Raw genomic sequence first — 228,750 nt, 5'->3', positions numbered from 1 at the left:
CCGGCGTCGCCGCTGCCGGGCGACCGGGGTATGATGTCGCCAATCCAAAAATACCCATTGCCATGAGCAAGCGCGCAGCACAGAACAAGCAGGCATCCCCCGTCCAGAAAGGCAGCCGGGCCACCGGCCGGATCACCATCATCGACGTCGCGGCCGAGGCCGGCGTGAGCCCGATGACGGTGTCGCGCGCGCTGAAGACGCCGGCGCTGGTGCAGGAACAGTCGCGCGAACGCATCCTGGCCGCCATCGACAAGCTCGGCTACGTGCCCAACCACGCCGCCGCCACGCTGGCCTCGGCGCGCTCGCAGGTGATCGCGGTGCTGGTGCCGTCGCTGACCAACGCGGTGTTCATCGAAACGCTGTCCGGCATCCGCGATTATCTGGCGCAGGCCGGCTACCAGTTCCTCATCGGCGAGACCGGCTACGCGCGCGACAAGGAGGAGCAGCTGATCTCGACCTACCTGGCGCATGCGCCGGCCGGCTTCCTGCTCTCCAGCAGCGAGCAGCACGAGATCCTGCAGCGCCGTCCGGGCAGCCGCGCCATTCCGGCGGTGCGCATGTTCGACCTCGGGCGCGGCAATGCCGAGTTCTCGGTCGGCTTCTCGCAGACCAAGGCCGGCTACGCGGTGGCGCGCCACCTGGTCGAGCGCGGCTACAAGCGCCCCGCCTTCCTGGCCGCCCAGCTCGACCCGCGCATGATGAAACGCCGCGAGGGTTTCCGCAAAGGCTTGCAGGAAGCCGGCATCGATCCCGGCGTGGAAGTGCTGCTGCCGCTGCCGACCACGGTGGACATGGGCGCGCAACTGCTGCGCCGGGTGCTGGAGCTGCACCCGGACTGCGATTCGGTGTTCTGCTGCAACGACGACCTGGCCCTGGGCGCGCTGTTCGAATGCCAGCGCCAGGGCATCGCGGTGCCGGGCCGCATGGCCATCGCCGGCTTCAACGATCTCTCGTGGGCGGCCTGCGCCACGCCCTCCATCACCACCGTGGTCACGCCGCGCTACGACATCGGCTACAAGTCGGCCGAGCTGCTGATCCGCCAGTTGCGCGGCGAGGATATCCCGCGCGGCCGCCTCGACCTCGGCTTCGAGCTGGCGGTGCGCGAGAGCAGCTGAACAGCCGAGGCGGGGGCCTCCCTTCCCCGCATTCCTGGCTCCATCAAAAGTCGCGCGGCTGGCCCTGCCCGGCTCGCGCCGCAAGTGCTATCGTCCTCGCGCCGTGCTCGGCAGTGGAGCGGCGGCGCGGCTTGCCATAGAGCGCACGCGTGGACGAAAGCGGCGGCAATAATCCATGCGCTGTCGGACGATTCCTCTAGACAGGCGCGAGCCAGACTCTACAATCTTCAGGTGCCGTCTTCGGTCAGCCTCCTGCCATCGAGCACGGTGCAGCAATGCGGCATCGACGTACCCATAACAATCAACGATCCATAACAAGTCCAGACAATCAGGAGAATCCACATGCAGAAGTTCAATGGCCTTTGCAAGCCCGCCCTGGCGTTGCTGCCCCTGTGCGGCGCGCTGGCCTTCATGCCGGCCGTCGCCCAGACCGCGCCGCCGTCGGCGCCGGTGGTCAAGTACGACCTCACCTACGACATCATCAGCCCGGTCTATGCCAAGAACGGCATGGTCGCCAGCGAACAGGAGCTGGCCACCAAGGTGGGCGTCGACATCCTGAAGAAGGGCGGCAACGCGATCGACGCCGGCGTGGCGGTCGGCTTCGCGCTGGCGGTGGTGCTGCCCAACGCGGGCAACATCGGCGGCGGCGGCTTCATGATGATCCACGACGCCAAGACCGGCAAGAACGTGGCCCTGGACTTCCGCGAGATGGCGCCGCAGCGCGCCACCCGCAACATGTACCTGGACGACAAGGGCAACGTGGTGCCCGGCCGTTCGCTCTACACCCACCTGGCCGTGGGCGTGCCCGGCACGGTCGCCGGCCTGTCGCACGCGCTGGCCAAGTACGGCACGATGAAGCTGTCGCAGGTGATCCAGCCGGCCATCGAGCTGGCCGAGAAGGGTTACCCGGTCAGTCCCAGCCTGGCGCTGATCCTGGCCGCCGAGCGTGAGCACCTGGGCCAGTGGGACTCTTCCAAGGCCATCTTCTTCAAGGACGGCCGCCCGCTGCAGACCGGCGAGATGCTGGTGCAGAAGGACCTGGCCAAGTCGATGCGCCTGATCGCCAGGCAGGGGCCGAAGGCCTTCTATGACGGCGCCATCGCCAAGAAGATCGTGGCCGAAATGGACAAGCACGGCGGCCTGATCTCGGCCGACGACCTGAAGAACTACAAGGTGGTCGAGCGGGTGCCGGTGGCCGGCAACTATCGCGGCTATGAAGTGATGTCGATGCCGCCGCCGAGCTCGGGCGGGGTGCACATCATCCAGATGATGAACATCCTGGAACGCTATCCGCTGAAGCAGTACGGCGCCGACAGCGCGCAGACCATCCACCTGATGGCCGAGACCATGAAGCTGGCCTACGCCGATCGCTCCGAATACCTGGGCGACCCGGACTTCACCAAGGTGCCGGTCAAGGGCCTGACCTCGCGCGCCTATGCCGACGAACTGGCCAAGAAGATCAATCCGGACCGCGCCACGCCGTCCTCCGAGATCAAGCCGGGCCAGCCGCAGCCGTATGAAAGCGACCAGACCACCCACTTCTCGGTGGCCGACAGCCAGGGCAACCTGGTCGCCACCACCTACACGCTGAACCTGAACTTCGGCAGCGGCATCGTGGCCGCCGGCACCGGCATCACCTTGAACAACGAGATGGACGACTTCTCCGCCAAGCCGGGCGTGCCCAACGCGTTCGGCCTGGTGGGCGGCGACGCCAATGCGGTCGGCCCGTACAAGCGTCCTCTGTCGTCGATGTCGCCCACCTTCGTGCTCAAGGACGGCAAGCCCTTCCTGGTCACCGGCAGCCCGGGCGGCAGCCGCATCATCACCACCACGCTGCAGACCATCCTCAACGTGATCGACCACGACATGAACGTGGCCGAAGCCACCATCACGCCGCGCATCCACCACCAGTGGGCGCCGGACCAGTTGCGCGTAGAAAAGGGCCTGTCGGCCGACACCATCAAGATCCTGCAGGACAAGGGCCAGAAGGTCAGCGTCCAGCCTTCGATGGGTCGCACCCAGACCATCCAGATCAAGCAGGACGGTTTCTACGGCTTCTCGGACCCGCGCAATCCGGATGGCCGCACGACCGGGTTCTGATCGTCTTTCCCGATGTGCCGGCGGTTTTCGCCGCCGGAAAAGAAAATGCCGCGACGTTCATCACGTCGCGGCATTTTTTCTTTGGGGGATGCGCGTGCTTGTCTCTTCGCGGCCGGCTGCTCACAGGGAACGACGCTGGATACTGACCTGCGTCAGGACGACAAGGGGGAGAGAACTTGAAACCCTGGTTGTTTGATCCATCCCGACCCTGTCGTCCCGGCGAAGGCCGGGACCCAGCGTCGTACGTCGCACATCACCGGCAGCCCGACGACATCACCTGGACCTCATCCAACGTTATTCCAGCAGCCTTACTCCCGCGCCTCCTGCGCGCGCGGATAAACCTTCACCAGCACGATCTTCGGCCCCGACATGCGCTTGATCACCACGTCGAAGGCCGGGAACTCGATCTTCTGGCCTTCCTTGGGCAGGTCGCCCAGCTTTTCCATCACCAGGCCGCCCACGGAGTCGATGCTGTCGTCGTATTCGATGTCGATGCCCAGCATGTTTTCCAGCGTGACGATGGGCAGGCTGCCCTTGCCCAGCAGGGTGCCGTCGTCCTGGCGCGTCCATTCGCCGGTGTTGTGGCGGAACTCGTCGCGGATCTCGCCCACCAGCAGGCTCAACATGTTGTCCAGCGTGATGAAGCCGTCCGGCGGCTGGCCCTTCTTGCCGATGATGGCGAAGTGCGGCGAGCCGGTGCGGAAGCGCCGCAACAGGTCCAGCGCCGGCAGCATCGGCGAGAGATATTGCACCGGCCGCAGGTAGTCCTTGAGGTTGACGATGGCGCGGCCGTCCTGCTGCGCCAGGAACACGTCCTTCAGGTGCACCAGGCCCAGCACCTGCTGGCGCTCGGCGTCGTAGTAGGGATAACGCGAGAAGCGGTTGCGGTAGATGATGTCCAGGTTCTCGGCCAGCGTCTTGTCGTCGCCCAGGGCCACGATCTCGCTGGCCGGACGCATGATGTCGGCCACATCCAGTTCGGCGAAGTTCAGGCTCTGCGCCAGCACGTTCCATTCGTCGCGGGTGAACTTGCCGTTCTTGCCGCCGCTGTTGCCGGCGCGCAGGATCAGCTTGAGTTCGTCGGAGGAATAGTGCGCGTCATGGCCATGGCCGCCGCCCAGTCCGGCCGCGCGCAGCAGCCAGTTGGAGCTGGCGTTGAGCACCCAGATCAGCGGGTACATCATCCAGTAGAAGCCGTACAGCGGCATGGCGCACCACAGGCCCAGCTTTTCCGGACTGCGGATGGCCATGGACTTGGGCGCCAGCTCGCCGGCGACGATGTGCAGGAAGGAAATGACGAAGAAGGCGAACACGAAGGAGACGCCGTGGATCAGTTCCTGGTTGGTCACGCCGGCCAGCGAGAACAAGGGCTCGAGCACGCGCGCGAAGGCGGGCTCGCCGATCCAGCCCAGGCCCAGCGAGGCCAGGGTGATGCCCAATTGGCAGGCGGAGAGATAGGCATCCAGCTGGTTGTGGACCACGGCCAGGATGCGGCCGCGGACGCCTTGTGTTTTTGCGATGGCCCGGATGCGCGTCTGGCGCAATTTGACCAGGCTGAATTCTGCTGCAACGAAAAAACCGTTCAACGCGACCAGGAAAAAGGCCGCGACGATCAGTAACATGTTTTCCAACTAGGGTTCCTATAGGGCTTGTCGAGGGGCCCGGACACAATCCACCGGTCCGGACTCCGTAATTTACCATGCGCCGGAGCCGTAACCGGTTTCGTTATCACAAAGACAATTCCAGGCCGCCCCGCCCCGGCCTCAGAAACCTTCCAGCACCACCTTGCCGCGGGCGCGGCTGGTCTCGATCAGGGCGTGCGCGCGACGCAGGTTCGCGGCATTGATGCGGCCGAAGTTCTCGCCCACGGTGGTGCGCAGCACGCCCTGGTCGATCAGCGCCGAGACGCGTTGCAGCAGCTCGTGCTGGCGGATCATGTCGGGCGTCTCGAACATCGAGCGGGTGAACATCAGCTCCCAGTGCAGCGAGATGCTCTTGCGCTTCAGGGGCACTGCGTCCAGCGTGGCCGGGTCGTCGATCAGCGCCAGTTGGCCCTGCGGCGCCAGCGCCTCGACGATCTGGGCGTAGTGCTGGTCGGTGTGGGTCAGGCTGATGACGATGTCGACATTGGCATGGCCGATCTTCTGCAGCTGTTCGGCCAGCGGCTGGCTGTGGTCGATCACGTGGTGCGCGCCCAGCTCGCTGACCCATTGCCGGGTCTCCTGGCGCGAGGCGGTGCCGATCACGGTCAGGCGGGTCAGCTTGCGCGCCAGCTGGGTCAGCATCGAGCCCACGCCGCCGGCCGCGCCGATGATCAGCAGGCTCTTGCCCTCGCCGCCGTTCTCCGGCACGGCCACGCGGTCGAACAGCAACTCCCAGGCGGTGATCGCGGTCAGCGGGATGGCGGCGGCATCGGCATGGCCCAGGCTCTTGGGCTTGGCGCCGACGATGCGTTCGTCGACCAGGTGCAGCTCGCTGTTGGAGCCGGGGCGGGTGATCGAGCCGGCATAGAACACCTCGTCGCCGGCCTTGAACAGGCTGACCTCGGCGCCCACCGCGCGCACCACGCCGGAGGCATCCCAGCCCAGCACGCGCGGCTGCTTGACCGGGGAGCCGGCGCGGATCTTGGTATCGACCGGATTGACCGAGACCGCCTTGACCTCGACCAGCAGGTCGCGCGGGCCGGGCGTGGGCTGCGGCAGCTCGGTATCGCTCAGGGCGTTGGCGTCGGTGATGGGCAGGCCGTGCTGCGTGTAGACTATCGCTTTCATGGGATTTCCTTTTCCGAAGTTAAAGTGGACCTGGACGACGCTTGCCTTGCATGACAGCTCGCCCTTGCCATCGATATTAGGGAAGCGGCGGCCGCCCGAACAGCGGTCTTTTCAATCAAGACTTTCACTCCAGGTGTGAAAATGGTCCGCCTAGAAGACCTCCATCTCTTTCTCCGCTCGGCCGCGCTGGGCAGCTTCTCCCAGGCCGCGCGCGAGGCCGACCTGCTGCCCGGCCAGGTCAGCGCGGCGATCCAGCGGCTGGAGCGCGAACTCGACATCCGCCTGTTCGCCCGCTCCACCCGCAGCCTGCGCCTGACCGAGGAAGGCGAACGCTATCTGCCCTATGCCCAGGAGGCGCTGCAGACCCTGCGCGAGGGCCAGGAAGGCTTGCGCGGCGGCGACGCCGAACTGTCCGGCACGCTGCAGGTGGCCGCGCCCTCCGACCTCGGGCGCAACGTGCTGCTGCCGTGGATTTCGGAATTCCGCCGCGCCAATCCGCAGCTTGACCTGCGCCTGCTGGTCTCGGACCAGGTCACCGATGTCTTTCGCGACCCGGTCGACATCGCCATCCGCTACGGCCGCATGGACGACGCCAGCTTCATCGCCCTGCCGCTGGCGCCGGACAACCGCCGCGTGCTGGTGGCCGCGCCCGCCTACCTGGCGCGCCATGGCGCGCCGCGCACGGCCGACGAGCTCAAGCGTCACGACTGCCTGATCTACCAATTGCAGGGACGGGTCTACGACAAATGGATCTTCCCCGGCGAGGGCGGGCAGACGATACAGGTAGGCGGCCCGCTGGTCACCGACGATGGCGACGTGGTGCGGCGCTGGGCGGTGGCGGGCGAAGGCATCGCCTACAAGTCCTGGCTGGACGTGGGCGCCGACGTGCGCGCGCGGCGCTTGTCCATCGTGCTGCCGCAGCTGCGCGGCGAGGCGGCGCAGCTGCACATGGTGTGCCCGCACCGGCGCCAGTATTCACCGGCGGTGCGCCAGCTGCAGGCGCTGCTGGCGGCGCGCTGCGCGGCGCTCAATGAAGACCTGGAGCGCGAACTGCTGCAGGCGGGCGCCTGAAGCGAGACTTTGAGGCACAATGGCAGACAAGGCGCGCAGTTCTCCGACCCGCCAGTGAACCATTTCCGAGACAAGAATTCCGCCATGCCAATGCAACCAACCCAGGCTCCAGATTCCGGCAAGGGACTGCCGCAAATCATCCGCGATCAGTTGCGCAGCGAGATCCTCAGCGGCAGCATCGCCCCCGGCATCCAGCTGCGCCAGGACGCGCTGGCCGAGCGCTTTCGCACCAGCCGCTTGCCGGTGCGCGAAGCATTGCGCCAGCTCGAATCCGAAGGCCTGGTCACCTACCAGCGCAATCGCGGCGCGGTGGTGGCGGGCATGGACGTGCAGCAGCTGTGCGAACTGATGGACATCCGCATCGCGCTGGAATGCCACGCCGCCAAGATCGCGGTGCCCAACATGGTCCAGCGCGATTTCGCCTATCTGCAGGAGCTGCTGGACCTGTACGAAGCCTCCGATTCGGTGGCCGAGTGGGCCGAATACAATCGCCGCTTCCACCTGGCGCTGTGCGCGCCGGCCAACAACGCCAAGCTGCGCTTGCTGATCGAGGAGTTCTGCCTCAATACCGACCGCTACCTGCACGAGATGATGTCGCTGGCTACCGGCAAGGAAGGCCCGCAGGACGACCACCGGGAGATCCTGGCCGCCTGCCGCGCGCGTGACGCGGCCAGGGTGGCGAGCCTGCTGGAGCGTCACATCCTGGAGACCAAGAACAACCTGCTGGCCAACGACCGCATGAAGGCGGCAAGCGGGGCCGGCGAGGAACGCAGCGCGGCCTGAAGCTGCCTGGAGCGATACCTGAAACGCAAACAGCCGGCAGATGCCGGCTGTTTGCGTTGGAGCACAGGCTCAGGCCCGCCGCGTCTTTTCGAGCAGCTGCGCCTTCACCTCGCGCCACTCCTCATCGATGATGGAGAAGCGCACCGAGTTGCGCTTGCGGCCGTCGGGCATGATGCGCTCATGGCGCACGATGCCCTCCTGCCTGGCGCCGATGCGCAGGATCGCGGCGCGCGAGCGTTCATTGAGCACGTCGGTGGTGAACTGCACGCGCACGCAGGCCAGCTCCTCGAAGGCGTACTGCAGCAACAGGAGCTTGGCCTCGGTGTTGGCGCCGCTGCGCTGGGCCGACAGCGACAGCCAGGTATGGCCGATCTCCAGCTTGCGGTTGGCGCCGTCCATCTTCCAGTAGCGGGTGGTGCCGATGGGCCGGCCCGAGGCGAGCTCGACGATCAGGAAGGCCATCACCTTGCCGGCCGCGCGGCCTTCCAGCGCCGTGGCCAGGTATTGGTCGACGGTGCGTTCGCCCGGCACGACGGTGAGCGTCATGTTCCAGAGCTCGCCGTCGGCGGCGGCTTCCAGCAGGGCGCCGCGGTCGCCGGCGGCGAGCGGCCTGAGCTCGACCAGGCGGCCGGTCAGCACCGGCTGCGGCAAGTCGAATGCGGATGGGGAAGAAGAAGCGGACATGCGGCTTGTAGGGTCGATGATGGCGATGCGCCATCATGCCGCATCGCGCGCGCGGGCACCACAAACAGATGCGCGCGCCGCCGGGCGCAACAGCCTGCGTCCGGCGGCCCTGGCTCAGCGCGGCGGCAGCGCCTTGAGGAAGCTGTCCACCTGCTGCGCGTAGAACCTGGCCATGCCCGTGGTGCCGTGGCCGCGCGTCTCCGCGCTGGCGGGAATGAGCATCAACCGGGCATTCGGCAGGTCTTTCAGCACCGACTGCAGCAAACCGGTTTCAGGCGGGTTGCGCTCGTCGTCGGCGGAGTTGATCGCCAGCACCGGCACCTTGATCTTCGACACACCCGGCATGGCGTTGTAGTCGGCCGAGGATCCCCATTGATAGATGAAGTCATTGGCGTCGGCCGTCACCGGCGCGGCCAGGCGCTCGTCGACCAGCTTGTCGGCCTGGGCATGGGTGCCCGCCATCTGCTGGTAGGCCAGCGTGCCGCCGGTTGTGGCGAAGACGAACATGTTGTTGGCCAGGCGCAGCGAAGGCGGCTGCGCGGTGTAGTTGCCGTTGTTCCAGGCCGGATCCTGGCGGATCGATTCGACCAGCATGCGCCGCATCATCCAGTTGCGGCTGGACATTTCGGTCGGCTGCGAAGCCATCGGCACCAGGCCGTCGGCGAAGCCGGGATAAGTGCCGCCCCACAGCCAGGCCTGCATGCCGCCCATGGAGTTGCCGATGATCAGGCGCAATCGCGTGATGCCCAGCCCCTCGGTCAGCATGCGGTACTGCGCCAGCACCATGTCGGCGTAGTTGTACTGCGGGAAGGCGGCGCGCAGGCCGTCGGAGGGCTTGCTCGACTTGCCCACGCCGATGCCGTCGGGGATGACGATGAAGTATCTGGAGGCGTCCAGCGGCTGGCCGGGGCCGAACATCTGGCCGCCGAAGTCCTTCGAGAGCATGGCCTGCGCGGTCTGGTAGGTGCCGTGCAGCACCAGCACCGCCGGGTTGGCGCGATCGCCGATGGTGACGTAGTGCAGGCGCAGCTTGTCCAGCGACTGGCCGGTGTGGAACACGAAGCTCGGCGCCACCCAGTCGCCCTCGACCGGCGCGGGATGGTCGGCGGCCCGTGCCGGGGCGGCGCAGAGCAGGATGGCGACGGATGAGAGCAGCATGCCGGCGTTGCGCCGGAGACGGGAAATCAGGCTCATTGGAATCCTTCTTGTTGGCGTGACGGTGGATGGGAGGACGGCGGGCATCTATGTAACAACTGTAAGAGAACGTGTTACATCGGTAATTTTTCTCGAATTTTTTCTATTATCGCGGGTCTACGGAACAGCTGCAGGCGCCAGCCGCGCAGTCCCCCACGCCCAGGAACAAGATAAAACGACAGGAAGAACAATCATGAAAACACTGCACAAGATCACGGCCATCTCCCTCGCTGTATTCGTGCTGGCGGCCACCAGCGGCTGCAGCAACATGAGCCGGCGCGACAAGAACACCGCCGTCGGCGCCACCATCGGCGCGGTCGGCGGCGCCATCCTGACCGGCGGCAGCGGCATCGGCACGGCCGGCGGCGCGGCGGTGGGCGGCGTCATCGGACACCAGATCGGCCACTGATCCGCCGTCTTGCCGATGCCATCCACGGGCCGGCCGCGCAAGCGCCGGCCCGTTTGCATTGGCGCCGCCGACGGCGCCGGGCTTACACCGAACGCGTCAGGCCGCCATCGACCTTGATGTTCTGGCCGGTGATGTAGGCGCCTCCCTCGGAGGCGAGGAAGGCAATGGTCGCGGCCACCTCCTCGCTGGTGCCGTAGCGCTGCATCGGCACGCTGGCGCGGCGCTCCTCGCGCGCCGGCAGGCTGTCGATCCAGCCGGGCAGCACGTTGTTGATGCGGATGTTGTCGCGCGCGTAGTTGTCGGAAAAGATCTTGGTGAACGCGGCCAGGCCGGCGCGGAACACCGCCGAGGTCGGGAACATTTCGCTGGGCTCGAAGGCCCAGGCCGAGGAAATATTGATGATGGCGCCGCCGCCCTGCTGCTGCATCAGCGGCGTGACCAGCCGGGTCGGGCGGATCACGTTGAGCAGGTAGGTGTCCATGCCGCGATGCCAGTCGTCGTCGCTGATCTCCAGGATCGGCGCGCGCGGGCCGTGTCCGGCGCTGTTGACCAGCACATCGACGCGCCCCCATTTCTGCACGGCCAGGTCGACCAGCGCCTTGAGGTCGTCCGGCGACTGGTTCGAACCGGTCACGCCGATGCCGCCCAGCTCCTTGGCCAGCGCCTCCCCCTTCCCCGAGGACGACAGGATGGCGACGTGGAAGCCGTCGGCGGCGAGGCGGCGCGCGGCGGCCGCGCCCATGCCGCTGCCGGCGGCGGTGATCAGGGCAACTTTGGTCATGAGAACTCCTTGTCTTCTTGTTGAATGGGCAAAACCGCATTCTAAACAGATGCGCCTGTTCCGTCCCGGCAAGCCCGCGCCCTCCGCCCCGGGCCGCCAATCCTGAAATTTGTATTTGACAAAGCCTCCTCATCGCCGCATTCTGTATACAGAACACGATAATAACAACACAAGATCGCAAGACGCCCAAGGCATGCCGCCGACGGCAATCCAGCCATCAACAGAGGAGACACACCATGCAACTCAGCCCCCAGCAGCTCAAGGACTTCGACGAACTGGGCTACCTGTTCCTGCCCGAGTGCTTCAACGCCGACGAAATCGCGGTGCTGAAACAGGAGGCCGCCAAGGTCCTGGCGCAGCAGCGGCCGGAAATCTGGCGCGAGAAGAACGGCGCCCCGCGCACCGCCTTCGCCGCCCACACCTACAACGACGCCTGCAACATCCTGGCCTCGCATCCGCGCCTGGTCGAGCCGCTGCAGCAGCTGTTCGGCGAGGACGTCTACGTGCACCAGTTCAAGATCAACGCCAAGGCCGCCTTTACCGGCGAAGTCTGGCAATGGCACCAGGACTTCCCGACCTGGCAGGCCGACGACGGCATGCCCGAGGCGCGCGCGATGAACATCGCCGTGTTCCTCGACGAGGTGATGCCGATCAACGGCCCGCTGATGCTGGTGCCGCGTAGCCACAAGGCGGGCGCGCTCAAATCCGAGCACGACCTGGAGACCACCTCCTATCCGCTATGGACGCTGGACCAGCCCACGGTCACCGAGATGGTGGAGAAGAACGGCATCGCCACGCCTACCGGCCGCGCCGGCGGCGTGCTGATGTTCCATGCCAACCTGGTGCACGGCTCGGCCGGCAACATCACGCCCTACCCGCGCCGCATCGTCTACCTGACGCTCAACGCGGTCTCCAACGCGATCGCCAAGCCGACCCGCCCGGAGTTCATCGCGCACCGCGACTTCACCCCGGTCAAGCCCGCGGCCGACGACGCGCTGCTGCGCTACATCGGGCAGCAGGCCGCCTGAGAAGGCTTATACGGCGCTTGCCGCACGGCAGGCGAGATCGGCGAGACGGGCGCATGGCAAATTGTCATGCGCCCGTTGCATTTCCCGGGCATCATCGCGCCCATGCGCGCGCAATCAAGCGCCGGCCGAACCGACAAACGCCCATGGAAATCCTGCACAACATCAACCTCGACTCCCTGCTCGACACCGTCGTCAGCCTCACTGCCGCCTTCATCCTGGGCGGCGCCATCGGCCTGGAACGCCAGTACCGCCAGCGCACCGCCGGCCTGCGCACCAATGTGCTGGTGGCGCTGGGCTCGGCCGTGTTCGTCGACATGGCCAACCGCATGGGCGGCCACGAGGGCGCGGTGCACGTGGTGGCCTATGTGGTGTCGGGCGTGGGTTTCCTGGGCGCCGGCGTGATCATGCGGGAAGAAGGCAACGTGCGCGGCATCAACACCGCGGCCACCCTGTGGGGCTCGGCGGCGGTGGGCGCGGCGGCCGGCGCCGACCTGATCCTGGAGGCGATCGTGGCCACGCTGTTCGTGCTGGCGGCCAATACCCTGCTGCGCCCGGTGGTCAACACCATCAACCGCAAGCCGCTGGACGTGCCGTCGGTGGAAGTCACCAATACCCTGCACCTGGTCGTGGAGAGCGCGCACCAGAAACGCGTGCTGGCCAAGGTGACCGACATGCTGGAACAAAGCCGCTACCCGACCCACGGCCTGGAGGTGCGGCCCTTCGCGGAAGAGGAGGTGGAAATCGAGGCGACCCTGGCGGCCACCTCGGTCGACGGCGACGAGCTCGACGCGCTGGTCGGTCGCCTGCTGGCGCTGCCGGAGGTCAAGCAGGCGTTCTGGAGCCCCAGCACTACCGACTGAAGCGGGCCTGCCGGCAAGCGGAGTATGATGGCGGCTTCGCTTCCTTCCCGCCCACCCCTCGCCTACGCCTGCCGCCATGCATCTCATCGACTGGTCCGCCGTCCTCGCCGTGTTTTCCGTCTACATCACCGGCGTCATCATCCCCGGCCCCAATTTCGTGGCGGTGCTGCACAAGGCCGCCTCCTCCACGCGCCCGGAGGCGCTGGCGCTGGTGGCCGGGATCGTGGTGGTCAACCTGTTCTGGGCCACCTGCGCCATCCTCGGCGTGGGCATCGTGTTCTCCGCCTTCCCCTGGATGGCGCTGGCGGCCAAGGTGCTGGGCGCCGGCTACCTGCTGTGGTTCGGCACCCGCCTGATTGCCCGCGCGCAGCACAAGGCGCCCGGCGCGGCCGACGCCGGCGCCGCCAACGGCCTGCGGGCCTCCTTCGTGCAGGGCTTCCTGACCAATATCGTCAATCCCAAATCGATGGCCTTCTTTGCCGCCGTGTTCGCCTCGGCCGCGCCGGCGCATGTGTCGTGGCCGACCTTCGCGGCCATGCTGTGCGTGGTGCTGATGGTGGCCGGCAGCTGGTACAGCTTCCTGGCGCTGGTGATGTCGCACGGCGGCGTGGCCGCGCGCTACCGCAAGAGCGCGGCGCTGGTGGACCGGCTGTGCGGCGGCCTGATCGTGTTCCTGGGGATTCGCCAGCTGATGCGCTGAGCGGGAGGCGCATGTCGCTCCTTGTCAATGGAATGACCAGAACGCGCGGAGATCCACTCACCACCCCCTGTCGTTCCCGCGAAAGCAGGAACCCAGCGTCGTTGTGGGTACTTCACCTATTCCCCGTTCGGACTGAGTAGCCGCGTAGCGGCGTATCGAAGTCCAGCTCGGCTCTCGTGGGCTTCGGGCAGCTCAGGACAGGCCCTTCGACAGGCTCAGGACAGGCCCTTCGACAGGCTCAGGACAGGCTTCGATACGCCGTTTCACGGCTACTCAGCCCGAACGGAATCCAAGGAGCACATCGAAAGTCGCTGGGTCCCCGCTTTCGCGGGGACGACAGGAAGGAAAGAACTTATGTCGCAAGCGGGTTGAATCACCTCACACCCTGTCGTTCCTGCGAAAGCAGGAACCCAGCGTCGTTCTTGGCACTTCACCTATTCCCGTTCGGACTGAGTAGCCGCGTAGCGGCGTATCGAAGTCCAACGCGGCTCTCGTGGGCTTCGGGCAGCTCAGGACAGGCCCTTCGACAGGCTCAGGACAGGCTTCGATACGCCGTTTCACTGCTACTCAGCCCGAACGGAATCCAAGGAGCACATCGAAAGTCGCTGGGTCCCCGCTTTCGCGGGGACGACAGGTAGTGGAATGGCTCGAACGCACTCTGATCCACTCACCACCTCTCTCTGTCGTTCCTGCGAAAGCAGGAACCCAGCGACGTCAGCCAATGCCGAACCGGCGTTTCAGGGAATCACCGCGCGGCCAATCCATAGCAGCGCGCCGCCGTCCCGCCCCACAATTGCTCCTGCTCGGCCGCCGACAGCCGCGTCGCCGCCCAGTCCCGGACCACCGCCGCCACCTTGGCATAGGAAGCCGCCAGCAGGCACACCGGCCAGTCCGAGCCGAACATCAGGCGCCCGGGGCCGAAGGCGTCCAGCGCCGTGTCCAGGCACAGCGTGATGGTTTCGTAGTCCCTTTGCCGCAGGCCGCGCATCCAGTCGGCCTCGGTCACCAGTCCCGAGAGCTTGCATGCCACGTGCGGCAGCGCGCCCAGCGCTTCCAGCTCGGCCTTCCAGCTTGCATAGGCGGCCTCTCCCTTGCCGAACTCGGTCAGCGCCGGCTTGCCCAGGTGATCCAGCACCAGCCAGTGGCGGTCGTGCCGGGCGCAGAAGGCCTGCACCTCGGGCAACTGGCGCTGGTAGACCAGCACGTCGTAGACGTAGCGCTCGCCCTGCAGCCAGGCCACGCCCTCGTTGAAGGCCGGCTGCGCCAGGAAAGCGGCGACGTCGCGCTCGTCCTGCACCTGGTGGCGAAACCCCAGCAACTTGTCGCGGCCCCACTCGCCTACGCGCTCGGCCAGTTGCGGCGCAGCCAGGTCCTCCCACCCCACCACGCCGGCGATGCGCGCATCGTGCCGCGCCAGTTCCAGCAGGAATCCGGTCTCCTCGCGTCCGGCGCGCGCCTGCACCGCGATCGACGCGTCCAGCCCTTCCGCGCCGAGCATGGGATGCAGCTCGCACGGCAGGCGGTCCTGCGCCAGCAGCTCCATGCCGCGGCCTATCCAAGGGTAGTCTGCCGGGCGATAGCGCCAGAAATGCTGGTGGGAGTCGATGCGTTGCGGTTTCATGATCTGTCCTGCTTGCGGGTGAATGACGGGAGATGAAAAAAGAAGAGGCGCCGTCCCCTGGACGGCGCCGCTCATGCGTTCAGCGATGGAAAGACGCAGACGCCGCGCGCAGGCGGCGCCTCCGCTGCCGGCCTCTTTAGTCGTACAGGGCCGCGGCGACCTTGGGGTCGTCGATGTTGCTCTTGTCGTACCAGTAGTAGCCGGTGTCGATGATCTTCGGCAGCTTCTCGCCCTTGATCGCCTTGACCGCGGCTTCCACGGTCTTGTACCCGATGCCCACCGGGTTCTGGGTGATGGCGCCGGCCATGGTGCCGTCGCGGATCGCGTCCTTCTGCTGCTTGCCGGAGTCGTAGCCGATGACGACGATCTTGCGCTTCATTTCCTTCACGCCGTTGACCACGCCGATGGCCGAGCCTTCATTGGTGCCGAACATGCCCTTGATCTTGGGATAGGCCTGCAGGATGGACTTGGTGACCTCGGTCGACTTCAGGTGGTCGCCGCCGCCGTACTGCACGCTCACCACCTTGATCTTGGGATAGGCCGACTTGATGCGGTCGAGGAAGCCGTCGCGGCGGTCGATCGCCGTGCGGCTGGTCTGGTCGTGGGCGACCACGGCGACTTCGCCTTCCTTGCCGATCAGCTCGGCCATCTTGTCGGCCGCGACCGCCGCGGCGGCCTTGTTGTCGGTGGTGGCGGTGGTGGCCGGGATGTCGCTGTCAACGCCGGAGTCGAAGGCGATCACCGGGATCTTGGCGGCCTGGGCCTTCTTCAGCAGCGGCAGCGCGGCCTTGCTGTCGAGCGCGGCGAAGCCGATCGCCTGCGGCTTCTTGGCCAGGGCGGCCGACAGCATGTCGATCTGCTTGTCGATCATGGCTTCGGTTTCCGGGCCTTCGAAGCTGACCTTGACCTTGTAGTCCTTGGCCGCCTGCTCGGCGCCCGACTTCACGGCCTGCCAGAACTGGTGCTGGAAGCCCTTGGAAATCAGGGGGATATAGACCTCCTGCGCATGGGCGCCGGCGGCGCCGACTGCGAAGGCCACGCCCAGGGCGGCGGCGAGTAGCTTGTTCTTGAACACGTTGAGTCTCCTTTTGTTATCGATGATGGAGTGCCGGTCGCCCGGCGCGGGATGAAATCGTTGCGGCGTCAGGCGCGCCGGCGGCGGCGCAGGATGTCGAGGTAGACGGCCAGGATGATGATCACGCCGGTCACCACCGTCTGCCATTCCTGCGCCACCGACAGGATGCGCAGGCCGTTGACCAGCACGCTCATGATGAAGGCCCCGATGATGGTGCCCAGGATGGTGCCGGTACCGCCCGAAAGCGAGGTGCCGCCGATCACCACGGCGGCGATCGCGTCCAGCTCGTAGCCCTGGCCCAGCGCCGGCTGCGCCGAGTTCAGGCGCGAGGCGATGATCAGGCCGGCGATGCCGCAGATGGCGCCGGAGAAGGTGTACACCGCGACCTTCCAGAAATCGACCTTCACGCCCGACAGGCGCAGCGCCTCCTCGTTGCTGCCCAGCGCGAAGGTGTAGCGGCCGAACACGGTCTTGTTGAGGATCACCGAGGAGGCGATCGCCACCAGGAACAGGATCAGCACCGCGTTGGGAATCGGCAGCGCGGGAACCAGGTCGCCGATCAGCGAATCCTGGGCGATGGACGAGAAGCCCTCGGTGTCGTTGAAGTAGATCGGACGCGTGCCGGAGATCACCAGCGACAGGCCCTTCAACAGCATCATCATGCCCAGCGTGGCGATGAAGGGAGGCACCTTGAGCTTGGCGATCACCATGCCCGAGATCCAGCCCGACAGGGCGCCGAAGAACAGCGCGGCGGCGATGCCCAGCGGCAGCGGCATGCCCCAGTTGGTCAGCACCACGCCGGTCATGACGGCGCAGAAGGTCATCATGGTGCCCACCGAGAGGTCGATGCCGGAGGTGATGATGACGTAGGTGCAGGCGATCGCCAGCACGCCGTTGACCGCGGTGGACTGCAGGATGCTGACCAGATTGTCCACTTCCAGGAAGTTGGGCGAGGCGACGCTGAAGAACACCATCAGCAGCAGCAGGCTGGCAAAGGCCAGCAGCTTCTGGCGCGCGGCCGGGTTGAAGAACCGGGCCCGCAGGCCGGCGTTGGCGGAATTGTCTGGAGTGGCCATGGTGGCGGAGGTGAGCGGTTGGATTGGGTTAGCCATGATCGTCTGGATGCCTTTGATTTATTGAACGACAGCCGACTCGCGCTGGGTCGCGAGCTGCATGATCTTTTCCTGGGTGGCCTCGGCGGCGGAGAGCTCGCCGGTGATGCGCCCTTCGCACATCACCAGGATGCGGTGGCTCATGCGCAGCACCTCGGGCAACTCGGAGGAAATCATCACGATCGCCTTGCCTTGCGCGGCCAGGGCGTCGAGCAGCTTGTAGATCTCGCTCTTGGCGCCGACGTCGATGCCGCGCGTGGGCTCGTCGAAGAACAGGATGTCGCAGTCGCGCAGCAGCCACTTCGCGATCACGATCTTCTGCTGGTTGCCGCCTGACAGCAGGCGCGCCTGCTGCTCCACCGACGGCGTCTTGATCGCCAGCTGGCGCACGTAGCCCTGCGCGGTCGCGCGGATCGCGCGCTCGTTCATGAAGCCGCCGCGGGTGAAGCGCCCCATGCTGGACATGGCGATGTTGGCCTGCACGTCCATGCCGGTAGCCAGGCCGAAATGCTTGCGGTCTTCCGACAGGTAGCCGATGCCGTGGGCGACGGCGTCGGCCGGCGTCTTGATCACGGCGCGCCCGCCGTGGATGAAGATCTCGCCCGCCTCCAGCGGGTCGGCGCCGAAGATGGCGCGCGCCACCTCGGTGCGGCCCGCGCCCATCAGGCCGGCGAAGCCAAGGATCTCGCCGCGCCGCAGCTCAAAGCCGACGTTGCGGATCGTCCGCCCGCGCGCGAGGCCGCGCACCTGCAGCACCACTTCGTTGCCCGAGGTGTCGGGCGGGGTGCGCTGCTCGCCGTCGAGCTGGCGGCCGACCATCATGGAGATGATGGCGTCCATCGAGGTGCCCTGCATCGGCACGGTGGCGATGTACCTGCCGTCGCGCATCACGGTGACGCGGTCGGCGATCTGGCGCAGCTCGTCCATCTTGTGCGAGATGTAGACGATACCCACGCCCTGCGCCTGCAGGTCGCGGATGATGCGGAACAGTTCGGCGATCTCGGCATTGTTGAGCGCGGCGGTCGGCTCGTCCATGATCAGCACGCGCGAATCGAAGGACAGCGCCTTGGCGATCTCCACCATCTGCTGGCGCGCCACGGTCAGGTCGCCGACCGGCGTGCGCGGATCGAGATCCAGCCGCATGCGCTCGAAGATGGCGGCGGCCTGGCGGTTCAATTGCTCCTCGTCGAGAAACAGGCCGAAGGTCTTCTTCGGCTCGCGGCCGATGAAGATGTTCTGCGCGGCAGAGAGGTGGTTCATCAGGTTCAGCTCCTGATGGATGATGCCGATGCCCAGCGCCTGCGCGGCGCGCGGCTCGGATATCTCCACCGGCCGGCCGTCGAGCAGGATCTCGCCCTCGTCCTTCTGGTACACGCCGGAGAGGATCTTCATCAGCGTCGACTTGCCGGCGCCGTTCTCGCCCATCAGCGCGTGCACCTCGCCGGCGGCCAGGTCGAACTGGCAGTTGTCCAGCGCCAGCACGCCGGGGAAGCGCTTGCTGACGTTGCGTAGCGCGATCAGCGGCGGCCGGCCCGTGTTGTTTGTCTCTTGGTCTTGTTGCATGCTCACCTCGGATGCATTGCGGCGCTTCTGGGTCGCCGTCGGTTTGTTATTTCTTGTCTTTACGCCACGCACTCGAACTTCATGCGGTTCAAGCTCTATCTTCGTTGTCGTCCTGACGAAGGTCTGGACCCAGCGTCGTTCAACGGCCATCGAAACGCAACCAACGCCACTAGGTTCGGGCCTGCGCCGGAACGACACGGAAGAAGTGACTGAAGCCGACAACGCGTCAAACCACCTCTTCCGCGTCAGTGCATCACTCAGCCCTGCACGGAAAGATCAAAGATCTTGTCCATCGTCACCCACTTCTCCCCCGCCGGCGTCCATGGCGTCGGCGCCTGGAAGCGCCACATCAGTTCTTCCCACTCGCGCACCTTGGGATCGCTTTCCATGGCGGCGGCCATCGCGGCGGCGTCATACACCGCATCGTCGGTCTCCATCACCATCGCCATGCGCGTGCCCAGGCGGTAGATCTCCATGCCGCTCACGCCGTGGCGCTTGAGGTGCTGCGCGATCTCCGGCCAGATGCGGCGGTGGTGCTGTTCATACTGGGCGATCAGGGCGGGATCGTCTTTCAGGTCGAGTGCCAGCAGATGTCTCATGCTCAGCTCAGCGCGCGGTCGAGATGCGTATAGCCGCCATCGACGAAGATCCACTGCCCGGTGGTGTGCGAGGAACGCCCCGAGAGCAGGAACACGGCCATGCCGGCCATCTCCTCCGAGGTGGTGAAGCGCTTGCCCAGCGGGATCTTGCTGGTGATGGCGTCGAGCTTCTCCTGCGGGTTGTCGAAGGTGGCGATCCACTTCTCGTAGAGCGGCGTCATCACCTCGGCCGGGATCAGCGCATTCACGCGCACGCCGTCGTCAAGCAGCGCCGCCGCCCACTCGCGCGTCAGCGAAAGCTGCGCACCCTTGGAGGCGCAATAGCCGCTGGTGTTGCCCTGGCCGGTGACGGCGGTCTTGGATGAGACGTTGAGGATGGCGCCGCGCGTGGCCTTGAGGTGCGGCACGCAGTAGTGCGCCATCGTGTAGTAATGGATGAGGTTGCGCTCCAGCGAGCCGACGAAGGCATCGCGCCCGGCGTCCAGGCCGATGCTGTCGTTCACGCCGGCGTTGTTGACCAGGCCGTCCAGGCGACCGAAGCGCGCCACCGTCTCGGCCACGGCGGCGCCGCATCGGGCCTCGTCCTGCAGCTCCAACTGGAACAGCGCGGCGCGCGGCTGCAGCTGCAACAGCCGCGACCAGAACTGCGGCTCGGGCTCGCTGCGCGCGAACACCACCGGAATGGCGCCTTCGGCCGCCAGTTGCTGGGTGATTGCGCCGCCGATGCCGGAGGCGCCGCCGGTCACGATCACCACTTTGTCTTGCAGGTTCAAATCCACGTCTGTCTCCGTTGTCTTTTATGCTTTCAGGCTGCCGGGTGGATGCGTCTTGCCGCCTATCCCCGGAAGCGGTACTGCTCCAGCGACTCCGGCTTCATCTCGATGGAGAAGCCCGGCCGGCTGGGCGGCATGTAGGCCGCGTTCTTCACCACGCAGGGATCGACGAAATGCTCGTGCAGGTGATCCACGTATTCGGTCACGCGCCCTTCCTTGCTGCCGGAGATGCACACGTAGTCGATCATCGACAGGTGCTGCACGTATTCGCACAGGCCGACGCCGCCGGCATGCGGGCACACCACCAGCTTGTACTTGGCGGCCATCAGCATCACCGCCAGGATTTCATTGACGCCGCCCAGGCGGCAGGAGTCGATCTGCACCACGTCGATGGCGCCGCGCATGATGAACTGCTTGAACAGCACGCGGTTCTGGCACATTTCGCCGGTGGCGACCTTCACCTCGCCGATGCCCGCGCGGATCTTGCGATGGCCTTCGACGTCGTCCGGGCTGGTCGGTTCCTCGATGAACCAGGGCTTGGCGAAAGCGAGTTCGTTGACCCAGTCGATGGCCTGGTCGACTTCCCACACCTGGTTGGCGTCGATCATCAGCTGGCGCTGCGGCCCCAGTACTTCGCGCGCGATGGTGACGCGGCGCTTGTCGTCGGCGAGGTCGCGGCCGACCTTGAGCTTGACGTGGTTGAAGCCCTGGTCGATGGCTTCCTGGCACAGGCGGCGCAGCTTGGCGTCGTCGTAGCCCAGCCAGCCGGCCGAGGTGGTGTAGCAGGGGTAGCCTTCCTGCTGCAGGATGCGGATGCGCTCGGCCTTGCCCGCCTCCTTCTCGCGCAGCAGCGCCAGGGCCTCGTCGGGCGTGATGCAATCGGTGATGTAGCGGAAGTCGATGGCGCGCACCAGCTGTTCCGGCGACATGTCGGCCACCAGCTTCCACAGCGGCTTGCCTTCGGCCTTGGCCCACAGGTCCCAGGCGGCGTTGACCACGGCGCCGGTGGCCAGGTGGATCGCGCCCTTGTCCGGGCCGATCCAGCGCAGTTGACTGTCGGAGGTGACATGGCGCCAGAAGCGTCCCATGTCGGCGGCGATCCATTCCAGCTCCAGGCCGACCACCAGGTGCTCCATGGCCTTGATGGCGGCGCAGCAGATCTCGTTGCCGCGGCCGATGGTGAAGGTCAGGCCGTGGCCCTTGAGCTGGTCGTTGTCGGTATCGAGGATGACGTAGGCGGCGGAGTAATCCGGATCCGGATTCATCGCGTCCGAACCGTCCAGCGATTGCGAGGTGGGGAAGCGCACGTCGAGGACGCGCAGGGCAGTGATCTTGGTCATCGGTCAGTCGTTGTGGGTTGCTGGCGGCGGCTGGATTGTCTGCGGCATCGTATCTTGGCACCTTGAAACAACTCACAAATAAAATTTATTTTCATATGTGAGATCGACAGCTTACCCCTGATCGCCGGCCCTCTCTCACTCTGGACCGATGAAGTTTCCAGCGCGACCGATATCAATATCAAGATGCCTGAAGGACAACTTAATCCAATATAAGTAAAAAATACTTTTACAAATAAAATTCCGTGACTTATAAATTCTTCTAGAATCTGTCCCCACGACGACCCAACGACAACAGGCCACCATGCCAAGAACCAGAAAGATCACGCCGCCGGAATCGGGCGCCGTCCAGACCGCAGCCGACATCGACGACGACAGCGCGGCCGGCGGCAAGAACCGCTATGCCGCCCCGGCGCTGGACAAGGGCCTGGACATCCTGGAACTGCTCTCGCGCTCCGAACAGATGCTGACGCTCAACCAGATCTCCCGGCAGCTGGGCCGCAGCGTCAACGAAATCTTCCGCATGGTGGTGACGCTGGAGCAGCGCGGCTACCTTGCCGCCGACAACGACCACTATCGCCTTTCGCTCAAGCTGTTCGAGCTGGCCCACCACCACCAGCCGATCCGATCGCTGGTCAGCACCGCCCTGCCCCACATGCGCGAGCTGGCCAACCGCGCGGTGCAATCGACCCACCTGACGGTCTACGAGGCCGGCCGCGTGATCGTGGTGGCCCAGGTCGACAGCCCGGAGCGCTGGGCCTTCGGCCTCAAGGTCGGCGCGCTGGTGAGCCTGACCGACACCGCCTCCGGCCACGTGCTGCTGGCCTTCCGCGACCAGGCCGAACGCGCCCGCATGCTGGCCGACCACGTGCGCATGGACGGCGAGCAGGAGATCGAGGCGGCGCAGCTGATGCGCCAGATCGACGACACCAGGAAGCGCGGCCACTCGCGCATGGACAGCCGCCAGATCCGCGGCGTGATCAATCTTTCCTATCCGGTCATGGGCGCCAACAATCGCATGCTGGCGGCCCTCAACGTGCCCTATATCGAACGCATCGACAAGAAGGTCAATCCCAGCCTGGACGAAGTGCAAGGCATCGTCCAGGAGATCTCTGCGCGCTTGTCGCGGCTGATGGGCGACTCCAGTTTCGGCGCCTAGGCGCAGTCGGCCTCAACCGCCGAAACGCGCCTCAGGCATGCCGCGCACGCCGACCGCGGCGGCGAACAGCGCGCCGGCCATCGGATCGGCCACGCGCTGCTCCTGCGTCATGCCTTCGTGCGCGCTGGTGATGTACAAGGTGGAGAAGTCGGCGCCGCCGAAGGCCACGCAGCTGGGCTGTCCGGCCGGCACCTCGACGATGCGCTCGATGCTGCCGTCGGGCGCGAAGCGCACTACCCGCGCGCCGCCCCACTGCGCGTTCCAGACATGGCCCTCGGCATCCACCGTCGATCCGTCCGGGCTGCCCGGCTGGCCGGCCAGGTCGGCGAACACGCGCCGGTTGGCGACGCCGCCGTCCGGCAGGTTGTAGTCGACGCACATGATGCGCTTGTCCAGCGTGTCGCAGTGATACATCAGGCTGCCGTCGGGGCTGAAGCAGATGCTGTTGGAAATGGCCACGCCCGGCAGCGCCAGGCGCTCCAGGGTGAGATCGGTATTGAGCCGGTAGAAGCTGCCGATGGGCTCGCGCGCGGGATCCTCGTTGAGCGTGCCGAACACGAAACGGCCCTGGCGGTCGCAGCGGCCGTCGTTGAGGCGCGTGGTGGGCAGGTCGTCCTCGACGCGGCAGATCGGCGCGATGGCGCCGGTGGCCAGATTGAAAAAGGCCAGGCGCGACTCCAGGCCGATCAGCAGTTGATCGGCATCGGCGGTGAAGGCGTAGCAGCACAGCCGCTCCGGCATGCCCCAGCTGCGCGTGGCACCGCTTTGCGGGTGATGGTTCCACAGGCGCGAGGCCAGGATGTCGGTCCAGAACACCGACTGCGTGCGCTCGCACCACAACACACCCTCGCCCAATTCATGGCGGCCATCGACGACCAGTTGCGCTTTCATCAAGTGAATTCCCGTATTCTTTAATTAACAGTTACGTTATGCACAGCCGGAAAATGATCACACGGCAACCGCAAAACACGAACAAAAAAGAAAAAAGGGCGAGCTTGCGCCCGCCCTCAACTACATCAAGACCACCTCAGGAAGGATTTCACATCATTAGAACGAGTGGGCAACGCCCCAGTACGCGCCGGTCTGGTTGAAGCCCGAAGCGCCGGCGGTATTGCCGCCGTTTTCCAGCTGGTGCGAAGCGCCGGTGCCGTTACGCACGGTGCCCACGTCGAAGTACAGCAGGGTACGCTTCGACAGGAAGTAGTTGATGCCGGCCATGTACATGTTGGCCGTGCCGCCGCCGCCGGTCTTGCTACCGGTGTTGGCCACGCTGGCGTTGTTGGCATTCACGTGGAACACCGCGCCGACCAGCTGGAATTGCGGAGTGACATCATAGTTGGCGCCGATCCAGTAGTGGTTGGCGCGGGTCGGATCACCGGCGACAGCGTCAGGCGCGCGCAGGTTTTCATAACCGGCGAACAGCTTGAGCTTGTCGAACTTGTAGGTGCCGCCCAGGATCAGTTCCTTGGAGTGGCCCCAGATGTCGCTGTAGTTACCGTTGGCGTCGCGCACCACGTCATAGATCAAGCGCAGTTCCAGGCCGTTCTTCTGGTAGGCCAGCGAGATGCCGTCCTTGCGGCCATCGCTGGAACCGGCATTGGGCACGCCGCCGCTGAACGAACCCGGCTTCTCGCCCAGGCTGGTCTGCACGCCGACCGTGAAGCCGCCCATGTCCGGGCTGGCGTATTCGATCACGTTGCTGGCGCCCGGCCAGTTGCGGCCGTTGACCAGGCTGGCGGTGCCGATGGCTTGCTGGCCGGTCGGATCCAGGTACCAGACATCGTTGTTGATGAAGAGGTTCTTACCGAACTTGATGGAACCGGCGGTGGCCGAGGACAGACCGACGTAGGAACGACGATTGAACAGCGCGGTGCCGTTGCTGGTGTCGGAACCGTTGAAACCGCCCTTGGTCGAATTGAAACCGGATTCCAGCAGGAAGAAGGCATTGTTACCGCCGCCCAGGTCTTCCGTACCCTTGAAGCCGATCATGCTGGTGCCCCATTGGTTGTTCGCCGCGCTCCACTTGGTGCCTTGGCCATTGGGACCTGCGTTGGTCAGGACGTCGACGCCAGCGACCACACGACCGTAGATGGTCACGCTGCTTTGTGCGTGCGCTTGGGCGGAAAATGCACCCAGCAGCGCGAGCGCGCACAGGGTTTTTGCTCCAGTAAAGGATGGCTTCACTTGCTTCATGAATAGTCTCCGTGATATTGCCGTTTAAATTATTTTCGTCGGTGGGCTGGGCGGTGCAGCTTGCACTTTCGACCATCCGGAACCTGACGCGGCCCTGACGGTCTCCCAACTTTTTGTTCTGATGCTGCCCGACCTTCTCTTCTCTCATTCCCGGTTGCGTTCGTTTGAATTTATGCGAGCCCGGAATGTGGCTAGATACTAAGTATTCGGCACATGTCTTTCCAATGAATTCTTTAGCAAATCCGATATGCGATTTGATATCATCATTCGCGGCAAAAAATTCCAACTAAAAAATTTACAAAAGAACCTCGGAGACATATGAAGAACAGTGATCCCAACTGGTTCCTCCGGGCGCGATTGAAGACACGCCAACTCTTGCTGTTAATCGCCCTCGACGACACCCGCAACATCCACCGCGCCTCCAGCGAACTGAACATGACCCAGCCGGCTGCCTCCAAGCAGCTCAAGGACCTGGAAGACATGCTGGGCGTCTCGCTGTTCGAGCGCCTGCCGCGCGGCATGCGGCCCACCATCTACGGCGAGGCGATGATCCGCCACGCGCGCATGGCGCTGACGAGCTTGTCGAAAGCGCATGAAGACATCGTGGCGCTGAAGTCGGGCCTGTCGGGCCAGGTGGATGTGGGCGTGATCCTTTCGCCGGGCATGGCGCTGCTGCCGCCGGCGATCGCGCGGGTCAAGGAAAGCGCGCCGATGCTGCGCATCGGCGTGGAAGTGGAAAGCAGCAACATCCTGCTGTCGCGCTTGCTGCACGGCGAGCTGGACTTCATCATCGGCCGCATCCTCGATGACGAGGCGCGCAGCGGGCTGCACTACGACGAACTGGCCGACGAGCCGGTCTGCGCGGTGGCCCGCGTGGGACACCCGTTGCACGCGCGCACCGACCTCAAGCTGTCGGACATGGCCAATGAAGCATGGATCATGGCGCCCAAGGGCAGCATCCTGCGCGCGCGCTGCGACCAGATGTTCCGCGAGGAAGGGCTGGCGCCGCCATCCAATGTGGTCGACACCACCGCCATCCTGTTCATCACCAGCCTGTTGCAGCAGACCGACTTCCTGTACGCCATGCCCACCGAAGTGGCGCGCTACTACACGCAGGCGCGGCTGATGGACATCCTGCCCATCGAACTGCCCTGCCGCATGGCCGGCTTCGGCATCATCACGCGCCAGGACAACCTGCTCTCGCCCGGCGCCACGCTGCTGCTGCAGGCGATCCGCGAAGTGGCGAAGATGATCTACTGATCGTCGTGCGCCCTGCCTGCGGGCGCACGCGCTTCACCGCACCGGCACATTATGCTGCCGCCCCGCGGATCCGCGCCTCCGAGTTTTATTAAGAAATGTAAGGAAGCGTAAGCTTGCCGCACATGAGCAAAAAAAGCATACGGCGCGGCGCATACGGATCCCTGAAATATTATTTTTTCGGCAGCTGCTCATGAAAAAAAGAGTCGCCATTTGGCGACTCTTTTTTATTTGGGGCGATAAAAGCAGCCTGGGGCGACGCCATGGATATCGCTTTCGATATCCGCCGCGCCCGGGCTCATACCCAACCGGCGTCGACGATGAATTCCTGCGCGGTGCACATCGCACTGTCGTCGGCGGCCAGGAACAGCACCATGCGCGCCAGGTGCCACGGCAGCAGCTCGCCCTGCAGGCATTGGTTGCGGGCGATCGCCTGCTTGCCTTCCTCGTCCAGCCACAGCTTGATCTGGCGTTCGGTCATCACCCAGCCCGGCGTGACGGTATTGACGCGGATATTGTGCGCGCCGAGGTCGCGCGCCAGGCCGCGGGTCAGGCCCAGGGTCGATGCCTTGGCCGTGGTGTAGACCGGGAAGCCGCCGCTGGACTGGTGCCAGCTGATCGAGCTGAAGTTGATGATGGAGCCGCCGCCGCGGCGCTTCATGCCTTCCACCACCGACTGCACGGCGAAGAAGTACGGACGCTGGTTGATCGCGATGCGCTCGTTCCAGTAGTCCAGGGTCACGTCTTCCAGCTTGTGGCGCTCGTCATTGGCGGCGTTGTTGACCAGCACGTCGAAGTCGCCCAGCTCGCCCTGCAGCTCGGCGATGATCTTCTGGAAACCGGGAATGTCGCGCAGGTCGCAATGGCGGAACAGCGGCTTGGGATAGCCGGCCTCGGCCAGCTCGCGGCACAGCGCTTCGCTGGCGTCCCTGGCGATGTCGACGAATGCCACGTACGCGCCCTGCCGGGCAAACGACTCGACGATGGACGCGCCGATGCCGGTGCCGCCGCCGGTGATGAAGACGCGCTTGCCCTTGAGGCTGGGGAAGCTCGCCAACTGGTTGTTCTGCGGATTGCTGCTCATTTGTTCTCCTAGGACGCGCGCCTCACCGCGAGGCGCGCGCGTGTCGATTCTTGTTGGGTTGGATCAGTGCGAATGCTTGGGCACCGCGGCGCCGCGGCAACCGACCAGGAAGTCGAAGTCGCAGCCTTCGTCGGCCTGCAGCACGCGGTCCACGTACAGCGACTGGTAGCCGCCGGCCATCGCAGGCTTCTGCGCGGCCAGGGTCTTGGCGCGCTCTTCCAGGCGGCGCTTCATTTCCTCGTCGCTGATGTCCAGCTGCAACTTGCCGGCGTAAGCGTCGAGCTCGATGAAGTCGCCGTCCTGAACGATGCCCAGCGGACCGCCGGCGGCGGCTTCCGGCGCCACGTGCAGGATCACGGTGCCGTAGGCGGTGCCGCTCATGCGCGCGTCCGAGATGCGCACCATGTCCTTGACGCCGGTGGCCAGCACCTTGGGCGGCAGGCCCATGTTGCCGACCTCGGCCATGCCGGGGTAGCCCTTGGGACCGCAGTTCTTCATCACCAGCACGCAGCTGGCGTCGACATCCAGATCAGGATCGTTGATGCGTTCCTTGTAGTGCGAGAAGTCCTCGAACACCACGGCGCGGCCGCGGTGCTTCATCAGCTCGGGCGAGGCCGCTGAGGGCTTCAGCACCGCGCCGCGCGGCGCCAGGTTGCCGCGCAGGATGCACATGCCGCCGTCGTCGATCAGCGGGTTCTTCAGCGGGCGCACCACTTCGTCGTTATAGATCGGCGCGTCCTTGACGTTTTCCCACATGGTCTTGCCGTTGGCGGTCAGCGCGTCCGGGTGCGGCAACAGGTCGGCCTCGCCCAGGCGGCGCATCACCGCCGGCAGGCCGCCGGCGTAGTAGAACTCTTCCATCAGGTAGCGGCCCGAAGGCTGCAGGTCGACGATGGTCGGCGTGCCGCGGCCGACGCGGGTCCAGTCTTCCAGCTCCAGGTCCACGCCGATGCGGCCGGCGATGGCCTTCAGGTGGATCACGGCATTGGTGGAGCCGCCGATGGCGGCGTTGGTGCGGATGGCGTTTTCAAACGCCTTGCGGGTCAGGATCTTGGACAGCTTCAGGTCTTCCCACACCATGTCGACGATACGCATGCCGGACAAGTGCGCGAGAACATAACGGCGCGCATCGACTGCGGGAATGGCGGCATTGTGCGGCAGCGACACGCCCAGCGACTCGGCCATGCAGGCCATCGTCGAGGCGGTTCCCATGGTGTTGCAGGTGCCCGCCGAACGCGACATGCCGGCCTCGGCCGCCATGAAGTCGTGGATACTGATCTCGCCCGCCTTGACCTGCTCGGAGAGCTGCCACACCACGGTGCCCGAGCCGATGTCGCGGCCCTGGTGCTTGCCGTTGAGCATCGGGCCGCCGGTCACCACGATGGCCGGCACGTCCACGCTGGCCGCGCCCATCAGCAGCGCCGGCGTGGTCTTGTCGCAGCCGGTCAGCAGCACCACGCCGTCGATCGGGTTGCCGCGGATCGATTCCTCGACGTCCATGCTGGCCAGGTTGCGGGTAAGCATCGCGGTCGGGCGCAGGTTGGACTCGCCGTTGGAGAACACCGGGAACTCCACCGGGAAGCCGCCCGCCTCGATGATGCCGCGGCGCACGTGCTCGGCGATCTTGCGGAAGTGGGCGTTGCAAGGGGTCAGCTCGGACCAGGTGTTGCAGATGCCGATCACCGGCTTGCCCTGGAACTCGTGGTCGGGGATGCCCTGGTTCTTCATCCAGCTGCGGTACATGAAGCCGTTCTTGTCGGCGGTGCCGAACCAGCCGGCCGAACGCAACTGGCGGCTCTTGTCTTTCTTGTCGTTGCTCATCTCTAAGGTTTCCTGATCTTGAATGAAAAAGCGGGCATCGCTGCCCGCCCTTCCCGGTGCGTATTATTTGTTCTTGTTATAGACGTCGAAGCACACGGCCATCAGCAGCACGAAGCCCTTGATCATCTGCTGGTAGTCGATGCCGATGCCCATGATGGACATGCCGTTGTTCATCACGCCCATCACGAAGGCGCCGATGACCGCGCCCATCACCTTGCCCACGCCGCCGGAAGCCGAGGCGCCGCCGATGAAGCAGGCCGCGATCACGTCCAGCTCGAAGCCGAGGCCGGCCTTGGGGGTGGCGGTATTGAGGCGGGCCGCGAAGATCAGGCCGGCCAGCGCCGACAGCACGCCCATGTTGACGAAGGTGAAGAAGGACACGCGCTCGGTCTTGATTCCCGACAGCTTGGCCGCCTTCTCGTTGCCGCCCACGGCGTAGACGCGGCGGCCCAGCGTGGTGCGGTTGGTGATGAAGGTGTACAGCACCATCAGCGCGAACATGATGATGAGCACGTTGGGCATGCCGCGATAGGTCGCCATCAGGTAGCTGAAGGCGATGATGGCGGCGGCGAACAGGCCGTTCTTGAGCAGGAAGAACAGCTGCGGCTCATCTTCCATGCCATGCTTGGTCTGCTTGCGACGGGCGTGGATCTTGACCAGGATCAGCACCACGGAGGCGACCACGCCGACGACCAGCGAGGTGGTGCGGAACTGGGTGTTGTCGGTCAGCTCGGGAATGAAGCCCGAGGACAGCATCTGGAACGCCGGCGGGAACGGGCCCAGCGACTGGCCCTGCAGCAGCGCCAGCGCCATGCCCTTGAACACCAGCATGCCGGCCAGGGTGACGATGAAGGACGGGATCTTGAAATAGGCGATCCAATAACCCTGCGCCGCGCCGATGACCGCGCCGGCGATGATGCAGACCACCGAGGCGGTCACGAAGTCCCAGCCATAGTCCACCATCAGCACCGCCGCCAGCGCGCCGATCAGGCCCACCACGGAGCCCACCGAAAGGTCGATGTGGCCGGCCACGATCACCATCAGCATGCCCAGCGCCATGATGACGATGTAGCTGTTCTGCAGCACCAGGTTGGTCAGGTTCAGCGGACGCATCAGCGTGCCGTCGGTCATGATCTGGAAGAACGCCATGATCGCCACCAGCGACAGCAGCATGCCGTACTCGCGCATGTTGTTCTTCAGGAAGCCGCCATAGTCCTTCTTGTCAGCCGGTGCGCCTGCGGGCAGCGACTCTTTATTGCTCATGTTCATGGTCTCCATGTTGTACTCCTTAGATTCTCTTGTTGCGCATGATGGCGCGCATGATGCTTTCCTGGCTGGCTTCCTCGCGCGGGAACTGTCCCACGAACTGGCCTTCGTTCATCACGTAGATGCGGTCGCACATGCCCAGCAGTTCGGGCATTTCCGACGAGATCATGATGATGCACTTGCCCTCGGCCGCCAGCTTGCTGATGATGTTGTAGATCTCGAACTTGGCGCCGACGTCGATGCCGCGCGTAGGTTCGTCCAGGATCAGCACCTCAGGCTGCGAGAACAGCCACTTCGACAGCACCACCTTTTGCTGGTTGCCGCCGGACAGGTTGACCACCTTCTGCAGCACGCTGGAGCAGCGGATGCGCATCTGGCTCTTGAAGTCGGCCGCCACCTTGTATTCGCGCGCCTCGTCGATCACGGTGCGCTCGGAGACGCCGCCCAGGTTGGCCAGCGAGATGTTTTTCTTGATGTCTTCTTCCAGCACCAGGCCGTCGCCCTTGCGGTCTTCGGTGACGTAGGCGATGCCGTGCGCGATGGCCTTCTGGATGCTCGACAGGTCGACTTCCTTGCCGTGCAGGAAGGCCTGGCCGGTGATCTTCTTGCCGTAGGCGCGGCCGAAGATGCTCTTGGCCAGCTCGGTGCGGCCGGCGCCCATCAGGCCCGCGATGCCGACGATCTCGCCGGCGCGCACGCTCATGTTGACGTCCTTGATGGCCAGGCGGTCGGAATGCAGGGGATGGTGCACGCGCCAGTCGCGCACTTCGAAGATGATGTCGCCCAGTTGCGGCTCGCGCTGCGGATAGCGGTCGGCCATCTCGCGTCCGACCATGTGCTGGATGATGCGGTCTTCGCTGATCGGCTCGGCGCGGCAGTCGAAGGTGTCGACGGTGGAGCCGTCGCGCAGCACGGTGATCGAATCGGCGACTTTGGAGATTTCGTTCAACTTGTGCGAGATCAGGATCGAGGAAATGCCCTGGGTCTTCAGCTCCAGCAGCAGTTCCAGCAAGGCGTCGCTGTCGCTCTCGTTCAGGCTGGCGGTGGGTTCGTCCAGGATCAGCAGCTTGACTTCCTTGGACAGCGCCTTGGCGATCTCGATCAACTGCTGCTTGCCCACGCCCAGGTCGCCGACCTTGGTCAGCGGCGACTCTTTCAGGCCGACCTTGGCCAGCAGCTCCTTGGCGCGCGCGTAGGATTGCTCCCAGTCGATGACGCCGCCGCGGGCCTGCTCGTTGCCCAGGAACAGGTTTTCCATCACCGACAGCAGCGGCACCAGCGCCAGCTCCTGGTGGATGATGATGATGCCCAGGTGTTCGCTGTCGCGGATGTCCTTGAAGGAGCGCACGTCGCCCTTGTAGACGATGTCGCCGGAATAGGAACCGTGGGGATAGACGCCGGAAAGGACTTTCATCAGCGTGGATTTGCCGGCGCCGTTCTCGCCGACGATGGCGTGGATCTCGCCTTCGCGCACCGCCAGGTTGACGTTGTTCAACGCCTTCACACCCGGGAAACTCTTCTCGATGCTGCGCATTTCCAGAATGTTGCTCATGATGCGGACCTCTTGTTCTGCCGGCCATCCGTTCGTGGCGGGGCCGGGCTTTTTCGTCTCGTCTGCGTTGCTTGGACGCAAGCGCAGCTTCCTGAATGCAATAGTCCCGCACAGGTGCGGGACTATGCTGTTCTTATGATTGCTGGTCTTGCGGAAAATTCAGCGGGCGGCGCATGTTCAGCATGTTCAGTTTCCCGCGATACTGCCCGACAGGCCGCCCGCTCGTGCTTACTTGACCTGGGCTTCGGTGTAATAGCCGCTGTCGATCAGCACAGGCTTCCAGTTGCTCTTGTCGACGACGACCGGCTTCAACAGGAAGGAAGGCACGACCTTCACGCCGTTGTTGTAGGTCTTGGTGTCGTTGATCTGCGGCTGCTTGCCGCCCAGCACCGCGTCGACCATGCCCACGGTGACCTTCGCCAGTTCGCGGGTGTCCTTGAAGATGGTCGAATACTGCTCGCCGCGGATGATGGACTTCACCGACGGTACTTCAGCATCCTGGCCCGACACGAACGGGAACGGCTGCGACGCCGAACCGTAACCCACGCCGCGCAGCGACGACAGGATGCCGATCGACAGGCCGTCATACGGCGACAGCACCGCGTTCACCTTGGCGTTGGTGTAGTAGGCCGACAGCAGGTTGTCCATGCGGGCCTGGGCGGTTGCCGGATCCCAGCGCAGGGTCGCGACCTTGTCCATGCCCATCTGCTTGGAGCGCACCACCAGCTTGCCGCTGTCGATGTAGGGCTTCAGGACCGACATGGCGCCGTTGTAGAAGAAGAAGGCGTTGTTGTCATCCGAGGAGCCGCCGAACAGTTCGATGTTGAACGGACCCTTGCCGTCCTTCAGGCCCAGGGCCTTTTCCAGCGACTGCGCCTGCAGCACGCCGACCTGGAAGTTGTCGAAGGTGGCGTAGTAGTCGACGTTCTTGGAACCGCGGATCAGGCGGTCATAGGCGATGACCTTGACGCCCTTGTCGGCGGCTTTCTGCAGCACGTCGGTCAGGGTGGTGCCGTCGATGGCGGCGATCACCAGCACCTTGGCGCCCTTGGTCAGCATGTTCTCGATCTGGGACAGCTGGTTGGGGATGTCGTCTTCCGCGTATTGCAGGTCGGTGTTGTAGCCCTTCTCTTTCAGGACCTTCACCATGTTGTTGCCGTCGGCGATCCAGCGCGCCGAGGACTTGGTGGGCATCGCCACACCGACCAGCGACTTCGATTGCGCGCTGACCTGCGCGCTGACGGACATCAGGGTGACGCCCAAGCCGAGCGCCAGCCCGGTCAATACCGATTTGATCTTCATGCCGTATGTCTCCTGTTATGAATGGCGTGTTGTTGTTGTCGAAACAGCGCCACCGGGTTTTGTTGTGCAAGTGGTGCAAGTGACGCATTACGCAGTGGCACTGTTTTGCGGCCTCTACATTAATGACTTTACCAATACATTTCTAATGATTTTTTGAGCGTAATGGATATGCTTTTTAGTATGACTCCCTCTATGTAAAGTTATCTGAAGTTATCTATACAAACCTGCGTCAGGCCGCCACCGGAGCGGTTTTCGGAGGCACGGCCGATTTGCGTCGCGCGGCCCCCATCGAGATCACGCGTTGCGCCACGCAAAACACGAACAGCAGCGCGCCGATGAAGATCTTGGTCCACCACGAACTGAGCGTGCCGTCGAAGGCGATCAGGGTCTGGATCACCCCAAGGATGAGCACGCCGGTCAGCGTGCCGGCCACGTAGCCGTAGCCGCCGGTCAACAGCGTGCCGCCGATCACCACCGCGGCGATGGCGTCGAGCTCGGCGCCCTGCGCGTGCAGGCCGTAGCCGGAGAGCATGTAGAACGAGAACAGCACGCCACCCAGCGCCGCGCAAAATCCGCTGAAGGCGTAGATCAGCACCTTGGTGCGCCCCACCGGCAAGCCCATCAGCATGGCCGACTGCTCGTTGCCGCCGATGGCGTAGACTGCGCGCCCGAAGCGCGTGCAGTGCGCCAGCCAGATGGCCACGGCCAGCATCGCCACGGCGATCACCACGCTGGGCGAGATGAACAGCTCGCCGAACTCGATGCGGGTCTGCGACATGGCGGTAAACAGCGGATCGTCGATGGTGATGGAATTGATGCTGATCAGGTAGCACAAGCCGCGCGCCAGGAACATGCCGGCCAGCGTGACGATGAAGGCCTGCAGCTTGAAGTAATGGATCAGCGCCCCCATCGCCGCGCCAAAGGCGGCTCCCAGCGCCAGCACGACGGCGATCACCACGAACGGATTCCAGTGCCAGCTCTGCAGCATCCAGGCCGAGAGCATGGTGGTCAGCGCCAGCACCGAGCCCACCGAAAGGTCGATGCCGCCCGAGAGGATCACGAAGGTCATGCCGATGGCCACCACCAGCAGGAAGGAGTTGTCGATCAGCAGGTTCAGCATCACCTGCGGCGACAGGAAGCCGTCGTAGCCGGCGGCGCCGGCCAGCAGCATGATCGCCAGCAGCGCCACCGTGACCAGGGAAGTGAACCAGGGCGCGCCGGCGGCGCGGCGCAGGAAGGGAATCGCGTTCATGATTTGGCTGACTTGAAGATGCGGCGGAATTCCGGCGATTGCGACAGGCACACCAGGAACACGACGATGGACTTGACCACCATGTTCACCTCGGGCGGTACGCCCAGCGAGTAGATGGTGTAGGTCAGGGTCTGGATGATGAGCGCGCCGATCACGCTGCCCACCAGGCTGAACTTGCCGCCGGCCAGCGAGGTGCCGCCCAGCGTCACCGCCAGGATGGCGTCCAGCTCCAGCAGCAGGCCGGCGTTGTTGGCGTCGGCACTCTTGATGTTGGAGGCGATCATCAATCCTGCCAGCCCGGCGCAGGCGCTGCAGAACATGTAGACGAAGAAGATCAGCGCCGCGGTGCGGATGCCGGCCAGGCGCGAGGCCACCGGATTGATGCCGACCGATTGGATGAACAGCCCCAGCGCGGTCTTCTTCATCAGCAGCGCCAGCAGCACGAACATCGCCCCCGCTATATAGAGGGAGAACGGCAGGCCGAACAGGTAGCCGCCGCCGAGGAAGAAGAAGGGCTTGTAATAAACCGTGACGATCTGGCCGTCGGTCAGCAACTGCGCCAGCCCGCGGCCGGCCACCATCAGGATCAGGGTGGCGATGATGGGCTGCAGCCCGAGCCCCGCCACCAGCAGGCCGTTCCAGGCGCCGCACAACAGCGCCGCGCCCATGGCCGCGACCAGCGCCCACACCATCGGCACGTTGCTGACGTACTGCGACACGCCGTCGATCACCACCATCTTGCCGCCGATCAGGATCGCCGCCACCGCGCCGGAGATGGCCACTACCGCGCCGACCGAAATGTCGACGCCGCGCGTGGCGATCACCAGCGTCATGCCCAGCGCCGCCAGCATCAGCGGCGCGGCGCGGTTGACGATGTCGACCAGGGCGCCGTACAGGTGGCCGTCCTTGATCTCCAGCCGGAAGAAGCCCGGCACCAGGAAGAAATCGATCAGCAGCAACGCCGCCAGCGCGGCCAGCGGGCGCACCAGGGGATGGCGCATGAGCCAGGCCAGCGCGCCGGGAATGCCGCCGCCGGCGGTGTCGGATGTGTCGGGTATCAATTTGGAATCCATGGAAGCGCTCATGCGGCTTCTCCCGCGATCACCTGCAGCACCGACTGCTCGTCGAGCTCGCCGCGCCGGTACTCGCCGCCGGCCCGGCGGTCGCGCAGCACCAGCATGCGGTCGCTGCAGCGGATGACCTCCGGGATCTCGGAAGAAATGAAAAGAATGGCCATGCCCTTGCGGCACATCGCGATGACGAAATCCATGATCTCCTGCTTGGCGCGCACGTCGATGCCGCGCGTGGGTTCATCCAGGATCAGCATGCCGGGGTCGGTGGCCAGCCAGCGCGCCAGCAGCGCCTTTTGCTGGTTGCCGCCGGAGAGCGAGCCGATCGGGATTTCGAGGTCGGCGGTCTTGATGCCCAGCCACTTCACGTAGTCGGCCGCGATCTGGTTCTGGCGCTTCCTCGGCAGCACGCGGAACAGGCCCAGCCGGGCCTGCAGCGCCAGCACGATGTTCTCCCGCACCGACAGTTCCAGGATCGCGCCTTCTTTTTTGCGGTCTTCCGAACAGAAACCGATGCCGGCGGCGATGGCGTCGCGCGGGACGTTGAGCTTGACGCTCTTGCCGCCCACCAGCAGTTCGCCGCTGTCGGCGCGGTCGGCGCCGAACAGCAGGCGCGCCATCTCGGTACGGCCGGAGCCGAGCAGGCCGCACAGGCCGAACACCTCGCCGCGCCGCAACTCCAGGTCCTGCGGCGCCAGCATGCCCTTGCGGCCGAAACCGCGCGCCTGCAGGAACACCTCGCCGCGCCCGGCCTCGTCGGCCGACAGCTCCTGCGCCAGCGCCTCGGCGCCGGCCTCGACCTTGCGCTGGTCGACCGCGGTCACGCCGACCATCTTGTTGACCAGCTCCAGGCGCGACAGGTCGGCCACCAGGTATTCGCCCTCGCGCACGCCATTGCGCAGCACGGTGATGCGGTCCGATATCTCGTAGGTTTGCTCAAGGAAGTGGGTGACGAACAGGATCGCCATGCCCTGCTCGCGCAGCCGGCGCAGCACCTTGAACAGTTGCTGCACCTCGGCCTCGTCCAGGCTGGAGGTCGGCTCGTCGAGGATCAGCACCTTGGCCGACACCGACAGCGCGCGCGAGATCGCCACCATCTGCTGGATCGCCAGCGGATAGGACGACAGCTGCGCGCCGACGTCGATGTCGATCTGCAACTGCTGCAGCAGGCGGCGCGACTCGGCGTGCACCGTCTTCCAGTCGATGCGGCCGAAGCGGCGCGGATAGCGGCCGACGAAGATGTTCTCGGCCACGGAAAGATTGGGACAAAGATTGACTTCCTGGTAGACCGTGCTGATGCCCAGCGCCTGCGCCTGCAGGGTGGAGGCCGGCGCGATCTCGCGCCCGTCCAGCGCGATGCGCCCGCTGTCGGGCTCGTAGACGCCGGTCAACACCTTGATCAGGGTGGATTTGCCTGCGCCATTCTGGCCCATCAGGGTATGCACTTCCCCGGGATACAGACGCAAGCCGACATCGGCCAGCGCTTTCACGCCGGCGAACGCCTTATGGATACCGCTCAGTTCCAGCATGGGACGCGCCTGCGTCCCGACAGACATCGTCATCGACACTCCTGCAAGGAAACCAAATCGCTGTCGTCGTGGCGACAGCGTCGTTCAACGTGCGCCGCACGAACCAGCGCCCCGGCCGGGGCCGGGGCGCGCAGAGCCTGAAGCGGCGCAGCCTCGATCAGGCTGCGCCACTGACGCTCAATACTTGCGGTTCGGGAATTCCTTGGCCGCGACTTCGGCCGGGAACACGCCTTCCTCGGTAGTGATGCGCTTGGGCACTTCCTTGCCGGCCTTCACGTCCTTGGCGATCTGCATCAGCTGCGGGCCCAGCAGCGGGCTGCACTCGACGGTCACGTTGAGCTTGCCGGCCATCATGGCTTCGAAAGCGCCCTTCACGCCGTCGATCGAGATGACGATGATGTCCTTGCCCGGCTTCATGCCGGCTTCTTCGATCGCCTGGATGGCGCCGATGGCCATGTCGTCGTTGTGCGCGTAGAGCACGTTGATCTTCTTGCCGTCAGCCTTGAGGAAGGCTTCCATCACTTCCTTGCCCTTGGCGCGGGTGAAGTCGCCGGTCTGCGAACGGATGATCTTGAAGCGCGGATCGGTCTTGATGATTTCCTCGAAACCGGCCTTGCGGTCGATCGCCGGCGCCGAGCCGACGGTGCCTTGCAGCTCGACGATGTTGATGTCGCCGGCCGGCAGGGTCTTGGCCTTCTCCTGCAGCCAGCGTCCGGCGCGGCGGCCTTCTTCGACGAAGTCCGAACCGATGAAGGTCACGTACAGCGACTTGTCGGTCACGTTGACCGCGCGGTCGGTCAGGATCACCGGGATCTTGGCGGCCTTGGCTTCACGCAGTACGGTTTCCCAGCCCGATTCCACCACCGGCGAGAAGGCGATCACGTCGACCTTCTGGGCGATGAAGGAGCGGATCGCCTTGACCTGGTTCTCCTGCTTCTGCTGCGCGTCGGCGAACTTCAGGTTGACGCCGGCCTGCTTGGCCGCATCCTTGATCGACACCGTGTTGGCGGTGCGCCATTCGCTCTCGGCGCCGACCTGCGAGAAGCCAAGGGTCAGCGGCTTGTCGGCGGCGAACGCGGGCATGCCGGTGATGGCGCCGCCCAGGGTCATGCAGATGGCTGCGCCCAGAAGCGCTCTTCTCTTCGTTTTCATTGTTTGTCTCCATTGGCCGGAAATCGTCGATTTCCTTTGTTATGTGCAAGAAGTGCGTGCGCTGCGCCGGCCTTGCTTTGCTCTTGTTCGATGTTACGGCGCGTTGCAGTCTCAAATTGGGGGAAGCATCCATCCCTTCAATTCGCGCTCCATATTAGGAGAGCAAAAAATATGTATCCAATGAATTTTTCACGAATTTCGATATCGTTTCCCGCATCGATGAAAGCGTGCCGCGCGGGGCGCGGATGCGAGTGCGGCGCGCCGTTTTTCCCTCGGCCGCCGCTCACAATTTTGATATCGCTTGCGTTCTTTTTTTCATTATTCCGCACCCAACCCCGGTGATAGCATCGACCTGTTTTTTTTGAAGCGCATTGCGTAAGAAGACGTGAGTGCGACGTAACGTGAGCAATCCTCTCCCTCATGCGATGACCTTCCGCGAAGCCGGCACACAATGCCGTTTCCCGCGCGCTGCATCCCATAACAACATACGAGACACCATGCCCTCCCGAGCAACCGATGCCCTCCCCGCAGGCGCCCAGGCGCTGCCGGAAATACATACATTGCAATCCGGACGCCAGCGCCTGCGCGTGATGCCCAGCCTGGGCGGAAGTATCGCGGCCTGGGACTGGCAACGCGGCGACCAGTGGCTGCCGCTGTTCCGCCCGTGGGACGCGCGCGCCGCCGACCTCTACACCACCGCCTGCTTCCCGCTGCTGCCCTGGTCCAACCGCATCACCGAAGGCGGTTTCGAATTCGGCGGCAAGACCTACCCGGTGGCGGCCAACCGCGCCGGCGAGCCCTACCCGATCCACGGCGACAGCTGGCTGCAGGCCTGGAAGGTCTCCGCGCAGGCCGAAGACCGCATGACGCTGGAGCTGGAGTCGGCGCGCTTCGACGGCAATCCCTACGTCTACAGCGCGCGCCAGCTGCTCACGCTGCGCGAGAATTCGCTGGAGATCGAGCTGCGCGTGACCAATACCGGCGCCGAGGCGCTGCCCTTCGGCCTCGGCCTGCATCCCTACTTCCTGCATGACGCCAGGACGCGCCTGCAATTCCGCTCGCGCGGCGCGTGGATGTCGGGCGCCGATCCGATTCCCACCGGCTTCGCGCGCAAATTGCCGCTGAGCTGGGACTACAACCGCCCGGCGCCGCTGGAAGGCCCGCTGGTGGACAACTGCTTCGAAGGCTGGGACGGCCTGGCCATGATCGAGGATCCCACGCGCGGCCTGCGCCTGCAGATGCACACCACCGACCGCAGCGGCTATGCGCTGATGTACCGGCCGCCGGGCCTGGGCTACTTCTGCCTGGAACCGATCACCCATCCCATCGACGCCTTCCACATGCCCAACCGCCCGGGCCTGATCGACCTGGCGCCGGGCGAAGACATGGTGCTGCTGACCCGATTCTCCGTGTGCGAGACCTGAGCGCCGGCGGCAATACGACTTGAGACAATGAAGAAAGACACACATAACGACAGCGCTTCGTCCTGCGCACTGATCGCGCTGGACTGGGGCACATCCTCGTTGCGCTGCTACCGCTTCGGCGCGCAGGGCGAGGTGCTGGAACGACGCGCTCATCCCTGGGGCATCATGAACCTGCCGGTGGTGGAAGTCGGCGACGATCCCGAGGCGCCGTTCCGCCTGGCGCTGCACTCGGCCTGCGGCGACTGGATGGAAGCCGCGCCCGACGCTCCGCTGATCGCCGCCGGCATGGTCGGCAGCAAGCAGGGCTGGCGCGAGGCGCCCTACCTGACCGTACCGCTGGCGCCGGACCGTATCGGCCGCAAGCTCACGCAGGTGGACACCGGCGCCGGCCGCGCGCTGCACATCGTGCCGGGCTTGCTGCAAGTCTCGACGCTGCCCAACGTGATGCGTGGCGAGGAAACCCAGGTGGTCGGCGCGCTGCGCCAGTTCCATGACGACGAGCTGCTGATCGGCCTGCCCGGCACCCACTCGAAATGGGTGCGCGTGAGCCATGGCCGCCTGCAGCATTTCGACACCTTCATGACCGGCGAAGTCTACGGCGCGCTGTCCACGCACACCATCCTCGGTCGCACCATGCACAAGCCGGATGCGCCGGACGACGCCGCCTTCATCCGCGGCGCGCGCGTGGCGCAGACGCCCGAAGGCCTGGCCGGCGTGCTCTCCAACATCTTCAGCAGCCGCACGCTGGGCCTGACCGGCGAACTGGACGCCGCGGCGCAGCCCGACTATCTCTCCGGCCTGCTGATCGGCCACGAAATCGCCGCGCTCAAGGCCATGACCACCCTGCATCGCCAGCGCATCGTCCTGATCGGCGACGCCGGCCTGTGCCGCCGCTACCGGCTGGCGCTGGAGCTGTACGGCATGGGCCCGGTGAGCGAGGCCGAACAGGCCACCGAAGCCGGCCTCTGGTTGCTGGCGCGGCACGCAGGGCTGGTCGGCTGAGCCGGCGCCCCGACACATACTCAAGCAAGGAATCCATGAACAGCAATCCCAAACGATTCGCGGACGCCCTGTCCGCCACCGGCATGATCGCCATCCTGCGCGGCGTGCGCAACACCGAGGCCGAAGCTATCGGCGCGGCGCTCTACGAGAGCGGCTTTCGCATCATCGAAGTGCCGCTCAATTCGCCCGAACCGCTGGTGAGCATCGCCGCCCTGCGCCGCAGCCTGCCGGAGGACTGCATCGTCGGCGCCGGCACCGTGCTTAAGCCGGAGCAGGTGGAGCAGGTGAAGACCGCCGGCGGCGAGCTGATCGTCATGCCGCACAGCGACGGCGCGGTCATCCGCGCGGCGCGCGCGGCCGGCCTCTACAGCGCCCCGGGCGTGGCCACCGTGACCGAGGCCTTCGCCGCGCTGGACGCCGGCGCCGATGTGCTCAAGATGTTCCCGGCCGAGCAGCTCGGCCCGCAGGTGGTCAAGGCCTGGCGCGCGGTGGTGCCGCGCGAGATCGCGCTGCTGCCGGTGGGCGGCATCACGCCGCAAGGCATGGCGGTGTTCCGCGAAGCCGGCGCCTCCGGCTTCGGCCTGGGTTCGGCGCTCTATTCGCCGGGCCTGTCGGCGAACGAAGTGCGCCAGCGCGCGCAGGCCTTCGTCGCCGCCTGGAAGGCGCTGGGCTGAGGCAGCCCACGCGGATTATTTTTCAAGAACGAACAACCAACGGACCCGCAATGAAAATTACCAAGATCAGCACCTTCATCGTTCCACCGCGCTGGTGCTTCCTCAAGATCGAAACCGACGAAGGCGTGGTCGGCTGGGGCGAGCCCATCGTCGAAGGCCGCGCGCACAGCGTGGCGGCTGCGGTCGAGGAGCTGTCCGACTACCTGGTCGGCAAGGATCCGCGCAACATCGAAGACCACTGGACCATCCTCTACCGCGGCGGCTTCTATCGCGGCGGCGCCATCCACATGAGCGCGCTGGCCGGCATCGACCAGGCGCTGTGGGACATCAAGGGCAAGTCGCTGGGCGTGCCGGTGCACCAGCTGCTGGGCGGCGCGGTGCGCAACTCGATCCGCGTGTACTCCTGGATCGGCGGCGACCGCCCGGCCGACACCGCCGCGGCCGCCAAGAACGCCGTGGCGCGCGGCTTCACCGCGGTCAAGATGAACGGCACGGAAGAGCTGCAGTTCATCGACAGCTACGACAAGGTCGAGCTGACGCTGGCCAACGTGCAGGCGGTGCGCGAGGCGGTCGGCCCCAACGTCGGCATCGGCGTGGACTTCCACGGCCGCGTGCACAAGCCCATGGCCAAGGTGCTGATCAAGGAACTGGAGCCGTACAAGCTGATGTTCATCGAGGAGCCGGTGCTGTCGGAGAACTCCGAGGCCCTGAAGGAAATCGCCCACCTGACCTCGACCCCGATCGCGCTGGGCGAGCGCCTGTACTCGCGCTGGGACTTCAAGCGCATCCTCTCCGAAGGCTACGTGGACATCATCCAGCCCGACGTCTCGCACGCCGGCGGCATCACCGAGACGCGCAAGATCGCCGCCATGGCCGAGGCCTACGACGTGGCGCTGGCGCTGCACTGCCCGCTGGGGCCGATCGCGCTGGCCTCCTGCCTGCAGGTGGATGCCGGCAGCTACAACGCCTTCATCCAGGAGCAGAGCCTGGGCATCCACTACAACGAGAGCAACGACCTGCTGGACTACATCAAGGACAAGAACGTGTTCGCCTATGAAGACGGCTACGTGAAGATCCCGCAAGGTCCGGGCCTGGGCATCGAGATCAACGAAGAATACGTGAAGCAGCGCGCGGAAGTCGGCCATCGCTGGCGCAATCCGATCTGGCGCCACAAGGATGGCAGCTTCGCCGAATGGTGATGCGGCCGCGCCTGCCGCGCTAACGATAAGGAATCCTCAGCAGCAGCTCCTGCCCGGCACGTTCTTTACGGCCGGGCTTTTTTTATTGCCGCTGATATTGCCGTTCGGATTGCCAGCGATACGCGACGGACGCCGCTGGATCCCGGCCTGCGCCGGGACGACCCAGAGGTGGGAGCTTGAACCCAACGCTGCTCGAGCTCACTTACTACCTGTCGTCCCGGCGCAGGCCGGGACCCAGCGGCGTTGAACGGAGCCCGGGACAGGACACTCCACTCCCATCATTTTTAATTCATCGACCAAAAAGATCAGTCCGATCTGAATATTCCATTTAACGGATAGCCGAAAAGCTGGCAAAGTGGCAGCCTTTCGCATCTTTCGTCAGGAATTTCCATGAGCCAGGGCACCGATTGCAGCAGTGCGGCCGCCTCCGTCCGCACCGAATCGCCGCATGCCATGCGCCGCGCGACCTGGGCCACCATGGCCCAGTTCTTCGTCAATGGCGCCACCTTCGCCACCTGGGGCGTGCTGATCCCGTCGGTGAAGGAGCGCTTCGCGCTGTCCGACGCGGTGCTCTCGCTGGCCATGCTGGCCGTAGCCGGCGGCGCGCTGCTGACCATGGGCCGCTCGGGCCGCTGGATCGCCCAGGTCGGCAGCGCCCGCGGGCTGATGCTCTCGGGCATCCTGTACGCCTTCACGCTGCTGGCCATTCCGCTGGCGCCGCAGTTCTGGATGCTGGTCGGCCTGCTGCTGGTGTTCGGCTCGGCCATGGCGGCCTTCGACGTGGCCATGAGCGTGCAGGCGGCGCTGGTAGAGAACGGCCGCAGCAAACCCATCATGTCCACCCTGCATGCCATGTTCAGCATCGGCGGCATCGCCGGCTCGGCGCTGGGTGCGGCGCCGGGGCTCTCGCCGTTCGCGCATGCCTGCCTGGTCGGCGCCGGCACCCTGGGCGTAGCGCTGCTGGCGCGGCGCTTCATGCTGCCCGACGCCGCGCACGATGAGGACGCTGCGCAAACCGACGGCGGCGAGGCCGGCGCCAACGGCCGCCGCATGGTGCTGGTGCTGGGGGGGATCGCCTTCCTGGCGCTGGCCTGCGAAGGCGGGATGTACGACTGGGCCGCGGTGTACATGCGCGATGTGGCGCAGTCGCCGGCGGCGCTGGTGAGCTATAGCTATGCCGCGTTCTCCACCGGCATGGCGGCCGGGCGCCTGACCGGCGACCGCATCCGCGCGCGCATCGGCGGCGTGCGCACGCTCGGCTGGAGCGGCGCCGTGGGCGCGCTCGGCATCGCCCTGGCGGCGGCCTTGCCGCTGCCGGAAGCGACCATCGCCGGCCTGTTCCTGTCGGGGCTGGGCATCGCCAACCTGATGCCGATCTTCTTCCTGGCGGCAGCGCGCGTGCCGGGCATGCGCGCCGCCGAAAGCATCGCCGCCGTGGCGCGCTTCGCCTATGTCGGCATGCTGCTGGGGCCGGTGCTCATCGGCGGCGTGGCCGAGCACCTGAGCCTGCGCGCGAGCTTCTTCTGCGTGGCGCTGGTGATGGTCGGCATCGCCGCCTTCGGCGGCAGGTCGGTGCGCCGCTTCATCTGACCGGCGACGCCTATGCGGCCTTGCGCCGCTTGCCTTCGGCCTTGGCGCTCTCGCCCGCGTGGGCCTGCGCCATCAGCAATTCAAGAAACGCCGCCGGCGCCGCATCGAGCACGGCCGCGCCGCCGCGGCCGGCGGCCTTGTGCGTGACCACCAGTTCCCAGCACAGCTCGACCCCGCGCAAGTTCACGCAGGCCAGCTTGCCGCGCCGTCCCAGCACCACGTCGCGCGGCAGCAGCGCCACGCCCAGGCCGTGGCAGACCAAGTCGAGCAGGGTCTCCAGGTCGCTGACCTCGAACGCCAGCCGGCGCCGCAGGCCGGCCTCGGCAAAGCCGCGGTCGACCAGCATGCGCGTGCCGCGCCCCTGCTCGAAGTCGACGAACTCTTCAGCCGCCAGCTGCTCCAGCGTCACCGACCTGGCTCCGGCCAGCCTGTGCGAAGGCACGCAGGCCAGCACCAGGTCTTCGCAGGCGACAATCTGCGTCTGCAGCCCTTCGCCGCTTTCCTCGATGGGCAGGATGGCCAGGTCGAGCTGGCGCGAGGCGACCTTTTCGTTGAGCTCGCCGGCGGCGCCCTGGCATAGCCGCACCTCGACGCCGGGGTGGCGCCGATGGAAGCGCGCCAGCACCGCCGGCAAATCGATGAAGGACGGCAGGCTCTGCACCGTGCCGATGGCCAGCCGCCCGCGCCGCAGCGCGTTGACATCGGCGACGTCGGTGGCGCCCTGCTCCAGCACGCCCAAGGCGCGCCGCGCGCTTTCCAGGAAGGCCTCGCCGGCGGCGGTCAGCGCGACGTGGCGCGTGGTGCGCACGAACAGCGGCGCGCCCAGCTCATCTTCCAGCAGGCGGATTGAGCTCGACAGCGCGGACTGCACGATGTGGCAGCGCTGGGCGGCGCGCGTGAAGCTTTTTTCTTCCGCCACCGCGACGAATTGGCGCAATTGCCTCAGTTCCATGGAAGCCTCTATTTATCGTTGATGCAGATTGATCGGTACCGAATGATCAATTCTAACCACATACCGCATCCGACCGGGCCGCGTCATGGAACTATTGCGCGCGGCGCCGACCGTAGAGGCATGAGCGCAACCTTCCCGGAGCCGCAATGGAAATCATGACACGCAGACACTTCATGCACACCCTGCTGGGCGCCTGGTCGCTGGCGGCGCTGCCCGGCGCGGCCTCGGCCGCGGCCGCCTCCAGCGCGCCCGAACACTTCATCCTGGAACGCAACGGCTGGGTGCCCAACAACGAGCGGCTGCCGGTCTTGCACTATCGCAACGTGATCGCCGAAGGCGACGTCGCCGCGCGCATGGAGCAACTGTTCGCCTCCAACGGCTGGCCGGCGCAATGGCGCGACGGCATCTACGACTATCATCACTACCACTCCACGGCGCATGAAGTGCTCGGCTTCGCCGCCGGCCGGGCCAGCCTGATGCTGGGCGGACCGGACGGCCGCACGGTGGATGTGGCGCGCGGCGACGTCATCCTGCTGCCGGCCGGCACCGGCCACTGCCGGCTCTCGGCCAGCGCCGACTTCCTGGTGGTAGGCGCCTATCCGGCCGGCCAGAAGTGGGACGTCTGCACCTCGGCGCCGGATCCGGAGACGCTGCGGCGCATCCGCGCCCTGCCCTTCCCCGACAACGATCCGGTACGCGGATCGGAGCCGCCGCTGGCGCAATTGTGGCCGCGCAGTTGATCGGTCCGGCAAGCGCTGGCGGAATTTTCCCGACACGGCTACAATATACGAAACGTGTACGTTTCATATAAACCAGCAGAACAGGATCGCCATGGGAATCGTCAAGATTTCAGACCAGATGCACGACAACGTGCGCATCGCCGGCAGCGCCCTGAACCGCTCGATCAACGCGCAGGCGGAGCACTGGATGCTGCTGGGCATGCTCTCCGAGCTTCATCCCGAGATGAACCAGGCGGAGATTTCACGGCTATTGGTGCGCGACCAGCTCGCGCGCGAGCATGGGGGCGTGCTGTCGATACGCGAACTGATCGACGCCCGGCCGAATCCGGCAAGCAAGGAAAAAACCAGGGAAAAGGCCGCGCCCGGCGCGCGCCGCAAAACGGGGAAAGAATACGCATGAGAAAAGTAAAACTGCGCGGCGCGGCCGAGATCGCCCAGGCGCGCGCCGCCGGCCACCTGGCCGCCGAAGTGCTGCAAGTGGTGGCCGAGCACGTCAGGGCCGGCGTCACCACCGACGAGCTGGACCGCATCTGCCACGACCACATCGTCAAGGTGCAAAAGGCCAAGCCGGCCAACATCGGCTACCACGGTTTTCCCAAGACCATCTGCAGCTCGGTCAACGAAGTGATCTGCCATGGCATCCCCTCGGGCCAGGTGCTCAAGGACGGCGACATCGTCAACCTCGACGTAGCCGTGATCAAGGACGGCTGGTTCGGCGATTGCAGCCGCATGTACTACGTCGGCCAGCCCGCCGCAGCCGCCAAGAAGCTGGTCGAGACCACCTATGAGGCGATGTGCGCCGGCATCCTGGCGGTGCGCCCCGGCGCCACGCTGGGCGACGTCGGCCACGCGATCCAGTCGGTGGCGCATCGCGACGGCTTCACGGTGGTGCGCGAATACTGCGGCCACGGCATCGGCACCACCTACCACGACGAGCCGCAGGTGCTGCACTACGGCCAGCGCGGCGCCGGCCTGCCGTTGAAGGAAGGCATGATCTTCACCATCGAACCCATGCTCAACGCCGGCAAGCGCCACTCGCGCCAGCTCGACGACGGCTGGACCGTGGTCACCGCCGACGGCTCGCTGTCGGCGCAGTGGGAGCACATGGTGGTGGTGACGGCCGGCGGCTACGAGATCCTGACGCCGTGGCCGGAAGGATTCGGCGACTACCCGGCGATCGCGCAGCGCACCTGACAGGCGCCCTCGCGCCGGTCTTCGCTCACTGAAACGCCCGCATCCGCGGGCGTTTCTTCATTGCGGTCCAAGCGCATGCCGGACCATGGCATGGACTGCGGCAAAGCTAGCGGCGGGGCGCACCCATCGGCTTCAGGCGCAGCCCGCGCGGCAACCGGGTCCATGGCAAATCGGCGGGATCGGCAGTCATCGGCCCGGGCGCCTTGGCGACCAGCACCGCATGCGCGATGTGCTGGAAGTCGGCGCGGAAGTGCACCGAGCTCTTGTTGACAAGTATCTTCATCGCTTCGGGCGTGACGCCGGCGACGCGATAGAGATTGCGATCCAGCATCTGCGCCTTGCCGCTGCTGACGGCGACCAGCACGCCTTCGATGCGCAGCAGGGCCACCGGCCCGACATCGGCCATCATGCCGTTCATCATCGGGCCGTCGTAACGGCAGACGCCGTCGGACAGCTTCAGCACCTCGAAGCGCGCCCGCAAGGGTTCGTCGCCCGGCACGCCGGAGACGCCGCCCAGCGCAAGTTCCACGCTGTTGCCCTCGCCCGCGCTCCGGGCGGCAGCAACCGCAGCCGGATCCCAGATCAGTCCGATGGCGGCCTCGGAGGCGCCATTGCGCAACAGCGCCCGCAGCATCCCCATGGTGTTGGAGTCGCCTCCCGCGCCCGGATTGTCCTGCGTATCGGCGATGACGACGGGCGCATCCGCATCGCGCGCCAGGCGCATGGCTTCGCGCACGGCCTCATCGGGCGACAGGAACGGCACCTCCCACGCGGCCTCCTCGGCCAGCATCTTGTCGTACAGCGATTGCACCGCGGCCTGCGTGGCCGCCGCGTCTTCGCCATAGCCCCAGATGACCGGCCCGCACTCGGCGAAGTCGGCCGCCGGAAAGCCCGGGGCGAACGACAGCGAGGCGACGCCCGCGCCCTCCTCGGCGGCCAGGGCGGCATACATGCCCTTCGACGGTTCCAGCATGGTGCACATGCCGTTGATGGGAATCAGGAACGGCAGCCTGCGCGACACCCGGTGCAGGCGCGCGCCCGGCTCAAGCAAACCTCCCAGCAGCGCGGCCGCGCGCGCGCCGGTCTCGTCCATGTCGACGTGCGGATAGGTGCGGTAGGCGACCAGCGCGTCGGCGCTGTCGAGCATCAGTTGCGTGACGTTGGCATGCAGGTCGAGCGAGGCCACCAGCGGGATGCGCGCGCCGAGCACCTCGCGCAGCCGCGCCAGCAGCGTTCCTTCCCCGTCATCGGTATGTTCGGCCACCATGGCGCCGTGCAGGTCCAGATACACCGCATCGAAACCGCCCGCGCGCGCGGCGTCGACGATCTCGCCGGCGATGCGCTCGTAGGCGTCTTGCGTCACGTGCGCCGAAGGGCTGGCCCCGGCCCAGATCACGGGCTGCAGCTCCCAGCCGTTGGCCTCGGCCGCGCGGATGAATCCGCCGGCCGGGATATTGACCTCGCGCAGCGCCAGCACGTCGCCGCCGCGCACCATCGCCGGGAATCCCTCGCCGCGTTCGAAGTTGGCGTAGGCGGCCTTGGTGGGCGCGAAGGTATTGGTCTCGTGCTGGAAGCCAGCGAGCAGGATGCGTGTTGCCAATTCAGTCTCCGGTATGGGTAATCAGACGGTTGCCGCCCGCGATTGCGCCGAGGGCGTACGGTTGGCCAGCAGCGTGGCTGCGCCGGCGACCAGCAGCGCCACCATCACCAGCAAGCCGGCCTGCATGCTGCCGGTGGCGGTGCGCACCCAACCGATGATGGTGGGGCTGAGGAAGCCGCCGATCAGGCCGATCGTATTGATGAGCGCGATGCCGCCGGCGGCCGAGTCGCCCTTCAGGTATTGCGAGGGAATGGCCCAGAACACGGTGTAGGCGGACCACATCATGGCGGTGGCGATCGTCATGCACAGCAGCGACAGCGCCAGGTTGCCGCTGAACAGCGTGGCCGCCGCCAGCGCCAGCGCGCCGACCAACGCCGGCAAGGCGCTGTGCAGGCGACGCTCGCCGCGGCGGTCGGAACTGCGGCCGATGACGATCATCGCGATCGCGGCGGCGATGTAGGGAATCATCGAATACAGCCCGATCTGCATGGTGTCGGTCACGCCGTCGGCCTTGAGGATGGAAGGCAGCCAGAAGCTCACGGCGTAGATGCCGCAGATCATCGTGAAATAAGAAAAGGCCAGCAGGTAGACGCGCGGGTTCCTGGCCACCTGCGCAAAGGAATGATCGGCGGCGCCGGCCGTGTCGACGTCGGCGGCGATCATGCGCTTTTCTTCCGCGCTCAGCCACCTGGCGTCGGCCGGCCGGTCGGCCAGCACGCGCAGCGCCAGCACGCCCAGCAGCACACATGGCAAGCCTTCCACCAGGAACATCCACTGCCATCCTTCCAGCCCGTGCGCGCCCGACATCGCGGTCATCAGCCAGGTCGACAAGGGCGAGCCGAAGATGCCGCCGATCGGCCCGGCGAGCATGACCACCGCCATCACGCGCGCCATGCGCTTCTGGCCGTACCAGTATGTCAGGTAGAAGATCATGCCGGGAGCGAAACCGGCCTCGAACACGCCCAGCAGGAAGCGCAGCACATAGAAGGTGGTTTCATCGCGCACGAACATCATGCCCGCCGATGTCAGCCCCCAGAGCACCAGGATGCGGGCGATGGTTTTGCGCGCGCCGATGCGCGGCAGCAGAAGGTTGCTGGGAATCTCAAAGAGCACGTAGCCGAAGAAGAAGATGCCAGCGCCCAACCCGTACACGGCGTCGGAGAAGCCGAGATCGCCCTGCATCTGCAACTTGGCGAAGCCGATGTTGACGCGGTCCAGGTACGCAAAGGTGTAGCAGAGCAGCAAGAAGGGCAGCAGGCGCCAGTTCAGCTTGCGGTACAAGGCGCGGCGCGCCGCGCCGTCGGGCTCGTGCGGCGCATGCGGGGTTTCGGTGATGGGCATCGGTCTCACTCCTGTCGTTATGTGTTGGTATCGGTAGGACGTTCAGGCACTGGCATGCGCAGCGATCATCGGTCAGTACGCAAACACGAGCAAGAGCAACTTAAGTGTATTATCGTTGCCCTTTGGGTAACGCTCAGCGAGCGCGGGAGAACGCATGCGGGAACTGAACCAGCGCAGGCTGCGCTATTTCCAGGAAGTGCTGGCGCAAGGATCGATCCGCGGTGCGGCCGACAGCATCAACACCTCGGCATCGGTGATCACCCGCCAGATACGCCTGCTGGAAGAGGAGATCGGCACGCCGCTGTTCGACCGCCATGCGCGCGGCGTGCAGCCGACCGAGGCCGCGTCCTACCTGCTTGAATACTGGCGCGGCTGCCGCTCCCAGCAAGAGCTGTTCGAAGGCCGGCTGCAGGCCCTGCACGGCCTGCGGCACGGCCAGGTCCGCATCGTCACCAGCGAAGGCTACGTCGACAGCCTGATGGACGAGGTGCTGACCGATTTCTGCGCCCGCCATCCCGACCTGGATATCTCGGTCGACGTGCTGCCGGTCAACAACGTGTTGCAGGAGGTGGCGGAAAGCCGCGCCCATATCGGACTGGCCTACAATCCGCCGCCGCATGCCGATGTCCAATACGTCGCCACCTCGGCCCAGCCGGTCGAGCTTCTGGTGCGGCCCGGCCATCCTTTCGCCCTGCGCGGCGGCGCGGTCGACGTGCGCGAGCTGGGCCACTACCCGCTGGCGATCATGCCGCCGGCCTTCGGCCTGGGCCAGATCGTGCAGATGCTGACCTATGCGGAACACATACAGATACGGCCCACGCTCACGACCAATTCCCTCGGCGCCCTGCGCAGCTTCGTCAAGCGCAACGACGGCATGACCCTGATCAGCGCCTTCGCGGCCTATCGGGAGTTGCGCGCCAAAGAAGTGGTGACTCTGCCCATCAACCACCCGCTGTTCAAGGCCACCAAGGCGCGCCTGCTCACCAAGAGCGGCAGGACGCTGGGCGCGGCGGCGGAGACGCTGATCGCGCTGATCCGGCGCGACATGTCGATGTTCTCCGCCAGGAAGGCCGGCAAGAAACCGGCGGCGAAAAAAGGGGCTTGAACCGGCGGGGCCGCGACGGTGGTTTAAAGATAGGGCAACATTGCCTCAAGGGAAATTTTATTATTGACGCTCGCCGATGCCTGCAAGCGCGCATGTCCACCTTGAAAAATCCAACCTCCGTCCCTATACTTAGCACTCGCCAGGGGAGAGTGCTAACAGCCCGCCTTGGTGAAATCCCCCTTTTTCATGCGGTGAGGTTGGCTGCATTTGGAAGAAAAACCGTTGCAGGCATCGCCGCAATAACCGCTAACTTATTGAAATGTAAGGAGTTCTCATGAATCTTCGCCCTTTGCACGATCGCGTCATCGTCAAGCGCCTCGACCAGGAAACCAAGACCGCTTCCGGTATCGTTCTGCCTGATGCAGCGACCGAAAAGCCGGACCAAGGCGAAGTCCTGGCCGTCGGCAACGGCAAGATCCTGGAAGACGGCAAGGTCCGTCAGCTGGCCGTGAAGGTCGGCGACCGCGTTCTGTTCGGCAAGTATTCCGGCCAGGCCGTGAAGATCGATGGCCAGGAACTGCTGGTCATGCGCGAAGAAGACCTGTTCGCCGTCGTCGAGAAGTAATTCGGCGCGCGGCCTCTTCATATATAAGCGGCCGCCGGCAGCACGACACCACGCCGGCCAGCCCGGCGACACGAATTCAACCGAATTTCTGGAGAATCCAACATGGCAGCAAAGCAAGTTATTTTCGGCGATGAAGCACGCGCCAAGATCGTCAACGGCGTCAACATCCTGGCCAACGCAGTCAAGGTCACCCTGGGTCCCAAGGGCCGCAACGTGGTCCTGGAGCGCAGCTTCGGCGCCCCGACCGTGACCAAGGACGGCGTTTCCGTCGCCAAGGAAATCGAACTGAAGGACAAGCTGGAAAACATGGGCGCGCAGCTGGTCAAGGAAGTCGCTTCCAAGACCTCCGACAACGCCGGTGACGGCACCACCACCGCAACCGTGCTGGCCCAGGCCATCGTGCGCGAAGGCTTCAAGTACGTCGCCGCCGGTTTCAACCCGACCGACCTGAAGCGCGGTATCGACAAGGCCGTCGGCGCCATCGTCGGTGAAGTCAAGCTGCTGGCCAAGCCCACCACCACCTCCAAGGAAATCGCCCAGGTCGGCTCGATCTCGGCCAACTCCGACACCGACATCGGCGACATCATCGCCAAGGCAATGGAAAAGGTCGGCAAGGAAGGCGTGATCACCGTCGAAGACGGCAAGTCGCTGGAAAACGAACTGGAAATCGTCGAAGGTATGCAGTTCGACCGCGGCTACCTGTCGCCGTACTTCATCAACAACCAGGAAAAGCAGATCGTCGCCCTGGACAATCCGTTCATCCTGCTGTTCGACAAGAAGATCTCCAACATCCGCGACCTGCTGCCGGTGCTGGAACAAGTCGCCAAGGCCGGTCGTCCGCTGCTGATCGTGGCTGAAGACGTCGAAGGCGAAGCCCTGGCCACCCTGGTGGTGAACAACATCCGCGGCATCCTGAAGACCGCCGCCGTCAAGGCTCCTGGCTTCGGCGACCGCCGCAAGGCCATGCTGGAAGACATCGCCATCCTGACCGGCGGCCAAGTGATCGCCGAAGAAGTCGGCCTGACCCTGGAAAAGGCCGGCCTGGCTGAACTGGGCCAAGCCAAGCGCGTTGAAATCGGCAAGGAAAACACCACCATCATCGACGGCGCAGGCGAAGCCCTGGCGATCGAATCGCGCGTCAAGACCATCCGCGCGCAAATCGAAGAAGCCACCTCCGACTACGACCGCGAAAAGCTGCAAGAGCGCGTGGCCAAGCTGGCCGGCGGTGTTGCGCTGATCAAGGTTGGCGCTGCCACCGAAGTCGAAATGAAGGAAAAGAAGGCCCGCGTCGAAGACGCGCTGCACGCGACCCGCGCAGCCGTTGAAGAAGGCGTCGTGCCTGGCGGCGGCGTGGCCCTGCTGCGCGCCCGCGCCAACGTCAAGAACCTGAAGGGCGACAACCCCGACCAGGAAGCCGGCATCAAGATCGTGCTGCGCGCGATCGAAGAGCCGCTGCGCCAGATCGTCTTCAACGCCGGCGACGAGCCGTCGGTGGTGGTGAACAAGGTGCTGGAAGGTTCGGGCAACTTCGGCTACAACGCTTCCAACGGCACCTACGGCGACCTGGTGGAACTGGGCGTGCTGGATCCGGCCAAGGTGACCCGTTCGGCGCTGCAAAACGCCGCATCGGTGGCTGCGCTGATCCTGACCACCGACGCGCTGGTGGCGGAAGTGGCTGAAGACAAGCCGGCCGGCATGCCTGGCGGCATGGGTGGCATGGGCGGCATGGGCGGCATGGACGGCATGATGTAATTTGCCTCCGGCCGACGGCCATGGTTCGCCATGGCCGGCTCCCGATTGAGAAGCCCGCATCGGCGACGATGCGGGCTTTTTGTTTTTTTGTTCCTTGTGTTTTACTCCCTCGTTGCAGCCCGGGGCGCGGCCCTCGCAGTGGCCTTATCCCCGGCGCGACTCCAGCCATTCGAATACCGCCATTCCCGCCAGCATCGCCAGCACGAATCCGAGCGCCTTGCCCTCGCCCATGCCCAGCGCCACCAGCGCCGGCCCCGGGCAAAATCCCGCCATGCCCCAACCGATGCCGAACAGCGCGCTGCCCAGCAACAAGCGCGGTGTGATGCCGCTGGCGGCGGGCAACTGCATGGCCAGGCCCAGGAAAGACCGGCCGCGGCGACGCGCCAGCGCAAAGGCGATCGCGCCCACGCCGATGGCGCCGGCCATGACAAAGGCCAGCGAGGGATCCCATGCTCCGGCCAGGTCGAGAAAGCCCAGCACCTTGGCCGGATCGGCCATGCCCGACAACATCAGGCCCAAGCCGAACAGCAAGCCTGCGCCAAGGGAAACCAGCGATGCGCGCGCGCCCATGTCAGCCTCCCGGCAGGTGCCGCAGCACGAACACGGTGGCAAAGCCCGCCGCCATGAACGTCACGGTGGCGACGATGGAGCGCCGCGCGCCCCGCGAGATGCCGCACACGCCATGGCCGCTGGTGCAGCCGCCGGCGTAGCGAGTCCCCAGTCCCACCAGGAAACCGGCCGCGATCACCGCCGGCCAGCCGGCATCGATGCGCAATCCCATGCGCCAGTCGAAGGCGGAAGCGGCCAGCGGAGCCGCCACCAGCCCGAGGACGAAGGCGGCGCGCCAGGCCCGCTCTCCCGCCGCCGCGCGCAGCAGGCCGCCGACGATGCCGCTGATGCCGGCGATGCGGCCGTTGAACAGGATCAGCACTGCCGCGGCCAGGCCGATGGCGATGCCGCCGGCCAGCGCGGGCCAGGGGGTGAAATGGGTCCAGTCGATATGCATGGGAGGTTTCCTGTCCGGATGGGATCCTCATTATAGGAAGCCGCGCCGCGCGAAGGCAAAAACGCCCGCATCCGGGAAGGTATGCGGGCGTTGCGGGCCGCCCGGGAAGGCGCGGCCCGCGGGCGCTACAGGGGAAACATCACGCGCTGCGCACAGCGCTCATCCGATCAGAAGGTGTGGATGATGCCGGCGTTGACGGCATTCTGGTTGCCGTCCGAACCGGGGGCCTGGCCGTTGCTCACGCCCGGGCTGTAGGTGTCGGAAGCGCGCAGGTTGCGGTACACGGCGTACAGGCTGGTGCGCTTGGACAGGGCGTACTTGGCGCCCAGGTTCAGCTGCAGCAGGTGGCCGTTGGACGCGCCGACGAAGCTGGCCTTGGTGTACTGCACCGCGCCCAGCAGCGACAGGGCCGGGGTCAGGCCGTAGTTCACGCCGACGTCGAAGATGTCGTTCTTGTCGTTGTTCACGCCGCCCACCAGGTATTGGCCGGTAGCGTCAACCGCGTAGTTGGCTGCCGAAGCCGCGGAGAACGATGCGGCCGCGCCGCGGGTGGCCAGCGGCAGCTTCACGCGCGACCACGAGCCGTACAGCTTGGCCGGGCCGAACTGGTAGGAGCTGGCCAGGGTCCAGGTCTTCAGGCAAGTGTCGCCGGCCGAACCGGTGGCGTTGGTGCACGAAGTGGCATTGGTCGAGTTGACGTCGCTTGCGCCCGAGGTGCTGCCCTTCTTGGCCTGGAAGTAGGCCAGGCCGACATTGAACGGGCCGTTCGAGTAGGCGCCGCCGATGCCGAACGACTGGCCGGCGGTGTTGGCGCCGGCTTGCTCGCCGAAGCCGTAGATCAGGCTGCCGGTGAAGCCGCTGTAGTTGTTGGTGTTGTAGCGGATCGAGTTGTTCACGCGTTCGCCGTTGGTGCGGTCCAGGTCGCGGGCGTGGACCTGGCTGACCATGCCGCCGAAGTCGTTGACCGAGGTGAAGGCGGCGATGTCATCGGTGAAGTCCTTCTGGCGACCCAGCAGCACCGTGCCGAAGTTGCCCGACAGGCCGACGGTGGAGGTGCGGCCCCACAGCGTGCCGTTCTGGGCGGCGGCGCCGTTGTCCAGGTTGAAGCCGTTTTCCAGGTTGAACAGCGCCTTCATGCCGCCGCCCAGGTCTTCGCTGCCCTTGAAGCCGATGCGCGAACCCTTGATCGCACCGGAGTCGACGCCCATGCGGTTGCCGTTGCCGGTACCGGTGGTCGCCACCTTGCTGTTGTACGACAGGCTGGCATCGATGATGCCGTAGATGGTGACCGAGCTTTGCGCGTGGGCCACGCCGGCGAAGGCGCCGAGCATTGCCAGTGCCAAGAGGGACTTTTTCATGAGAAGAACTCCAAAGTTGTTGAATTTGCTATTTGATTGTTGGCAGTTCGCCCGCCTATGAGGCAATCGACACCACCCAAGCTTCCCGAAAGAAACATCAAGAAGACTTAATTTATTTAATCAAAATTTATTTCCACAAACAATTTATGTTTTTATTTTTTTCGATTATTGATTGTTTATGTCTCTTTATTACAACTTAAATCATCGACAGAACCAACATGAAAAAATGCCGGCTCGCGATTTTCCGCCTTGGCGCATTCTCAACATTGATGCATAAAAACTACACATTGTTGATTCAGCAGGCGTAAATCACGGCCGGCAAAAAGCCCGCGGCGCGCATGCGCCGCGGACGGACAAGCCTGTACAGGGACATCTCTCACATGAACACCCGGTCCCGAACCGTCCGCGCGATCAATCGCGGACAGCCGCCACAGGCCAGCCACTAGGAGCTGTTGCCGTTGCCGCTTGCGCGGCGCCGATCCTCAGTAATGGAAACGGCACTGATGCACGACGATGCGGTCGCGCAGGCGCTCGAACACCAGCCGGTGCTCGGAACTCAGGCGCACCGCACACAGGCCTTGCAGCCGCAACGGCAAGGCCGAGACTTGTTGCGGCGGCAGGCTGTCGCCGTCGCGCAGGCGGCGCAGCAGGCGAGCGATGCGGCGCGCCAGCTCGCCGTCCTGGCGGCGCCAGAAGGCGAAATCCTCCTGCGCCAGGGCAGTCATGAAGACTTTCATTCGACCTCCGGCTGCGACAGGAAATCGGCGCGCAGCTGCTGCAGGCTGCGCACCAGGCGGTCGGCGTTGACGTCGGTGGCGAACAGGTGGACCGCATCCTGCAGCGAGCGCCACACGGACTCGGTGACGATCACCAGGTTCTCGCCGCTGTCGCGGGTCACCACCACTTCGTCGATATCGGCCAGTTCAAGGATGTCGGGCAAGCGCTCGCCCAGTTGCTTGGCGTTGAAGGAGTACATGGATTCCTCTTGTTGTAGGCGAAGCCGGGCAGCGGCGCTGCGCGGCCTCCCTGGTGGGGAGCTTGCCGGCGGCGCCGGCGGGGGCATCAGTAACCCTGGTACAGGCCCTGCGGATCCGGGCGCTTCTGGTATTCGGCCAGCTCGGCCAGCACCTGCGCGCGCGACTTGGTGGAGACGAAGGCCGGCAGCTTGGGATACTCGCCGTCGGAAATGGACAGCGAGCCGTCGGCGCGAGCCTGCTTCAGCTCGTCGAGGACCTGGCTGCGACTCTTGCTGGAGACGAACGGCGGCAGCTTGGGGTACTCGCTGTCGGCGACGGTCATGGAGCCGTCGGCGCGGGCCTGCTTCAGTTCGTCGACCACCTGGGCGCGCGTCTTGCCATGGGCGGCGGGGGTCTGGGCGTAGGTTTCTGCGGTGACGGCGCTGCTGGCGGCGGCCAGCACGAGGGCGATGAGGAGATGGCGGGTGTTCATGGCGTTCTTTCTTACGGTACGGCGCAATGCAAATTTGGACTTGTCGACGCCCGGCTGCATTTGCATGGAAACGGCATGGGGCGCCGGTAGCGCCGGAACGACTGGTTGGCCGTCCGGGCTGCAGATGAACTTTAATCTTTACGAAATCACCGAAAAATAGCGCTCAGCGAAAGTTATCATTTCGAAAAAAGAAACAATAAGTTTATTGACGAGCTTGGCTCGCGTTCGCGCCGCCGACCCGGCGATACGGGGGCGCGCTGCGCAAAGTACGGGGCCGCCGGATCAAGAAAAGCCGGGGAGGAATGAGGGAGGACTAATTTTTCCCGTGTTGCGGGAAACCTGGCGAGGGCAGGAAGGGACCGATGGCCAACTCCGCAAAGCCGCGCCGCTGGCGGGTCTCAGCCGCATCATCAGACGCTTTGGTTATATGCATAGGTGAAAAATTGTTTTCCTCTTATAACCGCGCCGACTTAAAATAACGGCTTCTTATAAAAATATCGATGGCAGTGGAGACCTGCGCTTCGGCCCCGTTGGCGGCGTCTTGTCGATGCCAAGGACGGCGGTTCCGGAAAACGCGGGCACGCTGCCATTTCTATTCCCATCATGATCGAAATCCAAGCTGTCACCCAGCGCTTCGGCAATGTCGAGGCGGTGCGCAACGTCGAGCTGTCGATACGCAAAGGCGAAATCTTCGGCATCATCGGACGCAGCGGCGCCGGCAAGAGCACGCTGGTGCGCACCCTGAACCTGCTCAACCGCCCCACCTCGGGCCGTATCCTGCTGGACGGCGAAGACCTCACCTCGCTGTCGGCCGACCGCCTGCGCGAAGCGCGCCGCGGCATCGGCATGATCTTCCAGCACTTCAACCTGCTGTCCTCGCGCACCGTGTACGACAACATCGCGCTGCCGCTGGAGCTGGCCGGCAAGTCCAAGGCTGAGATCGCGCAGAAGGTCGAGCCGCTGCTGGAACTGGTGGGCCTGACCCAACTGCGCGACCGCCACCCGGCGCAGATTTCCGGTGGCCAGAAACAGCGCGTGGGCATCGCGCGCGCGCTGGCCAACGATCCCAAGGTGCTGCTCTCGGACGAAGCCACCTCGGCGCTGGACCCGGAAACCACCCGCTCGATCCTCGAATTGCTGCGCAAGATCAACAAGGACCTGGGACTGACCATCGTGCTGATCACGCACCAGATGGAAGTGATCAAGGACATCTGCGACCGCGTGGCCGTGATGGAAGCCGGCCAGGTGATCGAACAGGGCGAGGTGCTGGAGGTGTTCCGCCAGCCCAGGCATGAAGTCACCCGCGCGCTGATCGGCGACGTGATCGCCCACGAGCTGCCCAAGGGCGTGCTGGCGCGCCTGCGCGAGCGCCTGGCCAAGGCCGAAAGCGGCGCCGGCACCGACCACCTGTTCCGCTTCGCCTTCACCGGCTCGGGCGTGGACCAGCCGCACCTGTCGGAGGCGGTGCGCCGCTTCGACCTGGACTTCAACATCCTGCACGGCCAGATCGACGAGATCCAGGGCCAGGCTTTCGGTTCGCTGGCGATCCTCGCCAATGGCACCCAGGAGAACATCAACAATGCAATGGAATACCTGCGCTCGCAGGGCGTCGTCGTCGAGGAGCTGAACCATGTCATCTGAACTGATTGATCTGTTCGTCAGCTCCTTCGGCGAGACCCTGATGATGGTGGTGATCTCGGGCGTGGTCGGCTCGCTGCTCGGCATTCCGCTGGGCATCGCGCTGCACCTGACCGATCGCCAGGGCATCCTGCCCAACGTTGCCTTCAACCGCATTGCCGGCCTGCTGGTCAACGCGGTGCGCTCGACGCCCTTCATCATCCTGCTGGTGGCGGTGATCCCGATGACGCGCTTCTTCGTCGGCACCTCGATCGGCACCGCGGCCGCCATCGTGCCGCTGACCATCGCCGCCGCGCCCTTCATCGCGCGCCTGGTCGAGACCGCCCTGCGCGAAGTCGACCGCGGCCTGGTGGAAGCCGCCCAGGCCATGGGCGCGACCACCTGGCAAATCATTTACAAGGTATTGGTGCCCGAGGCATTTGCTGGTATCGTCGCCGGTCTCACGATCACGTTCGTCAGCCTGGTCGGCTATTCGGCCATGGCCGGCGCGATCGGCGGCGGCGGCCTGGGCGACCTGGGCATCCGTTACGGCTACCAGCGCTTCCTGCCGGAAGTCATGCTGGCCGTGGTGCTGATCCTGATCGTTTTCGTGCAGCTGGTGCAATCCCTGGGAGACCTGCTGGTGCGCAAGCTCAGCCACCGCTGAGCGCACGCACGACCGAAGCAAACCGCGGCTATCCGCCGCGACCATTACAAAGACAAAGACCGAAAGGAAAGTCATGAACCGTCGTCAGTTGATTCAATTCTTCGCAGGCCTGGGCGTTGCCGCCAGCCTGATTTCCTCTCCCGCGCACGCGGATGACCAGATCAAGATGGGCGTGACCGCCGGTCCGCACGCCGAGATCATGGAACAGGTCAAGAAGCTGCTGGAAAAAGACGGCGTGCAGATGAAGGTCATCGAGTTCACCGATTACATCCAGCCCAATGCCGCCCTCTCGGCCGGCGACCTGGACGCCAACTCCTACCAGCACCAGCCCTACCTGGACGCGCAGGTGAAGGACCGCGGCTACAAGTTCGTCAGCGTGGGCACCACCATCACCTTCCCGATGGGCATCTACTCGAAGAAGATCAAGTCGCTGGCCGACCTGAAGCAAGGCGCCCGCATCGGCGTGCCCAACGACCCGACCAACGGCGGCCGCGCGCTGCTGGTGCTGCAGGCCAAGGGCGTGATCAAGCTCAAGGCCGATGCCGGCCTGAAGGCGACCCCGCTGGACATCGTCGACAATCCGAAGAAGGTCAAGATCATCGAACTGGACGCCGCCCAACTGCCGCGTTCGCTGGATGACTTCGACGCCGCCGTGATCAACGGCAACTTCGCCGAATCCGCCGGCCTGTCGCCGACCAAGGACGCGATCGCCGTGGAAGCCTCCACCGGCCCCTACGCCAACGTGCTGGCCGTGCGCGCCGCCGACAAGGACAAGCCCTGGGTGGCCAAGCTGGTCAAGGCTTACCACAGCCCGGAAGTGAAAAAGTTCGTGCTGGAAAAGTACAAGGGCTCCGTGATCACCTCCTGGTAATCGCCGCCCGGCATCCGGCCCCGGCCGGATGCCAGATGCCCAGCGCATGAAAAACCCACCGCAAGGTGTAATGCCGTTCAGTTAAGCACTGAACGGCATTATTTTTTGCTTGTTGGAAGTGAAGCTCCGTTCGTCCTGGGTAGCCGCGTAGCGGCGTATCGAAGGGCAGCTTAGGGCGATGCTCTTGGCAAACAGGCTTCGATACGGTCTGTGGACCTATTCAGCCCGAACGGGCGCGCATAGGGAGCATCGCACGCTTAACTGAACGGCATTACACCGCAAGGTGGGCTTTTTTTCCGGCGCCGGCGATCAGTCGCGCCGCTGGCGATGGTCGGGCGCGTTGCGCCAGTCGTCATCCTCTTCGTCCTCGTCTTCCTCGGCCGGCAAGGCGTCCGGGTTGTCGGTGGACCGGTAGTTGGCCAGCAGCTCGGCGCGCGAGGCGGGCGTCTCCAGCGAGATGCGGCCCAGCGCTCCGCTGCGGTAGTCCTGCAGGAAGGTGTGCGAGGCCTTTTCGAAATCGTAGTCGCCGCCCTTCAGGCGGAAGCCTCGCTTGGCCGCCACGCCTTCGACCACCGCCACGCCGTCCATGCCTTCGGTGTTGAAGCCGTAGCGCGCCTTGAGCAATTGCGGATAGCGTTGCAGCAGCAGGTCGGCCAGGAAGGTCGCGACCTCTTCCTCGATCAGCGCATTGCTGCCCACCGCGTGGCTGGCGGCCAGCATCAGGCCGTCGCTGGGGTGCTCGATCTTGGGCCACAGCATGCCCGGAGTGTCTGTCAGCACCATGTTGTTGCCGAGATAGAGGCGCTGCTGGGTCTTGGTCACGGCAGGCTCGTCGCCCACGGCGGCCACGCGCTTTTTCAGCAGCGCGTTCATCAGGGTCGACTTGCCCACGTTGGGGATGCCCATGATCATGATGCGCAGCGGCTTCAAGGCGGTGCCGCGGTGCGGCGCCACCTGGATCGCCAGCTTGGGGATGCGCGCCACGTCGGACGGCTTCTTGCACGACAGCGCCACGGCGGTCACGCCCTTTTGCGCGTTGAAGTGCTCGATCCAGGCCTGGGTGGCCACCGGGTCGGCCATGTCGGTCTTGTTGAGGATCTTCAGGCAGGGGCGCTGGCGCGCGTTGCGCAGCTGTTCGATCATCGGATTGCAGCTGGCCTGCGGCAGGCGCGCGTCGACCACTTCGATCACCAGATCGACTTTTTCCATGGTCTCCGCCGCTTTGCGGCGGGCGGAGTTCATGTGGCCGGGGAACCATTGGATGGACATGCGGGATTCTTCTTTCTGATGCGTATTGCGTTGAACCCGCTATTTTAAGGCCCCGGCCCGACATTCCCTAAAAAAACAGCCTGCCGCGCGCGATGCGGGGCAGGCTGTTGGCGGTGGAACAACAGTCGGCTCAGGCGCCGCGCACCGCCAATTCCTTCCTGGCAACGCCGACGAAGCGCCACACCAGCCACAGCGCCAGCGCGTAGCCGGCCGCCATCATGCCGAAGGCCAGCGGGTTGCGCAGGCCCCAGCCGTCCGCCGTGTGCAGCACCGCGCCCATCACCGCCACGCCCACCAGCGCGCCGATCTGGCGATTGGCGTTCAGGGCGGCGGCGGCGCTGTTGGCGTGGACGCGGCCCGCCACCTGCATCACCACCGCGGTCATGGCCGGGATGGCGGTGCTGATGCCGAGGTTGGCGGCGGCGCACACCAGGGCCAGCATCCAGTACGGCGTCTCCGGCCGGAACGTGGTCGACAGCGCCGTAAACAACGCGCCCACCGACAAACCCAGCAGCAGCGGCACGCGCGGTCCCCAGTGCGCCGACATGCGGCCGGACATGATGTTGCCGAAGAAGATCACCACCATCATCGGCACCAGCTGCAGGCCGGTATGCAAGGCGTCGGCGCCGCGTCCCTGCTGCAGGAACAGCGCCAGGTAGAAGAAGTTGCCGTACACGCCGAAGTTGATCAGGAAGCCGATGCCGTTGGCGGCGGCGAACTGGGGCGTGGCAAACAGGGCCTTGGGCAGCAGCGGCGCGACGCCGCGCAACTCGTGGCGCACCAGGCCCGCGGCGGCGGCCAGCGCGAGCGCCGCGCCGGCGACGATGCGCGCCGAGCTCCATCCGTACACCGGCCCCTGGATCAGCACGAACGAGACCGCGGCCAGCATCACCACGCCAACCACATGGCTGAACAGGTTCAGCGCGCGTTCGTGGCGCGGCACCTGCGGGATCAGGCGACGCGCCATCCACAGGCCGATGACGCCCACCGGTATGTTGATCAGGAACACGCTGCGCCAGCCCAGCCAGTGGATCAGCACGCCGCCCACCAGAGGGCCGACCGCCGCCGCCACGCTGACGGTGGCCGACCACACGCCGAGCATGCGGGCGCGCACGCGGTCGTCCTCATACACGTGGGTCAGCAGGCTCAACGAGCTGGGCATGAAGAACGCCGCGCCCAGGCCCTGCAGCAGGCGCGCGGCGATCAGGAAGCCGCCGTTGGGCGCGGCCCCGCACAGCGCCGAGGCCAGCACGAACAGGAACAGCCCGAGCAGGTACAGCCGGCGGCCGCCGAAGCGGTCGGCCAGCGCGCCGCCCACCATCAGCATGGCGGCGAAGGTGAGCGTGTAGCCGTCGACGATCCAGACCAGCATCGACAGGGGCGCATCCAGGCTGGTGGAGATGTTGGAGAGGCCGACGTTGACCACGGTCACGTCCAGCATGGCCATGACGAAACCGATGGCCAGCGCCACCAGCGGCAGGATGCCGGCCGGCCTGGCCGCGCCGGCCGGGTGCGCGGCGCCGACGATGGGAGGGGTTGAACATTGTGCGGATGACATGATGGATACTTTCGGCAATGAAAAAACGCCTGGACCCCGGAAAGATCCGGAAGCAGGCGGCAACAGGAGCGATTGTAGGCTTCCGCCGCAATGCAATAAATAGGTATAAGATCGGCAGCCTGATGCAAATTTGCATTTTGCAACGAACACGGAGAACGGATCATGGACTGGGACAACGCCCGCATCTTCCTCGCCCTGCACCGCGCCGGCACCCTGCGCGGCGCGGCCGAGACGCTGGAGATCGACCAGGCTACCGTCGGCCGCCGGCTGGCGGCCCTGGAGAAATCGCTGGGCGCGCGGCTGTTCCTGCGCACGCCGTCCGGCTACGTGCCCACGCCGGCCGGCGAACTGGCAGCGAGCGCCGCCGGCCACATGGAGCAAGGCGCCGAACAACTGCAGCGGCAGATGCAGGGCATCGACGAGCGGCTGTGCGGGGTGGTGCGGGTGGCCGCCACCGATACCTCGGCGCGCCACTTCCTGGTGCCGGCGCTGCAGAGGCTGCGCGAGTCGCATCCCGGCATCCGCGTGGTGCTGTCCACCTCCACCCTGATCACCAACCTCACCAAGCGCGAGGCCGACATCGCCGTGCGCACGCTGCGCCCCGACAGCCCGGACCTGATCGCGCGCCATCTCAACCGCTTCCACACCGGCATCTACGCCTCGAAGGCCTACGTGAAAAAGCGCGGCCTGCCCGAACCCGGCACCGCCTTGAAGGGGCATGATGTGGTGGTCTACCAGCGCGCGGCGGCGCCGCAGATGGCCGATCAGCTGTGCGGCGAATCGGTCGCCAACGCGAATGTCGCCATGGAGCTCAGCTCCGGGCTGGTGATGATCGATTGCGTCCAGGCCGGCATGGGCCTGGGCGAACTGCCCACGCACGTGGGCGACAAGGCGCCCGGCCTGGTGCGCATCTGGCCGGAACGCTCAGCGCCTTACGACATGTGGCTGGTGCTGCACAGCGACCTGAACCGCACGGCGCGGGTGCGGGCGGTGGCCGATGCGATCATTGCGGCTTATGAGGCGCAGTGAGGAGACGCCGGAAACCCGCGAGGCCGAAGGCGCGACGAACGACACTGGGTTCCTGCTTTCGCAGGAACGACAAGTCCTCAGCATCTTGAGCATGAGGAGGCATTGAGCATTTCCTCGGCGTCGTCCCTGCGAACGCAGGGATCCAGCGTCGTTCAATGGACGTCGAGGCGCCGGCAAATGTCACAGAGCGCCGCCCCGCATCTACTCCAGATCCGCCAGCACCTTGAGGTGCGCCACCACGCTGCGCCCCAGCGCCGACAGGTTGTAGCCCCCTTCCAGGCAACTGACGATGCGGCCCTGCGCGTGCTCCCCGGCCACTTGCATGATCTGCCGCGTCATCCAGGCGTAGTCGGCTTCCACCAGGCCCATCTGCCCCATGTCGTCTTCGCGGTGGGCGTCGAAGCCGGCCGAGATGAAGATCATCTGCGGCCGGAACGCATGCAGCGCCGGCAGCCATTTCTCGGTCACCAGCTGGCGCACGGCGTTGCCGTCGGTGAAGGCCGGCACCGGCACGTTGACGATGTGCCCCTCGGTCGGCGCGTCGCCGGAGAACGGATAGAAGGGATGCTGGAAGAAGCTCACCATCAGCACGCGCGGATCGTGGGCGAAGGCGTCTTCGGTGCCGTTGCCGTGGTGCACGTCGAAGTCCACCACCGCCACCCGCTCCAGGCCATGGACCTCGATCGCATGACGCGCGGCGATGGCGACGTTATTGAACAGGCAAAAGCCCATCGCCTTGTCCGGCGTGGCGTGGTGCCCTGGCGGGCGCACCGAGCAAAAGGCATTGTCCAGCTCGCCGGCGATCACCGCGTCGGTCGCCGCCACCGCCGCGCCGGCCGCGCGCAGGGCGGCCTTCCAGCTGTGGCTGTTCAACAGGGTGTCGCCGTCGATGGAGTAGTAGGGTTCGCCCGACAGCGACAGCGCGTGGCTGTGTTCGCGGATGCGGTCGACGGCGGCCGCGCTGTGGATGCGTTCGAGGTCGGCCGGATCGGCCAGCGGCGCGTCGCGGCGATCCAGGAACTGGTCGATGCGGCTGGAGATGAGCTGGTCTTCGATCGCCTGCAGGCGGGTCGGCGTCTCGGGGTGCCAGTCGCCCATTTCGTGGCGCTGGCAGTCGGCGTGCGTATAGAAGGCGGTGGTCATTGTTGCTCTTATTGCAAACTGGCAAGCCTGCTGGCTGCCCGGGATGGTCTCGTGCGGCTAGTGTACATCCGCCGGGCGCGCCGCGGGAGCGCGCACCGGCATGGGGCGCGCGGGCCGATGCGGTATACTCGGCGGCTTGTCTTGCCACGAGCGACCCTAAGCTTCTCATGCCCATCACACTGTCCCGCCTGACTTCCCTGCCGTCCGCCCTGCTGCTCTGTTCCCTGTGCGCCCTGCCGCCGGTCCTGCATGCCGAAAGCACGCAGGCGGGCAAGCCGCAGTCCAAGAGCGCCAAGAGTGCGAAGAAGGACAAGAAGGCCGACAAGAAAGCAGAAAAGAAACCCCAGGCCAAGAAGAAGACGGCGCCGGAAGACCAGGGCGAGTTCGTCAACTTCAACGAGTGGAAGGAAGTGGCGCGCTTCATCGACGAGATGGTCGAGCGCAACGGCTTCGACCGCGCCAGGCTCAATGCCCTGTTCGCCCAGACGCGCTACCTCGACACCGCCATCCAGCTGATCAAGCCGGCGCCCAGCACCAAGCCCAAGAACTGGAGCGCCTATCGCGCACGCTTCATCGAGCCGACCCGCATCAACGCCGGCGTCGAGTTCTGGAACACCTACGGCGTGGCGCTGGCGCGCGCCGAGGCGCAATACGGCGTGCCGATGGAAATCATCGTCGGCATCATCGGCGTGGAAACCGTCTATGGCCGCAACACCGGCGGCTTCCGCGTGATGGATGCGATCACCACGCTGGCCTTCGACTATCCCAACACCCCCACGCGCGAGGCGCGCATGGCGTTCTTCCGCGGCGAGCTGGAAAATACCCTGCTGCTGGCGCGCGACGAGAACATCGACCCGATGTCGCTGCGCGGCTCCTACGCCGGCGCCATCGGCTGGGCCCAGTTCATGCCCGGCAGCATCCGCGAGTATGCGGTGGACTTCGACGGCGACGGCAAGATCGACCTGCGCAATTCGCCGGTGGACGCCATCGGCAGCGTGGCCCACTACCTCTCCGTGCATGGCTGGCAGCGCGGCGAACCGGTCGCCTTCCCGGCCACCGCCTCGGCCGACAACCGCCAATGGGAAGGCATGCTGAACCAGGGCCTGGAAGCCAAGTACACCCAGGAACAGTTGCAGGCGGCCGGCGTCACCGCGCCGGCGTTGCCGGCCGGCATGCGCTTCGGCCTGGTCGACCTGCAGAACGGCACCGGCCCGACCGAGTACTGGCTGGCCACCAATAACTTCTACGCCATCACGCATTACAATCGCAGCTACTTCTATGCGATGTCGGTGGCCGAACTGGGTCGCGCCGTGGCTGCTGCCCGCAATCGCCAGCCCTGATCAAACAACCGCCGCACCGGCCCCGGCCGGCGCATGAAATCCGCCACTTCCTGACGTAACGATGAAACGTATTGCTCCCCTGGCCTCCACGCTGATGCTGACGCTGGCCGGCACTTCCCTTGGCCTGTCCGGCGCGGCGCGCGCGGCCGAGAGCCGCGACGAATCCGGCGACAGCCTGCCCACGGTGAACGTCACCGCCAGCGGCGCCGGCAAGAGCGACGCGCACGCGCGCTCGGCATCGGTGGCCGGCTTCGACGACGCGCCGCTGCTCGATACGCCGGCCTCGGTGTCGGTGGTCACCCGCGCGCAGATGAGCGACCAGCAGTCGCGCCTGCTCTCGGACGTGGTCAAGAACGACGCCGCCATCGGCGAGAACTACGCGCCGGTCGGCTACTACGAGAACTTCAGCATCCGCGGCTTCGCGCTCGATCCGGCCAGCGCCTATCGCATCGACGGCCTGACCGCGGCCGGCGAGCAGACCATCGCGCTGGAGAACAAGGAGCGCGTGGAATTCCTGAAGGGCGCGGCCGGCCTGCAGGCCGGTGTGGTCGCCGCCGGCGGCATCGTGAACTATATCACCAAGCGCCCGGCCGACGTGCGCTCGGTCACGCTAGGCACCGACGCCAACGGTTCGCGCTACTTCGCCACCGACCTCGGCGCGCTGTTCGGCGAGCACAAGCAGTTCGGCCTGCGCATCAACGCCGCGCATGAAGACATCCATTCCTACGTGAACAACGGCGACGGCTGGCGCGACTTCGCCTCGGTCGCAGCGACCTGGGCCATCACGCCCAAGACGCTGCTGCAGTTCGACGCCGAGTACCAGAAAAAGGCACAGCGCTCGGTGGCCGGTTACCAGTTGCTGGGCGGGACCACCATTCCGTCGGGCGTCTCGCCCTCGACCATGCTCACACCGCAGCCCTGGTCGCAACCGGTGCGCGACATGTCGTTGAACTACCGCCTGCGCCTGGACACCGAATTCAACAGCGACTGGCGCGGCTACCTGCAAGCCGGCCGCAGCCGCGCGGTGATCGACGACAATCTCGCCTTCCCGTATGGCAGCGGCACCTTCGCCTCCACCTCCTTCGGCGCCAACGGCAACTTCGACGTCTACGACTATCGCGTGCCCGATGACGAGCGCCGCAACGATGAAGCGCAAGCCGTCGCCATCGGCAAGTTCGCAACAGGCGACATCAGGCATGAACTGAGCGTAGGCGCGGCGATGTCGCGCCGCATTATCGACAAACCCGCCGGCGTCAACGAGCTGGTCGGCGAAGGCAACATCTATACCGGCACTCCGGCGCTGCCGGCCTCCACCCTGGTGTCGGATCCGGCCTACCGCAATCTGGACAGCCGCCAGAAGGCGCTGTTCTTCAGTGACCGCCTGCAACTCTCCGAACGCTGGCAAGCCATCGCCGGCGGCCGCCAGGCCTGGTTGCACGAGGAGGCCTACAATGCCGACGGCAGCGCCAGCCGCATCACCGACCGCAACATCTTCCTGCCGCAAGTGGCGCTGATCTTCAAACCGCAAGCCAACCTGTCGATCTATGGCAGCTACGCCGAAACCTTGTCGCTGGGCAGCATCGCGCCGTTCTGGGTGAGTAATCCCAACGCCGTGCTGCCGCCCTCGGTGTCGCGCCAGCTTGAGGCCGGCGTCAAATACGACGTCACGCCCGACCTGAACCTGACGGCCGCGGTGTTCCGCATGCGCAAGGCCTATGAATACCAGCAACCCGATAACAGCACGGCCGGCTTCACCTACGTGCAGCAGGGCACGCAAACCAATACCGGTATCGAACTCGGCGCCAGCGGCAAGCTGGGCCCGCGCCTGCAGGTCGGCGCCAGCGTGGCGGTGACGCGCGCCCGCGCCAGCGGCACCGGCACCGCCGCCTACGACGACCAGCAGGCCGTGAACGTGCCGCGCCTGCGCAGCGCGGTCTACGCGGACTACGCCGTGCCCGGCGTGGACGGCCTGAACGTGATGGGCAGCTGGCTCTACAGCGCCGCCAAGCCGGTGACCCGCGACGGCAGCGTGAGCCTGCCGGCGGTGCACGTGTTCAATACCGGCCTGCGCTACAAGCTGCGCGTCGGCGGCCACGATACGACCTTGCGCCTGAACGTGGACAACGTCTTCGACAAGCGCTACTGGAAGGATGCCGGCCAGTACCTGGGCGACAGCTACATCCACCTGGGCGCGCCGCGTACCGCGCGCCTGTCGCTGCAATACGATTTCTGAGCCGGACATGGAAGCGGCCTCGCATCACCTCACGCGCGTCATCAGCCATGGCATGGGCACCGAGCCGGTGATCTCCGACTGGCCGGCGCTGACCTCGGCCGAGGTGGCGCGCGTGCTGCGCCACTATCCGCAAGCGGGCCAGCCGCAGCGCCTGGAGTGGCACAGCCCGCGCCCGTTCTCGGCGGCCTGCGTGATGCAGACCGACGCCGGCGAGATCGTCGTCAAGCGGCATCACGTGCGCGTGCGCGACATCGCCGCGCTGTCCGAGGAGCACGCCTTCGTCGCCCACCTGCATGCGCGCGGGCTGCCGGTCAGCACTGCGCTGCACACTGCAGACGGCGCCACCGCGCTGGCCGACGAGCATTGGACGTACGAGGTGTTCCGGCTGGCGCCGGGCATGGACCTGTATCGCGACGCGATGTCGTGGACGCCGTTTTCCAGCGGCGCCCACGCGCATTCCGCCGGCCGCATGCTGGCGCGCCTGCACCAGGCCTCGCAAGGCTTCGACGCGCCGGCGCGCGCGGCGCGGCCGCTGATCTCCAGCTTCACGATCTTTTCGCAGGAGGATCCGGTGCGGCCGCTGCAGGCCTATATCGAGCAGCGCCCGGCCATCGCCGACTACCTGGCCGAGCGGCCGTGGCGCGGCGAGGTGGCGCAGCACCTGCTGCCCTTCCATGCGCAGTTGAAGCCCTACCTCGATGAGATGATCCCGCTGTGGACCCACAATGACTGGCATGCCTCCAACCTGCTGTGGAGCGATGTCACGCCCCAGGCCGAGGCAGTGAGCGTGCTCGACTTCGGCCTGTGCGACCGCAGCTGCGCGCTGCACGACCTGGCCACCGCCGTCGAGCGCAACATCGTCGAATGGCTGTCCGTACCGCACCGCGCCGACCAGCTGATCCATCTGGACCTGCTCGACGCATTGCTGGACGGCTACGCCTCGCTGCTGCCGCTGTCGGCGCGCCAGCTGCGTGCGCTGGCGGCGCTGCTGCCGCTGGTGCATGCCGAGTTCGCGCTGGCCGAGCTGGATTACTTCCATGGCGTCACCCAGTCGCAGCAGAATGCGGCGCTGGCCTATGACACCTATTTCCTGGGACATGCCGCCTGGTTCAATACGCCGGAGGGACAGCGCTTGCTGGATCACCTGCGGCGGCGGGCTGATGGCGTGACGGCCTGAGCGATCCCGGCCCGGCTGACATCACCGTGCGGCGCACGCCGCTGGGTCCCTGCTTGCGCAGGGACGACAGGTAATTGGACAGCTTGAACCCGTGAAGGTATTGCCCGTCTCCCCACTGTCGTTCCTGCGCAAGCAGGAACCCAGCGTCGTTCAACTGAACTCCATCACACCGCTCAGGCGAAATCCTTGATCGTCTGCGGCTCGACCAGCACCATGTTTTCATTGGCGCCCAGCCACACCTGCCCGTCCTGGATCGTGCACTGCAGCTGCATGCTGCGCTGGGCCAGCGCGGCCAGGGCCTGGCTGGCTTCGGCCGGGATATTGATGACCTTGAGGTTCTTGGCGCGCTCGACGCGGCTGCCGGTCTGGTTCCACCAGATGTTGGACACGCTGCTGTAGCTGTACACCAGCACCCGCTCGGAGCGGCCGCAGGCCTTGAGGATGGCGCGGTCGTCGGGCTGGCCGACTTCGATCCAGAGATCCACCGCGCCGGTCAGGTCCTTCTGCCACAGGTCGGGCTCGTCCACGTCCGACAGGCCCTTGCCGAAGGCCAGCGCTTCGCTGGCGTTGAGGGCGAAGGCCAGCACGCGGATCATCATCCGCTCATCGGTCTCGGACGGATGGCGGGCGATGGTCAGCGCATGGTTTTCGTAGTAGTGCCGATCCATGTCGGAGATCTGCAGTTCGGCTTTGAAGATGGTGGATTTGAGCGCCATGGCGATAGTCGAGTGATTCTTTGGATGAGCGTGCGGCAGGCATGCCGCCGAAGGTTGGCAAGCATAGCCGATCTGCGCCGCGCCGTCGCGCCCGCCATGGCTGCCATGCGACAATGGCGCATGAGCACTGCACCCCTCCCTCGCAGCGACGACGAGGTCGTCGCCCTCACCCAGGCCTGGCTGGAACAGGCCGTGATCGGCCTGAACCTGTGTCCCTTCGCCAAGTCCGTTCACGTGAAGAAACAGATCCGCTACAAGGTCAGCCGCGGCCTGGAATGGGACGCGCTGGCCCAGGATCTGGAACAAGAACTGGCGCTGCTGTCGGCCAGCGCGCCCGAGGACATCGACACCACGCTGCTGATCGTACCGCTCGCATTGGACGATTTTCTCGAATACAACGATTTCCTGGACTGGGCCGATCGCATCCTGGCACGCATGGGCCTGCAAGGCGAGTTGCAGATCGCGAGCTTCCATCCGGCCTACCAGTTCGCCGACACCGAGCCCGACGATATCGAGAATTACAGCAATCGCTCGCCTTTCCCCATCCTCCATCTGTTGCGAGAAAGCAGCATCGACCGGGCGGTCGCCGCCTACCCCCAAGCGAGCGCAATTTTCGAGAAAAACATGGCTACCTTGCGGAAACTGGGCCTAACAGGCTGGAATGCCCTGCCATTTGTCGTGTCAGATAGACAAGCGTGACAAATTTCGAAAAAATCCTGTTAATATCTGTTACAAATTCGAAAATGAGTTTCTGCAACTATTGTGGAATAGAATTTTCTGACCCCATGAAAAATGTGCAATTATTTCTATATAGACATAGAATTAGTTCTATGCGCATAGAAATCCAAGTGCACCCGGTCAGAGAACTCGATACCGCTTTTTGAAGTCGTTCTTTGATAGGGCTAGTCGCTATCTTGCAGAAAAAAGGACACCGGCCTCAACGGGGTCGCCGCCTTGGTCTCAGATAGAGTTAGTCGCGTTTTGCAGTTTTACCAACAATTAATGCTTAGGCGCTCAGCCTTCACAAACATCTGCATAATGGAACGTCCCGATCATGACTACAACCACCGATATTGCTGAATCGAATTCGATTTCCGACCACGTCAACTACGATCCCAACCACCTGCTGGATGCGCTGATCGAGAAGTTGCACCTGAAGAATGACGCCGCCCTGTCGCGCGCGCTGGAAGTGGCGCCGCCGGTGATCAGCAAGATCCGTCACCGCCGCCTGCCGGTGGGCGCTTCGCTGCTGATCCGCATGCATGAGGTGAGTGAACTGTCGATCCGCGAACTGCGCGAACTGATGGGCGACCGCCGCGAGAAATTCCGCATCAGCGACAAGCAGTTCAAGCCGAAGCCAGCCGGCTCCGCACCTTCGCCGACATCCGGCAGCGCCGAATAAGCGCGCCGGAGCAGACATGAAAAACGGAGCCTCGGCTCCGTTTTTCATTTGTGCATTTGCTGTATCCGTCTTCACTGAGCGCCGCGCCCGGCATCCTGCCCGGCGCGGCGTTTTCCTTTGATCCCGACCTCAGGCCGGGAACACGCCGGTCGACAGGTAACGGTCGCCGCGATCGCACACCACGAACACGATGGTGGCGTTCTCCAGCTGGTGCGACAGGCGCACCGCCACCTCGCACGCGCCGGCGGCGGAAATGCCGCAGAACAGGCCTTCGGTCACGGCCAGCTTGCGCGCCATGTTCTCGGCCTCGGCCTGGCTGACCGACTCGGTCTGGTCCACGCGCGACTTGTCGAAGATCTTGGGCAGGTAGGCTTCCGGCCACTTGCGGATGCCGGGAATGGAAGAGCCTTCCTCCGGCTGCGCGCCGACGATCTGCACGCCGGGGTTCTGTTCCTTGAGGTACTGCGACACGCCCATGATGGTGCCGGTGGTGCCCATGGCGCTGACGAAGTGGGTGATGGCGCCCTTGGTGTCGCGCCAGATCTCGGGGCCGGTGGTCTCGTAGTGGGCCAGCGGATTGTCGGCGTTGGCGAACTGGTCGAGGATCAGGCCCTCGCCGTTCTTCTGCATCTGGTCGGCCAGGTCGCGCGCGTATTCCATGCCGCCGCTCTTGGGCGTGAGGATGATCTTCGCGCCATAGGCCGCCATGCTCTGGCGACGCTCTTCGGAGAGGTTCTCCGGCATCAGCAGCACCATCTTGTAGCCGCGCATGGCGGCCACCATCGCCAGCGCGATGCCGGTGTTGCCGCTGGTGGCTTCGATCAGGGTGTCGCCCGGCTTGATCTGGCCGCGCGCCTCGGCGCGGGTGATCATGGAGTAGGCCGCGCGGTCCTTCACGGAACCGGCCGGATTATTGCCCTCCAGCTTGCCCAGGATGATGTTGTTGCGGCGCTTGGCCTCGTCGCCGCCAATGCGCGGCAGCTGGATCAGCGGGGTATTGCCGATGGTCGATTCGATGGTCGGATAGGACATCTGTCTTGGCTTTCCTTGCGCGATCGTGCTGTGATCGTTCTTTGGTCGAAAGGCTCATTTTAATATGACTCTTTATCATGTGCTCCCGGCCCAACCTAACAAGATGCTTATATAGATATAGCCAATTCGTTTAAAGCCGGCGATGGCATACACTGGCGTCAAGCGCCCCCGATCACAACAAGAAACGCGCTTGCCCCGCACCCGTCCACGGAGACAGCATGCATACCCACGAGATCCAGAACCAGGTCGGCGACCTGAAGGACTACAACCTATTTTCCACCGACGCGGCCCTGACCGAAGGCGTGCAGCGCGAAGGCGCCGGCTGGCACGCCTGCTCGCTGGCCAGCCAGGGCGCCGAGCTGGGCAGCGCGGAGGTGATCGAGCTGGCCGCGCTGGCCAACCGCCATACGCCTGAACTGCGCACCCACGACCGCACCGGCCACCGCATCGACGTAGTCGACTTCCATCCCTCCTGGCACGCGCTGCTGGAGCTGCTGCGGCGCGCCGGGCTGCACGCCCTGCCCTGGATGCAGCCCGGCGACGGCGCGCACGCCGCGCGCGCGGCCGGCTACTTCATGCACGGCCAGATCGAGGCCGGCTCGCTGTGCCCGACCACCATGACCTTCGCCGCCATCCCCGTGCTGCGGCAGGAAGCGGCGCTGTTCGCGCAGCTGCAGACGCGCCTGTTCGCGCGCGAGCACGACGGCCGCGACCTGCCGATGCAGCAAAAGCGCTCGATCCTGATCGGCATGGGCATGACCGAGAAACAGGGCGGCTCCGACGTGCGCAGCAACGCCTCCATCGCCATGCCCATGGATCCGCAGGCCCAGGGGCGCGGCGCGCCCTACCTGCTATCGGGCCACAAGTGGTTCTTCTCGGCGCCGATGTGCGATGCCCACATGATGCTGGCGCGCACCGAGAACGGCCTGTCCTGCTTCTTCGTGCCGCGCTGGCTGCCCGACGGCGCGCGCAACCCGATCCTGATCCAACGGCTCAAGGACAAGCTGGGCAATCGCTCCAACGCCAGCAGCGAGGTCGAGTTCGACGAGGCCATGGGCATCATGGTCGGTGACGAGGGGCGCGGCATTCCCACCATCATCGAGATGGCCAACCACACCCGCCTGGACTGCGTGATCGGCAGCGCCGCGCTGATGCGCCAGGCGCTGGCGCAGGCCATCCACCATGCGCGCCGGCGCAGCGCCTTCGGCCGCCATCTCGCCGAGCAGCCGCTGATGCGCAATGTGCTGGCCGACCTGGCGCTGGAGAGCGAAGCCGCCACCATGCTGATGCTGCGCCTGGCGCATGCCTTCGATGCGCCGGACGATCCCTTGCAGCGCGCGTGGAAGCGCATCGTCACGCCTGCGGCCAAGTTCTGGGTCTGCAAGCGCGCGCTGGAATTCACCGGCGAGTGCATGGAAGTCTGGGGCGGCAACGGCTATGTCGAGACCGGGCCGATGGCGCGCCTGTACCGCGAGGCGCCGGTCAATTCGATCTGGGAAGGTTCGGGCAATGTGATGTGCCTGGATGTGCTGCGCGCCATCGAGCGCGAGGCGCAGGGTTTCGCCCTGCTGCTGGCGCAACTGGAACAGGCCGCGGCGAACCATGCGCTGCTGGCGTCGCGGGTGGTTGCGCTCAAGCAGATGCTGGCGGCGCCGCCCGAACAGCGCGAAGCGCTGGCGCGGCGTTTCGCGCAGCAACTGGTGCTGGCGCTGCAAGGCATGCTGATGCTGCGGCACGCGCCCGGCGCCAGCGCCGACGCCTTCCTCGCCGCGCGCGGCGAGGCCGAGGGCGGGCGCGTCTACGGCACGCTGGGAACGGCCAGCGCGGCGGCGCAGCAGGGCATCCTGCTGCGCGCCTGGCCGCTGCACTGAAGCGCGCCTACAGCTCCAGCACCAGACGCTCCCGCGCCGCCCAGGACACGCAGGTGCACATGCCCTGCGCGCGCATGGATGGCGTCAGGCAGACGTCGCGATGCAGCGGCTCGCCCTCCAGCACCTGCGCATAGCAGCTGCCGCATTCGCCGCGCCGGCACTCATAGGAGACAAACACATCCGCCGCGATCAGCGCCTCCAGGATCGACGTGCCGGGCGCCACTTCCACCGTCATCTGCGACAGCGTCAGCTCCACCGTCAACGGCGCGTCGCCCTGCCGAGCGCGCGCGCCGAAGCTCTCCACATGCAAGGCCTTGGCCGGCCAGCCCTGGCGCGCGGCGGCCTCGGCCAATGCCTGCAGCAGCGGCGCCGGGCCGCAGGCGTGGCAGACGTCCCCCTCGCCATAGGGGCCCAGCAGCCGGTCAAGGTCGGCACGCCCGGCCTCGGACGAGACGTGCCATGCCAGCGCCGCCGCCGGCAACAGCGCCAGCTCGTCTTGCAGCACGCGCCGCCCGGCGCTGCGCACCAGGTGGTGCAGCGTGAACGCGCGCCCTTGCGCCTGCGCCGCATGGGCCAGGGAAATCAAGGGTGTGATGCCGATCCCGCCGCCCACCAGCAAGGTGCGCGCCCCCTCTCCCGCGGGCGCCAGCGGGAAGCTGTCGAACGGCCCGTCCACCTCGACCTCGCCGCCGGCGGCGAACTCGTCGTGCAGGCTGCGCGAACCGCCGCGCCCGCCCTCCTCGCGCTGCACCGCGATGCGATAGGCCTGCGCCTGGCCGGGTGCGCCGACCAGCGAATAGTGGCGCTCATGGTCGCGGCCCTGCGCGTCGGCAAAGCGCAGCACGATGTGCGATCCCGCGCGCCATGGCGCGAGCGGCGCGTCGTCGGCGCGGCGCAGGTGGAATTCCTTCACGGCGGCGCCGTGCTCGACGATGCGGTCGATGACATGAAGCATGATGCGGTCCTCACAGGGAGACGGGTGGATTGAAGGGCGAGGCGTCCAGGTATTCCCATTCGAGCGGCTGCTGCGTGTCGCGCAGGATCCAGCGCTCCACCTTGAACTCCCAGTAGCGGCCGGTGCCGCCGGTCTGGTTGGCGGGATCTTCCTGGTCCCACAGCACCGAGGCGACGCCGGTCAGCTGGAGCACGCGGCCGCCGGCAAAATCGGGAATGCACAGGCCGGCGCGCGGATCGAGCGCGAAGTTGCCGAAGGTGTTGAACAGGCTGTTGCCGTTGAAATCCGGGATGCGCAGCGTGCTCTCGTCGAGCACCTGCACGAAGCCCGCGCCGCCGCCGCGGTGCGAGGCATCGGCGCCGTTCTGCGCGTGGCGGCTGGCGACGAAGATGGTATCGGCGCCGCGCACCAGCTGCGCCACGCTGCCGCGCAGGACGGCGCCGTGCGCCGCCTGGCGCGGCAGGCCCGGATCGCCCTGCACGCGCAACTGGCGGCGCTGGATGTAGCTCGGGCAGTTGGGATAGGCCTCGCGGATCGCCACGTCGACGCCGTCGGCATCGAAGCGGGTGACGCTGCCGTTGATGCGGTAGCGGCGCCGTGAGCCCAGTTCGATGAACAGCATGCCGAGGTCGGGGTTGCCGGCAATGTTGTCCCACAGGGGATCTTCCGGGTCGCGTTCCCATTGCGGCACGTGCATGGCGATCGATGTGCCGTCGCCGGCCTGCAGGAACCCGGGCTTGCCGAACACCAGCGACGCCCAGGGGCGACCGGCGCGGTCGACGCTGCCCAGCGCCACCATGAACTGCTTGGCGATGAAGGGACGCGCGCCGCCGATCACGGTGTCGCTGACCAGCGCGGCATTGCGGTCGGCGATGGCGGTCTCGCCCGCCTTGGCCTGCGCCGCGCGCTCGCCGGGGTGGAAGCTGTATTGCGTCTTCATGCTGTTCTCCTTGTCCATTGCCGCCCTTCAACAGGCGGCGGCTGCGTTTGCCGATGGATGGATTTTGCGAAATAATGCGGCCAACAAGAATAGGTGCCGTCAGCAAATCAGTATTTCGCGGGGAGGAACAATGGACCAGATCCACCTGATGAACGTCTTCACGGCGGTCGGGGAAGAAGAAAGCTTCGCAGCGGCGGCGCGCCGTCTCGACCTGTCGCCGGCGGCGGTGACGCGGGCGGTTTCCGCGCTGGAAGACAAGCTCGGCGTGAAGCTCCTGGTGCGCACCACGCGCAACGTGCGGCTGACCGAGGCCGGCCGCCGCTACCTGGACGACACCCGCAACATCCTGGCCAGCATCGACGAGGCCAACGAAGCCGCGGCCGGCATCAACTCGGCGCCGCGCGGCAATCTCACCGTGACCGCGCCGGTGCTGTTCGGCCGGCTGTTCGTCACGCCCAGCATCGTGCGCTTCCTGAAGGACTATCCCGAGGTGGAAGTGTCGGCGCTGTTCCTCGACCGCCTGGTCAACATGATGGACGAAGGCGTGGACGTGGCGGTGCGCATCGGCCACCTGCCCGATTCCAGCCTCAAGGCGCTGCGCGTGGGACAGGTGCGCCGCATCCTGTGCGCCTCGCCGCAATACCTGGCCGAGCACGGCACGCCTCAGCACCCGGCCGACCTGCTGCGCCACACCGTGATCGCCGCCAGCGGCGTGTCGCCGCGCATCGAATGGAAGTTCGGCGCGCCCGACGATCCCACCATGGTGCGCATGAAGCCGCGCCTGACGGTGACCAGCAACGACGCCGCGATCGAGGCCGCCGCCGCCGGCCTGGGCATCTGCCGGCTACTGTCCTACCAGGTGCCGCGTGAGCTGGACGACGGCCGCCTGCAAACCATCCTGCCGGACTATGAAGAGTCGCCGTGGCCGGTGCATGTGCTGCACCGCGAGAGCAAGTACGGCTCGTCCAAGGTGCGCATGTTCATCGACCTGCTGGTCGAACAGCTGCGCGCGCATCCCCACCTGAACTGAGCGGCATCATTACGCCGCGCGCAATGATCAATTGAGCCACGCATGATTTCCCTGTGCCGCACGGCTGCCTAGAATGCGCACCATCCGCTGAACGAACGGCGGATACGCACACCGGCAAACCACCCGAAACGCACACCCAAAGGAGAACCATCATGAAAGCAGCCATCATCATCCTGTCCGATCCCAAAGCCGGCGAAGAAGCGCTGGGCCGCATGTTCAACGGCCTGGCCGCAGCCTTCGACTTCAAGCAGAAGGGCACCGAAGTCGGCATCTACTTCCAGGGCACCGGCACCCGCTGGCCCGGCGCGCTGGCCGACGCCAAGCACCCCATCCATGCGCTGTTCAAGGCGGTCGAAGACAAGATCGTCGGCGTCTCCTGCGGCTGCGCCGACGTCTTCGGCGCCCGCGAGGAAGCGGAGCAGGCAGGCTTCGACCTGATCACCGACAACAGCGTGCCCGGTACCTCCGGCCTGCCCAGCATCGCCCAGATCGCGGCCGACGGTTATACCGTGTTCAGCTTCTGATGCTCATCCGCCGGCGCGCCGCGCGCCGGCCGCGCACTTGTCACGCCCTTGTCACGCCCTTGTCACGCCCATGTTGCGGCGGCAATCTTCCCGCCGCGACAATTGAAGAAACGCCAACGTCGCGCGTCCGCGACGCCGGCGCGCGAAATGCGCAAGAACTTTCGGGCCGCCGTTGACACCAATATCAAGTGAACTGAAAGTTACGTAAGTTCTTCAGCAACTTGACTCATCCGCAGTACCCGCCTGATCCATCCGCATCCCCGCCGAACCGTCAGGTTCGCCGGCATCTTTGTTCGCTTCTTTGTTTGCTCTTGCCAACGGAGGCTAGACCCCATGAAACTCACCGACCTCAGGATCGGTACCCGCCTCTATCTCGGATTCGGCATGGTGGCCGCGATCCTGGTGATCCTGGTATCGGTCGCGTATGCCAACTTCAACCGCCTGAGCACCGCCAACGAATGGAACACGCACACCTACGTGGTGCGCGGCGAGATCAAGAGCACGCTGGAAAGCCTGCTCAACATCGAGTCCGGGCAGCGCGGCTTCTCGCTCACCGGCGTCGACGCCTCGCTGGAGCCGCTCAACGCCGGCGTGCGCGCCTTCAAGGAACACCTCGACCGCGCGCGCGAACTGACCGCCGACAACCCGGCCCAGCAGGAACGGTTGCGCAAGCTGGACGAGGCCGAGCGGCGCTGGATGGCGGCCGCCATCGAACCGGCGCTGGCGATGCGGCGCGCGGTGCGCGAGGGCAGGTCCATGCTCCTTCGCCTGCGCACCCCGGCCTGGCGATGCTGCCGCGCGGCTGAGGCGCTTCACGAAAAAAAAGAGCCCGCATGATGCGGGCTCCTTTCCATCAGGACGCGAAGTCTTCAGTACCAGTTGTTCATGAAGAAGACGAAGCCGTCCACCAGATGGGACATGACGCCCTTGGCGCTGGCGACCTGGGAATGCAGCATGAAGACGGTGCCCAGCACGATTGCGGAAATACGCATGATGTCCTCCCTCTTGAAGTCTTGCGAGGCAAACCTGTTTCGCCTCGTTGGTTGACAAGATGCCATCTTGCGCCAGGCCGATCAAGACCGGTTTTGTCATTTTAGCCATTACCTGGGGTATCGAATCAAGCAAGGGCTTCGATACTTTCCGGCACGATCACCTACCCCGCCAGCGTTCCCTCCAGCAAGCGCTCGAACAGGTCCGCCCCGCCCATCTGCCCGCCCTTGAGCATGATCTCAAGGCCATCCAGGCCGGCTGCCTGCGCATGCGCGCGGCACAGCGCCACGCCGGGGGACAGATTGCCGAGATAGGACAGCCCCCAGATATCCAGCGCCTTCAATGCGTGGCTGGAAGTGTCGCCGCCGGCCACGCCCACGCGCGTCACCGGCGCCGCCTGCAGCACCCGCCGCAACAACTGTCCGCATGCCATGGCCAGGCGCTGCGCGGCGCCCGCGTCGGACAACAGCCGGCGCTCCCCTTCATGGGCGGCGCTGCAGGCCAGCACGTGGCGACCCGCGCGCAGGCCGTCGGCGATGCGCGCGACGATGGCGGCCAGGTAGCCTTCCTCCCCCGCGACCAGGCGCTGCGCGTCGAGCAGCAGCCTGTCGTAGGAATGCGCCGCGCCGACCTGCTGCGCGGTGACCGGCGAGAGGCTGCCGGCCAGCGCGAATACCGGACCGCGTGCAGGAGCGATAGTCATCTGCGGCGCGTTGCCTTCCTCCAGCCAGCCCTGCTCGCGCCACCAGGCGGCCAGCCCCTGCACGACGCTGCTGGCGCCGACGGCGAGCAGCTCTTGCCGGATGGCGCGGGTCCAGATCGCGCGGCCGATGGCGGCGAGGTCGGCCTCGCGGGCGACGTCAAGCAGCACGGCGTCGGGACGCGCCGCCAGCAGTTCCTCGATGTGCGCGTCAAATGCCTGCGCATCGCCATACAGCGGATAGTGCAGGCCGGCGACCTGCAGCCCTTGCCGGCCCAGGTGCAGGCGCAGGTCGGCCTCGTCCATCGGCGTGACCGGGTGGCGGCGCATGGTCGGATGGCGGTCGATGCGCACCACCTCGCCGCCGGCCTGCGCGGCGGCGTACAGGTGGCTGAACAGGCAGTAGCGGCGCAGGTTGGGCTGGCCGCCGACGATGGGCACGAAGGGATTGGGTATGCGCGCGCGCCAGATGCGCAGCGCGGCGCCGATGTTGCCCACCTGCGGCGCGCTGTCGAAGGTGGAGCAGATCTTGTAGTGCGTGACCGGCGCGCGCAGGCCCGAGAAAAATGCCGACACCGGCTCCAGCTCGACACGCAGTTGCTCCGGATCCATGGAGCGCGCGGCGCCGGCAATGCCCAGGCAATCGAGTTCGCCCGCCGCGCGCAGCTGCGCCGGTTCGGGGAGGCGCAGGAACAGCAGGCTGCGCAGGCCGGCCAGCGTGGCGGTGGCCAGGGTGTCGGTGGCGCCGGTGAAGTCGTCGCCATAGAAGGCGATCTTGGGGCGGCCGTCGAGGAATGCGGGCCTCACTGCATCGGCTCCTCGTTCCCGCTCATTTGAGCCGGGCGCCGTAGAAGCCGATGGCGCGTTGCAGCTCCGGCGCCTGCTTCGCGTACTCGTCCAGCGCGATGCCGGCGCGCGCCGCGTCCCAGGCCTGGCGCAGGCTGGCCACGCCGGCGCCGGCGCCGTCCGGATGCGCCAGGATGCCGCCGCCGGAGAGGAAGATCACGTCGCTGCTGTCGATGGCCTCGAAGGTGGGATGCACGGTGCCGGCCCACTGGCCGTTGGAAAACACCGGCATCACCGCGTCGCCGTCCGACATCGGCGCCAGGCAGGCGCGCGCGGACTGCACCACTTCGTCGTTGCATTCGGAAAACTTGCCGTTGAGCCCGTGCACGTGCAGGTGATCCACCCCGGCCAGCCGCCACAGCGCCTGGTAGGCCGGATAGGACATGCCCAGCAGCGGCTCGCGCGACATCATGCCGAAGCCGTTGCGGTGGCCGTGCAGCGCCAGCGGCGTGCTGCGGCGCAGGCTCTGGATGGCGGAATAGCCGCACCAGTTCAGGCTGGCCATGACGCAGCTGCCGCCTTCGCGTTCCACCAGCTCGGCGTGGCGGCGCATGCTGTCCAGGTCGTCGCTGATGTTGAAGGCGACCATGACGTTGCGCCCGCTCTTCTCGCGCCAGGCGCGCACGCGCCGCATCACCGAGCGCACCCGCTGCTCCAGCGGCGCATGCGAAGGATTGGCGCAGACCTCGTCGTCCTTGATGAAGTCGACGCCGGCTTCGCACAAGCGGCCCACCAACTCGCCGGTCTCTTCCGGCGACAGGCCGACGTTGGGCTTGATGATAGTCCCCAGCAGCGGCGCATCGGCCACGCCGGCCAGCTTGCGCGTGCCGGCGATGCCCTGCCGCGGCAGGTCGAAGCGGCGCCGGTACGAGGCCGGCAGCGTCAGGTCCAGCAGGCGCAGTCCGGTGACCTCGCCCAGGTCGTACAGGTTGCCGGCCACGGTGGCGGCCAGCGTGGGCAGGTTGGGCCCGACGTTCTCCACCGGGAAGGAGATGCGGATGCGCGCGCGGCGATAAGGGCCGGCCATGCCCTGGCGCTGTTGCCAGGCATTGGGCAGGCTGGGCCGGGCCACGCCCTCCAGTTCGTCGATTGCCTCCACTACGGCGCGGGCGCGCCGGCGCAACTGGTCGGTCTCGCCCTCGACCCGCACGAAGGTGCCGCAGGATTGCTCGCCGGCCATGACCTCGGCCACGGCGGCCGGGTCGAGCGGCGTCTCGATCAGGTAGTCGGCCGAGAAGCGGCTGCCGTCCATCGGCAATGTCGCGGGGCCCATCGTCACAGCTTGCTCAGGTCGGGGAAGGCGCGCACCGGATCGCTGCCGTCCCAGCCTTCGGACGACTCGCGGATGATGCGGAACACCCGGCCCTTGGGCCCGGCCACTTCGGACAGCTCGATCACCGTGCCGGGGTGGTATTCGGTCTCGAAGTAGACGAAGCGCCCGCGCTCGCCGACCTCGCCGCTCATGCCGACCTTCCAGCCGCGATCCAGCAGCAGCCGCAAGTCGCGGTCGAAGTGTTCGGTCCAGTAGGCCACGTGCTGCAGCCCGGTCTGGCCGTTCTTCATGAAGTCGCGATACATCGACGGCGTGTCGCCGCGCGCCTGGATCAGTTCGACCTGCACGCCGCCCGAATTGGCCAGCGCCACTGAGTTGTGGATCTCGTAGGGCTGGTCCTTGTAGCGGTAGTTCTTCAACGGCACCCGCTCCATGTAGTAGAACGGGCCCACGCCCAGCACCTCGGTCCAATACTTCATCGCGGCTTCGATGTCGGCCACGACGTAGCCCAGCTGTTTTATCTCTCCGAGAAAGCGGCTCATGTTTTTCCTTGTTGATGTGGTCAGGCCAGCTTTCCGGTGTATTTTTCCAGCAGCGCCCAGGCCTCGTCGCCGAACTTCTTGTGCCACTCGGCGTAGAAGCCGGCGCCGCGCAGCTTGGCGCGGAAGGCGGCGTTGTCGATCTCGTTGAACTGCAGGCCCTTGGCCTTCATGTCGGCCACCAGCGAGTCGTTGAGCGCCTTGACGTCGACCCGCTGCTTCAGGCCGGCCTCGTTGATGTTGCGCGCGACGATGTCCTGCAGTTCCTTGGGCATGCGCTCGAAGGACTTCTTGTTGCCCATGAACCAGAAGCCGCTCCAGACGTGGTTGGTCATGGAACAGAATTTCTGCACCTCGTAGAACTTGACGGTGGCGATCACCGCCAGCGGGTTTTCCTGGCCTTCGACGATCCTGGTCTGCAGCGCCGAGTACACCTCGGCGAAGTTGATGCTGGTGGGCGAGGCGTCGAAACCGCGGAACAGCGAAGTCGCCAGCGGGCTGGGCGGCACGCGCAGCTTCATGCCCTTGAAATCCTCGGGCCTGGCAATCGCGCGAGTGCTGGTGGTGACCTGGCGATAGCCGTTGTCCCAGCATTTCTCGAAGGCGAACAGCGCGGTCCTGGCGGCGATCTCGCGGCGCACGTAGGCGCCCAGCTCGCCGTCCATGGCGGCCCATACCTGGCTGTAGTCCTTGAAGGCGAAACCCACGCCGCTGATCTGGCCGGCCGACACCAGCGTGCCCAGCACTTCCGGCGAGATCGTGAAGAAGTCGATGGCGCCCGAGCGCACCTGCGAGAGCATGTCGGTGTCGGTGCCGAGCTGGCCGTTGGGATAGACCTGCAGCTCGACCCGGCCCTTGGATTCGGCGGCGATCTTCTGCGCCATCTCCTTGGCACGCACGTTCATCGGGTGCGACATGGGCAGGTTGTTGCCGTACTTCAGCGTGAACTCGGCCGCATGCGCCTGCGTGCCGTACAGGCACGCGGCTGCGGCGGCTGAAGCCAGCGTCGCCTTCTTCAGAAAGGCGCGCCGGCCGGAAAGTGTATCGCCTGGCATGTCCATCGTCGTCTCCCAATGATTGGTGTTGTGCGCGGCGGCCGCGGCGGGGCGCCGGGGCTGTATCCGCATGTTCTGATGATGCTTTCTGATTCGATTTGATTTAGACTTTTTCGGCGCCCGCATGCCGTCCTCGTCCAACCAACCTCGCCCGGTTGCTTCCAGCCTGAAGCAAGGCTGCAGAATATCGCCGCCGAATCCGCGCGGTCAAAGCCGCTTTTTGATGGTTTTTGATGTAATCAAACATACCTGGAACCAGGCCATGCCCGACCAGAAACGCAAGCCCTCTTCCCTCGCGAACGCACCCGCGCCAGCCGCCAGCCGCGCGCGTGTCACCGACATCGCGGCTGCTGCCGGCGTTTCCACCGCCACCGTCGATCGCGTGCTCAACGGGCGCCCCGGCGTGCGCGCGGCGACCCAGCAACTGGTGATCAAGGCCGCCGCCGCGCTGGGCTACCTGCCCGAGTCCGACCTGTACAAGGCCTTGCGCCCGCAGGCCATGCAACTGGCCTTCCTGCTGCCGCCGCGCAGCAACCGCTACATGCAAATGCTGGGCGACTACATCGGCTTCGCCGAAGAGCAGCTTGCGCCCTTCAACGTGCGCTGCAAGTGCCACCACATCGAGGGCTTCAATCCGCGCGTGCTGGCGCAGCGCCTGCTGCACTACGGCCGCCAGGCCGACGGCGTGGCCTTCATGGCGCTGGAGCATCCGCTGGTGCGCGAGGCGGTCAACACGCTGGCGGCCGAAGGCGTGCATGTGGTGACGCTGATCTCCGACCTCTCCAACTCGCTGCGCGCGGCCTACGTCGGCATGGACAACCGCGCCGCCGGCCGCACCGCCGGCATGCTGCTGGCGCGCTTCCTCGACCGCGAGGTGACCAATCCGGGAGCCGGGCGCACGCCGGGCAAGATCGCCATGATCGCCGGCAGCCTGAGCTATCGCGGCCATGAGGAAAGGGAGATGGGATTCCAGCACGTGCTGGAGGAGATGTGCCCGCAGGTCCAGGTGGTAGGCCTGCGCGAGGGGCATGACGATGCCGACGCCAACTACAAGCAGGCGCGCATCCTGCTGGAACAGTATCCGGACCTGGCCGGCATGTACAACATCGGCGGCGCCTCGGACGGCGTGGGCCGCGCCCTGAAGGAATGCGGTCGCGACCAGAAAGTGGTCTTCATCGGCCACGGCCTCACGCCCGACACGCGCGGCCTGCTGATCGACGGCACCATGGATGCGGTGCTGACCCAGCATCCGCAGAACATGATCATGAATTGCGTGCGCATCTTCGCCAACCTGCGCGAACGGCGCGATGCCCTCTCCGGCGTGGAAGCGGTGCGCATCAGCGTGATCCTGCGCGAGAACCTGCCCTGACGCGCGCGCCGCTCAACCCGGCAAGGGCGGCATCGACGGGCTGCGCTCGCCCCACAGCACGAACAGCTTGCCGCGACGCGGGCGCAGGCGGCGCTTGCGCAGGCTGGAATACACCAGCTCGGCCAGCGTGCGCTGCTCGGCATCGCTCATCCTGAGCGAGAAGCGATACATCTTCAGCAGCATCAACGCATTGTTCATGAAGGCCAGGTCAGTCGCCTCGGCGCGCGCCAGCGCCGCCATCTGCGCCGCCAGCGTCAGGCTGCGCGCGCCGTCGGCGGCAGCGCCCGGCAGGCGGGCCTCGCTCGTCTCCTGCAGGCCGATGCGGTACAGCGCGTAGCGGTAGCCGGGTTCCAGCTCGCTGTCGTCGCCGGCGCGCTCGTCGATGCCGACGCCGGCCAGGCCGGCCAGCAGCCGCTCCAGCGCCGAGAGGCGCACCGCATGGCCGATGGCGCCCTGCCCGCTCCAGCCACCGGCGGGATCCAGCAGCCACGCCAGGAAGCCGTGGTCGAGCCGGGTATCGCGCGCGGCGCGGCTGGCCAGGATGCGCTGCGCGGTGGCCATGTCGTCGGCATGCCGGCGGTAATCGGCTGGCGCGACGCCGGCGACCACGCCGCCCGCGCCCCGCTGCACGTCGCCGCCCGCATTGGCGCCGGCCATGCGCGCCTGGCGGTAGGCCGCCAGGTCGGCGGCCAGCGCGTCGACCTCTTCCGGCGCGATGCCGTTGGCCTGCGCATAAGCGTAGGCATCGGCCAGGTAGCGACGATCGCCGAAGGAGAGATAGTCGCGCGCGGGCGTGCCGGCGTTGCCGCTGCGGCGCGCCACCGGCGGCTCATCCTCGCGCCGGGAAATGCCGAAGACGCGCTGCAGCAGCACCAGGTAGGCGCCGTCCTGCACGCTGTGCGCCAGATTGGAAACCTGCACCAGGTCCGCCAGGTGCGGCGCCGCCGCCACCAGCTCGGCCAGCGACGGCGCGCGCGGCAGCACCAGGCCGCGGATCACCCCGCCGGCCAGCGCCAGCGGCCCGGAAGGCAGCGCCAGCGCCGCCATCATCTGCTGCAGGTCGGCCTGCTGCTGCGGCGGCAGCGGCGCCTGCGGCTGCAGGTTGTACAGCGCCAGGTATTGGCGCATCAGCTGCACATAGTTGTCCGGATAGGCGGTCTGCTCCAGCGGCGACAGCGTGGCGTAGAACACCAGCGCCGCCTCGATCACGGGACGCCAGTCGCCGCTGCCGAGCGCGCGCTGGAACACCGGCGCCCAGAAGCGCTGATCCTGTTCGGCGCGCTCATTGGCGGCGGCGTAGCGTTCGTTGGTGGTGTAGGCGCCGCTCTCGTCGTAGACGATGGCTGAGAGTTCGGCGCGCGACAGGCCGGAGAAAGGATTGGCCGCGCGCCCGTACAGCGATGCGGTGGCTTGCCGCGCCTGCGCCAGGCGCGCCGGGTCGTCCGATGGCGGCGCCTCGGCGTCGGCGCGCCGCACGGCATCGGCGCCGCGACGGGCGGCTACCAGGCGCGCCTCGATGGCGTACAGCGTGGCGCGGGTGATGGGCTGCGCGGTTGCGGCAGCATCGGCTTGCTTGGCTTGCGCCGCCGGCGCGGCCACATCCTCGGCAGCGGCGGCGGCAGATGCATCGGCGGCGGCGCTGTCGACGATGCCGGCCAGGGCGGCCAGCAGGCGGCCTTGCGAGGACAAGGTCAGCGTGACGCCTTCCTCAGGCGCGACTGCGGCGGCCGGTGCCGGCGCGCGGCCGGAGGCGTCGGCCCCGGCGTGGTTGGCCGGCGCCTGCGAGGTGAAAGGCGGCAAGGCATCGCGTGCCGCCACTGCGATTTCCGTTTCGATGGCCATGTTCACTCTCCATGTGTGGAGCTCTTATGGCTGATTACGGTTCGCGTGCGGCAATCTTTACAGCGGTAAAGCGGGCTGGCGCAAATTATTTGCGATTTCCCAAGCCTTTGTTTCCATTGGGAATTTTCGATCCGCAACGTATCGAAACAGCGCGTCTTGCGACACCGGAAAATCAGGCTGCAAGCTTGCGGCGATAACGCCTGACCATCAGCGACATCGAGAAGCAGATGACGAAATACACCGCGCCCGCCACGAACAGCAGCTCGATGATGCGGCCGTTGCGTTCGCCGATGCTGTAGGCGCGCCCGAAGAAATCTGCCAGCGCGCTGACGTACACCAGCGAGGTGTCCTGGAACAGCACGATGCCCTGCGTGAGCAGTAGCGGCACCATGTTGCGGAAAGCCTGCGGCAGCACGATCATGCCCATCGCCTGCGGATAGGTCAGGCCCAGCGCATAGGCGGCCGCCATCTGGCCGCGCGAGACGCTGTTGATGCCGGCGCGGATGATCTCGGCGTAATAGGCGGCCTCGAACAGGGCGAAGGCCACCAGCGCCGAGGTCATGCGCAGGTCGTTGGCCGGCGACAGGCCGAACACTTTCTGCAGCAGCTGCGGCACGATCAGGAAGAACCACAGCAGCACCATCACCAACGGGATGGAACGGAACAGGTTGACGTAGGCCGTCGCGAACCATTGCAACGGCCGCTGGCGCGACAGCCGCATCATCGCCAGCAAGGTGCCCCAGGCGATGCCGAAGACGATCGCCACCAGCGTGATCTTGAGCGAGACCAGCATGCCGTCGCCCAGCACCTTGAGCGCGGCCGGCGTGACGGCGCTGAAATCGAATTCATAAGCCATGGCGTCTCCTTACTTTCCCGCCAGGCCGGGCAGGCTGGTCTTGTGTTCCAGGAGGCGCATGCCGGCCATGACGCCGGCGTTGATCGCCATGTAGGCCAGCGTGACGGCGATGAAGGCCTCGTAGGGCTGGGCGGTATAGTCGACCAGCTGGCGTCCCTGCGCGGCCAGCTCCAGCAGGCCGATGGTGGAGGCCACGGCCGAATTCTTGAAGATGTTGAGGAACTCCGACGTCAGCGGCGGCAACACGATGCGCATGGACATCGGCAGCAGCACGAAGCGATAGGTCTGCGCCAGCGTCAGCCCCAGCGCCAGGCCGGCGCCCTTCTGGCCACGCGGCAGCGATTCGATGCCGGAACGCACCTGCTCGCAGACGCGGGCGGCGGTGAACATGCCCAGGCACAGCATGGCCATGACGAACTGCTGGATCATCGGTGGCATGGCCTTGACCGCGTCGCCCCAGGGCAGCAGTTCGGGCATCGCGAAATACCAGATGAAGATCTGCACCAGCAACGGCACGTTGCGGAACAATTCCACATAGCAGGCCGCAACGCCGGAAAGCAGCCGGCCGGGCAGCGTGCGCATGACGCCCAGAACGGTGCCCAGCGCCAGCGCGATGAGCCAGGCCGACGGCCCCAGCGCCAGCGTCACGCCCAGGCCAGACAACAGCCAGCCGAGATAGGTCTGGCCGGCGCCGGGCGCCTGCAGGAAGACCGACCAGTGCCATTGGTATCCCATGCTTCTCCTTTCGCGCCGGCGCCTTCAGCGCGGCGGCTCGGCGAAGGGCAGCGCGCCCTCGCCCTGTCCCTCGGCGCGCATGCCGAAGGTGTTCAAGGTCATCGCCACCAGGGCGTAGTAACCCAGCAGCCCCACCAGGTTGACCACCACCGGCAGGCCGAACAGCGCGCAAGCTTCGGCGTAGGTGGCGTCCGAGACGCGCTTGTCGCGATACAGCTCGCTGGCGAAGTTCCAGATCACGCGCTCGTCGTTCTCCCGGAACACCGGCGCCTCGCCCTTGCGGATGCGTTCGGCCGCATCGGCGGGCAAACCCGCATCGACGGCGATGGGCAAGTGGATGTGCCACTCCGCCTGCGACTGCCAGGCGGCGGCGGTGGCCAGGATCGCCAGCTCGGAGAGGCGCAACGGCAGGCCGGTCTCGTAGCGACAGAAGGCGCCCAGGCGCTGCGCCAGCTCGCCCAGCTGCGGGCTGTGGATCCAGGCCACGAAGGGACCGTTGAGGTTCTTGCGCGGCCCGGCCAGGATGGCGTCGAGCATGGCGGTCTGGTCGGGCGTCATCTGCTCGCGGGCAATCGCGGGCAGGCGGGACGGCTGGGTCATGGGGCGCTCCTGATGAAAGTGAAAACCGACAGTCTGCCTCAATCCATCGGCTTGTCGCTGGGCGCGGCGTACAGCCTGGACACCGTCTCCGACATCGGGAAGTTGAAGCTCACGTTCTTGGGCGGGATCGGGAAGGTGAACCACTTGGCGTAGATCTTCCTGATCTCGCCGCTCTTCATCAGGCCCGACAGCGTGTCGTCGACCAGCTGCTTGAACTGGGGATCGTCGCGCCTGACCATGAACGCATAGGGCTCGGCGCCGAAGGGATTGCCGGTCAACACCCAGTCGCCCGGCTTTTGCGCGGTGGTGCGCGCGCCGGCCAGCAGCACGTCGTCCATCACGTAGGCGGCCACGCGGCCCGATTGCAGGATCAGGAAGGCTTCGCCGTAGTCCTTCGCGCTCTGGATCTGCATGTTCATCTTGCGGTGCTCGTTCAGGTTGCGCAGCAGCTGTTCGGAGGTGGTGCCGGCGTTGGTCACCACGGCCTTGCCGGCGAGGTCGGGAAAGTCCTTGATGCCGCTGTCGCGACGCGTCAGGATGCGGCTGCTGGCGACGAAGAAATTGGTGGCGAAGGACACCTGCTGCCAGCGGTTCCTGAGGTTGCTGGTGACGCCGCATTCCAGGTCGATGGTGCCGTTCTGCAGCAGCGGCGTGCGGTTCTGTGAGGTCACCGGCACCATCCGCACCTCCAGCCTGGGCGCGCCCAGCTTGAGTTTCACCGCATCGATCACCTTGTTGCAGAGATCCTGCGAATAGCCGATCACTTGCTGGTTCTCGTCGTAGTAGGAGAACGGGATGGAGCTGGTGCGATGGCCGATGGCGATCAGGTTGGCGTCCTTGATCTTGCCCAGCGTCGCCCCCAGCGAGGCATCGGCGGCATGCGCCGGCAACGCCGCGCACAGGATGGACAGCATGGCGGCCGCGACGGCCGGGCGCTTGATTGCTTGCATCGTTTCACCCTCCCTTTGAAATTCGAATCAGGACACGGCGGCGGACACCGCCTCCGACAATCTTCCGACGATGTCGGAAACGTCTTGCTGCGTGGCGATGAACGGCGGCGCCAGCAGGATGTGGTCGCCGTTGCGGCCATCGATGGTGCCGCCCATCGGGTACACCAGCAGGCCGCGCTGCATGGCCTCGGCCTTCACCCGGGCATGCGTGCGCCGCGCCGGATCGAGCGGCGCCTTCGTGGCGCGGTCGGCCACCAGCTCGACGCCGACGAACAGGCCGCGACCGCGCACATCGCCCACGTTCGGATGGGCGTCGAAAACCCCATGCAATTCCACGCGCAACTGCTCGCCGCGCTGGTGGACCTGCTCCAGCAGGCGCTCTTCGCGCAGGGTATCGAGCACTGCCAGCGAGGCGGCGCAGGCGGTGGCGTGGCCGATATAGGTGTGGCCGTGCTGGAAGAAACCGGAGCCCTGCAGCACGGCGTCGTAGATGCGGTCGCTGCAGATCATGGCGCCGATGGGCTGGTAGCCCGCCCCCAGGCCCTTGGCGACGGCGACGATGTCGGGCTCGACGCCGTCTTCTTCGCAGGCGAACAGGTAGCCGGTTCGGCCCATGCCCGACATGACTTCGTCCAGGATCAGCAGCACGCCGTACTTGTCGCATACCGCGCGGATCCTGCGGAAATAGTCGGCCACCGGCGGCACCGCGCCGGCGGTGGCGCCGACCACCGTCTCGGCGACGAAAGCGGCGACTTGCTCCGCACCCAGCGAGAGGATCTTCTGCTCCAGCTCATCGGCCAGGCGCTGCGCGTATTGCGCGTCGCTCTCGCCTTCGGCGCGCTCGCGATAGGCATAGCAGGGCGACACATGATGCGCCTCGATCAGCAGCGGCATGAACATCTCGCGGCGCCACGCATTGCCGCCGATGGCCAGCGCGCCCAGGGTATTGCCGTGGTAGCTCTGGCGCCGCGCGATGAAGTACTTGCGCTGCGGCTGGCCGTTCTCGACGTGGTATTGGCGTGCCAGCTTGAGCGCGGCTTCCACCGCCTCCGAACCGCCTGACAGGAAGTAGACGTGATTCAGCTTGCCGGGAGCGGCCGCGGCCAGCGTCGCGGCCAGCCGCTCGGCGGGCTCTGTCGTGAAGAAAGAGGTATGGGCATAGGCCAGTTGCCCGACTTGCCGCCGGATCGCCTCGACCACCCGCGGATGGCCGTGCCCCAGGCAAGACACGGCGGCGCCGCCGGAAGCGTCGAGGTAGCGCCGGCCTTCGCTGTCGACCAGCGTCATGCCCTCCCCGCCGACGGCGACAGGCAGCTGGTTGCGTGGATTACGATGGAATACGTGCGTCATGCCTTGTCCTTTTTCCCCTGTCGCAACGATTGATTTCTTGCCGGAATCAACGTGCAACATTCGTTGCAAATTCAAATTGAATTGCAATATAAATGAACAAAATCGTTAACGCAACGTTTGTTGCTCTTTAAATTAATTTTGATTATTTTGGTGCAAATCAAGCATGCTTACGGTGCAAAAACACATGCCTCCGGCACACCGATGGCGCAGGCACGCAAACGACGACGGGCGCCGCAGCGCCCGTCGCCGGGAGAAACAAAGGGAAGAGGCTTAGCGGGCCACGTAGGCGCCGGTGCGATGCAAGGCGTCTTCAGCCAGTTCCAGCCGCTTGACGGCCTGGTCGTCGTCAATGGAAATGACCAGCTCGATCAGGCTTTCCGCCAGCGCGGTGGCGGCAGCCATGGAGGGGAAGAAGGACGGGCTCTCATGCGAAAAGAGCAGGCAGTGATCGGCCTTGAGCGCGATCGGCGCCACCGCGCTGTCGGTCAGCGCGATCAGTTTGGCGCCGGCGTCGGCAGCCGCCTCGGCTACCCGCACCGCCTCGGCGGAATACGGCGCGAAGCTGGTCACCACCACCACGTCCTGCGGCGCGAAGGCGCGCAGTTCGAGATCGAGCGATCCCTCGCTGCCGCGCACCAGCGAGACCGAGGTGCGGAACAGGCGATACAGGTAGTGCAGCAGGAAGGCGATCGAGAACGCCGCGCGGAATCCCGCGATGTGCACGTGGCGAGCCTTGGCCAGCGCGCGCGCGGCGGCCAGCATGCGGTCGGCGCTCTTGGGTTCGGAGGCGTCGAGGTTGGCGCGATGGGCGGTGAAGAGTTCTGCCACCAGCTTGTCGCTGTTGCTGCGGCGGACGATGCTCTTGGCCTTGAAGGCGTAGGCCTTGGGCTCCCCCGCCAGCCGCTCGACGAACAGGGCGCGCAGTTCGGCCCAGCCGGCGAATCCCAGGTACTGCGCCAGGCGCACGAAGGTCGACGGCTGCACCTGCGCCTTCTGCGACAGCGCGCGCATGGTGGAGACCGCGACCTCGCCCGGATTGTCGAGCAGGAAGGCGGCGCCGGCCTGGAACTGCGGGCGCATCTCGGTAAAGCGCGCGCGGATGGCGGCATCCAGTTCGCTGAAGGTTTGCGGCGGGCGGTCGGCGTTGCTCATTGCGGTCGGGCGATCAGGTAGGTGCGGTGAACATGCGGCCGATGGTAGCAAACAATTGCCGCGCTATCGCAACATTTGTTGCAATGCCGCCGGCTGTCGTTCCAGCCCGGCAAACCAGTGGAACGCCACGTATCGCGCCATGAAATGCGAGTCCACAGTCGATGAAAAACCACATCGCCGGTCCCTGTTTGCGAAAAAAAATCACGCTGTTTCCGCCCCCTGCGATCGGCCGCAATCGACCGCATGATGCCGACTACCCCAGTAAGCACGCTCGTTCTCTTTATCACTCTCGCGCGCAGCGGGAGCGAATTCTCCTGCGTTGCGAATATTGCCGCAGGGATTTCAGGATTTCTCCGATGCCCAGCGCCCGCCGCCGGCTCTACAGTCGTTTCAAAGGGGGAACCAAGATGAACAAGAAAGTCTTTGCAGTGACGGTAGTGGCAGCGGCGATGTTCAGCCAGATCAACTGGGGCAGCGCACTGCTGGCGGCGACTTCGGGAGCGCTCGCGATCTCGGTGACGGTTGCCGAAAAATGCCGCGTCGATTTTTCGGAGGGCAGCGCGGACTTCTTCCAGGTCTGTTCGGCCGCCGCCGGCGTGGCCAACGAACGTTCGCAGAATGTGCTGGGGTCGGCCATCGCGATCGATCCCGCCGCCGATCCCTACTTCCTTGATCGCGATCCGGACAATCCAACGCGCGGGGCCGCTGCCGCGCCGGGCAGCGCCGCCGCCGCCGGCGTCGCCATGGCGGCAGGGAACGCGCGGCGCGGCCCCAAGGTGGTGGTCATCAACTATTGAGGCGGGCGCGGTGGTGAGCCAGAGGCCGGGCCGTCAGGCCTTGCGCACCGCCACCCGCCGCTTTTCCTGGCGCTGCAGGTAGTGGTTGGGCGCGGTCTGCAGCGCCTTGCGGAACATGTTGGAAAACGCGCTCTGGCTCTTGTAGCCGAGCGCCTGCGCCACCGCCCCGACCGCCTCGCCATTGGCCAGGCGCACCAGCGCTTCGCTCAGGTGCACCTGCTGCACCCAGTGCCTGAATTGCAGGCCGGTCTCCTTCGGGAACAGGCGGATCACGGTGCGCACGCTGGCGCCGCCGACCCCGGCCCAGTCGGCCAATGAAAACTGCCGTCCCGGCTCGGCCAGGATGGCCTCGCAGATCGCTACCAGGCGACGGTCGCCCGGCCATGGAATCTCCACCGGGATGGCCGGCGCGCGCGAGAGCTCCGACATGATCAGTTCGGCCACGTGGCCGGCGCGGCTGTCGGGACGATATTCGTTGGACTCGGCCAGCAGCGCCAGGATGAGTTCGCGCAGCAGCACTGACACCTCCAGCAGCCGGCAGCGCTCACCGATGCCGCGCCCTTCCGTCTCGCCGATATACAAGGTGCGCATGCTGACCCTGCTCAGCATGTGGATCTCGTGCTCCACCATCGGCGGCACCCACAGCGCGCGCTGCGGCGGCACCAGCCACACGCCCTGCGGCGTGCGCACCTGCATCACGCCCTCCACCGCATACAGCAGTTGCCCGCGCCGGTGCGAGTGGGCGGTCAGCAGGTCGCGGTATTCCAGCTCGCGCGCGAAGGCCACCACCGCGCAGTCGGCGATCTGCAGGGCAGCCACCTCGCGGCTGGGGCTGACATGGCGAATCTTGGGAACTGGCATTTAATCGTCAATAAGTGTCATAAGCAGGAATAGATGCCAATGATACGCTTTGTCCGTCCCCACAACACGCCTCCACGCGCCATGACCAGCACGACCGACACCTCCACGCCCCAGGGCGGCGCCAGCGCCGCCTCGCCCGCCCAGCCGCTGGTGATGAGCATCATCCTGGCCTGCGGCGGCGCGCACCTGATCAACGACATGATCCAGGCGCTGCTGCCGTCAATCTATCCGATGCTCAAGTCCAACTACGGCTTGTCCTTCACCCAGGTCGGCCTGATCACGCTGACCTTCCAGGTCACGGCCTCGCTGCTGCAGCCCTGGATCGGCATGTACACCGACCGTCATCCCAAGCCCTGGTTGCTGCCCAGCGGCGCGGTGGCCACCCTGGTCGGCATCGTGCTGCTGGCCATGGCCGGCAGCTTCGCGGCCTTCCTGCTGGCGGCGGCGCTGATCGGCATCGGCTCCTCGACCTTCCACCCGGAAGCCTCGCGCATCGCGCGCATGGCCTCGGGCGGCCGCTTCGGCCTGGCGCAGTCGACCTTCCAGGTCGGCGGCAACGCCGGCTCGGCCTTCGGCCCGCTGCTGGCGGCGGCCATCGTGGTGCCCTACGGCCAGGGCAATGTCGCCTGGTTCGTGCTGCTGGCGGTGCTGGCGATCGTGGTGCTGTCGCGCGTGGCGGGCTGGTATCGCGCCCACCTGGCGGCGACCAGGGGCAAGGCCAAGGCGCGCGCCGCCCGGCAGTTGCCGGCCGCCACCGTGCGCCGCGCGCTGCTGGTGCTGGCGCTGCTGGTGTTCTCCAAGTACTTCTACATGGCCAGCTTCACCAGCTACTTCACGTTCTACCTGATCGACCGCTTCCATATGTCGGTGGCCGGCTCGCAGCTTTACCTGTTCCTGTTCCTGGGCGCGGTGGCGGTGGGCACCTTCGTCGGCGGCCCCATCGGCGACAAGATCGGCCGCAAGCTGGTGATCTGGATCTCGATCCTCGGCGCCGCGCCCTTCGCGCTGCTGCTGCCGCATGCCGACCTGTTCTGGACCGGCGTGCTGTCGGTGGTGATCGGGCTGGTGATCGCCTCGGCTTTCTCCGCCATCGTGGTGTATGCGCAGGAGCTGGTGCCGGGCAAGGTGGGCATGATCGCCGGCGTGTTCTTCGGCCTGATGTTCGGCTTCGGCGGCATCGGCGCGGCGCTGCTCGGCCACCTGGCCGACCTGTACGGCATCGCCTGGGTCTACGGCCTGTGCGCCTTCCTGCCGCTGGCCGGCCTGCTGACGGTGTTCCTGCCCGACTTGAAGGAAGCGCGCGCCTGATGCGGCAAGGCTAGGCGCACGCATGAAAAAAGGGCAGCCGCGGCTGCCCTTTTTGCTGCGTGCCGCGTTTCAGCGCGTATCGCTGAGGCGAAACTGACCGACGATGCCGGCCAGGCGGCTGGCCTGCTCCTGCAACGATTGCGCGCCGGCGGCGGCTTCCTCGACCAGCGCGGCGTTGCGCTGGGTGGCCTGGTCCATGTGCGCCACCGCGTCGTTGGTTTGCTTGATGCCCTGGCTTTGCTCGCGCGTGGCGGCGGAAATCTCGGCCACCACGTCGGTCACCCGGCGCACGCTGTCGACCACGCTGCGGATGGTGGCGCCGGCATCGGCTACGCTTTGTTCGCCGCCGCGCACCTGCTCCACCGAGTCCGAGATCAAGACCTTGATCTCCTTGGCAGCGGTGGCCGAACGCTGCGCCAGCGAACGCACCTCGGAGGCCACCACCGCGAACCCGCGCCCCTGCTCGCCGGCCCGCGCCGCTTCCACTGCCGCGTTCAGCGCGAGGATGTTGGTCTGGAAGGCGATGCCGTCGATCACGCTGATGATGTCGACGATCTTCTGCGACGAACCGTTGATGGCGCTCATGGTCTGCACCACCTGCTCCACCATGGCGCCGCCGCGGCCTGCGATCTCGGAGGCCGACTGCGACAGCTGGTCGGCTTGCATCGCGTTGTCGGCATTGTGGCGCACGCTGGAGGTGAGCTCCTCCATGGCCGCCGCGGTTTGTTCCAGCGAACTGGCCTGGGCCTCGGTGCGCTGGGACAGGTCCATGTTCCCGCTGGCGATGTCGCGCGAGGCGGAGTGGATGGTATGGCTGGCGTCGCGGATGTCGATCATCATGCCTTCGATCTTGTCGACAAAGCGGTTGAAGGCGGCGCCGATGCGCGCCAATTCGTCGCTGCCGCCGGCATCGAGGCGACGCGTCAGGTCGCCGTCACCGTCGGCGATTTCACCCAGCGCGCGCTGCACCAGGGACAGGCGGCGCAACACGCGCGAAACCAGGGCGCCCAGCGCCAGCGCCGCCAGCACGGTGACCAGCGCCGCCGTCACGGCCGAGGTCACCAGCATGGCGCCCAGCGGCGCGGTGGCGTCGGCCCGGTCCAGCGCGACCACCAGCATCCAGTCGGTGCCGGCGACCTTGGCGGAGAACAGCATCTTGTCATGACCCACCAGCCTTACATCCTGGTGGCCCTGCCCGCCGGCGTTGTCGGCCAGCGATTGCACGCTGAGGGCGGGATCGAGGTCGGCCAGGGGCTTGAGGCGCAGCTTCTCGTTGGGGTGGGCGAGCACGCGCCCGGCCGAATCGGCCAGGAAGGCGTAGCTGTTGGACGTGGGCTTGATCGCCATGACATTGTTGACCACGGTGTCCAGCAGCACGTCGGCGGCCGCCACCGCGCTCACCTGGCCGGCGCCGCCGACGGCTTCGGCGAAAGTCACCAGCAGCTTGCCGTTGCTGGCGCCGATGTAAGGCGCGGTCACCACCGGGCCGCCGGTCTTGGCGGCCAGCTGGTACCAGGGGCGCTTGGTCGGATCGTAATCGGCCGCGCGGGTACGCTCCTGGGAGAACACCGCGTGCTTGTCTTCATAACCGATGTAGGCCAGGTCGAAGCCGCCGGCCTGCTCGGCCGCCTTCACGAAGGGCAGCGGCTCGGGCAGCGCCGCTGCCTGCTTGATCGAGGCCACCACCATCTTCTTCGACGCGGCCCATTCGGCGATGGCGGCGGCGCGGCCCTGAGCCAGCTGCTCCATCTGGCTGTCCAGCGAAGACAGGGTGCGCGAGCGCGCAGTCATGAAATTGGCGACGACGATGGCCAGCATCGCCAGCACGACGATGCCTGAGCAGATGGCGATGAGGCGGTTACGCAGGGAGGAATTCATAGGTTTTCCACAGGAACTGGTCGCAGGCCGCCGGCTCCGACGACGGAGAACGGCCCTCGGACAGATCGGATTTGCACGGGACGCAGTGGTGCAGCCAGCGGACGCTGGCCCCGGCGAGGAGATTAAAGGGATTTTGTGACTGCAACGTTACCGACAGGCTTTGTCGCGCAAAGCGCGGCCGGCGAGTTTCATCATGACAACACCGTGGGGCTTGCGGAGAATTTTCCGGCGTTAAGTCTGGCTTAATTCTGGCGGTCTAAAGTCGTTGGCGATGGGGTCTCCTCTTTCCCCTTGTTCGCCGCGACGACATCCGGCGGACTCCTTTCGGCCCGCAGCCAATGCGGGCCGTTTTTTTGCCTGGACGCTAGCCGTTGCCCGGGTCTGTGCCGCGGTGCTTGGGCTGGCCCAGGCGCTGCGCGCGATAGATGCCGGTATGGCCGGAAAACAGGTAGGCCACCACGCAGGCCAGCGCGGCAAAGGGCCCGATGCCCGCGCCGAACAGCTCGACCGCCATGATGGTGGAGGCCAGCGGCGTATTGGCCGCGCCGGCAAACACCGCCACGAAGCCGAGCGCGGCCAGCAGCGGGAAAGGCAGGTGCAGCAGCGGCGCCAGCGCATTGCCCAGGGTGGCGCCGATGTAGAACAGCGGCGTCACCTCGCCGCCCTTGAAACCCGTGCCCAGCGAGGCCACCGTGAACGCGCCCTTGGCCAGGAAATCCCATGGCGCCAGCGGCTGCTGGAAGGACTGCACGATGACGTCGATGCCCAGGCCGACATAGCGCTGCGTGCCGCAGGCCCAGACCGCCAGCGCCACCGCCACGCCGCCGATGGCCGGGCGCAGCGGCGCGTAGGCCACGTGCTTCTTCATGAAGGCCGACAGGCCGTGCGCGCTGCGCGCAAAGGCCATGCCGGCCAGCCCGAAGATCGCCCCCGCGGCGATCACCGCCGCCGCGCTCCACAGCGCCACGGGCGCGGCGGCTGTCATGGCGTAGTGGGTGTGGTGCACGCCCCAGGCCAGGCCGACCTGGTCGGCCGCGATCGCCGCCACGAAGCAGGGAAAGATGGCGTCATAGCGCATGCGCCCGATGGCCAGCACTTCCAGCCCGAAGATGGCCCCGGCCATGGGCGTGCCGAACACCGAGGAGAAACCGGCGCTGATGCCGGCCATCAACAGGATGCGGCGATCCTCCGGACGCAGGCGGAACACGAGGGTCAGCTGGTCGGCCAGCGCGCCGCCCATCTGCACCGCGGTGCCTTCCCGTCCGACCGAGGCGCCGAACAGGTGCGACGCCACCGTGCCCAGCAATACCAGCGGCGCCATGCGCAGCGGCACCACCTTGGCCGGATCGTGGATCTCGTCGATCAACAGGTTGTTGCCGGCCTCGACCGACTTGCCGGCATGCAGGTAGATCCAGCCCACCGCGAAACCGGCGACCGGCAGCAGCCACAGCAGCCAGGGATGGGCCTCGCGCGTGCGGGTGGCGAGATCGAGCGAGAACAGGAAGAAGGCCGAGGCGCTGCCGGCCAGGAAGGCCACCAGCGAGGCGATCAGGCACCACTTGCCGACATAGGGCAACAGGCGCAGCGGTTCAGGAAGTTTGGATGCGTTCATGGTCGGGCGTTGGTGTGTGATACAACCTGGCCGGCAGGAACGGTGGCATGCTTAAGGCGCGCGCCTACAGTCCCCTCTTCCAGGGTCCGTAGGCATCATCAGCCCCGGCAGATGCCGGCGGCGGTTCAGGGAGGAATGCCATCTCCGGCTCGCATGGTAGCAAGTTTCAGGCGGCCGGACAATCGTCGCCCGACCAGATTATTCCGGGAACGGCCGGCGTTGTCGCGTTGTGACGCCGCGGCCGCGCCCGTTCCCATCCGGGCGGCCATGTGAGATCATTGGCGCGCGGCAACCCCTGGGGACAGCGCCGCGAATTTCCCGCCTTGCACGACAACACAGATATACCCTCCGGCTCGCACGGGGGAAGAAGCGCAGACATGCTGAAGAAAATAAAAGTGGAGGAACTGGTCCTCGGGATGTATTTCGCCGGCTTCGACGATGCCGCGTGGATGAACCATCCCTTCTGGAAGAACAAGTTCCTCATCAAGAATCCAAGCGAACTGAAACAGGCGCATGCCAGCGGCATCGCGCATTGCTGGATCGACACCGCCAAGGGCAAGGACGTCCAGCAGGCGCAGGAAGACGGCGAAGTCGCGGAAGAAGAGCCGCAAGCCGCGCCGCCCGAAGCCCCCATGCCGCAGCTGGACCCGGCCCTGATGGACGCCCAGGCCCTGCGCGAGAACGCCAAGAAGGCAACCCAGGCCATGTTCGCCGAGATCCGCATGGGCAAGGTGCTGGACATGGACCGCTGCGTTTCGGTGGTCGAGGAAATCGCCAGCTCGGTGATGCAAAGCCCGAATGCGCTCATGAGCGTGGTGCGCCTGAAGCTGGCCGACGAATACACCTACCTGCATTCGGTCGCCGTGTGCGCGCTGATGGTGGCGCTGGGCCGCACCCTGGGCATGGACGAGACCGCCTGCCGCGAGGCCGGCCTGGGCGGCTTCCTGCATGACATCGGCAAGGCCTTCATCCCGCACGAGATCCTGAACAAGCCCGGCAAGCTGACCGAGGAAGAATTCACCATCGTGCGCAAGCACCCGGAGCTGGGCTACAAGTATCTGAGCCAGGATCCCAACGTGCCCGACTACGCGCGCGACGTCTGCCTGCATCACCATGAAAAGATCGACGGCAACGGGTACCCGGAAGGCCAGCGCGGCGGCACCATTTCGCTGTATGCGCGCATGGCCGCGATCTGCGACGTGTACGACGCGCTCACCTCCGAGCGCCCCTACAAGCGCGGCTGGGATCCGGCCGAGGCGATCTCGGCCATGGCCTCCTGGACCGGCCACTTCGACCGCGCGATGTTCCTGGCCTTCGTCAAGACGCTGGGCATCTATCCGGTGGGCTCCATCGTCAAGCTGGAGTCGGGCCGCTCGGGCTTCGTGATCCGGCAGAACGCCAAGGACCTGACGCGCCCGGTGCTCAAGGTGTTCCGCTACAACGACAGCATGGAAGTCAGCGACACCGAGATCCTCGACCTGCTGGCCACGCCCGACGCCGACACCATCGTCGCCCGAGGCGGCGAGGAGTGGGCGCGCGTGAGCCACCTCGATTCGCTGCAGTTGCTCAGCACGCGCACGCCGTCCTGAACGCGCTGCGCACATGAAAAAGCCCGCCTGAGAGCGTAATGCCGCTCAGTTAAGCGCGCGATGCTCCCTATGCGCCCCGTTCGGGCTGAGTAGGTCCACGGGACCGTATCGAAGCCTGTTTGCCAAGGGCATCGCCCTAAGCGGCCCTTCGATACGCCGCTACTCAGGGCGAACGGAGCTTCACTTCCAACAACCAAAAAAATAATGCCGTTCAGTGCTTAACTGAACGGCATTCCCGCCTGAGGGCGGGCTTTTTTTCGCGCGTGCGGGCCTCAGCGGATACGGATCTCGACGAAACGGTTACGCGGTTCCGGCACGCCCTTCTTCTGGGGCACGCGCGGCTCGCGCGAGCCCTTGCCCACCACCTCGATGCTGAGCGGGGCGATCCTGGCGCGCACCAGCTCGCGCTCGACCAGGCGTGCCCGGCGCACCGACAATGTCTCGTTGACGGCGTCGCTGCCGATGTTGTCGGCGTGGCCCACCAGGATGAATTCGCCGGCCGGGAAGCCGCGGAACTCCTCGATCGCCTGGTCGAGCAGCTTGCGCGAATCCGGCGTCAGGCGGTCGCTGCCCAGCTCGAACAGCAGCTCATAGCTGCGCGGGCGCTGCGGCAGGTTACGCAGCAGCGGCGCGTAGCGCGCCTGCACCTCGGCCTCGGTCAGCGTCGTACCTTTGCCGGGCTTGCCGCCCTCGGTGTCGACCGCCGCATAGGGCGTGCTCAGGGCGGTCTCGCCGGACGCCGTCTTGACCACGATGCTGCTGGCCGAACCATCCGGCTGCGGCAGCAGCACGAAGCGCTCCCTGGGGCCGGCGCAGGCCGCCAGCGCCAGCACGGCCAGGCCTGCCAGGAAATAATGTCGGAGCTTATTCACCGGCCACCTCCACGATGAAGTCGGTGCCGCGGATGCCGATGGTGGCCGTCGGCGTGGCGATCTGCTGGCGCTCGGGAGCGCGCTTGCCGATCAAGCCGGAGACGTAGCGCAAGGTGCCCTTGGCCACGCGCACGGCGACGTTGCCCTCGCCCGAGCTTTCGTTGAACCTGAAGTCTTCCAGCACGAAGCTGGTCCTGGGACCGAGCGACATCAGCGTGTCGTCGCGCAGCGTGATGCCGACCGCGGCGTCGGCCCCGGTGAACACGCGGTCGCCTGCGTACAGCCTGCTGCCCACCTGGGCCGACAGCATCTGCTCCTGGCGCTGCACCTGCACGTCGCCGCTCACCACCTTGACGATGCCGGCCTGCGTCTTCTCGGCCGCCTGCGCGGTCTGCGCCATGGCGCCGCACGCTGGCGCCGACGCCAGCGCCAAGGCAAGCATGCCCTTGCCCGCCAGCGAACCCCTGCTCCGTTTCATCGGACTCCCTTTTTTCGTTATCGCTCCGGAGCACGATTATAGGCAGATTCCAGCGAGCAACTCATTGAGCCGCGGCAATATGACAGGCTATTTCGCGGCGGCGCAACGCATTCAGGCGTCGCCGGCGCGCACCTGCGCAATGGCGCGCTCCCAGCCTTGCATTTTCGACAAGGCATGGTCGCGGCTGATGGTGGGCAGGAAGGTGTGCTCCATCTTCCACTGCGCCGACAGCTCCGACAAGTCGCGATAGACCCCGGTCGCCAGCCCCGCCAGGTAAGCCGCGCCCAGCGCCGTGGTTTCCGTCACCTGCGGACGGATCACGGGGATGCCGAGCAGGTCGGCCTGGAACTGCAACAGGAGATTGTTGGCCGCGGCGCCGCCATCCACGCGCAATTCGGTGATGGGCGAGACGGCGTCGCGCACCATCGCTTCGAGCAGCGCGGTACTCTGGAACGCGATCGACTCCAGCGCCGCGCGCGCGATGTGCGCCACCGTGCTGCCGCGGCTCAGGCCGACGATGGCGCCCTTGGCCGAGGGATTCCAGTACGGCGCGCCCAGGCCGGTGAAGGACGGCACGAACACCACCCCGCCCGAGTCCTCGGCGGAAGCGGCCAGCGCCTCGACGTCGGTAGAGGTCTTGATGGCCTTGAGGCCATCGCGCAGCCACTGCACCACCGCGCCGCCGATGAAGACGCTGCCCTCCAGCGCATACTGCGGCGTCGGGCCGGCCTGGCAGGCGGCGGTGCTGATGAGGCCGTTGCGCGAGGTGGCGCATTGCTCCCCGGTGTGCAGCAGCATGAAGCAGCCGGTGCCGTAGGTGTTCTTAGCCATGCCGGGGCTGAAGCAGGCCTGGCCGAACAGCGCCGATTGCTGGTCGCCGGCGATGCCGGCGATCTTCACGGCCGCGCCCAGGTGCTGCGCGTCGACTTCGCCGTAGAGATGCGACGAAGCATGCACCTCGGGCAGCATCGAGCGCGGGATCTCCAGCCACGCCAGCAGCTCCTCGTCCCAGTTGCCGGTGTGGATGTTCCACAGCATGGTGCGCGAGGCGTTGGAGACGTCGGAGACGTGCAGGCGGCCGCCGGTCAGGTTCCAGATCAGCCAGGCGTCCACCGTGCCGAACAGCAGCTCGCCGCGCTGCGCGCGTTCGCGCAGGCCGGGGACGTTGTCGAGTATCCAGCGCAGCTTGGTGCCGGAGAAATACGGATCCAGCACCAGACCGGTCTTGGCCTGGATGGCCGGGCCCAGTCCGCGCTCGCGCAATTGCGCGCATACCGTCTCGGCGCGCCGGTCCTGCCACACCACGGCGTTGTACACCGGGCGGCCGCTGGCGCGCTCCCACACCACGGTGGTCTCGCGCTGGTTGGTGATGCCCAGCGCGGCCAGCTCGCCGGCCTTGATGCCGCTTTGCGCCAGCACCTGGCGCGCGGTCTGCAGCTGGCTGTTCCACAGGTCCAGCGGGTCGTGCTCAACCCAGCCCGGCTGCGGGAAGATCTGCGGGAATTCCTGCTGCGCGGCGGCCACGATGGCGCCGCTCTCGTCGAAGATGATGCTGCGCGAGCTGGAGGTTCCCTGGTCGAGGGCAAGCAGATAAGCCATGACATCCCTTACAAGAATTCAGTGCCGCGGCGTGCGAAAAGAGCATGCGCGCCGCGGCGGATCACATCGTCGTTCCAGCCTCCGGCCGGATAAAAAAGACGCCATTCCGGCCCTCGCCGGAATGACGTCCTGGCCTGCATGCAAAGATCCCGGGAGATCAGCGCACGCGGCCGTCCTTCCATGCCTGCAGCAGCTTGTCGTAGGCGATGGTCTCGCCCTTGGGTTTCTCGTTGGCCAGCTTGGTCCACGGCGCGCCCTTGTCCGACATCCAGCTGGCCGGATCCTTCTTCGGGTTCAGCTTGGGCGCGCACTGCTTCATGCCGGCGCGCTGCAGGCGCGCCATGATGCCGTCCATCTCGTCGGCCAGGTTGTCCATCGCGCCTTGCGGCGTCTTCTCGCCGGAGATCGCCGCCGAGATGTTCTTCCACCACAGCTGCGCCATCTTCGGATAGTCAGGCACGTTGTTGCCGGTCGGCGTCCATGCCACGCGCGCCGGGCTGCGGTAGAACTCGATCAGGCCGCCGTACTTGGCCGCGTTCTTGGTGAAGTATTCCGAACGGATGTCGGAATCGCGGATGAAGGTCACGCCCACGATGGACTTCTTCAGCGACACCGTCTTGGCGGTGGTGAACTGGGCATACAGCCAGGCTGCCGCCATCTGGTTGGGCGGGGTGCTCTTCAGGAAGGTCCACGAGCCGACGTCCTGGTAGCCGTTCTGCATGCCGTCCTTCCAGTACGGGCCGTGCGGGCCGGGCGCCATGCGCCACTTGGGCGAACCGTCGGTGTTGACCACCGGCAGGCCTTGCTTGGTCATGCCCGCGGTGAACGCGCTGTACCAGAAGATCTGCTGCGCGATGTGGCCTTGCGCGGGCACCGGGCCGGCTTCGGAGAAGGTCATGCCCAGCGCCTCGGGCGGCGCGTACTTCTTCATCCAGTCCAGGTACTTGGTCAGCGCATACACGGCCGCCGGCGAGTTGGTGGCGCCGCCGCGCGCCATCGAGGCGCCCACCGGGGTGCACTTGTCGTCGGCCACGCGGATGCCCCACTCGTCGACCGGCAGGCCGTTGGGCAGGCCCTTGTCGGCGGCGCCGGCCATCGACAGCCAGGCATCGGTGAAGCGCCAGCCCAGCGACGGATCCTTCTTGCCGTAGTCCATGTGGCCGTAGATCTTCTTGCCGTCCAGTTCCTTCACGTCGTTGGTGAAGAAGTCGGCAATGTCCTCATAGGCCGACCAGTTCTGCGGCACGCCCAGCTCATAGCCGTACTTGGCCTTGAACTTGTCCTGCAGGTCCTTGCGGGCGAACCAGTCGGCGCGGAACCAGTAAAGATTGGCGAACTGCTGGTCCGGCAGCTGGTACAGCTTGCCGTCCGGCGCGGTGGTGAAGCTGGTGCCGATGAAGTCCTTCAGGTCCAGGCCGGGGTTGGTAAATTCCTTGCCGGGGCCGGCCATGTAGTCGGTCAGCACCACGGTCTGGCCGTTGCGGTAGTGGGTGCCGATCAGGTCGGAGTCGTTGACCCAGCCGTCGTAGATCGACTTGCCCGATTGCAGCGAGGTTTGCATCTTCTCGACCACGTCGCCTTCCTGGATCACGTCGTGGATGACCTTGATGCCGGTGATTTCCTCGAAGGCCTTGGCCAGCGTCTTCGATTCATAGGCGTGGGTATCCAGGGTTTCGGAGACCACGTGGATCTCCTTGACGCCCTTGGCCTTGAGCTTGGCGGCGGTGTCGATGAACCATTGCATTTCGTCGACCTGCTGCTTGCGCGACAGGGTGCTGGGCTGGAACTCCGAATCGACCCACTTCTCGGCGGCCTTTGTGTCTGCCCAGGCGCTGCCGGCGATACCCGCCATCACCAACGCAGCCGAGAGCACTGTTAGTTTGAGTTTTTGCATCATGTCTCCTCGTCACCTTCCCCAAAATTGGCCGCGCCGGGTTGGGAAGGACATTCCCCGGGACGTCATTTCATTCCAGGTTTCCGCTGATCGCAAACCGGAAATCCAATCCGATGTCACATTCGAGATCAACCCTTGCGCATGACCAGCAGCAAGGCCGCCAAGCCGATCGCCGCGGCGTACCACTGGTCCAGGTCGGTCAGGCCGACCCAGGCCAGGTTGATGTAGGCCGCGCTGAGCAGGCCGATGAACAGGCGGTCGCCGCGGGTGGTGCGCATGGGCAGGAAGCCCTTGCGCTCGGTGGTGGGCGAGCGGATCTCCCACACCGTCATGCCCACCAGCATCAGGGCGACGCAGATGAAGAACACCGCCACCGGCAGCGTCCACGACATCCATGAAAATGCATTGGCCATGATCACACCCTCCCCATGGCGAAGCCCTTGGCGATGTGGTTGCGCACGAACCAGATCACCAATGCCCCGGGAACGATGGTCAGCACCCCGGCCGCGGCCAGGATGCCCCAGTCCATGCCGGCGGCCGAGGCGGTGCGCGTCATGATGGCGCTGATCGGCTTGGCGTTGACCGAGGTCAGCGTGCGCGCCAGCAGCAGCTCCACCCAGCTGAACATGAAGCAGAAGAAGGCCGTCACGCCCACGCCCGACTTGATCAGCGGCAGGAAGATGCGCACGAAGAAGCGCGGGAAGGAGAAGCCGTCGATGTAGGCGGTCTCGTCGATCTCGCGCGGCACGCCGGACATGAAGCCTTCCAGGATCCACACCGCCAGCGGCACGTTGAAGAGCATGTGCGCCAGCGCCACGGCGATGTGGGTATCGGACAGGCCGATGGTCGAGTACAGCTGGAAGAACGGCAGCAGGAACACCGCCGGCGGCGTCATGCGGTTGGTCAGCAGCCAGAAGAACATGTGCTTGTCGCCGAGGAAGCGGTAGCGCGAGAACGCATACGCCGCCGGCAACGCCACCAGCAGCGACATGACGGTGTTCATCGCCACGTAGATGATGGAATTGATGTAGCCCGAGTACCAGGACGGATCGGTGAAGATGACCTTGTAGTTGTCCAGCGTGGGCGCATTGGGCCAGAGCGTGAAGACCGACAGGGTCTCCTCGTTGGTCTTGAGCGAAGTGTTCAGCAGCCAGTACAGCGGGATCAGCGTGAAGGCCACGTATAGCGCCATCACCGCCAGCCGCGTCAGGCCGCCCTGCGAGTCTTTATTCATGATTGCCGCCTGTCGCGTTGCCGCCGTTGCCTGCGCTTTGCATCCAGTTGTAGAGCACGAAGGACAGCAGCAGGATGATGAGGAAATAGATCAGCGAGAATGCCGCCGCCGGACCGAGGTCGAACTGGCCGACCGCCTTCTGCGTCAGGTACTGGCTCAGGAAGGTGGTCGAATTGCCGGGGCCGCCGCCGGTCAGCACGAAGGGCTCGGTGTAGATCATGAAGCTGTCCATGAAGCGCAGCAGCACCGCGATCACCAGCACGCCGCGCATCTTGGGCAGCTGGATGTAGCGGAACACCGCCCAGCGGCTGGCGCCGTCGATCTGCGCCGCCTGGTAGTAGGCGTCCGGGATGGAGCGCAGGCCGGCGAAGGCCAGCAGCGCCACCAGCGGGGTCCAGTGCCAGACGTCCATGACCAGCACCGTGATCCAGGCGTCGCCCGGATTGGAGGCGTAGTTGTAGTTGGCGCCCAGCAGGTTGAGCACGTGGCCGCCCAGGCCGATGTCGGCGCGGCCGAAGATCTGCCAGATGGTGCCGACCACGTTCCATGGAATAAGCAGCGGCATGGCCAGGATCACCAGCGTGGCCGAGGATTTCCAGCCCTTGTGCGGCATCGCCAGCGCCAGCACGATGCCCAGCGGGATCTGAACCAGCAGCACGCAGAACGAGAACACCAGCTGGCGCAGCAGGGCCGAGTGCAGCTCGCCGTCGCGCATCACTTCCTTGAACCATTCGAGGCCGACGAACACGCTCTGCTCGGGGCTGATGATGTCCTGCACCGAGTAGTTGACCACGGTCATCAGCGGGATGATCGCGGAGAACGCCACCGTCAGGAACACCGGCAGGATGAAGAACCATGCCTTGTTGTTGATTGGCTTGTCCATGCTTTAGCGCCCTATTCTCTCGTCGTTGCTGAAATAGATCGTCTCCGGCTTGGCCAGGCGCAGCCACTGCTGTCCGGTCTCCACCTTCACCGCCGGCGCCACGCGCGCCTTGACGGTGATGCCGTCGAACTGCGCCGTCACCAGCTGGCTGGTGCCCAGGTGCTGCACCTGGATCACCTCGGCGCTGACGGCGCCGGCCGCGCCGGCCGCCGCCAGCTCGACGAACTCCGGCCGGATGCCCAGCTTCAGGTTGCCGCCGGCGTTCTTCAAGGCCTGCAGTTGCGCGGCCTCCAGCTGCACGCGCTGGCGCCCGAGCAGCACCGCGTCGCCCTCGATGCCGAGCGGGCAGAAATTCATGCCGGGGCTGCCGATGAAGTAGCCGACGAAGGTATGGTCGGGCCGCACGAACAGCGCCTCCGGCTTGCCCTGCTGCACCACCTTGCCTTCGGTCATGACCACCACCTCATCGGCGAAGGTCAGCGCCTCGACCTGGTCGTGGGTCACATAGATCAGCGTGAGCTTGAGCTGGTGGTGGATCTCCTTGAGCTTTTGCCGCAGCTCCCACTTCATGTGCGGATCGATCACCGTCAGCGGCTCGTCGAACAGGATGGCGGCGACGTCCTTGCGCACCAGGCCGCGGCCCAGCGAGATCTTCTGCTTGGCGTCGGCGGCCAGGCCGGCGGCGCGCTGCTTGAGGTCGCGCGTGAGCTCGAGCATCTCGGCGATCTCGTGCACGCGCGCCTGCACCTCGCGCTCGGGCACCTTGCGGTTGCGCAGCGGGAAGGCCAGGTTGTCGAACACGCTCATGGTGTCGTACAGCACCGGGAACTGGAACACCTGCGCGATGTTGCGCTCGCGCGTGGCCTTCTGCGTCATGTCCACGCCGTCGAACAGGACCTGCCCTTCGGACGGCTGCAGGAGGCCGGAGATGATGTTGAGCAGCGTCGACTTGCCGCAGCCGGAAGGCCCCAGCAAGGCATAGGCGCCGCCATCCTCCCACACCATGTTCATCGGCTGCAGCGCGTAGTCCTTCAGGTCTGCCGGCTTGCCGCCGTAGGCGTGACCGAGGTTTCGGAATTCAATGCGGGCCATGTCAGTGCGCCTCCGTCGGGGCGCTCAGCAGGCGGCCCTCTGTGTCGAACAAGAATACCTGCGCCGCGCCGATGCTGACCTTGACCGTGCTGCCGATCTCGAACTCGTGCACGCCGGGCAACTGCGCCACCAGCGGCACCTCGCCATGGCGCAGGTGCATGTAGGTTTCCGAACCGCTCAGCTCGGCCAGCGCCACGCGGCAGGCCAGGCTCACGCCGGGGCCGGCCAGCGGCTGCAGGCGCACGTCGTTGCAGCGGATGCCGACCTTGCAGCGCTGGCCCTCGGCCAGGCGCAGGCCGCGCCCCGCGATGTCGAGCACGCTGCCGTCGTCCATGCGCACGGCGGCCTCGCCGCCGGCGGCGATCGCGGTCGCCTCCAGCAGGTTCATCGGCGGATCGTTGAAGATCGCGGCGACTTCGGTCGATGCCGGCGCGTTGAACAGCTCCAGCGTCGGCGCGAACTGCAACAGGCGGCCTTCGTGCATCACCGCGGTGTACCCGCCCAGCAGCAGCGCTTCCTGCGGCTCGGTGGTGGCGTACACGACGGTGGTGCCGCCGCCGGTGAACAGCGAGATCAGTTCGCTGCGCAATTCCTCGCGCAGCTTGTAGTCGAGGTTCACCAGCGGCTCGTCCAGCAGCACCAGCGGCGCGCGCTTGATCAGCGCCCGCGCCAGCGCCGTACGCTGCTGCTGTCCGCCGGAGAGCTCGCCGGGCAGGCGTTGCAGCAGGTGCGCGATGTGCAGCTTCTCGGCGATCTCGGTCACGCGCTGGCGGATCTCCTGCTGCGGCTTCTTTTGCAGGCGCAAGGGCGAGGCGATGTTTTCAAACACCGACAGGCCAGGGTAGTTGATGAATTGCTGGTACACCATGGCGAGGTTGCGCTCGCGCACGCCGACGCCGGTGACATCCTGGCCATCGACCAGGATGCGGCCGCCGGTGGGTTTGTCGAGGCCGGCGATGATGCGCATCAGCGACGTCTTGCCGGCCTGGGTCGGGCCCAGCAAGACGTTGATGCCGCCCGCCGCCAGCGTCAGGTCAAGCGGGTACAGGTGCGTTTCGGCACCGACCGTCTTGGCCACTTGTTTCAGTTCCAGGGTCACGCTGTCTCCTTGCTGCTGTTTTATTCTGCTGCGTTGATCGCTTGCCGCTACGCCGACGGCGCCGATGCGCGTTGCTGCGCCAGCCATGCCTCCAGCCGCGCCACGTGCTGCGGCCCGCAGTACAGGCCGAGCTTGCTTCGGCGCCACAGGATGTCGTCCGCGCCGCGCGCCCATTCGACGCCGACCAGGTAGCGCGCCTCGGCCTCATGCAGGCCCGGCGCCAGCTCCTCGCCCAGCTCCGCCAGGCTGGCGGCGCTGCCGATCAGACGGTCGGCGCGCGCGCCGTAGTTGCGCGCGTAGCGCCTGGCCAGGTCCGCCGGCAACCAGGGATGGCGCCGGCAAAACTCCTGCAGGAAGCCGTCGAAGTCATAGCGGGCCACCAGCTTGCCCGGCTGCTGCAGGTCGCCGCCGGGCAGCGGCGCGCCGTCGGTCCAGGGCCGGTCCTGCACGCCCAGGCCTTCCGACAGCATGGCCAGCGCCTCCTCCGCCAGCTTGCGGTAGGTGGTGATCTTGCCGCCCCAGACGTTGAGCAGGGGCGCGCCGGCGGCGTCGCACTCGAGCAGGTAGTCGCGCGTGATGGCCGAGGCGTTCTCGGCGCTGTCGTCGAGCAGCGGACGCACGCCGGAATAAGTCCACACCACGTCGGCCGTGGAAATCTGGCGCGTGAAATAGCGGTTGGCCATCTCGCACAGGTAGGCCACTTCCTCGCTGCTGATCTCGACCCGGCCGGCGTCGCCGTGGTACTCGAGGTCGGTGGTGCCGATCAGCGTGAAGTCATCCTGGTAGGGAATCGCGAAGATGATGCGCTTGTCGGGATTCTGGAAAATATAAGCGTAGGGATGGTCGAACAGGCGCTTGACCACGATGTGGCTGCCCTTGATCAGGCGCAGGTTGTAACTCTTCTTCGCGCCCGGCACCGCGTCGGCGAAGCGCGCGGCCCATGGCCCGGCGGCGTTGACGATGGCGCGCGCCTGCACTTCCAGCACCTGCGTGCGGCCTTCATTTTCACTCTCCAGCACGGCATGCCAGCGGTCGCCGTCGCGGCGCGCGCTGACGCATTTGGTGCGCGTCATGATACGGGCGCCGCGCTCGTGCGCATCCAGCGCGTTGAGCGCGACCAGGCGCGCGTCGTCGACCCAGCCGTCGGAATACACGAAGCCCTTGCGGTAGCCGCCCTTGAGCGGCTTGCCGGCGGCATGTTCGCTCAGCTTCAGGCCGTGCGATGCGGGCAGTATCTCGCGCTTGGCGAGGTAGTCGTACATCAGCAGGCCGGCGCGGATCATCCAGGCCGGGCGCTGGCTGGCGTCGTGCGGCATGACGAAGCGCAGCGGCCAGATGATGTGCGGCGCCGCGCGCAGCAGCACTTCACGCTCCTGCAGCGCCTTGCGGACCAGTTTGAATTCGTAGTATTCGAGATAACGCAGGCCGCCGTGAATCAGCTTGGTGCTGGCCGACGAGGTGTGCTGCGCCAGGTCGTGCTGCTCGCACAGGATCACGCGCAGGCCGCGGCCTGCGGCGTCGCGTGCGATACCCGCGCCGTTGATGCCACCGCCGACCACCAATAGATCGTATTCGAGTGCCATTCGCGTTGTCTCCGGATTTATTCCTCGCTAATTCTCATGAATTGCGATTTTTTTCAGTACGATACGCGACAACACGAAAAATAATCAACAGTTATTTGTTGTTTTGAGTTCGTTTATGTTCTTAAATGTTCGTACTTGATAACTTCCCCGACCATGATGCTTAATCCACGGCAACAAACCCTGCTGGAGTGCGTGCGCAAGCACATCACCATTTCAGTGGAAGAGCTGGCGCAAAAGCTCAACGTGACGACGCAGACGGTGCGGCGCGACGTCAAATCCATGGTCGACGCCAAGCTGCTGGCGCGCTACCACGGCGGCGTCGGCCTGCTCTCCTCGACCGAGAACATCGCCTACCCGCAACGCCAGGTGATGAACGCCGACGCCAAGCGGCGCATCGGCAAGGCGGTCGCCGCGCGCGTGCCGGACGGTTGTTCGCTGATCCTCAACCTCGGCACCACCACCGAGGAAGTGGCCCAGGCCCTGCACCGGCACAAGAATATCCACGTCGTCACCAACAACCTCAACGTCGCCAACATGCTGGCCAGCAATGCGGAGTCGGAAGTGATCGTGGCCGGCGGCGTGGTGCGCGCGCGCGACCGCGGCATCGTCGGCGAGGCGACCATCGACTTCATCCGCCAGTTCAAGGTCGACATCGGCATCATCGGCATCTCCAGCATCGAGCTCGATGGCGTGCTGCGCGACTTCGACGCGCGCGAGGTCAAGGTGGCGCAGACCATCATCGAGCAGTCGCGGCAGGTCTGGCTGGTGGCCGACTCCAGCAAGTTCGGGCGCCAGGCGCTGGTGAAGATGGCGCATCTGTCGCAGGTCGACGCGCTGTTCACCGATGCCGCGCCGCCGCCGGAGCTGGCCAAGCTGCTGGCCGAAACCGACGTCGAGGTCGTGATCGCGAAATAAGCTTTCTTGCGTTCCCGACGCCGGCCGCCCGCGCCGGCGCTTTTATCTTCCCGATTCACGACGTGGATCAAACCCGCAGCAATCGCCGATTTACGTCCCCGCGCTCCGGGGAGGATAGTGCAATGGCGGGCAAGCGCGCACGCACCGTTGTACCTTCGCTTGCGCCTCCCGCGCATTTCCTTTGGATTCCCTCGGAGCGCATATGACGCAAACAATGAAAGCGGCCGTCGTCCGCGAATTCGGCAAACCCCTCAGCATTGAAGAAGTGCCCGTGCCAGTCCCCGGCCCGGGACAGGTCCTGGTCAAGTTCGAGGCCAGCGGCGTGTGCCATACCGACCTGCACGCGGCGCACGGCGACTGGCCGGTCAAGCCCAATCCCCCGTTCATCCCCGGCCATGAGGGCGTGGGCTACGTGGCCGCGCTGGGCGCCGGCGTGAAGCGCATCAAGGAAGGCGACCGCGTCGGCGTGCCCTGGCTGCACACCGCCTGCGGTTGCTGCCAGCCATGCCGCACCGGCTGGGAGACCTTGTGCGCCGACCAGCAAAATACCGGCTACTCGGTCAACGGCAGTTTCGCCCAATACGGACTGGCCGATCCCAACTACGTCGGCGTCCTGCCGGCCGCGCTGGAATTCGGCGCCGCCGCGCCGGTGCTGTGCGCGGGGGTGACGGTCTACAAGGGCCTGAAGGAAACCGAGGTCAGGCCCGGCGAGTGGGTGGTGATCTCCGGCATAGGCGGGCTGGGCCACATGGCGGTGCAGTACGCCAAGGCCATGGGCATGCACGTGGTGGCGGCCGATATCCACGAGGACAAGCTGGCGCTGGCCAGGAAGCTGGGCGCCGACATGGTGGTCGACGGCCGCAGCGCCAGCGCCGTGGCCGATGTCCAGCGCATCGTCGGCGGCGCGCACGGCGCGCTGGTGACGGCGGTCTCGCCCAAGGCCATGGAACAGGCCTTCGGCTTCCTGCGCGCGCGCGGCACCATGGCGCTGGTCGGCCTGCCGCCGGGCGACATCACGCTGCCGGTGTTCAATACGGTGTTGAAGCGCATCACCGTGCGCGGCTCCATCGTCGGCACGCGCCAGGACCTGGAAGAGTCGCTGGTGTTCGCAGCCGAAGGCAAGGTGGCGGCGCATTTCAGCTGGGACAAGCTGGATAACATCAACGCCATCTTCGAGCGCATGGAACAGGGCAAGATCGACGGACGCATCGTGCTCGACCTGAGCTGATCCATCCTGCCGCATCAAACAAAAAAGGGAGGCCAAGCCTCCCTTTTTTATCGTCGAACCGACATCCGTTTCTACCAGAATCCCAGCAGCTTCCACCACAGGCTGCCCACGGTGGCGAAGACCAGGAGCTCCACCACCGCCATGGAGAAACCGAGAAACCGAGGCCGATCACTTTGGCAAGGCATTGATATGAAAAAAACCTTTTGGTCGCATCGATTTTTTTTGATGAACGACCGCGCAGTATGCCATGCCATTACCTTATTTTTGCTTACGGCACCCAGGGCGAAATATTCACAGGAAAAATGCAAATGATAGCTACGGGCGCTGCATTTACAGTCTGAGAAACGGAATCTCCTCTGTGTATCCCAAAGCTACTGTGGCAATTAAAGATAGTGTTACTGATGAAAAATTCAAATGTGAAAGTCCTCATCAATGCCGGTGATGATCTTTAGGTTTCCTTGACCTACGCCGATGCCAGGCAACTTGTTTCTCAGCCTCGCAAGCAGCGCAATGACCTGCTAAATCCGACGCAATAGCTAACCCTGAAAGAAAATAAAAGTGAGCATGACCGTTGGCTCTCTCGCTTCATTATTAGCAAGGATATTCAGAAAACTTCCGTAGCGCCTAAGGACTGGCGATCATTGGTAATTGAACACGACTATGACCGAATCGATGCGCTTGCAAATCAATGAAGAGGAAATCGCCGTCAAGCGCTTTCCTGCGCGAACCTCCCAGCCGCGCTGGAGCGGCATCTATCTGCATGGCGCAGGCAACTCCAATAAGGAACGGGGTGACGCTATTTGCATGGAATTGGCCAACAGGGGCATACCGTCTGTGGCGTTCGATTTTTCGGGCTGGGGTGAAAGCACCAACCGCGCTCCCGGTTCGATAAAAAAAAGAATAGATGAAGCCACGACGATCATTGAACGACTCATCCTGCCTCAAGGACTGCCGCTGGTAGTCATGGCATTCAGCATGAGCGGGCAGGTGGCCATCGAGCTGCTGCGAGTGTTCGGCCATAAGATCCGATGCTTGGCACTGTTCAATCCGGCCATCTATGCCAAGCAAGCGATCAGCATACCCTATGGTCCTGAGTTCTCCGAGATCATCCGCCGCCCGCGAAGCTGGAGGAATGCCGACATCGTCTCAGCCTTTGACGGCTATCGGGGTATGACACTGCTATTCAGGTCAGAACTTGACGACGTAATTCCACCAGAAGTATTCAAGCTAATCGCACAAGCAGCGCCTGCTGATCGCATTTCCGAGCTGCTCGTTGAAGCCGCACCTCACCAGCTCGGACCATTCCTGAACTCCCACCCTGACGCTGTAGCTCGAGTGGCCGATGCGATCGTCAACTCGCTTGACACCCAAGAAAATGATTAGCGTTGAACAGAAGTCCCATGGCATGGCCATAAACGCTCTGGCCGCAATTCAGCTTGTCTCGTGGGGAACCTCCTACTATATCTTTGGACTGATTTTGGTTCCTGTCGAAACCGATCTTGGCCTCAATAGAGGCCCCACTGCTCTTGCATTCCCTGTGGCGCTATTGCTTGAAGGACTGTGCTCGATCATTGTCGGCCGATGGATCGCACGGAACCTGGGGATGTATGTGATGGTTGGAGGATCTCTACTAGCAGGCGCCGGATTGTGGATGCTCAGTCAAGCGAATTCATTGCTGCAGTTCCAAACCGCGTGGGCACTAATCGGTACGTCCTTTTCTTGTACGCTTTATACGCCTCTGTTCTCGTTGGTCACAATGGTTTTCCCAACGAGCTATCGACGCAAGATAACAGTCATCTCGCTTATCACCGGATTTTCGAGCACGTTGTTTCTTCCTCTCAGTGGTTGGCTGATAGCTGAAATGGGCTGGCGGAATTGCCTGCTCTTCTATGCGATGTTAAACGTCCTGATCTGCGCTCCTGGGCACTGGCTCGCACTGAGAGCAATCTATGGTGGAGCCGAATCGCCCATACAGATGGAATCGGTAAGCCAGGCAGCTAACATTCCGCTCATTGCAGTTGCGTACCGCAGACGTAGGATCTACCTCTCACTTGCTGTGTTCACGTCTGCAATCGGAGCGCTGTCTGCGACTGTGGCGGCGCATCTCGTCCCCATGCTGACGGAGAGAGGTATTTCCTCAGAAACAGCACTGTGGGCTCCTGCAGCCATTGGCGCCCTTCAGACTCTATCTAGAGTGCCTATTCTGATGATCGACATGGGCAAAAAAGTTCATCAGATCAATTTGATTTTAATTCTGATCTTTCCAGTGGCCGTGCTACTACTTCATATATCAGGCGTGAGCGCATCTCTGTTGATCATCTTCGTCTTCTTGTATGGAATCGCACATGGAGGCTGGACAATTGTCCGCGCCACCGCTGTCCCTCAATATCTTGGCCCGTGGGGGGCAGCTGCTATCAATGGATATATCGCATTTTGGAGCACTATAGGCCGGATCACATTGCCATTACTGGTGGCTGTCTTATGGAGTGTGGATCAAGGCTACTTTTATGGATACTGGCTCTTGCAGGCGGTGGCGATTCTGGGCTTTCTTGCCTATGCATCGGCACAAAGGACCTATTTCAAAAGCTAGGGTAAGCCGCCTGGTCTCCAGTCCAAAGATAGCTGACAGGTTTTACAGCAACATAGACGCCCGATGCACCGCATAGGGCGTTTCTTATTCCGGCCGTTCGTAGTTATAGATGCGAACCGATTGCTCCCCCATTTTTCCCGCCTGCGGCCGTCACCCTAATTCAGGACGGGTTACATCAAAAAAGGGAGGCCAGGCCTCCCTTTTTTATCGTCGAACCGACATCCGTTTCTACCAGAATCCCAGCAGCTTCCACCACAGGCTGCCCACGGTGGCGAAGACCAGGAGCTCCACCACCGCCATCGCCAGCCCCACGCCCCACCACTTGCCCATGGAAACGTAGCCGCTGCCGAAGATGATCGGCGAGGTGCCGGTAGCGTAGTGGGTCAGCGTCATCATGATCGCCGAGCCCGCCGTCATCATCAGCATGAACGGCATCACATAGTCTTGCGGCAGCAACTGCGCGCCCACCGTCAGGAAGGCCAGCAGCATCGCGCTGATGTGCGCCGTGGTGCTGGCGAAGAAATAGTGCGACAGCACGAACACCAACAGCAGCACCGCCGCCACCGAGAACCATCCCATCCCGCTGGCGATGATCGCGCCCTTCATGCCCTCCGAGAACCACGCGACCACGCCGGTCTTGTTCAGTTGCTCGGCCAGCATGACCAGCGCGCCGAACCATACCAGCGTATCCCAGGCGCTCTTTTCCGAGAGCACGTCATCCCAGTCGATGGTGCCGGTGATGATCAGCACGAACAGGCCCACGAAGGCCACCACGGTCGGATCCAGCATGAAGGCGGCGCCCAGCAGCATGGCTGGGACGTTGGCCCACAGCAGCAGCAACAGCGCGAACGTGCCCAGCATCACCTTCTCGCTGGCCGCCAGCGGCCCCATCTTCGACAGCTCGCCGCGCGCGTAGTCCACCGCGTTCGGCGTGGCCTTGAGTTCGGGCGGCGACAGCAGGTAGATCACCATCGGCATGAGCAGCAGGCACACCAGGCCCGGCAGCAGCATGCACAGGGCCCAGGTGGTCCACGATAGCTGCAGCGCGTTGCCGGTGGCCTTGGCGACGTAGTTCACCACCAGCGGATTGGGCGCGGTGGCGGTCAGGAACATGGCCGAGGTGATCGGATTGGCGTGGTAATTGACCAGCGCCAGATAGCTGCCCACCTTGCCCTGCGTGCCCTTGGCCGGATCGGAATCGAAAGCGTTGGCAATCGACTTCATGATCGGATGCACGATGCCGCCTCCGCGCGCGGTATTGCTGGGCGTGAACGGCGCCAGCACCAGCTCGCAGATGGCCAGGCCGTAGCCGATGCCGATGGTGCGCTTGCCCAGCAAGGCGATGAACATCAGGCCCACGCGCTTGCCCAGGCCGGTCTTCTTCAAGCCGCGCGAGATCAGGATCGCCACCACGATCAGCCAGATCAGGGGATTGGAAAAACTGGCCAGCGCGTCGGCGATGGCGCCCTTGGAGGAGTTCGACGTCACCTGCGACAGCGACACGATGACGATGGCCATCATCGCCATCACGCCGATGGGCATGACCTTGAGGATGATGGCCACGATGGTGGTCAGGAAGATCGCCACCAGGCTCCACGCCTTGGGCTCCAGCCCCTGCGGGCACGGCGCCAGCAGCAGCGCGATCAGCACCGCAGTGGTGATCAGCGCAGGCCCGAGGCGGAACGGCACCGCCCCATTGAAGTACTGAAAGCCTGCCTTGAGTTTTGCGAACATGGTGTCATCCCGGTGACGAGTCAATGGCTGATGCTGCGCACGGCATTGCCGCACGGCATCCCGGCGCCCAGTATAGTCAGCTTGTGACCGCAGGCCTATGACAGAGCGCGCAGGACTTGATCTGCGCCAGCAAATGGTGAATTTCCCCGGCGAGCCGGTGGAAATACGGAGGCTCCCGGGCCAGGAAGCCCGCAAGCCAGGGATAGGGACAAAAAAAACGGCCTGGCGCCAACTGGCGTCAGGCCATCTTCACTCATGCCACGGATCAGGTATTGAAACCGCCATCCACATCGAGCACGGCGCCCGTGATGTAGCGCCCGGTTTCCCCCGCCAGGTGCAGGACCATCGCCGCGATATCGTCCGGCTGGCCGTAGGAAGCAAGCGCCAGCGCCGCCCGCGTGGCAGGAGCGCGCGGACCGTCTTCCGGGTTCATATCGGTATTGACCGGCCCCGGCTGTATCAGGTTGACCGTGATGCCGCACTTGCCCAGGTCGCGCGCCACGCCCTTGGTCAGCCCCACCAGCGCCGCCTTGCTCGCCGCATACAAGCTCACCCCGGCCCGCCCCGGCCGCAGCGCCAGGCAGCTGCCGATGGAGATGATGCGGCCGCCGTCGGGCAAATGCTTCGACGCCTGCGCGATCGCCGCGAACACCGCGCGCACATTCACGGAGAACGTGCGGTCGTAGTCGTCGATGGACAATTCGTCGATCGGCGCGGTCAGGAAGTTGCCGGCATTGTTGACCAGGATATCCAGCCGCCCCAGCGTCGACACCGTGGTCTCGACAGCGGCCTGGACAAGCTGCGCATCCGACGCATCCGCCGCGATGATCTCCACCCGCCGCCCCAGCGCGCGGATCTGCTTGGACACGGCCAGCGCCTTGTCGCGCGAAGCGCCGTAGGTCAGCGCAACGTCCGCACCCTGCTGCGCCAGCCGATACGCGACGGCCGCGCCAATACCCCTGCTGCCGCCCGTTACCAAGGCGACCTTTCCGGTGAGTGAACCCACGATTTGACTCCTGAGAGGATGAGGAAGAACCAACTGCCCGCGTGGCGCCAGCGCCTGGATGCAAGCTGCGGATATATTAGGCAGCGCGTGCGCCTGCCCCAATGACTTGGATACTGATTGGCAAATAAATCGTGGAATGGGTAGATGTGCTTGGCAGGAATGGGAGATGAAGTCTCTTCGATATGGCGAACACGGCATCAACGCGTTATGCGTCGAGTCCAAAATTCATCGAATCCAGACAATTCAATGGAGTGCGGTTTTCAATCGGGTCATTGATATTTGACGATCCATTACCAAAAAAAGAAACAGAATGCCCTCGCTAAAAAATGGCTGGAATTGAGCCATTTAAGTCCGCTTTCGTCCTCACCTTACCAGCACTGAAAAAGCTACATTGTCGGGCACATTTGGAGATAACCATGCCCGATACCGCCCCTCCCAATCAAACCTCCCCGGACGAGGTGAAGCAACTGCGCCGCCTCGAACTGACTTCCCTTTTTGAGGCGACAACGCTCATTCTCTTGCTGGCAATCGCGGTTCCGCTAAAGCACTGGGGCGGCTGGCCGCTGGGTGTAGAAATCATGGGACCGATCCACGGGATCGCATTTTGCGCCTATCTCTGGATCATCATTCAGACAAGCTCCGCAACGGACTGGCGCGCTGGGGAAGTGCTCAGAATGATTGTGCTGGCCGTCTTGCCAGCCGGGGGATTTTTCAATGCGTCCCTGGTTTCCCGAAAAATCAACCTGCTGCGCCCGGCGACGCGACCATGAGCCTCGCCGCCTTCTATCCCTGGATCAAGGCAATGCACGTCGTCTCTGCCTTAGTCTTCTTTGGCGGTGTAGTGGCCGTATCTGCGTTTCTCTGGTCGGCACGGGGAAACAGCGCAGGCGTTTCCGGCATTGCAACGACACTCAGGCGTTGGGATCACGCGGTGACGACGCCAGCGATGATCCTGGTCTGGGCGTTTGGCCTGGGACTCGTTCTAACCGGCCACTGGTTCGACGCGCCATGGCTCAAGGCGAAACTCTTCCTTGTCATCGTTCTATCAGCCGCTCACGGCATCCAATCCGGGAGACTGCGACGGGTCGCCAACGGAGTCGCATCGACATCGTGGCCACTGCTCCCCATGATTTTCATCTCCCTCATGGGCATTGCAGTCCTGGCTGTCGTAAAGCCGTCTTGAAGATCATCTGACCTGTCTTCCGAAATCACTCACCGCGCGATCCTGCTTGAGGAACGCTGTCCTGCAATGCAGGCGCCCCGTTTATCACTATGTTCCGAACGTATCTGAAGTTAATCAAGCCCGGCATCGTCGCAGGAAATCTTGTCGCAGTCACAGGCGGATATTTCCTGGGATCCTCTGGAGATATCCGGTGGATCACGGGGATGCTGGTTGCGATAAGCGTGGCGCTTGTCATTTCTTCGGCATGTGCTGCCAACAACATCCTTGATCGAGATATCGATGCATTGATGGCGCGAACCCGGGACCGGCCGCTGGTGAAATCTGAAATATCGACTGTCGCAGCCAAAGCGATTGTTCTCTGCTTGGGCATTGGTGGCGTCGCCCTCCTCTACGCGGCGACAGGACAATACCTTCCCGCAGCATTGATTCTCGTCGGCTATGCCGTCTACGTAGGACTCTACACATCCCTTCTCAAACGTAAATCCGTTTACGGCACATTGGCAGGCAGCCTGTCGGGCGCCATACCGCCAGTAGTCGGCTATTGCTCCGCCAGTGGCCAGTTTGATGCGGCGGCAATCACCTTGCTGGTGATGTTCAGCTTGTGGCAGATGCCTCATTCCTATGCCATTGCAATATTTCGCGCCGCGGACTATCAAGCCGCCTCGATTCCGGTTTATCCCGCGATCAAAGGCTGGCCCGCCGCCAAGCGGCAAATGGCTGGGTATATCGCCGCATTTTCGGCGACTGTCCCCGTTCTCTCGCTGCTGGGCTATGCCGGCCCGATCTATCTGGTTCCTTCGCTCGCCATCGGACTGTATTGGTTGAGATTGGCTTTTCAGGGCTTTAGCGCGACCGATGAGGTTCAGTGGGCAAGAAAGATATTCATCTCCTCGATCGCTGTCATCGTGGTGCTGAATGTGGCGATGGCGCTGACCGCCTTAAGCATCCGATAATTGAGGCTCCGCGCCCCATCACCGCAATCGCAAGATCGCCGGCCTTCCCTCCGGTTCGCCGGAGGGAAGGCCGGCGGCGCGACTTACTGACGCGCCTCTTGACGCTGCGCGATGGAGGCCAAGCCATCATCTCCGTCCCGCGCCCATCCGCCGCCCAAAGCCCTTATCAAATTGACAGCCGCAATCGCTCGCGCCCCGGTAAGTTCGCTCACAAGCAACTGCGATTGCAGCACCTGACGCTGGACATCCATCACGTCGATCAAATTACTTTCACCTTCGCGGTAACGGGCTTGCGAGAGCTTTTCGGCGTTCTCCGACGCCTTCAAGGCGATCTGCTGCTCCCGGGTTTGCTCACCGAGCAAACGCAGCGTTGCGAGGCTATCCTCCACCTCACGAAACGCAACCAGTACCTGCTGTTGGTAATTGGCCGCCGCCTCGTCCAATTTCGCCTGGGCGCCCTCCAGATTGGCTTGCCGTCGGCCGCCATCAAAGATTGGAACAGTCAATGCCGTCCCCACGAGCGGCCCGAGCAAGAAAGTTCGGCTCGACCAATTGAACAAGTCTTTCAGCGTTGCCGACTCATAGCCGAGCGCTCCTGTCATGTCGATCGTTGGAAAATAGGCGGATTTGGCGACTCCGATGCGGGCGTTCGCCGCCGCGATCGCTCGCTCGGCGGCCGCGATATCGGGACGTCGCTCCAGCAATGATGAAGAAATCCCGGCCGGGATCTGGACAAGAACGGCGTCCAGAGGTGTATCGGGAAACGAAAAATCAGCGGGAATCTTGCCCAACAGGGTGGCGAGGCTGTGCTCCGCCATTGCCCGCTGGCGGGCAATCCCCACTGCGCCGGCGCGCGCCGAGGCAGCCTCGTTGCGCGCCCTGGACACGTCGAATTCATCAATTTCCCCTTCATTGAACCTATGCTCGACAAGACGCAAAGTGTCTTCCCGCAACATGACCGTCTGACGGTAGAGAACCGATTGCCTGTCCAACGCGCGAAGCCGGAAATAATGTTGCGCGACGTCGGCTTGCAAAGCCAGCTGGAGCGATCTGAACAGGGCATCGCTTTGTTCCTGGTCAGCCGCGGCAGCGTGGACATTTGCTGAAGCGCGCCCAAACAAGTCGAGCTCATACGAGGCAGTCGCCTGAGCGCGCCACAAGGTCTGAGGTTGGATTTCCGCATCATTGGGCAAAGACTGCGATGCGGGAGACACCCGTTGCCTGGTCGCCCCGGCGCCGGCAGCCAATGAAGGAAGTCGTTCCGCACTGGCAGCCTGCGTCAGCGCCCTGGATTGCAGGATACGTGCGGCGGCGGCTTTCAGGTTCTGATTGGCGTCCATGGCCTCCTGTTCCAGGGCATCCAATGCTGGGTCCGCAAAGACTTTCCACCATGCGCCCCGATGAGCGCTTTCAGCCGGCTCCGCAATCTTCCAATTGCCTGAAGCGTCCTTGTCCCGCGATGGCGGTAGCTCCTTGAACAGGGCATGAGCAGGTATTTCGGGTCTCACATAGACAGGCTCCATGGAGCAGGCAGCCAGGGTGGAAAGAAAAGGCAGTGCGATGAGCATGCGCTTAAGACCAGCAATCCCGCGCATCGAAGAGTGAAGCTGATGATTCATCACATCTCCTTTGCGTTGCTTGCAAACACAGGAACCTCATGCGTTGGCGGCGCATCTTTATTGGCCACATGGATTTTCCCGCCGGCCAAGGTTCTCAATACCACGTAGAACACCGGGGTCAGCATCAGCCCGAACAGCGTCACGCCCAGCATTCCGAAAAATACGGCGATACCCATCGCTTGCCGCATCTCAGCCCCTGCGCCGCTGGATACGACGAGCGGAACAACGCCCATGATGAAGGCCAGTGATGTCATCAGGATAGGCCTCAGACGCAGCCGGCTTGCCTCGATCGCAGCTTGAATCGGTGTGCGGCCGTCATGTTCGAGCTCACGGGCAAATTCGACGATCAGAATCGCATTCTTGGAAGCAAGGCCCACCAGCACCATCAATCCGATTTGCGTGAAGATATTATTGTCGCCGCCCGTCAGCCATACCCCTGCAAGCGCTGAGAGAATGCTCATCGGAACGATCAGAATCACCGCCAGAGGCAAGGTCAGGCTTTCATACAGGGCCGCGAGTGCAAGAAACACAAGCAACACGCTGATGGGAAAGATCCACAGGCCCGAATTGCCAGCCAGGATTTTCTGATAGGTCAGGTCGGTCCATTCGAACTTCACGCCTTTGGGCAGCACTTCCGCGGCGACCCGCTCCGCCGCTGCTTGAGCGGCATCTGAGGACACGCCCGGCGCTGGGCCCCCGTTGATATCTGCGGCGGTATAGCCGTTGTAGCGAACCACGGTAGTCGGTCCATAGGTCGGCGAGACCTTGACCACAGATGACAGCGGAACCATCTCTCCGCTTCTGTTGCGCGCCTTGAGCTGCAGGATACTATCGGCATCCTGCCGATAGGGGGCATCGGCCTGTGCGCGCACTTGATACACCCGTCCAAACCGATTGAAATCGTTGACGTAAAGTGAGCCGAGATAGACTTGCATCGTATTGAATACATCGGTCACCGACAGTCCCAATTGCTTGACCTTGACGCGATCGATATCGACATTGAGCTGTGGAACATTGATCTGATAATTGGAGAACACAGGGCCCAATTCCGGTGTTGCAGCAGCCTTTTTGATGAAGTCTTCCTTGGCCTTATTCAATGCGGCATATCCCACCGCGCCCTGGTCTTCCAATTGCATCTTGAAACCGCCCAGCGTCCCGATCCCCAGCACCGGCGGCGGGGGAAAAACGGCGATAAAGGCTCCTTTGATCGCGCTGAATTTCTTGTTCAGGGAGGCGGCTATCGCTGTCGCCGTAAGCGATTTATCGTCTCGTTCTTCAAATGGTTTCAAAGGAACAAAGACGATGCCGCTGCTCGAATTGTTGGTGAAGCCATTCACGGAGAGGCCTGGGAAGGCGACTGCATGGGCTGCGCCGGGTTCTTTCATGACGATTTCACTCATCTGGCGAATAATTTCATCGGTTCTGTCCAGCGAGGCGCCTTCCGGCAGTTTGGCGAAAGTGATGATGTATTCCTTGTCCTGCGCCGGGACGAATCCTCCTGGCACGACTTTTCCGATCAGTACGGTCAGTGCCAGCAGCACGGCATATATGCCCAGCATCATGCCCTTGTGCCTGATGACTCCTGCCACCCCGCCGGCGTAGCGTTCGGAGGCGCGATGGAAAATCCGGTTAAAGGCCTGGAAGAAAGCACCGAAGTAACGATTCATCATCCGCGTCAGCTGGTCCTCCGGAGCATCGTGGCCTCGCAACAGCAACGCCGATAGCGCGGGCGACAGCGTCAGCGAATTGATGGCGGAAATAACGGTGGAAATGGCGATGGTCATCGCAAACTGTTTATAGAATTGTCCCGTCAACCCCGTCATGAATGCCAGCGGCACAAAGACCGCGACCAGGGTCAGCGCAATTGCAATAATGGGACCACTGACTTCCTGCATTGCCCGATATGTCGCTTCTCTCGGACTCATGCCGTTCTCAATATTCCGCTCCACGTTTTCCACCACGACGATGGCGTCATCCACGACAATGCCGATTGCCAGCACCAGTCCGAAGAGCGAAAGCGCGTTGATCGAGAAGCCGAAAACATGCAGCAGCGAGAGTGTGCCGACGATCGATACCGGAACGGCAATGAGCGGGATGATCGACGTGCGCCAGGTTTGCAGGAACACAATAACGACAATGACCACCAGTGCAATGGCTTCCAGCAGCGTATGAATGACGGCACGGATGCTGGACCGGACAAATCGTGTCGGATCATAAGCAATCTGGAATTCCACGCCTTGGGGAAAATCCTTGCTCAACTCCCTCATCGCCGCATGGACATCCTCCGAAATCTGCAAGGAATTTGCCCCTGGCGCTTCATTGATCGATAGTGCAATGGCAGGCTTGTTGTCGAGCGTGGAACGCCTTCCGTATTCTGCGGCCGCAAGTTCGATTCGGGCCACATCAGCCAAATGCACGACAGCGCCGCCTTCTTCCGTCTTGACGATGATTTCCCCAAAATCCTTCTCGGTTTCCAGGCGGCCGCGCGCATTGATCGACAGTTCAAGGGGAACGCCCGGCGCGGACGGTGACGCCCCCACAGCGCCGGCGGCAACCTGGACATTCTGCTCACGGATTGCTGCAATCACCTCCGCTGCGGTCAAGTTCCGCTGCGCGACTTTCTGCGGATCCAGCCACACGCGCATTGCATAGTCGCCGCTCCCCCACAACTGGACGTCGCCGACCCCTTTGATGCGGGCCAACTTATCTCGAAGATTGATAAGAGCGTAGTTTCTGAGGTAAACGATGTCGTATCGATTGTTCGTCGAATAGAGGTGCATGAACAGCGTCACCGTGGGCGAACTCTTGATGGTCGTCACACCCAAACGCTGCACATCTTCTGGCAACCGCGGCAGCGCCTGATTCACACGGTTTTGAACCAGTTGCGTCGCCAGGTCGGGATTCATGCCGAGCTGGAATGTCACCGTCAGCGTCAGGTCGCCTTCGCTGTTGGCCTGGGATTGCATGTAGAGCATGTTCTCCACGCCATTGATCCGCTCCTCGAGCGGCGCCGCGACGGCTTCTGCGATCACCTTTGGATTGGCCCCTGGGTATTGGGCATGCACGATGACAGACGGAGGAACCACATCCGGGTATTCGGAAATGGGGAGCTTGAAGAGAGCGATCAGGCCTGCCAGCAGGATCAGGACGGAAAGGACACCGGCGAAGATGGGCCGGTCAATAAAGAATTTAGATATGTTCATGGGACTTTTCTAGGCGTTGTGGCGCGCGCATTCATGTTCTGGTTCAATCCGGTTTCTGATTGAGGAGCCAAGGCTCATCCGCCCTCAGGCCCGATCGTTCTTGCCCCGGCCGCCTGCTTTGGCGCCATCCGGCCTCGCGCCTTGTCTCCGGGCTTTACGCGCTGCATCCCGCTCACGACTATCCGTTCCCCGGCAGACAAGCCTTCCCGGATAACACGCTGGTCTCCGTGCAGGCTGCCCAGCCTGACTTCCCGGTATTCGATCTGGTCGTTCTTGTCGAGCACCAGGACAAACTTCTTGTCCTGATCGGTATTGATCGACTTTTCGTCGATCAGGAGCGCCTGGTGCGGAACGCTGCCGCCTACCCTGAATCGGCCGTATAGCCCCGGAACAAGGGCGCCATCATTGTTCTCGAAACGGGCGCGAACGCGGATGGTTCCGGAGGAGGTATTGAGATGATTGTCTACAGACTGGATCACACCTTCTCGCGAATACCTGTCCTCATTCGCGAGTCCCAATTCCACCGGCAGCTTTTGGCTATTCTTGACTTGCCCGATGTACTGCAGATAGGTTTGCTCATCGACGTCGAACTCGCCATAGATCGGCGTCTGGGACACGATGCTGGTCAGCGGCATGGCGCTTGCGCCGGCCGTCACGATATTGCCGACCGTGATTTCCGCGCGCGAAACCCGGCCGGCGACAGGCGCCGTCACCTTTGTGTAGTCCAGGTTGATTTGGGCGCTTTCCAGGCCCGCATGAGCGACCAGCAAGTTCGCGCTGGCTTCGCGCTCCGCGTTCTGCTTCTCGTCGTAGTCGCGCCTGGCGATCGCCTTTTCTCCAATGAGCCGTTGAGCTCGCTCCCAATCGCGGCGCGTATAGTCCACGCGTGATTGCGCCGCAGCCAGCAATCCCGCCGCGCGCGCGACTTCCGCCCGATAAGGACGCGGATCAATGACAAAGAGCACGTCGCCCTTCTTCACCCTGGCGCCATCGCGGATGTTCACCGAGACAATGGGCCCCGACACCATCGGCCGGATGTCGACCTTTTCCACGGCGGCAAGCCTGCCCGAGTAGCTTTGCCAATCCACGACGGTGCTTTCCTCGACAACGGCAACGTCGACTTCCGGAAGATTGCCGGCCGATGACGGCGCAGTCGCGTTGCTGCGGTTGGTACCAAGCAGCGCGCCGCCGGCAACGATAGAGACAGCCAGCGCCGCGGCGGCTATCTTTGGTTTTGATAGGGAGAACTTGGCCATGATTGGAGTATTGAATGCGTGGTCTTTGAAATGGGAAATCGGCTGCCAAGGACGCCTGCTGCGCAAGAAGCGTCAGGCATCGGCTTGAGAGCCTGCAAAAGAAAATGAGTGAGCTTGTGATGGATGAGATGGCATCGGAAATTCCATTGCTGAAGCAGCCGTCGAATTCTCGCCAACTGTTGGGGATGCACAAAGGACGTACTTCCCTCATTTCCCGCCGCGCATGGCGCGCCTGGGCGTCGCGTCGCCCCGACGCAAGTTAGGCGCACCTATTTACCAGGCGGCAATTATTTAGAATGACGGTTTTTGAGGGATACGCGACATTCTCGTCATTCCGTTTTGCTGCAATATGTATGTTTCGATTGCCTCGCTCTGGTGAAAGCCAGACACATTGCCGTGATGACTATCGCCACACCACAGGTATCGGCTGCAGGGCGGCACAGCGCTCTACGCGATATCGCATTCTTTGTTTTTCCGGGATTCCAGATCCAGGATCTGAGCGGCCCCTTGTCCGCCTTCGAGATCGCATCCAAAAGCGGCATCGGGGAGGTATATCGTTGCCATGTGGTATCCATTGAGGGAGGAATGGTCGCCAGCTCCTCGGGACTTGCGGTGGATACACAGCGCATACGCTCCGCGCCCTATCACACCGTTTTTGTCACGGGCGGTGAGGTGTCAATGGACCCATTTGATCTCCCCCGCGTACCCGAGCAGTTGTATGAAGCACTGGAGAGGGGGACGAGCCGGATAGCCAGTGTCTGCACCGGGGCGTTCATGCTCGCGCAAACGGGTCTTCTGGACGGCCGCAGCGCGACAACGCACTGGAAATACACGATGCGGCTGCAGCGCCAATTTCCCAGGATCAAAGTCGAAGGTGATCGCATCTACACCAGGGACAACCGGATCTGGACTTCCGCTGGCATTACGGCAGGAATCGATTTGACCTTGGCGATGATCCAGGAGGACTTGGGAAGCGATGTTGCGCAGTTCGTATCCAAGATGATGGTGGTCTACCATCGGCGTCCCGGCAATCAATCGCAGTTCTCGGCGATAGCCGATATGGAACCCGAATCGGACCGCATTCGCCATGTGCTCTCCTACATGCGGGAGCACTTGAACGAGACACTGACAACTGAACTCCTGGCCTCAGTCGCCTGCCTCAGCCCACGTCAATTTGGCAGATCATTTCTGGCAGAAACCGGTGAGACGCCCGCCAAAGCGGTGGAGCGTCTGCGCGTTGAGACGGCCAAGGCCAGGGTCGAAAGAAGCGCGGAGCCAATAGAAGCGATTGCCCGACATGTGGGCTTCATCGATCCAGAGCGGATGCGCCGCGCGTTTGTTCGCATATATGGCTATCCGCCTCAGAACGTTCGGCGCATGGCGCTGCAAGCCAGTGCGGCATCTGCATCCGAATAGAACATTCCAGCATCGGCGCTGAACCGAGGCCTGATAGGCATCGCGATCGGCCGCTTATCCTAAGCGTCAAATGAAAAAGGGACTCCGATTTCTCGGAATCCCTTTCAGATACTGGTGGCCCCCCCGTGAGTCGAACACGGCACCAACGGATTATGAGTCCGCTGCTCTAACCAAGCATGAGCTAGGGGGCCAAAAAATCAGCCGGCGATTTTAACATCGTCGCCGGCTGATCTTGACACCCTTTGAATCAATTCCCTTCCAGGAAGCTCTTCAGCTTGTCGGAGCGCGACGGGTGGCGCAGCTTGCGCAGCGCCTTGGCTTCGATCTGGCGGATGCGCTCGCGGGTGACGTCGAACTGCTTGCCGACTTCTTCCAGCGTGTGGTCGGTCGACATTTCGATGCCGAAGCGCATGCGCAGGACCTTCGCTTCGCGCGGGGTCAGCGAGTCAAGGATGTCCTTGACCACGCCGCGCATCGAAGCGTGCAACGCCGCGTCGGCCGGGGCCAGCGTGTTGTTGTCTTCGATGAAGTCGCCCAGGTGCGAATCGTCGTCGTCGCCGATCGGCGTTTCCATGGAGATCGGCTCCTTGGCGATCTTCATGATCTTGCGGATCTTGTCTTCCGGCATTTCCATCTTGATCGCCAGGGTCGCGGGATCCGGCTCGGCGCCGGTTTCCTGCAGGATCTGGCGCGAGATGCGGTTCATCTTGTTGATCGTTTCGATCATGTGCACCGGAATACGGATGGTGCGCGCCTGGTCGGCGATGGAGCGGGTGATGGCCTGGCGGATCCACCATGTCGCGTAGGTCGAGAACTTGTAGCCGCGACGGTATTCGAACTTGTCCACCGCCTTCATCAGGCCGATGTTGCCTTCCTGGATCAGGTCCAGGAACTGCAGACCGCGGTTGGTGTACTTCTTGGCGATCGAGATCACCAGGCGCAGGTTGGCCTCGGTCATTTCACGCTTGGCCATGCGCGCCTTCTTCTCGCCGGCGCCCATCTTCTTGTTGATGGCGCGCAGGTCTTGCAGCGGCAGCACGACGCGCGCTTGCAGGTCGATCAGCTTTTGCTGCAGCTCCTTGATGGCCGGCACGTTGCGGCTCAGCACGGTGCTGTAGTCGTGGTTGGCGGCGACTTCGCCGTCGACCCAGTCCAGGTTCACTTCATTGCCGGGGAAGACCTTGATGAAGTGCGAGCGCGGCATGTTGCACTTGTTGACGGCCACGTCCAGGATCTGGCGCTCGACGCTGCGCACTTCTTCCACCTGCGCGCGCAGGGTGTCGCACAGCTTCTCGACGACCTTGGCGGTGAAGCGGATGCCCAGCAGTTCATTGGAGATGATCTCCTGCGCCTTGACGTAGGGCTTGGAGTCGTAGCCTTCCTTCTCGAAGGCCTTGCGCATGTTCTCGAACTGGGTGGCGATGACGCCGAACTTGCCCAGCGCGTCGCGCTTCAGCTGTTCGAGCTGCTCGGCCGAGAAGCCGGCGGCGCCGGAACCGCTGTTCTCGCCTTCCTCTTCTTCTTCCTCGTCCTCTTCTTCTTCCTCGTCCTCGTCGGATTCGTCGGAATCGGAAGCGGCCTCGACCTGCTGTTCGGTTTCGTTGGGGTCGACCAGGCCGTCGACGATCTCGTCGACCTTGATCTCATCCTTGGCGATGCGGTCGGCCGCCACCAGGATCTCGGCGATCGTGGTCGGGCAGGCGGAGATGGCCTGGATCATGTCCTTCAGGCCGTCTTCGATGCGCTTGGCGATTTCGATTTCGCCTTCGCGGGTCAGCAGTTCGACCGAACCCATTTCGCGCATGTACATGCGCACCGGGTCGGTGGTACGGCCGAAGTCGGAATCGACGGTCGACAGCGCGGCTTCGGCCGCGGCTTCGGCGTCGTCGTCGCTGGCCACGTTGGCCACGTTGTCCGACAGCAGCAGGGTTTCGGCGTCAGGGGCGTGCTCGTAGACCGAGATGCCCATGTCGCTGAAGGTGCCGATGATGCCTTCGATCGCTTCCGGATCGACGATATTCTCGGGCAGGTGGTCGTTGATTTCGGAGAAGGTCAGGAAGCCGCGCTCCTTGCCCAGCTTGATCAGGGTCTTGAGCTTCTGGCGGCGGCGTTCGAGTTCTTCTTCGCTGGCTTCGGTGTCGGACGAGAAGGCGTCCTTCAGCAGGGCCTTTTCCTTGGCCTTGCGGTCCTTGGCCTTGGCCTTGTCGACGGCCTTCAGTTCGGCGCGCTCGACGGCGTTGAGAGCGGCGACTTCGTCGCTCTCCGGCTGGAATTCCTTGGGCTTGCGGCCGCGACGGCCGGGCACCTTGACCGACGGCAGCACATAGCCGGACGTGTCGATGGCTGCCAGGGCAGCGGCATCTGTGGTTTGGCTTACGCTCGACGACGCGGTTGAGCTGACGTCCTTGCCCTCGACGTTTTCAGCTTTGGTCGTCTTGGCGGTCTTGGTTTCTGGTTTCTTGGTGGTCACGGAAGTCTTCGATTTCACAGAAACCGCTTTTTCGGCGGCTTGAGGTAACTTTTTGGCTGGCGTTGCAGTCGCGCTGGGCGCTGCGGCGCGGGCCGGCTTGACGGGAGCCGCCTTGGCTACCGCATTCTTTGGCGTTGCCGCCGTCGCAGTCCTGGCCGCCGGTTTCACGGCCTTGGCCGCGGGTGCGGCCGGCTTGGCTGCGGGCTTGGCGACGACCGCCTTGGACGGCTTTGCGACAGCGGTGGATTTTACCGCCGTTGCAGCCTTCGTGCTGCTCGTGCTCTTTGCGGGCGCTGCTGGAGTTTTTGCGGGTTTCTTCATTGCATTTGCCATAGAATCAACTGCCAATTGAGATTTCACTCATTGCGCCAATCAAGTCATGCTAATGATGCAACTCCGGTACCGGTTACCCGGTAGACTCCGGCTGCACGCGCAACGTTCCTTTTTGCCTTTACGCCCTTCGATCGCGGATAGCGGGCAGTTTCGCCATTCCTTGTCCAGCCTGCGGTTGCGCCGCATGCCGGCATCGCAGACCCGGAGCAAAGATACTCATCCGAGCCTGGACGCTTGGGGCCGCCAGGTTGAAAATGCAAAGGCCATCCGGCGGAACTAAAGCCTTACAGTATAGCACAGATGGGGCTCTTTTCTTCCCGATCAAGCCGTGAACGACGCTGATCGGGTACGTAAATCACGGCAATTTGCATCGCCTTACCGTTCTTTCCGCCTTGCTTGCACATTCCCGGGAGCAAGACGCCTGCCGCATGAAATCGCGCCTTCCCTCCCGCCCTTGCTCTTGCCCTTCTTCCCACGGCGCCGTCCGGCGACGCCGCCTGGTTCAGCCCGCCACCGCGGCGGCACCCTGGCGCTTCAGGTCTTCCTTGGCCTGCATCAGCTCCCGGTAGCGGTTGCGCTCTTCCTCGCTGCGCAGGTTGGACGCCACCAGCGCCTGCATCTCTTCCTCGATCGCGCGGATCTTGCTCTGCCGTATGGCGCCGATCATCTCGGCGCGCACGGCGTCGAATTCGGACTCGGTCTCGGAGGCGATCTCGGCGATCATCGAATCGAACTCGGGGCCGGCCTCGCGCAGGTGCTCGACCAGGCTGGCGAAATTGGCGTGCTCGCCCATGCCCTGCGCCACGCCGACCAGGTGGCCCAGCATCTCGGCGCGATCGGGCGCGATGCTGGCCACTGCCTGCAGCGCCTCGTCGTCGAGCTCGACGGCCAGCTGCGGGTGCGCCACCAGGAGGCGCATGATCTGGCGCTCCAGGCCGGCCGGCGCGGTGCGCTTGGCCCGCGGCGGCGGCGCCTTGACGCGCGCCACCGGCTTTTCCAGTTCGAATAATGCTTCAATCTCGGCCGGGGTTGACTGCGTCGCCTGGGCCACGCTGCGCACGATCTGCAGCCGCAGCGCCGAGGCCGGCAAGGCCTGCAGCATGGGCTTGGCGGCAAACTGCGCGTGCGCGCGGCCTTCCGGCGTGCGCATGTCGTTCTCGCCGATGATCTCGCGCAGCAGGAACTGCGACAGCGGCAAGGCTTCGCGGATCTGCTCCTCGAAGGCCGGCGCGCCCATCTCGCGCACGTAGCTGTCGGGGTCGTGCTCCTTGGGCAGGAACAAGAACTTGATGGTCTTGTTGTCCGAGGCGTGCGGCAGGCAGGCCTCCAGCGCGCGGCGCGCGGCGCGCCGGCCGGCATTGTCGCCGTCGAAGCTGAAGATCACCTGGTCGGTCTGGCGCAGCAGCTTTTGCACGTGCACCGGGGTGCAGGCCGTGCCCAGCGTCGCCACCGCCTGCGGGAAGCCCAGCTGCGCCAGCGCCACCACGTCCATGTAGCCTTCGGTCACCAGCGCGTAGCCGGCCTCGCGGATCGCCTGGCGCGCCTCGAACAGGCCGTACAGTTCGCTGCCCTTCTGGAACAGCGGCGTTTCCGGTGAGTTCAGGTACTTGGGCTCGCCGCCATCCATCACGCGGCCGCCGAAGCCGATCACCTGACCCTTGGTATTGCGGATGGGGAACATCACGCGGCCGCGGAAGCGGTCGTAGCGCTTGCGGCGGCCGCCGCCGCTCTCTTCTTCGCTCTTGTCGATCACCAGGCCGGATTCGACCAGGGCCTCGTTTTCGTATTCGGGAAAGACCTGGCGCAGGCTGTCCCATTCGTCGGGCGAATAGCCCAATCCGAAACGCGCCGCGATCTCGCCGGTCAGGCCGCGCCCCTTAAGGTAGCCGATGGCCGGCTGGGCGCTGCGCAGCTGGGCCCGGTAAAAATCGTTGGCGCGCGACATGACGTCGGACAGCGCCATGCTCTTGGCCTGCTTTTCCTGGCGCTGCGCCAGGGGAATGTTGTCCTCGCGCTCCGGCACCACCATGCCCGCGCCCTGGGCCAGGTCCTTGACCGCATCCACGAAACCCATGCCCGAATACTCGATCAGGAAGCTGATCGCGGTGCCGTGCGCGCCGCAGCCGAAGCAGTGGTAGAACTGCTTGGTCGGGCTGACGGTGAAGCTGGGGGATTTCTCGTTGTGGAAGGGGCACAGGCCCATGAAATTGGCGCCGCCCTTCTTCAGTTGCACGAAGCGTCCCACCACGTCGACGATGTCGACGCGGTTCAGCAAGTCCTGGATGAACGACTGTGGGATCACCTTGGCGGAGCGCTCAGGCGCGAATCAGCATAAGGGTTGCGCTCAGGGCGCCAGCGCGGCCTTGACCAGCGCGGACACCGCCGTCATGTCGGCGCGGCCGGCCAGCTTGGGCTTGAGCACGCCCATCACCTTGCCCATGTCCTGCGGGCCGGCGGCGCCGGTGGCGGCCACGGCGGCCTGCACCTCGGCCTTGATCTCGCCTTCGGAGAGCGCGGCGGGCATGTAGGTTTCCAGCACCAGCAGCTCGGCCTTCTCGATGTCGGCCAGATCCTGGCGACCGCCGGCTTCGAACTGGGAGATGGAATCCTTGCGCTGCTTGACCATCTTGTCGATGATGGCCAGCACGTGCGCATCGGTCAGCTCGATGCGCTCATCGACTTCCTTCTGCTTCATCGCCGCCGTCAGCAAACGGATGGTGCCCAGCTTGCCCATTTCCTTGGCGCGCATGGCGGCCTTCATGTCTTCCGTGATTTGCTCTTTCAAACCCATTAGATGCTCCGAAGATGAGGTAGATGTGTCTTGTCGCTGCCGTTGCCGCAGCCGGGCGGCGGGCAAGGGCGCAAGGATACCGGTGATGCGCAGTGTTGCCGACCATTAAGATCGTAGACCATGGATGCGCTTATCGCCAGTGCCGCAGGCCGGATCGCGCCCCGTTGCATCCGATATGCGGCCGCCGCCCGGAAAAACCAGGCACGGGGCTGGGCCGGCGCAAAAACGATTTCGGCGAAAAATGCGAAAACCCGCTGCGGACCAACACCGGAGCGGGTTTGCACATCAGCCGCGCGAATGCGCGGCGAGGAATTCTTAGTACAGCTTTTTCGGCAGTTGCTGGCTGCGGATGCGCTTGTAGTGGCGCTTCACAGCGGCGGCCAGCTTGCGCTTGCGCTCAGCGGTCGGCTTTTCGTAAAACTCGCGTGCGCGCAGTTCGGTCAGCAGACCAGTCTTTTCAATGGTGCGCTTGAAGCGGCGCATTGCGACTTCGAACGGCTCGTTTTCTTTTACACGAATGGTGGTCATTTAATTCAAACCAAAAAGGTTAGGCTGGATTAGCAAAGAAAGCGATTCTAACAGACTGAAACCCCGATTGGAAGGCCAAACGTGGCATTTTTTCCACCTGAAGCCGAAAATCCGGATAAAAATCAATCGCTTAGCGAGGTCAAGCTGAGGCAGTCCATGAACTGCTGCGCCCATTCTTGTCAGGCCGACAATCCCGCCGCCATGCCCGAGGCCCAGGCCCACTGGAAATTGTAGCCGCCCAGCCAGCCGGTGACGTCGACCGCCTCGCCGATGAAGTGCAGGCCCGGCACCTTGTCGGCCATCATGCTCTGCTGCGACAGCTCGCGCGTATCCACGCCGCCCAGCGTCACTTCGGCTTTGCGGTAGCCCTCCGAGCCGCTGGGCAGGATCACCCAGCGGTTGAGCGAGTCGCCCAGCCGGCGCAGGGACTTGTCGGGCATGTCGGCCAAGCGAGCGCCGGCGTCGAAGCCGTTGACCTTAAGCCAGCCCTCGGCCAGGCGACCGGGCAGCCATTGCGCCAGCAGGTTGCCGAGATTCTTCTTCAGCGCGCCCTTGCCGGCGATCAGGGTTTCGGCCACGTCCAGCTCCGGCAGCAGGTTCAGGGTCAGCGGCGTGCTCAACTTCCAATAGCTGGAAATCTGCAGGATCGCCGGACCGGAGAGACCGCGATGGGTAAACAGCAGATCCTCCAGGAAATGGCCGCGCTCCTTCTTCTGCCCGGTTTCCACTTCCACCTGCAGCGCCAGGCCGGCCATCTCGGCGAACGGCTCCCAATGCCTGCCGTCGAAGGTCAGCGGCACCAGGCCGGGGCGCGTCTCTACCAGCTTGAGGTCGAACTGGCGCGCGATGCGGTAGGCGAAATCGGTGGCGCCGATCTTGGGGATGGACAAGCCGCCGGTGGCGATCACCACGCTGGAGGCGAGGATCTCGCCGGCGCCGGTGTCGATGCGAAACAGCTCGCCGCTCTTGCCTATCCCTTCCACGCTGCACGGCATGCGCCAGGCCACCTGCCCGGCGTCGCACTCGGCCTTGAGCATGGCGATGATGTCCTCGGCCGAATCGTCGCAGAACAGCTGGCCCTTGTGCTTCTCGTGGAAACCGATGCGATGGCGATTGACCAGCGCCAGGAAATCCTGCGGCGTGTAGCGCGACAGCGCACTGCGGCAGAAATGGGGATTTTGCGACAGGTAGTTCTGCGGGCCGGCGCCGATGTTGGTGAAGTTGCAGCGCCCGCCTCCCGAGATGCGGATCTTCTCGGCCAGCTTGCCGGCATGGTCGATCAGCACCACGCTGCGGCCGCGCTGGCCGGCCACCGCCGCGCACATCATGCCGGCTGCTCCCGCGCCGATCACGGCGACGTCGAATTGTTGCTGGTTGCTGCGCATGGATCCTCCGGCATGCATCTCGGATGCTGCCCGAGTTCGATTCGAAACCGTGATTGTCCGCGATCCGGCGCCCCAAAGACAAGGGGCCGGCATCTTGCGATGCTGGCCCCCTGCCCTCGTTCGCCTTGCCGTCCCTTGCGCTCTGCAATCGCCCGGGACGCCGCGGCTACTGGAAACGGCTCACTGGAAATACGGCGGCGGCGCCTCGCCCATCCACAGCTCCGACGACAGGCGCATCATGTCGTTGAGCGATCCGCGCTGCGCGAACATCTGGCGCAGCCAGCCGGCGTCGGACAGGCGATCATGCGCGATGCGGCGCAGGCGCTGCACGGTCTGCTGCTCGGCCTCGTTCTGCACGTAGGGCTCCAGCACCTGCAGCTGCTGCAGCAGGTGCTCGAAGATCGGCAGCTTGCGCGACTCCGAGGGCGTGGCGCCGTGCAGCGCCAGCATCCCGTTCAGGCCGAAGCGGCTGGCCTCGAAGCGGTTGTACTGGTAGAGCAGGTAGAAATCGTCGCCGACCACGAAGGGACGCTCGGTCAGCACCCAGCGCGCCAGCAGCTGCGCATAGGCGCCCAGGTGCGCGGCGTGCTCGATGGTCAGCGGGGTGTCGCAGACGCGGATCTCCACGGTGCCGTACTCCGGCTTGGGGCGGATGTCCCAGTAGAAGTCCTTCATGCTGGCGACGATGCCCATCTGGATCAGCTCGTCGTAATAAGTCTCGAACTCCGCCCAGCGGGTATGCACCGGCGCCGTGCCCGACAGCGGGAAGGCGCGCACCACGTTGCTGCGCGAGGAATCGAACTTGGTGTCGGCGCCCTGGTAGAACGGCGAGGCGGCCGACAGTGCGATGAAGTGCGGCACGTAGCGCGAGAAGGCGTGCGTCAGGTAGAGCGCATCGTCGCCGTTGGGCACGCCGATGTGGATGTGCTGGCCGAACACGGTGAAGGTCTTGGCCAGGTAACCGTACTTCTCGTGCAGGTAATGGAAGCGCTCGCTGGGCGTGATGCGCTGCTCGTTCCAGTGCTGGAACGGGTGCGCGCCGCCGCCGGAGACGTCGATGTTGAGGTAGCGCGCGCCGTTGTTGAGCGCGGCGCGCAAGCCCTTCAACTCCTCGATCAGGTCGTCCACGCGGGTGTGGATGCCGGAGTTGAGCTCGATCATGCCCTGCGTCATTTCCAGCTTGATCTGCTTTTGCAGATCGCGCGGCTCGATCCAGTTCAACAGGTCGACCGCGTCGCTGGCCAGGTTGTAGTTGCGGCGGTTGACCAGCTGCAGTTCCAGCTCGATGCCCATGGTGAAAGGCGTCGACGAGCTGAAGGGCAGGATGCCGGCGCTGGTCTGCAGGCCGGCCACATGCGCGCCGGGCGCGGCCTCGTGTTGAGGCTCTTGGATCAGTGTCTCGGTATTCATTCGCGTCCACTCTCTCCGGATTTGATCAGCGCAAACTGGGTCGCCACCGGTCCCATGAACTCCAGCACCACCATGGCGCCTGCCAGCAACGGCAGCACGTTGGCGGTGGTGTGCGGGTACAGCGACGACACCGTTTGCATCAGCCCCACCCCGACCTCGGTCATGGGCAGGGTTCCCAATGTCAGCAGTCCGGCCTGGCGCCAGTTCATGCGCGCAAAACGCGCGAACAGGAACACACCGATGCCCATGGCCAGGAAGCGCGCGGCCACCAGGATCAGCACCGAGAAGCCAAGCACGGTCAGGTCCGACAGGCGCATCGACGCGCCCACGGTGACGAACAGCATCACGATGAACAGCTCGTTGGCGACGCCGAATTCGAGCTCCATCAGGTCGAACTGGCGATCCAGGTTCTTCGACAGGATGGCGAAGATCAGCATGGTCAGCATCACCGGCAGGTGCAGCGCGTGCGCCACGCCGATGGCCAGCGCGATCACCGAGATCACCAGCACGAACTGCGAGCTGCCTTCGCGGCCCAGGAGGCGCGCCAGCGGCATCATCAGCCAATAAGTGAGGTAGGCCAGGATGGCCGAGCCGAACAGCGAATACAGGGTGTGCTGGATCAGCGTCGAGACCGGCGTGCCGGCCTCATGCGCGATCACCGGCAGCAGCGCGTAGGCGGCCAGCACGGCGACGAAGTTGTTGAGCGCCGTCATGGCAGCCAGCCGCCGCGTGACCTGGCCTTCGGCCTTGAGGTCGCGCAACACCACCAGCACCACGGCTGGCGCCGTGGCGATCGCCATCACGCCGCCCAGGAGCGCCATGACATTGTCGGATCCGAACCAGCTCAGGGCGATGCTGACGAAGGCAAAGCACAACACCGCCGACGTGCCCACGGTGATCAGCAGCCACTTCTCGCGGCGCAGCCAGCCGATGTCGACATAGCGCCCGAGCTGGTAGACCACCAGCGCCACGGCGATGTCGGCAAACACGTTGGTGACCTTGAGCACCTCGCCCGAAAGCAGGTTGAGGCCGCCGGCGCCAAGCACGAAGCCGACCAGCAGATAACCCGTGATGCGCGGCACCCAGGGCGACTTGGAAACGATGTAACCCGCGATCAGCCCGAACAGCAGCAGTCCGCCGAATACCAGCAGGGCATTCCATTGCAGCGTCTGTGCGAGGGTGAACGACGGAAGAGCCCACTCCATATCTCCTCCTGAACAAAGAATCGGATTGTTGAAACCGCGCGCCGCGGCGGACAAGCCGCTGCCTGCACTGCGCGGATCGCGTGAGCGCCGGTAAGCCGTTCGACATGTCGATGGATGCTTGCCCGATGATGGCGGTGCAGTCCGATGATGGCTGACCGATGATGCTGCTCGTCGCGATGATCTTTTTTATATTACAACGGAATAATTGCTTTCCTTGCTTTGGTGTTTTTCGATTTGGGAATTTATCCGCAGCGCATTGAGTCCGGGTTCAAGAGTTTTTGGTGCCTCAATGTTCAGTCAGCGCGCCGTCGGCGGTAATCAGTGCAGACCTGATTCGCTTGTCAGAAAAGACCGACAACAACGCCTCGCGATAGCGTTCCAGCTGCGCGGCGTAATCGGCGCGTTCGCTGTCGAGCAGGCGCCGCTTGTAGTCGAGGATCCAGGCCTCGTCGTCGAACATCACCACGCGGTCGCAACGCAGCACGCCGGACGGCGAGACGATCTCCATCTCGTTGCGCGCCCAGCGGTGCAGCGCGGGATTGAAGAAGCGCTCCAGCTCGGGCCGCTCCAGCACCCGGCGCGCCTGCGCGCGCACGGTCTGCGCCAGCTCCGCCGAAATGCCCAGCCAGCGCGCCAATGCCGGCGCCGCGGGCAGCCGCGGCGGCCATTGCGGCGTATGGGTCAGGCGCTCCAGCAAGGCATGCAGCGCCACGCCCTCGTCGATGGCCGCGCTGCCCGCATCGGCGGCCAGCGTGCCGTCCGCGGCGATCGCGATGGGCGCATCGTCGGCCGCTTCGCCCGCCATCCCGAACAGCGAGGGCGGCATCGGGCGCGGCTCGAACAGGGGCAGCGCGAAGGCCTGCTCCGGCGCCGCCGCGTCCGCACCTGCGACCGCCTCGGCATCGATCTCGCGCACCGGCGCATCGGCTGCGAACAGGCGCTGGTACCAGCTGCCCTCCTGCACGCCGCCCTCGCCGGCGCCGCGGGTGCCGGCCACGCCGGACACCAGCAGCAATTGCTTGGCGCGCGTGAGCGCAACGTACAGCAGGTTCCAGTCTTCCTGCTGGCGGAAGCGCTCCTCGGCGTCGAACAGGAAGGCGCGCGCCTGGCCGCGCTCGCTGCGGCGGCCGAAGGCGGAGAAATGCGTGGGCGCATCCTGGTCCTGCGGCCACTCGCACAGCACGCCGACGTTATCGTCCACCGAGTCGCTGTGGTTGGCGTCGAGGATCGCCACCACCGGCGCCTCCAGCCCCTTGGCGCTGTGCACGGTCAGGATGCGCACCGCATCGGCGGCGGCGTCCACGCTGGCCTCGTCGGGCGCGTCGCCGCCGGCGCTGCGCTGCAGGATGCGCAAGGCGTCGATGAATTTGGGCAGGCTGGGATAGCGGCCTGCATCCATGTTCAGCGACAGCTCGACGAAGGCGGCGATGTTGCCCAGCGCCTGGCTGCGCGTGAGCGGCGAGGCGTTCTGCGCGTAGCGCACCACCAGCTCGCCCTGGTGCAATATGCGGTCCAGCAGGTCGTGTACGGGCAGGTGCGGCGCGGCCTGCAGCCAGCGCTCCAGCAGCTGCACCGCGCGCACGATCGCAGCCGACGCCGCGCCTTCGCGCTGCATCGCCTGCATGCGCCACCACCAGTGGCCGGCGCCCTCTCCCTCGCGCCGCGCGATCTGGATCAGGTCATCGTCGGAGGCGCCGATGATCGGACTCTTCAATACATGCGCCAGCGCGCGGGTGTCGTTGGGGGTGATCAGGAAGGTCAGCAGCGCGATCAGGTCGGCGATCTCCAGCGACTCCAGCAGGCCGCCGCGCTTGTCGGAGACGAAGGGAATGCCGGCCGCGCGCAGCGCGCTCTCGTAGGCGGCCAGGTGGGTACGCTTCCTGACCAGCAGCATGACGTCGCTCCAGCGCATGGCGCGCGCGCCCCGGCCGTCGGCCACCTGCAGCTCGCGGCCGGCCTTGAGCAGCGCCTGGGCCAGCGCCTCGCCTTCCAGCCTGCGGCGCGCGTCTTCTTCCTCCGCGCGCGGCGTGGTCAGCGGGTTGCGCCAGGCTATCACCGGCTCCGACTCCGCCCCCGCCGCCTCTTGCGCTTCATCCTCCGGCTCGGGCTCGGCCACCTTGGCCAGCGGCAGCCGCCAGACTTCGCCGCCCTGCATGCCCAGCGTGGTCTGCGGTGCGAACAGCGCGTTGCCGCCCTTGACGAAGGAGCGGTTCAGCACCTCGACCACGGCGCTGGCGTTGCGGCGCGTCTGGTTGGCGCGCAGCACGGCCGCGCCCTGCGCGCGCAGCATGTCGCGCGCGGCCATGAACACGCGCGGCTCGGCGCGGCGGAAGCGGTAGATCGATTGCTTCGGGTCGCCCACCACGAACACCGTGGGCTGCGCGGCGTCGTCGCCGTAGGCGCGCAGCCAGGAGCGCACGATGCTCCACTGCAGCGGGTTGGTGTCCTGGAACTCGTCCAGCAGGATGTGCTTGTAGCGCGAGTCCAGGCGTGTTTGCAGGTAGGCGGCGCTGGCCTCGTCGTTCAACAGGCGGTAGGCCTGCCACTCGAGGTCGGCGAAGTCGAACACGCGCTGCTCGGATTTCACTTCCTGGTAGAAATCCAGGTAGGCGCGGCCGGCGCGAAACAGCGCGCGGTTCAGCTGCATCACCAGCTTTTCCTTGCTGCGCAGTTGCAGCCTCCTGAGCGCCTCGCCGACGGCGTTGAACTCCTCCTCGAAGCATTGCAGCGCCGCCTCTTCGCCGGCAGAGTCGAAATGCTTCTGCAGCGCGGCCAGCAGCGACTTGACCTTACCGTTCTTGCGCGCCTTGTCCTTGTCGTCGAAGAACTGCGCATGCAGCGCATCGAAGTTTTCCAGCGCGGCGCCGGCCGAGAGCGCGCTCTCGATCGCCATGGCGCGCGCCTTGTTGGCCGCGCCGCCCTGCCCCAGCAGCACCGCCAGCTGCGAGATGCGCCCGCACAGCGCGGGCTCGTCCCACAGCGAGAGCCGCGCGTCCAGGCGGGCGTCGTCGCCGCATAGTTTTTCCAGCCACAGCAGCGGCGTGGGCTGCTCGACGTCGTCGGCGTCGTCGCCGTCATCGCGGGTCGAAGCCCACCACTCCGCGCGCTTGTCGATGAAGGCATCGAGCAGGTTGCGCGCATTGAAGTCGCCGACCAGCTCATAGAGTTCCAGCAGCGCCGCCTTCGGCTTCTCCCCCTTGGGTGCGCGCAGGTGCTGCATGAAGCGCCGATAGGCTTCGTCCAGCAGCTCGCCGTTCTTCTCGGTCAGCGCATAGCCGTGCGGCACGCCGGCGGCCAGCGGCGCAATCTGCAGCAGGCGTGCGAACCAGCTGTGGAAGGTGTCGATCGCCAGGCTCTGCTCGGACGACAGGATGCGCTCGTACAAGCCGCGCGCGGCCGGCATCAGGCGTTCCAGATCGGGCTCGGCCACGCCGCGTTCGCGCAGCAGCGCCGCGGCGCCGTCGTCATCGGCCAGCGCCAGTTCATGCAGCAGCTCCATCAGGCGCTCGCGCATTTCCTGCGCCGCCTTGCGGGTGAAGGTGATCGCCAGCAGTTCGCTGGCCTGGGCGCCGGCCAGCAGCAGGCGCAGCATGCGTGCCACCAGCAGCCAGGTCTTGCCGCTGCCGGCGCAGGCTTCGACCACCACCGAGTGGCGCGGATCGCAGGCCGCGCGCGTAAACACCGCCGCCTCGACCGGCACGCCGTCGACCTCGTAGGCGGCGGGCTGGATCTTCTCGCTCACAGCCACGCTCCCTTGCGACACAGGCCGCGCATATCGCAGTACTGGCATACCGATTCGATGCCGTTGGCGGGCAAGGCCGCGCCCTGCGCCACGGCGTGCATGGTAGTGGAGATCTGTTGCTTGAGCATTTGTTGCCTGTGTGCGAAATCGGGGGCGGGGGCGTCGCCGGTCTTCCTGTCGGCGCCCAGCTCCAGCGCCACGTAGTGCGCGGCGTCGAGCCGGCCGTCGTCCAGCAGGCCATAGAAGGCCAGCTGGTGATCATCCTCGTCGCGGACCTTTTGTTTCAGGCTGGCCAGCGCGCGCGTCTTGTAGTCCAGCAGCGCGCGCTCGCCGGCGTCGTTGCGGTCGACGCGGTCGAGGCGGCCGTACAGTTCGATGGCGCCGCCGTCCCACGCCAGCATGTGCGAACCCGCCTCCTCCCCGAACTCGAAATGCCAGCCCTGCGCCTCGCGCTCATTGGCCCACAGCAGGTAGGCCGGCATCACCTTCTGCCAGCGCGCGTAGAACGCCAGCGCGGCGGGGTGCTGGTTCATCTCGCGATTGAACACCTCGGCCGAGATCGTCTCCAGCAGCGCGCGGCGCGCGGCCTGCGGCGTAGCCTGGTCGCGCGCATGCTCGTGGTAGCGCGTCAGGATCTCGTGCAGCCAGCTGCCGTAGTCGCGCTTCTCGGGCATGTCGGAGAGCTCGTCCATCACCGCCACGCGCAGCATGCGCTGGGCGAAGAACTGATACGGGCAGGCCAGGAAACTGCCGAAGGAGCTCGACGACAACCTCTCCGGCAGCAGCGTCGGCGCGGCCGGCGCCGGCATCGCCGAGGGCTGCGCCTGCAGCATCCTGGGCGGCGGCGGCAAGCGGATTTCGCGCAGCGGCGGCAAGCCGTCCTGCGCCAGCTTCAGCTCCAGGCGCTGCAGCCAGGGGCTGACCGGATTGGGCTCGCCGTCCTGCAGCGTCTGCCAGCACAGCACGACCTCGTCGTTCACGCACAGCAGTTCGGCCAGGTCGCGCAGTTGCTGGCGCTGGCGAGTGGCGCGCGTGGCCAGGCCCAGCTCGCGCCGCACGGCGTTGGAGAAGAACAGCGTCTCCTGCGGCGGCGATGGCAGGTGGGCGGCGTCGGCGCCGATCACCAGCACCGCGTCGAAGCGCCGCATGCGCGCACCGTTGAGCGGCAGCATGACGACGCGCCGGTCGCTGATGGGCGGCATATAGGAAGTGGCGTCCAGGCGCAGGTTGAGCAGCGCGCGCCATTCGGGGAAAGAGAATTCGTCCGCCAGTCCGCCGTCCTGCTCGGCGGCGATCTCATCGAGCAGCAGCAGGCATTGCGCGCCGGCGACGTCGGCCCGCAATGCCGCCTCCATGTCCAGCGCCGCGAACATCGCGCGCTCGGCGCGGCACCAGGCCGCCAGCGTCTTGCGCCCGGTGAATTGCGCGGCCTGACGGGCCAGCGCGGCAATCCAGCCGAGGTCGCCCGGGTCGGCGGCCTCGGCAAAGGCGTTCTGCAACGGGCCCCAGTCGCCGGCGATGTTGGCGCGGCGCAGGCGCGCCTCGATGCGCATCACGCGGTCGGCCTTGCCCTGGTCGCCGGCGAAGGCGAACGGCGACTTCAGCAAGTCCAGCAAGGCGCCGGTCTCGCCGCGCGAGGACACCAGCTCGTTCCAGGCCGCCAGCGCCGCGGCGGCGCGCGTGGTGGAGAGCTTCCAGCCGGTCTCGTCGGCCACCGCCACCTGGGCGCGCTCCAGCAGGGCGCGCAGGCGGCGCGCGGTGACGCGGTCCTGCGCCACCACGGCGATCTCGTCCTTGCCTTGCTGCAGCCAGCGCAACACCACCTGGGCGCCCTGCACGGCGGCGCTTTCCAGGTCTCCCGCCGGGCACAATGCCGGCAAGGCGGGAGGCGCCGCGACGTTCCCGGCGACGGTATCGGGCAAGGCCGGCGGCGGGCCTTCTTCGTCCAGCGCCAGCTCGTTCCAGGCGCCCAGGTAGAGCGGATGCAGGGGCGCCAGCGCCGCGCGGCTCCAGTCGAGCATCAGCACGCGCACCGGCTGGCGCTCGGCCCAGGCCGCCAGGAAGGCGGCGTCCAGCGGCTCAGGCGCGGTGGGGCTGATCCAGATCAGCGGCATGGCTGCGCACCCGGCCAGTTCCAGCATGGCCTCGAAACGCTGGGCAATGCGGTCGCTGGCGTCGAGCTGCCCCTTCCACACCTGCCACACCAGTTGCGCCTCGTCGGACAGCATGCCGTGCGCCGACGGCGCCAGCGGCTCCAGCAGTTGCGCCAGCGCCTGGCGCCAGCGCTCGCCGGGCTCGGCGCCGGTGCGGATCTCGGGCAGCAGCGCCATGGTCAGCTCGTCAGACAGCGTCAGGAGCGTATGCGCCAGCGGCAGCAGGTCGGCGTTGCGGCGCGCGGAAAACATTTTCTTGAGCCAGCCGTGCTCGCGCAACTGCGCGTACAGCTGCATCAGGCGCTCGCTCTCGGGCGGCGCAGGCTGCTCGCCCGGCGGTTGCATGGCCAATAGGCCGGAGGGCGTGTTGATGCGGGGCGCAAGATAAGGGCGGCGCAGCTCGCGCGTCAGCGCGGCCTTGAAGTTCTGCGCATGGGAAAAAGCCGGCACCAGCAGCTGGCAGCCGGAAAAATCGAGCGCGCCGCCGTCCTGCGCCGCCAGGGCGTCGCCCAGCGGCTGGCCCTCCCTGAGCAACAGCCGCACGGCCTGCTGCCAGAAATCGGGGGAAGGCGGGATCGGTACGGTCGCTAACGGCATGCGTTCTCTGGATATCGGATGCCGCTCGCAAGGCGCGGCGGCGATTGTATTTTTCTCTCGGCCCGACAGATTTTCTCAATCGCCACGGCCGGCAAACTGCAGGACATAGTATGCCAGCGGCGCGGCGCGCTCCGGGCTTTTTCCGGCGGCGCCTGCGCAAACCCGCCAGCAGCCTGCCCGCGCGGCGCGGACCGCCAGCTGAGGACGGCTGGCAACACCGTCCGGAGCGCGTCCACACTTTTGCCGAAAATCGGTTATGATTGCCTCCGTACCCCGCCGCTTACCCCTGTCGCGCTTCAAAAACAACTTGAATCGGCGCGCAACGACTCCACGTACATTCAGCAACTCCGGAAGCGTTGATGGCTAACGCCAGGCAAACGGTATTTATCCACGGCGCTAATTGACTACTTATACTCCCTCATACCGAGGATCTGCCATGAGCGAAAACATCAAACATATCTCTGACGCCTCCTTCGAAGCCGATGTGCTGAAGTCCGACAAACCCGTCCTGGTCGATTTCTGGGCCGAATGGTGCGGTCCCTGCAAGGCGATCGCCCCGATCCTGGAAGAAGTCGCCAAGGAATACGAAGGCAAGCTGCAGATCGCCAAGCTGGACGTGGACTCCAACCAGGCCATTCCGGCCAAGTTCGGCATCCGCGGCATCCCGACCCTGATCCTGTTCAAGAACGGCGCGGCCGCCGCGCAGAAAGTGGGCGCCCTGGCCAAGGGCCAGCTGACTTCGTTCATCGACAGCAACATCTGATAGTATTGGCATCCGACGGCGGCGCGCCCGCGCCGCCGTTCGCCTGAAACGCATCCGCTTCAGGCGCATTCTTAGACGCACACCACGCAACTCCCTCCCCCACCTTAATTTTTCCCGTCCTGGGACACTCATATGCACTTATCAGAACTAAAAGCGTTGCACGTCTCTGCATTGCTGGAAATGGCAATCAGCCTGGACATCGAGAACGCTGCGCGCCTGCGCAAACAGGAACTCATGTTTGCCATCCTGAAGAAGCGCGCAAAATCAGGAGAACAGATTTTCGGCGATGGCGCCCTCGAAGTGTTGCCTGACGGCTTCGGCTTCCTGCGCTCGCCCGACGCCAGCTACATGGCGTCCACCGACGACATTTATATTTCGCCTTCGCAGATCCGCCGCTTCAACCTGCACACCGGCGACTCCATCGAAGGCGAAGTGCGCACGCCCAAGGACGGCGAGCGCTATTTCGCCCTGGTCAAGGTCGACAAGGTCAACGGCGAACCGCCGGAGGCTTCCAAGCACCGCATCCTGTTCGAGAACCTCACCCCGCTGCACCCCAACAAGCTGCTGCAGCTGGAACGCGACATGCGCGGCGAGGAGAACATCACCGGCCGCATCATCGACCTGATCGCCCCGGTCGGACGCGGCCAGCGCGGCCTGCTGGTGGCGTCGCCCAAGTCCGGCAAGTCGGTGATGCTGCAGCACATCGCGCACGCCATCACCACCAACCATCCCGATACCGTGATGATCGTCCTGCTGATCGACGAACGTCCGGAAGAAGTGACCGAAATGCAGCGCTCGGTGCGCGGCGAGGTCGTGGCATCGACCTTCGACGAACCGGCCACGCGCCACGTGCAGGTCGCTGAAATGGTGCTGGAAAAGGCCAAGCGCCTGGTCGAAATGAAGAAGGACGTGGTGATCCTGCTGGACTCCATCACCCGCCTGGCGCGCGCCTACAACACCGTGATCCCGGCCTCCGGCAAGGTGCTGACCGGCGGTGTGGACGCCAACGCGCTGCAGCGCCCCAAGCGCTTCTTCGGCGCCGCCCGCAACGTGGAAGAAGGCGGCTCGCTGACCATCATCGCCACCGCGCTGATCGAAACCGGTTCGCGCATGGACGACGTGATCTACGAAGAATTCAAGGGCACCGGCAACATGGAAGTGCACCTGGAGCGCCGCCTGGCCGAGAAGCGCGTCTACCCGGCCATCAACCTCTCCAAGTCCGGCACCCGCCGCGAGGAACTGCTGATCAAGCCCGACCAGCTGCAAAAGATCTGGGTGCTGCGCAAGCTGATGTACGACATGGACGAGATCGAGGCGATGGAATTCATCCTCGACAAGATGAAGTCCACCAAGAACAACGCCGAGTTCTTCGACATGATGCGTCGGGGCAACTGATTACCCCCATGCAAGGCGAACAAAAAACGGCATGCGCAGCGCATGCCGTTTTTTTTCGCCCATACCCCGCCCATGCTTGCCTGGCCGACAACAAATGCGCGGCCGCGGCGCAAAAACCACGAAGGCCGCGCCCGGCGGCTGGCCAGCTTGACCCAAGCCCCTGATTTGACTGTATAATTTTGGACTTTTCCAAACCGGCAAGTGATCATCAATCGGGTCAAGAAGCAGTGCGACCGACGAAGTGGCGATTGGCTACCAAACTACGCAAAGGCAGAAAATGAAAGAAGGCATCCACCCCGAATACCGCGAAATCCTGTTCCACGACGTGTCGAACGATTTCAAGTTCATCACCCGCTCGACCATCGGCACCCGCGAAACCGGCGAATTCGAAGGCAAGCAATACCCGCTGGTGAAGATCGAAGTCTCGTCGGAATCGCACCCGTTCTACACCGGCAAGCACAAGATCGTCGACACCGCCGGCCGCGTTGAGAAGTTCCGCCAGAAGTTCGGTTCCGTCGGTTCGAAGACTGCAGTCTCGAAGGCGTAATCAGCGACTTCCCCAAAAAAGGCAGCTCCGGCTGCCTTTTTTGTTTGCCTGCGCGGGCAACGTCGGGGCGCCGCAACAGCACGGCGCGACGACACGCCGATGAGCCCGCCTGTCGCAGACAGACACAACTATTTACGGGGAATTGTTGCACAATGACGGCTGCGAAAAATTCTCCCGGCCGGCGCACTGCGACGCCGGGATGCCAGCATGACAGCAAGCGCGCCGCATGACCGTAGAGCGCATGCACGCCGCAACGATGCCCGCGACGCCGATGCGCCGGGCCCCAACCAATCAGCACGACAGAACAAGAGCAATAAGATCTTGATGAAGCCAGTCCGTCTTCCCGCAGCCGCGACCACCGCACTTCCGCGCATGGCGCTCCTGGCGCTCGCCCTTTTGTATATCCTGCCGGGCCTGATCGGCCGCGACCCGTGGAAGAACGAGGACGCCACCAGCTTCGGCATCATGTGGACCATGGCGCACGGGACGCTGGCCGACTGGCTCACGCCCAACGTCGCCGGCCTCGCGCTGCCGGCGGAAAGCCCGCTGGCCTACTGGTTCGGCGCCGTCTGCATCAGGCTCTTCGGCTGGCTGCTGGGCGATCCGCTGGCCGCGCGCGTGTCCACCGTGGGCTGCTTCCTGGTCGGCTCGCTGTCGATCTGGTACACCACCTACCTGCTGGGCCGCCGCCCCGAGGCGCAGCCCCTGAAGCTGGCCTTCGGCGGCCAGCCCGAACCCAAGGACTTCGGCCGCACGCTGGCCGACGGCGCCTTCCTGATCTATCTCGGTTTCCTGGGCCTGCTGCTGCACAGCCACGAGACCAGCCCCAAGACCCTGCAGATCGCGCTGGTGGCCTACGCCATGTACGGCGGCGCGCGCGTGTTCGACGCGCACAAGCTGCGCCACGCCTGCTGGCTCGGCCTGGCGCTGGGCATGCTGATCCTGACCTATGGCTGGCTGCTGCCGGCCGGCGCCATGATCGGCCTGCTGGTGCTGGCCGCGGTGCGCAAGGACGGCACCGCCGCCCGCTTGCTGGCCGGGGTGTCGCTGCCCATCGCGGTGCTGATCTGCGCGCTGTGGGTGGTCGCCATTCGCAACCTGTTGCCGCAGGAGGCGGCCGGCCAGTTCGACCTGTGGATGAGCTGGAACATCTACCAGCTGAACCGCCCCACGCTTTCCACGCTGGCCTTCCTGGGCAAGTACGGCGTTTGGTTCGCCTGGCCGGCCTGGCCGTTCGCCGGCTGGGCCCTGTACGCCTGGCGCCGCCAGCTGGCCTCGCTGCACATCGCGCTGCCGCTGGCCTTCTTCATTCCGCTGGTGCTGCTGGTGCTGATCAATGTGCACACCGAGGAAGGCATGCTGCTGCCGCTGCTGCCGGCGCTGGCGATCCTGGCCGCCTTCGGCTTGCCGACCATGAAGCGCGGCGCCATCAACGCGGTGGACTGGTTCTCGGTGATGACGCTGACCACCTCGGCCGCCTTCATCTGGATCGGCTGGATCGCCAAGGAAACCGGCTGGCCGGCGCAGATCGCGCGCAACGCCTACAAGCTGGCGCCGGGCTTCAAGCCGGGCTTCGAATGGATCTCGCTGGCCATCGCGGTGGCCGCAACGGTGGCCTGGATCGTCGTGGTCCACTGGCGCATCTCGCGCCGCCCATCGGTGCTGTGGCGCGCGGTGGTGCTGTCTTCGGGCGGCGTGATCCTGTGCTGGGTGTTGCTGATGACACTGTGGCTGCCCTGGGTCAACTACGGCAAGAGCTACGCCGGCGTGGCCCAGCAGATCGAGTCCAAACTGACCTCCGTCAAGCAGTGCGTGCAGAGCAACGTGGGCACCGCGCAGCGCGCTTCCTTCGCCTACTTCGGCAGCGTGCGCTTCGCCGACGAGCGCGACCAGAGCTGTGATTACCTGCTGCTGCAGGATGACATCAGCAACCAGGACGCCACCCTGATGCTGCGCCAGTACCCCGGCTCCTGGCGCATGGTATGGGAAGGCCGCCGCCCGTCCGACCGCGACGAGCGCTTCCGTCTCTATCGCCGCGTGGGCCAATGACGCCGGCCCGGCTTGCGGCAGTGCCAGCTTGAATCCCGATACCGCTCCCGTTTCTTCCCGCACCCACGTCCGGCGCATCGCGCGCCTGGCGTGGCCGCTGCTGGTCGGCCAGTTGGCGCTGATCGCCAACGGCGTGATAGATACCGTGATGGTGTCGCGCTTCTCGGCGCTGGACCTGGCCGCGCTGGCGCTGGGCGTGTCGATCTATGTGAGCGTGTTCGTCGGCCTGTCCGGCGTGCTGCAGGCGCTGCAGCCCACCATCGGCCAGCTGTTCGGCGCCGGCCGCCACGGCGAGATCGGCAACGAGGTCAAGCAAGGCCTTTGGCTGGCCGTGCTGCTGTCCATCTTCGGCTGCCTGCTGCTGGCGTTCTCGCCGTACTTCCTGTCGTTCGCCAAGGCCTCGCCGGAGCTGGTTGAAAAGGCCACGCTCTACCTGCGCATCGAGGCGCTGGCGCTGCCGGCGACGCTGGCCTTCCGCGTCTACGCCTCGCTCAATACGGCAATGGCGCGTCCCAAGATGGTGATGGCGATCCAGCTGTGCGGACTCTTGCTGAAGCTGCCCCTGAACGCGCTGCTGATCTTCGGCGGCCTCGGCCTGCCGGCGTTCGGCGGCCCCGGCTGCGCCATCGCCACCACGCTGATCGCCTGGCTGATGATGGCGGTGGCCTGGCTGCTGGTGGCCAAGCTGCCGGCCTACCGACCGCTGAAGCTGTTCGGCTCCGGCTTCGTGATGCCGTCCTGGAAAATCCTGCGCACGCTGCTGCGGCTGGGCATTCCGATCGGCCTGTCCTATTTCATCGAGGTCACCGCCTTTACGCTGATGGCGGTGTTCATCGCGCGCCTGGGCGCGGTGCCGGTGGCCGGGCACCAGATCACCGCCAACGTCGGCACGGTGCTCTACATGCTGCCGCTGTCGATAGCCAGCGCCACCAGCACGCTGGTGGCGCAAGCCATCGGCGCCAACGAGTGGAAGGCGGCCCGGAAGATCGGCTACGCCGGCATTCGCCTGTCGGTGACGCTGTCGGTGCTGATCGGCATCGTGGTGTGGTTCATGCGCGCGCACATCATCCGCGCCTACACGCCCGATCCGGTGATCGTCGGCGCGGCCTTGCCGCTGTTCCTCTACATCGCCTTCTACCAGCTGTTCGATTCGCTGCAGGTGACCACCGCCTTCGTGCTGCGCGCCTACAAGGTGGCGGTGGTGCCGACCGTGATCTACGCGGTGACGCTGTGGGGCGTGGGCCTGGGCGGCGGCTACCTGCTCGGTTTCGATGTGCTGGGCGTCACGCCCGCCTGGCTGCTGGGCGCCTCGGGGTTCTGGCTGGCCAACAGCGCCAGCCTGGGACTGGTGGGCGTGGGCCTGGTGGCCTACCTGCGCTTGGTCCAGCGCCGCGCGGGTGATCGCGGCGCGGCATCCTTCAAGGTCTGATCAGGGGCGCAGCAAGTCGGCGGCGAACAGGTCGTCGTTGCTCGCCGCCAGCAGATCCTGCATCTTGGCCGCCGCGGCCGGCCGGCCCAGCAGGAAGCCCTGCACCTGGTCGCAATGCAGCTTCTGCAACTCGCGCAGCTGCTCCTCCGTCTCCACCCCTTCGGCCACCACCTCCATCTGCAATGCATGCGCCAGCGCGATGATGGCTGCCACGATGGCGCGGCCGGAATGGTCGCCGCTGTCCAGGCGCGAGGTGAAGAAGCGGTCGATCTTGATCTGGCGGCAGTGGAATTGCGCCAGGTAGGCCAGGCTGGAATAGCCGGTGCCGAAGTCGTCGATGGCGATGTCGAAGCCCAGCGCCTGCAGGTCGCGGATGATGCGCGTGCTGCGCTCGACGTTCTTCATGGCGGCGGTCTCGGTGATCTCGAACATCAGCCGCTGCGGCGCGATGCCGGCATGGCCGACGATGCAGGTAATGCTCTCGACCAGGTCGCTGCGCATCTGCACCGGCGACAGGTTCAACGCCACCTTGACCGGATCGACGCCGCTCTCGTCCCAGCGGCGGATCTGCTCGCACACCGCGCGCAGCACCCAGTCGCCGATCTGGATGATCTGTCCCGAGCGCTCGGCGATGGGAATGAACTCGGCCGGCGACATCTCGCCCAGCTCCGGATGGGTCCAGCGCAGCAGCGCCTCGACCCCGGTCAGCTCCTTGCTGCCGCCGCGATACTTGGGCTGGAAATGCATCGAGAACTGCTCCTGCTCGATGGCCTGCTGCAAGGCCTGGCGCACCTGCAGGTGGCGCATCGCGCTGGCGTGCATGGCCGGCTCGAAGAAGCGATAGGTATTGCGCCCGCTCTGCTTGGCCTCGTACATCGCGGCATCGGCGTTCTTCATCAGCGCGTCGACCGAATCGCCGCTGTTGGGATAAACCGCGATGCCGATGCTGGAAGTCACGCGCAGCGTCGCATCCTCGACCTGGAAATCATGCCGCAGCGCGGCCAGGATGTTCTCGGAGAGCTGCTCCACCACTTCCGGCGAAGGCAGGTTGCCCATCACCACCACGAACTCGTCGCCGCCGATGCGCGCCACCATGTCTTCGCCGCGGATGCAGCCGCGAATGCGATGGGCCACCGCCACCAGCAGGCCGTCGCCCACCGCGTGGCCGAGCGAATCGTTGATGCCCTTGAAGCCGTCGAGATCCATGAACAGCACCGCGAACGGCTTGCCGTTGCGGCGCGCAACCTGGATGGCGTGCTGGATGCGGTCCGACAGCAGCGCGCGGTTGGGCAAGCCGGTCAGCACGTCGTGGGTGGCGAAATGCAGCAGCTTGTCGTTGGTGCGGCCGACGATCTTCTTGAGCACGCGGTTGCGCTGCGCGCCGCTGACCACCAGCGCCAGCGCCATGGCCAGGAAGGCGCCGAACACGATGCCGTTGACCAGGTGCTCGCGCGTGACGCTGTGCAGCGCGTGGCTCTGCGCATCGGGCATGATGGCCACCGCGCGCAGGCCCGTGCAGGCGCTGGCCACCAAGGCCGCGCCCACCATCAACGCGGCCAGCACGCGGCGCGTCTGCTGCGAATTGAACGAACCGCCCCCGCCCTTGCGGTTGTTGGTGACCGAGAACAGGGCGACGGCAAACACCGCCGTCAGCTCGGTGGCCAGCACCGCCAGCGCCAGCAGGAATTTCTGGTACATCAGTTCCGGCGCAAGCAGCATCGCCTTGAGCGCCATGTGGAAGGCGGCGTTGACGGCGGCGCCGATGGCCAGCCCGCCCACCAGCAAGCGCATGGTGTGCGGCCGCCGCAATCCCGACAGGTGCATCAGGTAGAAGGCGCTGCCCACCGTCAGCATCAATGCCAGGATCGCCAGGCGCACATCGAAGCCGACCGCGGTCGGCAGACGCAACGCGGCCACGCACAGGAAGATCGCGGCCCAAATGCCCAGGCCGAACACGCCCGCGCCCAGCGCCAGCCACCCCCTGCGATATTGCGCTTCCTGCGTGGCGATCCGTTCGGACACCTCGAGTGCGGCATAGGCGGACAGGCTGGCCACCAGCAGCGCGAACGCCAGCAGCAGGAAATTATAGGAAACGGACATGGTGTGCGGCGTCTTAGGCAATTCTCGGCACGGCGCGCGGGCGATCGCTGGCAGCCCACTGCGGCACGGCTCTTGCTCGATATCGCGGCCATTTCGCGTCCACACGGCGCCGCCGCGCGAACGCGGTGGGGCGACATGGGAAAGCGTCAGTCGATCCCCCGTCGCATGCCGACGGGTCGCCGCGTTCCATCCGGGCCGGCGCGCGTCGCTCCGGCGCGCGCGGCATGTGCGCAAGCGCCGGAAGCCCTTGCCGCCCCCGGAAAATCCCAAAAAAGTTACGTAACTAAAACTGTACTTCAGAGGTGCTGCCGACTACTTTGATTATTCGACTTGTTTCATCAAGCTGGGATATTGCAGAAAGGAAAATCCGGCTGTCCCGTTGCCGGACAGGCTTTGCCGCTCACTCCCCACTGAATGAGAACAAAGCCGGGTGATGCTGCGCCGCTATGCGGCGCCCTTGCGGCGGCGATCATTCTAGCCGCTTTGCGCTTTTGCCGCCGTCCGCGCGGTGCGGGCGGCGTGTCTCGCGGCTGATACGAATATTAAAAAAACAATAATAACAATATGGCAATTTTTTGAAACTGGATTATAAATACGTTAAGGCTCGCGCATTCGAAAGTCGCAGCATCGCGCCACCCTCCATCGTGTCCGCGTAGCGCCGCGCTACGTACATCAGGTGGCCTGATGACCTGACATCTTCGCATGCGTTCCGAGCTTCGGGAAGTGCTTTCCGCATCGACAGCCACCGCACCGGAGACCAGGCATGACGCTTTTCCATCTCCCGCCAAACACGCTTGGCCACGGCCCCCAACCAACTTATCGGGGCCGCCGACGACGCCGAGCCACGCCAATTTCAAGCCGGTGATTATAAATCACGTTTTCGGCGTAACTCATCCCGGAGCCAAACGTACCCCGGAAAGCTCGACGTCAAAGTACCTTCGAATCATGGAAACCGCCAATCAAAAATTCGCCAAGCGCTTGCGCGCTTCGATGGAAAAAGCCGGATACGAACCCAAGCCCGCCGTCCTGGAAAGGGAATTCAATTTGCGTTATTGGGGCAAGCCGATGACGCTGCATGGCGTGCGTCGCTGGCTGCTCGGAGAATCGATGCCGAAACAGGACAAGCTGGAGACGCTGGCCGAATGGCTCATCGTCACCCCCCAGCACCTGCGCTTCGGCGAAGAGATCGGCAAGCGCATCGACAAGCGCAAAGCCCGCTGGGAAGAGGCTATCGGCTACCGCGAGCGCGAAGCCTTCGAGGCCTTCATCAACCTACCGGCGCCGCAGCGCAAGATCGTCAAGGAGGTGATCTTCGCGTTCTCGCAGATAGCGGCTCCCGCCCCGGAGAAAGGGGCGACGTCGGTGAAATCGGGAACCCGGCGTCGCACCAGAAGTTGACCCTGCGGTCTCCCGACGACGCCCCAACGCCCCTCCGAATTCAGATCCCGCCCTCACAGGGATCCTTCAAATTTCCCCCTCCCGCCTCGCCGCACCGCCGGCATTTCTTTTTTCTTTTTTGGCCAGCGCACTGTCGTGCCTTTATGTCGCGCGCGTCAGATTCCCAACAGGCAGGAACGCTTGTGGCAAATCATCCACGCTGCCTGATCGCGGCGGCGACGTCGGCGCAGTGCTCCACTTGCTCGGCAATGGACTCCGGCACCGGCCTCCTGCCGTCCAGCACCTCGGCGATCCAGGCGGCGGTGGTGGCGGCGTCGCGCCCTTCCGGCAGGTCGGGCAACTCCTCGGCCACGCTTTGCTTTTCCACCAGCACGGTCTTCACGCCGCGGCTGAACCAGTCGATGCGCTGCGCCCGGCGCGCATTGGCGACCGTCTCGCCTTCGGTGCCGCGCATCAGGAAGGCGTCGCCGCGCTCATGCGGCGCTGCCTGGCCGAAGTAGGCGCTCAGCATTTCCAGGTATTCGGGATGGGTGTATGACGTCAGGCGCAGGGCCGGCGCGGCGAAGGGCTGCATGATCTTCACCAGCGTATGGGTGGAGTTGCGCACGCCCAGCGTGGCGCGCATCCCCAGCAGCCGGGCAATCTTCGGCGAGAGCGCCTGGATCGGGATGAAGGCCGGCTGCCCGGCCGCCATCAGCGCCTGCGCCTGCGCCGCCGACGCGGCATGGGCGATGCCCAGGGCGCTGAAGATCTCGGCGCTGGTGACCCGCTGCGGGTCGTGCGTGACGCCATGCATCAGCACCGGCACGCCGCGGCGCACCAGCAGCATGCACAGCAGCGGCGTCAGGTTGGCCATCTTGCGCGAGCCGTTGTAGCTGGGCAGCACCACCGGCGCATAGCCGCAGTCGGGCGCGACCACTGGCGTGAAGGAAGCCTCGGCCGCCTCCAGGAAACCGCCGATCTCCTCCACCGCCTCGCCCTTGATGCGCATGGCCAGCAGGATCGCGCCCAACTCCAGGTCGGACACGCGGCCGTCGAGCATGGCGGCGTACATCAGGCGGGCGTCGTCGCGCGAGAGGCTGCGCGCGCCGTCCTTGCCGCGGCCGATTTCCTTGATGAAGCGGGCGGCGGCGAAGGCCGGGGAAGCAGGCTCCACGGCCTGATCGGGGGGAGCGGTGAGCGGTTCGTTTTGCATGGCCGAAGGGTACACCAAAATCGCGCAAAGGCGCATGCCGTCGGGCTTTCCATTACAATAACGCGTTTCATCAGGTTCATCCTGGGCGGCCCGCCACTTGCGTTGGCCGCATGCCATCCCATATTCCATCCATGATTGTTCTCGGCGTCGAATCCTCCTGTGACGAAACCGGCCTCGCTCTGTACGACACCGAGCGCGGCCTCCTGGCGCACGCCCTGCATTCGCAGATCGCCATGCACCAGGAATACGGCGGCGTGGTGCCCGAGCTGGCCTCGCGCGACCACATCCGCCGCGCCATTCCGCTGCTCAGGCAAACGCTGGCCGACGCCGGCGCCGCGCCGCACGAGATCGACGCCATCGCCTACACCCAGGGCCCCGGGCTGGCCGGCGCGCTGCTGGTGGGCGCTTCGGTCGCCTGCGGCCTCGCCCTGGCGCTGGACAAGCCGGTGCTGGGCATCCACCACCTGGAAGGCCACCTGCTGTCGCCGCTGCTGGCCAGCAAGCCGCCGCAGTTCCCCTTCATCGCGCTGCTGGTCTCGGGCGGCCACACCCAACTGATGCGGGTCGACGGCGTGGGCCGGTACACGCTGCTGGGCGAGACCCTGGACGACGCCGCCGGCGAAGCCTTCGACAAGTCGGCCAAGCTGCTCGGCCTGGGCTACCCGGGCGGCCCGGCGATCTCGCGCATGGCAGAGTTCGGCGATCCCGCCGCCTACCAGCTGCCGCGGCCGATGCTGCATTCCAAGAACCTCGACTTCAGCTTCTCGGGCCTGAAGACGGCGGTGTTGACCGTGGTCAAGCGGCAGACCGGCAACATCTGCGAACAAGACAAGGCCAACATCGCGCGCGGCTTCGTCGACGCCATCGTCGACGTGCTGGTGGCCAAATGCATGGCGGCGCTGAAGGAAACCAAACTGAAGCGCCTGGTGATCGCCGGCGGCGTCGGCGCCAACGCGCAGCTGCGCGCGGCGCTCAACGCGGCCGCCGCCAAGCGGCGCTATGAAGTGTTCTACCCCGAACTGCAGTTCTGCACCGACAACGGCGCCATGATCGCCTTCGCCGGCGCCATGCGGCTGCGCCAGCAGCCGGATGCGGCAAAAAAGGAGTACGGCTTCGGCGTGCGGCCGCGCTGGCCGCTGGATGAGCTGCGCCCGCCCCAGGCCGCCTGATCCGCCGGCGCCAGCAAAAAGGGCCGCATGACGTCTGTCATGCGGCCCTTTTCGTTATCCGGTGCGGCGCCTACTTCGCGCCCTTCTTCTTGTCGCCGATGCGGCTTTCCTTGCCCGCCAGCAGGTTACCGATGTTCTTGCGATGGCGATAGATCAGCAGCGCGCTCATGGCCACCACCGCCAGCAGGATGCCGTCGGTGGTGCCGAACAGCAGGCCGTAGTAGAACGGCGCGAACAGCGCCGCCACCAGCGCCGCCAGCGACGAGTAGCGGAAGGCGTAGGCGATCACCAGCCAGGTGGCCAGCGTGGCCAGGCCCAGCCAGACGTTGAGCGCCAGCAGGATGCCCAGCGCGGTGGCCACGCCCTTGCCGCCGACGAAGCGGAAGAACACCGGCCACAGGTGGCCGAGGAACACCGCCAGCGTCACCAGCGCCATGCCGGTGTCGTCCACGCCGAACTGCGGGCCGTACTTCTGCGCCAGCCACACCGCCAGCCAGCCCTTGAAGCCGTCGCCGACCAGGGTCAGCGCGGCCGCCTTCTTGTTGCCGCTGCGCAGGACATTGGTGGCGCCCGGGTTCTTGGAGCCGTAGGTGCGCGGATCGGCCAGGCCGAACAGCTTGGAGACGACCACCGCGAAGGACAGCGAACCGATCAGGTAGGCGGCGATGGCGAAGAGGATGTTGTACATGGATGAAGGTCTTTCTATCTCTGTTGGCTTTTTATCGTGACGGCGTCAGCTTTGTTCTTGCAATGCGCACTGCACCGCCTTGGCGGGCAGCACCCGCATTATCGCCGCCGGATCGATGCCGACCAGGAAACCGCGGCGTCCGCCGTTGATGTAGATCTTGCCGAGTTCAAGGATGCTCGACTCCACGTAGACCGGCATGGCCTTGCGGGTGCCGAAGGGCGAGGTGCCGCCGATCAGGAAACCGGAATGGCGATTGGCCACCTCCGGCTTGCAGGGCTCGATCGACTTGCAGCCGATCTGGCGCGCCAGGTTCTTGGTGGAGACCTTGCAGTCGCCGTGCATCAGCACCAGCAGCGGCTTGGCGGCCTCGTCCTGCATCACCAGCGTCTTGACCACGGCGTGTTCTTCCACGCCCAGCTCGCGCGAGGACACCGAGGTGCCGCCGTGCTCCTCGTAGTCGTAGGGATGCTCGGTGAAGGCCACGCCGTTCTTGCGCAGGAACTGGGTCGCGGGGGTTTCGGAAATGTGTTCTTTCTTGGCGCTCATGGCATTCGTTCTGGTCCCGGCGCCGTCCGTCCAGCATGGTGGACGCCGCCATGGGCGCACATTATGCCGCAAGTACGCAGGCTTGCGAGCGCGCGGTGCAGCAACCGCCGCGCGGTGGGCCCGGTTCAGCCGCGCGGATGATGTTGCGCATGCAATTGTTTGAGGCGCTCGCGCGCCACGTGGGTATAGATCTGGGTGGTGGAAATGTCGGCGTGGCCCAGCAGCAGCTGCACCACCCGCAGGTCGGCGCCATGGTTGAGCAGGTGGGTGGCGAAGGCGTGCCGCAGCGTGTGCGGCGACAGGCGAGCGGTGACGCCGGCCAGCTGCGCGTATTTCTTGACCAGGGTCCAGAACATCTGGCGCGTCATGGGGCCGCCGCGCGCGGTGACGAACAGCGCGTCGTCGAGCTGCCCCTGCAGGATCTGGCCCCGGCCTTCGGCCAGGTAACGCGCGATCCAGGCGCCGGCCTCTTCGCCGAAGGGCACCAGGCGCGTCTTGCTGCCCTTGCCGGTGACCCGCAGCACGCCTTCGTTCATGCCGACCTCGATGCTCTTCAACAGCACCAGCTCGGACACCCGCAAGCCGCTGGCGTACATCAGCTCGATCATTGCGCGGTCGCGCAGGCCCAAGGGCGTCGACACGTCGGGCGCCGCCAGCAGCGCCTCGACCTGCCCTTCTGACAAGGTCTTGGGGAAGCGCTCGGGCTGCTTGGCCGAACGCAGCTTGAGGCAGGGGTCGGCGGCCACGCGATGCTGGCGCAGGGCCAGCTGGAAGAAGCGCTTCAACACCGCCAGCCGGCGATTGGAGGAGCTGGCCTTGGTGTCGGCGTGGCGCGCGGCGAAGTAGGCGTTGAGGTCGTCCGCCTGGGTCGCGTACAGCATCTTGGCGCGCTCATGGTGCAGCCAGTGGGCGTACAGCGTCATGTCGCGGCGGTAGGCTTCCAGCGTGTTCTTGGACAGGCCGTCCTCCAGCCACAGGCTGTCGCAGAATTCGTCGATGGCTTCGCGGCTTTCCGGCGGCGCCTCGATCTTCGGAGTGGTGCGTCCCATGCGTTCAGTAGCCTTGCACGCCTTCGTGCCTGAGCAGCCAGCGCTTGACGTCGAGATAGATGCCGTCGGCGGCGTCGTGGTGCGAGAAGCCGCCCAGGCCGCCGGCGGCGGTCACCCGATGGCATGGGCTGGCCAGCGCGAACCAGTTGGCGCCGCAGGCCTGGCCGACCGCGCGCGGGGCCGACTTGATGCGGCGCGCGATGTCGCCGTAGGTCAGCACCTGGCCGCTGGGGATCTCGGCGATCGCCGCCCATACCCGCTTCTGGAACTCGCTGCCGACATCGGCCAGCGGCAGCTTGAAGCGGAATTGCGGATCCTTCATGTAGCGCCCGATCTGCTTGACCGCCCTGGCCGCTACGGCGTCGGCAGCGTCCTTTTCGGCGTAGTGCTTCGGCAGGTAGACCATCTCCACGATTTGGCCGGCACGGGTGCGGATGCCCATGCCGCCGAAGGGCACGTGCACCACGGCGGAGAAAATGTCGGCCAGCTGGGAGGGAGGCGTGGGAGCTTGTGTCTTCATGTCGGCGGCTTGAGATCGATCCACGCTATTCTAAGCAATTCCGGGCATCGCTTGATACCATCCGCACTGGCAAAAAACCTCATGGAGACCGAGATGCATCAAGCTCCCCTGCATACCGAACCCGACCACCTCGTCGTGACCGCCGCATCGCTGCAGGCCGGCATGGATTGGGTCGAAGAAAAACTGGGCGTCTCCATGGCGCCGCGCATCGGCGGCGAGCACGTTCGCCTGGGCACGCACAACGCGCTGATGTCGCTGGGCCCCGGCTTTTATCTTGAAGTCATCGCGATCGATCCGGCCGCGCCCGCGCCCGGTCGCGCGCGCTGGTTCGGCCTGGACCGGCTGGCGCCCGGCGCGCCGCCGCGGCTGGCGCATTGGGTGGCCCGCAGCGGCGACATCCATGCTGCCGCACAGGCCGCCACGATCAAACCCGGGGTAATCGAAGAGATGAGCCGGGGCGCCTTGCATTGGCTGATCACCATCGCCGCCGACGGCGCGCTGCAATGCGAGGGCGCGCTGCCCTCGCTGATCCAGTGGCAGACCGAACCGCACCCGGCATCGGCCCTGCCCGAGCTGGGCTGCCGGCTGGAGCGGCTGGAACTGGATCATCCGCGCGCGCCGGAGATAGCCGAGACGCTGCAAGCCATCGGCCTGCGCGACCGGCGCATCGCCTTGCGCACCGCCCCCGCGCCGCGCCTGGCTGCCGCGATCGTGACGCCGCATGGGCTGCGCAGGCTGGACTGAGACGCAAAACCGGCGCGCAAAAAGAAAAAGGCGCATCAGCGATGCGCCTTCAAAACTCCTTATGCATTCCCGGCTGTTTAAACAGCTCAATCGAATGCACGTCTCCTCAGTTTCCTCGGTATAGATACCGTTTGTTATGCACCACCCACTTTGTATTCGGTGAGCCCGGGGCCGCCGGTCCGATGCGTCGGAAAGGCTGGCCGCAAGGCGCGTACATCAACAACTCAAACATCCTCAAAGACTGCCGTATTCGATCTGCTGGGGCCGGCAGGTGTTGCTTGCCGTTTCAGCGAAGCCCGCACTTTAGCAGCACTCGCCGCGCTTTCAAAGCACTTTTTTGAGGCAAAACCAACATGCTTTTTGGCAACTTGACTGACATCCCACCAAGGCGGGAACGCCGCCCGCGGCGTCCCCGATTTGTCATACAAATTTCAGCTCACTCTCAGTTGAACACCAGGTTCGGCAGCCACAGCGACAACGTCGGCCAATAGGTCACCAGCATCAGGAAACCGAGCATGGTCAACAGCCACGGCATGACCGCGATGGTCAGCTCGGTGATGCCCATCTTGGTAATGCCCGAGGCCACATACAGGTTCAGGCCGACCGGCGGATGGCACATGCCGACTTCCATGTTCACCACGATCAGGATACCGAAGTGCACCGGATCGATGCCCAGCTTCACCGCGACCGGAAAAAGGATGGGCGCCATGATCAGCACGATCGAAGACGGCTCCATCACGTTGCCGGCCAACAGCAGCAAGACGTTGACCACCAGCAGGAAGGTGATCGGTCCGAGTCCGGAATCGGTGATCCACGCCGCCATGGTTTGCGGAATATTTTCGCTGGTCACCAGGAAGGAGAACAGCACCGCGTTGGTGATGATGTAGAGCAGCATGGCCGACATCGAGGCCGAGTCCAGCAAGACCTTGGGCACCTGCTTGAGGCTCAGGTCCTTGTAGACGAACACCGCGATGAAGAAGGCGTATACCGCCGCCATCGCCGCCGCCTCAGTGGGAGTGAAGACGCCGGTGTAGATGCCGCCCATGACGATCACGATCAGGAACAAGCCCCAGCCGCTCTTGCGGAAAGCCGCGAAGCGCTCGCCCCAGGTCGCCTTGCGCAGGCGCGGGTAGTTGTTCTTGCGCGCCAGGTACCAGGTAGTCAGGCCCAACAGGAACGCCAGCAGCAACCCCGGCACCACGCCGGCCATAAACAGCTTGCCCACCGAGGTATTGGTCGAAACCGAGTACATCACCATCACGATGGACGGCGGGATCAGGATGCCCAGCGCGCCCGAAGTGGTGATCACGCCAGCGCCGAAACGATTCGGATAACCCTGCTTGACCATCGCCGGCAGAATGATGGAACCGATCGCCACCACGGTAGCGGGCGACGAGCCGGAGACTGCCGCGAACAGCGCGCAGGCCAGCACGCCGGCCAGCGCCAGGCCGCCGTGCCAGTGTCCCACCATCGACGTGGCGAAGTTGATCATGCGCCGCGCCACCCCCCCGTGGGTCAGGAAGTTGCCGGCCAGGATGAAGAACGGGATCGCCATGATCTCGAACTTCTCGATGCCCGTGAACAGCTTCAGCGCCACCGACTGGATCGGTACGTCGGTCATGGTGAAGAGGAAGGTCAACACTGTCAGGCCGAGCGAGATCGAGATCGGCATCCCGGTCAGCATCAGCGCAAACAGCAGTACGAAAATGATGGCTGCGTTCATGCTTTTCCTCCGCTGATTTCTTCGTCCAGACCTTCCACGTGGGCATGGTCATGCTTGGGCAATTCGCCGGTCTTGTGGAAATTCCACGCGACCTGGAGGAAGCGGAAGCACATCAGGTAGGAACCCAGCGGCACGGCCAGGTAGACAATCCACATCGGCACTTCCATCACCTCGGAGGTGCTGTCGTGCTGGGAGATGTCGTAGACGAACTCGGCGCCGAAGGTGCCGACCAGGCCGGTGAAGAAGGCGCCGGCCAGCAGGCCGAAGATCACGAACTTGTTGCGCCAGGGCGTGTCGAGACGATTGATCAATACGTCGACGCCGACGTGGATGCCGGTGCGCACGCCATAGGCAGCGCCGAACTTGGCCATCCATACGAACATGTAGATGCACAGCTCTTGGGCCCAGCTCATGTTGATCTGGATCAGTTGGTCCTGCAGCCAGGGAATGTCGAGGCCGGATGCATAGCGGTGCACCACGGCAAGAAAGATGATGAAGGTGGCGGCCGCCATGAGAAACGCGATCAGCCACTCTTCCAGATGGTCGAGGAACTTCATTGGGTCTCCTTGCGCAATCAGGCCTCCGCATGTCATGCGGAGGCCTGTGCGCCGGTTCTTGATTTGTTCGAGTTGTTGAATGCGCCCGATGTTGCCGCGGGCGCCCGGCTAAGCTGGTGCTGGCTTACTTCTGGCCCAGCGCCGCAGCTTCCTTGTTGACGGCCGCGATCAGCTCCTTGCCGATACGGCTTTCCATCTGCTTCTGTACCGGCAACAACGCCTTGCGCCACTCGGCCTTCTCGGCGTCGGTCAGACGATAGATGGTGGTCTTGCCGGCTTTCTCGACGGCGGCCAGGGCGGCATCGTTCTCCTGCTGGGCGATGGCGTTGGCGTACTTGGTGGCGTCCTTCATCGCGCCTTCGAGCTGGCCGCGGATGTCGGCCGGCAGGCCGTCCCAGAACTTCTTGTTGACGATCACCGCATAGCCCAGGTAGCCATGGTCGGAAATGGTGAGGTGCTTCTGCACCTCATGCATCTTCTGCGTGTAGAGGTTGGACGGCGGATTCTCGGTGCCGTCCACCACGCCGGTCTGCAGCGCCTGGTAGACCTCGGAGAAGGCCAGCACCTGCGGGTTGGCGCCCAGCGCGCGCATCTGCGCATCGAGCACCTTGGAGGACTGGATACGCATCTTCAGGCCGCGGAAATCGGCCGGATGGTGCAGCGGCTTGTTGGCCGACATATCCTTGAAACCGTTATCCCAGTATGCCAGGCCCGTGATGCCCTTGGGCTCCAGCTTCTTGAAGAGATCCTTGCCGATCGGGCCTTCGGTCACGCGGTACAGCACGTCCTTGGTCGGGAAGATGTAAGGCAGGTCGAAGACCTCGAACTCCTTCACGCCCAACGGGCCGAACTTGGCCAGCGAGGGCGCCAGCATCTGCACCGCGCCCAGCTGCAAGGCTTCCAGTTCTTCCTTGTCCTTGTATAGCGTGCTGTTCGGATAGACCTCGATCTTCACGCGGCCCTTGGTGGCCTTCTCGGCCAGTTCCTTGAAACGCTCGGCGCCCTTGCCCTTGGGCGTGTCGTTGGCCACCACGTGGCTGAACTTGATGATGATCGGTTGTTGCGCGAAGGCGCCGGTGCTGACGACGACGGCGGCCGCGGACAGCGCGAGCAGCAGTGACTTGAGTTTCATTTGTGTCCCCTTTGAGGTTTTAGGAATTGGTTTTATTTATTATGTTTGGCGCGGGGCCAGGAATGGCCTGCGAATTTTGAACAGCGCACCCAAACGGGGCAACTGTGGATAACCACAATGCGGCCATCCCGGCCGCGCGCGTGCTGCGGCGCACGAAGCGGGCCGCGCTGGCGCAAGGCCCGCGCGGCGGCTACACTGGCGGCGTCATGAAGCCGCCTTCGCCCGCCTCCACTTCCGCCCAGCCCACGCCGGCCTCGCTGCTGCTCGCGCCCAGCCGCAAGACCACCATGCGCTGGCTGATCCCGTTCCTGCTGGTGTTCCTGTTCATGGCCACGCTGATCTGGCTGCCGCGCCAGGCGCAGCAGATGGAGGCCAGCGAACGGCTGGAACAGTTGATCGCCGACTCGCTGTGGGTGGAGCAGGCGATCCGCTTCCAGTTGAGCCGCGACGACGAGAGCATGCGCATCATCGGCCGCGAGATCATCAACGGCCACCTGCGATTGGATCATTTCCGCAGCCGCCTCAATGCCCTGCTGCGCAACAACCGCGAGTTCTATCGCGTGACCTGGTTCGACGCCGACGGCAAGCCGGTGGCCTCGACCGACGATTTCCCGATCACCCGCGCCGACCTCTCCGAACCCTCGCGCATGACCGGCGACCGCGCCCATCAGTTACGCCGGCCGCTGTACAGCCCGCCGGCGGTGCCGCCGGGCATCGCCGAGCCGGCGCTGATGGATTACCACGTGCCGCTGTTTCGCGACAATCACTACATCGGCAGCCTGGTGGCCAGCTACGCGGTGGCGCGCATCCTCAACGAAATGGTGCCCTGGTGGTTCGCCCAGGACAACGAGATCTCGCTCACCGATACCGACGACAACGTGATCGCGCGCCGCACCGCCGGCGGCCCCGGCCTGAACGTCTATACCCATCGGCGCGAGCTGGAGCTGCCCGGCCTGACGCTGGTGCTGCATACCAACAGCACCAAGAGCGCGCCCAAGCTGCTGCCCAACTTGCTGGTGGGTTCGGTGATGGTGCTGTCGCTGGGCCTGCTGTGGAGCCTGTGGGCGCTGTGGCGCGACATCAACCGCCGCACCAAGGCCGAGGGCGCGCTGCTCAACGAAGCCTCGTTCCGCGCAGCAATGGAGAACTCGCTGGTCACCGGCATGCGCGCGCGCGACCTGGAGGGCCGCATCACCTATGTCAACCCGGCCTTCTGCAAGATGGTCGGCATCCCGGCCGAGGACATGGTGGGCAAGATCCCGCCCATGCCCTACTGGGCGCCGGAAGCCATGGACGAATACCAGGAGCGCTTCTCCAACGTGCTGGCGGGACGCGCCACGCCGCAGTACGAGACCATCTTCCAGCGCAGCGACGGCGAGCGCTTCCCGGTGCTGATCTTCGAATCGCCGCTGGTGGACCAGAACGGCAAGCAAACCGGCTGGATGGGCTCCATCCTCGACATCTCCGAGCGCAAGCGCGCCGAAGACCTGAACCGCACGCAGGAGGAAAAGCTGCAGGCCAGCGCCCGCCTGGCCAGCATGGGCGAGATCGCCTCCACGCTGGCGCATGAGCTGAACCAGCCGCTGGCGGCGATCTCCAGCTTCACTACCGGCGCGCTGAACATGATGCAGCAGGGGAACGCCGATCCCAAGGCGCTGCAGCCTGCGCTGGAAAAGATCCACACCCAGGCCCAGCGCGCCGGCCACGTGATCCGCAGCGTGCACCAGTTCGTCAAGAAGCGCGAACCGGCGCGCCAGCGGCTGCAGGTGCGCCAGCTGATCGATAACATCACGCCGCTGGTGGAACTGCAGGCGCAGCAATTCTTCGTGGTGCTGCAGATCCATGTGCCGTCCAACCTGCCGCCCGTGCTGGGCGACCAGGTGCTGCTGGAGCAGGTGATCCTGAACTTGACCCGCAACGGCATCCAGGCCATGGCGGCGGTGCCGTCGGCGCGCCGCATCCTGCGCATCACGGCCGAGATCGACCGCGGCGCGGGCAGCACGGAGTCGGTGGTGGTGTCGGTGATCGACCAGGGCCACGGCATTGCCGAAGATGTCGCCGCGCGCCTGTTCTCGCCGTTCTTCTCGACCAAGGCCGAGGGCATGGGCATGGGCCTGAACATCTGCCGCACCACGATCGAATTCCACGGCGGCACGCTGACGTACACCAACAACCCGGCTGGCGGTACAATCTTCCGGTTTTCGCTGCCCGCGCAAGGCGGGACCTACTAAAAACCATCAGGAAGAGACTGGCGCCGACGCCCCCGCGCGCGGCGCCGCATACCGATGCTGCACATAGTCGACGACGAAGAGATCATCCGCGATTCGCTGGCCTGGCTGGCGCGCTCGCGCAATATCGCGGCAGCCGCCTACGACAGCGGCCAGGCGCTGCTGGCGGCGCTGGAGCCGGCCGCCGGCTTCGACGCCGACGGCGAGTGCATCCTGCTGGATGTGCGCATGCCGGGCCTGTCGGGCGTGGCCATGTTCAACGAACTCAAGTCCAAGGGACTGCTGCGGCGCCGTCCGGTGATCTTCCTCACCGGCCACGGCGACGTGCCGATGGCGGTCGATATGCTCAAGAACGGCGCCTTCGATTTCTTCGAGAAGCCCTTCAACGACAACCAACTGATGGACCGCGTGCTGCAGGCGCTGGAGAGTTCGCGCGCCTCGGGCGCCGAGGATGCCGTGCAAACCCGCCTGGCCGCGCTCTCGGCGCGCGAGCGCGAGGTGCTGGACCTGATCCTGGCCGGCAAGATGAACAAGGTGATCGCCGACGAGCTGGGCATCAGCATGCGCACCGTGGAAGTCCACCGCGCCCATATCTTCGACAAGATGAACGTCAAGACCGCGGTCGAGCTGGCGCGCCTGCTGAAGTAACGGCCGGCCCGCGCATGGACATCGTCAACCTCCTGCTGCCAGACTTCAGCCTGATCGCGCTGGGCGTGCTGGCCTATCGCCTGGCGCGCTGGGGCGACGCCTTCTGGGCCGGCCTGGAGAAGCTGGTCTACTTCCTGCTGTTCCCGGCCCTGCTGTTCTACTCCACCGCGCGCCTGCAGCTCGACTTCGCCGCCACCGGCGACCTGCTGCAGACCGGCATGCTGGCCCTGCTGCTGGGCATCGCCCTGACCTGGCTGGGCAAGCCCTTCATCCGCGCCACGCCGATGACCTACGAGTCCGGCATGCAGACCGCCTACCGCTTCAACTCCTACATCGCGCTGGCGCTGGCCACACGCATGGCCGGCGAGGAAGGAGCGGGCCTGATGGCGATCCTGCTGGGCTTCGGGGTGCCGCTGTGCAATGTGGCCGCGGTGCACGCGCTGGCGCCGAAGAACGGCAGCCTGCTGCGCGAGCTGGCCAAGAACCCGCTGCTGCTGGCCACCGGCTCCGGACTGGCGTTCTCGGTGGCCGGCCTGCACCTGCCCGAGGTGGCCGGCGTGGTGCTGTCGCGCCTGGGCGGCGCCTCGATTGCGCTGGGCCTGCTGACAGTGGGCGCCGGACTGCGGCTGGCGGGCTTGAAGGAGAGCAAACTGATGGTGGCCTGGCTGGTGGCGATCAAACTGGTGGCGGTGCCGGCGGCCGCTTACCTGATCGGCCGCCACCTGCAGCTGCCGCCGCTGCAGCTGCGCATCGTGGTGCTGTTCTGCTGCCTGCCCACGGCCTCGAGCAGCTACATCCTGGCCGCGCGCATGGGCGGCAACGGGCCGTTCACGGCCTTCCTGATTTCCTTCGGCACGCTGGTGTCGGCCGCGACCATTCCCTTCTGGCTGGCGCTGGTGCACTAGCGCCAGCCGTCTTGCTGCCCGCTACTTGGCCGGCGTCACCACGATCCGGCGCTCAGTGGCCTTCTCGATGGCCGCGCGCGAATACAGCAGCGGGAAGTACTCTCCCTGCAGCCACTTGTCGGCCAGGTCGCGGTAGTGCGGGCTGTCCGGATTGCCCGACTGCCCCGGCGAGTTCACCGCCCGCGAATTGTCCCAGTTGCCCACGTCCACCACCACCCGGAACGAGGGACCGTTGGTCTGCTGGAAGTCGCTCACGCGATAGGTCGACTGGTTGGGCGAGTAGGCGCCGCCGTGCTTGGGCAAGGGTCCGACGTTGAGCTTCTTGCGCGTGGCCTCATCCACCACGCCGGCGAAGGGGTGCGCCATCAGGTTGTGATGCAGCTTGCCCCATTGCCATTGCGCCGCGTCCGCGCCCTGCAGCCTGACCATCTCGGCATAGGCTTGCCCGAGGCTGGAGAGCAGCACCTGGTCGCGCCTGGCGCGGGCCTCGGCATCGGTGGCGCCGAAGGCCGGGACCGGGCTTTCCAGGGTATTGAGCAGCACCGCGGTGTCGGGCGCGGGCATGGCGTCGGCGGCGGCCCTGGACAGCACCGCATACTTGAACGCCTTCCCCAGATGGCGCGACAGCCATACTTCGTAGAGCGCCGGCTGCGGCGCGTCGCTGCGCTCCACATAATCCCAGTTGCCGATGATCTGCAGCGCGGCCCGGGTATCGGCGTCGTCCGAGGACAGCGGCTTCAGCAGCGCCGCCAGCCGGCGTGCGGGAATGGCCAGGTCGTCGTTCTGCAGTTTCATGGAATCCTGCAGCGAGACCTTGGACAAGCCGCCCAGCACTTCGCTGATGCGGCTGAAGCGCGAGTTGTTGGTCCACTCGAAGCCGAGCTTGCGCTCCTGGTAGGGGTAGTCCGCCGGGATGTTCATCTGGTTGGCCGAGGCGAACCAGCCTTGCTTGGGGTTGTAGGTCGAGGGCAGCTGGTCGCCGCGCCAGAAGCCGGCCCATTCGTAGCGGCCGTCGCCGGGCACCGGCAGCAGGCCGTCCCAGTTGGGGCGCTTGGGCGCCAGGCCGCCGGGCACCCAGCCGATGTTGCCCTTCACGTCGGCGTAGACCTGGTTCTCGGTGGGCGCGCCCCAGTTCAGCATCGAATGCTTGAAGCTCTTGAAGTCGCGCGCGCGCATGTAGTCGATGCTGCCGAAGTAAGGCGACATGCCCGGCTCCAGCCAGCCCGATCGCACGGCGTAGGCGCGGTTCTTCTCGCGATCCACATAGATCACCGGGCCGTGGCGCGTGAACGTCAGGTCGGCCACCGCCGGCGCGCCGTTCTTCACGCGCACCGGTTCGTGCAACACGCGCATCGCCTCCCACCGGCCCTGGTATCTGTATTCATTGGGATTGGCGGGATTGAGCTCGTAGACGTACAGGTCTTCCTGGTCGATGTTGAAGATGGTCAGGCCGAAGGCGATGGTGCCGTTGTGGCCAATCGATACGCCCGGCAAGGCCGGCTCGCCGGCGCCGATCACGTCCAGCCCCGGCGCGCTGATGTGGGCGATGTAGCGCAGCGAGGGCGCCGAGTAGGCGCGGTGCGGGTCGTTGGCCATGATGGCGCGGCCGGTGGCCGATTTCGATGGCGCCACCACCCAGTTGTTGCTGCCTTCCATGGTTTCTTCCAGGTTGACGGACGGCTCTGCGCGCACCAGGCGGCCGTCGGCGGCGGCCGGGTCGCCCGCCGATGCGTTGAGGCTTTCCCTGGTCAGCTTGACGTCCTGCGTGGCCAGCGAAAATACTTTCAGCAGGTCCTTGGGCAGGCAGGGATCCAGCCCCTCGGGCATCTGCGCGCTCCACTTGGGGGTCAAGCCGAAGCGCACCTCGTCGGACTTCAGGTCGGCCGCGCAGGTCACCTTGGCGCGCGCCACTTCGCTCAGCAGGTTGCGCGTGAGGCCGTGGCTGCGGATGCGCACCACGTCCTCGGCCGACCACCTGGCCGGCAGGTAGCCCAGCTGGCGGAATTCCCAGGGAAGCTGCTCCTGGTGCAGCGAGACGTAATCGATGTAGGCGTTGATGCCCTCAATGAAAGCCTGCGCCACCTGCTCGGAACCGCGGCCGTAGGCATCCCATTCGCGCCGCATGTCGCCGCGATAGAGGAACAGGCGGGTGGCCTTGTCCTGCGCCACGTAGGCCGGGCCGAACACTTCCGACAGCTGGCCCAGCCCGCGGCGACGCCACAGGTCGATCTGGAACAGCCGGTCGCGCGCGGCGTTGAAGCCCTGCATGAAGAAGGCGTCGCGCTGGTTGGCGGCGAAGATATGCGGCACGCCCCAGCGGTCGACCAGGATCTCGGCGCGCTGTCGCAGGCCGGGGATGGAAATGGTCTCGTTGGCGGCAGTGGGCGGAAGCTTGAAGGCCTGCGCGTCGCGGGCCTGGGACGCGGGGATCAGGGCGAGGTGGATGGAACAGCCCAGCGCGGCGGCGATCATGCCCGCCCGGTGTTTCAATATTGGCATCGGTGGTCTCCATGGTTGTTTTTATGGGAGACCTACTTTACTCCATGCTTCTCCAGCGCCCAAGCCACGTGTTCGCGCACCAGCGCCGACGGATGAGCCTGGCGCGCGCGCAATGCCGCGACCATGCCGGCGTCGCCGCGATGCGCCGGCGACTGCGCGGCATTGCCCAGGCCGACGGCCAGGTTGCGCAGCCAGCGCTCGTGGCCGATGCGGCGGATCGCGCTGCCTTCGGTGTTCTTCAGGAATTCTTCCTCGCTCCAGGCGAACAGCCCGACCAGGCCGGCTGCGTCGAGCCCATGGCGCACGTCGAAGTCGGGCAGGCTGGCGCGCTGCGCGAACTTGTTCCAGGGACAATAGAGCTGGCAATCGTCGCAGCCATAGATGCGGTTGCCGATCAGCCCGCGCAGCTCCTCGGGAATGCTGCCCTTGAGTTCGATGGTGAGGTAGGAGATGCAGCGCCGCGCATCCAGCTCGTAGGGCGCGACGATGGCCTGGGTCGGGCAGACGTCAATGCAGGCGCTGCACTGGCCGCAGTGCGGCGTGACCGGCTCGTCCACCGGTAGCGGCAGGTCGGTCAGCATCTCGCCCAGGAAGAACATCGAGCCGGCGTCGCGATGCAGCAGCAGCGTATGCTTGCCGCGCCAGCCGAGGCCGGCCTTCTCCGCCAGCGCCACCTCCATCACCGGGGCCGAGTCGGTGAAGACGCGATAGCCGAACGCGCCGATCTCGCCTTCGATGCGGCTGGCCAGCTGCTGCAGGCGCGCGCGCAGCACCTTGTGATAGTCGCGGCCGCGGGCGTAGATCGAGACCTGGGCCGCGGCCGGGTCGGCGCTGCGCGCCTCTTCGCGCTCGCGCCAGTCGGCGTCCTGCCCGTCATTGGGCGCGGGCACGTAGGGCATGCGCACGCTGACCACGCGCACCGTGCCCGGCACCAGTTCGGCCGGGCGCGCGCGCTTCATGCCGTGGCTTGCCATATAATCCATCTCGCCGTGGTAGCCCTTGTCCAGCCAGGCCTGGAAACCGGCCTCGCGATGCGACAGGTCGACGTCGGCAATGCGCACCTCGGCGAAGCCCAGGTCTTTTCCCCAGGCTTTGATGGCGGCGGCGAGTGCGGCAAGGTCGACGGAAGCGGTCATGAACCAGAAAACGGAATCGGAAATCAAGTAGTGAACATGCAGCGCCTCCACCTCCATCTGCCCGACGAGGCAGCCACCGCCAAGCTGGGCGCCGACCTGGCCCGGGTGCTGGCGCCGGGGCTCGCGGTCTACCTGCACGGCGACCTGGGCGCCGGCAAGACCGCGCTCACGCGCGCCCTGCTGCATGCGGCCGGCCACCAGGGCCGGGTCAAGAGCCCGACCTATACGCTGGCCGAACCCTATGAAGTGGAAATCGCAGAGCGCATGGTAACAGTCATCCACTTCGACCTGTATCGGATGGCCAGTCCCGAGGAGTTCCTTGACGCCGGATTCCGAGAACATTTCAACGAAAACACCATCTGCATCGTCGAATGGCCCGAAAAGGGCGACACGGTGTTGCCGCCGCCGGACATTCACGTCAGCCTGATGCTTGCGCAGCACGGCCGTGATGTAGAATTACGTGCGTTGTCTGACAAGGGTCATCAATGCCTCGCTCGACTGAAATTCGCTCCGAACCTGTAAAGTCCAAAAGCCGCCGCACCATCCTCAAAGCAGGCGGCGCCCTCTTCGTCTCCGTCGTCACTCCCCTGCCCGCCCTGGCCTCGCAGATCCTGGCCGTGCGCGTGTGGCCGTCCGACGATTACACCCGCGTCACGCTGGAGAACGACAGCGACCTCAAGGTCACCCACTTCGTGGTGAAGGACCCTGAACGCCTGGTGGTGGATATTGAAGGCATCGACTTGAACAGCACCCTGAAGGACCTGGTCGCCAAGATCCAGCCCAACGATCCCTACATCAAGCAGGTGCGCGTGGGCCAGAACCGGCCGAGCGTGGTGCGCCTGGTGTTCGACCTGAAGGACGAGATCAAGCCGCAGGTGTTCACGCTGGCGCCGGTGGGCGAATACAAATACCGCTTCGTGATCGACCTCTACCCGACCAATCCGCCGGACCCGATCGCCGCCCTGATCCAGAAGGGCGACTGGATGAAGGAGGCGCCCAAGGATCCGGCGCAGGCGCAAGCCCAGCCGCCGCAGCAGCCGGCCAAGCCCGATCCGGCGCCGCTGGCGGAAAGGCCGCAGCCCGAGGACAAGCTCGACAAGAATCCCAAGGTGGCCCAGGACGAGCCGCGCCTGCAGTTGACGCGCATGATCACCATTGCGCTCGACCCCGGCCACGGCGGCGAGGATCCCGGCGCCACCGGCGCGCGCGGCAACCGCGAGAAGGACGTGGTGCTGTCCATCGCCAAGCGCCTCAAGCGCAAGATCGAGCAATACCCCAACATGCGCGTGATGCTCACGCGCGACGCCGATTTCTTCGTGCCGCTGGGCCAGCGCGTGGTCAAGGCGCGCAAGGTGCAGGCCGACCTGTTCGTCTCGATCCACGCCGACGCCTTCGTGCAGCCGACCGCGCGCGGCTCGTCGGTGTTCGCCTTGTCCGAGAAGGGCGCCAGCTCGACCGCGGCGCGCTGGCTGGCCAACAAGGAGAACTCCGCCGACCTGATCGGCGGCGTCAACATCAAGACCCACGACCGCCAGTTGGCCAGCGTGCTGCTGGACCTGTCGACCACGGCGCAGATCAACGACAGCCTGCGCGTGGGCAATGCGGTGCTCAAGGAAATCGGCGGCATCAACAAGCTGCACAAGGGTGCGGTGGAGCAGGCCGGCTTCGCCGTGCTGAAGGCGCCGGACATCCCCAGCATCCTGATCGAAACGGCCTTCATCTCCAACCCGGAAGAAGAAGCCAAGCTGACCGACGAGCGCTACCAGGACCAGATGGCCGACGCCATCCTCACCGGCATCCGCAAGTACTTCGCCAAGAATCCGCCGCTGGCCAAGAACAAGCTGACCTGAAGCCCGCGCCGCAAACAGGAAGCCCCGGCACTGCATCGCAGGCCGGGGCTTCTTGTTTTACGCTCCCTGCTGCAGGGAGCTCAGGCGTTGCTGACCTTGCGCTTTCCGCGCAGCTTGCGCCAGATCTGCCAGGCCGCGCCCAGCACGATGGGAATGATGGCGCCGATGATGCCGACGATGACCAGGCAGTTCAGGTTTTGCTGGACCACCGGAATATTGCCGAAAAGATACCCCAGCACCACCAGGCCGACCACCCAGAGGAAGGCGCCCAGCACGTTGAACAGCTGGAACTTGGCGAAGGTCATGGCCGACACGCCCGCGATGAACGGGGCGAAGGTGCGCACGATGGGAGTGAAGCGGGCAATCACGATGGTCTTGCCGCCGTGTTTCTCGTAGAAGGCGTGGGTCTTCTTCAGGGCGTCGGGATTGAGCCAGCGATAGTTGTGCGTGTACACCCGGTGGCCCACCAGCGCGCCGATCCAGTAATTGAGCGTGTTGCCGCCGACCGCGGCCACCACCAGCAAGGCCATCAGGACCCAGATGTTCATGGCGCCGGTGGCGCAGAAGGTTCCAGCGATGAACAGCAGCGAGTCGCCCGGCAGGAACGGCAGCACCACCAGGCCGGTCTCGCAGAACACAATCAGGAACAGCACCGCATAGATCAGGGTGCCGTACTGCTCGATCAGGACCCCGAGGTATTTGTCCACGTGCACCAGCACGTCCAGCAACTGCAGATAATCCATAAGCCCCATCGTCTATCAAACATGCCGGCGGCGTCCCGCGCCGCGCTATCGCGTATTGCTCTGGCGGCAACACTGCAAATGACGAGTGGCGATCTCATCCCGACAGGTGATCATACACCATAGCCCCGCGGGCTTTCGGACTACATTGGATTGGATCGCATCCGTCCGTTTTGCCCAACACACCAGGTGTACAACTGTAAATTGCCGGGAGACACTTCAGAACGCAAGCCAGTCATCCGATAACAGGCTTTGCGCGCGCCAGTGCTGCGCGTTGGCAGTCACCAATAACAGTGAGGGGAACCAGGTGAACATCAGTCTGAAAAATACGAAGATCGGCATCCGGCTGGCAGGAGGCTTTGCCGTCATGGTGGTGTTGCTGGTGTGCATCGGCGCGCTGAGCTTGTCGCGCATGGCCGAGCTCAACAATCGGATGGACGGCGTCACCAACGGCTACTACCCCAAGACGGTCCTGGCCAACGACGTCATCCTGCAGGAAAACCTGATCCTGCGCGCCACCCGCAACCTGCTGCTGATGAGCGACCAGGCCCAGCTCAAGCAACAGGAAGCCGCCATCGCCACCTCGATCAGGAAGATCGGCGAAGACATGCAGGCGCTGGACAAGACCATCGCCAGCGCCCACGGCCGCGAGATGTTCAACCAGATCCAGCAGGCGCGCACCGCCTACATCGCCAGCAGCGACAAGCTGACCCAACTGCTCAAGGACGGCAAGCGCGAGGAGGCCATCGTCGTCATGTACGAACCGGCCAACCAGAACCTGCGCCAGAGCTACTTGGACAAGGTTGGCGAGCTGGTGCGCTACCAGGACCAGCTCATGCGCGAAGCCTCCGAAGCGGTGCGCGCGCAATACGAGCAGGCGCGCAACCTGACCCTGGGCCTCGTGGCGCTGGCGATCCTGTTCGCCGTCGCCGTGGCCTGGCAGCTCACCCGCAGCATCACGCGGCCGCTCAATCACGCGGTGCGCCTGGCGCGCACCGTGGCCGAGGGCGACCTCACCAGCCGCATCGAGGTCGACAGCAGCGACGAAACCGGCCAGCTGCTCTCGGCGCTGCAGACCATGAACGGCAACCTGCAGAAGATCGTGACCCAGGTGCGCCAGGCCACCGACACCATCAATACCGCCTCCGGCGAGATCGCCACCGGCAACCTCGACCTCTCCTCGCGCACCGAGGAGCAGGCCAGCTCGCTGGAAGAAACCGCCTCGGCCATGGAAGAGCTGACCTCGACCGTGAAGCAGAACGCCGACAACGCGCGCCAGGCCAACCAGCTGGCCGCCTCGGCCTCCAGCGTCGCGCAGCAGGGCGGCAGCGTGGTGGGCGAAGTGGTGCAAACCATGGCCTCGATCAACGAGTCGTCCAGGAAGATCGTCGACATCATCAGCGTGATCGATGGCATCGCCTTCCAGACCAACATCCTGGCCTTGAACGCCGCCGTGGAAGCGGCGCGCGCCGGCGAGCAAGGCCGCGGCTTCGCGGTGGTGGCCTCGGAAGTGCGCACGCTGGCGCAACGCAGCGCCACGGCTGCCAAGGAGATCAAGGAACTGATCGCGGACTCGGTGGAGACGGTGGGCAACGGCAGCAAGCTGGTCGAGCAGGCCGGCGTCACCATGAGCGAAGTGGTGACCAGCGTGCAGCGCGTCACCGACGTGGTGGCCGAGATCTCCTCGGCCAGCCAGGAGCAGAGCACCGGCATCGAGCAGGTCAACCACGCCATCTCGCAGATGGACCAGACCACCCAGCAAAATGCCGCGCTGGTCGAGCAGGCCGCTGCTGCGGCCCAGGCATTGCAGGAACAGGCGATCCGCCTGACCGAAGTGGTCGGCGTGTTCAAGCTCGATACGGCGCAAGCCGCGGCGCCGCGCCGCGCGCCGCCCGCAGCTGCGGCGCAGCCCCCGGCCAAGGCGCCCTCGCCGCCGCCAGCCGCCGCCAGGCTGGCCGTTGCGGCGTTGCCTGCGAGAAAAGCTGCGCCCGCCGCGCCCGTCAAGCCGGCCCACGACGATGCCGGCGACTGGGAGCAATTCTGAACACCGCCGCGCTTGTGCGTCCTAGCTGCGCAAGCGCGGCAAATTAGATATGATCAAGCAAGGCGGCGCCCGGGCAAGCAGGCGCCGTTACCGCAGACCAGGGGGGAGCCTGCAATGCAGAGCAATGAGCCGTTCATCGGGGAACTGGGCCACAAACGACTGCCGAGCGACGAAAGGGACGCCTTGCTGGCAGCCTTGTCGCGCTCGATGGCCATGCTGGAATTCGCCGCCGACGGCACCCTGCTGGCGGCCAACGACAATTTCCTGCGCCTGCTCGGCTACAGCCGCGAGGAGCTGGTGGGCGAGCACCACAGCATGCTGTGCGACCCGACCTACGTTTCCACCGAACACTACCAGCAGTTCTGGGAGCACCTGCGCCGGGGCGAGGTGATTTCCGGCACCCTGCAGCGCCTGCGCGCCGATGGCACCACGCTGTGGCTGGAAGCCATCTGCAGCCCCATCCTCGACGGCGACGGCCAGTTGCTGAAGGTCATCTCGGTGGCCGCCGACATCACCGCCCATATCGACGATTCGCGCAACAGCCACAGCGTGCTCAATGCGCTGAACCGCTCGCTGGGAGTGGTCGAGCTGTCGGCCGAAGGCATCATCCTCTCGGCCAACAGCAACTACCTCAAGACCATGGAATACCTGGCCGACGAGCTGGTCGGCAAGCCGCACCGCGTGCTGTGCGACGACGCCTACGCCAACAGCGAGGAATACGCGCTGTTCTGGCGCGACGTCTGCCACGGGCGCTTCTTCTCCGGCCGCTTCCAGCGCCGCGCCCGCAACGGGCGCACGGTCTGGTGGGAGGCCACCTATTCGCCGGTGCTCGATGCCCACGGCAAGCCGGAGCGCATCATCTGCATCGGCAACGACGCCACCTACCGCGTCACGCGGGAGGTCAGCGACCGCGAGCACCTGCACCTGCTCTCGCTGGGGATCAACGAGACCGACAACGCCGTCATCATCACCGACGACCGCAACCGCATCGTGTTCCACAACATCGGCTTCACCCGCATGCTGGGATTCCAGGCGCAGCAGGTGATCGGAAAGAAGCCGCACGAGCTGTTCGCCGCCCATCCCAACTTCGTCAAGTCGATCGAGCGCTGCCACGACGAGCTGCTGCAGGGGCGCAGCTTCCACACCGAGGAGCTGATCCACAACATGCACGACCAGCCGCTGTGGATGTCGGCGGTGGTCAATCCCATCCTGGATGCATCCGGCAAGCTGGTCAACGCGGTGTGCGTGATGACCGACATCACCAACACCAAGGTGCATGAAGTGCTGCAATACCGCGTGCTCAACGCCATGGCGCGCGACTCCTCGCTGACCGAGCAAATGAACCTGCTGTGCGAGGAGGTCGAGCGCGTCGCGCCCGAGGTGGTGGCCTCCATCCTGCGCGTGGACGAGCAGGGCCGGCTGCACACCCTGGCCGGCCCGAGCCTGCCGGAGGCCTACAACCGCGCGCTGGACGGCACCCAGATCGGCTTGGCGGTGGGCGCCTGCGGCGCCGCTGCCTTTAGCGGAGAACCGGTAGTGAGCACCGACATCGCCACCGATCCGCGCTGGGTCGATTACCGCCAGCTGGCGCTGCCGCACGGCCTGCGCTCGTGCTGGTCGACCCCGATCAAGTCGTCCGACGGCAAGGTGATCGGCACCTTCGCCTTCTATTACCGCGACGTGCGCAATCCGAGCGCCTTCCATCACCTGCTGGTGGACGCCGGCCTGCACCTGTGCGCCCTGGCCATCGAACGCGAAGCCTCGCGCGCGCGCATCCACCAGCTGGCCTTCTACGATTCGCTGACCGGCCTGCCCAACCGCAGCCTGCTGCTGGTCCAGGCCGGCCAGGCGATCGCCGCCGCCGAGCGCAGCCGCAGCACGGTGGCGGTGATGTTCATCGATCTCGACCGCTTCAAGCAGGTCAACGACTCGCTGGGCCACCAGGCCGGCGACGAGCTGCTCCGCACCGTGGCCACCCGGCTGCAATCGCAGGCGCGGCGCTCCGACATCGTCGGCCGCCTGTCAGGCGACGAGTTCGTGGTGGTGCTCACGCAGTACGACGACAATCACCTCAACGAAGTGGTCAAGCGCATCCAGGACCGGCTGGCCCAGCCGGTGCATATCAGCGGCACGCCGATCAATCCGTCGGCCAGCATCGGCGTGGCGCTGTTCCCGGACAACGGCAACGACATCGAGACCCTGCTGCATCGCGCCGACATCGCCATGTACCAGGCCAAGGCGGTCAATCGCGGCCGCTTCAGCTTCTTCAGCGACGAGATGAACAGCATGGCGCAGGAGCGCCTGGCGCTGGAAGGCGCGCTGCGCGACGCGCTGCGCGGCGGCGACTTCGAGCTGCATTACCAGCCGCAGGTCCACCTCAAGGACCATTGCCTGCACGGCGTGGAAGCGCTGGCGCGCTGGCCCCATCCGCAACTGGGCAACATCTCCCCGGGCCGCTTCATCCCGATCGCGGAGGAATGCGGCCTGATCGGCGAGCTCGGCCGCTGGGCGCTGGAGGAGGCCTGCTTCCAGCTGTCGGACTGGCGCCGGCGCGGCATCCGGGTGCCGTCGATCTCGGTCAACCTCTCGGCCACCAATTTCCACGACCTGGACTTGCCGCACTTCGTCACCGAACTGCTGGAGCGCTACTCGCTCTCGCCCACCGACCTCACCATCGAGATCACCGAGACCGTGCTGATGGACACCAATCCCAGCACCAGCCAGACCATCGCCGCCGTGCACGCGCTGGGCGTGCCGCTGGCCATGGACGACTTCGGCACCGGCTACTCCAGCCTGGGCTACCTGCGCAAGCTGCCGGTGGGCGAACTCAAGCTGGACCAAAGCTTCGTGCGAGACATGGCCAAGGACGAGACCGTGAGCGCGCTCACCAATGCCGTCATCCGCATCGGCGAAAGCCTGAAACTGACCGTGGTGGCCGAGGGAGTGGAAGAAGTCGAGCAGTACGAACTGCTGATGCAGCAGGGCTGCGAGGTCGGCCAGGGCTACTACTTCTCGCGGCCGATGTCGGCCGACAACCTGGAAAACTGGATCCGCGATTTCGCGGCCGGCAAGGGCAACCTGGCCAAGCGCTGACATTGGCCGCAGCCGGCGCCCGTGGGTGGCCGTGCGGGGCTGGCCGCAGCCGCCCGCAGGCACAAACTCACCAATACTTCGCCATTCATGTCAGGATGCAATGACAAAAGATTACTTTCCGTACAGAAAAACAACAGCTCCAAAAATGTTGGCGCAAACATAGGAAAAATTTGAAACAGATCAAAGACCTGTCGCGATAAACTTCTGCCTTCCTCCGTAAATCCAGAGATGTAAACGTAACCGCCGGGATCCACAGCCCGGCCGCACCAACGTTTCAGCGGCCCGCCATGTCCGGGCCGGCAGCTATCCGCAAGCGCAGTAACGGCGCCCGTCCCGGGCCGCCCAGGTTGCACCGGTTGCGATCGGCCGGACATCTCGATCGGTATTTGCAGATTCCTCGTTTGGCTTTTTTCTGAAGAACAAGAACAGTTATGGCTACTGATATGTCCGCTTTGGCGCCCCGCGCTTCCCTGCTCAACCGATCGGTCGGTGCAAAACTGACCGCGTTCACCGTTGCCCTGGTGGGCGCCGTGTTCGTGATCGCACTGATGCTGATCACCTATTCCGCCTCGCGCATGGTGGAGCGGCGCTCGGTGGAGCAGATGAGCAACGAGGCGCGCAGCGTGGTGCACATGGTCGAGATGTTCGACCATTCGGTCAACAGCCAGGTGGATCGCTTCTCCACCATGTTCGGCAACGAGTTCCCGGGCAAATTCACGCTCGACGAGGGACGCACCATCCAGATCGGCGACCGCGCCACGCCGGCGCTGCAAAACGACGGCCGCGACCTGAACCTCGACTTCACCATCCCCGATCGCTTCACCGCCGAGACGGCGGTGACCGCCACCATCTTCGCCAAGACCGGCGACGACTTCGTGCGCGTGTCGACCTCGCTGAAGAAGGAAAACGGCGAGCGCGCCATCGGCACCCTGCTCGACCGCGCCCACCCAGGCTACGCCGCGCTGAAGGCCGACAAGCCCTACAGCGGACTTGCAACGCTGTTCGGCAAGCAATACATCACCAAGTACGTGCCCATGAAGAACGCCGCCGGCCAGATCATCGGCGCGCTGTACGTGGGCATCGACATCTCGCCCGACGTCAAGGCGCTCAAGGACAAGATCAAGGCCCTGAAGATCGGCGACACCGGTTTCTTCTACGTGCTCAACGGCAAGCAAGGCAAGGACCTCGGCGTGATGATCGCCGGCGCGCCGCGCGAAGGAAAGGAAGAAGGCGCCAGCTTGCTGGACCTGAAGGACGCCTCCGGCGACGGCTACATCAAGGCCATGCTGGACCAGAAGGAAGGCTCGCTGCACTACACCGCCGCCGACGGCCGCAAGAAGATCATCGCCTTCACCCGCTATCCAGGCTGGAACTGGCTGATCGCCGGCGAGACCTATGTCGACGAGATCACGCGCGAAGTCAGCAGCATGCGCAATGTCTATATCGGCTTCGGCCTGCTGTTCCTGGCGATCCTGGGCGCGCTGCTGGCGGTGCTGGTCAGCCGCATGGTGTCGCGCCCACTGGACGCGGTGTGCGACGCCGCCGATCGCATCGCCGGCGGCGACCTGACCACCCGGTTGCATGTCACCCGCCACGACGAGATCGGCCGCCTGATGGGCGCCTTCAACGGCATCAGCGAAGGCCTGTCGGAAGTGGTCTCCACCGTGCGCGCCGGCACCGAGGAAATCAACACCGCCGCCAGCGAGATCGCGGCCGGCAACCTCAACCTTTCCGCGCGCACCGAGCAGCAAGCCGGCGCATTGGAAGAAACCGCCTCGGCCATGGAAGAACTGACCTCGACCGTGAAGCAGAACGCCGCCAACGCCATGCAGGCCGACGAGCTCTCCAGCTCGGCCTCCGGCGTGGCCAGCCAGGGCGGCGAAGTGGTCGGCCGGGTGGTGCAGACCATGGACGCCATCAATGCCTCCTCGCAGCGCATCGTCGACATCATCAGCGTGATCGACGGCATCGCCTTCCAGACCAACATCCTGGCCTTGAACGCCGCAGTCGAGGCCGCGCGCGCCGGCGAACAGGGCCGCGGCTTCGCCGTGGTGGCCACCGAGGTGCGTACGCTGGCCCAGCGCAGCGCCAGCGCCGCCAAGGAAATCAAGGAGCTGATCGACGCCTCGGTGCAGACCGTGGGCGCCGGCGGCCAGCTGGTGAGCCAGGCCGGCACCACCATGGGCGACGTGGTGGACAGCGTGCAGCGCGTCTCCACGGTGATCAGCGAGATCACCACCGCCAGCCGCGAGCAAAGCGAAGGCATCGACCAGATCAACCGCGCCATCGCCCAGATGGACGAGACCACCCAGCAGAACGCGGCGCTGGTGGAGCAGGCCGCGGCCGCGGCGCAATCGCTGCAGCAACAGGCCGAGCAGCTGGCGGCGGCGGTCAGCGCCTTCCGCATCTGAGCGCCTTGCCGGGCGCCCGCCCCCGCTCCCGGGCGGGCGGCTGACGACGGTATAATCGCGGCATGAACGCACCGCATTCCCCCACCGCTGCCGGGCCCGCTGCGGCCGCCGCCCCCACCTATCGCCCGATCCAGGCCCTGCCCGATCAGCTGATCTCGCAGATCGCCGCCGGCGAGGTGATCGAGCGCCCATCGGCCGTGGTCAAGGAGTTGCTGGAAAACGCGCTGGACGCCGGCTCCACCCAGATCACCGTGCGCCTGGAGCAAGGCGGCGTCAAGCGCATCGCCATCACCGACAACGGCCGCGGCATTCCGCCCGAGCAACTGCCGCTGGCGCTGGCGCGCCACGCCACCTCCAAGATCGCCTCGCTGACCGACCTCGAAAACGTCGGCACGCTGGGTTTCCGCGGCGAGGCGCTGGCCTCGATCGCCTCGGTAGCGCAGCTGACCGTCACCACCCGCACGGCCGACGCCCCGCACGCCTGGGAAATCACCGGCTCGCAGCACGGCACGGTGTCGCCGGCGTCGGGCGCGCAGGGCACCACCATCGACGTGCAGGACCTGTATTTCAACACCCCCGCGCGCCGCAAGTTCCTCAAGTCGGAACAGACCGAATACGGCCACTGCGCCGAGGTCGTGCGCCGCATCGCGCTGGCGCGCCCGGACGTCTCCTTCTCGCTCTCGCACAACGGCAAGACCGTCGATCACTGGAACGTGGGCGAATTCGCCAAGCGCAGCGCGCACATCCTGGGCGATGAATTCGCCAATGCCCGCCTGTCGCTGGACGAGTCGGCCGGCCCCTTGCGCCTGCACGGCTTCGTCGGGCTGCCTACCGCCTCCAAGGCGCGCGCCGACGGCCAGTATTTCTATGTCAACGGCCGCTTCGTGCGCGACAAGCTGCTGACCCACGCCGTGCGCGCCGCCTACCAGGACGTGCTACACGGCGACCGCTACCCGTCGTATGCCCTGTCGATGGAGCTCGACCCGGCGCTGGTCGACGTCAACGTCCACCCGTCCAAGATCGAGGTACGTTTCCGGGACAGCCGCAGCGTGCACCAGTTCGTGTTCCACGCGGTGTCGCGCGCGCTGGCGCAGACCTCCGCCACCTCGTTCGGCAATGCTCCGGCGCCGCAGTCCGCGCAAGCGAACCCGGCCACCGGCGCGGCGCCGATACCGTGGATGCGCGACCAGCAGCAGGCCAGCTTCTCCAGCCAGTTCGCCGAACAGCCGCGCCCGTTCTCCTTCGGCGGCAACGCCGGCATGGGCGTGCGCCAGAACTCGGAAGCCTACGGCGCCATGTTCCGCGGCGACGCCGCCAACCCGTCGCAGCTGAACCAGTCGCAGGCGCCGTACACGTCCGCCTTCGCGCCGCGCGCCGGCGCGCCGCAGGACATGCCGGCCGGCGACTTCCCGCTCGGCTTCGCGCTGGCGCAGTTGCACGGCATCTACGTGCTGGCGCAAAACAGCGCCGGCCTGGTGGTGGTGGACATGCACGCCGCCCACGAGCGCATCCTCTACGAGCAGCTGAAGAACGCGCTCGACGAGAAGGAAATGTTCGTGCAGCCGATGCTGATCCCGGTCACCTTCTATGCCGACGCGGTCGAGGTCGGCACCGCCGAGGAGCACCAAGAGACGCTGTCGGCGCTGGGCTTCGACATCGCCGTGATGTCGCCCACCACGCTGGCGGTGCGCGCGGTGCCGGCGCTGCTCAAGAACGCCGACGCCCAGACGCTGGCGCGCGACGTGCTGCGCGACGTGCGCGAATACGGCGGCTCGCGCGTGCTGCTGGAGCGCCGCAACGAACTGCTGGGCACGCTGGCCTGCCACACCGCGGTGCGCGCCAACCGCAGCCTGACCATTCCCGAGATGAACGCGCTGCTGCGCCAGATGGAAGCCACCGAACGCTCCGACCAGTGCAACCACGGCCGCCCGACCTGGAGCCAGATGGCCCTGTCCGACCTGGACAAGCTCTTCCTGCGCGGCCAGTAAGCCATGTCATCCGCACGTCCCCTGGCCGTGGCCATCATGGGCCCCACCGCCTCCGGCAAGACCGCCGCGGCGCTGGACATCGCGCGCCGCATCCCCAGCGAAATCATTTCGGTCGACTCGGCCCTGGTCTACCGCGGCATGGATGTGGGCACGGCCAAGCCCAGCCCGGCGGAGCTGGCCGAGGCGCCGCACCACCTGATCGACATCATCGACCCGGCCGACGCCTATTCGGCCATGCAATTCCGCCAGGACGCGCTGCGCCTGGCCATGGAAATCACCGCGCGCGGCAGGCTGCCGCTGCTGGTGGGCGGCACCATGCTCTACTTCAAGGTGCTGCGCGACGGCCTGGATGAATTGCCGCAGGCCGATCCGGCGCTGCGCGCCCAGCTCGACGACGAGGCCGCGCGCGTGGGCATGCCGGCCATGCACGCCCGGCTGGCGACGCTGGATCCGGTCACCGCCGCGCGCCTCAAGCCCAACGACAGCCAGCGCATCCAGCGCGCGCTGGAGATCACGCTGCTGACGGGGCGGCCGATGTCGTCGCTGTTGTCGCAGAAGGCGTCAGAGCCGCTGCCCTTCGATCTGCTGCCGCTGGCGCTGGAGCCCTCGGAACGCGCGGTCCTGCATGAACGCATCGCGCTGCGCTTCGACCTGATGCTGGCCGGCGGCGCGCTGGAACGGGAAGTCGCCGGCCTGCGCGCACGCGGCGACCTCAACCTGGGCCTGCCCTCGATGCGCTGCGTCGGCTACCGCCAGATGTGGGAATACCTGGACGGCGAGATCGACTTCGCCGCCATGCGCGACAAGGGCATCGTCGCCACCCGCCAATTGGCCAAGCGGCAACTGACCTGGCTGCGCTCGATGCCGGAGCGCATCGCCATCGACTGCAACCGGGCCGACGCCACCGAACGGGTATGGAACGAGGTCAACCAGGCTGTTGGTGCCCGGGCAAGGCCCTGAAAAGCGCCTGCAAGGCGCTCCCGGCAAAAAAATACAGGAAAAGGTCCGGAGTCTATTGACAGACCGGCCAAAGACCAATATAGTTTCGGGCTTGCTTCTGGTGATATAGCTCAGTTGGTTAGAGCACAGCACTCATAATGCTGGGGTCGGTGGTTCAAGTCCACCTATCACCACCAAATGCAGATTCGAAGATGTCCAGTAGAATCCAAAAGCCCGCTGCAGACCTCGTGTCCGCAGCGGGCTTTTTGTTGTTGGCGGCGCATTGAGGGGCATCGATACCCAAGGCCAAGACACCGTCACCCGGAAGAAAGGCGCAGCTCCTCCAATCCTTTTCCGGTCCAGCGCTTGAGCGCCCGGCGGAAGTTCGCCGTATCGGAGAATCCCAACAGCATTCCGATATCGTCGGTGCTCATCTTCGAGCTTTGCAAGTACTCGATCGCCAAGGCGCTTCGCACGTCGTCGAGGATTTGCTGGAACGAGGTTTCCTCAAGCGACAGTTTTCGCCGCAGTGTGCGTGGCGTCGTATTCAAGCGCTCCGCCACCTCTTCCATCGACGGGAAATTCCCGGGCACCGCCATCAGCACCCGATACACCTCCCCTGTCGCCCCCTCGGATATCTTTGCCTGCCCGAGCAGGCGATCGCATGTTTCCTGGACCAGGGACGCCGTGAGCTGATGCGCCATCTTCGGTTTCCTGTCCAGGATGGCGCTGTCATAGAGCAGTTGCGTCTCCGGCTGATCGAACTCGCACGCGCAAGCGAGGAATTTCCTGTAGAGCGCCGCGTGCCCGGGACGGGCGTAAGGAATCCTCGCCTGCATCGGCGGGCAATCGAAACCCGCCACCTCCTGCACATGCGTGACGGTAATGGCCAGCTGGAGCTCGAACAGGAAGCGCCTCATGTCAGCCGATGGCGGAGACACGAAGCTGTCCGGAAAACGCCACGTCACCGTTGCGCCGCGCTCCTCCCAGATCGCCGGGAAGGGCGGCGTCGCCAGTCGCCGGTATTTCACGGCCAGACGAAAATACTCCCGCAGGGAGAGGCACGACATCAGCGCGTAGCCATACATCCCGTAGGCCGACAGGTGCAGGCGGCTGCCGATCTCGAATGGCGTTGCCGGATCCCGGCTCAGGGCGATCGCGTTCTCGCACACAGTCAGAAACTGCCTGATCGAGGTGAGCGCGCTTGGATCGTGCAACTGCGCAGGCGACAGGCCGGTTCCGGCCAGCGCCAATGGCGCGTCGATGCCCTGCTCGGCCAACACCTCCACTACCGCATTGATCTTGTACGGCGCATAGATCCGCTCCGTTGCCTTCGGCAGAATCTCCGACATTACCGCCTCTTCACGTTGTCCTTTGATGACCTGCATGATGACCGAAAATGACCTTCCCGCTCCAAGCGTATCTCACTACTATTCTGGACACAAGGCGCGGCAACGCGACGCCAGCGCCATTTAAAACGAGTCATCGGAGACGCCGTCATGCAGTCACAGAATCCAATCCCGCCCTCCTCCTAGGCGGCTCATCCCCCTCGATGTCCGGCAGGCGACGGCGTTGCCTACGTCGCGCGCCCACGTCCGGAATTTCTTGAATTGGCTGCAGCCTGCGCTGCCGCCGAAGGGATCTTTTTTTCTTTTCACGAGGAGTGCCAATGCGGGCAGCAATCGTCGGCGCCGGATCGCTCGGCACCATCATCGGCGCCTTCATCAGCAAGGCCGGCCGGGATATTCATCTCATCGACAGCAACGCCGAACACGTCAGGGCGTTGAACGAGCATGGGGCCACCGTCACGGGGTCGGTCAACTTCACTTCGCCGGTCTGCGCGTTCACGCCTGACGCGCTGTCCGGCGCGTATGACCTGGTCTTCCTGCTGACCAAGCAAACCAGCACGCAGGAAACCTTATCCTTGCTGCAAGCGCACCTGCACGCGGACACCACCGTATGCACCTTGCAAAACGGCATCCCCGAGCTGCTCGTCGAAAAGATCGTTGGCAAGTCCCGCACCGTGGGCGGCGCCGTCGGATTTGGGGCGACATGGCTGCGGCCTGGCGTTTCGTCGCTCACATCGAGCAAGGAAGCCCTGGAGAACTCGGCGTTCGAGATCGGGGAGATGGACGGCGTCGAACGCCCCAGGCTCGCGCTCATCAAGGAGTACCTGGAATGCGTCGGGAGCACCAAGATCCTGAGCAATCTGATGGGCATCCGGTTTTCCAAGCTGTTGATGAATGCGACCTTCAGCGGCATGTCGGCCGCCTTGGGCTGCACGTTCGGCGAAGTGCTCCGCGATCCCAGGGCCATGACATGCCTGGCCTTCATTGCCGACGAATGCATCAAGGTCGCCCATGCCCAGGCGATTCGACTGGTCCCCATGCAGGGAGAGGATTTCGAGCGCTTCAAGCTCGGCAGCGCGCTCGACATCCCGGGCAAGATGCCCCTCTACCGAAAGATCTGGTCCCAGCACGTGGCGCTCAAGGCCAGCATGCTGCAGGACCTGGAAAAAGGCCGCGCCACCGAGATCGACTACATCAATGGCGTCGTCTGCCGCCAGGGGCGGGAGCACGGCGTTTCCACGCCCTTCAATGACAAGGTCGTCGAGATCGTGTCGGCGGCCCAGCGCCGGCAAGCCCTGACCTCGTTCGACAACCTCCGGGAATTCAACGGCCTGCTGGAACGCCATGCGGGCGCGCTCCCCGACGGCGCCGCCTGGGCAGCCTGATTCTTGATTCCTGATTCTCGCTTCCCGTTTCTTCGCCCCGTTCATCACCGCCATTATTGCGATTGGAGTCGTTTCCATGTCTCGTCACAACAAGAAAGTCATCATCACCTGCGCCATCACCGGCGCGATCCACACTCCCACCATGTCCGCCGCCCTCCCTTACAAGCCGGAGGACATCGCCAGGCAAGCGATCGATGCCGCAAAAGCCGGGGCCGCGGTGCTCCACCTGCACGCCCGCCATCCTGAAAACGGCGCCGTGTCGATCGATCCCGAACACTTCATGCGCTTCCTGCCGCAGATCAAGGCGGCGACCAATGCGGTCATCAACCTGTCTACCGGCGGCAGCCTGAGCAATACGATGGAAGAGCGCATCGCGCCGGCCCAACGCGTTTCTCCCGAGATGACCTCGCTCAACATGGGCAGCATGAACTTCTCGATGCATCCTCTCGCAGACCGCTACAAGGACTGGAAATTCGACTGGGAAGAGGCGTACCTGCGCAATTCCGATTCCTACATCTTCCGCAACACGTTTCGCGATATCGCCTTCAGCGCGAAGGAGCTTGGAGAGAAGCACCAGGTCAGGTTCGAACACGAGTGCTACGACGTGGGCCACCTGTACAACCTGAAATTCTGCGTGGACGCCGGCATGTTCAAGGGCCCTGTCTTCATCCAGTTCATCTTCGGCATCCTGGGCGGGATCGGCGCCGATATCGAGAATCTCGTCTTCATGAAACGCACTGCCGATCGCCTTTTCGGCGACCAGTATCAATGGTCCGTATTAGGCGCCGGCGCCGCCCAGATCAATTTCGCGACGACCGCCGCAACCATGGGAGGCCACGTCCGGGTGGGCCTGGAAGACTCGCTCTTCATTTCCCGCGGGAAGCTGGCGACGTCGAATGCGGAGCAAGTGACCAAGATCAGAAGGATCCTGGAAGACCTCGGCCACGAGATTGCCAGCCCCGATGAAGCCCGGGAAATCCTCGGCCTGAAAGGCGCCGACAAGGTTTCTTTCTGACAGCCGACCGCCCATAAAAAATCAAAGGAGACATGATGAACCAACCCGTTACCAGGCGCCTGCAGCCCCGCCCTCTCGTCACGGCGATGCAACGCGCCATGAAACATGCAAGCCTCGCGGCGTCATTGCTGCTGCTGGGCGCAAGCGCCGCGCAGGCGCAGATCTCGAACGACAAGATCAGGATAGGCTTCGTGACCGATATGTCGGGGCCGCTCGCGGACAACGACGGGCCCGGCAGCCTGGAGGCCATCCGCATGGCGGTGGCCGACGCCGGCGGCAACATCAATGGCAAACCCATCGAGATCCTGTCGGCCGATCACCAGAACAAGGCCGACAACGCCTCCGCGAAGGTACGGGAATGGGCTGACGTGCAGCACGTCGACATGGTCATCGGCGGCGCCAATTCCGCCGCCATGCTGGCGGTGAACCGGCTGGTCGAGAGCAAGAAATTCGCTTTCCTGGTCGTGTCTGCCGGCGCCACCCAGTTCACCAACGAAGAATGCACGCCCTACACCGTGCAGTACGCCTACAACACGACGGCGGTATCCAGGGCGCTGACCACCGCGGCCATGAAGCAAGGTGGCAAGTCGTGGTACTTCCTGACCAGCGACTACACCTTTGGCCACTCCCTGGAGGCCGAGGCCAGCAAGATCGTCAACGAACAGGGCGGCAAGGTCCTCGGTCGCGTACGGCATCCGCTCAACTCCGAAGACTTCTCGTCATTCCTGCTCCAGGCGCAGGGATCCAAGGCGGACGTGCTGGCCCTGGCTTCGTCCGGCAGCGACACCCTGAACGCCATCAAGGGCGCACGCGAGTTCGGGCTGACCAAGACCATGAAAATAGCCGGCTTGCTGCTGTTCATGAACAACATCGACAGCATCGGATTGAAGAACGCCCAGGGCCTGCTGCTCTCGGAACCCTGGTACTGGGATCAGAGCGACGCATCGCGCGCTTTTGCCAAGCGCTACTTTGCGAAGACCAAGCGCATGCCCAATAGCCTGCAAGCGGCCAGCTACTCCGCCACGGCCAACTATCTGGCCGCGGTGAAGGCGATCGGGAGCGATGATCCGGCCAGGGTCCTCAAGCAGATGCGCTCGGTCGGCGTGAACGACATGTACGCCAAGGGTGAAATCCGCCCGGACGGTCAGATGGTGCACGACTTCTATCTGTACGAGGTCAAGAAGCCGGCCGAATCCAAGGGGCAATGGGACTATCTGAAGCTGGTCTCCACCACTCCGGGCAACGACGCCTATGGATCGCTGTCCGATTCCAAGTGTCCGGCGGCCAAGCGACCATAGTCGATTGGCCGGGCGGATTGCCTCCGCCCGGCCGCCCGCGGGGCTATCCGCTTTCCTCACTTGCTGGCGGCCGACCTCGCCTTGTGCGCGCCCACCATGGCTCCCAGCATTTCGCCGCCCAGGCCCTCGGCGCTGCTTTTCCTCAATGCCGCTTCCATGGCCGTCCCGAGCATCGCCGAATTGGCCGCTGCGGCCGTCATGTTGTTGTAGTAGCCGAGATCCTTGCGGGCGTTGTCGATGCTGAACTTCATGCCGTCCGCACGCCCTTCCAGGATGCCGCCGGCGAGCATCTGGAAGATCCCGCTGTTGGCGCCGCCCTTGCTCACCACCTCGAAGAACTTGCGCTGGTCCACGCCGACCGCCTCGCACATGGCCAGCGCCTCCGCCGCCAGGGTGGCGGCGCCGATGGCGAGGAAGTTGTTGAGCAGCTTCAGCTTCTGGGCGCTGGTAGTGCCGCCGATATGGAAGATGTTCTCGCAGAACGCCTCCAGCACCGGCCTGACCTGCGCGAAGGTGGCATCGTCCGCTCCGACCATGGTGTTCAGGCGGCCTTGCATGGCCTCCACCGGCGTGCGCGCCAACGGCGCATCGACGAACTTGATGCCCTTGGCGGCCAGCCGCTCGGCAATCTTCACGCTGGACGACGGTTCGCTGGTGGAGCAGTCGATCACCACCTGGCCGCTGCGCGCGCTTTCCAGGATGCCGCCGGCGCGAAACACCAGGTCCTCCACCTGCACCGAGCTGGTCACGCACAGGATGACGGCGTCGGCGCCGTCCACCAGGTCCTGTACGCTGGCCGCCTCGCGCGCGCCTTCGGCGACCAGCTCCTCGACCGGCTTGCGGTTGCGGTGGCCCATCACGCTGACCTTGAAACCCTTGGCGAGGAGGTTGTGCGCCATGCCCTGGCCCATCATGCCTACTCCGATGAATCCGATGTTCTTCATGATTGTTGAAATGATCCTGTGAAAATAAAAACCCGGCGCGGCCTGGCCGCGCCGGAGCGAATGGATGCGTCGCGCGCCGCTTCGACGTTTATTTCGGCATGTATTGCGACAGGTCGGCCAGCGGCGCGCCGGCGGCGGCCTCATACGACTTGGCCAGGTTGCCGTTCTTCATGTTGGTCACCACCCAGTTGTTGATCCAGCCCAGCAGCGCGGTGTCTTCCTTGCGCACGCCGATGCCGTGCGGCACCACCTTGACGGCGAACTTGGTTTCGATGGAGCGACCCGGGTTCTTGCGCGCGGTGGTGGTCACCAGTTCGCGCGCGGTGCCGATGGCGTCCACCTGGCCCGACAGCAGCGCCACGGTGTTGGTAGAGTCGTCGTCGTAGCGCACCAGGATCGTGCCCTTGGGGACGATGGGGGTCAGCAGCGTGTCCTGCAGGTTGCCGCGCACCACACCTACGCGCTTGCCGACCAGGTCGTCCAGGCTCTTGATCTGCAGCTTGCTTTCCGACGCCACCACCGACTCGGAAGCGCTATAGGGCACGCTGAAGGCAATCACCTTGGCGCGCTCGGGCGTGATGCTGAACGACGCGATCACGATGTCGGCCTTGTGGGTCAGCAGGAAGGGCACGCGGTTGGGTCCGGTGACCTGCACGATCTCCAGCGCCACGCCCAGATCCTTGGCCAGCATCCTGGCGGCGCTGACGTCCGAGCCGTAAGGCTGGAGCTTGTCGTCGGTCATGCCGAAGGGCGGCGAACCGAGGTCGATGGCGACGATGATCTTCTTGCGCTGGCGGATCTCGTCCAAGGTGTCCGCGCTGACCGATTGCACCAGGCAAAGCAGCCCGATCAAGGCGGCCAATAGATGTTTGAAGCTGAAGTTGACGAATTTCATACGGTCTCCTGATAGATGGTTTTTTCTCTTGTTTTACTGCTCGCTTGCGTTGCTGGAACTGCGACTGCAAAAAACAAATCCCGCCGAATGGGAAAATCGAACCATCCAGGACCGGAGAGGCATAAAAAGGAGGGAGGGGAAAACGACAGGCGCGACCATGCCGCCATCGCGCGGCGATGGGCTGCAAGCCTTGATGCTGTCCTGAGTTCGTCTCCGCCAATGGCGTACCGGTGATGGCGCCGGCCGCCGCTTTTTATGGTTCTTGATTCTGTCGCGAGGCTCCGGAAGGCGCCGGGCCCGCGTTGAAAACGACACTACGCGCGGGGCCCGGCACTGTCCAGCGAAACAAATTCATCACGTGATAACCAGCGGCGAAACGTGCGCCCGCGCCCGCCGCCAGAAAATTCCTGCGAAATGGGGGCGCGGAACCGGCTATCATTTCCGGCGATGGGGGACCGCCGATCCGACCGGCGGCAAGAAAAACGACTAGGGAAATGCATGGCCTTCTCGCTGGAGAAATTCGAGGCGCACGTCTACCGGCGCGAACATGAAGCCGCGTTGCATGCGCTGCTCTCGCTGCTGCATGACATCAACCAGCAGCATGGCGATGTCGGCGCGCGCTTCCAGGGGCAGCGGCCGAGCGTGCTCGATGAGCGCGATACGCAACAGCACGTGTGGACGCGCGTCGCCTCTGCCGTCTCCGCCCTGTTTGCGGATGCCGCATTCCATATTCCCTCGCAATGGCTGCACCAGGCGCTGGCCAATCACCGCTGGATCGCGCCGATCTTCGCGGCCAGCGCTTTCGGCAATGCCGACCATGTGATGCGCACCCTCAACCGCAATGCCGGGGAAGATCTCGCCAACCTGGCGCTGGCCAATCGCGACCTGCTGAAATTCTGCCTGCTGTATTCGGCCCAATCGGACGTCCCCCTGAACCTGGAGGCGCTGTGGCAACGCGACAAGCCGCTCGCCGCCGGCCTGTGCCTGGCGCTGCTGTCGCCGCGCTTCATGGGATCGCGCGCCGCCCATGAGCAGCGTGAGAAGCTGCTGCCCTGGCTGGCCGGCAAGCTGTGGGAGATCGAGGATCTGGACCAGCTGCCGATCGACGTCCTGCACGCCGTATACATGAACTGCAGCTACGCCACGCTGGCCGCCAAGCACGACATCAAGAAACCGATCAACGCGCTCATCGCGCGCCGGATCCGGAAGGCCGGGCTGGATGACCTCGATACGCCGGCGCACGCCGGCCCGGGCAAGCCGGTGCTGCTGGTGCTGGTCGAATGGTTCAACTCGGGCCATTCGATCCACCGCACGCACTCCCTGTCCATCCAGGCGGCGCGCGCGCATTTCCACGTGGTCGGCATCGGCTACGACAAGAACGTGGATGCCGGCTCCAGGGACGTCTTCGACGAATTCGTCGCGCTGCAGCCCGGCCCGATGCAAAAGCAACTGGCGCAGATCCGCGCCGAGTCGGCGCGCCGCTGCGCGCAGGTGTTCTACATGCCCAGCGTGGGCATGGCCGCCATCACCATGTACGCGGCCAACCTGCGCATGGCGCCGCTGCAGGTCATGGGACTCGGCCATCCGGCCACCGCCCATGCGCGCGCCATCGACTACGTGGTGGTGGAGGACGACTACGTCGGCGATGCCGGCTGCTTCAGCGAGAAGCTGCTGCGCCTGCCGCCCGAGGGCATGCCCTATCGCCCCTCGGCGGCGCTGACGAAAACGGCGGCGGCGGTGGCGACCATCCGCGCGACGCCTCCCGCGGTGGTCAACATTGCCCTGTGCGCCACCACGATGAAGCTCAATCCGGCCTTCCTGGAGGCCTGCTCCCGCATCGCCGAGCGCTCCGCCGCGACGCTGCATTTCCACTTCCTGCTGGGCGACGGCACGCGCCTGATCCATGCGCTGGCCAGCAAGCTGGTGCGCCAATACCTCGGCGAGCGGGCGACGGTCCACCCGCGCCAGCCCTACGATGCCTACCTGCAGGTCGTCGCCGGCTGCGACATGTTCTTGAACCCCTTCCCCTTCGGCAACACCAACGGCATCGTCGATACGATAGGTGCCGGATTGGTCGGCGTCTGCAAGACGGGCGCGGAGGTGCACGAGCGCATCGACGAGGGACTGTTCAGGCGCTTCGGCCTGCCGGACTGGCTGGTGGCGCGCAGCGTCGACGAGTATGTGGAAGCGGCGCTGAGGCTGGCCAACGACCATGCCGAACGCTCCCGCCTGCAGCGCGAGCTGGCCGGCCCGGACAAGCTGCAGGTGCTCTTCGAGGGACGGCCCGGGATCATGGGCCAACGGTTGCTGGCCTTGCTGGCGCAGCGCGGCGCGCCTGCGCGGGCCGGCTAGATCAGCCCCAGGGTCAGGCCCTTCAATGTGGCCGCCGCGCGCGTCGAGCATTCGAGCTTGCGGAAGATGCTTTCCATGTGGGTGCGCACGGTCGACGGGCTGATCTGCATGACGCGCGCCGCCTCCTTGTTGCTTTCGCCCAGGCTGACGCGACGCAGCACCTCGACCTCCCGTTCCGACAACAGCCCCTTGCGCACCGGCGCGGCGGTATCGCCGCCGGCGGCCGCGAGGACGAAGCCGACCGCCTGCGCGTCGAACAGGCCGCGGCCGGCCTGCTCTTCCAGCAGGCGGCCGGCGTCTTCCCGGCTCAGCGCGGCCCGCCATGGACGCGGAGCGCACAGCGCGGCATAGGCGCCGGCCGCGGCCAGCAGGCGTTGCGGCAAGCCCAGCGAGTCCCTGTCCAGGCTGCGGAAATAGCCGCTGCCGTCCAGCCGCTCGTACATGTGCGAGGCCAGCGCCGCCTCATCGCGCAGCAAGGGTTCCAGCGCGCCGGCGCGGGCCGTCCAATAGGGCGCCAGCCGGATCTTCTCCCAGTCGGCGCTGCTCGGCTTGTCGGCGCGCTCCCACACCGTATTGGCGACCGAGGCGCGGCCGATGCCGTGGATCAGCGCCGCCCGCGCCAGCCGCTGCTGCTGCTCGGGCGACAAGCCGGCCAGGGCCGCGCCGCGTTCGGCCAGCTCGGCCACCCGGCGCGAATAGCCGGTCAGCCAGGGCAGCTTCAATTCGATCAGGTCGGCCACGATGTGCAGCGGCACCGGATGCGCCGGCAGCGCCGCGCCGCCGTCATCCTCGGGCTGCTCCAGCAGCGCCAGCAAGGCGGCGGCGTGGGTGGCGGCCAGCTCGGCGAAGGCGGCCGGGTATTTGACGTCGCCCCAGCCGCGCATCATGCGCGCGGCGGTGGCCTGGTCGTGGGTGCGCGCCAGGATTTCCAGGTCGCCGGCCAGGCTGGTGTAGTAGACCGCATCCGGGATCTCGGCTCCGCGCAGGCGCTGCGGCGCGCCGCTGCCATCGTGGCACTCCCATACATGGCGCAGGCCGGCCTCGACCTGCGGCGGCAAGCCCAGCATGCCGGCCACGTCGCCGGCCACCTCGCAGTGGATGCGCGCCAGCGGCTCGACGTTGACGAAGGTCAGCGGATGGCCGGGCGGCAAGGCATGCCGCAGCATGGCGTCGCGCCCGCCGACGTCGTCCCCCAGCAGCGCCGCGAAGCCGGCGGCGTTGGCGGTGCAGCCGGACCAGCGCAGCAGCGCCACCAGGCGCGCATGCAGGGCGCCTTCGGCATCGGCGCCGCCCAGCAGCGCGATGCGCTCGGCCAGGCGCGCCGAGCGCAGGGATTGGTCGGTCGGCTGCCCCATGCTGAGGTCGCCGGCCATGGCCAGCAGGCGCAGCGCCGCATGGACGGGAACGGTGGAAACCGGGGACATGGCGGGAACGGTGTTGTCGGATGGCATCCCGGCACTCTAGCGGCAATGGCCGGCGCGGGCAAGGCAAGCAGCGGGCGCGGCAAACCCGGGGGTCGGTCAATTGACCGATACCGCCGCCCGGACCGTTTTCCTACACTTGCTTCACCGATTCCGAACCACCCCTCATCAAGGAGAACGTCATGAAAGCATTGTCCCCCCTCTTCAGCCTCAAGACCGGCCTGGGCATCGTCGCCGCCGCAGCAGCCTTTGCCGGCGCCAACGCCATGGCCGCCGCCCCCGCCGCCGAGCAGCCTTCGGTGGTCATCGTCCACGGCGCCTTCGCCGACGGCTCCGACTGGGCCAAGGTGATCCCGCTGCTGCAAGCCAAGGGCATCAAGGTCACGGCCGTGCAGAATCCGCTGACCTCGCTGGCCGACGACGTCGCCGCCGCCAACCGCGCCATCGACAACCAGCCCGGCAAGGTGGTGCTGGTGGGCCACTCCTGGGGCGGCACGGTGATCACCGAAGCCGGCGTCAACGACAAGGTCGCCGGCCTGGTGTATGTGGCCGCCTTCGCCCCGGATGCGGGCCAGGCTACCGGCGAACTCGGCAAGGACCTGCCGACGCCCCCGGGCATCGGCAAGCTGTCCGTCGACAAGGCCGGCTTCGCCAGCCTGCCGGCGGCTGCCGTGGCCAGCGATTTCGCCCAGGACGTGCCGGCCAAGCAAGCCGCGGTGATGGCCGCCACGCAAGGCCCGATCGCGCTGAAGGCCTTCGGTGAAAAGGTCAGCGTGGCCGCATGGAAGACCCGCCCGAGCTGGTACATCGTCAGCAAGAACGACCGCATGATCCAGCCCGACCTGGAACGCGCCTTCGCCAAGCAGATCGGCGCCAAGACCAGCGAACTGCCGACCAGCCACGTGCCCCAGCAGTCGCGTCCGGCCGATGTCGCCAAGGTGATCCTGGACGCGGTCGCCGCCACCGCCAAGTAAGCAACCGCCCTCAGGCTACCGGATCATCCGCCGCCCGCTTCTTGCGGCCGGCGGATTTTTTGCGCTTGCGGCGGCTACTCGCGCAGGCCGCCCACCGCCATCACGTCCCAGCACGCGCCCATGGTGTGGTAGTCCACCTTGCCGGCCGGCGACTTGGTGTCTTCCAGCTTGGCGCCGTCGGCGGCCAGGATGCGGAACCAGGCGCCGTGCTCGTGATCGACCAGGTGGCGCCAGCTCCAGGCCCAGAGCTCGTGGTACTGGCGGCGGAAGTCGTCCTCGCCGGTGGCGCGCCACAGTCGCCAGGCGCTGGCGAAGGACTCGGCCTGCACCCAGAAATACTTGTGGCTGTCGTAGGGCTGGAAGTCCGGATCGAAACCGTAGATCAGCCCGCCGTGCTGCAGGTCCCAGCCGTGCCGCCAGGCCAGTCGCTGCAGGGTGGCGGCGCGCTCGATGTAGCGCGCATCCGGCGCGTGGCCCTGCGCGATCAGCAGCAGCTTGGCCCACTCGGTCTGGTGCCCGGTCTGGAAGCCCCAGGGCTTGAAGATATTGTCGGGGTTGCCCTTGTTGTAGTCGGCGTCCACCAACCAGTCGCGCCGGTAGTGCTCCCACACCAGGTCGCTGGTCTGCGCGGCCAACCCGAACGCGAAGGTCTCGATCAATTCCTGCGCGCGCGCGAGGTAGCGCGCCTCGCGCGTGGCCTCGTATGCGGCCAGGCAGGCCTCGCACATGTGCATGTTGGCGTTCTGGCCGCGATAGTCGATCAACTGGCCGGCGGGCGTGATCTCGTCGGCATAGGCGCGGTGCGCCGGCTCGTAGAAGAATTCCTCCATGCGGGCGAAGGCTTGCGCCACCGGAGCGGCGTCGCACAGGCCGATGCGGTGCGCGTGCGCATAGGCCAGCAGCACGAAGGCCTGGCCGTAGGCCATGACGGTGCCGTCTTCGATCCGGCCCTCCTCCAGGGTCCAGGCGAACAGGCCGGCCAGCGGGCCATCCTCGTGCCGGAAGCGCTCCAGGTGCGCCAGCGCGTGCCGCGCCTGTTCCCGGTAGCGCGCATCGCCGGTGTGCGTGAATGCCATCGCTTGCGTAAACACCAGCCGCGTGGCGCTCACCAGGTGTCGGTGGGTGCGGTTGTAGACGGCGCCGTCGTCCTTCAGGTAGTGGAAGAAGCCGCCTTGCGGATCGATCGCGTGGCGGTCGTAGAAGGCCAGCGTGCGCGCCACGTGCTGCTCTAGGAAGCGGCGGCTTTCGAAGTCGGGAAGATGGGTGCTCATCGGTTCTCTTTCGGTTGCGGTCATTGCGCCGATTCCTTCTGGCGCCATTTGTCGAGGATCACGGCCAGCACGATCACCGCGCCCTTGGCTACGTACTGCCAGAACGACGAGAGGCCGAGGATGGTCAGCCCATTGTTCATCACGCCGATGATGAGCGCGCCCACCACCGTGCCCCAGATGCTGCCCACGCCGCCCATCAGGCTGGTGCCGCCCAGCACCACCGCAGCGATGGCGTCAAGCTCGTAGCCGCTGCCCCAGTTGCCGTTGGCGCCGTACAGGCGGCTCGACGACATCGCCCCCGCCAGCCCGGAGAACAGCCCGCTGATCGAGTACACGAACAGCAGCACCAGGCCCACCCGCACGCCGGTCAGGCGCGCCGCCTGCAGGTTGCCGCCGATGGCGTAGATGTGCATGCCCAGCACCGTCTTGCGCAGGATCACCCACGACGCCAGCACCACCGCGACGGCCACCCAGATCAGCCACGGCACGTGCAGGAAATCGCCGTTGCCTATCCACTCGAAGCTGGGGATGTCGTTGTTCAGGACCGTGGTGCCGTCGGCCAGCAGGTAGGCCGCGCCGCGGAAGGCCGTCATGGTGCCCAGCGTCACCACGAAGGCATTGATGTTGAGGAAGGCCACCATGGCGCCGTTGATCAGGCCCATGGCCAGGCCCGAGACGATGAACATCGGAATCGACCAGCCCGGCGCGGCCGTGAGCGACACCTGCATGCCCAGCACCGCCGACACCGCCAGCACCGAGCCGACCGAGAGGTCGATGCCGGCCGTGAGGATGACGAAGGTCATGCCGGCCGCCAGCACCAGGTTGATGGCCACCTGGCGCAGGATGTTCATGGTGTTTTCCGGCGTGGCGAAGTTGGAGGTGCCGTCGCCGCTGAGGTAGATCGTCAGCGCATAGAAGATCAGGTACAGCACCACCAGCACCGGCAGCATGCCCAAGCGCTGCAGCATGCGCTCGGAGATACGGCGGGATTTGCGCGGCGCGGCGTGGTCGGCGTTGGGGAGGGTATTGGATTCAGCCATGATGATGAACGGAAGAAGAGGATGGGCCCGGGGCGGGCACAATGCCGGCGCTGCCGGGCATGTCGGGACGATGGTCGCTGTCAGTGGCCAGGCGCATGATGTTCTCCTGCGTGATGTCGGCGCCGGCCAGCTCGCCGCTGATGGCGCCCTCGCGCATCACCAGCACGCGGTCGCAGATGCCGATCACCTCCGGCAGCTCGCTCGATATCACGATCACGGCCACGCCCTGCGCCGCCATCTTGCGGATGAACTGGTAGATCTCGCTCTTGGCCAGGATGTCCACCCCGCGCGTGGGTTCGTCCAGGATCAGCACCTTGGGCGCGATCTCCAGCCAGCGCGCCAGCAAGACCTTCTGCTGGTTGCCGCCGGAGAGCTTGCCCACCTGCACTTCCGGATGCGCCACCTTGACGTTGAGCCGGCGTATCGCGTCGATCGCGGTGGCGCGCAGCGGAGCGCTCCTGAGCAGACCGGCGCGGGTATGGCGGCCGGCGACGTTCATGGTCGCATTGGCGCCCACCGACATCTGCAGGAACAGGCCCTGACCCTTGCGGTCTTCCGGCACGTAGGCGATGCCCTGGCGCATCGCCGCGCGCGGATCGGGCGTGGCGATCGGCCGCCCCTCCAACCGGATCTCGCCGGAAGCCTTGGGATCGGCGCCGAACAGCAGCCGCGCCAGCTCGGTGCGCCCGGCCCCGACCAGGCCGGCAAAGCCCAGCACCTCGCCCAGCCGGACCTCGAAGGAACACGGCCGCACCTTGCCGCCGGCCAGGTTGCGGGCCTCCAGCACCGGCCGGCGGCGCGCCGCCTCTTCCGGCGCCATGCGCTCATGCTGGTAGAAGTCGGACAGCGAGCGCCCCACCATCATCTGCACGATGCGGCCGGGGTTGACCTCCGAGGGCGTGAGCTCACCCACGAAGCCGCCGTCGCGCAATACCGTGACGCGGTCGGCCAGCGCGTACACCTCGGCCATGCGGTGGCTGATGTAGATCACCGCCAGCCCTTCGTCGCGCAGGCGGCGCACCACGGCGAAGAGATGCTCGGTCTCGCGCTCGGAGAGCGCCGCGGTCGGCTCGTCCATGATCACGATGCGGCTCTTGTGCACCAGCGCGCGCGCGATCTCGACCTGCTGCTGCTCGGCAATGGAGAGCCGGCCGGCGCGGTCCGAAGCCTCGAAGGCCGCGCCCAGCTGCGACAGCACGGCGTCGGTGCGGCGCCGCATCGCGGCGTGGTCGATCAGGCCCAGGCGGGTGCGCAGCTCGCTGCCCATGAACACGTTGGCGGCCACGCTGATGTTGGGCGCCACCGCCAGTTCCTGGTAGATCAGGTTGATGCCGGCCGCGCGGCTGGCGCCGGGGTCGCGCAGCGAGACCGGCTTGCCGTCCAGCAGGATCTCGCCGCTGTCGGGCGCGTACACGCCGGAGAGCACCTTCATCAGCGTGCTCTTGCCGGCGCCGTTCTCGCCCATGAGCGCGTGGATCTCTCCGGAGCGCACCGTGAGCTTCATGTCGACCAGGGCGCGTGTGGCCCCGAACGACTTGCAGATGCCGTTCATCTGCAGGATGGGAGAAGATGTCATCGGATCAATGGCGTGGGAATGCGCCCCGCCGCAAGCGGCGGGACGCAGGTTGATGACGGGAAGAACCGATGCCGCGCGGCGATCAGTTGTGCACCCAGCCCTTGTAGCTGCCGACGTTGTCGCGCGTGATCAGCTGCACCGGCAGCAGCTTCACCGGCTTCTCCGGCGGGCGGCCGTTCATCACCGCGTAGCCGATGGCCACGCTCTCGGCGGCCATGCCGTACGGATCCTGCGCCGGCGAGGCGGCGAACAGCGACTTCGCGTCCTTGAGCGCGCGCTCGGCATCCGGCGCGCCATCCACGCCGCTGATCAGCTTGACGTCGGTGCGCTTGGCCTGGCGGATCGCCAGCTCGGCGCCGATCGCGGTGGGGTCGTTGATGGCGAACACCGCATCGATCTTGGGATGGGCGGCCAGCAGGTTGGACATGGTCGACATCCCGCCGTCGCGGCTGCCGCCGGCGTTCTGGTTGTCGGAGAGGATCTTGATGCCGGGCGACTTCTTGAACTCGGCCTTGCAGCCGGCGGCGCGGTCCATCACCGCCGACACCGGCGGGCCGTTGACGATCACCACATTGCCCTTGCCCTGCAATTGCGCCGCGATGTACTTGCACGATTCGGCGCCGGCCATGGTGTTGTCGGACATGACGGTGACGTCGGCGCCTTCGGCCACCACGTCCACCGCCACCACCACGATGCCGGCCTTCTTGGCCTTCTTCACCGCCGGGCCGATGCCCTTGGAGTCGGCGGCGTTGACCACGATCATGTCGACCTTGTTGGCGATGAAGTTCTCGATCTGGCCGACCTGCGTGTTGAGGTCGTACTTGGATGAGACCACGGTCACCTTGGCGTCCGGGTTGATCTTGTGCACGCCGCTTTCGGCGCCCTTGGAAATGGCCACGAAGAAGGGATTGGCAAGGTCGCCTAGGGTTACGCCGACGGACTTGAGCGGCTTGTCCGCGGCCGTCGCCATCGAGGCTGCCGACGCCAGGACCAACAACGAACCTGCCGCCACGAGTGATTTCTTGATCATGCTTGTCTCCGGGATTGGGTTATATGTTTTGGTTGAAGCTCACTGCCTGCACTACGCTGACTAACACTGCTGTTGCTGTTGTTGCTGTTGTTGCTGTTGTTGCTGTTGTTGCTGTTGTTGCTGTTGTTGCTGTTGTTGCTGTTGTTGCTGCTATTGCTGCTATTGCTGCTATTGCTGCTGCCACTGCTCGCCATGTCCGGCCTGCTGGCGGACACGAATGATCAATCGGGACTGCGGGACGATGGCCTGCGCCTGGCGATCAATCCCAACGGAACAACACATGCGCGCGCGACCGCGTCGCCTCGATCAGCTCGGCGTTGCGCTCGTCGCTGTCGCGCACCCAGGCCTGGGCCTGCGCCGGCGCGCGTCCATGGCGCACATGGCGCGCCACCAGGCGTTCGCGCCGCAGCGCGGGGTCGACGTCCACATACCAGGCTTCGTCCAGCAGCGGCAGCACGCCGGCCCAGTAGCCGCGTTCGAGCAAGAGGTAATTGCCTTCGGTGATGATGAGCCGGGTCGCCGGCGGCACCGGGATGGCGCCGGCGATGGCTTCCTCGATGTCGCGCAGGAAGGTCGGCGCATAGACCACTTCATCGGGGGCCTGGCGCCTGAGCCGATGCAGCAGGTTGAGATAGCCGGCGCTGTCGAAGGTGTCTTCGGCGCCCTTGCGGCCGGCGCGGCCCAGCCGCGCCAGTTCGGCGTTGGCGAGGTGGAAGCCGTCCATCGGCACGATGGCGGCGCGCTCGCCGGCATGTTCCAGCAGCGCCTGGGCAAGTGTGGACTTGCCGCTTCCGGGCGGGCCGGCGATGCCGAGCATCGTACGCGCGCCGCTTGCGAGCAGGCGATCGAGCCTGTCGCGGTAGACCGTCGAAATCATGTTCGACCATCCTTATGGTTATTGCCGGCTGTTCTGCGAGCCGGCTTGTCTCCGCCATTCAGGAGACGGCGGCCGTGACTGCCGCTCCCTGTCCTGCGCTACGTTCCCGGGCTTTGGCGATACCCGTTTATCGAACGTTGTCGAAAAGATTTTCGATTGGATTGCGATCCAAGCTTCCAGTTCCGTCAAGAAATTGTACGTGAGTTTTTCCGTCGGACAAGGCAAATCCTCACAGTGCTAAACGGATTTTTGCCCTTTCGTCAAGCTCATCCGGGAACTCATCCCGCAAAGTTCTGACTATTGTTCAGGTTCCAACTTTGCATTTTTTATTGCGCTGCAATAGCGGTAGCGCCCATGACGGCATCGCCATGAAAAATCGCCCGGTCGGTTCCTGCCAGCAATGGAGCTTTATGTTTTTCAAGCACGCTGGTTGCAGCCACGCAGTGTTTTCCGGCAGAAAAAATTTCCGCCCGGAATCTCGAAAGTCCTTTACTGGAGCGGCTTTCTAGCCATGAACAGATGAATGGAGGCGCAGCCCCCCCGAACCGGGCCGGTTGCGTTTTTCCAGGCATTGAGCACGCTTCGGAGCGCCGGGCCCCACGACCGGCGTCGTAGAAAATGCGAAGACCCGGGAGGTTCCGGCAAGAAATTTTCATGCACTGCAACTCGCACTCCCCATCCACGCAAGAAGCAATAAGAAACAGGGTTCATCTCATGAAAAAACTCGTCGCAAGCGCCCTCCTCACCCTCTCCCTGGCTGCGGTGGGCACAGCCTATGCGGCGCCGGCCCCGGTCACCGGCTCCACTCCCATCACTTTCGACAACACCGGCACCACCACCGCCATCAGCCACGTGTTCGGCAGCTCGGATGCCGGCAAGAGCTTCCTCGAAAGCTATACCTTCAGCTACAGCAACCTGTTCGACCTGACCTCCGGCGTCATCTCGACCTCGCTGCGCGCCAACTCGCAGCTGGAGCTGACCAGCTTCACGCTGACCGGCAACGGCAACACCTACTATGGCGTCAAGACCACCGCCGGCGGCTTCCAGACTTACTCGCTGGATGCATCGAACCTGGCCGCCGGCAACTACACGCTGACGGTGGGCGGCAACGTGCTGGGCAGCTCGGGCAGCTTCGCCGGCACCCTCAATGTGGCGCCGGTGCCGGAAGCCTCGACCATGGCAATGATGCTGGGCGGCCTCGCGCTGGTCGGCTTCGCGGCCGTGCGCCGTCGCCGCAAGGATGGCGTCAGGCTGGCGCAGGGCGGCATGGCGCTGGCCTGATGGCATGACGTGGCATGACTTGCCGACCGCTACGGCCGGCAAGCGCAGGTGAAAAAGAAAACGCCCCGATGGCAATCCATCGGGGCGTTTTTCATGCAAGCGCGATTTTGTTCAGCCGGCCAGCGCGGCGGCGTCGGGCACTACCGTGGCATAGCGGTCGGCCAGCTCGGCCAGCGCGACGCGCTGCAACTGCCGGGCGCCGATGGGCTCGCCGCCCAGCGGATCGGGCAGGTCGCGCGTGGCGCAGGCCGCGGCCACGACGGTGGAGGCGTAACCGTGGTCCAGCGCCGAACGGGTGGTGGCCGAGACGCACATATGGGTGGCGAAGCCCGCGATCACCAGCGACTTGCGGCCGGTCTTGCCGAGCTCCTCGTCCAGCGTGGTGCCGGCAAACGAATTGGGCAAGCCCTTGCTCACGACCGCCTCGCCGTCCCGCGGCTCCAGGCCGGCGATGATGGCGAATCCCGGCCCCTGCGGGTCGAACAGCAGGCCGCCGGGCTTGCCCTGGTGCACCACGTGGATCACCGGCGCGCCGGCCGCGCGCGCCTGGCGCAGCAGCTCGGCGATCTGGCCGACGGCGGCGTCGATGCCGTGCAGCGGCACGCGCCCGGTGGTGTACTCGGCCTGGTGGTCGATGATGACCAGCGCGGCTTCCTGCCACGAGGGAATGCGCGGCGAACCGCCGGCGATCTGGACCAGGGTCTGGGGTGCTGCCATGGGGACTCCTCTGTTTGGGGTGAACGATGGCGTCATCTTAGCCAGTCCGGCGCAATGCTGCCGGCCGGCGCACGGTTGCCGCCTTGACATGCCCGGCGGCGGTGCTCCCGCGCCTGTTGCGCGCGCACCGCGGCAAGCCCGCCGAAGCCGCCCGCAGCGCGGCTCGGCAAGGGATCCGGTGCTATAATCGCCAGCCTTTGAGGAACCGTTCGCCCACCGCGCAGGCTGGCTCCGCAGGCGTCCCGCCACGCCGTCGCGCGGCCCCGGCCCCAGTCCCCAGTCCCTTGCGGCGCCCGCACTTCCGGACGCGCTCGCTGTGCTTCTCGCCAGACTGACATTTATGCAGAAAAAAGTATTCATCAAAACCTTCGGCTGCCAGATGAACGAGTACGACTCGGACAAGATGGCCGACGTGCTCAACATCGCCGAAGGCCTGGTCAAGACCGATCGTCCTGAAGAGGCCGACGTGATCCTGCTCAACACCTGCTCGATCCGCGAGAAGGCGCAGGAAAAAGTGTTCTCCGACCTCGGCCGCTTCCGTTCGCTCAAGAAAAGCAACCCCGACCTGGTGATCGGCGTGGGCGGCTGCGTGGCCTCGCAGGAAGGGGAAGCCATCGTCAAGCGCGCGCCCTTCGTGGACGTGGTGTTCGGCCCGCAGACCTTGCACCGCCTGCCGCAGATGATCTCCGAGCGCCGCTATACCGGACGGCCGCAGATCGACATCAGCTTCCCCGAGATCGAGAAGTTCGACCACCTGCCGCCGGCGCGGGTGGATGGCGCGACCGCCTACGTCTCGATCATGGAAGGCTGCAGCAAGTATTGCAGTTACTGCGTGGTGCCCTACACCCGCGGCGAGGAAGTCTCGCGCCGCTTCGAGGACGTGCTGACCGAGGTGGCCGGACTGGCCGAACAGGGCGTCAAGGAAATCACCCTGCTGGGCCAGAACGTGAACGCCTATCGCGGCGCGATGGAAGACGGAGAGATCGCCGACTTCGCCCTGCTCATCGAATACGTCGCCGAGCTGCCCGGCATCGACCGCATCCGCTTCGTCACCAGCCATCCCAAGGAATTCTCGCAGCGGCTGATCGACGCCTATGCCCGCGTGCCGCAGCTGATGGATTACCTGTACCTGCCGGCCCAGCACGGCTCGGACCGCACGCTGGCGGCCATGAAGCGCGGCTATACCGCGCTCGAATACAAGTCGGTGATCCGCCGCCTGCGCAAGGTGCGGCCCAACCTCAAGGTCGCCTCCGATTTCATCGTCGGCTTCCCCGGCGAGACCGAGGAAGATTTCCAGGCGCTGCTCAAACTGGTCGAGGACGTCGGCTTCGACAACAGCTTCTCCTTCATCTTCAGCCCGCGCCCCGGCACGCCGGCCGCCGGCCTGGCCGACGACACCCCGCAGGAAGTCAAGCTCGATCGCCTGCAGCGCCTGCAGGCGGCGATCAACGACAATGCCGCCAAGATCAGCCAGTCCATGCTCGGCAGCGTGCAGCGCGTGCTGGTGGAAGGGCCGTCCAAGCGCAACCCGCAGGAGCTGCAAGGCCGCGCCGAGAACAATCGGGTGGTCAATTTCGACGGCGGCCCCGAGGGCGCGCGCCTGGTCGGGCAGCTGGTCGACGTCGTCATCGTGCAAGCCTTCCCGTTCTCGCTGCGCGGCGAGATCGCCATCACCTCATAATTCCGGACGCCCTCCTTGAAAAAAATCCCCAACCAGCCGCAGCATTTCATTCCCCAGCCGCTGGACAACAAGCGCCTGGCCAACCTGTGCGGCGCGCTCGACGAGAACCTGCGCCAGATCTCGGCGGCGCTGGACGTGACCATCTTCCGCCGCGGCGACAAGTTCATCGTCACCGGCACCAATGCGCCGCGCGCGGTGGAGGTGCTGGAGCGCTTCTACGAGCAGGCCGGCCGCCCGGTCGCGGTGGACGACATCCAGCTGGCACTGGTGGAGCAACGCGCCAACGCCGCCGCCGATGAAGATGCCGGCCTGCCGCCGGCCAGCGCCGCGGTGCGTCGCGCACGCAAGGCCGAGGCGCCGGAAGCCGAGCGCGCGCCCGATGCCGACGACCACACCCTGCCCGACAGCCCGGTGCTCAAGACCCGCAAGCACGACTTGCGCGGCCGCACCCCGCACCAGAGCCAATACCTCAACGCCGTCCTCGATCACGACATCACCTTCGGCGTCGGCCCGGCCGGCACCGGCAAGACCTACCTGGCGGTGGCCTGCGCGGTGGACGCGCTGGAGCGCGACGCCGTGCAGCGCATCGTGCTCACGCGCCCGGCGGTGGAAGCCGGCGAGCGGCTGGGCTTCCTGCCCGGCGACCTGGCGCAGAAGGTGGATCCCTATCTGCGCCCGCTGTATGACGCGCTGTACGACCTGCTCGGCTTCGACCGCACACAGAAGCTGTTCGAGAAGCAGGCCATCGAGATCGCGCCGCTGGCCTACATGCGCGGCCGCACGCTGAACCACGCCTTCATCATCCTCGACGAGGCGCAGAACACCACGCCGGAACAGATGAAGATGTTCCTGACCCGCATCGGCTTCGGCAGCAAGGCGGTCATCACCGGCGACGTCACCCAGGTCGACCTGCACCACGGCCAGAGGAGTGGCCTGGTGGATGCGCTGTCGGTGCTCAACAACGTGCGCGGCATCGCCTTCTCGCGCTTCACCAGCGCCGACGTGGTGCGCCATCCGCTGGTGGGCCGTATCGTCGACGCCTACGAGGCCGTCGGCAACGCCAAGGCGCCGGCGCCCGAGACCGCCCGCGCCAGCGCGCGCCCCGCCCCCAACCCCTTGACCAAATCAGCCAGGCCCCGCAATGCCAAAACCTAAACTCACGCTGTCGGTGCAATACGCCGACGACCGCCTCAAGGAAACCATCACCCGCCCCATGCTGCGCCGCTGGGTGCAGGCCGCGCTGTTCGCGCCGGCCGAACTGACGCTGCGCTTCGTGGGCAGCGAGGAAGGCCGCGAACTGAACCGCGACTACCGCGGCAAGGACTACGCCACCAACGTGCTGACCTTCGCCTACACGGAAGACGAGGACGCCGAGGTGACCCAGGCCGACATCATCTTCTGCACCGACGTGCTGGAGAAGGAGGCCGCCGAGCAGAACAAGAGCGTCGAGGAACACACCGCGCACCTGGTGGTGCATGGCGTGCTGCATGCGCAGGGCTACGACCACGAGGACGAGGAAGACGCCGTCGAGATGGAATCTCTGGAGACCGAACTGCTGGGGGAATTGGGTTACGCCGATCCCTACGTGCGGCGCTGAAAACGCGGACGCGGAAGAAAAGCCGGCATGCGCAAGCATGGCCGGCCTTTTTTTGCCCCGCGGATAATATGGCGCGCCGGCAATATTGGCAGGCTGCCATCCACGACGGATGCGCTTTTGGCGCCACCGATACCGAAAACGAAAAAAACATATCGGTCTGTCAACCGACTCAGGGTTTTCCTGCGTTATTAGCCGCCCATTTTCAGGAAAATCCCGATGGCTGCGAAAATCGCCGTGGACAACAATCCTCTCACCACTACTCGGGAGGATGTCATGAAAAACTTCAAGATCGGCCAACGCCTTGGCTTAGGTTTCGCAGCACTGCTTATCCTGCTGGTCGCCATCGCCGGTTTCGGCCTGCGCCAGGTTTCGCAACTCAACGATCGTATCGAATTCCTGACATCCGTCGACGAAGGCAAGCTGATGGCGCTGTCCAAAGTGCAGTTCGCCGTCGGCCTGCGCGCCATCGCGGCGCGCAACCTGGTGCTGGTCTCCAGCGCCGCCGAACAGAAAGGCGACATCGAACTGGTGGGCGCCGCCCAGAAAGACATCGACACCGGCATGGAAGAACTGGCCGCGCTGATGAAGCACCCCGAAACCTCCCCGCAGGAACGCCAGATGCTGGACCAGCTGCGCGCCCTGGAAGCGAAGTACCTGCCGATCGCCATGAACATCGGCAAGCTGGCCACCTCGCAGCAGACCGAGGCCGCCCGCACCGCCCTGGTCAAGGATTGCATGCCCATCCTGAACCAGGTGATCGGCCACATCTCTGCATTTAACAAAGTGCTGCACGCCAACTCCAAGGCCAACGTCGATGCCGCCGAAGAAGCCTACTCGATCGCCAAGTGGACCATGTTCGCCACCAGCGTGCTGGCCCTGATGCTGGGCACCCTGATCGCCTGGCTGCTGACCCGTTCGATCTCCCGTCCCCTGCAGGAAGCCGTGAACGTGGCCCAGAACGTGAGCGCCGGCGACCTGACCAGCCGTATCGAAGTCAAGAGCACCGATGAGCTCGGCCAGCTGATGAGCGCCCTCAAGGGCATGAACGACAGCCTGGTCTCGATCGTCGGCGAAGTGCGCTACGGCACCGACACCATCTCGGTGGCGTCGGATGAAATCAAGCGCGGCAACATGGACCTCTCCAACCGCACCGAACAGCAAGCCGGCTCGCTGCAGGAAACCGCCTCGGCGATGGAAGAACTGACCGCCACCGTGAAGCAGAACTCGGAGAACGCCGCCGAAGCCAACCGCCTGGCGGAAAACGCCTCGCAAGTGGCGGCCAAGGGCGGCGCCGCGGTGGGCCGCGTGGTGGACACCATGAACTCGATCAGCGAATCGTCCCGCAAGATCGTCGACATCATCAGCGTCATCGACGGCATCGCCTTCCAAACCAACATCCTGGCCCTGAACGCCGCCGTCGAGGCAGCCCGCGCCGGTGAAGAAGGCCGCGGCTTCGCCGTGGTCGCCGCCGAGGTGCGCAGCCTGGCCCAACGTTCGGCCACCGCCGCCAAGGAAATCAAGGGCCTGATCGACGACTCCGTCGCCAAGGTCGAGATGGGCGCGCAACAGGTCAACGAAGCCGGCATCACCATGCACGATGTGGTCGACAGCATCAAGAGCGTGACCCACATCATGCACGACATCAGCGCCGCCAGCCGCGAACAGACCATGGGCATCGAACAGATCAACCGCGCCATCGTGATGATCGACGAAGCCACCCAGCAGAACGCAGCCCTGGTGGAAGAAGCCGCCGCGGCCGCCGCCTCGATGCAGCAGCAGACCAGCACCCTGACCGATGTGGTGAGCGTGTTCAAGATGGAAGAAGCGCAGGTCCTGCCGGCCCTGTCGGCCCCGCGCAGCCGCAAGCTCGAAGTCCCCGCCCTGGGCGGCCTGGGCATGGGCGCCCTGGGCTACGCGGCCTGATCCGAACCTGAAGTGGCAGTACGGTAGTGGCAGCAGCAGTGAAGCAGTGCCGTAGCAAGTGGTAGTGAGATAGTAGTGAGGTAGTAGTGAGCTGTAGCAGTTGTTTTTTGTTTGACTTCCCTGAGGTAACTTCGCCGGCATCCACGGATGCCGGCTTTTTTTTGCCCGGCGCTGCCGCGAACGGGCCGGCAACGTGGCATTTCCCGCATGCAACTGCCGCCATCTGCGCGCAAGCGCTGGCGCTGCGGCGGCTGGCCCGGCGGTTTAGTGGATTTGTCACATAATTGTTGTATCCTATGGCTCTCGAAACTACGTCGGGCTCGCGCCTAACGCCATGCAAGATCACCCTAGTAGCGTCAGGTCTGACGCTAAACCCCATCGTTCGCTGTTCGAACGACTCACCGCACTGATTTCCCCCGAACCCGAAAACCGGGCAGAACTGCTCGAAGTCCTGCACGACGCGCATGAGCGCAACCTGATCGACGCCGACGCCCTGTCGATGATCGAAGGCGTGTTCCAGGTCTCCGACCTGGCCGCGCGCGACATCATGGTGCCGCGCTCGCAGATGGACACCATCGACATCAGCAAGCCCATCGACACCTGGATGCCCGACGTGCTGTCGACCTCGCACTCGCGCTTTCCCGCCGTCGATGGCGAACGCGACAAGGTGGTCGGCATCCTGCTGGCCAAGGACCTGCTGCGCTACTACGCCGAGGAATCCTTCGATGTGCGCGACATGCTGCGCCCGGCCATCTTCATCCCCGAATCCAAGCGCCTCAATGTGCTGCTGCGCGACTTCCGCGCCAACCGCAACCACATGGCCATCGTGGTCGACGAATACGGCGGCGTGGCCGGCCTGATCACCATCGAAGACGTGCTGGAACAGATCGTCGGCGACATCGAGGACGAATACGATTTCGACGAAGCCGAAGACAATGTGCTGGCCCTGAAAGACGGCCCCGCCGGCGCGCGCTGGCGCATCAAGGCGCTGACCGAGATCCGCCAGTTCAACGATGAGGTCGGCGTGCGCCTCGAAGACGAGGACGCCGACACCATCGGCGGCCTGGTGGCCAACCATGTGGGGCGCGTGCCGCGCAAGGGCGACGAGTTCGACATCGACGGCCTGCATTTCGAAGTGCTGCGCGCCGACGCGCGCCAGGTGCATGTGCTGCTGGTCTCCAAGTTGCCGCCGGCGCCGCCCGACGAAGAATAACTCCCCCGCTTTCCCGTGAACTTCACCTTCCGACAAGACGCCCCCGGCCCACGCGGCCGCGCGGGCGCGCTGCCGCTGCTGCTGGCGGCGGCGATGGGCGCGGCCAACGTGCTGGCCTTCGCGCCGTTCAACGCCTGGCCGCTGCAGATCCTGACGCTGGCCTGGCTGTTCCATGGCGTGCTCGCCGCGCCTCAGGCCGGCGCGCGCGCGCATTTCCTGCGCGGTTGGCTGTATGGCTTCGGCTGGGCCGCGGCCGGCGTGCACTGGCTCTACATCAGCATGCACGACTACGGCGGCATGCCCTCGTGGATGGCGGCGCTCGCGGTTGGACTGCTGGCGCTGTACCTCGGCCTGTACGCCGGGGCCGCGCTGGCGCTGGCCGGCTGGCTGCGCGCTCGCTGGTCGTCGTCCTCGCCGACGCTGGGCCTGCTGATGCTGCCGGCGCTGTGGGCGCTGACGGAGTGGACGCGCGGCTGGGTGTTCACCGGCTTCCCCTGGCTGGTATCGGGCTATGCCCACACACATGGCCCGCTGGCCGGCTTCGCCCCGGTGGGCGGCGTATACGGCGTGGGCTGGGTGGCCGCGCTGGTCGCAGGCGCCCTGGCGCTGCTGTGGCTGGCGCTGCGCCGCAAGGGCGCGGCGGCGGGCGCGCTGCGCATCGCCCTGCCGCTGGGCGTGGCGCTGGCGCTGTGCGCGGCGGGCTTGGGGCTGCGCCAGGTGCGCTGGACGGCGCCGCAGGGCGAGCCGATCTCGGTGCGACTCCTGCAGGGCAACATCCCGCAGGAAATGAAATTCTCCAACGATGCGCTGGTGTCCACGCTCGGCATGTACGAGCAGATGATCACGGCCGCACCGGCCGACCTGATCGCCACTCCGGAAACCGCCATCCCGCTGTTGCCGCAACAGCTGCCCCCGGATTATCTGGCGCGCCTGGCGCGCTTCGCGCAGAACAGCGGCAGCCACCTGGCGCTGGGCATCCCGCTGTCGGACGGCCCGCAGCTGTATGCCAACTCGGTGCTGGGCTTCAGCCCCGAAGCCGCCTCGGCGGCCCTGCCTTATCGCTATGACAAGCACCACCTGGTGCCCTTCGGCGAATTCATCCCGCCGGGCTTCCGCTGGTTCGTCGACATGATGAACATCCCCTTGGGCGACATGACGCGCGGCGCGCCGGTGCAGCAGCCCTTCGGCGTGAAGGACCAATGGGTGTTGCCCAACATCTGCTACGAGGATCTGTTCGGCGAGGAGATCGCCAGCCAGTTGCGCGGCGCCTACCGCGCCGGCCAGCCGCAGGCCAGCGTGCTGCTGAACCTGTCCAACATCGCCTGGTTCGGCAACTCGATCGCCCTGCCCCAGCACTTGCAGATCTCGCAGATGCGCACCCTGGAAACCGGACGCCCGATGCTGCGCGCCACCAACACCGGCGCCACCGCGGTGATCGTGCCCGGCGGCGGCCTGGACGAACTGGCGCCCTATACCCGCGGCATCCTGGCCGCCAGGGTGCAGGGCTATGCCGGCCAGACGCCCTATATTCTGCTGGGCAACAAGCTGGTGGTCGGCCTGGCCGTGCTGATGCTGCTGCTGGCCTGGGGCCGCAACAAGGCCGCGCGCATCAGGCACTGAACCGACAAGGGGCCGCCGGCCCCTCGGCCGTCCCTTCCGGCCTCTCCAAAACCGGGTCAAGCGGCCCAAAAGACGCTAAAATTCAAGGTTTTAGCAATTCCTCGCCGGTTCATCAGGCAACCACACAAGATGCTGACATTTCAACAAATCATCCTCAAGCTGCAAGAATATTGGGACGCCCAAGGCTGCGCGCTGCTGCAGCCCTACGACATGGAAGTCGGCGCGGGCACTTCGCACACCGCGACCTTCCTGCGCGCGATCGGCCCGGAGCCGTGGCGCGCCGCCTACGTGCAGCCTTCGCGCCGTCCCAAGGATGGCCGCTATGGCGAAAACCCCAACCGCATGCAGCACTACTACCAGTACCAGGTGGTGTTGAAGCCGGCCCCGGAGAACATCCTGGACCTGTACCTGGGTTCGCTGGAAGCGCTGGGCCTGGACCTGAAGCAGAACGACGTGCGCTTCGTCGAGGATGACTGGGAAAACCCGACCCTGGGCGCCTGGGGCCTGGGCTGGGAAGTGTGGCTCAACGGCATGGAAGTGACCCAGTTCACCTACTTCCAGCAGGTCGGCGGCCTGGATTGCAAGCCGGTGCTGGGCGAGATCACCTACGGCATCGAGCGCCTGGCGATGTACCTGCAGGGCGTGGAAAACGTCTACGACCTGGTGTGGACCGAATGGACCGAGAACGGCGTCAAGAAGAAGCTGACCTACGGCGACGTGTTCCACCAGAACGAGGTCGAGCAGTCGACCTTCAACTTCGAGTATTCCAACACCGAGTTCCTGTTCTCGCTGTTCGGCAACTACGAGGCCGAAGCCAAGCGCCTGATGGAAGTGCCGCTGGCGCTGCCGGCCTACGAACAGGTCCTCAAGGCCGCGCACACCTTCAACATGCTCGACGCGCGCGGCGCCATCTCGGTCACCGAGCGCGCCGCCTACATCGGCCGCATCCGCAACCTGTCGCGCGCGGTGGCGCAGGCCTATTACGAGTCGCGCGAGCGCCTGGGCTTCCCCATGGCCGACGCGCCCAAGGCCGCGGCCTGATCATCAGCGGCACCCACAGACACGACCGGCGTGCGGCCTGACGGCCGCACCGGGCAAGACAGCAAGACAGACAACATGAACCAGACACTCCTCGTAGAACTCGTCACCGAAGAACTGCCGCCCAAGGCGCTGGCCAAGCTGGGCGACGCCTTCGCCGCCGGCATCTTCAACGGCCTGCAAAGCCGCGGCTACCTCGACGCCGATGCCGCCGCCACCGCCTACGCCACGCCGCGCCGCCTGGCGGTTTCCGTCACCGGCGTGCGCGCCGCCTCGCCGGACAAGTCCATCCGCGAAAAGGTGCTGCCGGTCTCGGTGGGCCTGGATGCGGAAGGCCGTCCGGCCGCTCCCCTGGTGAAGAAACTGGCGGCGCTGGCCGCCGCCACCGGCGCGGCCGTGATCACGCCCGACCAGCTCGAGCGCGCCCAGGACGGCAAGGCCGAGAGCTTCTTCTACACCTACACCGCCAAGGGTTCGCCGCTGGCCGCCGGCCTGCAGGCGGCGCTGGAAGACACCATCGCCAAGCTGCCCATCCCCAAGGTGATGAGCTACCAGCGCCAGTCCGGCCACGCCGCCGGCGAGACCGTGCACTTCGTGCGCCCGGCGCACCATCTCGTCGCGCTGCTCGGCAACGACATCGTGCCGCTGACCATCCTCGGCTTGGACGCCGGCCGCACCACGCTGGGCCACCGCTTCCTGTCGCAGGGCGCGCTGCAGATCGCCTCGCCGGCCGCCTACGTCGAGACGCTGGCATCGCAAGGCCGCGTCATCGCCAGCTTCAGCGAACGCAAGGAAAAGATCCGCGCCGCGCTGCTGCAGCACGCCGGCGCCGACCAGGTGCTGATGCCGGAAAGCCTGCTCGATGAAGTGACCGCGCTGGTCGAATGGCCGGTGGTCTACGAATGCAGCTTCGAGGACGAGTTCCTGGCGGTGCCGCAGGAATGCCTGATCCTGACCATGCAGACCAACCAGAAGTATTTCGCGCTGACCGATGCGTCGGGCAAGTTGCGCTCGCGCTTCCTGATCGTCTCCAACCTGGAAACCGCGCACCCCGAACACATCATCGGCGGCAACGAGCGCGTGGTGCGCCCGCGCCTGTCGGACGCCAAGTTCTTCTTCGAGCAGGACAAGAAGAAAAAGCTGGCCGACCGCGTGCCGCTGCTGGCCAACGTGGTCTATCACAACAAGCTGGGCAACCAGCTGCAGCGCACCGAGCGGGTCAAGACCCTGGCCGGCAAGATTGCCGGCTTGCTCCAGGGCGACGTCGCCCTGGCCGAACGCGGCGCCCTGCTGGCCAAGGCAGACCTGCTGACCGACATGGTGGGCGAGTTCCCCGAGCTGCAAGGCATCATGGGCACCTACTACGCGCGCCATGATGGCGAGCCCGACGAGGTCGCGCTGGCCGCGTCCGAGCATTACCAGCCGCGCTTCGCCGGCGACGCGCTGCCCGCCAGCGCCACCGGCACCGCCGTGGCCCTGGCCGACAAGCTGGAAACCCTGGTCGGCATCTGGGGCATCGGCCTGCAGCCGACCGGCGACAAGGATCCGTTCGCGCTGCGCCGCCACGCGCTGGGCGTGCTGCGCATGCTGGTCGAGAAGCGCCTGCCGCTGTCGCTCGACAGCCTGCTGGATGCCGCCGTCGCGCTGTTCGCCGGCAATCCCAACTTCAAGGATCCGCGCGCCGACGTGCAGGCCTTCATCTACGACCGCCTGCGCGGCCTGCTGCGCGAGCGCGGCTTCGCCCAGAACGAGGTCGAGGCGGTGGTGGCCCAGCAACCCGACGTGCTGGACAACGTGGTGGAGCGCCTGGAAGCGGTGCAGGCCTTCGCCGCATTGCCGGAAGCCGAGGCGCTGGCCGCGGCCAACAAGCGCATCACCAACATCCTCAAGAAGATCGAAGGCGTGGCCATCGATGGCCACGGCGCGGTGCAGAACGGTTTGCTGCGCGAAGTCGCCGAGCAGGGCCTGTATTCGGCCATGCAGCTGTCGCGCCCGCAGGTGCAGGCCGCCTACGCGCAGGGCGACTTCGCCGGCGCGCTCAAGGCGCTGGCGCAGCTGCGCACCAACGTCGACGCCTTCTTCAACGACGTGATGGTCAACGCCGAGGACGAACAGCTGCGCAAGAACCGCCAGGCATTGCTGGCCGAACTGCACGGCATGCTCAACCAGGTGGCCGACATTTCCAAGCTGGCCGCCTGAACGCAAACGCTGCAAGGAACCGATCCGCCGCGCATGGCCGCTATGCCTGCGCGGCGGATTTCATCAAGGGAAGCCTGACGCATGAAACTGATCATTCTCGACCGCGACGGCGTGATCAACCACGACTCCGACGCCTTCATCAAGTCGCCCGACGAGTGGATTCCGATCAAGGGTTCGCTGGAGGCGATCGCGCGCCTGAACCAGGCCGGCTACCGGGTGGTGGTCGCCACCAACCAGTCCGGCGTGGCGCGCGGCCTGTTCGACATCAAGACCCTGAACGCCATCCACCAGAAGATGCATTCCGCCGCACAGCAGGTCGGCGCCGACATCGACGCCGTGTTCTTCTGCGCGCACTCGGCCGACGACAACTGCGATTGCCGCAAGCCCAAGCCCGGCATGTTCCACGAGATCGCCAAGCGCTTCAACATCAGCCTGCGCGGCGGCGTGGTCACGGTGGGCGACTCGCTGCGCGACCTGCAGGCGGGCTACGTCGCCGGCTGCGCGCCCTGCCTGGTGCTGACCGGCAAGGGCGAAAAGACCCAGGCCAAGGGCGGCTTGCCGCCGGGCACGCTGGTCTACCCGAATCTTTCCGCGGTTGTTGATTTCGTTCTCAAGGCGCCGGTCGACGTATCGGTATAGTGGCGCCAGCCTGACCCCACCGGATTGCGCCCCACCGCGCGCCGTCCATGTCGCAACCCACTGCATGCCGCAGTATTGGAGAAAAGCATTTTGCGCCTTACCTTGATTCTGCGTTCGCTGGTGTTCATGATCGTGATGGCGATCGCCACCGTCATCTGGTCGTTCGCCTGCCTGCTGTCCGCCCCCTTCCCCTATCGCCAGCGCTACTGGTGGACCTCGCGCTGGAACGTCTTCGTGCTGTGGGCGGCAAGGATGATCTGCGGCATCCGCCATGAGGTGCGGGGCATGGAAAACCTGCCCGACGCGCCGGCGATCATCCTCTCCAAGCACCAGTCGGCCTGGGAGACCATCTTCTACGTGATCCAGATGACGCGCCCGCTGGTGTTCGTGTTCAAGAAGGAACTGACCTACATCCCCTTCTTCGGCTGGGGCATCGCGCTGCTGCGCATGATCCCGATCGACCGCAGCCGCGGCCGCGACGCCTTCTCGCAGGTGCTGGAGCACGGCAAGCGCCGCCTGCGCGACGGCCAGTGGATCATGATGTTCCCGGAAGGCACGCGCACCAAGGTCGGCTCGCAGGGCCGCTACAAGGCCGGCGGCTCGCGCCTGGCGGTGGAAACCAACACGCTGGTGGTGCCGGTCGCCATGAACTCGGGCGAATGCTGGCCCAAGGGCACCTTCGTCAAGAAGCCCGGCACCATCATCGTCTCGATCGGCAAGCCGATTTCGCCCGAGGGCTTGAATCCGGCCGAATTGAACGAACGCGTCGAAAATTGGATAGAATCCGAGATGCGCGTGATTTCGCCGGGTGCCTACAAGAACAGCCCGCCGCGGCAAGCCGCGGGCGGCTCCGCTGATTCCTCCGATTCCGCCAGCTTTAGTTAGCCCATCGCCAACACAGCATCATCAGGACGCCGCGACTCCCTTGAAACTGCTTCGCAAACCCAAGACCAATCCCAACCAGCTTTCGCTGCAACTGGATTTGTTCGCTCCGGAACCGGAGCAGGCCGAGCCGTCCGCGCAACCTGAAGCTTCCCCGGCCGAACCCGGCCCGGCGCTGGCCTCGCCCACGGTGCAAACGCCGCTGATCGTCACGCCCGCGCCGGTGGTGCACGCCGCGCCGCTGCCGCCGCCGGTGATCGCCGCGCCGCCCACGCCCGTCAACACCCTGGTGCCGCCGCCGACCGGCAAGCCGGCCGACGGCAAGCGCCGCATCCTGCTGGGCGAGCACACCATCGACTACGCGCTGCTGCGCTCCAAGCGCAGCACCATCGGTTTCCTGGTCAGCGACGAAGGCCTGCGCGTGACCGCGCCCAAGTGGGTGACCATCGGCGAGATCGAGAACGCCATCCGCGAGAAGCAGCGCTGGATCCTGACCAAGCTCAACGAACGCCGCGAGCGCTCGGCGCGCCGCCTGCAGCCGCAGATGCAATGGCGCGACGGCGCCACCCTGCCCTACCTCGGCCACGACATCACGCTGCGCATCCGCGCCGGCCAGCGCGCCGGCGTGCAGCTGGACGAAGAAACCCGCGAACTCAACGTCAGCCTGCCGGCCGACGCCGGCGAGCAGCAGCTCAAGGACCGCGTGCAAGGCTGGCTGCAGGCGCGCGCCGAGGAGCTGTTCGGCAAGCGCCTGATGGTCTATGCGGAAAAACTGGGCGTGAGCTACCGCTCGTTCGCGCTGTCCTCGGCCACCACGCAGTGGGGTTCGTGCACCTCCGACGGCCGCATCCGCCTGAACTGGCGACTGATGCACTTCGCGCTGCCGCTGATCGACTACGTGATCGCGCACGAACTGGCGCACCTGCGCGAAATGAACCACGGCCCGGAGTTCTGGGCCACCGTGCAGTCGATCTTCCCTGAATTCGAAACGGCCAAGCGGGCCCTGCGCGAGAACGCGCCGGAAACGCTGCCGATCTTCTGACCCGTTTTCCGCAGGCGTCCGGCGCGCCGGCGCCGACTTCCCAGGCAGGTGTTTCACCTACCGTATCAACCTACCCAATAAGAGGAATCTCATGCGAATGCTGCACACCATGCTCCGAGTGGGCAATCTGGATCGCTCCATCGACTTCTACACCACCGTGCTGGGCATGAAGCTGCTGCGCCGGAACGACTACCCCGACGGCAAGTTCACGCTGGCCTTCGTCGGCTACGGCGAGGAAAGCAGCCATACCGTGCTGGAACTGACCCACAACTGGGACACCGACAAGTACGACCTCGGCACCGGCTACGGCCACATCGCGCTGGAAGTGGAAGACGCCTATGCCGCCTGCGAAGCGGTCAAGCAAAAAGGCGGCAGCGTGACCCGCGAAGCCGGGCCGATGAAGCACGGCAAGACGGTGATCGCTTTCGTGGCGGATCCGGATGGCTACAAGATCGAGTTCATCCAAAAGAAGGAACGGTCCGACGCTCCCGATTGAGCGGCGCGTTCCGCCAGTCGTAAAAAAGCCCGCTCTGCGCGGGCTTTTTCATTGGTACGGCGCCGTCCTCAGATGCCGCTGAACCAGTTGTAGCCCTGGTCCTCCCAATAGCCCCCGGGGTTCTGGTTGCTCACGTAGATGGCGACGACGTGCTTGGGATTCTTGAACCCCAACTTGGTCGGCACCCGCACCTTGAGGGGGAAGCCGTAGGAGACCGGCAGCGGCTCACGGCCGAAGTCCAGCGCCAGGATGGTCTGCGGGTGCAAGGCCGTCGGCATGTCCAGGCTGGAGTAATAGCGGTCGGCGCATTTGAAGCCGACGTACTTCGCCGACAGGTCGGCGCCGATCGCCTGCAAGAATGCCTTCAGCGGAACGCCCGACCACTGGCCGATGGCGCTCCAGCCTTCGATGCAGATATGCCGCGTGATCTGCCCGGCCTGCGGCAGGGTGCGCAGGCGATCGAGCGTCCATGGCTGCTTGTCGCGCACCAGGCCGGATACCTCCAGGCGCCAGTCGGCGCCGTCGATCTCCGGCGCGTTGAACTCGTCGTAGAACGCATTGAAGGGGAAGGGATTGGTGATCTGGCTGGCGGCATAGGTCGGCGCCAGCTTGTCGCCGCGAAACAGCAGGGCCTGGACCCGGTCGTTCCAGCGGGACATGGCCCACAAGGCCTTGTCGACGCTGTCGTTGTCCTGCAGGTCGCAGCCCGAGAGCATGGACAGCGCGCCCAGCGACAGCGCCGATTTCAACAGGAGCCGGCGCTCGACTTTCACCAGCGCCGTCCGGTGGTCGGCCAGCCGGATCCTGGCGGCAGCACGGTCATCTTTTCCGCTCATCGCATTGCCTCCTTCGCATGCGAGCGCCCGGTCACCATGGGCAACAGGGTCTTGGGGACGATCGCCACCAGCGCGAGGTGCACCACCACGAACCCGCCGATGCCGGCCATGGCGGCGAAATGCACCTTGCGCGCGAAATCGAAACCGCCGAACAGGTCGACCAGCCAGTCCAGCTGCACCGGTTTCCAGATGGAGAGGCCGGACAGCACCACCAGCACGCCCAGCAGCATCACTGCCCAGTACAGCAATTTCTGCACGGCGTTGTAGATGCCGGGCCGATGCGGCAGGCGAAAGCGCAAGGCCTTGCCCGCGTCGGCCAGCACATCGCGCGCGCTCAGCGGCAGCAGATGGCGGCGGAAATGCCCGCTGGCGGCGCCGTAGGCGAGATAGAACAGTCCGTTGGCCACCAGCAGCCACATCGCCGCGAAATGCCAGGCGATGGCGCCGCCCAGCCAGCCGCCCAGGGTCGCCCAGGCCGGGAACCTGAAGTCGAAGATCGGCGAGGCGTTATAGATGCCCCAGCCGCTGCTGAGCATGCAGCCGATGGCCAGCGCATTGAGCCAATGGGCAATGCGAACGGCCAGCGGATGGAGGATGAGCTTGCGGGACATCGATGCGCCTCTTGCGTCCATTACATCGGCGGAGTGACGCCGTTCTTGCCCACGCTGACCGAGGCGGCGGTCATGCTGCCGTCCGGGTTCTTGCGCGCGCGCACGACCACCTTGGCGCCGGCGACCAGCATGGAGCGCTCGCCTGCTTCGATGTTGACGATGGGCACGTCTTCAGGCACCACGATCTTCTTCTCGCCGTCCTTGTACTTGAGCGTGAGGGTGCGACCGCTGCTGGCCACGACGTCGCCCACGGTGCCGTTGGTCATGGTGCTGTTGGGCGCCAGGTCGAACGGGCGGTGGCCGTCGCCGGTGCCGGCCATCGCCGGCGGGAACACGTGCACTTCCAGCGCCTTTTGCGAGCCGTCGGGCTGTGGAATGCCGGCCGCGCCGATGTAGCTGCCGGGCTTGATGTCATTGATGTTGGCCAGCGAGATCGCCGCTACCCGGGTGTCCTTGTCGAGCGCGACGGCCTGCTCGCCGCCGCGATTGCTTTTGACGACCAGCTTGTCGGCGCCCACCGAGACGATGGTGCCGCGAATGCCGGTCTGGGCCGGCGCCTGGGCCATGGCCGCGCCGGTGACGAGACCGCTTGCGAGCAGGGCCGATGCAACGGCGCCGCGTAGGAATTTGACTGGGGATACGTTCATGGGATCGAGCCTCGGGAGGGGGTTGAGGATCGATCATCGTAGTCAGGCAAAGGCGTCATTCGGATGACATTTGAATGACAAAATTGTCAGTTTCCAACAAGCCTGCAGTGGCTTGGCCGCAAAAGAAACGGGCAGCCCACAGGCTGCCCGTTTCTCCTCAAGACCGGATGGATGCCGGCGCCCGGCGCGCGCTCAACGGCCGTAGTAGTAAGGACGGTCGTCGTAGCGGTAGCTGCGCACCTCGGTGCGCTCGACGTAGCGCACCGGACGCGGCGGCGGCGCATAGTAGCGCGGCTGCTCGTAGTACACCCGTTGCGGCGGCTGGTAGTACACCGGCTGCGGCGCCTGGTAATAGACCTGCTGAGGCGGCGCTTGGTAGACCGGCTGGGCCGGGGCGGAATTGGCGTTGGCGATCAGGGATCCGATGGCAACCGCGCCGATGATGCCGGCGGCGATGGCGACGCCGTCATTGCCGCCGCGGCCATGCGCCATGGCGGGCGTGCTGACGGCGGCGGCCGACGCGAGAAGTGTGGTGGCGATCAGAACCGATGCGATTTTTTTGCTGGCCATGATTGGCTCCTGTCAGAAAAGTCCGCTATGTCGTCGCGGTACGATTTGAATATACGCCGCAAAAAATCGAAATCCATCGATTCTGAAACTTGGTTACAGTTCTTACGAGTCGCGTCCCCAATTGTGACTTTCTGCAACCGCCGCAGCGGCCCGCGGCGTCAGCCCTTGCGCGCCGCCAGCAGATTGGCCAGGGCCACGAACTGCGCCACCGGGACGGCTTCCGGGCGCGCCTGCGGATCGACGCCGGCCTGCCTGAGTTCGTCTTCGGTAAACAGGCCCGCCACGCAATTGCGGATCACCTTGCGCCGCTGGGAGAAAGCCTTGGTGACCACCTGCTCCAGCAAGGCCTGCTCGCACTGCATCGGCTGCGCCAGCGGGATCATGCGCACGATGGCCGAATCCACCTGCGGCGGCGGATCGAAGGCGGTGGGCGGCACCACGAACAGCAGCTCCATGTGATAGCGCCACTGCAGCATCACCGACAAGCGCCCATAGGCCTTGCCGCCGGGCTCGGCCACCATGCGCTCGACCACTTCCTTCTGCAGCATGAAATGCTGGTCGCGCACCAGCGGCGCGATCTCGGCCAGGTGGAACAGCAGCGGACTGGAGATGTTGTAGGGCAGGTTGCCGACCACGCGCAGCTTCTGTCCCGGCGGCACCGGAATGGAAGTGAAATCGAACTTGAGCGCGTCGGCCGAATGCACGCTCAGGCGCTGCGCCGGGAAGCGCTTTTTCAAGCGTTCGACCAGGTCGCGGTCCAGCTCCACCACGTGCAGGTGACGCACGGTGTCGAGCAGCAGCGCGGTCATCGCCGCCAGGCCGGGACCGATCTCGACCATGGCGTCGTCGGGCTCGGGCGCGATGCCGCGGATGATGTCGTACAGGACGACGTCGTCGGTCAGGAAGTTCTGGCCGAAGCGTTTGCGGGCGATGTGTTTCATGGTCGTGCCTTGTCGTTTTGTCGCCGCGCCATGTCGGCGGCGGCGCGGATCGCAACCACCATGCTGCCGTGGTCGGCGAGGCCCAGGCCGCGCGCGGCCAGGTCGAGCGCGGTGCCGTGATCGACCGATGTGCGGATCAGCGGCAGCCCCAGCGTAATGTTGATGCCATGGCCGAAGCTGGCGAACTTCAGGACCGGCAGGCCCTGGTCGTGGTACATCGCCAGCACGCAATCGGCGTCTTCCAGGTACTTGGGCTGGAACAGGGTGTCGGCCGGGTAAGGACCGCGCGCATCGATGCCGCGCTGCTGGGCGGCCAGCAATGCCGGGGCGATCACGTCGATCTCCTCGCGGCCCAGGTAGCCGTTCTCGCCGGCGTGCGGATTCAGGCCGGTCACCAGGATGCGCGGCCGGGCGATGCCGAACTTGCCGCGCAGGTCGGCGTCGATGATGTCCAGCGTGCGCGCCAGGCTGTCGGCGGTGATGGCCGCGGGCACGTCCTTCAGCGCCAGGTGGGTGGTGGCCAGCGCCACGCGCAGGTGCGGGGCGTCGCCGCCGGCCAGCATCATCACCACCTGCGGCGTGTCGGTGGCGTCGGCCAGGTATTCGGTATGGCCGGTGAAGGCGACGCCGGCGTCGTTGATGACGCTCTTTTGCAGCGGCGCGGTGACGATCGCGGCAAAGGCGCCGCCCAGGGCGCCTTCGACCGCCATGTCCAGCGCCTGCAGCACGGCGCGGCCATTGCGGGCGTCGAGCTGCCCGGCCCGCACCGGCTCGGCCGCCGGGCAATCGATCACGCACAGGCGATCGGCCGGGAAATCGGGCAGGCCGCCATTGCGCCATGCCTGGATGGAAATGGCCGCCACCCGCATCTGCGGGTCGATGTCGTATGCGGTCTGGGCCAGCAGCGCGGCGTCGCCCAGCAGCACGCAGCGCACGTCGCCGCGCAGCTCCCAGGCCGCGCGCAGGGAAATCTCGGGACCGATGCCTGCCGGTTCGCCGCAGGTGAGCGCGATGATGGGTCGATTCATGGCGTGAAGGAAATAGGCTTCAAAAATGCAAGAGCCGGCGACAACGCCGGCTTCTTGCTCGATGACACGAAGGACGCCTCACGCGCCCTCCTGGCGATCTCAGTCGTCGTTACGATATTCGACGTAGGCGCGGTCGCGGATCTGGCGCGTCCAGTCTTCGTTGGCTTCCTCGATCTTGCGCTCGCGGATGGCCTGGCGCGCAGCCTGGCGGGCGCGCTCCTTGGAAGCGTCGTCGGTCTTGCGCTCGACCACCTGGATCAGGTGGAAACCGAACGGCGACTCGATCGGCTGGCTGACCTCGCCCGGCTTCAACTGATCCATGGCGCGCTCGAACTCGGGCACGGTGTCGCCAGGATACACCCAGCCCAGGTCGCCGCCCTTGGAGGCCGACAGGTCGTTCGAATACAGCTTGGCCAGTTCCTCGAAGGTGGCCGAGCCATGGTCCAGGCGCTCCTTCAGTTCGGCCAGCTTGCGCTTGGCCTCGACTGCGGTCACCACTTGGTTGACCTTGATCAGGATGTGGCGCACATGGGTCTGCTGCACGGCAGGCGCGGCGGCCTGGGTATTGCCGGCGGCGCGGCGGCCGACCAGCTTGAGGATGTGGAAGCCGTTGCCGCTCTTGAGGATGGCGCCGATCTGGCCGTCCTGCAGCTTGGCCACGCCGTCCAGGAACAGCTGCGGCAGGCGCTCGGCCGGACGCCAGCCCAGGTCGCCGCCTTGCAGCGCGTCGGAGGCGTCGGAATAGGCGGCGGCGGTCTTGGCGAAGTCGGCGCCGGTCTTGAGCTGGCGCAGCACGTCCTCGGCACGCTCGCGGCGCGCGGCCAGTTGTTCCGGCGTGGCGTTCTCGGGCACGCGGATCAGGATCTGGGCGATGTCCAGCTCCTGACGGGTATCGCCGGCATTGGCCTCGGCGGCCATGTAGTTGTCGACCTCGGATTCGGTCACCGTCACCTTGTTGTCGACTTCACGCTCGCGCAGGCGCTGGCCCAGGATTTCGCGGCGGATCTCTTCGCGGAAGCTGGCGTAGACCATGCCTTCCTTTTCCAGGCGCGTGCGGAATTCCGGCATCGACATCTTGTTCTGGTCGGCGATGCGCTGCATGGCGCGGTCCAGCATGGCGTCGTCCACCACGATGCCGCCTTCCTTGGCCATCTGCGCCTGGGCACGTTCCACGATCATGCGCTCGACGATCTGGCGCACCAGCTGGTTGCGCGGCGGCAGCTGCACGTTCTGCGCGGTCATGCGCTGTTCGATGCTGGCCAGGCGCTCGGACACTTCCTGGCGGGTGATGACTTCGTTATTGACCACCACCAGGATGGAGTCCACAGGCTTGGGCTCGCTGCGCACACGCTCGGGCGCGGCGGCGGCCGGCGCGACGGCCGGGGGCGTGGCCGACACCGGCGCTGCTGCCGCCGGCCTGACGGCGGCGGGCTTGGCGGCGGCCGGCTTGGCCGGACTCTGCGGCGCGGTCTCCGACGGCGCCACCGGAATGATCGTGGTCGCGAACTGCGCGTGCGCATTGCTGATCACGCCAAGCATGCACAGCAGTGCGGTCACTGTTTTGGTTTTTGCGAGTAGTGGTGTACGCATATTACGCATGAATGAACACGAGTCAGAAAAAGGTTAGAAGTTGCCGTTGGGCGCGCTGTCCGGCAGGTTCACGTTCTGGTAACCGGGAACGCTGCTCTTGATCGCTTCCAGCGGGTTGGAACCGATCTTGGAGAAGCCGGTGAGTTCAAGCTGGAAGAAGAAACCGGTGGACGCCTTGGTCGACGAGGTAGGGATACGCTGGGCCACCACGCGGAAGACCCAGCAGTCCGCCTTGTATTCCATCCCCGCCAGGCCTTCGGCCACGGTGCGGTCGGGGATCGAGTAGTTGATGCGGCCCACGGCATACCAGCGCTGCGAGACCGGCCACTGGCCGGAAACATCGATTTGCTTGATGGGATCGAGCTGACCGGTCGACGGGTTGACGTAGGTGCGGTCCAGGCGATATTGCAGGTTCAGCACGCGCTTGGGCGCCGGCTGCCAGCGCACGCCGAAGGTCGAGCGCACCATCTGGCGCAGCGTCTCGCTGTACTGCACCGTGTTGTCGGTGGAAAATTCCTTGGTGATCTGTCCGCCCAGGGCCAGCAGCAGGTCGGACTTGCTGCCCAGCGTGGTGGTGGTGGTGCCGTCGATCACGACGCGCGGGTCGGTGAAATAGAAGCGCTGCGCGAACGCGGCGCGCAGGCGCTCGAGCCCGTTCTCTTCGATGAAGCGGGTCGTCAGCGCCGCGGTCAGCTGGTTGGCGTCGCTGATGCGGTCGTGGCCGACGAAACGGTTCTCGCTGAAGACCTGGGCGAAATTGAAGTCGGCCAGGCCGGAATCGAAGTTGGGCAGCTGCGACTGGTCGCGATAGGGGGTGCGCACATAATACAGGCGCGGCTCCAGCGTCTGGGTCATGTTGCGGCCGAGCAGCGCGGTGTCGCGCTCGAAGAACAGGCCCGAATCCAGCGACATCGTCGGCAGGGTGCGCGAATAGTCGGTGCGCGCGCCGGGCAGGACGTTGTTGAGTCGGTAGCTGGTGGTATCCAGCGTTACCTTGGGCGTCACGAAATAACTGGGACGCACGATCGGATATGCAACCGACTGCGTGATGTAGCCGCGGTCGCCGCCGACCAGGTCGTTGCTGGAGAAACGCGTGAAATCGGCCGTCGTATTGAAGTCAAAGCCGCCGAGATCCAGCCGGCTGCCGGTGAAGACGATCTGCGGCACCCGGTCATAGGGCTTGGTGATCGGATTGTTGACGTCTTGCAGCAGCTGGTACTTGGAGACGTGACCGTACAGGCTCCAGTACGGGGTAGCATAACTTAAGGCCACGTCGCGGATCAGCAGGCGCTGCGTGCTGCCGGTAATCGAGTGGGCGAAGTCGGATGCGTAATCGTTGTCGGAGGCCTTGTTCAGGTTCCAGTTCAGCTTGAGGCCCGGCGCCAGCGTCTGGTCGTGGATCGAGGACAGCGAGTAACGGCCGGTGCCGGTCACCCGATCCTGGATCCCTTCAACATAAGTCTTGCCGGAGTAGGTTTCGCCCAGGTAGCGCGTCTCGGCGGCCATCTGCAGACCGCGGCGTGCAATGTATTTGGGCACCAGCGTCAGATCGTAGTTCGGCGCCAGGTTGAAGTAGTACGGCACCGCCAATTCCATGCCGCCGGTGCTGGTCGCGCCGATGGTCGGCGGCAGCACGCCGGACTTGCGTTCGCCCGACAGCGGGAACGACATCCAGGGCGAACCGAGGATGGGCACATCCTTGAAGTACAGCAGGCCCCCGTGCATGGTGCCGACGTCGCGTCCGCTATCGAGATCGAGGGTGTTGGCCTTGAGGTACCAATCGGGTTCGGTCGCCTCGCAGGTGCTGTAGGTGCCTTGCTGGACCTGCGCCTGGTCGTCCGACAGGAAGTTGATGCGTTCGGCCTTGCCGCGTCCGCCGACCTTGCCGATCAGGTAGGTGGGCTGCGTGACGTAGCCGGCGCCCGATCCCATGTTCATCTCGGCATGGTCGCCGGTGTACTGGTCCTGCATGCGCTGCATCCAGACGTGACCGGTGGCTTCGACCTCGTCCTGGATGATGCGGTATTCCGCCTTGTCCGCCTTGATGGTGGTGTGTCCCTTGACCAGTTCGACGTCGCGGTCCAGGTTCACCTGGCGGTCCGGACGGCCGGTCATCTGCTCGGCGCTCACGTTGACCGGAGCGTCCTTGTCGTCGGCCGGCGCGACAGCCGGCGCCGTCATCTGCGCGTGGACGGTCAGCGGCAACAGGCTGGAAGCCGATGCGACCGCCATCGCCGACGAAAACAGACGCGCCAACCGCCAGTTGACAGTGCGTTCAGAAAGAGACTTGGGAAACCGGATCATGAAAAGAGTGGCAAGACACCGTGCAGGCGGATTTTTTGAATTTAATCCCTTATTATATGGGAACTCAACCACGCCAAACGAATTCCTCAGATAGTTCATGTCTTCATCCAGTTCTTCCCCCGATCTCCGCCTGTCCGAACTGCAAGCCTGGCTCGATACCCTCGCCGACACTCCGGTGCTCTCCCCCACCCTGCGTCCGGCCTCCGCCGACGCCAGCTTCCGCCGGTATTTCCGGGTGGACATGAAGGACGGCGGCACCGCCATCGCGATGGACGCGCCGCCGCCCCAAGAAGACGTGCGGCCCTTCGTCAAGGTGGCCGGCCTGTTCGGCGCCACCGGCGTGACTGTTCCCAAGATCCTGGCGCAGGACGAGCAACGCGGCTTCCTGCTGCTGACCGACCTGGGCTCCACGACCTACCTGAACCAGCTCACGGCCGACAGCGCGCACAAACTATACATGGATGCGATCGAGGCCCTGGTACTTTTACAAGCGCAAAGCAAAGCCGAGGCCCTGCCCGAATACGATCGCCCGCTGCTGCTGCGCGAGCTGGAGCTGTTCCGCGAGTGGTACATCGGCCGCCACCTGGGCGTGACGCTCTCCGACGAGCAGAACGCCATCCTGACCAAGACCTTCGACGCCATCCTCGCCAACAACCTGGCCCAGGGCCAGGTATACGTGCATCGCGACTATCACTCGCGCAACCTGATGGTGCTGCCCGCCGGCAATCCGGGCATCCTCGACTTCCAGGACGCGGTCTACGGCCCGCCCACCTACGACCTGGTCTCACTGCTGCGCGACGCCTACATCCAGTGGGACGAGGAACTGGTGCTGGACTGGGCCATCCGCTACTGGGAGAAGGCGCGCCGCGCCGGCCTGCCGGTGGCGCCGGACATCGACACCTTCTACCGCGACTTCGAGTGGATGGGCCTGCAGCGCCACCTCAAGGTGCTGGGCATCTTCGCCCGCCTCTATCATCGCGACGGCAAGGACGGCTACCTGAAGGACATGCCGCTGGTCATGGAGTACACGCTCAAGACGGCGCGCCGCTATGTCGCCTTCACGCCGCTGGTGCGCCTGATCGAAAAGCTGGAGCAGGAACACGCCCCCAAGTTCGGCTACACGTTCTGAGGAGGCGCACGCGATGAAAGCCATGATCTTCGCAGCCGGCCGCGGCGAGCGCATGCGCCCGCTGACCGACAGTTGCCCCAAGCCGCTGCTCAAGGTGCGCGGCCGCCCGCTGATCGTGTGGCAGATCCTCTCGCTGGTGCGCGCCGGCATCACCGAGATCGTCATCAACCACGCCCATCTCGGCCACATGATCGAAGAGGCGCTGGGCGACGGCAGCCGCTTCGGCGCGCAGTTGCATTACTCGCCGGAAGGCACGGCGCTGGAAACCGCCGGCGGCATCGCCAAGGCGCGGCACCTGCTGGGCGAGGCGCCCTTCGTGGCCGTCTCGGGCGACATCTACTGCCCGCACTTCAACTATGAAGAAGTGAAGGGCGCGCTGGAAGACGAAGACCCCTGGGGCAATCCGTTGCCGCCGGACAAACGCGACGTCGCCTGGATCTGGCTGATCAAGAATCCGCCCTTCCATCCCGAGGGCGACTTCGCGCTCAACAATTTCTCGATCGCCAACGAAGGCGAGAAGAAGCTGACTTTCGCCAACATCGGCGTCTACCGTCCGCAGATGT

194 protein-coding genes, 2 tRNA genes and 1 riboswitch (1 of these 197 running past the window's edge) are annotated in these 228,750 nt (G+C 65.3%); of the genes, 87 read left to right on the top strand and 109 right to left on the bottom strand.

Annotation, left to right across the window (positions count from 1 at the left end):
- The first annotated feature begins 62 nt into the window (after positions 1-62).
- Both Herbaro_RS04560 and ggt read left to right on the top strand, forming a co-directional pair.
- Positions 63-1,115, top strand: a complete 1,053-nt coding sequence (locus tag Herbaro_RS04560) for an HTH-type transcriptional regulator GntR (RefSeq protein WP_275012656.1) — start codon at positions 63-65, stop codon at positions 1,113-1,115.
- 342 nt (positions 1,116-1,457) lie between these two features.
- A complete protein-coding gene (gene ggt, locus Herbaro_RS04555) occupies positions 1,458-3,215 on the top strand; it encodes a gamma-glutamyltransferase (protein WP_275012655.1) in 1,758 nt (585 codons plus the stop codon).
- Positions 3,216-3,523: 308 nt separating this feature from the next.
- On the opposite strand, the gene Herbaro_RS04550 is transcribed toward ggt, so the two are convergent.
- Positions 3,524-4,846: a hemolysin family protein gene (locus Herbaro_RS04550; RefSeq protein ID WP_275012654.1), complete on the bottom strand. Its 1,323-nt coding sequence runs from the start codon at positions 4,844-4,846 to the stop codon at positions 3,524-3,526.
- Between the two features lie 132 nt (positions 4,847-4,978).
- The gene (locus tag Herbaro_RS04545; protein ID WP_275012653.1) at positions 4,979-5,986 is read right to left on the bottom strand and encodes a zinc-binding alcohol dehydrogenase family protein; all 1,008 of its coding nucleotides are present in this window, start codon (positions 5,984-5,986) and stop codon (positions 4,979-4,981) included.
- Between the two features lie 141 nt (positions 5,987-6,127).
- On the opposite strand from Herbaro_RS04545, the gene Herbaro_RS04540 reads away from it, so the two are divergent.
- Positions 6,128-7,057 carry a LysR family transcriptional regulator gene (locus Herbaro_RS04540; protein ID WP_275012652.1) on the top strand — a complete coding sequence of 310 codons (930 nt, stop codon included), beginning with the start codon at positions 6,128-6,130 and terminating at the stop codon, positions 7,055-7,057.
- Positions 7,058-7,141: 84 nt separating this feature from the next.
- Positions 7,142-7,840 (top strand): GntR family transcriptional regulator, encoded by a 699-nt coding sequence (locus Herbaro_RS04535; protein WP_275012651.1) that lies wholly within the window; start codon positions 7,142-7,144, stop codon positions 7,838-7,840.
- Positions 7,841-7,909: 69 nt separating this feature from the next.
- On the opposite strand, the gene Herbaro_RS04530 is transcribed toward Herbaro_RS04535, so the two are convergent.
- Together Herbaro_RS04530 and Herbaro_RS04525 are read right to left on the bottom strand one after the other, a co-directional pair.
- Complete coding sequence (locus Herbaro_RS04530; RefSeq protein WP_275012650.1) at positions 7,910-8,524, bottom strand: GNAT family N-acetyltransferase; 615 nt, start codon at positions 8,522-8,524, stop codon at positions 7,910-7,912.
- A 114-nt stretch (positions 8,525-8,638) separates the two neighbouring features.
- The gene (locus Herbaro_RS04525; protein WP_275012649.1) at positions 8,639-9,718 is read right to left on the bottom strand and encodes an alpha/beta fold hydrolase; all 1,080 of its coding nucleotides are present in this window, start codon (positions 9,716-9,718) and stop codon (positions 8,639-8,641) included.
- Positions 9,719-9,911: 193 nt separating this feature from the next.
- Between Herbaro_RS04525 and Herbaro_RS04520 the strand changes: the two genes are divergently transcribed.
- On the top strand, positions 9,912-10,127 hold the full coding sequence (locus Herbaro_RS04520) for a YMGG-like glycine zipper-containing protein (RefSeq protein WP_275012648.1): 216 nt from the start codon (positions 9,912-9,914) through the stop codon (positions 10,125-10,127).
- A gap of 82 nt (positions 10,128-10,209) precedes the next feature.
- On the opposite strand, the gene Herbaro_RS04515 is transcribed toward Herbaro_RS04520, so the two are convergent.
- Positions 10,210-10,908, bottom strand: a complete 699-nt coding sequence (locus Herbaro_RS04515; RefSeq protein WP_275012647.1) for an SDR family oxidoreductase — start codon at positions 10,906-10,908, stop codon at positions 10,210-10,212.
- A gap of 236 nt (positions 10,909-11,144) precedes the next feature.
- On the opposite strand from Herbaro_RS04515, the gene Herbaro_RS04510 reads away from it, so the two are divergent.
- The 3 genes from Herbaro_RS04510 (at position 11,145) to Herbaro_RS04500 (ending at position 13,496) form a co-directional block, all read left to right on the top strand.
- Positions 11,145-11,936, top strand: coding sequence for a phytanoyl-CoA dioxygenase family protein (locus tag Herbaro_RS04510; RefSeq protein WP_275012646.1), 792 nt, complete (start codon positions 11,145-11,147; stop codon positions 11,934-11,936).
- A gap of 143 nt (positions 11,937-12,079) precedes the next feature.
- Entirely contained in the window at positions 12,080-12,796 is a 717-nt protein-coding gene (locus Herbaro_RS04505) for an MgtC/SapB family protein (RefSeq protein WP_275012645.1), read from the top strand.
- Positions 12,797-12,872: 76 nt separating this feature from the next.
- On the top strand, positions 12,873-13,496 hold the full coding sequence (locus Herbaro_RS04500) for a LysE family translocator (protein ID WP_275012644.1): 624 nt from the start codon (positions 12,873-12,875) through the stop codon (positions 13,494-13,496).
- Positions 13,497-14,241: 745 nt separating this feature from the next.
- On the opposite strand, the gene Herbaro_RS04495 is transcribed toward Herbaro_RS04500, so the two are convergent.
- The 7 genes from Herbaro_RS04495 to Herbaro_RS04465 all read right to left on the bottom strand — a co-directional run bounded on the left by Herbaro_RS04495 (position 14,242) and on the right by Herbaro_RS04465 (position 21,579).
- Entirely contained in the window at positions 14,242-15,117 is an 876-nt protein-coding gene (locus Herbaro_RS04495) for an L-fucono-1,5-lactonase (RefSeq protein WP_275012643.1), read from the bottom strand.
- Between the two features lie 136 nt (positions 15,118-15,253).
- Positions 15,254-16,192: an ABC transporter substrate-binding protein gene (locus Herbaro_RS04490; RefSeq protein ID WP_275012642.1), complete on the bottom strand. Its 939-nt coding sequence runs from the start codon at positions 16,190-16,192 to the stop codon at positions 15,254-15,256.
- A gap of 68 nt (positions 16,193-16,260) precedes the next feature.
- Positions 16,261-17,304 (bottom strand): ABC transporter permease, encoded by a 1,044-nt coding sequence (locus tag Herbaro_RS04485; protein ID WP_275012641.1) that lies wholly within the window; start codon positions 17,302-17,304, stop codon positions 16,261-16,263.
- A gap of 21 nt (positions 17,305-17,325) precedes the next feature.
- A complete protein-coding gene (locus Herbaro_RS04480; protein WP_275012640.1) occupies positions 17,326-18,867 on the bottom strand; it encodes a sugar ABC transporter ATP-binding protein in 1,542 nt (513 codons plus the stop codon).
- Between the two features lie 257 nt (positions 18,868-19,124).
- Complete coding sequence (locus Herbaro_RS04475; RefSeq protein ID WP_275012639.1) at positions 19,125-19,466, bottom strand: L-rhamnose mutarotase; 342 nt, start codon at positions 19,464-19,466, stop codon at positions 19,125-19,127.
- A gap of 2 nt (positions 19,467-19,468) precedes the next feature.
- On the bottom strand, positions 19,469-20,245 hold the full coding sequence (locus Herbaro_RS04470) for an SDR family oxidoreductase (protein WP_275012638.1): 777 nt from the start codon (positions 20,243-20,245) through the stop codon (positions 19,469-19,471).
- A 56-nt stretch (positions 20,246-20,301) separates the two neighbouring features.
- A complete protein-coding gene (locus Herbaro_RS04465; RefSeq protein WP_275012637.1) occupies positions 20,302-21,579 on the bottom strand; it encodes an L-fuconate dehydratase in 1,278 nt (425 codons plus the stop codon).
- A 301-nt stretch (positions 21,580-21,880) separates the two neighbouring features.
- Here Herbaro_RS04465 and Herbaro_RS04460 point away from each other — a divergent pair, with 301 nt between their 5' ends.
- Positions 21,881-22,735 carry an IclR family transcriptional regulator gene (locus Herbaro_RS04460; protein WP_275012636.1) on the top strand — a complete coding sequence of 285 codons (855 nt, stop codon included), beginning with the start codon at positions 21,881-21,883 and terminating at the stop codon, positions 22,733-22,735.
- Between the two features lie 12 nt (positions 22,736-22,747).
- On the opposite strand, the gene Herbaro_RS04455 is transcribed toward Herbaro_RS04460, so the two are convergent.
- A complete protein-coding gene (locus tag Herbaro_RS04455; RefSeq protein ID WP_275012635.1) occupies positions 22,748-23,626 on the bottom strand; it encodes an SMP-30/gluconolactonase/LRE family protein in 879 nt (292 codons plus the stop codon).
- Positions 23,627-23,782: 156 nt separating this feature from the next.
- Entirely contained in the window at positions 23,783-24,928 is a 1,146-nt protein-coding gene (locus Herbaro_RS04450) for a porin (protein ID WP_275012634.1), read from the bottom strand.
- Positions 24,929-25,246: 318 nt separating this feature from the next.
- Here Herbaro_RS04450 and Herbaro_RS04445 point away from each other — a divergent pair, with 318 nt between their 5' ends.
- Positions 25,247-26,188 (top strand): LysR family transcriptional regulator, encoded by a 942-nt coding sequence (locus tag Herbaro_RS04445; protein ID WP_275012633.1) that lies wholly within the window; start codon positions 25,247-25,249, stop codon positions 26,186-26,188.
- Positions 26,189-26,483: 295 nt separating this feature from the next.
- Here Herbaro_RS04445 and Herbaro_RS04440 read toward each other — a convergent pair whose 3' ends face one another.
- The 9 genes from Herbaro_RS04440 to Herbaro_RS04400 form a co-directional block, all read right to left on the bottom strand.
- Complete coding sequence (locus tag Herbaro_RS04440; protein ID WP_275012632.1) at positions 26,484-27,269, bottom strand: SDR family NAD(P)-dependent oxidoreductase; 786 nt, start codon at positions 27,267-27,269, stop codon at positions 26,484-26,486.
- A gap of 63 nt (positions 27,270-27,332) precedes the next feature.
- Entirely contained in the window at positions 27,333-29,090 is a 1,758-nt protein-coding gene (locus tag Herbaro_RS04435; RefSeq protein ID WP_275012631.1) for an IlvD/Edd family dehydratase, read from the bottom strand.
- 63 nt (positions 29,091-29,153) lie between these two features.
- The gene (mmsB, locus tag Herbaro_RS04430; protein ID WP_275012630.1) at positions 29,154-30,368 is read right to left on the bottom strand and encodes a multiple monosaccharide ABC transporter permease; all 1,215 of its coding nucleotides are present in this window, start codon (positions 30,366-30,368) and stop codon (positions 29,154-29,156) included.
- Between the two features lie 10 nt (positions 30,369-30,378).
- The gene (gene mmsA, locus Herbaro_RS04425) at positions 30,379-31,908 is read right to left on the bottom strand and encodes a multiple monosaccharide ABC transporter ATP-binding protein (protein WP_275012629.1); all 1,530 of its coding nucleotides are present in this window, start codon (positions 31,906-31,908) and stop codon (positions 30,379-30,381) included.
- Positions 31,909-32,136: 228 nt separating this feature from the next.
- Positions 32,137-33,210 carry a multiple monosaccharide ABC transporter substrate-binding protein gene (gene chvE, locus Herbaro_RS04420; protein WP_275012628.1) on the bottom strand — a complete coding sequence of 358 codons (1,074 nt, stop codon included), beginning with the start codon at positions 33,208-33,210 and terminating at the stop codon, positions 32,137-32,139.
- A gap of 229 nt (positions 33,211-33,439) precedes the next feature.
- A complete protein-coding gene (gene yjfF / locus Herbaro_RS04415; protein ID WP_275012627.1) occupies positions 33,440-34,462 on the bottom strand; it encodes a galactofuranose ABC transporter, permease protein YjfF in 1,023 nt (340 codons plus the stop codon).
- On the bottom strand, positions 34,459-35,547 hold the full coding sequence (locus tag Herbaro_RS04410; RefSeq protein ID WP_275012626.1) for an ABC transporter permease: 1,089 nt from the start codon (positions 35,545-35,547) through the stop codon (positions 34,459-34,461). The genes yjfF and Herbaro_RS04410 overlap by 4 nt, the downstream gene beginning before the upstream one ends.
- Entirely contained in the window at positions 35,544-37,094 is a 1,551-nt protein-coding gene (locus Herbaro_RS04405; protein WP_275012625.1) for a sugar ABC transporter ATP-binding protein, read from the bottom strand. Before Herbaro_RS04405 ends, Herbaro_RS04410 begins: the two co-directional genes overlap by 4 nt.
- A 144-nt stretch (positions 37,095-37,238) precedes the next feature.
- Complete coding sequence (locus Herbaro_RS04400; protein ID WP_275012624.1) at positions 37,239-38,213, bottom strand: ABC transporter substrate-binding protein; 975 nt, start codon at positions 38,211-38,213, stop codon at positions 37,239-37,241.
- A gap of 497 nt (positions 38,214-38,710) precedes the next feature.
- On the opposite strand from Herbaro_RS04400, the gene Herbaro_RS04395 reads away from it, so the two are divergent.
- From Herbaro_RS04395 to Herbaro_RS04375, 5 genes are all read left to right on the top strand, one after another.
- A complete protein-coding gene (locus Herbaro_RS04395) occupies positions 38,711-39,637 on the top strand; it encodes an aldose 1-epimerase (protein WP_275012623.1) in 927 nt (308 codons plus the stop codon).
- Positions 39,638-39,664: 27 nt separating this feature from the next.
- On the top strand, positions 39,665-40,639 hold the full coding sequence (locus tag Herbaro_RS04390) for a 2-dehydro-3-deoxygalactonokinase (RefSeq protein WP_275012622.1): 975 nt from the start codon (positions 39,665-39,667) through the stop codon (positions 40,637-40,639).
- A 35-nt stretch (positions 40,640-40,674) separates the two neighbouring features.
- Entirely contained in the window at positions 40,675-41,313 is a 639-nt protein-coding gene (locus Herbaro_RS04385; RefSeq protein WP_275012621.1) for a 2-dehydro-3-deoxy-6-phosphogalactonate aldolase, read from the top strand.
- A gap of 50 nt (positions 41,314-41,363) precedes the next feature.
- On the top strand, positions 41,364-42,512 hold the full coding sequence (dgoD, locus tag Herbaro_RS04380; protein WP_275012620.1) for a galactonate dehydratase: 1,149 nt from the start codon (positions 41,364-41,366) through the stop codon (positions 42,510-42,512).
- Between the two features lie 453 nt (positions 42,513-42,965).
- Positions 42,966-44,102, top strand: coding sequence for an MFS transporter (locus tag Herbaro_RS04375; RefSeq protein ID WP_446719326.1), 1,137 nt, complete (start codon positions 42,966-42,968; stop codon positions 44,100-44,102).
- A gap of 10 nt (positions 44,103-44,112) precedes the next feature.
- Here the strand turns inward: Herbaro_RS04375 and Herbaro_RS04370 are convergent, their stop codons facing one another.
- Positions 44,113-45,054, bottom strand: a complete 942-nt coding sequence (locus Herbaro_RS04370) for a LysR family transcriptional regulator (RefSeq protein WP_275012619.1) — start codon at positions 45,052-45,054, stop codon at positions 44,113-44,115.
- A 146-nt stretch (positions 45,055-45,200) separates the two neighbouring features.
- Here Herbaro_RS04370 and Herbaro_RS04365 point away from each other — a divergent pair, with 146 nt between their 5' ends.
- From Herbaro_RS04365 to map, 3 genes are all read left to right on the top strand, one after another.
- The gene (locus Herbaro_RS04365; protein WP_275012618.1) at positions 45,201-45,794 is read left to right on the top strand and encodes a cupin; all 594 of its coding nucleotides are present in this window, start codon (positions 45,201-45,203) and stop codon (positions 45,792-45,794) included.
- 91 nt (positions 45,795-45,885) lie between these two features.
- Positions 45,886-46,194, top strand: coding sequence for a ParD-like family protein (locus Herbaro_RS04360; protein ID WP_275012617.1), 309 nt, complete (start codon positions 45,886-45,888; stop codon positions 46,192-46,194).
- Positions 46,191-46,988, top strand: coding sequence for a type I methionyl aminopeptidase (map, locus tag Herbaro_RS04355; protein WP_275012616.1), 798 nt, complete (start codon positions 46,191-46,193; stop codon positions 46,986-46,988). The genes Herbaro_RS04360 and map overlap by 4 nt, the downstream gene beginning before the upstream one ends.
- Positions 46,989-47,094: 106 nt before the next feature.
- Here the strand turns inward: map and Herbaro_RS04350 are convergent, their stop codons facing one another.
- Together Herbaro_RS04350 and Herbaro_RS04345 are read right to left on the bottom strand one after the other, a co-directional pair.
- Positions 47,095-48,588, bottom strand: coding sequence for a M81 family metallopeptidase (locus tag Herbaro_RS04350; RefSeq protein ID WP_275012615.1), 1,494 nt, complete (start codon positions 48,586-48,588; stop codon positions 47,095-47,097).
- Positions 48,589-48,609: 21 nt separating this feature from the next.
- Entirely contained in the window at positions 48,610-49,929 is a 1,320-nt protein-coding gene (locus Herbaro_RS04345; RefSeq protein ID WP_275012614.1) for an MFS transporter, read from the bottom strand.
- A gap of 154 nt (positions 49,930-50,083) precedes the next feature.
- On the opposite strand from Herbaro_RS04345, the gene Herbaro_RS04340 reads away from it, so the two are divergent.
- From Herbaro_RS04340 to groL, 3 genes are all read left to right on the top strand, one after another.
- Entirely contained in the window at positions 50,084-51,034 is a 951-nt protein-coding gene (locus Herbaro_RS04340) for a LysR family transcriptional regulator (RefSeq protein ID WP_275012613.1), read from the top strand.
- Between the two features lie 274 nt (positions 51,035-51,308).
- Positions 51,309-51,599 carry a co-chaperone GroES gene (gene groES, locus Herbaro_RS04335; RefSeq protein ID WP_008115200.1) on the top strand — a complete coding sequence of 97 codons (291 nt, stop codon included), beginning with the start codon at positions 51,309-51,311 and terminating at the stop codon, positions 51,597-51,599.
- A gap of 102 nt (positions 51,600-51,701) precedes the next feature.
- On the top strand, positions 51,702-53,351 hold the full coding sequence (groL, locus tag Herbaro_RS04330; RefSeq protein WP_275012612.1) for a chaperonin GroEL: 1,650 nt from the start codon (positions 51,702-51,704) through the stop codon (positions 53,349-53,351).
- Positions 53,352-53,495: 144 nt separating this feature from the next.
- Here groL and Herbaro_RS04325 read toward each other — a convergent pair whose 3' ends face one another.
- From Herbaro_RS04325 to Herbaro_RS04300, 6 genes are all read right to left on the bottom strand, one after another.
- Entirely contained in the window at positions 53,496-53,921 is a 426-nt protein-coding gene (locus tag Herbaro_RS04325) for a DUF6691 family protein (RefSeq protein ID WP_275012611.1), read from the bottom strand.
- Between the two features lies 1 nt (position 53,922).
- Positions 53,923-54,357, bottom strand: coding sequence for a YeeE/YedE family protein (locus tag Herbaro_RS04320; RefSeq protein ID WP_275012610.1), 435 nt, complete (start codon positions 54,355-54,357; stop codon positions 53,923-53,925).
- Positions 54,358-54,524: 167 nt separating this feature from the next.
- Complete coding sequence (locus Herbaro_RS04315; RefSeq protein WP_275012609.1) at positions 54,525-55,715, bottom strand: porin; 1,191 nt, start codon at positions 55,713-55,715, stop codon at positions 54,525-54,527.
- 482 nt (positions 55,716-56,197) lie between these two features.
- The gene (locus Herbaro_RS04310) at positions 56,198-56,452 is read right to left on the bottom strand and encodes a type II toxin-antitoxin system YoeB family toxin (RefSeq protein WP_275012608.1); all 255 of its coding nucleotides are present in this window, start codon (positions 56,450-56,452) and stop codon (positions 56,198-56,200) included.
- On the bottom strand, positions 56,449-56,691 hold the full coding sequence (locus Herbaro_RS04305) for a type II toxin-antitoxin system Phd/YefM family antitoxin (RefSeq protein ID WP_275012607.1): 243 nt from the start codon (positions 56,689-56,691) through the stop codon (positions 56,449-56,451). Before Herbaro_RS04305 ends, Herbaro_RS04310 begins: the two co-directional genes overlap by 4 nt.
- A gap of 86 nt (positions 56,692-56,777) precedes the next feature.
- The gene (locus Herbaro_RS04300; RefSeq protein WP_275012606.1) at positions 56,778-57,164 is read right to left on the bottom strand and encodes a DUF4148 domain-containing protein; all 387 of its coding nucleotides are present in this window, start codon (positions 57,162-57,164) and stop codon (positions 56,778-56,780) included.
- Between the two features lie 603 nt (positions 57,165-57,767).
- On the opposite strand from Herbaro_RS04300, the gene Herbaro_RS04295 reads away from it, so the two are divergent.
- The 3 genes from Herbaro_RS04295 to Herbaro_RS04285 all read left to right on the top strand — a co-directional run bounded on the left by Herbaro_RS04295 (position 57,768) and on the right by Herbaro_RS04285 (position 60,319).
- Positions 57,768-58,805: a methionine ABC transporter ATP-binding protein gene (locus Herbaro_RS04295; protein ID WP_275012605.1), complete on the top strand. Its 1,038-nt coding sequence runs from the start codon at positions 57,768-57,770 to the stop codon at positions 58,803-58,805.
- The gene (locus tag Herbaro_RS04290) at positions 58,795-59,448 is read left to right on the top strand and encodes a methionine ABC transporter permease (protein ID WP_275012604.1); all 654 of its coding nucleotides are present in this window, start codon (positions 58,795-58,797) and stop codon (positions 59,446-59,448) included. Before Herbaro_RS04295 ends, Herbaro_RS04290 begins: the two co-directional genes overlap by 11 nt.
- Positions 59,449-59,521: 73 nt before the next feature.
- Entirely contained in the window at positions 59,522-60,319 is a 798-nt protein-coding gene (locus Herbaro_RS04285) for a MetQ/NlpA family ABC transporter substrate-binding protein (RefSeq protein WP_275012603.1), read from the top strand.
- 309 nt (positions 60,320-60,628) lie between these two features.
- On the opposite strand, the gene ylqF is transcribed toward Herbaro_RS04285, so the two are convergent.
- Entirely contained in the window at positions 60,629-61,588 is a 960-nt protein-coding gene (gene ylqF / locus Herbaro_RS04280) for a ribosome biogenesis GTPase YlqF (RefSeq protein WP_275012602.1), read from the bottom strand.
- A gap of 130 nt (positions 61,589-61,718) precedes the next feature.
- Entirely contained in the window at positions 61,719-63,146 is a 1,428-nt protein-coding gene (locus Herbaro_RS04275) for an MFS transporter (RefSeq protein ID WP_275012601.1), read from the bottom strand.
- Positions 63,147-63,308: 162 nt separating this feature from the next.
- On the opposite strand from Herbaro_RS04275, the gene Herbaro_RS04270 reads away from it, so the two are divergent.
- The gene (locus tag Herbaro_RS04270) at positions 63,309-64,175 is read left to right on the top strand and encodes a LysR family transcriptional regulator (RefSeq protein WP_275012600.1); all 867 of its coding nucleotides are present in this window, start codon (positions 63,309-63,311) and stop codon (positions 64,173-64,175) included.
- A 201-nt stretch (positions 64,176-64,376) separates the two neighbouring features.
- Here Herbaro_RS04270 and Herbaro_RS04265 read toward each other — a convergent pair whose 3' ends face one another.
- Positions 64,377-65,318 (bottom strand): histone deacetylase family protein, encoded by a 942-nt coding sequence (locus Herbaro_RS04265; protein ID WP_275012599.1) that lies wholly within the window; start codon positions 65,316-65,318, stop codon positions 64,377-64,379.
- A gap of 167 nt (positions 65,319-65,485) precedes the next feature.
- Here Herbaro_RS04265 and mltB point away from each other — a divergent pair, with 167 nt between their 5' ends.
- From mltB to Herbaro_RS04250, 3 genes are all read left to right on the top strand, one after another.
- Entirely contained in the window at positions 65,486-66,658 is a 1,173-nt protein-coding gene (gene mltB / locus Herbaro_RS04260) for a lytic murein transglycosylase B (protein ID WP_275012598.1), read from the top strand.
- Positions 66,659-66,719: 61 nt separating this feature from the next.
- Positions 66,720-68,891 (top strand): TonB-dependent siderophore receptor, encoded by a 2,172-nt coding sequence (locus Herbaro_RS04255; RefSeq protein ID WP_275012597.1) that lies wholly within the window; start codon positions 66,720-66,722, stop codon positions 68,889-68,891.
- Between the two features lie 7 nt (positions 68,892-68,898).
- A complete protein-coding gene (locus Herbaro_RS04250; RefSeq protein WP_275012596.1) occupies positions 68,899-70,068 on the top strand; it encodes a phosphotransferase enzyme family protein in 1,170 nt (389 codons plus the stop codon).
- Between the two features lie 173 nt (positions 70,069-70,241).
- Here Herbaro_RS04250 and Herbaro_RS04245 read toward each other — a convergent pair whose 3' ends face one another.
- A complete protein-coding gene (locus Herbaro_RS04245) occupies positions 70,242-70,784 on the bottom strand; it encodes a YaeQ family protein (RefSeq protein WP_275012595.1) in 543 nt (180 codons plus the stop codon).
- 120 nt (positions 70,785-70,904) lie between these two features.
- On the opposite strand from Herbaro_RS04245, the gene Herbaro_RS04240 reads away from it, so the two are divergent.
- Complete coding sequence (locus Herbaro_RS04240; RefSeq protein WP_275012594.1) at positions 70,905-71,483, top strand: DUF1415 domain-containing protein; 579 nt, start codon at positions 70,905-70,907, stop codon at positions 71,481-71,483.
- 355 nt (positions 71,484-71,838) lie between these two features.
- Entirely contained in the window at positions 71,839-72,186 is a 348-nt protein-coding gene (locus tag Herbaro_RS04235; protein WP_275012593.1) for a hypothetical protein, read from the top strand.
- Between the two features lie 129 nt (positions 72,187-72,315).
- Here the strand turns inward: Herbaro_RS04235 and cysM are convergent, their stop codons facing one another.
- The gene (gene cysM, locus Herbaro_RS04230) at positions 72,316-73,218 is read right to left on the bottom strand and encodes a cysteine synthase CysM (protein ID WP_275012592.1); all 903 of its coding nucleotides are present in this window, start codon (positions 73,216-73,218) and stop codon (positions 72,316-72,318) included.
- Between the two features lie 218 nt (positions 73,219-73,436).
- Between cysM and Herbaro_RS04225 the strand changes: the two genes are divergently transcribed.
- On the top strand, positions 73,437-75,089 hold the full coding sequence (locus Herbaro_RS04225; protein WP_275012591.1) for an isovaleryl-CoA dehydrogenase: 1,653 nt from the start codon (positions 73,437-73,439) through the stop codon (positions 75,087-75,089).
- A 7-nt stretch (positions 75,090-75,096) separates the two neighbouring features.
- Here Herbaro_RS04225 and Herbaro_RS04220 read toward each other — a convergent pair whose 3' ends face one another.
- Both Herbaro_RS04220 and Herbaro_RS04215 read right to left on the bottom strand, forming a co-directional pair.
- The gene (locus Herbaro_RS04220; protein ID WP_275012590.1) at positions 75,097-76,044 is read right to left on the bottom strand and encodes a PDR/VanB family oxidoreductase; all 948 of its coding nucleotides are present in this window, start codon (positions 76,042-76,044) and stop codon (positions 75,097-75,099) included.
- Between the two features lie 10 nt (positions 76,045-76,054).
- On the bottom strand, positions 76,055-76,984 hold the full coding sequence (locus tag Herbaro_RS04215) for a pyridoxamine 5'-phosphate oxidase family protein (protein WP_275012589.1): 930 nt from the start codon (positions 76,982-76,984) through the stop codon (positions 76,055-76,057).
- 130 nt (positions 76,985-77,114) lie between these two features.
- On the opposite strand from Herbaro_RS04215, the gene Herbaro_RS04210 reads away from it, so the two are divergent.
- The 3 genes from Herbaro_RS04210 to Herbaro_RS04200 all read left to right on the top strand — a co-directional run bounded on the left by Herbaro_RS04210 (position 77,115) and on the right by Herbaro_RS04200 (position 79,375).
- Positions 77,115-78,014, top strand: a complete 900-nt coding sequence (locus tag Herbaro_RS04210; RefSeq protein WP_275012588.1) for a LysR family transcriptional regulator — start codon at positions 77,115-77,117, stop codon at positions 78,012-78,014.
- A 152-nt stretch (positions 78,015-78,166) separates the two neighbouring features.
- The gene (locus tag Herbaro_RS04205) at positions 78,167-78,538 is read left to right on the top strand and encodes a DsrE family protein (RefSeq protein WP_275012587.1); all 372 of its coding nucleotides are present in this window, start codon (positions 78,167-78,169) and stop codon (positions 78,536-78,538) included.
- A 333-nt stretch (positions 78,539-78,871) separates the two neighbouring features.
- On the top strand, positions 78,872-79,375 hold the full coding sequence (locus tag Herbaro_RS04200; RefSeq protein ID WP_275012586.1) for a CHASE3 domain-containing protein: 504 nt from the start codon (positions 78,872-78,874) through the stop codon (positions 79,373-79,375).
- A gap of 32 nt (positions 79,376-79,407) precedes the next feature.
- Here the strand turns inward: Herbaro_RS04200 and Herbaro_RS04195 are convergent, their stop codons facing one another.
- The 5 genes from Herbaro_RS04195 to Herbaro_RS04175 all read right to left on the bottom strand — a co-directional run bounded on the left by Herbaro_RS04195 (position 79,408) and on the right by Herbaro_RS04175 (position 83,941).
- On the bottom strand, positions 79,408-79,530 hold the full coding sequence (locus Herbaro_RS04195; protein WP_275012585.1) for a hypothetical protein: 123 nt from the start codon (positions 79,528-79,530) through the stop codon (positions 79,408-79,410).
- Positions 79,531-79,691: 161 nt separating this feature from the next.
- Positions 79,692-81,035, bottom strand: coding sequence for a four-carbon acid sugar kinase family protein (locus tag Herbaro_RS04190; RefSeq protein ID WP_275012584.1), 1,344 nt, complete (start codon positions 81,033-81,035; stop codon positions 79,692-79,694).
- Positions 81,036-81,057: 22 nt separating this feature from the next.
- Entirely contained in the window at positions 81,058-82,347 is a 1,290-nt protein-coding gene (locus Herbaro_RS04185) for a ribulose-bisphosphate carboxylase large subunit family protein (RefSeq protein WP_275012583.1), read from the bottom strand.
- A gap of 2 nt (positions 82,348-82,349) precedes the next feature.
- The gene (locus tag Herbaro_RS04180) at positions 82,350-82,889 is read right to left on the bottom strand and encodes a VOC family protein (RefSeq protein WP_275012582.1); all 540 of its coding nucleotides are present in this window, start codon (positions 82,887-82,889) and stop codon (positions 82,350-82,352) included.
- Positions 82,890-82,909: 20 nt separating this feature from the next.
- The gene (locus tag Herbaro_RS04175; protein WP_275013956.1) at positions 82,910-83,941 is read right to left on the bottom strand and encodes a TRAP transporter substrate-binding protein; all 1,032 of its coding nucleotides are present in this window, start codon (positions 83,939-83,941) and stop codon (positions 82,910-82,912) included.
- Between the two features lie 262 nt (positions 83,942-84,203).
- On the opposite strand from Herbaro_RS04175, the gene Herbaro_RS04170 reads away from it, so the two are divergent.
- Positions 84,204-85,310 carry a LacI family DNA-binding transcriptional regulator gene (locus Herbaro_RS04170; protein WP_275012581.1) on the top strand — a complete coding sequence of 369 codons (1,107 nt, stop codon included), beginning with the start codon at positions 84,204-84,206 and terminating at the stop codon, positions 85,308-85,310.
- 12 nt (positions 85,311-85,322) lie between these two features.
- Here the strand turns inward: Herbaro_RS04170 and Herbaro_RS04165 are convergent, their stop codons facing one another.
- The 7 genes from Herbaro_RS04165 to Herbaro_RS04135 form a co-directional block, all read right to left on the bottom strand.
- On the bottom strand, positions 85,323-87,152 hold the full coding sequence (locus Herbaro_RS04165) for a hypothetical protein (RefSeq protein WP_275012580.1): 1,830 nt from the start codon (positions 87,150-87,152) through the stop codon (positions 85,323-85,325).
- A gap of 172 nt (positions 87,153-87,324) precedes the next feature.
- The gene (gltK, locus tag Herbaro_RS04160) at positions 87,325-88,008 is read right to left on the bottom strand and encodes a glutamate/aspartate ABC transporter permease GltK (RefSeq protein WP_275012579.1); all 684 of its coding nucleotides are present in this window, start codon (positions 88,006-88,008) and stop codon (positions 87,325-87,327) included.
- A 9-nt stretch (positions 88,009-88,017) separates the two neighbouring features.
- Positions 88,018-88,743 (bottom strand): amino acid ABC transporter permease, encoded by a 726-nt coding sequence (locus Herbaro_RS04155; RefSeq protein ID WP_275012578.1) that lies wholly within the window; start codon positions 88,741-88,743, stop codon positions 88,018-88,020.
- Between the two features lie 24 nt (positions 88,744-88,767).
- Complete coding sequence (locus Herbaro_RS04150; protein ID WP_275012577.1) at positions 88,768-89,343, bottom strand: carboxymuconolactone decarboxylase family protein; 576 nt, start codon at positions 89,341-89,343, stop codon at positions 88,768-88,770.
- Positions 89,344-89,381: 38 nt separating this feature from the next.
- Positions 89,382-90,293 (bottom strand): transporter substrate-binding domain-containing protein, encoded by a 912-nt coding sequence (locus Herbaro_RS04145; RefSeq protein ID WP_275012576.1) that lies wholly within the window; start codon positions 90,291-90,293, stop codon positions 89,382-89,384.
- A gap of 27 nt (positions 90,294-90,320) precedes the next feature.
- Positions 90,321-91,643 (bottom strand): aspartate aminotransferase family protein, encoded by a 1,323-nt coding sequence (locus Herbaro_RS04140; protein WP_275012575.1) that lies wholly within the window; start codon positions 91,641-91,643, stop codon positions 90,321-90,323.
- Between the two features lie 270 nt (positions 91,644-91,913).
- On the bottom strand, positions 91,914-92,795 hold the full coding sequence (locus Herbaro_RS04135) for a MurR/RpiR family transcriptional regulator (RefSeq protein ID WP_275012574.1): 882 nt from the start codon (positions 92,793-92,795) through the stop codon (positions 91,914-91,916).
- A gap of 161 nt (positions 92,796-92,956) precedes the next feature.
- Between Herbaro_RS04135 and Herbaro_RS04130 the strand changes: the two genes are divergently transcribed.
- Positions 92,957-93,592 carry a hypothetical protein gene (locus tag Herbaro_RS04130; protein WP_275012573.1) on the top strand — a complete coding sequence of 212 codons (636 nt, stop codon included), beginning with the start codon at positions 92,957-92,959 and terminating at the stop codon, positions 93,590-93,592.
- 33 nt (positions 93,593-93,625) lie between these two features.
- On the opposite strand, the gene Herbaro_RS04125 is transcribed toward Herbaro_RS04130, so the two are convergent.
- Entirely contained in the window at positions 93,626-94,453 is an 828-nt protein-coding gene (locus tag Herbaro_RS04125; protein ID WP_275012572.1) for an AraC family transcriptional regulator, read from the bottom strand.
- A gap of 81 nt (positions 94,454-94,534) precedes the next feature.
- Here Herbaro_RS04125 and Herbaro_RS04120 point away from each other — a divergent pair, with 81 nt between their 5' ends.
- Entirely contained in the window at positions 94,535-95,761 is a 1,227-nt protein-coding gene (locus tag Herbaro_RS04120; RefSeq protein WP_275013955.1) for an MFS transporter, read from the top strand.
- Between the two features lie 69 nt (positions 95,762-95,830).
- On the opposite strand, the gene Herbaro_RS04115 is transcribed toward Herbaro_RS04120, so the two are convergent.
- Both Herbaro_RS04115 and Herbaro_RS04110 read right to left on the bottom strand, forming a co-directional pair.
- Positions 95,831-97,639 carry a methyl-accepting chemotaxis protein gene (locus Herbaro_RS04115; protein WP_275012571.1) on the bottom strand — a complete coding sequence of 603 codons (1,809 nt, stop codon included), beginning with the start codon at positions 97,637-97,639 and terminating at the stop codon, positions 95,831-95,833.
- Positions 97,640-98,003: 364 nt separating this feature from the next.
- The gene (locus Herbaro_RS04110; protein WP_275012570.1) at positions 98,004-99,251 is read right to left on the bottom strand and encodes a chloride channel protein; all 1,248 of its coding nucleotides are present in this window, start codon (positions 99,249-99,251) and stop codon (positions 98,004-98,006) included.
- Between the two features lie 82 nt (positions 99,252-99,333).
- Positions 99,334-99,406, bottom strand: a riboswitch (Fluoride riboswitch).
- 222 nt (positions 99,407-99,628) lie between these two features.
- Here Herbaro_RS04110 and Herbaro_RS04105 point away from each other — a divergent pair.
- A complete protein-coding gene (locus Herbaro_RS04105) occupies positions 99,629-100,840 on the top strand; it encodes an HD-GYP domain-containing protein (protein WP_275012569.1) in 1,212 nt (403 codons plus the stop codon).
- Positions 100,841-101,112: 272 nt separating this feature from the next.
- On the opposite strand, the gene Herbaro_RS04100 is transcribed toward Herbaro_RS04105, so the two are convergent.
- From Herbaro_RS04100 to glpD, 10 genes are all read right to left on the bottom strand, one after another.
- Positions 101,113-101,712 (bottom strand): OmpA family protein, encoded by a 600-nt coding sequence (locus Herbaro_RS04100; RefSeq protein ID WP_275012568.1) that lies wholly within the window; start codon positions 101,710-101,712, stop codon positions 101,113-101,115.
- The gene (locus Herbaro_RS04095) at positions 101,705-102,190 is read right to left on the bottom strand and encodes a FecR family protein (protein ID WP_275012567.1); all 486 of its coding nucleotides are present in this window, start codon (positions 102,188-102,190) and stop codon (positions 101,705-101,707) included. Before Herbaro_RS04095 ends, Herbaro_RS04100 begins: the two co-directional genes overlap by 8 nt.
- 111 nt (positions 102,191-102,301) lie before the next feature.
- Positions 102,302-103,789: a glycerol kinase GlpK gene (gene glpK, locus Herbaro_RS04090; protein WP_275012566.1), complete on the bottom strand. Its 1,488-nt coding sequence runs from the start codon at positions 103,787-103,789 to the stop codon at positions 102,302-102,304.
- A 157-nt stretch (positions 103,790-103,946) separates the two neighbouring features.
- Complete coding sequence (locus Herbaro_RS04085; RefSeq protein WP_446719305.1) at positions 103,947-105,683, bottom strand: ABC transporter substrate-binding protein; 1,737 nt, start codon at positions 105,681-105,683, stop codon at positions 103,947-103,949.
- 128 nt (positions 105,684-105,811) lie between these two features.
- Positions 105,812-106,096 (bottom strand): DUF2160 domain-containing protein, encoded by a 285-nt coding sequence (locus Herbaro_RS04080; RefSeq protein WP_275012564.1) that lies wholly within the window; start codon positions 106,094-106,096, stop codon positions 105,812-105,814.
- 2 nt (positions 106,097-106,098) lie between these two features.
- Positions 106,099-106,917 carry a carbohydrate ABC transporter permease gene (locus Herbaro_RS04075; RefSeq protein ID WP_275012563.1) on the bottom strand — a complete coding sequence of 273 codons (819 nt, stop codon included), beginning with the start codon at positions 106,915-106,917 and terminating at the stop codon, positions 106,099-106,101.
- A complete protein-coding gene (locus Herbaro_RS04070) occupies positions 106,910-107,800 on the bottom strand; it encodes a carbohydrate ABC transporter permease (protein ID WP_275012562.1) in 891 nt (296 codons plus the stop codon). Before Herbaro_RS04070 ends, Herbaro_RS04075 begins: the two co-directional genes overlap by 8 nt.
- A gap of 3 nt (positions 107,801-107,803) precedes the next feature.
- On the bottom strand, positions 107,804-108,892 hold the full coding sequence (locus tag Herbaro_RS04065; RefSeq protein ID WP_275012561.1) for an ABC transporter ATP-binding protein: 1,089 nt from the start codon (positions 108,890-108,892) through the stop codon (positions 107,804-107,806).
- Position 108,893: 1 nt separating this feature from the next.
- Positions 108,894-109,991: an ABC transporter ATP-binding protein gene (locus Herbaro_RS04060; protein WP_275012560.1), complete on the bottom strand. Its 1,098-nt coding sequence runs from the start codon at positions 109,989-109,991 to the stop codon at positions 108,894-108,896.
- A gap of 47 nt (positions 109,992-110,038) precedes the next feature.
- Positions 110,039-111,574, bottom strand: coding sequence for a glycerol-3-phosphate dehydrogenase (gene glpD / locus Herbaro_RS04055; RefSeq protein ID WP_275012559.1), 1,536 nt, complete (start codon positions 111,572-111,574; stop codon positions 110,039-110,041).
- A gap of 156 nt (positions 111,575-111,730) precedes the next feature.
- On the opposite strand from glpD, the gene Herbaro_RS04050 reads away from it, so the two are divergent.
- The 4 genes from Herbaro_RS04050 (at position 111,731) to Herbaro_RS04035 (ending at position 116,307) form a co-directional block, all read left to right on the top strand.
- On the top strand, positions 111,731-112,489 hold the full coding sequence (locus Herbaro_RS04050) for a DeoR/GlpR family DNA-binding transcription regulator (protein ID WP_275013954.1): 759 nt from the start codon (positions 111,731-111,733) through the stop codon (positions 112,487-112,489).
- Between the two features lie 202 nt (positions 112,490-112,691).
- Positions 112,692-113,717, top strand: a complete 1,026-nt coding sequence (adhP, locus tag Herbaro_RS04045; RefSeq protein WP_275012558.1) for an alcohol dehydrogenase AdhP — start codon at positions 112,692-112,694, stop codon at positions 113,715-113,717.
- A gap of 660 nt (positions 113,718-114,377) precedes the next feature.
- Positions 114,378-115,100 carry an alpha/beta hydrolase gene (locus Herbaro_RS04040; protein WP_275012557.1) on the top strand — a complete coding sequence of 241 codons (723 nt, stop codon included), beginning with the start codon at positions 114,378-114,380 and terminating at the stop codon, positions 115,098-115,100.
- A gap of 22 nt (positions 115,101-115,122) precedes the next feature.
- Positions 115,123-116,307 (top strand): MFS transporter, encoded by a 1,185-nt coding sequence (locus Herbaro_RS04035; protein ID WP_275012556.1) that lies wholly within the window; start codon positions 115,123-115,125, stop codon positions 116,305-116,307.
- Between the two features lie 228 nt (positions 116,308-116,535).
- Here Herbaro_RS04035 and Herbaro_RS04030 read toward each other — a convergent pair whose 3' ends face one another.
- Positions 116,536-118,041, bottom strand: a complete 1,506-nt coding sequence (locus Herbaro_RS04030; RefSeq protein WP_275012555.1) for a DASS family sodium-coupled anion symporter — start codon at positions 118,039-118,041, stop codon at positions 116,536-116,538.
- A gap of 265 nt (positions 118,042-118,306) precedes the next feature.
- Positions 118,307-119,047, bottom strand: a complete 741-nt coding sequence (locus Herbaro_RS04025) for an SDR family NAD(P)-dependent oxidoreductase (protein WP_275012554.1) — start codon at positions 119,045-119,047, stop codon at positions 118,307-118,309.
- Positions 119,048-119,463: 416 nt separating this feature from the next.
- On the opposite strand from Herbaro_RS04025, the gene Herbaro_RS04020 reads away from it, so the two are divergent.
- The 3 genes from Herbaro_RS04020 to cyoE all read left to right on the top strand — a co-directional run bounded on the left by Herbaro_RS04020 (position 119,464) and on the right by cyoE (position 121,183).
- Positions 119,464-119,817, top strand: coding sequence for a DUF3817 domain-containing protein (locus Herbaro_RS04020; protein ID WP_275012553.1), 354 nt, complete (start codon positions 119,464-119,466; stop codon positions 119,815-119,817).
- Positions 119,814-120,230, top strand: coding sequence for a CopD family protein (locus Herbaro_RS04015; protein ID WP_275012552.1), 417 nt, complete (start codon positions 119,814-119,816; stop codon positions 120,228-120,230). The genes Herbaro_RS04020 and Herbaro_RS04015 overlap by 4 nt, the downstream gene beginning before the upstream one ends.
- Positions 120,231-120,319: 89 nt before the next feature.
- Positions 120,320-121,183 carry a heme o synthase gene (cyoE, locus tag Herbaro_RS04010; RefSeq protein WP_275012551.1) on the top strand — a complete coding sequence of 288 codons (864 nt, stop codon included), beginning with the start codon at positions 120,320-120,322 and terminating at the stop codon, positions 121,181-121,183.
- An 83-nt stretch (positions 121,184-121,266) separates the two neighbouring features.
- On the opposite strand, the gene Herbaro_RS04005 is transcribed toward cyoE, so the two are convergent.
- From Herbaro_RS04005 to Herbaro_RS03995, 3 genes are all read right to left on the bottom strand, one after another.
- Positions 121,267-122,802 (bottom strand): efflux transporter outer membrane subunit, encoded by a 1,536-nt coding sequence (locus Herbaro_RS04005; protein ID WP_446719304.1) that lies wholly within the window; start codon positions 122,800-122,802, stop codon positions 121,267-121,269.
- Positions 122,802-126,005 carry an efflux RND transporter permease subunit gene (locus Herbaro_RS04000; protein ID WP_275012550.1) on the bottom strand — a complete coding sequence of 1,068 codons (3,204 nt, stop codon included), beginning with the start codon at positions 126,003-126,005 and terminating at the stop codon, positions 122,802-122,804. The genes Herbaro_RS04005 and Herbaro_RS04000 overlap by 1 nt, the downstream gene beginning before the upstream one ends.
- Before the next feature lie 74 nt (positions 126,006-126,079).
- The gene (locus tag Herbaro_RS03995) at positions 126,080-127,261 is read right to left on the bottom strand and encodes an efflux RND transporter periplasmic adaptor subunit (RefSeq protein WP_275012549.1); all 1,182 of its coding nucleotides are present in this window, start codon (positions 127,259-127,261) and stop codon (positions 126,080-126,082) included.
- A 399-nt stretch (positions 127,262-127,660) separates the two neighbouring features.
- Between Herbaro_RS03995 and Herbaro_RS03990 the strand changes: the two genes are divergently transcribed.
- On the top strand, positions 127,661-128,677 hold the full coding sequence (locus Herbaro_RS03990) for a GlxA family transcriptional regulator (protein ID WP_275012548.1): 1,017 nt from the start codon (positions 127,661-127,663) through the stop codon (positions 128,675-128,677).
- Between the two features lie 112 nt (positions 128,678-128,789).
- On the opposite strand, the gene Herbaro_RS03985 is transcribed toward Herbaro_RS03990, so the two are convergent.
- Positions 128,790-128,868 (bottom strand) — tRNA-Ile (locus tag Herbaro_RS03985).
- A gap of 56 nt (positions 128,869-128,924) precedes the next feature.
- Positions 128,925-131,147: an RNA polymerase sigma factor RpoD gene (gene rpoD / locus Herbaro_RS03980; RefSeq protein ID WP_275012547.1), complete on the bottom strand. Its 2,223-nt coding sequence runs from the start codon at positions 131,145-131,147 to the stop codon at positions 128,925-128,927.
- 112 nt (positions 131,148-131,259) lie between these two features.
- Between rpoD and Herbaro_RS03975 the strand changes: the two genes are divergently transcribed.
- Positions 131,260-131,499, top strand: a complete 240-nt coding sequence (locus tag Herbaro_RS03975) for a hypothetical protein (RefSeq protein WP_275012546.1) — start codon at positions 131,260-131,262, stop codon at positions 131,497-131,499.
- A 483-nt stretch (positions 131,500-131,982) separates the two neighbouring features.
- On the opposite strand, the gene dnaG is transcribed toward Herbaro_RS03975, so the two are convergent.
- From dnaG to Herbaro_RS03935, 8 genes are all read right to left on the bottom strand, one after another.
- The gene (gene dnaG / locus Herbaro_RS03970; protein ID WP_275012545.1) at positions 131,983-133,782 is read right to left on the bottom strand and encodes a DNA primase; all 1,800 of its coding nucleotides are present in this window, start codon (positions 133,780-133,782) and stop codon (positions 131,983-131,985) included.
- A gap of 42 nt (positions 133,783-133,824) precedes the next feature.
- Positions 133,825-134,271 carry a GatB/YqeY domain-containing protein gene (locus tag Herbaro_RS03965; protein ID WP_275012544.1) on the bottom strand — a complete coding sequence of 149 codons (447 nt, stop codon included), beginning with the start codon at positions 134,269-134,271 and terminating at the stop codon, positions 133,825-133,827.
- A gap of 315 nt (positions 134,272-134,586) precedes the next feature.
- Positions 134,587-134,799: a 30S ribosomal protein S21 gene (gene rpsU, locus Herbaro_RS03960; RefSeq protein ID WP_006462949.1), complete on the bottom strand. Its 213-nt coding sequence runs from the start codon at positions 134,797-134,799 to the stop codon at positions 134,587-134,589.
- A gap of 179 nt (positions 134,800-134,978) precedes the next feature.
- Positions 134,979-136,184, bottom strand: coding sequence for a BaiN/RdsA family NAD(P)/FAD-dependent oxidoreductase (locus Herbaro_RS03955; protein ID WP_275012543.1), 1,206 nt, complete (start codon positions 136,182-136,184; stop codon positions 134,979-134,981).
- Positions 136,185-136,364: 180 nt separating this feature from the next.
- Entirely contained in the window at positions 136,365-137,594 is a 1,230-nt protein-coding gene (locus Herbaro_RS03950; protein ID WP_275012542.1) for a YbdK family carboxylate-amine ligase, read from the bottom strand.
- Positions 137,591-138,799 (bottom strand): cation:proton antiporter, encoded by a 1,209-nt coding sequence (locus Herbaro_RS03945; RefSeq protein WP_275012541.1) that lies wholly within the window; start codon positions 138,797-138,799, stop codon positions 137,591-137,593. The genes Herbaro_RS03950 and Herbaro_RS03945 overlap by 4 nt, the downstream gene beginning before the upstream one ends.
- Before the next feature lie 286 nt (positions 138,800-139,085).
- The gene (locus Herbaro_RS03940; RefSeq protein WP_275012540.1) at positions 139,086-142,589 is read right to left on the bottom strand and encodes a UvrD-helicase domain-containing protein; all 3,504 of its coding nucleotides are present in this window, start codon (positions 142,587-142,589) and stop codon (positions 139,086-139,088) included.
- Complete coding sequence (locus Herbaro_RS03935) at positions 142,538-145,291, bottom strand: PD-(D/E)XK nuclease family protein (protein WP_275012539.1); 2,754 nt, start codon at positions 145,289-145,291, stop codon at positions 142,538-142,540. The genes Herbaro_RS03940 and Herbaro_RS03935 overlap by 52 nt, the downstream gene beginning before the upstream one ends.
- Positions 145,292-145,727: 436 nt before the next feature.
- Here Herbaro_RS03935 and trxA point away from each other — a divergent pair, with 436 nt between their 5' ends.
- From trxA to Herbaro_RS03910, 5 genes are all read left to right on the top strand, one after another.
- Complete coding sequence (trxA, locus tag Herbaro_RS03930; RefSeq protein WP_008118189.1) at positions 145,728-146,054, top strand: thioredoxin TrxA; 327 nt, start codon at positions 145,728-145,730, stop codon at positions 146,052-146,054.
- A gap of 132 nt (positions 146,055-146,186) precedes the next feature.
- Complete coding sequence (gene rho, locus Herbaro_RS03925) at positions 146,187-147,449, top strand: transcription termination factor Rho (RefSeq protein WP_079216621.1); 1,263 nt, start codon at positions 146,187-146,189, stop codon at positions 147,447-147,449.
- A gap of 277 nt (positions 147,450-147,726) precedes the next feature.
- The gene (locus Herbaro_RS03920; RefSeq protein ID WP_275012538.1) at positions 147,727-147,996 is read left to right on the top strand and encodes a type B 50S ribosomal protein L31; all 270 of its coding nucleotides are present in this window, start codon (positions 147,727-147,729) and stop codon (positions 147,994-147,996) included.
- Between the two features lie 324 nt (positions 147,997-148,320).
- A complete protein-coding gene (locus Herbaro_RS03915) occupies positions 148,321-150,045 on the top strand; it encodes an ArnT family glycosyltransferase (RefSeq protein ID WP_275012537.1) in 1,725 nt (574 codons plus the stop codon).
- A 28-nt stretch (positions 150,046-150,073) separates the two neighbouring features.
- Positions 150,074-151,474 (top strand): MATE family efflux transporter, encoded by a 1,401-nt coding sequence (locus Herbaro_RS03910; RefSeq protein WP_275012536.1) that lies wholly within the window; start codon positions 150,074-150,076, stop codon positions 151,472-151,474.
- On the opposite strand, the gene Herbaro_RS03905 is transcribed toward Herbaro_RS03910, so the two are convergent.
- Positions 151,475-153,574 carry a putative bifunctional diguanylate cyclase/phosphodiesterase gene (locus tag Herbaro_RS03905; protein ID WP_275012535.1) on the bottom strand — a complete coding sequence of 700 codons (2,100 nt, stop codon included), beginning with the start codon at positions 153,572-153,574 and terminating at the stop codon, positions 151,475-151,477.
- A 945-nt stretch (positions 153,575-154,519) separates the two neighbouring features.
- Between Herbaro_RS03905 and Herbaro_RS03900 the strand changes: the two genes are divergently transcribed.
- Positions 154,520-154,972, top strand: coding sequence for an XRE family transcriptional regulator (locus tag Herbaro_RS03900; protein WP_275012534.1), 453 nt, complete (start codon positions 154,520-154,522; stop codon positions 154,970-154,972).
- 190 nt (positions 154,973-155,162) lie between these two features.
- Here Herbaro_RS03900 and ybiB read toward each other — a convergent pair whose 3' ends face one another.
- On the bottom strand, positions 155,163-156,167 hold the full coding sequence (ybiB, locus tag Herbaro_RS03895) for a DNA-binding protein YbiB (RefSeq protein ID WP_275012533.1): 1,005 nt from the start codon (positions 156,165-156,167) through the stop codon (positions 155,163-155,165).
- Positions 156,168-156,298: 131 nt separating this feature from the next.
- On the opposite strand from ybiB, the gene tsaD reads away from it, so the two are divergent.
- Positions 156,299-157,336, top strand: a complete 1,038-nt coding sequence (gene tsaD / locus Herbaro_RS03890) for a tRNA (adenosine(37)-N6)-threonylcarbamoyltransferase complex transferase subunit TsaD (protein WP_275012532.1) — start codon at positions 156,299-156,301, stop codon at positions 157,334-157,336.
- 70 nt (positions 157,337-157,406) lie between these two features.
- Here the strand turns inward: tsaD and plsY are convergent, their stop codons facing one another.
- From plsY to Herbaro_RS03870, 4 genes are all read right to left on the bottom strand, one after another.
- Complete coding sequence (gene plsY / locus Herbaro_RS03885; protein ID WP_275012531.1) at positions 157,407-158,024, bottom strand: glycerol-3-phosphate 1-O-acyltransferase PlsY; 618 nt, start codon at positions 158,022-158,024, stop codon at positions 157,407-157,409.
- Positions 158,025-158,069: 45 nt separating this feature from the next.
- Entirely contained in the window at positions 158,070-158,570 is a 501-nt protein-coding gene (locus Herbaro_RS03880) for an aminoacyl-tRNA deacylase (RefSeq protein ID WP_275012530.1), read from the bottom strand.
- 125 nt (positions 158,571-158,695) lie between these two features.
- On the bottom strand, positions 158,696-159,619 hold the full coding sequence (gene xerD / locus Herbaro_RS03875) for a site-specific tyrosine recombinase XerD (RefSeq protein ID WP_275012529.1): 924 nt from the start codon (positions 159,617-159,619) through the stop codon (positions 158,696-158,698).
- A 4-nt stretch (positions 159,620-159,623) separates the two neighbouring features.
- Positions 159,624-160,139 (bottom strand): methylated-DNA--[protein]-cysteine S-methyltransferase, encoded by a 516-nt coding sequence (locus Herbaro_RS03870; RefSeq protein WP_275012528.1) that lies wholly within the window; start codon positions 160,137-160,139, stop codon positions 159,624-159,626.
- Positions 160,140-160,232: 93 nt separating this feature from the next.
- On the opposite strand from Herbaro_RS03870, the gene Herbaro_RS03865 reads away from it, so the two are divergent.
- Entirely contained in the window at positions 160,233-160,883 is a 651-nt protein-coding gene (locus Herbaro_RS03865; protein ID WP_275012527.1) for a VOC family protein, read from the top strand.
- A 442-nt stretch (positions 160,884-161,325) separates the two neighbouring features.
- Here the strand turns inward: Herbaro_RS03865 and Herbaro_RS03860 are convergent, their stop codons facing one another.
- The 3 genes from Herbaro_RS03860 to Herbaro_RS03850 all read right to left on the bottom strand — a co-directional run bounded on the left by Herbaro_RS03860 (position 161,326) and on the right by Herbaro_RS03850 (position 164,295).
- On the bottom strand, positions 161,326-162,606 hold the full coding sequence (locus Herbaro_RS03860; RefSeq protein ID WP_275012526.1) for a TRAP transporter large permease: 1,281 nt from the start codon (positions 162,604-162,606) through the stop codon (positions 161,326-161,328).
- Positions 162,603-163,163, bottom strand: a complete 561-nt coding sequence (locus Herbaro_RS03855; protein ID WP_275012525.1) for a TRAP transporter small permease — start codon at positions 163,161-163,163, stop codon at positions 162,603-162,605. The genes Herbaro_RS03860 and Herbaro_RS03855 overlap by 4 nt, the downstream gene beginning before the upstream one ends.
- Positions 163,164-163,287: 124 nt before the next feature.
- The gene (locus tag Herbaro_RS03850) at positions 163,288-164,295 is read right to left on the bottom strand and encodes a TRAP transporter substrate-binding protein (RefSeq protein WP_275012524.1); all 1,008 of its coding nucleotides are present in this window, start codon (positions 164,293-164,295) and stop codon (positions 163,288-163,290) included.
- A 206-nt stretch (positions 164,296-164,501) separates the two neighbouring features.
- Between Herbaro_RS03850 and Herbaro_RS03845 the strand changes: the two genes are divergently transcribed.
- From Herbaro_RS03845 to Herbaro_RS03835, 3 genes are read left to right on the top strand one after another with little or no spacing between them, the layout of a single operon-like run.
- Positions 164,502-166,526 (top strand): PAS domain S-box protein, encoded by a 2,025-nt coding sequence (locus tag Herbaro_RS03845; protein WP_446719325.1) that lies wholly within the window; start codon positions 164,502-164,504, stop codon positions 166,524-166,526.
- Positions 166,527-166,580: 54 nt separating this feature from the next.
- On the top strand, positions 166,581-167,171 hold the full coding sequence (locus Herbaro_RS03840) for a response regulator transcription factor (RefSeq protein ID WP_275012523.1): 591 nt from the start codon (positions 166,581-166,583) through the stop codon (positions 167,169-167,171).
- A 14-nt stretch (positions 167,172-167,185) separates the two neighbouring features.
- Positions 167,186-168,076 carry an AEC family transporter gene (locus Herbaro_RS03835; protein WP_275012522.1) on the top strand — a complete coding sequence of 297 codons (891 nt, stop codon included), beginning with the start codon at positions 167,186-167,188 and terminating at the stop codon, positions 168,074-168,076.
- A 21-nt stretch (positions 168,077-168,097) separates the two neighbouring features.
- Here the strand turns inward: Herbaro_RS03835 and Herbaro_RS03830 are convergent, their stop codons facing one another.
- Together Herbaro_RS03830 and queG are read right to left on the bottom strand one after the other, a co-directional pair.
- Entirely contained in the window at positions 168,098-170,575 is a 2,478-nt protein-coding gene (locus Herbaro_RS03830) for a penicillin acylase family protein (protein WP_275012521.1), read from the bottom strand.
- A 32-nt stretch (positions 170,576-170,607) separates the two neighbouring features.
- A complete protein-coding gene (gene queG / locus Herbaro_RS03825) occupies positions 170,608-171,711 on the bottom strand; it encodes a tRNA epoxyqueuosine(34) reductase QueG (RefSeq protein ID WP_275012520.1) in 1,104 nt (367 codons plus the stop codon).
- Between the two features lie 36 nt (positions 171,712-171,747).
- On the opposite strand from queG, the gene tsaE reads away from it, so the two are divergent.
- Complete coding sequence (tsaE, locus tag Herbaro_RS03820; protein WP_275012519.1) at positions 171,748-172,233, top strand: tRNA (adenosine(37)-N6)-threonylcarbamoyltransferase complex ATPase subunit type 1 TsaE; 486 nt, start codon at positions 171,748-171,750, stop codon at positions 172,231-172,233.
- Positions 172,197-173,561 carry an N-acetylmuramoyl-L-alanine amidase gene (locus Herbaro_RS03815; protein ID WP_275012518.1) on the top strand — a complete coding sequence of 455 codons (1,365 nt, stop codon included), beginning with the start codon at positions 172,197-172,199 and terminating at the stop codon, positions 173,559-173,561. Before tsaE ends, Herbaro_RS03815 begins: the two co-directional genes overlap by 37 nt.
- Positions 173,562-173,641: 80 nt before the next feature.
- Here Herbaro_RS03815 and Herbaro_RS03810 read toward each other — a convergent pair whose 3' ends face one another.
- Positions 173,642-174,304: a VTT domain-containing protein gene (locus Herbaro_RS03810; RefSeq protein ID WP_275012517.1), complete on the bottom strand. Its 663-nt coding sequence runs from the start codon at positions 174,302-174,304 to the stop codon at positions 173,642-173,644.
- A gap of 310 nt (positions 174,305-174,614) precedes the next feature.
- Here Herbaro_RS03810 and Herbaro_RS03805 point away from each other — a divergent pair, with 310 nt between their 5' ends.
- From Herbaro_RS03805 to Herbaro_RS03780, 6 genes are all read left to right on the top strand, one after another.
- On the top strand, positions 174,615-176,345 hold the full coding sequence (locus Herbaro_RS03805; RefSeq protein WP_446719324.1) for a methyl-accepting chemotaxis protein: 1,731 nt from the start codon (positions 174,615-174,617) through the stop codon (positions 176,343-176,345).
- 114 nt (positions 176,346-176,459) lie between these two features.
- On the top strand, positions 176,460-179,438 hold the full coding sequence (locus Herbaro_RS03800) for a sensor domain-containing protein (RefSeq protein ID WP_275012515.1): 2,979 nt from the start codon (positions 176,460-176,462) through the stop codon (positions 179,436-179,438).
- Between the two features lie 431 nt (positions 179,439-179,869).
- The gene (locus Herbaro_RS03795; protein ID WP_275012514.1) at positions 179,870-181,849 is read left to right on the top strand and encodes a methyl-accepting chemotaxis protein; all 1,980 of its coding nucleotides are present in this window, start codon (positions 179,870-179,872) and stop codon (positions 181,847-181,849) included.
- Positions 181,850-181,911: 62 nt separating this feature from the next.
- Positions 181,912-183,837, top strand: coding sequence for a DNA mismatch repair endonuclease MutL (gene mutL, locus Herbaro_RS03790; RefSeq protein WP_275012513.1), 1,926 nt, complete (start codon positions 181,912-181,914; stop codon positions 183,835-183,837).
- A 3-nt stretch (positions 183,838-183,840) separates the two neighbouring features.
- Positions 183,841-184,797, top strand: a complete 957-nt coding sequence (miaA, locus tag Herbaro_RS03785; protein WP_275012512.1) for a tRNA (adenosine(37)-N6)-dimethylallyltransferase MiaA — start codon at positions 183,841-183,843, stop codon at positions 184,795-184,797.
- Positions 184,798-184,896: 99 nt separating this feature from the next.
- Positions 184,897-184,973, top strand: a tRNA-Met gene (locus Herbaro_RS03780).
- 120 nt (positions 184,974-185,093) lie between these two features.
- On the opposite strand, the gene Herbaro_RS03775 is transcribed toward Herbaro_RS03780, so the two are convergent.
- A complete protein-coding gene (locus Herbaro_RS03775) occupies positions 185,094-186,128 on the bottom strand; it encodes an AraC family transcriptional regulator (protein ID WP_275013951.1) in 1,035 nt (344 codons plus the stop codon).
- Positions 186,129-186,445: 317 nt separating this feature from the next.
- On the opposite strand from Herbaro_RS03775, the gene Herbaro_RS03770 reads away from it, so the two are divergent.
- The 3 genes from Herbaro_RS03770 (at position 186,446) to Herbaro_RS03760 (ending at position 189,823) form a co-directional block, all read left to right on the top strand.
- Positions 186,446-187,510 (top strand): ketopantoate reductase family protein, encoded by a 1,065-nt coding sequence (locus Herbaro_RS03770; protein WP_275012511.1) that lies wholly within the window; start codon positions 186,446-186,448, stop codon positions 187,508-187,510.
- A 76-nt stretch (positions 187,511-187,586) separates the two neighbouring features.
- On the top strand, positions 187,587-188,525 hold the full coding sequence (locus Herbaro_RS03765) for a 3,5-dioxohexanoate:acetyl-CoA acetone transferase (protein WP_275012510.1): 939 nt from the start codon (positions 187,587-187,589) through the stop codon (positions 188,523-188,525).
- A gap of 98 nt (positions 188,526-188,623) precedes the next feature.
- Positions 188,624-189,823: an ABC transporter substrate-binding protein gene (locus Herbaro_RS03760; RefSeq protein WP_275012509.1), complete on the top strand. Its 1,200-nt coding sequence runs from the start codon at positions 188,624-188,626 to the stop codon at positions 189,821-189,823.
- Positions 189,824-189,879: 56 nt separating this feature from the next.
- Here the strand turns inward: Herbaro_RS03760 and Herbaro_RS03755 are convergent, their stop codons facing one another.
- Both Herbaro_RS03755 and Herbaro_RS03750 read right to left on the bottom strand, forming a co-directional pair.
- Positions 189,880-190,911 (bottom strand): NAD(P)-dependent oxidoreductase, encoded by a 1,032-nt coding sequence (locus tag Herbaro_RS03755; RefSeq protein WP_275012508.1) that lies wholly within the window; start codon positions 190,909-190,911, stop codon positions 189,880-189,882.
- The gene (locus Herbaro_RS03750; RefSeq protein ID WP_275012507.1) at positions 190,856-191,662 is read right to left on the bottom strand and encodes a transporter substrate-binding domain-containing protein; all 807 of its coding nucleotides are present in this window, start codon (positions 191,660-191,662) and stop codon (positions 190,856-190,858) included. Before Herbaro_RS03750 ends, Herbaro_RS03755 begins: the two co-directional genes overlap by 56 nt.
- Positions 191,663-192,160: 498 nt before the next feature.
- Here Herbaro_RS03750 and Herbaro_RS03745 point away from each other — a divergent pair, with 498 nt between their 5' ends.
- Positions 192,161-194,014, top strand: coding sequence for a peptide transporter (locus Herbaro_RS03745; protein ID WP_275012506.1), 1,854 nt, complete (start codon positions 192,161-192,163; stop codon positions 194,012-194,014).
- Here the strand turns inward: Herbaro_RS03745 and Herbaro_RS03740 are convergent.
- A complete protein-coding gene (locus tag Herbaro_RS03740; protein ID WP_275012505.1) occupies positions 194,011-195,465 on the bottom strand; it encodes an HD domain-containing phosphohydrolase in 1,455 nt (484 codons plus the stop codon). The two genes, Herbaro_RS03745 and Herbaro_RS03740, sit on opposite strands and share 4 nt — an antisense overlap.
- Before the next feature lie 152 nt (positions 195,466-195,617).
- Here Herbaro_RS03740 and Herbaro_RS03735 point away from each other — a divergent pair, with 152 nt between their 5' ends.
- Complete coding sequence (locus Herbaro_RS03735) at positions 195,618-196,409, top strand: alpha/beta fold hydrolase (protein ID WP_275012504.1); 792 nt, start codon at positions 195,618-195,620, stop codon at positions 196,407-196,409.
- A 74-nt stretch (positions 196,410-196,483) separates the two neighbouring features.
- On the opposite strand, the gene Herbaro_RS03730 is transcribed toward Herbaro_RS03735, so the two are convergent.
- The 4 genes from Herbaro_RS03730 to Herbaro_RS03715 form a co-directional block, all read right to left on the bottom strand.
- Positions 196,484-197,680 (bottom strand): AGE family epimerase/isomerase, encoded by a 1,197-nt coding sequence (locus Herbaro_RS03730; RefSeq protein ID WP_275012503.1) that lies wholly within the window; start codon positions 197,678-197,680, stop codon positions 196,484-196,486.
- A 20-nt stretch (positions 197,681-197,700) separates the two neighbouring features.
- The gene (locus Herbaro_RS03725) at positions 197,701-198,720 is read right to left on the bottom strand and encodes an ABC transporter permease subunit (RefSeq protein WP_446719303.1); all 1,020 of its coding nucleotides are present in this window, start codon (positions 198,718-198,720) and stop codon (positions 197,701-197,703) included.
- Entirely contained in the window at positions 198,713-200,296 is a 1,584-nt protein-coding gene (locus Herbaro_RS03720) for a sugar ABC transporter ATP-binding protein (RefSeq protein ID WP_275012502.1), read from the bottom strand. Before Herbaro_RS03720 ends, Herbaro_RS03725 begins: the two co-directional genes overlap by 8 nt.
- A gap of 82 nt (positions 200,297-200,378) precedes the next feature.
- Positions 200,379-201,326 (bottom strand): ABC transporter substrate-binding protein, encoded by a 948-nt coding sequence (locus Herbaro_RS03715; RefSeq protein WP_275012501.1) that lies wholly within the window; start codon positions 201,324-201,326, stop codon positions 200,379-200,381.
- A gap of 23 nt (positions 201,327-201,349) precedes the next feature.
- On the opposite strand from Herbaro_RS03715, the gene Herbaro_RS03710 reads away from it, so the two are divergent.
- Positions 201,350-201,547, top strand: a complete 198-nt coding sequence (locus tag Herbaro_RS03710) for a hypothetical protein (RefSeq protein ID WP_275012500.1) — start codon at positions 201,350-201,352, stop codon at positions 201,545-201,547.
- Positions 201,548-201,585: 38 nt separating this feature from the next.
- On the opposite strand, the gene Herbaro_RS03705 is transcribed toward Herbaro_RS03710, so the two are convergent.
- A complete protein-coding gene (locus Herbaro_RS03705; protein ID WP_275012499.1) occupies positions 201,586-202,203 on the bottom strand; it encodes a nucleoside/nucleotide kinase family protein in 618 nt (205 codons plus the stop codon).
- A 714-nt stretch (positions 202,204-202,917) separates the two neighbouring features.
- Here Herbaro_RS03705 and Herbaro_RS03700 point away from each other — a divergent pair.
- Positions 202,918-203,484 carry an FxDxF family PEP-CTERM protein gene (locus Herbaro_RS03700; protein ID WP_275012498.1) on the top strand — a complete coding sequence of 189 codons (567 nt, stop codon included), beginning with the start codon at positions 202,918-202,920 and terminating at the stop codon, positions 203,482-203,484.
- Between the two features lie 111 nt (positions 203,485-203,595).
- Here the strand turns inward: Herbaro_RS03700 and Herbaro_RS03695 are convergent, their stop codons facing one another.
- Complete coding sequence (locus Herbaro_RS03695) at positions 203,596-204,201, bottom strand: cysteine hydrolase family protein (RefSeq protein ID WP_275012497.1); 606 nt, start codon at positions 204,199-204,201, stop codon at positions 203,596-203,598.
- Positions 204,202-204,541: 340 nt separating this feature from the next.
- Between Herbaro_RS03695 and miaB the strand changes: the two genes are divergently transcribed.
- From miaB to gloA, 12 genes are all read left to right on the top strand, one after another.
- Complete coding sequence (miaB, locus tag Herbaro_RS03690; RefSeq protein ID WP_275012496.1) at positions 204,542-205,882, top strand: tRNA (N6-isopentenyl adenosine(37)-C2)-methylthiotransferase MiaB; 1,341 nt, start codon at positions 204,542-204,544, stop codon at positions 205,880-205,882.
- Positions 205,883-205,897: 15 nt separating this feature from the next.
- Positions 205,898-207,037 carry a PhoH family protein gene (locus tag Herbaro_RS03685; protein ID WP_275012495.1) on the top strand — a complete coding sequence of 380 codons (1,140 nt, stop codon included), beginning with the start codon at positions 205,898-205,900 and terminating at the stop codon, positions 207,035-207,037.
- Positions 207,024-207,479: an rRNA maturation RNase YbeY gene (ybeY, locus tag Herbaro_RS03680; RefSeq protein WP_275012494.1), complete on the top strand. Its 456-nt coding sequence runs from the start codon at positions 207,024-207,026 to the stop codon at positions 207,477-207,479. Before Herbaro_RS03685 ends, ybeY begins: the two co-directional genes overlap by 14 nt.
- A gap of 273 nt (positions 207,480-207,752) precedes the next feature.
- Complete coding sequence (locus Herbaro_RS03675) at positions 207,753-209,402, top strand: methyl-accepting chemotaxis protein (RefSeq protein WP_275012493.1); 1,650 nt, start codon at positions 207,753-207,755, stop codon at positions 209,400-209,402.
- 334 nt (positions 209,403-209,736) lie between these two features.
- The gene (locus tag Herbaro_RS03670) at positions 209,737-210,615 is read left to right on the top strand and encodes a CorC family transporter (protein ID WP_275012492.1); all 879 of its coding nucleotides are present in this window, start codon (positions 209,737-209,739) and stop codon (positions 210,613-210,615) included.
- A gap of 93 nt (positions 210,616-210,708) precedes the next feature.
- Positions 210,709-212,235 carry an apolipoprotein N-acyltransferase gene (gene lnt / locus Herbaro_RS03665; RefSeq protein ID WP_275013949.1) on the top strand — a complete coding sequence of 509 codons (1,527 nt, stop codon included), beginning with the start codon at positions 210,709-210,711 and terminating at the stop codon, positions 212,233-212,235.
- Between the two features lie 129 nt (positions 212,236-212,364).
- A complete protein-coding gene (gene glyQ / locus Herbaro_RS03660; protein ID WP_275012491.1) occupies positions 212,365-213,276 on the top strand; it encodes a glycine--tRNA ligase subunit alpha in 912 nt (303 codons plus the stop codon).
- 75 nt (positions 213,277-213,351) lie between these two features.
- Positions 213,352-215,472 (top strand): glycine--tRNA ligase subunit beta, encoded by a 2,121-nt coding sequence (gene glyS / locus Herbaro_RS03655; RefSeq protein ID WP_275012490.1) that lies wholly within the window; start codon positions 213,352-213,354, stop codon positions 215,470-215,472.
- Between the two features lie 81 nt (positions 215,473-215,553).
- Entirely contained in the window at positions 215,554-216,111 is a 558-nt protein-coding gene (gene gmhB / locus Herbaro_RS03650; RefSeq protein WP_275012489.1) for a D-glycero-beta-D-manno-heptose 1,7-bisphosphate 7-phosphatase, read from the top strand.
- Between the two features lie 75 nt (positions 216,112-216,186).
- The gene (locus Herbaro_RS03645; protein WP_275012488.1) at positions 216,187-216,996 is read left to right on the top strand and encodes a lysophospholipid acyltransferase family protein; all 810 of its coding nucleotides are present in this window, start codon (positions 216,187-216,189) and stop codon (positions 216,994-216,996) included.
- Between the two features lie 40 nt (positions 216,997-217,036).
- Positions 217,037-218,035 (top strand): M48 family metallopeptidase, encoded by a 999-nt coding sequence (locus tag Herbaro_RS03640; protein ID WP_275012487.1) that lies wholly within the window; start codon positions 217,037-217,039, stop codon positions 218,033-218,035.
- Between the two features lie 91 nt (positions 218,036-218,126).
- Positions 218,127-218,531: a lactoylglutathione lyase gene (gloA, locus tag Herbaro_RS03635; RefSeq protein ID WP_275012486.1), complete on the top strand. Its 405-nt coding sequence runs from the start codon at positions 218,127-218,129 to the stop codon at positions 218,529-218,531.
- A 68-nt stretch (positions 218,532-218,599) separates the two neighbouring features.
- Here the strand turns inward: gloA and Herbaro_RS03630 are convergent, their stop codons facing one another.
- The 8 genes from Herbaro_RS03630 to Herbaro_RS03595 all read right to left on the bottom strand — a co-directional run bounded on the left by Herbaro_RS03630 (position 218,600) and on the right by Herbaro_RS03595 (position 227,058).
- Entirely contained in the window at positions 218,600-219,367 is a 768-nt protein-coding gene (locus tag Herbaro_RS03630; RefSeq protein WP_275012484.1) for a molybdopterin-dependent oxidoreductase, read from the bottom strand.
- Complete coding sequence (locus Herbaro_RS03625; RefSeq protein ID WP_275012483.1) at positions 219,364-219,978, bottom strand: cytochrome b/b6 domain-containing protein; 615 nt, start codon at positions 219,976-219,978, stop codon at positions 219,364-219,366. Before Herbaro_RS03625 ends, Herbaro_RS03630 begins: the two co-directional genes overlap by 4 nt.
- A 20-nt stretch (positions 219,979-219,998) precedes the next feature.
- A complete protein-coding gene (locus tag Herbaro_RS03620; protein WP_275012482.1) occupies positions 219,999-220,625 on the bottom strand; it encodes a DUF5666 domain-containing protein in 627 nt (208 codons plus the stop codon).
- A 192-nt stretch (positions 220,626-220,817) separates the two neighbouring features.
- Positions 220,818-221,195, bottom strand: coding sequence for a hypothetical protein (locus Herbaro_RS03615; RefSeq protein ID WP_275012480.1), 378 nt, complete (start codon positions 221,193-221,195; stop codon positions 220,818-220,820).
- Positions 221,196-221,353: 158 nt separating this feature from the next.
- The gene (gene rsmA / locus Herbaro_RS03610) at positions 221,354-222,136 is read right to left on the bottom strand and encodes a 16S rRNA (adenine(1518)-N(6)/adenine(1519)-N(6))-dimethyltransferase RsmA (protein ID WP_275012479.1); all 783 of its coding nucleotides are present in this window, start codon (positions 222,134-222,136) and stop codon (positions 221,354-221,356) included.
- Positions 222,133-223,164 carry a 4-hydroxythreonine-4-phosphate dehydrogenase PdxA gene (gene pdxA / locus Herbaro_RS03605; protein WP_275012478.1) on the bottom strand — a complete coding sequence of 344 codons (1,032 nt, stop codon included), beginning with the start codon at positions 223,162-223,164 and terminating at the stop codon, positions 222,133-222,135. The genes rsmA and pdxA overlap by 4 nt, the downstream gene beginning before the upstream one ends.
- Before the next feature lie 99 nt (positions 223,165-223,263).
- Positions 223,264-224,763: a peptidylprolyl isomerase gene (locus Herbaro_RS03600; protein WP_275012476.1), complete on the bottom strand. Its 1,500-nt coding sequence runs from the start codon at positions 224,761-224,763 to the stop codon at positions 223,264-223,266.
- Between the two features lie 24 nt (positions 224,764-224,787).
- Positions 224,788-227,058 (bottom strand): LPS-assembly protein LptD, encoded by a 2,271-nt coding sequence (locus tag Herbaro_RS03595; protein ID WP_275012475.1) that lies wholly within the window; start codon positions 227,056-227,058, stop codon positions 224,788-224,790.
- Between the two features lie 97 nt (positions 227,059-227,155).
- On the opposite strand from Herbaro_RS03595, the gene Herbaro_RS03590 reads away from it, so the two are divergent.
- Both Herbaro_RS03590 and murU read left to right on the top strand, forming a co-directional pair.
- Positions 227,156-228,187 (top strand): aminoglycoside phosphotransferase family protein, encoded by a 1,032-nt coding sequence (locus Herbaro_RS03590; protein WP_275012474.1) that lies wholly within the window; start codon positions 227,156-227,158, stop codon positions 228,185-228,187.
- 13 nt (positions 228,188-228,200) lie between these two features.
- Positions 228,201-228,750: the 5' portion of an N-acetylmuramate alpha-1-phosphate uridylyltransferase MurU gene (gene murU / locus Herbaro_RS03585; protein ID WP_275012473.1), read on the top strand. 164 nt of this gene lie beyond the right edge of the window; only the first 550 of its 714 coding nucleotides appear in the window; it begins with the start codon at positions 228,201-228,203; its stop codon lies beyond the right edge, outside the window.

The organism is Herbaspirillum sp. WKF16 (assembly GCF_028993615.1).
GTDB lineage: Bacteria > Pseudomonadota > Gammaproteobacteria > Burkholderiales > Burkholderiaceae_D > Herbaspirillum.
Note: the sequence above shows the minus strand (reverse complement) of the source record. Positions and strands in the feature narration are given on the sequence as shown.

What these genes read in the sequence shown, in the direction of transcription:
- Herbaro_RS03865 (WP_275012527.1), top strand. Translation starts at nt 160,233, where the DNA reads ATGCATCAAGCTCCCCTGCATACCGAACCCGACCACCTCGTCGTGACC.
- Herbaro_RS04530 (WP_275012650.1), bottom strand. Translation starts at nt 8,524, where the DNA reads ATGTCCGCTTCTTCTTCCCCATCCGCATTCGACTTGCCGCAGCCGGTG.
- Herbaro_RS04215 (WP_275012589.1), bottom strand. Translation starts at nt 76,984, where the DNA reads ATGAAGACGCAATACAGCTTCCACCCCGGCGAGCGCGCGGCGCAGGCC.
- Herbaro_RS04240 (WP_275012594.1), top strand. Translation starts at nt 70,905, where the DNA reads ATGAGCACTGCACCCCTCCCTCGCAGCGACGACGAGGTCGTCGCCCTC.
- rsmA (WP_275012479.1), bottom strand. Translation starts at nt 222,136, where the DNA reads ATGAAACACATCGCCCGCAAACGCTTCGGCCAGAACTTCCTGACCGAC.
- Herbaro_RS04115 (WP_275012571.1), bottom strand. Translation starts at nt 97,639, where the DNA reads ATGAATTCCTCCCTGCGTAACCGCCTCATCGCCATCTGCTCAGGCATC.
- Herbaro_RS04290 (WP_275012604.1), top strand. Translation starts at nt 58,795, where the DNA reads ATGTCATCTGAACTGATTGATCTGTTCGTCAGCTCCTTCGGCGAGACC.
- Herbaro_RS04375 (WP_446719326.1), top strand. Translation starts at nt 42,966, where the DNA reads ATGCGCCGCGCGACCTGGGCCACCATGGCCCAGTTCTTCGTCAATGGC.
- Herbaro_RS04435 (WP_275012631.1), bottom strand. Translation starts at nt 29,090, where the DNA reads ATGAGCAACGACAAGAAAGACAAGAGCCGCCAGTTGCGTTCGGCCGGC.
- Herbaro_RS04520 (WP_275012648.1), top strand. Translation starts at nt 9,912, where the DNA reads ATGAAAACACTGCACAAGATCACGGCCATCTCCCTCGCTGTATTCGTG.
- glyQ (WP_275012491.1), top strand. Translation starts at nt 212,365, where the DNA reads ATGCTGACATTTCAACAAATCATCCTCAAGCTGCAAGAATATTGGGAC.
- gloA (WP_275012486.1), top strand. Translation starts at nt 218,127, where the DNA reads ATGCGAATGCTGCACACCATGCTCCGAGTGGGCAATCTGGATCGCTCC.
- Herbaro_RS04245 (WP_275012595.1), bottom strand. Translation starts at nt 70,784, where the DNA reads ATGGCGCTCAAATCCACCATCTTCAAAGCCGAACTGCAGATCTCCGAC.
- Herbaro_RS04480 (WP_275012640.1), bottom strand. Translation starts at nt 18,867, where the DNA reads ATGCAACAAGACCAAGAGACAAACAACACGGGCCGGCCGCCGCTGATC.
- Herbaro_RS04175 (WP_275013956.1), bottom strand. Translation starts at nt 83,941, where the DNA reads ATGCCAGGCGATACACTTTCCGGCCGGCGCGCCTTTCTGAAGAAGGCG.
- Herbaro_RS03600 (WP_275012476.1), bottom strand. Translation starts at nt 224,763, where the DNA reads ATGCGTAATATGCGTACACCACTACTCGCAAAAACCAAAACAGTGACC.
- Herbaro_RS04085 (WP_446719305.1), bottom strand. Translation starts at nt 105,683, where the DNA reads ATGCAAAAACTCAAACTAACAGTGCTCTCGGCTGCGTTGGTGATGGCG.
- Herbaro_RS04495 (WP_275012643.1), bottom strand. Translation starts at nt 15,117, where the DNA reads ATGAAACCGCAACGCATCGACTCCCACCAGCATTTCTGGCGCTATCGC.
- Herbaro_RS04340 (WP_275012613.1), top strand. Translation starts at nt 50,084, where the DNA reads ATGCGGGAACTGAACCAGCGCAGGCTGCGCTATTTCCAGGAAGTGCTG.
- rho (WP_079216621.1), top strand. Translation starts at nt 146,187, where the DNA reads ATGCACTTATCAGAACTAAAAGCGTTGCACGTCTCTGCATTGCTGGAA.
- miaB (WP_275012496.1), top strand. Translation starts at nt 204,542, where the DNA reads ATGCAGAAAAAAGTATTCATCAAAACCTTCGGCTGCCAGATGAACGAG.
- Herbaro_RS03955 (WP_275012543.1), bottom strand. Translation starts at nt 136,184, where the DNA reads ATGCGCAGCAACCAGCAACAATTCGACGTCGCCGTGATCGGCGCGGGA.
- yjfF (WP_275012627.1), bottom strand. Translation starts at nt 34,462, where the DNA reads ATGAACGCGATTCCCTTCCTGCGCCGCGCCGCCGGCGCGCCCTGGTTC.
- Herbaro_RS04445 (WP_275012633.1), top strand. Translation starts at nt 25,247, where the DNA reads ATGAAGAACAGTGATCCCAACTGGTTCCTCCGGGCGCGATTGAAGACA.
- Herbaro_RS04360 (WP_275012617.1), top strand. Translation starts at nt 45,886, where the DNA reads ATGGGAATCGTCAAGATTTCAGACCAGATGCACGACAACGTGCGCATC.
- Herbaro_RS04185 (WP_275012583.1), bottom strand. Translation starts at nt 82,347, where the DNA reads ATGGGCCCCGCGACATTGCCGATGGACGGCAGCCGCTTCTCGGCCGAC.
- Herbaro_RS04135 (WP_275012574.1), bottom strand. Translation starts at nt 92,795, where the DNA reads ATGAGCAACGCCGACCGCCCGCCGCAAACCTTCAGCGAACTGGATGCC.
- Herbaro_RS03705 (WP_275012499.1), bottom strand. Translation starts at nt 202,203, where the DNA reads ATGATTTCGACGGTCTACCGCGACAGGCTCGATCGCCTGCTCGCAAGC.
- Herbaro_RS04510 (WP_275012646.1), top strand. Translation starts at nt 11,145, where the DNA reads ATGCAACTCAGCCCCCAGCAGCTCAAGGACTTCGACGAACTGGGCTAC.
- Herbaro_RS04255 (WP_275012597.1), top strand. Translation starts at nt 66,720, where the DNA reads ATGAAACGTATTGCTCCCCTGGCCTCCACGCTGATGCTGACGCTGGCC.
- Herbaro_RS04560 (WP_275012656.1), top strand. Translation starts at nt 63, where the DNA reads ATGAGCAAGCGCGCAGCACAGAACAAGCAGGCATCCCCCGTCCAGAAA.
- glpD (WP_275012559.1), bottom strand. Translation starts at nt 111,574, where the DNA reads ATGGCACTCGAATACGATCTATTGGTGGTCGGCGGTGGCATCAACGGC.
- Herbaro_RS03755 (WP_275012508.1), bottom strand. Translation starts at nt 190,911, where the DNA reads ATGAGGCCGCCGCCGGCGCGCCGCTGGCCGACCTGTCGCAATACATGC.
- Herbaro_RS03710 (WP_275012500.1), top strand. Translation starts at nt 201,350, where the DNA reads ATGTTTTGGTTGAAGCTCACTGCCTGCACTACGCTGACTAACACTGCT.
- queG (WP_275012520.1), bottom strand. Translation starts at nt 171,711, where the DNA reads ATGACCGCTTCCGTCGACCTTGCCGCACTCGCCGCCGCCATCAAAGCC.
- Herbaro_RS04065 (WP_275012561.1), bottom strand. Translation starts at nt 108,892, where the DNA reads ATGGCCCGCATTGAATTCCGAAACCTCGGTCACGCCTACGGCGGCAAG.
- ggt (WP_275012655.1), top strand. Translation starts at nt 1,458, where the DNA reads ATGCAGAAGTTCAATGGCCTTTGCAAGCCCGCCCTGGCGTTGCTGCCC.
- Herbaro_RS03935 (WP_275012539.1), bottom strand. Translation starts at nt 145,291, where the DNA reads ATGCCGTTAGCGACCGTACCGATCCCGCCTTCCCCCGATTTCTGGCAG.
- Herbaro_RS04310 (WP_275012608.1), bottom strand. Translation starts at nt 56,452, where the DNA reads ATGAAAGTCTTCATGACTGCCCTGGCGCAGGAGGATTTCGCCTTCTGG.
- Herbaro_RS03995 (WP_275012549.1), bottom strand. Translation starts at nt 127,261, where the DNA reads ATGGCCAAGTTCTCCCTATCAAAACCAAAGATAGCCGCCGCGGCGCTG.
- Herbaro_RS03615 (WP_275012480.1), bottom strand. Translation starts at nt 221,195, where the DNA reads ATGGCCAGCAAAAAAATCGCATCGGTTCTGATCGCCACCACACTTCTC.
- Herbaro_RS04015 (WP_275012552.1), top strand. Translation starts at nt 119,814, where the DNA reads ATGAGCCTCGCCGCCTTCTATCCCTGGATCAAGGCAATGCACGTCGTC.
- Herbaro_RS03770 (WP_275012511.1), top strand. Translation starts at nt 186,446, where the DNA reads ATGCGGGCAGCAATCGTCGGCGCCGGATCGCTCGGCACCATCATCGGC.
- Herbaro_RS04105 (WP_275012569.1), top strand. Translation starts at nt 99,629, where the DNA reads ATGCTGAAGAAAATAAAAGTGGAGGAACTGGTCCTCGGGATGTATTTC.
- ybeY (WP_275012494.1), top strand. Translation starts at nt 207,024, where the DNA reads ATGCCAAAACCTAAACTCACGCTGTCGGTGCAATACGCCGACGACCGC.
- Herbaro_RS04365 (WP_275012618.1), top strand. Translation starts at nt 45,201, where the DNA reads ATGGAAATCATGACACGCAGACACTTCATGCACACCCTGCTGGGCGCC.
- Herbaro_RS04345 (WP_275012614.1), bottom strand. Translation starts at nt 49,929, where the DNA reads ATGCCCATCACCGAAACCCCGCATGCGCCGCACGAGCCCGACGGCGCG.
- pdxA (WP_275012478.1), bottom strand. Translation starts at nt 223,164, where the DNA reads ATGAATCGACCCATCATCGCGCTCACCTGCGGCGAACCGGCAGGCATC.
- Herbaro_RS04325 (WP_275012611.1), bottom strand. Translation starts at nt 53,921, where the DNA reads ATGGGCGCGCGCGCATCGCTGGTTTCCCTTGGCGCAGGCTTGCTGTTC.
- Herbaro_RS04080 (WP_275012564.1), bottom strand. Translation starts at nt 106,096, where the DNA reads ATGGCCAATGCATTTTCATGGATGTCGTGGACGCTGCCGGTGGCGGTG.
- Herbaro_RS03855 (WP_275012525.1), bottom strand. Translation starts at nt 163,163, where the DNA reads ATGAAGTTCCTCGACCATCTGGAAGAGTGGCTGATCGCGTTTCTCATG.
- Herbaro_RS04035 (WP_275012556.1), top strand. Translation starts at nt 115,123, where the DNA reads ATGGCCATAAACGCTCTGGCCGCAATTCAGCTTGTCTCGTGGGGAACC.
- Herbaro_RS04000 (WP_275012550.1), bottom strand. Translation starts at nt 126,005, where the DNA reads ATGAACATATCTAAATTCTTTATTGACCGGCCCATCTTCGCCGGTGTC.
- Herbaro_RS03620 (WP_275012482.1), bottom strand. Translation starts at nt 220,625, where the DNA reads ATGAACGTATCCCCAGTCAAATTCCTACGCGGCGCCGTTGCATCGGCC.
- gltK (WP_275012579.1), bottom strand. Translation starts at nt 88,008, where the DNA reads ATGGCTTATGAATTCGATTTCAGCGCCGTCACGCCGGCCGCGCTCAAG.
- Herbaro_RS04460 (WP_275012636.1), top strand. Translation starts at nt 21,881, where the DNA reads ATGCCAAGAACCAGAAAGATCACGCCGCCGGAATCGGGCGCCGTCCAG.
- chvE (WP_275012628.1), bottom strand. Translation starts at nt 33,210, where the DNA reads ATGAAGATCAAATCGGTATTGACCGGGCTGGCGCTCGGCTTGGGCGTC.
- Herbaro_RS04535 (WP_275012651.1), top strand. Translation starts at nt 7,142, where the DNA reads ATGCCAATGCAACCAACCCAGGCTCCAGATTCCGGCAAGGGACTGCCG.
- lnt (WP_275013949.1), top strand. Translation starts at nt 210,709, where the DNA reads ATGGGCGCGGCCAACGTGCTGGCCTTCGCGCCGTTCAACGCCTGGCCG.
- Herbaro_RS03845 (WP_446719325.1), top strand. Translation starts at nt 164,502, where the DNA reads ATGAAGCCGCCTTCGCCCGCCTCCACTTCCGCCCAGCCCACGCCGGCC.
- Herbaro_RS04265 (WP_275012599.1), bottom strand. Translation starts at nt 65,318, where the DNA reads ATGACCACCGCCTTCTATACGCACGCCGACTGCCAGCGCCACGAAATG.
- Herbaro_RS03950 (WP_275012542.1), bottom strand. Translation starts at nt 137,594, where the DNA reads ATGAATACCGAGACACTGATCCAAGAGCCTCAACACGAGGCCGCGCCC.
- adhP (WP_275012558.1), top strand. Translation starts at nt 112,692, where the DNA reads ATGACGCAAACAATGAAAGCGGCCGTCGTCCGCGAATTCGGCAAACCC.
- Herbaro_RS04275 (WP_275012601.1), bottom strand. Translation starts at nt 63,146, where the DNA reads ATGTCATCCGCACAATGTTCAACCCCTCCCATCGTCGGCGCCGCGCAC.
- cysM (WP_275012592.1), bottom strand. Translation starts at nt 73,218, where the DNA reads ATGTCCTATCCGACCATCGAATCGACCATCGGCAATACCCCGCTGATC.
- Herbaro_RS03760 (WP_275012509.1), top strand. Translation starts at nt 188,624, where the DNA reads ATGAAACATGCAAGCCTCGCGGCGTCATTGCTGCTGCTGGGCGCAAGC.
- Herbaro_RS03695 (WP_275012497.1), bottom strand. Translation starts at nt 204,201, where the DNA reads ATGGCAGCACCCCAGACCCTGGTCCAGATCGCCGGCGGTTCGCCGCGC.
- Herbaro_RS04095 (WP_275012567.1), bottom strand. Translation starts at nt 102,190, where the DNA reads ATGAAACGGAGCAGGGGTTCGCTGGCGGGCAAGGGCATGCTTGCCTTG.
- Herbaro_RS03595 (WP_275012475.1), bottom strand. Translation starts at nt 227,058, where the DNA reads ATGATCCGGTTTCCCAAGTCTCTTTCTGAACGCACTGTCAACTGGCGG.
- Herbaro_RS04315 (WP_275012609.1), bottom strand. Translation starts at nt 55,715, where the DNA reads ATGAAAAAGTCCCTCTTGGCACTGGCAATGCTCGGCGCCTTCGCCGGC.
- Herbaro_RS04180 (WP_275012582.1), bottom strand. Translation starts at nt 82,889, where the DNA reads ATGAGCCGCTTTCTCGGAGAGATAAAACAGCTGGGCTACGTCGTGGCC.
- tsaE (WP_275012519.1), top strand. Translation starts at nt 171,748, where the DNA reads ATGCAGCGCCTCCACCTCCATCTGCCCGACGAGGCAGCCACCGCCAAG.
- Herbaro_RS03740 (WP_275012505.1), bottom strand. Translation starts at nt 195,465, where the DNA reads ATGCCATCCGACAACACCGTTCCCGCCATGTCCCCGGTTTCCACCGTT.
- Herbaro_RS04050 (WP_275013954.1), top strand. Translation starts at nt 111,731, where the DNA reads ATGCTTAATCCACGGCAACAAACCCTGCTGGAGTGCGTGCGCAAGCAC.
- ybiB (WP_275012533.1), bottom strand. Translation starts at nt 156,167, where the DNA reads ATGCAAAACGAACCGCTCACCGCTCCCCCCGATCAGGCCGTGGAGCCT.
- Herbaro_RS04040 (WP_275012557.1), top strand. Translation starts at nt 114,378, where the DNA reads ATGACCGAATCGATGCGCTTGCAAATCAATGAAGAGGAAATCGCCGTC.
- Herbaro_RS04500 (WP_275012644.1), top strand. Translation starts at nt 12,873, where the DNA reads ATGCATCTCATCGACTGGTCCGCCGTCCTCGCCGTGTTTTCCGTCTAC.
- Herbaro_RS03630 (WP_275012484.1), bottom strand. Translation starts at nt 219,367, where the DNA reads ATGAGCGGAAAAGATGACCGTGCTGCCGCCAGGATCCGGCTGGCCGAC.
- Herbaro_RS04030 (WP_275012555.1), bottom strand. Translation starts at nt 118,041, where the DNA reads ATGTTCGCAAAACTCAAGGCAGGCTTTCAGTACTTCAATGGGGCGGTG.
- Herbaro_RS03870 (WP_275012528.1), bottom strand. Translation starts at nt 160,139, where the DNA reads ATGAAGACACAAGCTCCCACGCCTCCCTCCCAGCTGGCCGACATTTTC.
- Herbaro_RS03860 (WP_275012526.1), bottom strand. Translation starts at nt 162,606, where the DNA reads ATGAACGCAGCCATCATTTTCGTACTGCTGTTTGCGCTGATGCTGACC.
- Herbaro_RS04210 (WP_275012588.1), top strand. Translation starts at nt 77,115, where the DNA reads ATGGACCAGATCCACCTGATGAACGTCTTCACGGCGGTCGGGGAAGAA.
- Herbaro_RS03675 (WP_275012493.1), top strand. Translation starts at nt 207,753, where the DNA reads ATGAAAAACTTCAAGATCGGCCAACGCCTTGGCTTAGGTTTCGCAGCA.
- Herbaro_RS03945 (WP_275012541.1), bottom strand. Translation starts at nt 138,799, where the DNA reads ATGGAGTGGGCTCTTCCGTCGTTCACCCTCGCACAGACGCTGCAATGG.
- Herbaro_RS03735 (WP_275012504.1), top strand. Translation starts at nt 195,618, where the DNA reads ATGAAAGCATTGTCCCCCCTCTTCAGCCTCAAGACCGGCCTGGGCATC.
- Herbaro_RS04475 (WP_275012639.1), bottom strand. Translation starts at nt 19,466, where the DNA reads ATGAGACATCTGCTGGCACTCGACCTGAAAGACGATCCCGCCCTGATC.
- ylqF (WP_275012602.1), bottom strand. Translation starts at nt 61,588, where the DNA reads ATGTCCATCCAATGGTTCCCCGGCCACATGAACTCCGCCCGCCGCAAA.
- mltB (WP_275012598.1), top strand. Translation starts at nt 65,486, where the DNA reads ATGCCCATCACACTGTCCCGCCTGACTTCCCTGCCGTCCGCCCTGCTG.
- Herbaro_RS04390 (WP_275012622.1), top strand. Translation starts at nt 39,665, where the DNA reads ATGAAGAAAGACACACATAACGACAGCGCTTCGTCCTGCGCACTGATC.
- Herbaro_RS04235 (WP_275012593.1), top strand. Translation starts at nt 71,839, where the DNA reads ATGACTACAACCACCGATATTGCTGAATCGAATTCGATTTCCGACCAC.
- Herbaro_RS04165 (WP_275012580.1), bottom strand. Translation starts at nt 87,152, where the DNA reads ATGGCCATCGAAACGGAAATCGCAGTGGCGGCACGCGATGCCTTGCCG.
- Herbaro_RS03625 (WP_275012483.1), bottom strand. Translation starts at nt 219,978, where the DNA reads ATGTCCCGCAAGCTCATCCTCCATCCGCTGGCCGTTCGCATTGCCCAT.
- rpsU (WP_006462949.1), bottom strand. Translation starts at nt 134,799, where the DNA reads ATGACCACCATTCGTGTAAAAGAAAACGAGCCGTTCGAAGTCGCAATG.
- mmsA (WP_275012629.1), bottom strand. Translation starts at nt 31,908, where the DNA reads ATGAGCAACATTCTGGAAATGCGCAGCATCGAGAAGAGTTTCCCGGGT.
- Herbaro_RS03750 (WP_275012507.1), bottom strand. Translation starts at nt 191,662, where the DNA reads ATGAAATTCGTCAACTTCAGCTTCAAACATCTATTGGCCGCCTTGATC.
- Herbaro_RS04545 (WP_275012653.1), bottom strand. Translation starts at nt 5,986, where the DNA reads ATGAAAGCGATAGTCTACACGCAGCACGGCCTGCCCATCACCGACGCC.
- Herbaro_RS03965 (WP_275012544.1), bottom strand. Translation starts at nt 134,271, where the DNA reads ATGGGTTTGAAAGAGCAAATCACGGAAGACATGAAGGCCGCCATGCGC.
- Herbaro_RS04395 (WP_275012623.1), top strand. Translation starts at nt 38,711, where the DNA reads ATGCCCTCCCGAGCAACCGATGCCCTCCCCGCAGGCGCCCAGGCGCTG.
- Herbaro_RS03700 (WP_275012498.1), top strand. Translation starts at nt 202,918, where the DNA reads ATGAAAAAACTCGTCGCAAGCGCCCTCCTCACCCTCTCCCTGGCTGCG.
- Herbaro_RS04385 (WP_275012621.1), top strand. Translation starts at nt 40,675, where the DNA reads ATGAACAGCAATCCCAAACGATTCGCGGACGCCCTGTCCGCCACCGGC.
- Herbaro_RS04250 (WP_275012596.1), top strand. Translation starts at nt 68,899, where the DNA reads ATGGAAGCGGCCTCGCATCACCTCACGCGCGTCATCAGCCATGGCATG.
- Herbaro_RS03715 (WP_275012501.1), bottom strand. Translation starts at nt 201,326, where the DNA reads ATGATCAAGAAATCACTCGTGGCGGCAGGTTCGTTGTTGGTCCTGGCG.
- xerD (WP_275012529.1), bottom strand. Translation starts at nt 159,619, where the DNA reads ATGGGACGCACCACTCCGAAGATCGAGGCGCCGCCGGAAAGCCGCGAA.
- Herbaro_RS04120 (WP_275013955.1), top strand. Translation starts at nt 94,535, where the DNA reads ATGACCAGCACGACCGACACCTCCACGCCCCAGGGCGGCGCCAGCGCC.
- miaA (WP_275012512.1), top strand. Translation starts at nt 183,841, where the DNA reads ATGTCATCCGCACGTCCCCTGGCCGTGGCCATCATGGGCCCCACCGCC.
- Herbaro_RS03725 (WP_446719303.1), bottom strand. Translation starts at nt 198,720, where the DNA reads ATGGCTGAATCCAATACCCTCCCCAACGCCGACCACGCCGCGCCGCGC.
- cyoE (WP_275012551.1), top strand. Translation starts at nt 120,320, where the DNA reads ATGTTCCGAACGTATCTGAAGTTAATCAAGCCCGGCATCGTCGCAGGA.
- tsaD (WP_275012532.1), top strand. Translation starts at nt 156,299, where the DNA reads ATGATTGTTCTCGGCGTCGAATCCTCCTGTGACGAAACCGGCCTCGCT.
- Herbaro_RS04515 (WP_275012647.1), bottom strand. Translation starts at nt 10,908, where the DNA reads ATGACCAAAGTTGCCCTGATCACCGCCGCCGGCAGCGGCATGGGCGCG.
- Herbaro_RS04305 (WP_275012607.1), bottom strand. Translation starts at nt 56,691, where the DNA reads ATGTACTCCTTCAACGCCAAGCAACTGGGCGAGCGCTTGCCCGACATC.
- Herbaro_RS03795 (WP_275012514.1), top strand. Translation starts at nt 179,870, where the DNA reads ATGGCTACTGATATGTCCGCTTTGGCGCCCCGCGCTTCCCTGCTCAAC.
- Herbaro_RS03765 (WP_275012510.1), top strand. Translation starts at nt 187,587, where the DNA reads ATGTCTCGTCACAACAAGAAAGTCATCATCACCTGCGCCATCACCGGC.
- Herbaro_RS03810 (WP_275012517.1), bottom strand. Translation starts at nt 174,304, where the DNA reads ATGGATTATCTGCAGTTGCTGGACGTGCTGGTGCACGTGGACAAATAC.
- dgoD (WP_275012620.1), top strand. Translation starts at nt 41,364, where the DNA reads ATGAAAATTACCAAGATCAGCACCTTCATCGTTCCACCGCGCTGGTGC.
- Herbaro_RS04170 (WP_275012581.1), top strand. Translation starts at nt 84,204, where the DNA reads ATGCCCGACCAGAAACGCAAGCCCTCTTCCCTCGCGAACGCACCCGCG.
- Herbaro_RS03915 (WP_275012537.1), top strand. Translation starts at nt 148,321, where the DNA reads ATGAAGCCAGTCCGTCTTCCCGCAGCCGCGACCACCGCACTTCCGCGC.
- Herbaro_RS04075 (WP_275012563.1), bottom strand. Translation starts at nt 106,917, where the DNA reads ATGAATAAAGACTCGCAGGGCGGCCTGACGCGGCTGGCGGTGATGGCG.
- Herbaro_RS04155 (WP_275012578.1), bottom strand. Translation starts at nt 88,743, where the DNA reads ATGGGATACCAATGGCACTGGTCGGTCTTCCTGCAGGCGCCCGGCGCC.
- Herbaro_RS04205 (WP_275012587.1), top strand. Translation starts at nt 78,167, where the DNA reads ATGAAAGCAGCCATCATCATCCTGTCCGATCCCAAAGCCGGCGAAGAA.
- Herbaro_RS03720 (WP_275012502.1), bottom strand. Translation starts at nt 200,296, where the DNA reads ATGACATCTTCTCCCATCCTGCAGATGAACGGCATCTGCAAGTCGTTC.
- mmsB (WP_275012630.1), bottom strand. Translation starts at nt 30,368, where the DNA reads ATGGAGACCATGAACATGAGCAATAAAGAGTCGCTGCCCGCAGGCGCA.
- Herbaro_RS04220 (WP_275012590.1), bottom strand. Translation starts at nt 76,044, where the DNA reads ATGCTTCATGTCATCGACCGCATCGTCGAGCACGGCGCCGCCGTGAAG.
- Herbaro_RS04225 (WP_275012591.1), top strand. Translation starts at nt 73,437, where the DNA reads ATGCATACCCACGAGATCCAGAACCAGGTCGGCGACCTGAAGGACTAC.
- Herbaro_RS03880 (WP_275012530.1), bottom strand. Translation starts at nt 158,570, where the DNA reads ATGAGCGCCAAGAAAGAACACATTTCCGAAACCCCCGCGACCCAGTTC.
- trxA (WP_008118189.1), top strand. Translation starts at nt 145,728, where the DNA reads ATGAGCGAAAACATCAAACATATCTCTGACGCCTCCTTCGAAGCCGAT.
- Herbaro_RS03590 (WP_275012474.1), top strand. Translation starts at nt 227,156, where the DNA reads ATGTCTTCATCCAGTTCTTCCCCCGATCTCCGCCTGTCCGAACTGCAA.
- Herbaro_RS04070 (WP_275012562.1), bottom strand. Translation starts at nt 107,800, where the DNA reads ATGGACAAGCCAATCAACAACAAGGCATGGTTCTTCATCCTGCCGGTG.
- mutL (WP_275012513.1), top strand. Translation starts at nt 181,912, where the DNA reads ATGAACGCACCGCATTCCCCCACCGCTGCCGGGCCCGCTGCGGCCGCC.
- Herbaro_RS03905 (WP_275012535.1), bottom strand. Translation starts at nt 153,574, where the DNA reads ATGTCCGTTTCCTATAATTTCCTGCTGCTGGCGTTCGCGCTGCTGGTG.
- Herbaro_RS04125 (WP_275012572.1), bottom strand. Translation starts at nt 94,453, where the DNA reads ATGCCAGTTCCCAAGATTCGCCATGTCAGCCCCAGCCGCGAGGTGGCT.
- Herbaro_RS03730 (WP_275012503.1), bottom strand. Translation starts at nt 197,680, where the DNA reads ATGAGCACCCATCTTCCCGACTTCGAAAGCCGCCGCTTCCTAGAGCAG.
- Herbaro_RS04455 (WP_275012635.1), bottom strand. Translation starts at nt 23,626, where the DNA reads ATGAAAGCGCAACTGGTCGTCGATGGCCGCCATGAATTGGGCGAGGGT.
- Herbaro_RS04525 (WP_275012649.1), bottom strand. Translation starts at nt 9,718, where the DNA reads ATGAGCCTGATTTCCCGTCTCCGGCGCAACGCCGGCATGCTGCTCTCA.
- Herbaro_RS04440 (WP_275012632.1), bottom strand. Translation starts at nt 27,269, where the DNA reads ATGAGCAGCAATCCGCAGAACAACCAGTTGGCGAGCTTCCCCAGCCTC.
- Herbaro_RS03835 (WP_275012522.1), top strand. Translation starts at nt 167,186, where the DNA reads ATGGACATCGTCAACCTCCTGCTGCCAGACTTCAGCCTGATCGCGCTG.
- Herbaro_RS03940 (WP_275012540.1), bottom strand. Translation starts at nt 142,589, where the DNA reads ATGCCAGTACTGCGATATGCGCGGCCTGTGTCGCAAGGGAGCGTGGCT.
- Herbaro_RS04200 (WP_275012586.1), top strand. Translation starts at nt 78,872, where the DNA reads ATGAAACTCACCGACCTCAGGATCGGTACCCGCCTCTATCTCGGATTC.
- Herbaro_RS04005 (WP_446719304.1), bottom strand. Translation starts at nt 122,802, where the DNA reads ATGAATCATCAGCTTCACTCTTCGATGCGCGGGATTGCTGGTCTTAAG.
- Herbaro_RS04370 (WP_275012619.1), bottom strand. Translation starts at nt 45,054, where the DNA reads ATGGAACTGAGGCAATTGCGCCAATTCGTCGCGGTGGCGGAAGAAAAA.
- groL (WP_275012612.1), top strand. Translation starts at nt 51,702, where the DNA reads ATGGCAGCAAAGCAAGTTATTTTCGGCGATGAAGCACGCGCCAAGATC.
- Herbaro_RS04405 (WP_275012625.1), bottom strand. Translation starts at nt 37,094, where the DNA reads ATGACGATGTCTGTCGGGACGCAGGCGCGTCCCATGCTGGAACTGAGC.
- Herbaro_RS04270 (WP_275012600.1), top strand. Translation starts at nt 63,309, where the DNA reads ATGGACTGGGACAACGCCCGCATCTTCCTCGCCCTGCACCGCGCCGGC.
- Herbaro_RS03850 (WP_275012524.1), bottom strand. Translation starts at nt 164,295, where the DNA reads ATGAAACTCAAGTCACTGCTGCTCGCGCTGTCCGCGGCCGCCGTCGTC.
- Herbaro_RS04410 (WP_275012626.1), bottom strand. Translation starts at nt 35,547, where the DNA reads ATGAGCGCTTCCATGGATTCCAAATTGATACCCGACACATCCGACACC.
- Herbaro_RS04465 (WP_275012637.1), bottom strand. Translation starts at nt 21,579, where the DNA reads ATGACCAAGATCACTGCCCTGCGCGTCCTCGACGTGCGCTTCCCCACC.
- Herbaro_RS03775 (WP_275013951.1), bottom strand. Translation starts at nt 186,128, where the DNA reads ATGTCGGAGATTCTGCCGAAGGCAACGGAGCGGATCTATGCGCCGTAC.
- Herbaro_RS03815 (WP_275012518.1), top strand. Translation starts at nt 172,197, where the DNA reads ATGCCTCGCTCGACTGAAATTCGCTCCGAACCTGTAAAGTCCAAAAGC.
- Herbaro_RS03840 (WP_275012523.1), top strand. Translation starts at nt 166,581, where the DNA reads ATGCTGCACATAGTCGACGACGAAGAGATCATCCGCGATTCGCTGGCC.
- plsY (WP_275012531.1), bottom strand. Translation starts at nt 158,024, where the DNA reads ATGTACAACATCCTCTTCGCCATCGCCGCCTACCTGATCGGTTCGCTG.
- Herbaro_RS04110 (WP_275012570.1), bottom strand. Translation starts at nt 99,251, where the DNA reads ATGAACGCATCCAAACTTCCTGAACCGCTGCGCCTGTTGCCCTATGTC.
- Herbaro_RS03830 (WP_275012521.1), bottom strand. Translation starts at nt 170,575, where the DNA reads ATGCCAATATTGAAACACCGGGCGGGCATGATCGCCGCCGCGCTGGGC.
- Herbaro_RS04485 (WP_275012641.1), bottom strand. Translation starts at nt 17,304, where the DNA reads ATGGCTAACCCAATCCAACCGCTCACCTCCGCCACCATGGCCACTCCA.
- Herbaro_RS03900 (WP_275012534.1), top strand. Translation starts at nt 154,520, where the DNA reads ATGGAAACCGCCAATCAAAAATTCGCCAAGCGCTTGCGCGCTTCGATG.
- Herbaro_RS04450 (WP_275012634.1), bottom strand. Translation starts at nt 24,928, where the DNA reads ATGAAGCAAGTGAAGCCATCCTTTACTGGAGCAAAAACCCTGTGCGCG.
- Herbaro_RS03745 (WP_275012506.1), top strand. Translation starts at nt 192,161, where the DNA reads ATGGCCTTCTCGCTGGAGAAATTCGAGGCGCACGTCTACCGGCGCGAA.
- Herbaro_RS03800 (WP_275012515.1), top strand. Translation starts at nt 176,460, where the DNA reads ATGCAGAGCAATGAGCCGTTCATCGGGGAACTGGGCCACAAACGACTG.
- glyS (WP_275012490.1), top strand. Translation starts at nt 213,352, where the DNA reads ATGAACCAGACACTCCTCGTAGAACTCGTCACCGAAGAACTGCCGCCC.
- Herbaro_RS04140 (WP_275012575.1), bottom strand. Translation starts at nt 91,643, where the DNA reads ATGACGCACGTATTCCATCGTAATCCACGCAACCAGCTGCCTGTCGCC.
- Herbaro_RS04195 (WP_275012585.1), bottom strand. Translation starts at nt 79,530, where the DNA reads ATGCGTATTTCCGCAATCGTGCTGGGCACCGTCTTCATGCTGCATTCC.
- Herbaro_RS04145 (WP_275012576.1), bottom strand. Translation starts at nt 90,293, where the DNA reads ATGCAAGCAATCAAGCGCCCGGCCGTCGCGGCCGCCATGCTGTCCATC.
- Herbaro_RS03990 (WP_275012548.1), top strand. Translation starts at nt 127,661, where the DNA reads ATGACTATCGCCACACCACAGGTATCGGCTGCAGGGCGGCACAGCGCT.
- glpK (WP_275012566.1), bottom strand. Translation starts at nt 103,789, where the DNA reads ATGGCTTATCTGCTTGCCCTCGACCAGGGAACCTCCAGCTCGCGCAGC.
- Herbaro_RS04320 (WP_275012610.1), bottom strand. Translation starts at nt 54,357, where the DNA reads ATGCATATCGACTGGACCCATTTCACCCCCTGGCCCGCGCTGGCCGGC.
- Herbaro_RS04540 (WP_275012652.1), top strand. Translation starts at nt 6,128, where the DNA reads ATGGTCCGCCTAGAAGACCTCCATCTCTTTCTCCGCTCGGCCGCGCTG.
- groES (WP_008115200.1), top strand. Translation starts at nt 51,309, where the DNA reads ATGAATCTTCGCCCTTTGCACGATCGCGTCATCGTCAAGCGCCTCGAC.
- map (WP_275012616.1), top strand. Translation starts at nt 46,191, where the DNA reads ATGAGAAAAGTAAAACTGCGCGGCGCGGCCGAGATCGCCCAGGCGCGC.
- Herbaro_RS04295 (WP_275012605.1), top strand. Translation starts at nt 57,768, where the DNA reads ATGATCGAAATCCAAGCTGTCACCCAGCGCTTCGGCAATGTCGAGGCG.
- Herbaro_RS03670 (WP_275012492.1), top strand. Translation starts at nt 209,737, where the DNA reads ATGCAAGATCACCCTAGTAGCGTCAGGTCTGACGCTAAACCCCATCGT.
- Herbaro_RS03920 (WP_275012538.1), top strand. Translation starts at nt 147,727, where the DNA reads ATGAAAGAAGGCATCCACCCCGAATACCGCGAAATCCTGTTCCACGAC.
- Herbaro_RS04020 (WP_275012553.1), top strand. Translation starts at nt 119,464, where the DNA reads ATGCCCGATACCGCCCCTCCCAATCAAACCTCCCCGGACGAGGTGAAG.
- Herbaro_RS04285 (WP_275012603.1), top strand. Translation starts at nt 59,522, where the DNA reads ATGAACCGTCGTCAGTTGATTCAATTCTTCGCAGGCCTGGGCGTTGCC.
- Herbaro_RS04150 (WP_275012577.1), bottom strand. Translation starts at nt 89,343, where the DNA reads ATGACCCAGCCGTCCCGCCTGCCCGCGATTGCCCGCGAGCAGATGACG.
- Herbaro_RS04505 (WP_275012645.1), top strand. Translation starts at nt 12,080, where the DNA reads ATGGAAATCCTGCACAACATCAACCTCGACTCCCTGCTCGACACCGTC.
- Herbaro_RS04300 (WP_275012606.1), bottom strand. Translation starts at nt 57,164, where the DNA reads ATGAACACCCGCCATCTCCTCATCGCCCTCGTGCTGGCCGCCGCCAGC.
- Herbaro_RS04130 (WP_275012573.1), top strand. Translation starts at nt 92,957, where the DNA reads ATGAAAAACCACATCGCCGGTCCCTGTTTGCGAAAAAAAATCACGCTG.
- Herbaro_RS04400 (WP_275012624.1), bottom strand. Translation starts at nt 38,213, where the DNA reads ATGAAAACGAAGAGAAGAGCGCTTCTGGGCGCAGCCATCTGCATGACC.
- gmhB (WP_275012489.1), top strand. Translation starts at nt 215,554, where the DNA reads ATGAAACTGATCATTCTCGACCGCGACGGCGTGATCAACCACGACTCC.